Origin of the sequence: Winogradskyella algicola (assembly GCF_005869935.1) — a bacterium.
Taxonomy (GTDB): domain Bacteria; phylum Bacteroidota; class Bacteroidia; order Flavobacteriales; family Flavobacteriaceae; genus Winogradskyella; species Winogradskyella algicola.
The window spans coordinates 749730-980415 of the sequence record NZ_SZQF01000001.1; the positions used below are offsets into that span (position 1 = coordinate 749730).

The 230686-nt window shown below is 34.2% G+C and carries 203 protein-coding genes, 2 tRNA genes, 1 pseudogene and 1 riboswitch (2 of these 207 only partly in view); of the genes and pseudogenes, 141 read left to right on the forward strand and 65 right to left on the reverse strand.

What is annotated here, in order from left to right; genetic code table 11:
* The 4 genes from FC091_RS03255 to FC091_RS03270 form a co-directional block, all read left to right on the forward strand.
* Nucleotides 1–423: the final stretch of a leucine--tRNA ligase gene (locus tag FC091_RS03255; protein ID WP_138432840.1), read on the forward strand. 2703 nt of this gene lie to the left of the window's left edge; 423 of the gene's 3126 nt are visible here — the last part of the coding sequence; its start codon lies off the left edge, out of view; it ends in the stop codon at nt 421–423.
* 135 nt (nt 424–558) lie between these two features.
* The gene (locus FC091_RS03260) at nt 559–912 is read left to right on the forward strand and encodes a hypothetical protein (RefSeq protein ID WP_138432841.1); all 354 of its coding nucleotides are present in this window, start codon (nt 559–561) and stop codon (nt 910–912) included.
* 532 nt (nt 913–1444) lie between these two features.
* The gene (gene ald / locus FC091_RS03265) at nt 1445–2545 is read left to right on the forward strand and encodes an alanine dehydrogenase (protein WP_138432842.1); all 1101 of its coding nucleotides are present in this window, start codon (nt 1445–1447) and stop codon (nt 2543–2545) included.
* Nucleotides 2546–2637: 92 nt separating this feature from the next.
* The gene (locus FC091_RS03270; protein WP_138432843.1) at nt 2638–3333 is read left to right on the forward strand and encodes a zinc metallopeptidase; all 696 of its coding nucleotides are present in this window, start codon (nt 2638–2640) and stop codon (nt 3331–3333) included.
* A gap of 61 nt (nt 3334–3394) precedes the next feature.
* Here the strand turns inward: FC091_RS03270 and FC091_RS03275 are convergent, their stop codons facing one another.
* From FC091_RS03275 to FC091_RS03285, 3 genes are all read right to left on the reverse strand, one after another.
* Nucleotides 3395–3994: an MCP four helix bundle domain-containing protein gene (locus tag FC091_RS03275; protein WP_138432844.1), complete on the reverse strand. Its 600-nt coding sequence runs from the start codon at nt 3992–3994 to the stop codon at nt 3395–3397.
* A 101-nt stretch (nt 3995–4095) separates the two neighbouring features.
* Nucleotides 4096–4566 (reverse strand): Lrp/AsnC ligand binding domain-containing protein, encoded by a 471-nt coding sequence (locus FC091_RS03280; protein WP_138432845.1) that lies wholly within the window; start codon nt 4564–4566, stop codon nt 4096–4098.
* 50 nt (nt 4567–4616) lie between these two features.
* On the reverse strand, nt 4617–5981 hold the full coding sequence (locus FC091_RS03285) for a saccharopine dehydrogenase family protein (protein ID WP_138432846.1): 1365 nt from the start codon (nt 5979–5981) through the stop codon (nt 4617–4619).
* Nucleotides 5982–6062: 81 nt separating this feature from the next.
* Here FC091_RS03285 and FC091_RS03290 point away from each other — a divergent pair, with 81 nt between their 5' ends.
* Nucleotides 6063–6452, forward strand: a complete 390-nt coding sequence (locus tag FC091_RS03290; RefSeq protein WP_171032443.1) for a DUF423 domain-containing protein — start codon at nt 6063–6065, stop codon at nt 6450–6452.
* A 64-nt stretch (nt 6453–6516) separates the two neighbouring features.
* Nucleotides 6517–8121, forward strand: coding sequence for a phosphoenolpyruvate carboxykinase (ATP) (gene pckA / locus FC091_RS03295; protein ID WP_138432848.1), 1605 nt, complete (start codon nt 6517–6519; stop codon nt 8119–8121).
* 75 nt (nt 8122–8196) lie between these two features.
* Here the strand turns inward: pckA and FC091_RS03300 are convergent, their stop codons facing one another.
* On the reverse strand, nt 8197–8946 hold the full coding sequence (locus tag FC091_RS03300) for a uroporphyrinogen-III synthase (protein ID WP_138432849.1): 750 nt from the start codon (nt 8944–8946) through the stop codon (nt 8197–8199).
* Between the two features lie 16 nt (nt 8947–8962).
* Nucleotides 8963–9613, reverse strand: coding sequence for a DUF4271 domain-containing protein (locus FC091_RS03305; protein ID WP_138432850.1), 651 nt, complete (start codon nt 9611–9613; stop codon nt 8963–8965).
* A gap of 137 nt (nt 9614–9750) precedes the next feature.
* Between FC091_RS03305 and FC091_RS03310 the strand changes: the two genes are divergently transcribed.
* The 3 genes from FC091_RS03310 (at nt 9751) to FC091_RS03320 (ending at nt 12365) form a co-directional block, all read left to right on the forward strand.
* Nucleotides 9751–10476 carry a polyprenol monophosphomannose synthase gene (locus tag FC091_RS03310; protein WP_138432851.1) on the forward strand — a complete coding sequence of 242 codons (726 nt, stop codon included), beginning with the start codon at nt 9751–9753 and terminating at the stop codon, nt 10474–10476.
* 5 nt (nt 10477–10481) lie between these two features.
* Complete coding sequence (locus tag FC091_RS03315) at nt 10482–11825, forward strand: dihydroorotase (protein WP_138432852.1); 1344 nt, start codon at nt 10482–10484, stop codon at nt 11823–11825.
* Between the two features lie 90 nt (nt 11826–11915).
* The gene (locus tag FC091_RS03320) at nt 11916–12365 is read left to right on the forward strand and encodes a DUF4296 domain-containing protein (RefSeq protein ID WP_138432853.1); all 450 of its coding nucleotides are present in this window, start codon (nt 11916–11918) and stop codon (nt 12363–12365) included.
* Here FC091_RS03320 and FC091_RS03325 read toward each other — a convergent pair.
* Nucleotides 12362–13384, reverse strand: coding sequence for an NAD-dependent epimerase/dehydratase family protein (locus tag FC091_RS03325; protein WP_138432854.1), 1023 nt, complete (start codon nt 13382–13384; stop codon nt 12362–12364). The genes FC091_RS03320 and FC091_RS03325 overlap by 4 nt on opposite strands.
* Before the next feature lie 83 nt (nt 13385–13467).
* On the opposite strand from FC091_RS03325, the gene tyrS reads away from it, so the two are divergent.
* Nucleotides 13468–14763: a tyrosine--tRNA ligase gene (tyrS, locus tag FC091_RS03330; RefSeq protein ID WP_138432855.1), complete on the forward strand. Its 1296-nt coding sequence runs from the start codon at nt 13468–13470 to the stop codon at nt 14761–14763.
* Nucleotides 14764–14868: 105 nt separating this feature from the next.
* Here tyrS and FC091_RS03335 read toward each other — a convergent pair whose 3' ends face one another.
* On the reverse strand, nt 14869–15849 hold the full coding sequence (locus FC091_RS03335; protein WP_138432856.1) for a LuxE/PaaK family acyltransferase: 981 nt from the start codon (nt 15847–15849) through the stop codon (nt 14869–14871).
* A gap of 72 nt (nt 15850–15921) precedes the next feature.
* Nucleotides 15922–17961: a T9SS type A sorting domain-containing protein gene (locus FC091_RS03340; RefSeq protein ID WP_138432857.1), complete on the reverse strand. Its 2040-nt coding sequence runs from the start codon at nt 17959–17961 to the stop codon at nt 15922–15924.
* A gap of 229 nt (nt 17962–18190) precedes the next feature.
* On the opposite strand from FC091_RS03340, the gene FC091_RS03345 reads away from it, so the two are divergent.
* Both FC091_RS03345 and FC091_RS03350 read left to right on the forward strand, forming a co-directional pair.
* Complete coding sequence (locus FC091_RS03345) at nt 18191–18874, forward strand: response regulator transcription factor (protein ID WP_138432858.1); 684 nt, start codon at nt 18191–18193, stop codon at nt 18872–18874.
* Complete coding sequence (locus tag FC091_RS03350; protein ID WP_138432859.1) at nt 18874–19917, forward strand: sensor histidine kinase; 1044 nt, start codon at nt 18874–18876, stop codon at nt 19915–19917. Before FC091_RS03345 ends, FC091_RS03350 begins: the two co-directional genes overlap by 1 nt.
* Here the strand turns inward: FC091_RS03350 and FC091_RS03355 are convergent.
* Nucleotides 19900–20943 (reverse strand): glycosyltransferase, encoded by a 1044-nt coding sequence (locus tag FC091_RS03355; RefSeq protein WP_171032444.1) that lies wholly within the window; start codon nt 20941–20943, stop codon nt 19900–19902. The two genes, FC091_RS03350 and FC091_RS03355, sit on opposite strands and share 18 nt — an antisense overlap.
* Before the next feature lie 65 nt (nt 20944–21008).
* Here FC091_RS03355 and trmB point away from each other — a divergent pair, with 65 nt between their 5' ends.
* The 3 genes from trmB to FC091_RS03370 are packed head-to-tail and all read left to right on the forward strand — an operon-like array spanning nt 21009 to nt 22645.
* A complete protein-coding gene (gene trmB / locus FC091_RS03360) occupies nt 21009–21683 on the forward strand; it encodes a tRNA (guanosine(46)-N7)-methyltransferase TrmB (protein ID WP_138432861.1) in 675 nt (224 codons plus the stop codon).
* Between the two features lie 3 nt (nt 21684–21686).
* Nucleotides 21687–22316, forward strand: a complete 630-nt coding sequence (locus FC091_RS03365; RefSeq protein ID WP_138432862.1) for a LysE family transporter — start codon at nt 21687–21689, stop codon at nt 22314–22316.
* Nucleotides 22316–22645, forward strand: coding sequence for an MGMT family protein (locus tag FC091_RS03370; RefSeq protein ID WP_138432863.1), 330 nt, complete (start codon nt 22316–22318; stop codon nt 22643–22645). The genes FC091_RS03365 and FC091_RS03370 overlap by 1 nt, the downstream gene beginning before the upstream one ends.
* 35 nt (nt 22646–22680) lie before the next feature.
* Here the strand turns inward: FC091_RS03370 and FC091_RS03375 are convergent, their stop codons facing one another.
* The gene (locus FC091_RS03375; RefSeq protein ID WP_138432864.1) at nt 22681–23994 is read right to left on the reverse strand and encodes a Fic family protein; all 1314 of its coding nucleotides are present in this window, start codon (nt 23992–23994) and stop codon (nt 22681–22683) included.
* Nucleotides 23995–24199: 205 nt separating this feature from the next.
* Between FC091_RS03375 and FC091_RS03380 the strand changes: the two genes are divergently transcribed.
* The 5 genes from FC091_RS03380 (at nt 24200) to FC091_RS03400 (ending at nt 27440) form a co-directional block, all read left to right on the forward strand.
* Nucleotides 24200–25336: an Mrp/NBP35 family ATP-binding protein gene (locus FC091_RS03380; protein ID WP_138432865.1), complete on the forward strand. Its 1137-nt coding sequence runs from the start codon at nt 24200–24202 to the stop codon at nt 25334–25336.
* Nucleotides 25337–25339: 3 nt separating this feature from the next.
* The gene (locus FC091_RS03385) at nt 25340–25579 is read left to right on the forward strand and encodes a NifU family protein (protein WP_138432866.1); all 240 of its coding nucleotides are present in this window, start codon (nt 25340–25342) and stop codon (nt 25577–25579) included.
* Between the two features lie 67 nt (nt 25580–25646).
* Complete coding sequence (locus tag FC091_RS03390; RefSeq protein ID WP_138432867.1) at nt 25647–26708, forward strand: NAD(P)/FAD-dependent oxidoreductase; 1062 nt, start codon at nt 25647–25649, stop codon at nt 26706–26708.
* 28 nt (nt 26709–26736) lie between these two features.
* Nucleotides 26737–27087 carry a four helix bundle protein gene (locus FC091_RS03395; RefSeq protein WP_138432868.1) on the forward strand — a complete coding sequence of 117 codons (351 nt, stop codon included), beginning with the start codon at nt 26737–26739 and terminating at the stop codon, nt 27085–27087.
* A 26-nt stretch (nt 27088–27113) separates the two neighbouring features.
* Nucleotides 27114–27440, forward strand: a complete 327-nt coding sequence (locus FC091_RS03400; protein ID WP_076618318.1) for a 2Fe-2S iron-sulfur cluster-binding protein — start codon at nt 27114–27116, stop codon at nt 27438–27440.
* Between the two features lie 52 nt (nt 27441–27492).
* Here FC091_RS03400 and FC091_RS03405 read toward each other — a convergent pair whose 3' ends face one another.
* From FC091_RS03405 to FC091_RS03430, 6 genes are all read right to left on the reverse strand, one after another.
* Entirely contained in the window at nt 27493–28389 is an 897-nt protein-coding gene (locus FC091_RS03405; protein WP_138432869.1) for a metallophosphoesterase family protein, read from the reverse strand.
* A gap of 33 nt (nt 28390–28422) precedes the next feature.
* Nucleotides 28423–29118, reverse strand: coding sequence for an SGNH/GDSL hydrolase family protein (locus FC091_RS03410; protein ID WP_138432870.1), 696 nt, complete (start codon nt 29116–29118; stop codon nt 28423–28425).
* Between the two features lie 180 nt (nt 29119–29298).
* Nucleotides 29299–30477 (reverse strand): acyl-CoA dehydrogenase family protein, encoded by a 1179-nt coding sequence (locus FC091_RS03415; protein WP_076618310.1) that lies wholly within the window; start codon nt 30475–30477, stop codon nt 29299–29301.
* Between the two features lie 111 nt (nt 30478–30588).
* A complete protein-coding gene (locus FC091_RS03420; protein WP_138432871.1) occupies nt 30589–31302 on the reverse strand; it encodes a tRNA1(Val) (adenine(37)-N6)-methyltransferase in 714 nt (237 codons plus the stop codon).
* A gap of 31 nt (nt 31303–31333) precedes the next feature.
* Entirely contained in the window at nt 31334–31867 is a 534-nt protein-coding gene (rimM, locus tag FC091_RS03425; RefSeq protein ID WP_138432872.1) for a ribosome maturation factor RimM, read from the reverse strand.
* Between the two features lie 156 nt (nt 31868–32023).
* On the reverse strand, nt 32024–32524 hold the full coding sequence (locus FC091_RS03430; protein WP_076618300.1) for a 30S ribosomal protein S16: 501 nt from the start codon (nt 32522–32524) through the stop codon (nt 32024–32026).
* Nucleotides 32525–32738: 214 nt separating this feature from the next.
* Between FC091_RS03430 and FC091_RS03435 the strand changes: the two genes are divergently transcribed.
* The 10 genes from FC091_RS03435 to FC091_RS03475 all read left to right on the forward strand — a co-directional run bounded on the left by FC091_RS03435 (nt 32739) and on the right by FC091_RS03475 (nt 45055).
* Nucleotides 32739–34001: a DUF6252 family protein gene (locus FC091_RS03435; protein WP_138432873.1), complete on the forward strand. Its 1263-nt coding sequence runs from the start codon at nt 32739–32741 to the stop codon at nt 33999–34001.
* A 180-nt stretch (nt 34002–34181) separates the two neighbouring features.
* Nucleotides 34182–34646, forward strand: coding sequence for a ferritin-like domain-containing protein (locus FC091_RS03440; protein ID WP_232217152.1), 465 nt, complete (start codon nt 34182–34184; stop codon nt 34644–34646).
* 137 nt (nt 34647–34783) lie between these two features.
* Nucleotides 34784–35233: a ferritin-like domain-containing protein gene (locus FC091_RS03445; RefSeq protein ID WP_138432874.1), complete on the forward strand. Its 450-nt coding sequence runs from the start codon at nt 34784–34786 to the stop codon at nt 35231–35233.
* A 162-nt stretch (nt 35234–35395) separates the two neighbouring features.
* Nucleotides 35396–39781 carry a DNA polymerase III subunit alpha gene (gene dnaE / locus FC091_RS03450; protein ID WP_138432875.1) on the forward strand — a complete coding sequence of 1462 codons (4386 nt, stop codon included), beginning with the start codon at nt 35396–35398 and terminating at the stop codon, nt 39779–39781.
* Between the two features lie 114 nt (nt 39782–39895).
* Nucleotides 39896–40213, forward strand: coding sequence for a thioredoxin (gene trxA, locus FC091_RS03455; RefSeq protein WP_076618289.1), 318 nt, complete (start codon nt 39896–39898; stop codon nt 40211–40213).
* 176 nt (nt 40214–40389) lie between these two features.
* Nucleotides 40390–41319 carry a DUF58 domain-containing protein gene (locus FC091_RS03460; protein WP_138432876.1) on the forward strand — a complete coding sequence of 310 codons (930 nt, stop codon included), beginning with the start codon at nt 40390–40392 and terminating at the stop codon, nt 41317–41319.
* Nucleotides 41320–41394: 75 nt separating this feature from the next.
* Nucleotides 41395–41468, forward strand: a tRNA-Asp gene (locus FC091_RS03465).
* Nucleotides 41469–41954: 486 nt separating this feature from the next.
* Entirely contained in the window at nt 41955–42128 is a 174-nt protein-coding gene (locus FC091_RS15165; protein WP_171032445.1) for a hypothetical protein, read from the forward strand.
* Between the two features lie 126 nt (nt 42129–42254).
* On the forward strand, nt 42255–44294 hold the full coding sequence (locus tag FC091_RS03470) for a tetratricopeptide repeat-containing sensor histidine kinase (protein ID WP_138432877.1): 2040 nt from the start codon (nt 42255–42257) through the stop codon (nt 44292–44294).
* Between the two features lie 92 nt (nt 44295–44386).
* A complete protein-coding gene (locus tag FC091_RS03475; protein ID WP_138432878.1) occupies nt 44387–45055 on the forward strand; it encodes a helix-turn-helix domain-containing protein in 669 nt (222 codons plus the stop codon).
* 251 nt (nt 45056–45306) lie between these two features.
* Here FC091_RS03475 and FC091_RS03480 read toward each other — a convergent pair whose 3' ends face one another.
* Nucleotides 45307–45804, reverse strand: a complete 498-nt coding sequence (locus FC091_RS03480; protein ID WP_138432879.1) for a DUF456 domain-containing protein — start codon at nt 45802–45804, stop codon at nt 45307–45309.
* Between the two features lie 214 nt (nt 45805–46018).
* Here FC091_RS03480 and FC091_RS03485 point away from each other — a divergent pair, with 214 nt between their 5' ends.
* From FC091_RS03485 to FC091_RS03495, 3 genes are all read left to right on the forward strand, one after another.
* Entirely contained in the window at nt 46019–46378 is a 360-nt protein-coding gene (locus tag FC091_RS03485) for a BlaI/MecI/CopY family transcriptional regulator (protein WP_138432880.1), read from the forward strand.
* A 2-nt stretch (nt 46379–46380) separates the two neighbouring features.
* On the forward strand, nt 46381–48180 hold the full coding sequence (locus FC091_RS03490; RefSeq protein ID WP_138432881.1) for a M56 family metallopeptidase: 1800 nt from the start codon (nt 46381–46383) through the stop codon (nt 48178–48180).
* Between the two features lie 93 nt (nt 48181–48273).
* Nucleotides 48274–48750 carry a hypothetical protein gene (locus tag FC091_RS03495; RefSeq protein WP_138432882.1) on the forward strand — a complete coding sequence of 159 codons (477 nt, stop codon included), beginning with the start codon at nt 48274–48276 and terminating at the stop codon, nt 48748–48750.
* Nucleotides 48751–48829: 79 nt separating this feature from the next.
* Here the strand turns inward: FC091_RS03495 and FC091_RS03500 are convergent, their stop codons facing one another.
* From FC091_RS03500 to FC091_RS03515, 4 genes are all read right to left on the reverse strand, one after another.
* Nucleotides 48830–49567, reverse strand: coding sequence for a Bax inhibitor-1/YccA family protein (locus FC091_RS03500; RefSeq protein WP_138432883.1), 738 nt, complete (start codon nt 49565–49567; stop codon nt 48830–48832).
* Nucleotide 49568: 1 nt separating this feature from the next.
* The gene (locus tag FC091_RS03505; RefSeq protein WP_138432884.1) at nt 49569–50432 is read right to left on the reverse strand and encodes a hypothetical protein; all 864 of its coding nucleotides are present in this window, start codon (nt 50430–50432) and stop codon (nt 49569–49571) included.
* An 89-nt stretch (nt 50433–50521) separates the two neighbouring features.
* Nucleotides 50522–51670 (reverse strand): glycosyltransferase, encoded by a 1149-nt coding sequence (locus tag FC091_RS03510; protein ID WP_138432885.1) that lies wholly within the window; start codon nt 51668–51670, stop codon nt 50522–50524.
* Entirely contained in the window at nt 51667–52635 is a 969-nt protein-coding gene (locus FC091_RS03515; protein ID WP_138432886.1) for a lysylphosphatidylglycerol synthase domain-containing protein, read from the reverse strand. Before FC091_RS03515 ends, FC091_RS03510 begins: the two co-directional genes overlap by 4 nt.
* Before the next feature lie 27 nt (nt 52636–52662).
* Between FC091_RS03515 and FC091_RS03520 the strand changes: the two genes are divergently transcribed.
* From FC091_RS03520 to FC091_RS03605, 18 genes are all read left to right on the forward strand, one after another.
* Nucleotides 52663–53301 carry a cell envelope biogenesis protein OmpA gene (locus tag FC091_RS03520; protein WP_138432887.1) on the forward strand — a complete coding sequence of 213 codons (639 nt, stop codon included), beginning with the start codon at nt 52663–52665 and terminating at the stop codon, nt 53299–53301.
* A 162-nt stretch (nt 53302–53463) separates the two neighbouring features.
* The gene (locus FC091_RS03525; RefSeq protein WP_138432888.1) at nt 53464–53979 is read left to right on the forward strand and encodes an energy transducer TonB; all 516 of its coding nucleotides are present in this window, start codon (nt 53464–53466) and stop codon (nt 53977–53979) included.
* 17 nt (nt 53980–53996) lie between these two features.
* A complete protein-coding gene (ruvC, locus tag FC091_RS03530) occupies nt 53997–54575 on the forward strand; it encodes a crossover junction endodeoxyribonuclease RuvC (protein WP_138432889.1) in 579 nt (192 codons plus the stop codon).
* Nucleotides 54576–54577: 2 nt separating this feature from the next.
* Nucleotides 54578–55807: a radical SAM family heme chaperone HemW gene (gene hemW, locus FC091_RS03535; RefSeq protein WP_394344061.1), complete on the forward strand. Its 1230-nt coding sequence runs from the start codon at nt 54578–54580 to the stop codon at nt 55805–55807.
* Entirely contained in the window at nt 55804–56553 is a 750-nt protein-coding gene (locus tag FC091_RS03540; RefSeq protein WP_138432891.1) for a cyclase family protein, read from the forward strand. The genes hemW and FC091_RS03540 overlap by 4 nt, the downstream gene beginning before the upstream one ends.
* A 102-nt stretch (nt 56554–56655) precedes the next feature.
* Nucleotides 56656–57264 carry a DUF4230 domain-containing protein gene (locus FC091_RS03545; protein ID WP_138432892.1) on the forward strand — a complete coding sequence of 203 codons (609 nt, stop codon included), beginning with the start codon at nt 56656–56658 and terminating at the stop codon, nt 57262–57264.
* Nucleotides 57265–57352: 88 nt separating this feature from the next.
* Nucleotides 57353–57712 carry an MmcQ/YjbR family DNA-binding protein gene (locus FC091_RS03550; RefSeq protein WP_138432893.1) on the forward strand — a complete coding sequence of 120 codons (360 nt, stop codon included), beginning with the start codon at nt 57353–57355 and terminating at the stop codon, nt 57710–57712.
* A gap of 139 nt (nt 57713–57851) precedes the next feature.
* The gene (locus FC091_RS03555) at nt 57852–58250 is read left to right on the forward strand and encodes a hypothetical protein (RefSeq protein WP_138432894.1); all 399 of its coding nucleotides are present in this window, start codon (nt 57852–57854) and stop codon (nt 58248–58250) included.
* 119 nt (nt 58251–58369) lie between these two features.
* Nucleotides 58370–58780: a response regulator gene (locus tag FC091_RS03560; RefSeq protein WP_138432895.1), complete on the forward strand. Its 411-nt coding sequence runs from the start codon at nt 58370–58372 to the stop codon at nt 58778–58780.
* A gap of 97 nt (nt 58781–58877) precedes the next feature.
* On the forward strand, nt 58878–59417 hold the full coding sequence (locus FC091_RS03565) for a heme NO-binding domain-containing protein (protein WP_138432896.1): 540 nt from the start codon (nt 58878–58880) through the stop codon (nt 59415–59417).
* Between the two features lie 2 nt (nt 59418–59419).
* Nucleotides 59420–61009 (forward strand): sensor histidine kinase, encoded by a 1590-nt coding sequence (locus FC091_RS03570; RefSeq protein WP_138432897.1) that lies wholly within the window; start codon nt 59420–59422, stop codon nt 61007–61009.
* Between the two features lies 1 nt (nt 61010).
* Nucleotides 61011–62108 (forward strand): FIST signal transduction protein, encoded by a 1098-nt coding sequence (locus FC091_RS03575; RefSeq protein WP_138432898.1) that lies wholly within the window; start codon nt 61011–61013, stop codon nt 62106–62108.
* Nucleotides 62108–63274 (forward strand): sensor histidine kinase, encoded by a 1167-nt coding sequence (locus FC091_RS03580; RefSeq protein ID WP_246035788.1) that lies wholly within the window; start codon nt 62108–62110, stop codon nt 63272–63274. The genes FC091_RS03575 and FC091_RS03580 overlap by 1 nt, the downstream gene beginning before the upstream one ends.
* Entirely contained in the window at nt 63261–63578 is a 318-nt protein-coding gene (locus FC091_RS03585; protein ID WP_171032446.1) for an Hpt domain-containing protein, read from the forward strand. The genes FC091_RS03580 and FC091_RS03585 overlap by 14 nt, the downstream gene beginning before the upstream one ends.
* Nucleotides 63579–63587: 9 nt before the next feature.
* A complete protein-coding gene (locus tag FC091_RS03590; RefSeq protein WP_138432899.1) occupies nt 63588–64301 on the forward strand; it encodes a LytR/AlgR family response regulator transcription factor in 714 nt (237 codons plus the stop codon).
* Between the two features lie 643 nt (nt 64302–64944).
* Nucleotides 64945–67548: a DUF6923 family protein gene (locus FC091_RS03595; RefSeq protein WP_138432900.1), complete on the forward strand. Its 2604-nt coding sequence runs from the start codon at nt 64945–64947 to the stop codon at nt 67546–67548.
* A gap of 118 nt (nt 67549–67666) precedes the next feature.
* Complete coding sequence (locus FC091_RS03600) at nt 67667–68656, forward strand: energy transducer TonB (protein WP_138432901.1); 990 nt, start codon at nt 67667–67669, stop codon at nt 68654–68656.
* Nucleotides 68653–69084, forward strand: coding sequence for a hypothetical protein (locus FC091_RS03605; RefSeq protein ID WP_138432902.1), 432 nt, complete (start codon nt 68653–68655; stop codon nt 69082–69084). The genes FC091_RS03600 and FC091_RS03605 overlap by 4 nt, the downstream gene beginning before the upstream one ends.
* A gap of 44 nt (nt 69085–69128) precedes the next feature.
* Here FC091_RS03605 and FC091_RS03610 read toward each other — a convergent pair whose 3' ends face one another.
* On the reverse strand, nt 69129–71177 hold the full coding sequence (locus FC091_RS03610) for a tetratricopeptide repeat protein (RefSeq protein ID WP_138432903.1): 2049 nt from the start codon (nt 71175–71177) through the stop codon (nt 69129–69131).
* A gap of 93 nt (nt 71178–71270) precedes the next feature.
* Between FC091_RS03610 and FC091_RS03615 the strand changes: the two genes are divergently transcribed.
* The 3 genes from FC091_RS03615 (at nt 71271) to FC091_RS03625 (ending at nt 74222) form a co-directional block, all read left to right on the forward strand.
* The gene (locus tag FC091_RS03615) at nt 71271–71615 is read left to right on the forward strand and encodes an STAS domain-containing protein (RefSeq protein WP_138432904.1); all 345 of its coding nucleotides are present in this window, start codon (nt 71271–71273) and stop codon (nt 71613–71615) included.
* A 22-nt stretch (nt 71616–71637) separates the two neighbouring features.
* Nucleotides 71638–72897, forward strand: a complete 1260-nt coding sequence (locus FC091_RS03620; protein ID WP_138432905.1) for an oligosaccharide flippase family protein — start codon at nt 71638–71640, stop codon at nt 72895–72897.
* A 101-nt stretch (nt 72898–72998) separates the two neighbouring features.
* Nucleotides 72999–74222 (forward strand): glycosyltransferase, encoded by a 1224-nt coding sequence (locus FC091_RS03625; RefSeq protein ID WP_138432906.1) that lies wholly within the window; start codon nt 72999–73001, stop codon nt 74220–74222.
* Here the strand turns inward: FC091_RS03625 and FC091_RS03630 are convergent.
* Genes FC091_RS03630 through FC091_RS03640 form a run of 3 tightly spaced genes read right to left on the reverse strand, consistent with a single transcriptional unit; the run spans nt 74212 to nt 80025 of the window.
* Nucleotides 74212–75729, reverse strand: a complete 1518-nt coding sequence (locus FC091_RS03630) for a cellulase family glycosylhydrolase (protein WP_138432907.1) — start codon at nt 75727–75729, stop codon at nt 74212–74214. The two genes, FC091_RS03625 and FC091_RS03630, sit on opposite strands and share 11 nt — an antisense overlap.
* On the reverse strand, nt 75722–76936 hold the full coding sequence (locus FC091_RS03635; RefSeq protein ID WP_138432908.1) for a hypothetical protein: 1215 nt from the start codon (nt 76934–76936) through the stop codon (nt 75722–75724). The genes FC091_RS03630 and FC091_RS03635 overlap by 8 nt, the downstream gene beginning before the upstream one ends.
* Nucleotides 76936–80025, reverse strand: coding sequence for a hypothetical protein (locus FC091_RS03640; protein ID WP_138432909.1), 3090 nt, complete (start codon nt 80023–80025; stop codon nt 76936–76938). The genes FC091_RS03635 and FC091_RS03640 overlap by 1 nt, the downstream gene beginning before the upstream one ends.
* Before the next feature lie 183 nt (nt 80026–80208).
* Here FC091_RS03640 and FC091_RS03645 point away from each other — a divergent pair, with 183 nt between their 5' ends.
* The 4 genes from FC091_RS03645 to FC091_RS03660 are packed head-to-tail and all read left to right on the forward strand — an operon-like array spanning nt 80209 to nt 83498.
* Nucleotides 80209–81393 carry a response regulator gene (locus FC091_RS03645; protein WP_138432910.1) on the forward strand — a complete coding sequence of 395 codons (1185 nt, stop codon included), beginning with the start codon at nt 80209–80211 and terminating at the stop codon, nt 81391–81393.
* A gap of 10 nt (nt 81394–81403) precedes the next feature.
* On the forward strand, nt 81404–81886 hold the full coding sequence (locus tag FC091_RS03650; RefSeq protein WP_138432911.1) for a glycosyltransferase family A protein: 483 nt from the start codon (nt 81404–81406) through the stop codon (nt 81884–81886).
* 1 nt (nt 81887) lies between these two features.
* A complete protein-coding gene (locus FC091_RS03655; RefSeq protein ID WP_138432912.1) occupies nt 81888–82889 on the forward strand; it encodes a type I phosphomannose isomerase catalytic subunit in 1002 nt (333 codons plus the stop codon).
* A gap of 45 nt (nt 82890–82934) precedes the next feature.
* Entirely contained in the window at nt 82935–83498 is a 564-nt protein-coding gene (locus FC091_RS03660) for a PhnA domain-containing protein (protein WP_138432913.1), read from the forward strand.
* Here the strand turns inward: FC091_RS03660 and FC091_RS15170 are convergent.
* The gene (locus tag FC091_RS15170; RefSeq protein WP_171032447.1) at nt 83495–83635 is read right to left on the reverse strand and encodes a hypothetical protein; all 141 of its coding nucleotides are present in this window, start codon (nt 83633–83635) and stop codon (nt 83495–83497) included. The genes FC091_RS03660 and FC091_RS15170 overlap by 4 nt on opposite strands.
* 48 nt (nt 83636–83683) lie before the next feature.
* On the opposite strand from FC091_RS15170, the gene FC091_RS03665 reads away from it, so the two are divergent.
* The gene (locus tag FC091_RS03665) at nt 83684–83947 is read left to right on the forward strand and encodes a DUF1272 domain-containing protein (protein ID WP_138432914.1); all 264 of its coding nucleotides are present in this window, start codon (nt 83684–83686) and stop codon (nt 83945–83947) included.
* A gap of 215 nt (nt 83948–84162) precedes the next feature.
* Nucleotides 84163–84477 carry a hypothetical protein gene (locus FC091_RS03670; protein WP_138432915.1) on the forward strand — a complete coding sequence of 105 codons (315 nt, stop codon included), beginning with the start codon at nt 84163–84165 and terminating at the stop codon, nt 84475–84477.
* Nucleotides 84478–84558: 81 nt separating this feature from the next.
* On the opposite strand, the gene FC091_RS03675 is transcribed toward FC091_RS03670, so the two are convergent.
* The 4 genes from FC091_RS03675 to FC091_RS03690 all read right to left on the reverse strand — a co-directional run bounded on the left by FC091_RS03675 (nt 84559) and on the right by FC091_RS03690 (nt 89221).
* Entirely contained in the window at nt 84559–85002 is a 444-nt protein-coding gene (locus FC091_RS03675) for a YybH family protein (protein ID WP_138432916.1), read from the reverse strand.
* Nucleotides 85003–85068: 66 nt separating this feature from the next.
* On the reverse strand, nt 85069–86169 hold the full coding sequence (locus tag FC091_RS03680; protein WP_138432917.1) for a DUF4407 domain-containing protein: 1101 nt from the start codon (nt 86167–86169) through the stop codon (nt 85069–85071).
* 128 nt (nt 86170–86297) lie between these two features.
* The gene (locus FC091_RS03685) at nt 86298–88853 is read right to left on the reverse strand and encodes a M56 family metallopeptidase (protein WP_138432918.1); all 2556 of its coding nucleotides are present in this window, start codon (nt 88851–88853) and stop codon (nt 86298–86300) included.
* Nucleotides 88854–88855: 2 nt separating this feature from the next.
* A complete protein-coding gene (locus tag FC091_RS03690; protein ID WP_138432919.1) occupies nt 88856–89221 on the reverse strand; it encodes a BlaI/MecI/CopY family transcriptional regulator in 366 nt (121 codons plus the stop codon).
* A gap of 122 nt (nt 89222–89343) precedes the next feature.
* Between FC091_RS03690 and FC091_RS03695 the strand changes: the two genes are divergently transcribed.
* Nucleotides 89344–90732 carry a M28 family peptidase gene (locus FC091_RS03695; protein WP_138432920.1) on the forward strand — a complete coding sequence of 463 codons (1389 nt, stop codon included), beginning with the start codon at nt 89344–89346 and terminating at the stop codon, nt 90730–90732.
* Between the two features lie 2 nt (nt 90733–90734).
* Here FC091_RS03695 and FC091_RS03700 read toward each other — a convergent pair whose 3' ends face one another.
* On the reverse strand, nt 90735–92129 hold the full coding sequence (locus tag FC091_RS03700; RefSeq protein WP_138432921.1) for a dipeptidase: 1395 nt from the start codon (nt 92127–92129) through the stop codon (nt 90735–90737).
* A gap of 105 nt (nt 92130–92234) precedes the next feature.
* Here FC091_RS03700 and FC091_RS03705 point away from each other — a divergent pair.
* From FC091_RS03705 to FC091_RS03780, 16 genes are all read left to right on the forward strand, one after another.
* Nucleotides 92235–92316, forward strand: a tRNA-Leu gene (locus FC091_RS03705).
* A gap of 356 nt (nt 92317–92672) precedes the next feature.
* Nucleotides 92673–94925: a T9SS type A sorting domain-containing protein gene (locus FC091_RS03710; protein ID WP_138432922.1), complete on the forward strand. Its 2253-nt coding sequence runs from the start codon at nt 92673–92675 to the stop codon at nt 94923–94925.
* A gap of 155 nt (nt 94926–95080) precedes the next feature.
* A complete protein-coding gene (locus FC091_RS03715; protein ID WP_138432923.1) occupies nt 95081–97879 on the forward strand; it encodes a triple tyrosine motif-containing protein in 2799 nt (932 codons plus the stop codon).
* 236 nt (nt 97880–98115) lie between these two features.
* Entirely contained in the window at nt 98116–101238 is a 3123-nt protein-coding gene (locus tag FC091_RS03720) for a SusC/RagA family TonB-linked outer membrane protein (protein WP_138432924.1), read from the forward strand.
* A gap of 5 nt (nt 101239–101243) precedes the next feature.
* Nucleotides 101244–102755 carry a RagB/SusD family nutrient uptake outer membrane protein gene (locus FC091_RS03725; RefSeq protein WP_138432925.1) on the forward strand — a complete coding sequence of 504 codons (1512 nt, stop codon included), beginning with the start codon at nt 101244–101246 and terminating at the stop codon, nt 102753–102755.
* Nucleotides 102756–102783: 28 nt separating this feature from the next.
* The gene (locus FC091_RS03730) at nt 102784–104637 is read left to right on the forward strand and encodes a hypothetical protein (RefSeq protein ID WP_138432926.1); all 1854 of its coding nucleotides are present in this window, start codon (nt 102784–102786) and stop codon (nt 104635–104637) included.
* Between the two features lie 132 nt (nt 104638–104769).
* A complete protein-coding gene (locus FC091_RS03735; RefSeq protein WP_138432927.1) occupies nt 104770–107958 on the forward strand; it encodes a glycoside hydrolase family 2 protein in 3189 nt (1062 codons plus the stop codon).
* Between the two features lie 12 nt (nt 107959–107970).
* Nucleotides 107971–109386: a carbohydrate-binding protein gene (locus FC091_RS03740; protein WP_138432928.1), complete on the forward strand. Its 1416-nt coding sequence runs from the start codon at nt 107971–107973 to the stop codon at nt 109384–109386.
* Between the two features lie 12 nt (nt 109387–109398).
* Nucleotides 109399–110241: a glycoside hydrolase family 16 protein gene (locus FC091_RS03745; protein ID WP_138432929.1), complete on the forward strand. Its 843-nt coding sequence runs from the start codon at nt 109399–109401 to the stop codon at nt 110239–110241.
* Nucleotides 110242–110327: 86 nt separating this feature from the next.
* Nucleotides 110328–113774, forward strand: a complete 3447-nt coding sequence (locus FC091_RS03750) for a hypothetical protein (protein WP_138432930.1) — start codon at nt 110328–110330, stop codon at nt 113772–113774.
* A gap of 12 nt (nt 113775–113786) precedes the next feature.
* Nucleotides 113787–115076 carry a glycosyl hydrolase family 17 protein gene (locus FC091_RS03755; protein WP_138432931.1) on the forward strand — a complete coding sequence of 430 codons (1290 nt, stop codon included), beginning with the start codon at nt 113787–113789 and terminating at the stop codon, nt 115074–115076.
* A gap of 47 nt (nt 115077–115123) precedes the next feature.
* Entirely contained in the window at nt 115124–116566 is a 1443-nt protein-coding gene (locus tag FC091_RS03760; RefSeq protein ID WP_246035789.1) for a glycoside hydrolase family 30 protein, read from the forward strand.
* Nucleotides 116567–116590: 24 nt separating this feature from the next.
* On the forward strand, nt 116591–118156 hold the full coding sequence (locus FC091_RS03765; protein WP_138432933.1) for an MFS transporter: 1566 nt from the start codon (nt 116591–116593) through the stop codon (nt 118154–118156).
* A gap of 20 nt (nt 118157–118176) precedes the next feature.
* Complete coding sequence (locus FC091_RS03770; RefSeq protein ID WP_138432934.1) at nt 118177–119067, forward strand: glycoside hydrolase family 17 protein; 891 nt, start codon at nt 118177–118179, stop codon at nt 119065–119067.
* 284 nt (nt 119068–119351) lie between these two features.
* Complete coding sequence (locus FC091_RS15175; protein WP_171032448.1) at nt 119352–120869, forward strand: T9SS type A sorting domain-containing protein; 1518 nt, start codon at nt 119352–119354, stop codon at nt 120867–120869.
* A 78-nt stretch (nt 120870–120947) separates the two neighbouring features.
* Complete coding sequence (locus FC091_RS03780) at nt 120948–121946, forward strand: LacI family DNA-binding transcriptional regulator (protein WP_138432935.1); 999 nt, start codon at nt 120948–120950, stop codon at nt 121944–121946.
* Nucleotides 121947–122008: 62 nt separating this feature from the next.
* On the opposite strand, the gene FC091_RS03785 is transcribed toward FC091_RS03780, so the two are convergent.
* The gene (locus FC091_RS03785; RefSeq protein WP_138432936.1) at nt 122009–122377 is read right to left on the reverse strand and encodes a hypothetical protein; all 369 of its coding nucleotides are present in this window, start codon (nt 122375–122377) and stop codon (nt 122009–122011) included.
* 94 nt (nt 122378–122471) lie between these two features.
* The gene (locus FC091_RS03790) at nt 122472–123713 is read right to left on the reverse strand and encodes a 3-deoxy-D-manno-octulosonic acid transferase (protein ID WP_138432937.1); all 1242 of its coding nucleotides are present in this window, start codon (nt 123711–123713) and stop codon (nt 122472–122474) included.
* A 127-nt stretch (nt 123714–123840) separates the two neighbouring features.
* Between FC091_RS03790 and FC091_RS03795 the strand changes: the two genes are divergently transcribed.
* The 8 genes from FC091_RS03795 (at nt 123841) to FC091_RS03830 (ending at nt 135251) form a co-directional block, all read left to right on the forward strand.
* Nucleotides 123841–124998, forward strand: a complete 1158-nt coding sequence (locus FC091_RS03795) for a DegT/DnrJ/EryC1/StrS family aminotransferase (protein WP_138432938.1) — start codon at nt 123841–123843, stop codon at nt 124996–124998.
* Nucleotides 124999–125001: 3 nt separating this feature from the next.
* The gene (galE, locus tag FC091_RS03800; RefSeq protein ID WP_138432939.1) at nt 125002–126021 is read left to right on the forward strand and encodes a UDP-glucose 4-epimerase GalE; all 1020 of its coding nucleotides are present in this window, start codon (nt 125002–125004) and stop codon (nt 126019–126021) included.
* Between the two features lie 11 nt (nt 126022–126032).
* Nucleotides 126033–127310: a metal-dependent hydrolase family protein gene (locus FC091_RS03805; protein WP_138432940.1), complete on the forward strand. Its 1278-nt coding sequence runs from the start codon at nt 126033–126035 to the stop codon at nt 127308–127310.
* A gap of 190 nt (nt 127311–127500) precedes the next feature.
* Nucleotides 127501–127692 (forward strand): hypothetical protein, encoded by a 192-nt coding sequence (locus tag FC091_RS03810; protein WP_076620009.1) that lies wholly within the window; start codon nt 127501–127503, stop codon nt 127690–127692.
* 167 nt (nt 127693–127859) lie between these two features.
* A complete protein-coding gene (locus FC091_RS03815) occupies nt 127860–129380 on the forward strand; it encodes a helix-turn-helix domain-containing protein (RefSeq protein WP_138432941.1) in 1521 nt (506 codons plus the stop codon).
* 456 nt (nt 129381–129836) lie between these two features.
* Nucleotides 129837–133004 (forward strand): SusC/RagA family TonB-linked outer membrane protein, encoded by a 3168-nt coding sequence (locus FC091_RS03820; protein ID WP_138432942.1) that lies wholly within the window; start codon nt 129837–129839, stop codon nt 133002–133004.
* Nucleotides 133005–133014: 10 nt separating this feature from the next.
* Entirely contained in the window at nt 133015–134469 is a 1455-nt protein-coding gene (locus FC091_RS03825; RefSeq protein ID WP_171032449.1) for a RagB/SusD family nutrient uptake outer membrane protein, read from the forward strand.
* A 17-nt stretch (nt 134470–134486) separates the two neighbouring features.
* Nucleotides 134487–135251, forward strand: coding sequence for a hypothetical protein (locus tag FC091_RS03830; protein ID WP_138432944.1), 765 nt, complete (start codon nt 134487–134489; stop codon nt 135249–135251).
* Between the two features lie 81 nt (nt 135252–135332).
* Here FC091_RS03830 and lspA read toward each other — a convergent pair whose 3' ends face one another.
* Genes lspA through FC091_RS03845 form a run of 3 tightly spaced genes read right to left on the reverse strand, consistent with a single transcriptional unit; the run spans nt 135333 to nt 137706 of the window.
* Nucleotides 135333–135833, reverse strand: a complete 501-nt coding sequence (gene lspA, locus FC091_RS03835) for a signal peptidase II (protein ID WP_138432945.1) — start codon at nt 135831–135833, stop codon at nt 135333–135335.
* 11 nt (nt 135834–135844) lie between these two features.
* On the reverse strand, nt 135845–136738 hold the full coding sequence (fabD, locus tag FC091_RS03840) for an ACP S-malonyltransferase (RefSeq protein ID WP_138432946.1): 894 nt from the start codon (nt 136736–136738) through the stop codon (nt 135845–135847).
* Nucleotides 136739–136773: 35 nt separating this feature from the next.
* On the reverse strand, nt 136774–137706 hold the full coding sequence (locus FC091_RS03845; RefSeq protein WP_138432947.1) for a dihydrofolate reductase: 933 nt from the start codon (nt 137704–137706) through the stop codon (nt 136774–136776).
* Between the two features lie 286 nt (nt 137707–137992).
* Between FC091_RS03845 and FC091_RS03850 the strand changes: the two genes are divergently transcribed.
* The gene (locus FC091_RS03850; protein ID WP_138432948.1) at nt 137993–138289 is read left to right on the forward strand and encodes an isoamylase early set domain-containing protein; all 297 of its coding nucleotides are present in this window, start codon (nt 137993–137995) and stop codon (nt 138287–138289) included.
* Between the two features lie 65 nt (nt 138290–138354).
* On the opposite strand, the gene FC091_RS03855 is transcribed toward FC091_RS03850, so the two are convergent.
* The 6 genes from FC091_RS03855 to FC091_RS03880 form a co-directional block, all read right to left on the reverse strand.
* The gene (locus FC091_RS03855; RefSeq protein ID WP_138432949.1) at nt 138355–139194 is read right to left on the reverse strand and encodes an energy transducer TonB; all 840 of its coding nucleotides are present in this window, start codon (nt 139192–139194) and stop codon (nt 138355–138357) included.
* Between the two features lie 8 nt (nt 139195–139202).
* A complete protein-coding gene (locus tag FC091_RS03860) occupies nt 139203–140027 on the reverse strand; it encodes a thymidylate synthase (RefSeq protein WP_138432950.1) in 825 nt (274 codons plus the stop codon).
* A gap of 176 nt (nt 140028–140203) precedes the next feature.
* The gene (locus FC091_RS03865; RefSeq protein WP_138432951.1) at nt 140204–141922 is read right to left on the reverse strand and encodes a nucleoside transporter C-terminal domain-containing protein; all 1719 of its coding nucleotides are present in this window, start codon (nt 141920–141922) and stop codon (nt 140204–140206) included.
* A 14-nt stretch (nt 141923–141936) separates the two neighbouring features.
* Nucleotides 141937–142551 (reverse strand): bifunctional nuclease family protein, encoded by a 615-nt coding sequence (locus tag FC091_RS03870; RefSeq protein ID WP_076620023.1) that lies wholly within the window; start codon nt 142549–142551, stop codon nt 141937–141939.
* A gap of 150 nt (nt 142552–142701) precedes the next feature.
* Nucleotides 142702–143664 carry an electron transfer flavoprotein subunit alpha/FixB family protein gene (locus tag FC091_RS03875; RefSeq protein ID WP_138432952.1) on the reverse strand — a complete coding sequence of 321 codons (963 nt, stop codon included), beginning with the start codon at nt 143662–143664 and terminating at the stop codon, nt 142702–142704.
* 84 nt (nt 143665–143748) lie between these two features.
* A complete protein-coding gene (locus FC091_RS03880; RefSeq protein WP_138432953.1) occupies nt 143749–144495 on the reverse strand; it encodes an electron transfer flavoprotein subunit beta/FixA family protein in 747 nt (248 codons plus the stop codon).
* 211 nt (nt 144496–144706) lie between these two features.
* Here FC091_RS03880 and FC091_RS03885 point away from each other — a divergent pair, with 211 nt between their 5' ends.
* The 7 genes from FC091_RS03885 to FC091_RS03915 all read left to right on the forward strand — a co-directional run bounded on the left by FC091_RS03885 (nt 144707) and on the right by FC091_RS03915 (nt 158839).
* Complete coding sequence (locus FC091_RS03885; RefSeq protein ID WP_138432954.1) at nt 144707–145684, forward strand: pyruvate dehydrogenase complex E1 component subunit beta; 978 nt, start codon at nt 144707–144709, stop codon at nt 145682–145684.
* An 89-nt stretch (nt 145685–145773) separates the two neighbouring features.
* Nucleotides 145774–148284: a DUF5686 and carboxypeptidase-like regulatory domain-containing protein gene (locus FC091_RS03890; protein ID WP_138432955.1), complete on the forward strand. Its 2511-nt coding sequence runs from the start codon at nt 145774–145776 to the stop codon at nt 148282–148284.
* A 114-nt stretch (nt 148285–148398) separates the two neighbouring features.
* Nucleotides 148399–149262 (forward strand): hypothetical protein, encoded by an 864-nt coding sequence (locus FC091_RS03895; protein ID WP_138432956.1) that lies wholly within the window; start codon nt 148399–148401, stop codon nt 149260–149262.
* Nucleotides 149263–149392: 130 nt separating this feature from the next.
* The gene (locus FC091_RS03900; RefSeq protein ID WP_138432957.1) at nt 149393–149920 is read left to right on the forward strand and encodes an inorganic diphosphatase; all 528 of its coding nucleotides are present in this window, start codon (nt 149393–149395) and stop codon (nt 149918–149920) included.
* 120 nt (nt 149921–150040) lie between these two features.
* On the forward strand, nt 150041–152440 hold the full coding sequence (locus FC091_RS03905; RefSeq protein WP_138432958.1) for a sodium-translocating pyrophosphatase: 2400 nt from the start codon (nt 150041–150043) through the stop codon (nt 152438–152440).
* 129 nt (nt 152441–152569) lie between these two features.
* The gene (locus FC091_RS03910) at nt 152570–157768 is read left to right on the forward strand and encodes a choice-of-anchor I family protein (RefSeq protein WP_138432959.1); all 5199 of its coding nucleotides are present in this window, start codon (nt 152570–152572) and stop codon (nt 157766–157768) included.
* 72 nt (nt 157769–157840) lie between these two features.
* The gene (locus FC091_RS03915; RefSeq protein WP_138432960.1) at nt 157841–158839 is read left to right on the forward strand and encodes an App1 family protein; all 999 of its coding nucleotides are present in this window, start codon (nt 157841–157843) and stop codon (nt 158837–158839) included.
* On the opposite strand, the gene FC091_RS03920 is transcribed toward FC091_RS03915, so the two are convergent.
* The 4 genes from FC091_RS03920 to FC091_RS03935 form a co-directional block, all read right to left on the reverse strand.
* Nucleotides 158836–159450, reverse strand: a complete 615-nt coding sequence (locus tag FC091_RS03920; RefSeq protein WP_138432961.1) for a deoxynucleoside kinase — start codon at nt 159448–159450, stop codon at nt 158836–158838. The two genes, FC091_RS03915 and FC091_RS03920, sit on opposite strands and share 4 nt — an antisense overlap.
* A 3-nt stretch (nt 159451–159453) precedes the next feature.
* On the reverse strand, nt 159454–160170 hold the full coding sequence (locus tag FC091_RS03925; RefSeq protein WP_246035790.1) for a hypothetical protein: 717 nt from the start codon (nt 160168–160170) through the stop codon (nt 159454–159456).
* A 202-nt stretch (nt 160171–160372) separates the two neighbouring features.
* Complete coding sequence (locus FC091_RS03930; protein ID WP_138432963.1) at nt 160373–161056, reverse strand: response regulator transcription factor; 684 nt, start codon at nt 161054–161056, stop codon at nt 160373–160375.
* Complete coding sequence (locus tag FC091_RS03935) at nt 161049–162548, reverse strand: sensor histidine kinase (protein ID WP_138432964.1); 1500 nt, start codon at nt 162546–162548, stop codon at nt 161049–161051. Before FC091_RS03935 ends, FC091_RS03930 begins: the two co-directional genes overlap by 8 nt.
* Nucleotides 162549–162674: 126 nt before the next feature.
* On the opposite strand from FC091_RS03935, the gene FC091_RS03940 reads away from it, so the two are divergent.
* The 5 genes from FC091_RS03940 (at nt 162675) to FC091_RS03960 (ending at nt 168686) form a co-directional block, all read left to right on the forward strand.
* Nucleotides 162675–163043 (forward strand): hypothetical protein, encoded by a 369-nt coding sequence (locus tag FC091_RS03940; RefSeq protein WP_138432965.1) that lies wholly within the window; start codon nt 162675–162677, stop codon nt 163041–163043.
* An 11-nt stretch (nt 163044–163054) separates the two neighbouring features.
* Nucleotides 163055–163897, forward strand: coding sequence for a GLPGLI family protein (locus tag FC091_RS03945; RefSeq protein WP_138432966.1), 843 nt, complete (start codon nt 163055–163057; stop codon nt 163895–163897).
* An 88-nt stretch (nt 163898–163985) separates the two neighbouring features.
* Nucleotides 163986–164879, forward strand: a complete 894-nt coding sequence (locus tag FC091_RS03950; RefSeq protein WP_138432967.1) for a GLPGLI family protein — start codon at nt 163986–163988, stop codon at nt 164877–164879.
* A 112-nt stretch (nt 164880–164991) separates the two neighbouring features.
* Nucleotides 164992–165885: a GLPGLI family protein gene (locus FC091_RS03955; protein WP_138432968.1), complete on the forward strand. Its 894-nt coding sequence runs from the start codon at nt 164992–164994 to the stop codon at nt 165883–165885.
* A 20-nt stretch (nt 165886–165905) separates the two neighbouring features.
* Complete coding sequence (locus tag FC091_RS03960; protein WP_138432969.1) at nt 165906–168686, forward strand: TonB-dependent receptor; 2781 nt, start codon at nt 165906–165908, stop codon at nt 168684–168686.
* A gap of 48 nt (nt 168687–168734) precedes the next feature.
* On the opposite strand, the gene FC091_RS03965 is transcribed toward FC091_RS03960, so the two are convergent.
* From FC091_RS03965 to metK, 4 genes are all read right to left on the reverse strand, one after another.
* Entirely contained in the window at nt 168735–169001 is a 267-nt protein-coding gene (locus FC091_RS03965; RefSeq protein WP_138432970.1) for a hypothetical protein, read from the reverse strand.
* Between the two features lie 452 nt (nt 169002–169453).
* Nucleotides 169454–169891: a carboxypeptidase-like regulatory domain-containing protein gene (locus FC091_RS03970; protein WP_138432971.1), complete on the reverse strand. Its 438-nt coding sequence runs from the start codon at nt 169889–169891 to the stop codon at nt 169454–169456.
* A 143-nt stretch (nt 169892–170034) separates the two neighbouring features.
* Nucleotides 170035–171855: a carboxypeptidase-like regulatory domain-containing protein gene (locus tag FC091_RS03975; RefSeq protein WP_138432972.1), complete on the reverse strand. Its 1821-nt coding sequence runs from the start codon at nt 171853–171855 to the stop codon at nt 170035–170037.
* Nucleotides 171856–172005: 150 nt separating this feature from the next.
* Entirely contained in the window at nt 172006–173259 is a 1254-nt protein-coding gene (gene metK, locus FC091_RS03980) for a methionine adenosyltransferase (protein WP_138432973.1), read from the reverse strand.
* A gap of 376 nt (nt 173260–173635) precedes the next feature.
* Nucleotides 173636–173760, forward strand: a riboswitch (SAM riboswitch).
* A gap of 286 nt (nt 173761–174046) precedes the next feature.
* Between metK and FC091_RS03985 the strand changes: the two genes are divergently transcribed.
* The 6 genes from FC091_RS03985 (at nt 174047) to FC091_RS04010 (ending at nt 180055) form a co-directional block, all read left to right on the forward strand.
* A complete protein-coding gene (locus FC091_RS03985; protein ID WP_138432974.1) occupies nt 174047–175339 on the forward strand; it encodes an O-acetylhomoserine aminocarboxypropyltransferase/cysteine synthase family protein in 1293 nt (430 codons plus the stop codon).
* Between the two features lie 95 nt (nt 175340–175434).
* Nucleotides 175435–176451, forward strand: coding sequence for an alpha/beta fold hydrolase (locus FC091_RS03990; protein ID WP_138432975.1), 1017 nt, complete (start codon nt 175435–175437; stop codon nt 176449–176451).
* Nucleotides 176414–177508, forward strand: a complete 1095-nt coding sequence (locus tag FC091_RS03995; protein WP_138432976.1) for a homoserine dehydrogenase family protein — start codon at nt 176414–176416, stop codon at nt 177506–177508. The genes FC091_RS03990 and FC091_RS03995 overlap by 38 nt, the downstream gene beginning before the upstream one ends.
* A gap of 204 nt (nt 177509–177712) precedes the next feature.
* Nucleotides 177713–178807: an acyloxyacyl hydrolase gene (locus FC091_RS04000; RefSeq protein ID WP_138432977.1), complete on the forward strand. Its 1095-nt coding sequence runs from the start codon at nt 177713–177715 to the stop codon at nt 178805–178807.
* 63 nt (nt 178808–178870) lie between these two features.
* On the forward strand, nt 178871–179614 hold the full coding sequence (locus FC091_RS04005) for a head GIN domain-containing protein (protein ID WP_138432978.1): 744 nt from the start codon (nt 178871–178873) through the stop codon (nt 179612–179614).
* A gap of 15 nt (nt 179615–179629) precedes the next feature.
* The gene (locus FC091_RS04010) at nt 179630–180055 is read left to right on the forward strand and encodes a hypothetical protein (RefSeq protein WP_138432979.1); all 426 of its coding nucleotides are present in this window, start codon (nt 179630–179632) and stop codon (nt 180053–180055) included.
* Between the two features lie 50 nt (nt 180056–180105).
* Here FC091_RS04010 and gldA read toward each other — a convergent pair whose 3' ends face one another.
* Nucleotides 180106–180999: a gliding motility-associated ABC transporter ATP-binding subunit GldA gene (gene gldA, locus FC091_RS04015; protein ID WP_138432980.1), complete on the reverse strand. Its 894-nt coding sequence runs from the start codon at nt 180997–180999 to the stop codon at nt 180106–180108.
* 222 nt (nt 181000–181221) lie between these two features.
* Entirely contained in the window at nt 181222–181953 is a 732-nt protein-coding gene (locus tag FC091_RS04020) for a T9SS type A sorting domain-containing protein (protein WP_138432981.1), read from the reverse strand.
* Nucleotides 181954–182391: 438 nt separating this feature from the next.
* Between FC091_RS04020 and FC091_RS04025 the strand changes: the two genes are divergently transcribed.
* From FC091_RS04025 to FC091_RS04040, 4 genes are read left to right on the forward strand one after another with little or no spacing between them, the layout of a single operon-like run.
* Nucleotides 182392–183219, forward strand: a complete 828-nt coding sequence (locus FC091_RS04025) for a prephenate dehydratase (protein WP_138432982.1) — start codon at nt 182392–182394, stop codon at nt 183217–183219.
* Nucleotides 183216–184358, forward strand: a complete 1143-nt coding sequence (locus FC091_RS04030; protein ID WP_138432983.1) for a pyridoxal phosphate-dependent aminotransferase — start codon at nt 183216–183218, stop codon at nt 184356–184358. The genes FC091_RS04025 and FC091_RS04030 overlap by 4 nt, the downstream gene beginning before the upstream one ends.
* A gap of 4 nt (nt 184359–184362) precedes the next feature.
* Nucleotides 184363–185214, forward strand: coding sequence for a prephenate dehydrogenase (locus tag FC091_RS04035; protein ID WP_138432984.1), 852 nt, complete (start codon nt 184363–184365; stop codon nt 185212–185214).
* 29 nt (nt 185215–185243) lie between these two features.
* Nucleotides 185244–186326 (forward strand): bifunctional 3-deoxy-7-phosphoheptulonate synthase/chorismate mutase type II, encoded by a 1083-nt coding sequence (locus FC091_RS04040; RefSeq protein ID WP_138432985.1) that lies wholly within the window; start codon nt 185244–185246, stop codon nt 186324–186326.
* A 40-nt stretch (nt 186327–186366) separates the two neighbouring features.
* Here the strand turns inward: FC091_RS04040 and FC091_RS04045 are convergent, their stop codons facing one another.
* Complete coding sequence (locus tag FC091_RS04045) at nt 186367–186861, reverse strand: hypothetical protein (protein ID WP_138432986.1); 495 nt, start codon at nt 186859–186861, stop codon at nt 186367–186369.
* An 80-nt stretch (nt 186862–186941) separates the two neighbouring features.
* On the opposite strand from FC091_RS04045, the gene rsgA reads away from it, so the two are divergent.
* The 6 genes from rsgA to rlmN all read left to right on the forward strand — a co-directional run bounded on the left by rsgA (nt 186942) and on the right by rlmN (nt 192296).
* Complete coding sequence (rsgA, locus tag FC091_RS04050) at nt 186942–187892, forward strand: ribosome small subunit-dependent GTPase A (RefSeq protein WP_138432987.1); 951 nt, start codon at nt 186942–186944, stop codon at nt 187890–187892.
* On the forward strand, nt 187889–188341 hold the full coding sequence (dtd, locus tag FC091_RS04055; protein ID WP_138432988.1) for a D-aminoacyl-tRNA deacylase: 453 nt from the start codon (nt 187889–187891) through the stop codon (nt 188339–188341). The genes rsgA and dtd overlap by 4 nt, the downstream gene beginning before the upstream one ends.
* Nucleotides 188342–188344: 3 nt before the next feature.
* Nucleotides 188345–188671: a nucleotide pyrophosphohydrolase gene (locus FC091_RS04060; RefSeq protein ID WP_138432989.1), complete on the forward strand. Its 327-nt coding sequence runs from the start codon at nt 188345–188347 to the stop codon at nt 188669–188671.
* 30 nt (nt 188672–188701) lie between these two features.
* Nucleotides 188702–189955, forward strand: coding sequence for a 3-phosphoshikimate 1-carboxyvinyltransferase (gene aroA, locus FC091_RS04065; RefSeq protein WP_138432990.1), 1254 nt, complete (start codon nt 188702–188704; stop codon nt 189953–189955).
* Between the two features lie 136 nt (nt 189956–190091).
* Nucleotides 190092–191141, forward strand: coding sequence for a tRNA preQ1(34) S-adenosylmethionine ribosyltransferase-isomerase QueA (gene queA / locus FC091_RS04070; RefSeq protein WP_138432991.1), 1050 nt, complete (start codon nt 190092–190094; stop codon nt 191139–191141).
* Between the two features lie 108 nt (nt 191142–191249).
* Nucleotides 191250–192296 carry a 23S rRNA (adenine(2503)-C(2))-methyltransferase RlmN gene (rlmN, locus tag FC091_RS04075; RefSeq protein WP_138432992.1) on the forward strand — a complete coding sequence of 349 codons (1047 nt, stop codon included), beginning with the start codon at nt 191250–191252 and terminating at the stop codon, nt 192294–192296.
* A gap of 42 nt (nt 192297–192338) precedes the next feature.
* Here rlmN and FC091_RS04080 read toward each other — a convergent pair whose 3' ends face one another.
* Nucleotides 192339–193799, reverse strand: coding sequence for a T9SS type A sorting domain-containing protein (locus FC091_RS04080; RefSeq protein ID WP_138432993.1), 1461 nt, complete (start codon nt 193797–193799; stop codon nt 192339–192341).
* Between the two features lie 131 nt (nt 193800–193930).
* Here FC091_RS04080 and FC091_RS04085 point away from each other — a divergent pair, with 131 nt between their 5' ends.
* From FC091_RS04085 to FC091_RS04100, 4 genes are all read left to right on the forward strand, one after another.
* Nucleotides 193931–194908 carry a polyprenyl synthetase family protein gene (locus FC091_RS04085; protein WP_138432994.1) on the forward strand — a complete coding sequence of 326 codons (978 nt, stop codon included), beginning with the start codon at nt 193931–193933 and terminating at the stop codon, nt 194906–194908.
* 119 nt (nt 194909–195027) lie between these two features.
* Nucleotides 195028–195591, forward strand: a complete 564-nt coding sequence (locus tag FC091_RS04090) for an RNA polymerase sigma factor (RefSeq protein WP_138432995.1) — start codon at nt 195028–195030, stop codon at nt 195589–195591.
* Entirely contained in the window at nt 195578–196354 is a 777-nt protein-coding gene (locus FC091_RS04095; RefSeq protein ID WP_138432996.1) for a hypothetical protein, read from the forward strand. The genes FC091_RS04090 and FC091_RS04095 overlap by 14 nt, the downstream gene beginning before the upstream one ends.
* A gap of 95 nt (nt 196355–196449) precedes the next feature.
* Nucleotides 196450–197541, forward strand: a complete 1092-nt coding sequence (locus FC091_RS04100) for a hypothetical protein (RefSeq protein WP_138432997.1) — start codon at nt 196450–196452, stop codon at nt 197539–197541.
* 116 nt (nt 197542–197657) lie between these two features.
* Here FC091_RS04100 and FC091_RS04105 read toward each other — a convergent pair whose 3' ends face one another.
* Nucleotides 197658–197969, reverse strand: a complete 312-nt coding sequence (locus FC091_RS04105) for a hypothetical protein (protein WP_138432998.1) — start codon at nt 197967–197969, stop codon at nt 197658–197660.
* On the reverse strand, nt 197966–198343 hold the full coding sequence (locus FC091_RS04110; RefSeq protein WP_138432999.1) for a hypothetical protein: 378 nt from the start codon (nt 198341–198343) through the stop codon (nt 197966–197968). Before FC091_RS04110 ends, FC091_RS04105 begins: the two co-directional genes overlap by 4 nt.
* A 276-nt stretch (nt 198344–198619) precedes the next feature.
* On the opposite strand from FC091_RS04110, the gene dnaG reads away from it, so the two are divergent.
* A complete protein-coding gene (gene dnaG / locus FC091_RS04115; protein WP_138433077.1) occupies nt 198620–200587 on the forward strand; it encodes a DNA primase in 1968 nt (655 codons plus the stop codon).
* A 3-nt stretch (nt 200588–200590) separates the two neighbouring features.
* Here the strand turns inward: dnaG and FC091_RS04120 are convergent, their stop codons facing one another.
* Together FC091_RS04120 and nadE are read right to left on the reverse strand one after the other, a co-directional pair.
* A complete protein-coding gene (locus tag FC091_RS04120; RefSeq protein ID WP_138433000.1) occupies nt 200591–201220 on the reverse strand; it encodes a response regulator in 630 nt (209 codons plus the stop codon).
* Nucleotides 201221–201359: 139 nt separating this feature from the next.
* Complete coding sequence (nadE, locus tag FC091_RS04125) at nt 201360–202148, reverse strand: NAD(+) synthase (protein WP_138433001.1); 789 nt, start codon at nt 202146–202148, stop codon at nt 201360–201362.
* An 84-nt stretch (nt 202149–202232) separates the two neighbouring features.
* On the opposite strand from nadE, the gene gldB reads away from it, so the two are divergent.
* Both gldB and gldC read left to right on the forward strand, forming a co-directional pair.
* Nucleotides 202233–203195 (forward strand): gliding motility lipoprotein GldB, encoded by a 963-nt coding sequence (gene gldB / locus FC091_RS04130; RefSeq protein ID WP_138433002.1) that lies wholly within the window; start codon nt 202233–202235, stop codon nt 203193–203195.
* Nucleotides 203195–203530, forward strand: a complete 336-nt coding sequence (gene gldC / locus FC091_RS04135; protein WP_138433003.1) for a gliding motility protein GldC — start codon at nt 203195–203197, stop codon at nt 203528–203530. The genes gldB and gldC overlap by 1 nt, the downstream gene beginning before the upstream one ends.
* 12 nt (nt 203531–203542) lie before the next feature.
* Here the strand turns inward: gldC and FC091_RS04140 are convergent, their stop codons facing one another.
* The 4 genes from FC091_RS04140 to FC091_RS04155 all read right to left on the reverse strand — a co-directional run bounded on the left by FC091_RS04140 (nt 203543) and on the right by FC091_RS04155 (nt 207714).
* On the reverse strand, nt 203543–204280 hold the full coding sequence (locus FC091_RS04140; RefSeq protein ID WP_138433004.1) for a hypothetical protein: 738 nt from the start codon (nt 204278–204280) through the stop codon (nt 203543–203545).
* 178 nt (nt 204281–204458) lie between these two features.
* Entirely contained in the window at nt 204459–204920 is a 462-nt protein-coding gene (locus FC091_RS04145; RefSeq protein ID WP_138433005.1) for a hypothetical protein, read from the reverse strand.
* A gap of 150 nt (nt 204921–205070) precedes the next feature.
* Nucleotides 205071–206798 (reverse strand): amidohydrolase, encoded by a 1728-nt coding sequence (locus FC091_RS04150; protein WP_171032450.1) that lies wholly within the window; start codon nt 206796–206798, stop codon nt 205071–205073.
* A gap of 52 nt (nt 206799–206850) precedes the next feature.
* Nucleotides 206851–207714 (reverse strand): hypothetical protein, encoded by an 864-nt coding sequence (locus tag FC091_RS04155; RefSeq protein ID WP_138433006.1) that lies wholly within the window; start codon nt 207712–207714, stop codon nt 206851–206853.
* Nucleotides 207715–207956: 242 nt separating this feature from the next.
* On the opposite strand from FC091_RS04155, the gene FC091_RS04160 reads away from it, so the two are divergent.
* Entirely contained in the window at nt 207957–208571 is a 615-nt protein-coding gene (locus FC091_RS04160) for a DUF4230 domain-containing protein (RefSeq protein ID WP_138433007.1), read from the forward strand.
* Here the strand turns inward: FC091_RS04160 and FC091_RS04165 are convergent.
* Nucleotides 208566–208871, reverse strand: a complete 306-nt coding sequence (locus FC091_RS04165) for a rhodanese-like domain-containing protein (protein WP_138433008.1) — start codon at nt 208869–208871, stop codon at nt 208566–208568. The two genes, FC091_RS04160 and FC091_RS04165, sit on opposite strands and share 6 nt — an antisense overlap.
* Before the next feature lie 47 nt (nt 208872–208918).
* On the opposite strand from FC091_RS04165, the gene FC091_RS04170 reads away from it, so the two are divergent.
* The 19 genes and pseudogenes from FC091_RS04170 to FC091_RS04255 all read left to right on the forward strand — a co-directional run bounded on the left by FC091_RS04170 (nt 208919) and on the right by FC091_RS04255 (nt 229315).
* Entirely contained in the window at nt 208919–209497 is a 579-nt protein-coding gene (locus tag FC091_RS04170) for a TetR/AcrR family transcriptional regulator (protein WP_138433009.1), read from the forward strand.
* Nucleotides 209498–209608: 111 nt separating this feature from the next.
* Entirely contained in the window at nt 209609–210682 is a 1074-nt protein-coding gene (locus FC091_RS04175) for a 2Fe-2S iron-sulfur cluster-binding protein (protein ID WP_138433010.1), read from the forward strand.
* Between the two features lie 109 nt (nt 210683–210791).
* The gene (gene paaA / locus FC091_RS04180) at nt 210792–211748 is read left to right on the forward strand and encodes a 1,2-phenylacetyl-CoA epoxidase subunit PaaA (protein ID WP_138433011.1); all 957 of its coding nucleotides are present in this window, start codon (nt 210792–210794) and stop codon (nt 211746–211748) included.
* 69 nt (nt 211749–211817) lie between these two features.
* Nucleotides 211818–212108, forward strand: coding sequence for a 1,2-phenylacetyl-CoA epoxidase subunit PaaB (gene paaB / locus FC091_RS04185; RefSeq protein WP_076620128.1), 291 nt, complete (start codon nt 211818–211820; stop codon nt 212106–212108).
* 123 nt (nt 212109–212231) lie between these two features.
* Entirely contained in the window at nt 212232–212987 is a 756-nt protein-coding gene (paaC, locus tag FC091_RS04190) for a 1,2-phenylacetyl-CoA epoxidase subunit PaaC (protein WP_138433012.1), read from the forward strand.
* 150 nt (nt 212988–213137) lie between these two features.
* A complete protein-coding gene (gene paaD / locus FC091_RS04195) occupies nt 213138–213638 on the forward strand; it encodes a 1,2-phenylacetyl-CoA epoxidase subunit PaaD (RefSeq protein WP_138433013.1) in 501 nt (166 codons plus the stop codon).
* 184 nt (nt 213639–213822) lie between these two features.
* Entirely contained in the window at nt 213823–214602 is a 780-nt protein-coding gene (locus FC091_RS04200) for an enoyl-CoA hydratase-related protein (RefSeq protein WP_171032451.1), read from the forward strand.
* A 52-nt stretch (nt 214603–214654) separates the two neighbouring features.
* Nucleotides 214655–214972 (forward strand): annotated as a pseudogene (locus FC091_RS15325) (endonuclease domain-containing protein); the annotation flags it as partial.
* Between the two features lie 141 nt (nt 214973–215113).
* Entirely contained in the window at nt 215114–216049 is a 936-nt protein-coding gene (locus tag FC091_RS04205; protein WP_394344062.1) for a pyridoxal-phosphate dependent enzyme, read from the forward strand.
* Between the two features lie 69 nt (nt 216050–216118).
* Nucleotides 216119–217297, forward strand: a complete 1179-nt coding sequence (locus tag FC091_RS04210; protein ID WP_138433015.1) for a 3-hydroxyacyl-CoA dehydrogenase NAD-binding domain-containing protein — start codon at nt 216119–216121, stop codon at nt 217295–217297.
* 90 nt (nt 217298–217387) lie between these two features.
* Nucleotides 217388–217792, forward strand: coding sequence for a hotdog fold thioesterase (locus FC091_RS04215; protein WP_138433016.1), 405 nt, complete (start codon nt 217388–217390; stop codon nt 217790–217792).
* Nucleotides 217793–217899: 107 nt separating this feature from the next.
* Nucleotides 217900–219108: a 3-oxoadipyl-CoA thiolase gene (gene pcaF, locus FC091_RS04220; RefSeq protein ID WP_138433017.1), complete on the forward strand. Its 1209-nt coding sequence runs from the start codon at nt 217900–217902 to the stop codon at nt 219106–219108.
* 18 nt (nt 219109–219126) lie between these two features.
* On the forward strand, nt 219127–220293 hold the full coding sequence (locus FC091_RS04225) for a S41 family peptidase (protein WP_138433018.1): 1167 nt from the start codon (nt 219127–219129) through the stop codon (nt 220291–220293).
* A 73-nt stretch (nt 220294–220366) separates the two neighbouring features.
* Entirely contained in the window at nt 220367–222907 is a 2541-nt protein-coding gene (gene paaZ / locus FC091_RS04230; RefSeq protein WP_138433019.1) for a phenylacetic acid degradation bifunctional protein PaaZ, read from the forward strand.
* A gap of 61 nt (nt 222908–222968) precedes the next feature.
* On the forward strand, nt 222969–223721 hold the full coding sequence (locus FC091_RS04235) for an enoyl-CoA hydratase/isomerase family protein (RefSeq protein WP_138433020.1): 753 nt from the start codon (nt 222969–222971) through the stop codon (nt 223719–223721).
* Nucleotides 223722–223844: 123 nt separating this feature from the next.
* Entirely contained in the window at nt 223845–224441 is a 597-nt protein-coding gene (locus FC091_RS04240) for an acyltransferase (protein ID WP_138433021.1), read from the forward strand.
* 213 nt (nt 224442–224654) lie between these two features.
* Complete coding sequence (locus tag FC091_RS04245; RefSeq protein WP_246035791.1) at nt 224655–225935, forward strand: dihydrolipoamide acetyltransferase family protein; 1281 nt, start codon at nt 224655–224657, stop codon at nt 225933–225935.
* A gap of 115 nt (nt 225936–226050) precedes the next feature.
* A complete protein-coding gene (locus tag FC091_RS04250) occupies nt 226051–227118 on the forward strand; it encodes a branched-chain amino acid aminotransferase (protein WP_171032460.1) in 1068 nt (355 codons plus the stop codon).
* 121 nt (nt 227119–227239) lie between these two features.
* Nucleotides 227240–229315 carry an alpha-ketoacid dehydrogenase subunit alpha/beta gene (locus tag FC091_RS04255; protein ID WP_171032452.1) on the forward strand — a complete coding sequence of 692 codons (2076 nt, stop codon included), beginning with the start codon at nt 227240–227242 and terminating at the stop codon, nt 229313–229315.
* A gap of 57 nt (nt 229316–229372) precedes the next feature.
* On the opposite strand, the gene FC091_RS04260 is transcribed toward FC091_RS04255, so the two are convergent.
* On the reverse strand, nt 229373–229564 hold the full coding sequence (locus tag FC091_RS04260; RefSeq protein ID WP_076620155.1) for a cold-shock protein: 192 nt from the start codon (nt 229562–229564) through the stop codon (nt 229373–229375).
* A gap of 121 nt (nt 229565–229685) precedes the next feature.
* Nucleotides 229686–230686 carry the 3' portion of a SulP family inorganic anion transporter gene (locus tag FC091_RS04265; RefSeq protein ID WP_138433025.1) on the reverse strand. It continues 676 nt past the right edge of the window, so 1001 of the gene's 1677 nt are visible here — the last part of the coding sequence; the start codon falls outside the window, past its right edge; the stop codon is at nt 229686–229688.

Consider the following 230686-nt stretch of genomic DNA (forward strand, 5'->3'; position numbering starts at 1 on the left):
GTAGAGGAAGACATCGAGAATTTCTCGTTCAATACGTCGGTTTCTACGTTTATGATTGCGGTAAATGAGTTAACAGCGCAAAAGTGTACAAGTAAAGAAATCTTAGAGCCATTATTAGTGTTAGTGTCGCCTTATGCACCACACATTGCTGAAGAGTTATGGGAACAATTAGGGCATACAGAATCTATTTCAACAGCACCTTTCCCAAAATTTGAGGAAAAACATTTGGTAGAGCGTTCTAAAAATTATCCGATTTCGTTTAATGGCAAAATGCGTTTCACGCTAGAATTACCATTAGATATGAGCAAGGATGAGATTGAAAAAACAGTCTTAGCACACGAAAAAACACAAGAACAATTACAAGGCCGCATACCTAAAAAGGTGATTGTAGTGCCAGGTAAGATTGTGAATATTGTAGGGTAACTAATTCCTGCGTGTCACACTGAGCTTGTCGAAGTGAAAGCAGGAATCTCAATATTAATTGTCAGTTCAAGTGTTCCAACCGGTAGTGTCGGAATGTATCGAGAACGCAATAGCTAATAATTAAAATAAAAGATTATGCAACTAAAAAGAATTGGTAAAATTAGTGTATTCTTTTTGGTTGCTGTAGTCTTAGCACTTATTCTTATAAGAATTCTGGAGGAGCCTTTTGATACGCAAAAGTGGCAATCAGAACCATTAAAACGCTACGAAATGGTAGATGATATCATAGAATCTCAAATTTTATCAGGCAAACCAAAGTCTGAAATTATTGAAATTTTAGGTCAACCAGATTCAAAACTAAATACATCAAAAGACGCTTTTATTTATAACATCGGAAATCCGCCAAGTTTTTTTTCATCTCAAAAAGAGTATTTACTTATTGTTTTTAAAAATGAACGTGTTGAAGATGTTTCTTTAGCTGTTGATTAAGTTTCGTCATCTAGCATCTCGATACTTTTCTTCGTGCCTCAGAAACACTCGATGTGACGCTATGTTGTTTTTAGTTCACGTCAGTTCGAGTGAAATCGCCATAAGCGATTTTATATCGAGAACTATTTTTTGGCATATTTTTAAAAGCATCTCGATACAATTTTTCGTGCCTCAAAATCACTCGATGTGACGTTCTGTTGTTTTTCACTTTGTCAGTTAGAGTGAAATCACCAAAAAGCGATTTTGCACTTCGACAAGCTCTGCAGAACTATCGGGAACTATCAGAGGATATACTTTTTCTTTGTGCTTCGAAAATGCTCTATGTGACATTGTAGTTTCCTCTTCATCGAAAAAATAATAATTTCGTCTATTGAGTTATTGTTCTGAAAAACAGCGTTTTATTTCAAATAATTTAAAATTCATTCTTCAAAATAATAATTCCGTAAAAATGACGCTCAAACCATCCTATTATTTGGATAGCTAGATTTTTTGAGTGTATTTCATAGTGCTATTAACCACAATACAACAGCAAATGAAAATCGGAGTCCCAAGAGAAATCAAGAACAACGAAAACCGTGTTGGTATGACACCAGCAGGAGTTTATGAACTTATTAAGAATGACCACACTGTTTATGTCCAAAAAAATGCTGGATTAGGCAGTGGTTTTTTTGATGAAGATTACAAAGAAGTTGGCGCTACCATTCTGGATACGATAGATGAAGTTTACGCTTCTGGCGAAATGATTGTAAAAGTAAAAGAGCCTATTACCGTTGAATATGATTTAATTAAACCACATCATGTGGTATTTACCTATTTCCATTTTGCGTCTAGCGAACCCTTAACTAAAGCGATGTTAAAAAGCAAAGCAGTTTGTATTGCCTATGAAACTGTTGAAGACGAAGATGGGTCATTGCCATTATTAACACCAATGTCTGAGGTGGCAGGTCGTATGGCGATTCAACAAGGAGCAAAATATCTTGAAAAACCAATTAAAGGACGAGGTGTCTTACTAGGCGGAGTGCCTGGAGTACCACCTGGAAAAGTATTAGTTTTAGGTGCTGGTACTGTTGGTATACAAGCCGCTAAAATGGCGGCTGGTTTGGGTGCTCATGTTACGATTATGGATATTAACATGAAGCAATTACGTTATGTTAATGATGTAATGCCAAACCATGTAGTTACGGAATTTTCTAGCGAATTCAATATTAGAAAACGTATTAAAGATCACGATTTAATAGTTGGTGGTGTATTATTAAAAGGGGCAAAGGCGCCAAACTTAATCACCAGAGATATGCTTAAAAACATGCGACCAGGAACTGTTATAGTAGATGTTGCAGTAGATCAAGGAGGTTGTGTGGAGACCTCAAAACCAACTACTCACGAAGACCCAACTTACATTGTAGATGATGTGGTACACTATTGTGTGGCAAATATGCCGGGAGCTGTGCCATATACATCGACATTAGCGTTAACAAATGTCACTTTACCTTATGTGATTAGATTGGCCAATCAAGGTTGGGAAGTAGCTTGTGCTAAAGACCAATCGCTGAAAAAAGGAATAAATATAGCTAACGGTAAAATTATTTATGAAGAGATTGCAGAAGCTTTCAATTGGTCGGTAGATGCTATGTGAAATTTCAATAACTGACATTTTTTCTTAACGTTAATTTGGCGCATTTTTTGCTATTCATTTAGTACATTTACATTAATTAAAAAAAGAAAATTATGTTAGGATATTATATATTAATAGGTGCAATTGCTCTTGTTAGTTGGGCTGTTAGCAGTCAGTTAAAGCGTAAATTTGCTAAATACTCTAAAATTCAATTACGTAACGGAATGAGTGGTAGAGAAATTGCTGAAAAGATGTTAGCAGATAACGGCATTTATGATGTTGAAGTTATTTCTACACCAGGACAATTAACAGATCACTATAATCCAAAAAACAAGACCGTAAATTTAAGTGAAGCGGTTTATAACCAGCGTAATGCTGCTGCTGCTGCTGTTGCCGCTCATGAGGTTGGTCATGCAGTACAACATGCACAAGCGTATAGTTATTTGCAAATGCGTTCTCAATTAGTGCCAATTGTTAGTGTAACCTCTGGTATGTCGCAATGGGTTGTCTTGGGCGGATTAGTTCTCGGTGCTGCAGCAGGTGTTGGTCTTGGGTATTACATTGCTATAGCAGGTTTGGCCATGATGGGTTTTGCAACGTTGTTTAGCTTTATAACATTACCTGTAGAATACGATGCGAGTAATAGAGCATTAGCTTGGTTAAAAGCAAAAAACATGGTGACTCCAGAAGAATATAAAGGTTCTGAAGATGCTCTTAAATGGGCTGCTAGAACATATTTAGTAGCTGCTATAGGTGCTTTAGCTTCGTTGTTATATTGGGCATTGCAAGTTTTTGGCGGAAGAGATTAAAAAAATCATAATAAAAAAAGCCCTTAGAAATCAGGGCTTTTTTGTTTTTATATAGTGTATATTATTCTTTTACTTTAGGATTATAAATAACAATGATTTGTATAACAATAGCAAGAAACACCAAAAAATAAATTTCTATCTGTGTAAAGAGTTCAACTGTATCTATGGCTTTTTTACTTATTGACATTTGTCTACCACCTTCTCTAATCTGAATTTTTGACAACTCATCTAGATTATCTTTTATACTTGAAATTAGTATCAGCGATGCTGATGTTTTTTCTGGATCAAAGCTTAATTTTTTAGTTTCAAGCTTAGATAATGACTTAAAATTCAATTTTAAATCTTCAAATATTACACTTTCTTCTTTTGTGAGTTTGGTTTGTTCAAAGCGTGATATTAAATTATTTAATTGTGTATTGACCTTAGAATTTTTTTCAATAAAAAAAAGAGAGTCTCTGGATATTAGAGCAATTTCCTTTTTGTTAACCGATTTAGACATTTCAAAAATTAATTCCTTAGCAATTAATCGATCTTCATAAATAGTTACCACAGAATCTCTTACTCTTACAAAGTTATTTCTATCTATTAGATTAGTTGAGGCAATTAAAACAAAGACTAAAAGAATACCCAGAATCCATTTTATCTTATTGAAGAATGACATAAATACAGTAATTTAATATTGATATTATTTTAAAAATAAAAAATAGAACGGCATCGTTTAAAACAATTAGCGTCTATTTAACAGTTTGTATAAAAAAAGCCTCAAATTTTGATTTGTCTACTGATTTGCTGTTGTAGTGAAATAAAAGTTTCGGTTCTAGAGACTCCTTTAATTCCTTGTATTTGAGTGTTAAGTAAATGCATTAAATGCTCATTATCTTTGGATAGAATTTTAATGAAAATACTCCAATCTCCTGTTGTGTAATGACACTCTATAACTTCTGGTACGCGCTGGAGTTGTTTTACGGCCTCTGGATTACTTACAGCTTTATCTAAGTACACACCAACAAAAGCCATAGTTGTATAACCCAAAACTTTTGGATTGATAATAAATTTAGAACCAGCCAAAAGTCCAGATTTTTCAAGTTTTTTGAGTCGTTGATGTATGGCAGCTCCAGAGATACCAACATTTCTGGCAATTTCTAAGATCGGAGTTCTGGCATCTTCCATTAAAGCTCTTAGAATCTTCTTGTCAATACCGTCTATGTATATGCCTTTGTCATTAACTTTCATGATCTCTACTTTTAAATCGAAAGTTAAAAATAAGAAAAGGATTATAAATTTTAAAGATTAAGAGGATTATAGCCTAAATATGGCACCTTTTTCTCTTTAAATTGAACACCATAGGTTTTCAACTCTTCTAAAATAGGTGTGTACACTTCTTTTGAGATAGGGATTTGTACACCTGGGGTTTTTATTTTCCCATTTAAAATATCTAACGTCGCCATAGCTACTGGTAAACCCACAGTTTTAGACATTGCAGTATATGTTTGATCTTCACCAACCACAACCATAGTAGAATCTATTTGGCGCTTCTCACCATTAAGCTCATAGCCAAACTTGTGGTACATTACTATCATGTCCTTATCCTCAGGATCTAGCGTCCAGCTATCCATTAAAATTTTTTGTAGAATTTGAGCTGGAGTAGCTTTATCTAATTCTACCATTTTATCAGCACTAAAAAGATCGAGCTCTAAAAACTTATCCCAAACAATATCGTCTTGGTCAATTTTAAGCGCATGTCTAAATTTAAGTTCAACAGAATCTGTTGGACTGTATGGTAAGAAGGCATTTACAAAGTCGCGATAGCTCATGTTAATGCTATCGTCTATAGTGTAGCTATCGTCAGTCATACCAAGCTGTACAAAAACATTCCAAGCTCTACTAAAACCAACACGTCTCATTGTACCACGATATAGGGTACGAGCATGATCTAACCCATAAACATGTTGATATTTTAAAGAATCTCTATTAGCATAGGCTTCAAAACGACCATAACCATCAATATCTAAAAATTCAGTTCTCCTAAATAATCTACCGTACGGAATGTATTTAAATTGGTTTTCCTGTAAAAATTTGGCAGCACCACCTTGTCCTGCAACTACGACATTTCTTGGATTCCATGTAAATTTATAGTTCCATAGGTTGTCATCACTTTCTGGAGCAACTAAACCTCCAGTAAACGACTCAAATAAAAGTACCTTACCTCCATTGTCTCTAATGCGGTCTATAACTTGTATGGCACTCATATGGTCTATGCCAGGGTCAACACCTATTTCATTCATAAAAATAAGGTTGTTTGCCTTTGCATCTTCATCTAGATCCTGCATTTCTTTACTAACATAAGATGCAGTTACCATGTGTTTTTTGTAGGTGACACAATCTTTAGCTACCTCAACATGAAAACGAGCAGGCAACATAGAAATTACGATATCTGAATTTTTAACAGCCTCACTTCTTGAGTCTGACTTAAAAACATCTAAATGAATGATGTTTACTTTTGAGTTTTCTCCTACTAGTTTTTTCGCATTTTCTGTGTTTAAATCTCCTATAGTTATCTGAAGATTTTCAGATTCGGACTTGTCTAGTAAGTATTTTATAAGGTATGATGAAGATTTCCCTGCACCAATGATTAAAATCTTTCGCATAGTAGCTTTATATGACTAATTTTGTAATGCACGAATGTAATAAATACCCTAAGTAAAAGAAACCAAAATCACACTATACTTATGAACAAAAAAATATTAATAGTTGGAAGTATTCTAGGATTGTTAGGAATAATTCTAGGAGCCTATGCAGCTCATGGCTTAGAAAAAATAGTTGATGCAGATGCTGTAAATACATTTGAAACAGGTGTTCGCTATCAGATATACCATGCCTTTTTTCTTCTCATACTTGGTGGCACTTCTTTTGTTAATTCAAAGATAAAAAAAATAGTTTTTTACCTAGTACTCGTTGGTCTATTGTTCTTTTCGGGTTCTATATATGGTTTGGCAACGAACGACCTTTCAAGTTTTAATTTTAAGACAATTGCTGTAATTACACCTGTAGGAGGATTGCTGTTAATATTGGCATGGGCAACGATGTTAATCGGTATTATAAGAAATAAGGTCGATTAATAGCTTTTAACAACGACTTTTTAAAATAAAGTTATAATTTTGCGTCCTAAACAACACAAAAATTATGGTAAACCATACATCTTCAACGAAAACGATTTCGTTAGAAAAATATGGCATTAAAGATGCCACAACTCACTATCAATTAGAGCCAAAAAAATTACAAGCCATTACTGTAGAAAAAGGAATGGGTAAAGAAACACCTAATGGTACTTTGGCCGTAAATACTGGAAAGTTTACTGGTCGTTCTCCTGAAGATCGCTTTTTAGTGAAAGACGATTACACAAAAGACAGAATTTGGTGGGGAAAATCTAATAAGGCCATCACGCCAGAGCATTTCGATTACTTACAAGGTGAAATTGAAAATTACCTAAGTGGTAAAGAGATTTTTGTTAGGGATGGTTACGTTTGTGCAGATCCTCAATACAAAATGAATGTAAGAACTGTAACAGAATATCCATGGTCTAATATGTTTATTTACAACATGTTTTTAAGACCTACAGCAGAAGAATTAGAGAATTTTGAAGAAGAGTGGTTGGTGCTTTGCGCACCAGGATATGTGTGTTCAGATCCTGAAAATCATGGATTACGACAAGGTAATTTTTCAATATTAAATTTTACAAAAAAGATTGCCTTAGTGGGAGGTTCTGCTTACACAGGTGAAATGAAAAAAGGTATTTTTACTGCCTTAAACTTTATACTGCCAGTAGAAAAAAATGTTTTACCAATGCACTGTTCAGCAAACGTAGGTGATAATGGTGAAACTGCTATATTCTTCGGACTCTCTGGTACTGGTAAAACTACCTTATCTACAGATCCAAATAGAAAATTAATTGGTGATGATGAGCATGGCTGGACAGCAGAAAATACAATTTTTAATTTTGAAGGTGGTTGCTATGCAAAAGTTATTGATTTATCTGAAGAAAAAGAGCCAGACATTTATAGAGCAATTAAACCAGGTGCAATCCTCGAAAATGTGATTTTTAAAGAAAATGGGGAGGTTGATTATTTTGATAGCTCAATCACACAAAATACAAGGGTAAGCTACCCTATTTACCACATAGATAATATTAAGACTCCTTCTTATGCATCTAACCCAAAGAATATCTTCTTTTTAACAGCAGATGCTTTTGGTGTGTTACCTCCGATCTCTAAATTAACACCTGGACAAGCTGCATATCATTTTATTTCAGGATATACTGCTAAAGTCGCGGGAACAGAAGCTGGTGTTGTAGAGCCACAGCCATCATTTTCGGCTTGTTTTGGTGCACCTTTTATGCCATTGCATCCTACTAAATATGCTGAAATGTTGAGTAAAAAGATGCAAGAAGCTGGTGTAAACGTTTGGTTGGTTAATACTGGTTGGACAGGCGGACCTTATGGAGTTGGTCGCCGTATGAAATTAAAATATACAAGAGCAATGATTACTGCCGCTATGAATGGTGATTTAGATAATGTAGAGTTTAGAAATCATTCTGTATTTAAAGTTGCAATTCCTAACACGTGTCCTAATGTGCCTACAGATGTTTTAAGTCCTAGGGAGACTTGGGGTAACGACGAAGGCTATTACAAGACTGCAGACAAACTAGCAAGATTTTTTAATGAAAACTTTAAGAAGTTTGAAGAGTATGCAAACGATGAAATTATGGCAGCTCAACCTGTCGTAAAGTAATTGAAGCAATTTCAATCAAATAAAAAAAGCGATTCTAAATGAGAATCGCTTTTTTATATCAATATTTTAAAATACTTATTTCCCTTTATTAACGCTGTCAATATACTTCTGCAGAGCCATTGTCATAGACGGAGTCTCAGGAGTTGGTGCAGCAATGTCTACACGTAATCCTTTTTCTTTAACAGCTTTTATTGTTGTATTTCCGAAAACAGCAATACGCGTATCGTTTTGTTTAAAGTCAGGGAAATTATGAAATAAAGATTCAATACCAGATGGGCTAAAGAATACCAAGATATCATAGTAAACGTTAGCTAAATCAGACAAATCACTTATTACAGTTTTGTAAAATGTAGCTTGTTTCCAGTTAACACCTAAGCTGTCTAAGTTTTCAGGTATTATAGGTTTTACCTTATCTGTTGTAGGTAATAAAAACGATTCATCTTTATATTTTTTAATTAAAGGAGTTAAATCCTCAAAAGTACGTTTACCAACATAAATTTTACGTTTTCTGTAAACTACATATTTTTGCAAGTAGTAGGCAACAGCTTCAGATTGGCAGAAGTATTTCATAGTGTCAGGTACTTTAAAGCGCATTTCATCAGCTACTCTAAAGAAGTGATCTACAGAATTTCTACTAGTAAGTATAATAGCAGTAAACTTACTAAGATCTATTTTTTGTTGTCTGATATCTTTTGCTGAAACACCTTCTACATGTATAAAAGGTCTAAAGTCAACCTTAACTTTTTGCTTTTCTTGCAAATCAAAGTATGGTGAGTTCTCTATTTTAGGCTCTGGTTGCGATACTAAAATCGTCTTCACTTTCATATGTAAACCCCTTTATTTAAAAGTTATACTCGCTAATTACCTTGTATAAAAGCACATAAGGCGCAATTTCGAGAGCGCAAAGATACAATAAAAAATAGAAAAAGTTGGGATTTATTAATTTTTGATAGTTTTTAAATGAAGTTATAAAACCAATAAGATTTATTAATAAAATCAGAATAAAAGATACAGTTATTATAATCCTAGGATTTGTAAGCGTGTAGAGTAACAGTGAGTTAGTGACAATTAAAACTAAACCAGAATAATTAAGAAAAGTGATTTTTTGAAATAAGTAGGCATCAATAATGCTGTCAATTTCAAAAAGACTAGCAATAAGTCGCTCTAATAATGTCTTAATTATCACAACGGTCGCAACGGCCAACAGTAGTTTTAAAAAAGAAATTAACTCAAATGTTAATGGTGAAACAAAAGTAGAATAGCTAAAAAATAAAAATATACTTCCTGAAAAAACCAGATTGACAAACAGTAATCCATCAAAAGGGTCTATAAACTTCTGATCTTTACTGTAGATTTTAAGGTATTTTGAATTTCCTATAATAGCTATAAAATCACTAAACCGTAGTGCGTTTAGAAATTTGGCAATAGCAAGTGCAAAAATTCCAAAAACTGTAAAAACTGTAAACCATTCGTGAGTTATAAAGTTCCTCATGGTGCTAAGTTATAAAGAAATTAAAGGTAACCATAATTAAAATCTTAATAAACTTATAACAGTTTTTAATCCACTAAAAACTTTACATTTGTCAAAATTCTATCGGTAAAACCAAAACGTGTTTTAAAAGTATATAAATGTCTGACGCACTTGTCATAATCCCAACTTATAATGAGATTGAAAATATTGAAGCTATTTTAAAAGCTGTATTTTCGCAAGACAAGTCATTTCACGTTTTAGTGGTAGATGACAACTCTCCAGATGGCACAGCAGACAAGGTTAAGTCTATTCAGCAAGATTATATAACTCAGCTACACTTGTTACAACGTGAAAGAAAAAGTGGTCTAGGAGCTGCTTACATTTCGGGTTTTAAATGGGCTTTACAAAGTAATTATAAGTTTATTTTTGAAATGGATGCTGATTTTTCCCATAATCCGGATGATTTAATAAAACTGTATGATGCTTGTGCCGTTAACGGTGCGGATATTGCTGTTGGATCGAGATATGTTAAAGGAATTACAGTTGTTAATTGGCCTTTGTCCAGAATATTGTTGTCTTATGGCGCCTCACGTTATGTAAGGCTAATAACCGGAATGAAAGTAAAGGACTCTACTGCAGGTTTTATATGTTACAAGAGAAAGGTCTTGGAATCCATTAACTTAAACAAAGTAAAATTTGTTGGTTATGCTTTTCAAATAGAAATGAAATTCAAAGCTTATAAAAAAGGCTTTAAAATTGTAGAAATACCTGTTATTTTTAAAGATAGAATTAAAGGGAAATCAAAAATGAGTGGAAGTATTATTTCTGAAGCAATTTTTGGAGTTATTAATTTAAAATTGAAAAGTTTATTCACTAAGTCATAGTAAACATGAAAAAACAAACCCTCATAAAAAATGCTAAAATCGTCAACGAAGGTAAAATAGTTGAAGGCGACATACTTATTGAAGACGAAATTATAAAAGAAATAGACAGTTCTATTAGTGTTAAATCCGCAGACATAACTGTTATTGATGCCGAAGGTAACTACGTTTTGCCTGGTATGATAGATGACCAAGTGCATTTTAGAGAGCCTGGCTTAACCCATAAAGCTAATATAGAGTCAGAATCTAAGGCTGCATTAGCTGGTGGTATTACATCTTTTATAGAAATGCCTAATACTAATCCACAAACGACAACTGTGGAAAAATTAGAAGAAAAATTTACCATTGCTGCAGAGACGTCTTACGCCAACTATTCCTTTATGTTTGGTGGTACAAACGATAATTTAGATGAGATATTAAAAGTAGATCCTAAAACAGTTGCAGGATTAAAATTATTTCTCGGATCTTCTACAGGAAACATGTTAGTTGATGATCCAGAAGTATTAGAGAAAATATTCTCGAGTACAGATATGGTTATTTCAGTGCACTGCGAGGATGAAGCTACTATTAGAGAAAACCTAGAGCAATATAAAGCGGAGTATGGCGATGATATTCCAATGGAAATGCATCCAATTATAAGAAGTGAGGAGGCTTGTTATTTGTCATCTTCTAAGGCAATAGAATTGGCAAAAAAGACAGGAGCTAGATTACATGTGTTTCATTTGTCTACAGGGAAAGAAACCAATTTGTTTACAAATAAAATTCCGCTAAAAGAAAAAAAGATAACCGCAGAGGTTTGCATCCATCATCTATGGTTTTCTGATGAAGATTATGCAAAAAAAGGTAGCCATATAAAGTGGAATCCAGCTGTAAAGACAGCTAAGGACAGAGAACAGTTGCTTAAGGCGCTGTTAGACGGTAGAATAGATGTTATAGCCACAGACCATGCACCTCACACCTTGGAAGAAAAAAGCAATCCCTACACGAGCGCTCCTTCTGGTGGGCCATTAGTTCAGCATGCATTAGTAGCCCTATTAGAAATGCATCATCAAGGAAAAATTTCAATAGAAAAAATTGTAGAAAAAGCATGTCATAACCCAGCAATTCTTTTTGATGTTGAGAAGCGAGGCTATATTAGAGAAGGCTATTATGCAGATTTGGTCATAGTGGATGCCAATAGCCCATGGACGGTAAATAAAGGAAATATTTTGTACAAATGTGGTTGGTCTCCTTTTGAAGGTAATACCTTTAAAAGCAGAATAACGCATACTATTTTAAATGGTAACTTGGTTTACAACAATTTTAAAGTATTAAACGTTAAAGCTGCGAAGCGATTAACTTTCAATAGATAAAAGCCCATAATGGGCATTAGGCAAGTAGAAGCATTACACACCATGATAATCAAATAGCTGAATCATATGTTTTTGCAAATTTTTTAATAGATGAAACAATTCTTTTACATATTAGTTTTAATTGTCTTTGTGTTTTCTTGTGATAATAAAAGCAAGCCACCAAAGCCAAATAATCTCATTTCTACAGATAAGATGGAAAATATTCTTTATGACCTATATGTAATTAATGCGGCTAAAGGAGTTAATAGAAAGCTATTAGAAGATAAAGGTATTGTGCCAGAGTCATATGTTTTAAATAAACACAAAATTGATAGTGCTCAGTTTGCTGAGAGTAATGCTTACTATGCTTTTGATACGGATTTATATAAATCCATGGTATTGAAGGTAAAAAGCAGATTGCAGAAGGATAAAGAAAGGTTTGAAGATTTAGAGAAAAAGGAAAGTAAAATAGCTAAGCGTAGAAGAGATTCTATGAGTAAGATTAATAACAAACGAAAAGATTCTATCAAAAAAGCATTAAAACAAAAAGCTAGTAATTAATTTACTTTTAAATCTTTTAGATACAACACACAAACTTCTTTAATTGATTGGTCAATAGACTTAAACTCAATACCTATTGCAGTTTTGATTTTAGAGTTATCGTATTTGGTAATGCTTATCGCAGATTTGGCAGTTTGCTTTGTAAGATTTCTTCTAGAGCCTGTTAATTTGTGTTTTAACCAATCTAAACGCCAAGCAATATTTAAAAGCCAAGGCTTAGCTTCTTTCTTAGGAGGGCTCACATCTAGATTTTGTGCTACTTTGTGTTGAAAATCTTTAAAACTCAGGTTTTCAGCGATTAAAATATAATTTTCATTTTTAATATTACTCTCCATTAAGGAAATCATAGTATTTACCACATCAAATACATCAACATACCCAACAACTCCATTTACGTAATATGTCATACCTTCATGTATTTTTCTGAACAAATTACCACTGCTTCCACCTTTCCAATAGCCAGCACCTAGTATAATTCCAGGATTTACAATCACAGCATCAATCCCTTCTTGTGTGCCTCGCCAAACCTCGAGTTCTGCACCATATTTTGTAATGGCATAAACGCTGTTGTCCTCTTCGGGATTCCAAGCCGTTTGTTCAGTAATAAGCTTTGAAGAATCTTCATGATGTCCAATTGCAGCTATTGAACTTACATAGCATAGTTTTTTAATAGAATAACTAATACAAAGATTAACAATGTTTGCGGTACCTTCTATATTAATTTTTCGCAATTGATGGTATTTGTCAGGTTCAAAAGAAACAAAAGCTGCACAATGATAAACATGTGTAATGCCTTCAAAAGCCTTCTGAAGTTTTGGGATGTCATTAAGATCAGCTTCTACCCATTCAATTTTATTAAATAGGTTTTCAGACTCATTAGAAAAATAACCAAAAACATGGGCAACCCGTTTTAAGGTTTTCTCTCGTCTGTAGATTGCACGAACACTTTGTCCATTTGAGACTAACGTATGGAGCAAATGTGAACCTACTAATCCTGTTCCTCCTGTGACTAAAATCATAAGGCTAAATTACGTTAAAATTGTCTTTTGTCTTTTAAAGTGGAAACATATCTTTGCCTACATCATATTACACGAGTTTAAGAATGAAAAATTTTGTCGAAGAATTAAAATGGAGAGGCATGTTACACCAAAGTATGCCTGGAGTAGAAGAACATTTGTTAGAGACTATGCGAAGTGCATATGTTGGTTTTGATCCAACGGCAGATTCTTTACACATCGGTAATTTAGTGCCAATTATGTTGTTGGCGCATTACCAGCGTTGCGGACATAAACCAGTGGCTTTGGTTGGTGGTGCAACAGGTATGATTGGTGACCCTTCAGGTAAATCTAGCGAACGTAATTTGTTAGACGAAAAAACGCTACGTCACAATCAAGAATCCATAAAAAAGCAATTATCTCACTTCTTAGATTTTGAAAGTGATGCTACTAATGCGGCAGTTTTGGTAAACAATTATGATTGGATGAAAGAATTTTCATTTTTAGAATTTATCAGAGATGTCGGTAAGCATATTACTGTAAACTATATGATGGCTAAAGACTCTGTGAAAAGTAGAATTTCTGGGGAGTCTTCTAATGATGGTATGAGTTTTACGGAATTTACGTACCAACTAGTACAAGGTTATGACTTTTTGCATTTGTATAGAGAGAATGACTGTACAATACAAATGGGAGGAAGTGACCAATGGGGAAATATAACCACAGGTACAGAGCTAATACGTCGTATAGGTAATGGTAAAGGTTTTGCAATTACTTGTCCGTTAATTACAAAGAGCGATGGCTCTAAATTTGGTAAGTCTGAAGGGGGAAATGTTTGGTTAGATGCTAAAAGAACGTCGCCTTATAAATTCTACCAATATTGGTTAAACTCAAGTGATGAGGATGCTGAAAAATATATTAAGATTTTCACTTTCTTAACAGAAGAAGACATTAAAGCGGTTATAGAAACTCATAGTGAAGCTCCACATTTAAGAACATTACAAAAGAAATTAGCTGAAGAAATAACCACTATGGTGCATTCTAAAGAAGATTATGAAAATGCAGCTAAGGCTTCAAACATTTTGTTTAGTAAGACGTTTAAGGAAGATATTAAGACTTTAGATGAAGCTACCTTTTTAGATGTTTTTGAAGGAGTACCTCAAGCATATATTTCTAAAGCAGAATTTGATGAAGGTTTAGATATGATTGGCGCATTGGCTGTAAAAACCAATTTTTTAAACTCTAATGGTGAAGCAAGACGTGCTTTAAAAGAAAATTCTATCTCAGTTAACAAAGAAAAAGTAAAAGAAGATTATCAGTTAACATCAGAAGACTTGGTTAACAATACTTATATCATACTTAATAAGGGGAAGAAAAACACTTACATAATAAAGGTTGAATAATAAAAGTGCCCAAAATCTCTTTTGGGCACCATCTAACCAATCAATCAACTATTGAAAATCTTTCTTTTCGATAGCACTTATTTGGTCGTAATAGATTAGAAAACCTTACAAGGCCATTAAATTACAGCCTCTAATGTCAGAGTTGTCGAACCTGCCTATGATTTCAAACTGTCCATTTTCAGAAGTTTTGCCTAAATCATGAGAGGCAATAAATGAACAAGAATTAATATTTGCCAAGTCAATAATATTGATACCACCTGTTTTATTTGAAGGTAATATAGTTAAAGCGTCCTCAGTATCTCTGGTTAAAATTTTCATCCAACGCGGACACTCAAAAATCCCGTTACCTTTAGAATATGCCTGACTCAAAAGTTCCGTCATACCATACTCACTATGAATTTGGTTAACGCAAAAGCCTTTTTTAAGCTGGTCATGGAGTTCTTGTCTTATGATCTCTTTTCGTCTGCCTTTCATACCGCCAGTTTCCATTACAATGGTATGTTGTAAGTTAAATTGAAACTGTTCAATCAAATCTAATAATGCAAAAGAAACACCAATTAAAAGTGTTTTTTGGCCACTTGCTTCAAGCTTATTAAGTGTCTTTGATAAGTCTTCAAGATTGTTAAGGTAAAAGCCACTGACCGGATGTTTAGATTTCTGTATTAAATCATCAACCATGTAAATAAGCGATGAGCCTTCTCGCTCTAAGTAAGAAGGCAACAAAGCCAATACAACATAATCTTCAACACTACCATAAAAATGTTGAAAGCCTTTTAGATAGCTTTCTTCATAAATATTTAGATTAGTTATTAAGTGTTTGCTTGTTGTAGTTCCTGTAGTGCCAGAACTTGTAAAGGTTTTTTCAATGCTATTTTGAGAGCTTAAAACCTCATGTGTTTTAAAGAATTGAATGGGTAAAAAAGGAATCTCTGTAAGACTATTTACATCGGATGGATGTTTGTATAATAAATCACAGAAAGAGCGATAAACAGCATTGTTTTCAAACTGAAATCTAAAGATATCAAGTGCTAATGCCTCAAATTCGGCATTGGTCTTAATATTAAAAATAGCATCTTCAGAAATCATTTTACAAAAGTATTGAAAATAAAAAAGCGCAGCTAAGTATCAGCTGCGCTTTCTTTATGATTAAAACAATGATTATTTAATAACTAACTTTTTAGTCGTAGTAGCATTGTTTTGAGTAATCTTTAAAATGTATACACCAGTATTTAAATTTGAAACATTTAACGTATTGTGAATTAAAGTTTCATTCTTAACCTGCTTACCAAGAATATCAAATACTTGTACGTTCATAACATCACTATTAGATGATGTAATTGTTACTATACCAGTATTTGTTGGGTTAGGGTAAATGGAGAAAGTAGTATTCTCAAAACTATTAGTTGATAAACTATAATCGTTTACAGCACCTGGAGTTCCTAAATCTCCGTTACCGATATCAGAAGTAGCAACACCCCAATTAGCACCATCATCATTATCAGTAGCATTAAGGGCTGTTACAGAAAGTTCCATACTAGCGCCTGATGGGTCAGGGAAGGTAGCTCCGTTATCCCAAATAACTTGATCAATAGTACCTCCACCACATTCTATAATAATACCATCTGTACTATTTCCTAACGAAATGTCATTACCATAGTTGTAGTCTAACGTTGGTACAGTTGTAGATACGTTGCCAATAACAATGTAACCATTAGCAGGAATTACTAAAGAAGAAATAATTGTGTGTGTCTCGCCTGTTGAAACATCGTCTTTAATTACCCATCCTTGAAGATCTATACTAGAACCAGTTGTGTTATACAGCTCAAAATATTCACCAGCAGGATCAGTATCTGCACTAGGATTTTGCATAACTTCTGTAATGATTACATCACCTACATTTGAACAAGCAGCAGCAGGGTTCACGTTACCTACTACAGATTCTGTTCTGTCAGTAGCACCAGTAGAAGTAACAGTTACATCACCAGTGTAATTACCAACAGCAAGCCCAGCGTTTAACCTAACAAAAATATCAGTGGAAGTTACCTCGCCAGACATATCTGGTGTAATAGTTATGGAATTAGCAAAACCACTACCTGAAGTTAAAGAAACTTGGAAGTTTGTTGGAGCTGTAATTACTAGGTCATCTGTTAAAAACAATGCAGATACACCAAAGCTGTCATCAGTTGAAGGGCCGTTTCCAACAGTATATTCTAAATCAGAAATACTCCCTGAAGTGTTTATCAAAGGATCTGCAGGAGCAACAGTACCTGTTAATGCTAATGTAGCATCAGTAGCTCCCATAGAAGAAGCCGTTGCATCACCTGTGTAAGTGTTAACAGTTAAGCCAGAAACTAAGCGAATATAAACATCTGTTGGCATGACAGTACCACCTGTTTGTGTTATAACTACAGAACTAGCATAAGGGCCACCAGAAGTTAAAGATACTTCAAAATCAGAAGGAACACTTAAAGTTATATCGTTAGTTAAGTTAATACCTGAAATTGAAAGTGTTTCTTCTCCTGAAGGACCATTGCCTTCATAATAAAATAAACTAACAGAACCATTAAGGTTTATAGTAGGTGTAGTCGATGCTGTTGTTGAATAAGAACCTATAGGAAAAGGTACAGTACATTCAGCATTTGTTGCACCACCTTCTAATTGATTGGTTCCACTGTAAGTCCAATTTAAAGTGGTGAAAGTGGAGCCTTCTGGTCCTGTTCCATCAATTCTATATGCCCATCCATCAGTATGTTCCCATTCAGGACATGTTGTTCCGCCAGCGTTTGGATCACAATCAATTGTTCCGAAAACATCTATCACAACAGGTGTTGTGTCAACATTAGAAAATAATTCAACGGCGTCATCACCATTAATACCCATAGATCCAGTTGTATAATTTGGTGCAAAACCAAAAAAGTTTGTAAATTGAGTAGATTCCGTAGCAACGTATAAGAAAGTACCTGCTGTAACTGCATCTGCAGGAAACGTAAATTCAACACCATCAGAACCACCACCATTATTTGCACTCCCGATACCGTAAGTGCTTAAATCAGCGATATCGTTAACAACATATATTTCAACACCCTTTGGTGTACCACCAGAAAGTGGGCCATCATAAGCTCCCGTTATAATAAGGTCTTGCCCAAAAGACAATGAAGTAACTAAGACTGTTACTAACAAAAAGTAAAGTTTTTTCATAATTGATTTTTAAAAAATTAGTTCGTAAATATACTAACAAATACTGAGCTTTAAGAGAAGTTTTTGTCAACAACGTGCTTTTTTACAATAAGTTAACATCCGATTTTTTTTAATTGTTTTAAAATCATAGCCTTGAAATTCAATGTTAGAGAATTGTTATCAATTTGGATAAACGGATTACTTAATGAGATATATTTTATATTTACGCTAGCTTAAAATTATCTTAACAGTGAAAAAAAAGGATATTAAGATACTATTGGTAGATGATGAGCCAGATATCTTAGAAATAGTAGGTTATAACTTATCTTCAGAAGGTTATCAGGTTATAACGGGAGAAAACGGTGTAGAAGCTATTGAAAAAGCTAAAAAGCACAAACCACATTTAATTATATTAGATGTCATGATGCCTGAGATGGATGGTATTGAAGCTTGTGAGCGTATTCGACAAGACTCTAAACTCAACAATACTATTATTACATTTTTAACAGCAAGAGGTGAAGATTATTCTCAAGTTGCTGGTTTCGATGCAGGTGCGGACGACTATATTACAAAGCCTATAAAACCAAAAGTTCTTGTTAGTAAGGTAAAAGCGTTGTTAAGAAGACTAAAAGACACTGATAATCCAAACGATTCTATTAAAATAGGGGATTTGGTAATTAATAGAGAAGAATACAAAATCACAAAAAAAGGTGAAGAAATTATTCTTCCTAGAAAAGAGTTTGAATTATTATCTTTGTTAGCAACAAAGCCTGGTAAAGTTTTTAAGCGCGAAGAAATCTTAGACAAAGTTTGGGGTAACGAAGTGGTTGTTGGTGGAAGAACAATAGATGTGCACATTAGGAAACTTCGCGAAAAGATTGGTGACAAATCTTTTAAAACAGTAAAAGGCGTTGGGTACAAGTTTGTAGACTAATGCAGAAAAAAAATCTAAAAAAAACATACAAGTTCGCCATTAGAACATCATTGTATGTTACTTTTTTCGCAACACTCCTAGTGAGTGTTTTTTTATATTACTACCATACATTTAATTGGCAGGTTATATTCTTTCCCATAATATGTTTTCCATTATGTTTTGCTATTGTACAGTATAGAGTAGAGCACTTTATATACAGAAGAGTAAAAAAAATATATGACGACTTAACGCTTTTGGAATCAACAAGTCTGAGGCAACAACCTATAACGACAGACATGGGGACGTTAACCAAAGAGATTGATAAATATGCTAGAGGCAAAAAAATTGAAATAGAAACCTTAAAAGTAAGAGAAGAATATAGAAAAGAGTTCATAGGTAATGTATCGCACGAACTTAAAACCCCTTTATTTACAGTTCAAGGTTATATAGATACACTATTAGATGGTGGTATTGAGGATGAAAAAATAAGAAAAAAGTACTTACAAAGAGCAAGCAAAGGTGTTGAGCGTTTAACTTATATCATAAAAGATTTAGATATGATTACAAAGCTCGAAGTAGGTGATCTAAGTCTTAATAAAGAGAAATTTGATATTGTTAAACTCGTTCAGAATGTATTTGAGTTGTTTGAAATGAAAGCAGCAAAAAAAGAGATTACCCTCACTTTTGATATGGATTATCCCAATCCAATTTATGTTTATGCAGATGTAGAGCGCATACAGCAAGTGCTTACTAACTTAATAGTAAACTCTATAAAATACGGACGAAAAAAGGGAACTACTGAGGTAAGTATAGAAAACCTTATAAAAAATAAAGCGATCATCCGAGTAACAGATAATGGTGAAGGTATAAAAAAAGAAAATGTACCTCGTTTATTTGAGCGTTTCTATAGAGTTGATAAAAGTGGATCGAGAAAAGAAGGTGGCTCAGGTTTAGGCTTGTCCATTGTAAAGCATATTATCGAGGCTCATGAGGAAAAGATGTATGTGGAGAGTGAGTTAGGAGTAGGTAGTGAATTTTCGTTTACTTTAGAAAAGGCCGAATAATTTTTTATAGTTAAGGTCGTACTGCAAATATTTAAATCCTGAATAATTTTCAATCTCATTTAGCATTTCAATTTTAAATGCGTTCTGTTTACAAGTAGGAGCTACTTGTTCTTCTGCAAATTTCTTTGCTAAATATTCTTGTTCAAACTGCCCTGGAGTAGGTATTAAAAACGCTTTCTTTTCAAGTTTTGCATAATCCATAATGGATGTATAGCCAGATCTACTTAAGACGAGTTCACTCTCATTCAAAGCTTTTGCAAGCTCAGTGCTTGTCATAAAATTGTATGTTGTAATATGGTTGATTTGTGTTTTACGCTGTTCGTTTTCAATAAGGCCTTTTACAAAACAAATTTTACCATTATAGGACTGTAATTCATCAAGAAGCTTTATTTCTAAAAATGAGCGTTGAGGTTCTGGTCCTGATAAAACTACTAGAAGATCATACTTTTTCTCTAAATCTTTTTTTTCAAATCTACTCAAAGGGCCTAAGTATTTTATGGTAGAATTAAATCCTTCAATATGTCCCAAGTCTCCACTCAAGTTTTTTGTACCTGTATGATCTGGCACCCAGCATTCGTCAAATTTTGAAATGATTTTTTGATGAAGTTTAGAGCTTAGCCATGTTGTACTTCCACTTAACACACGTAATTGATGTGTGATAAATACCGAAGGAATACTTTTATCTCTAACACCAAATCTGTTGTCAGAAATAATACCTGAAATATTTTCAGATTTTATAAGACTTTCGGTAACTTTTTTTTCCCTTTTTATTGTTTTTAATAGACTTGGGGAATCTTTAATGAGCTTTAGCCTAAAACTATTAGCTTTTTTAGAATAAGTAATATTGTATGAAGGAAGTTCTAGCGCCTGAAGTTTGGGAAACTCTTTTTGCAATAATCTCAGAGCTTCACCATCACTGGCAATAACAGGTTCAAAATTATTTGCTATTAAAGCATTTATAATAGGAATGCTTCTGGTTGCATGTCCTAAGCCCCAATTTAATGGGGCAACTAAAATCCTTTTCATCAAAAGCAAAGATAAAGCTTAAAATGTTTCCTTAATTTTACCAAATTATTAATAAGCAGTAAAACGTGGGAAGTAAAAATAAGCTCAAAAGATTTAAAGAAAATGAAACCTTTGATAATGTGTTTCAACCAACCAGAGACGAACTTACAGGTGGCAATTTTGTTTTAAAAGGTAAATGGAGAGAAAAGGTGTTTAAAAACGAAAATCCATTAGTATTAGAATTGGGCTGTGGCAAAGGGGAATATACTGTTGGTTTGGCACAACGTTATCCGAACAAAAATTTTATTGGTATAGATATAAAAGGTGCTAGATTTTGGAGAGGCGCAAAAACAGCCATTGAAGAAGATATCAATAACGCAGCTTTTATAAGAACTCAAATAGAACTCATAGAGTATGTGTTTGAAGCCAATGAAGTTGATGAAATATGGATTACATTTCCAGATCCGCAGATCAAGTATAAAAGAACAAAGCACAGATTAACTAATATTCAGTTTTTAGAGCGCTACAAGAAAATTCTAAAACCAAATGGATTAATGCATCTTAAAACTGATAGTGAATTTATGCATGGGTACACTCTAGGATTGTTACATGGTCTAGGTTATGAAGTACTGTATGCCAATCATAATGTTTATAAATTAGAAGGTAGTCCAGAAGAAGTTACCCAAATACAGACCTTTTACGAAAATCAGTATTTAGAAAAAGACAAAGCAATTACGTATATTAGATTTAAAATCAACTAAAATTTGAGTATTACAGTTGTTTTCTTCCTTGGTCTTTTTGTGGCACTAATTGGTGTTATTCCGCCAGGTTTGCTAAATATGACAGCCGCTAAGATAAGTCTTAAGGAGGGGCCAGGTCGTGGAATTACTTTTTCTTCAGGTGTTTGTTTAGTTGTTTTTATTCAAACGTATGTTGCGGCTATTTTTGCACGCTATTTATCTAATAGACCAGATATTGTAGAGATACTGCAACGAGTTGCTTTTGTAATTTTTGTGCTTATTACGATTTACTTTTTGGTTATTGCAAGAAATCAAAAAGAAACAAAAGTTGAAGCAGATACTCGAAGCAAAAGAAGTCGTTTTTTTCATGGTATGCTTCTATCTGCCCTGAATGTTTTCCCAATTCCGTATCAAGCTTACATGACAATCACTCTGGCGTCTTTTGGCTGGATGAATTTTGAAAAAACAAGCATTGTAACTTACGTTACCGGAGCTGCAATGGGTACGTTTGTAATGCTTTACTTCTATATTTTCTTTTTCGACAAGATAAAAGATAAAAAATTCACGTCTCAAAAAAGTATGAACTACAGCATTGGAATCATAACAGGAATCGTAGCTTTAGTCACCTTTATAAATATTCTTAAAGAGTTGTAATGAAACCCGAAACGCTTGGTTTTTTTGAAAAAGTGTATGATGTAGCAAGGCTTATTCCTTTTGGAAGAGTTACTAGCTATGGTGCAATTGCAAAATATTTAGGGGCTAAAAGAAGTGCTCGTATCGTTGGTTATGCTATGAATAATTCTGGCGGAAAAGATGTGCCAGCGCACCGAGTAGTTAACAGAAAAGGATTGCTAACAGGTAAGCACCATTTTGAAGGAACAAACCTTATGCAACAACTTTTAGAGAATGAAGGGGTTGAAGTTGTAGAAAATCAAATACAAAATTTTGATGCATTATTTTGGGATCCTTCAAAAGAACTATAAACTGTCTTTAAGAACTCATTTTAGAGTCCTAAAGACTAATTGAATGTCGAATCAAAAGTATCACCTTTCCAATAATTGTATGTTTTTTTATTGACTGCAATTTTCTTTAAAAAATTTAATTTTACTAACTCTTCAATATCTGTCCTAGCAGTTTGGTTTGTAATGCCAAAAGTGTTTTCAATTTCTTTAACAGTAAAGAAGCGGTTACTGTCTTCTTCAACTTTTTGAAGTATAATGGCCTGTCTTTCGTTAATACCTTCAAATCTCAAATATTTAGACAACTTAGGTTGTTCTTTTTTCTTTTTGGCAACATAGGTCTTTAACTCTTCAAAAGCTCTTAAAAGAACTTTTACTTGGTAGTGAATGAAATAGGTAACATCCATATCGTCAATCTCAGTGTAGATATATGCTTTTTCATATTGCACTTTGGTTTTCATTATTACACGAGAAATAGACATATACTCTGTTAACCAATATCCGTTTTTTAATAGATACCAATAAAAAATTGCTCTAGCGGTTCTTCCATTGCCATCTACAAATGGATGAATATAACCTATTAAAAAGTGAAGAATACTACCTTTAACTATTGGATGTATAAAATCTTCAGTAGGGTTGTTATTGAAAAATTCGCAAAACGAATTCATTAATCCAAACAATTCCTCAAAATTTGGTGGTGTATGAACAATCTCTCCTGTTAGCTCATTAACTACGTTTATTTCATTATTGTTTCTAAACACACCAACGTTCTCGCTCTCAAGTGTGTTTTCGGTTACAAGTCTATGGATTTCAAATAACTTCTCAATGGATATATCTTCGCTTTGGTGCTCGCTTATGTACTGAATGGTCTTATAATTATTTAAAATCATTTGCTCAGATTTGTTCTTTGGTTTTTTCCTTTTTCTGAGCATATCTTTTGCCTTTACCCTTGTTGTTGTGGCACCCTCAATCATAGAAGAAAAGATTGATTCTTCCATTAAGGCATTGTTGAGGTAGTCTTGTCGGTCTAAATCTGTAAGCAATTGTTCCTTTTGAAGACCTGCACCGAAATTGAAGTCTAGATAATGGAGTTTTTGTTCTAGAAATGTATTTATATTGTAGTAAAGGTTGTTAAGAGACTGGTTTCTTAGTTTAATTAAATTCTCTCTCAGCGCTCTTCTAGTTTTAGTAACGGACCATAATAGTTCAGAATCTATATTTTTGTAATTCAAATATTTAATTTTATCCCAATAGAGATAATTCTCGTCTATTTTATTATAGATTTCACCAGCTTTAGATAATCTATTTAAAATAACGGCATACCAAATATCTGATTCAGGTTCTATATTAAATTTAGGCGCTTTCTCAATCATAATTCATTAATATTTCCTAATTATTTAAAAATTTACAAATACTATCAAATATACAAAATATCTAAATATCTCCTAATTTTTAAATTATTTACAAATAATCACATATTTATTTCCTCAATCGAGCTATAAATAACTTCTAGATTACCACTTCTTACTTCTACCTTTATTAACTATCTTTGCATTTAGATTAAATCTAGATAAAAACGTGAAACTTAATAAGAAAGATATATTAGAAGCCCTAAAAACCATCACTGCTCCTGGCGAAGGGGAAAATATGGTAGATAGTGGCGCGGTAACAAACGTTGTAACATTTGCAGATGAGGTTATCGTAGATGTAACTATTAAAAATCCGAGCCTTCAGGCGAAGAAAAAAACTGAGGTTGAAATTTTGCAAACCATTCATAAAGAGGTTTATGAAAAGGCAAAAATAAAAGTAAATATTAAGGTAGATGCACCTGCTAAACCAACAAAAAACGAAATCAAAGGAAAACCAATTCCTGGAATTCAAAATATTGTAGCTGTAGCCTCTGGTAAAGGTGGTGTTGGTAAATCTACGGTAACAGCTAACTTGGCAGTAACATTAGCAAAAATGGGCTTTAAAGTAGGTGTGTTAGATGCAGATATCTATGGACCTTCAATCCCAATAATGTTTGATGTGGCAAACGAAAGGCCACTGTCTGTAAACGTAGAAGGTAAATCTAAAATGAAACCTATAGAAAATTATGGAGTTAAAGTATTGTCTATAGGGTTTTTTACAAAACCAGATCAGGCAGTAATATGGAGAGGTCCAATGGCTTCAAAAGCACTAAACCAAATGATATTTGATGCCGCTTGGGGAGAATTAGATTTTCTTTTGCTTGATTTACCTCCAGGTACTGGAGATATTCATCTTAGTATCATGCAGGCATTACCTATAACAGGTACTGTAGTAGTAAGTACACCTCAAAATGTAGCTTTGGCAGATGCTAAAAAAGGTGTGGCAATGTTTCAGCAAGATAGCATCAATGTACCTGTGTTAGGGATCATTGAAAACATGGCGTATTTTACTCCTGCCGAATTACCAGAAAATAAATATTATATTTTCGGACAAGAAGGGGCTAAGAATTTAGCCGAAGATTTAGACGTTCCGTTTTTAGGTGAAGTGCCAATAGTACAGAGTATTAGAGAAGCGGGCGATTTAGGTAGGCCTGCAGCTTTACAGACTGCAACTCCAGTAGAAAAAGCGTTTGAAGACATTACAAGAGAGGTGGTGCAAGAAGTTGTGAATAGAAATGAAAACCTACCTGCAACCGAAGCAATAAAAATAACAACAATGGCAGGATGTTCTGCAGTAAAGAAATAATAGATGAGCTCAGAAGAACTTAAAATAAACGTAGAAAAGGCGCTAGACGAAATTCGTCCGTTTCTCCAAAGTGATGGTGGTGACATCAATTTATTATCTATTGATGATGGTAAGCTGGTAAAAGTACAATTAACAGGTGCGTGTACATCTTGCAGTGTTAACCAGATGACCTTAAAGTCTGGTGTTGAGATGACTATAAAGAAATATGCTCCGCAGATAGAACGTGTAATCAATGTAGAATAAATAGTGTGACAATTGTCACATTATATCTTATATCGCATTATTACATTTGTTCCCAATTCGCAACAACATGATTACTACAGATATTCTTATTATTGGTGCTGGTCCAACAGGCCTTTTTACAGTTTTTGAAGCAGGTTTATTAAAGTTAAAGTGTCACCTTATAGATGCGCTTCCACAACCAGGAGGGCAATGCTCGGAAATTTATCCTAAAAAGCCCATTTATGATATTCCTGCGTATCCTGAGATTTTAGCTGGTGATTTAACAGACAAGTTGATGGAACAATGCAAGCAGTTTGAACCTGGTTTTACTCTAGGAGAACGTGCTGATACCATTGAGAAGCAAGAAGATGGGTCGTTTATTGTAACTACAAACAAAGGAACTAAGCATAAAGCACCAGTTGTAGCCATTGCAAGTGGTTTAGGTAGCTTTGAGCCTAGGAAACCGTTAATTCATAATATTGCAGATTTTGAAGATAAAGGAGTAGAGTATATGATTAAAGAACCAGAACTCTACAGAAATAAAAAGGTTGTTATTGCTGGCGGTGGAGATTCTGCATTAGATTGGAGTATATTTTTAAGCGATGTCGCTTCAGAGGTCACCTTAATTCACCGTAGAAACGAGTTTAGAGGGCACTTAGATTCTGTTGAGAAAGTTCAGGAGTTAAAAAATAAAGGAAAGATTAACTTAATTACACCAGCAGAAGTTATCGGTATCGTTGGTGATAAAAAAGTAAATGCTGTTGTTGTAAAACAAGCGCAACATATCGAAAAGGAGTTTGAGATAGAATGTGATCATTTTGTGCCACTTTTTGGGCTTTCTCCTAAGTTAGGGCCAATCGCAAATTGGGGATTAGAAATTGAGAAGAATGCTATTAAAGTCAATAACGCATTAGATTACCAAACTAATATTCCAGGTATTTTTGCCATTGGTGACGGTAATACCTATCCTGGAAAATTAAAGTTAATACTTTGCGGTTTTCATGAAGCCACTTTGATGTGTCAAGCTGCCTATCAAATCATAAATCCTGGAAAACGCTATGTGTTAAAATACACTACCGTGAGTGGTGTTGATGGTTTTGATGGTACACGTAAAGAAGCACCAAAAGCCGTTGTAAAGGCTATTGAGTAGTTAGTAAATAGTAGAAAGTAATTAGTAAATGGCCGTTCAAAAATTTGAAGATTTATTAGTTTGGCAAAAGTCTCAGGCTTTAGCTGTTGCTATTTATAATGTCTTCAAAGATAATAATGACTTTTCTTTTAGAGATCAAATAAAAAGAGCGTCAGTTTCAATTTCTAATAACATTGCAGAAGGTTTTGATAGAAATTCGAATGCAGATTTCACAAGATTTTTGTATATAGCTTTATCATCGAATAGTGAAGTAAGGTCAATGTTATATTTATCTATTAGTTTAAATTTCTTAAGTCAAGATGAATCAAGAGAATTAATAGAAATGACTAACGAGATTTCTAAAATGTTACATGGTTTAATCAAATCTATCAAAAACTAACTACTATTTCCTAACAACTAATTACTATGGACATAAATATAACTATCATTGATCGCGACGGTGTAACACATCAAATTGAAGCGCCAACAGATATGGCAATGAATCTTATGGAAGTAGTACGTTCTTACGAACTCGCTCCAGAAGGTACTATTGGTGTTTGTGGTGGTATGGCCATGTGCGCATCGTGCCAATGTTATGTCCTAAGTGATACCGAATTACCAGAAATGCAGGATGACGAAGAAGCTATGCTTTCTGAAGCTTTTTATGTAAAAGATAATTCTCGTTTAGGTTGCCAGATACCAATTACGCCAGAATTAGAAGGTTTGGAGGTGGAGCTGGCACCAGAGAGCTGACCATAAAACTTGTAATTGTGAGGACACAGGATGTGGCAATCTTTTCTTTATATCAAGATGTCTTATATTCAATTAAAGGAGTAGGTCCTTCTAACAAAAAACGATCAATTTTTAATGTACCATCTTCAGTAGTGACGATTTGCCATTTAATGAGAGAAATTTTTCCATTTTCAATTTCAAGACCAGTAATACTTCTTGGATGTACACAGCTACCATCGTTAAAAAAAGCAATATCACCTGGCTCAGGGAAACGTGGTCTGTGTGTATGACCAGCAATGGTTACTAAATTGTTATTTTCTACAATCCATTTTTTAGTTCTGCGTTCTACTTTTATGAGCTCTTTGTAGTTTTTAGCAGGACTTGTAGGATCTGCTATTCCCATAACATTTAAGGGCTTCCAAAGAATACGAACCATAAACCGGCTCCATTTCCAGAATAAGTAATTCCACCAATCGGCTTGGTGACCATGACAGAGAAACAATTCCTGTTCTGTTTCAGAATGCTTTAAAACAATACCTTCATGATATTTTATATTACAAAACAACTCAACATCTTCGCCTACTTTAGGATCAAAATAAGTCGATAATGTCTTCTCTACATATTTAGGGTCGCGATAAACCATATCATGATTTCCCCAAATCATATGCAGTCTATCTTCTTCATGAAATTGCTTCATGAGCAAATAGACATTCTTGTGTGCGTTGAGTATAGATTCAAAAGACAAGTTTTCCCATAATTCGTCACCATCACCTAGTTCACAATAACTAAAACCTTCGGTATAATAATGTTTTAGTGCATGAAAATATATGTTCCTGTTATTAGCGAAATCGTCTGCAAAGCTATTATCACCACGATGGCAATCACTAAATAAAATGAATTTTGAAGCGTCATCAAAACTAATGCGATGCGCATTTTTGTAAGCACGATCTAATCTAGATTTTGAAGACATATAATTGAAATTGTTTGTCTAAAGTAGTAAAACTTATTGAAGTTTTTCTGTGGCAATAGGTAACAATCGTTGTACAAACAAAGAATATGCAAGTTCAGAAGGATGAAGCTGGTCTTGTGCTACCAAATCTGGGTTATTTAACCCTTCTCTTGTAATATCTGTAATGTTTACAAAGCTAATATCGTTAGCCAAACAATAGTTTTCTGCAAAGCTATTATACTGGTCAATCTCTTCTGATGTTGTTGCCGAAAACCCAAAACCTTGCCCAAATGGAGTAAACGCATAATCTGGTATAGAAACTACAATAACTTTACTTGCATCTCCTTGCGCTAATGCTATTGCTCTATTCGCTAAAATTGGAAATTCTTCCTCGTACAGTGAGAATGGCCTATTTTGATATTGGTTATTCACACCAATGAGCAAGGTCACTAAATTAAAGGTGTTTGGTGGATTTTCATTTTCAATTGCATTTATTAGGCTTGTAGTTGTCCATCCAGTCTGCGCTATAACTTGCAGATTGAACGTGTCCTCTACCGGAAAATTAGAGATTAAACTATCTTTCAATTGTTCAGGAAAACGACAGGTTTCGCATACGCTTTGCCCAATAGTATAACTGTCACCTAGCGATAAAATAGAATAGGCTTGAGGTAATCTTGGTAAAACATCATCATTAGAGTTGCAGCCAAGTACACTAAGAATTAAACATATGTAAATTATCAACTTCTTCATATAAATCAATGACCTTGAAGCAAGCCTGCGAATTATTAATAAGAAACAAATTCAGATTTTGTAGCGCAAGAATTGAATCATTCAAATCTCGATTATCGAGTAAAGATACGGCATTCTTAAAAATTAAAAATGCTTCCCCAAAAAAGAGAAGCATTTTAATATTTAGAATATAGTATTCTTTTATTTAAAAGCGTTTAAGCCAGTAATATCTAAACCTGTAATTAGTAAATGGATATCGTGTGTGCCTTCGTAAGTAATTACACTTTCTAAGTTCATAGAATGACGCATTATACTATATTCACCAGTAATTCCCATACCACCAAGCATTTGTCTGGCTTCGCGAGCAATGTTTATAGCCATTTCTACATTGTTACGTTTTGCCATAGAGATTTGAGCTGATGTAGCTTTATCTTCATTACGCAACACACCTAATCTCCAAGTTAATAATTGTGCTTTTGTAATTTCGGTAATCATTTCGGCTAACTTCTTTTGTTGTAACTGAAACTGACCAATTGGCTTACCGAATTGAATACGCTCTTTACTATATCTCAAAGCCGTATCATAACAGTCCATAGCTGCTCCAATCGCTCCCCAAGCAATACCATAACGTGCAGAATCTAAGCAACCAAGTGGAGCGCCTAAACCAGATTTGTTTGGCAGTAAATTTTCTTTAGGAACTTTAACGTTATCAAAGATAAGCTCACCTGTAGCAGAAGCTCTAAGCGACCATTTGTTATGTGTCTCTGGAGTAGAAAAACCTTCCATACCACGCTCAACAATTAAGCCGTGAATACGTCCTTCTTCATTTTTTGCCCAAACTACAGCTACTTGGCAGAAAGGAGCATTAGAGATCCACATTTTAGCACCATTTAAAAGGTAGTGATCTCCCATATCTTTATAATTGGTCGTCATGCCACCTGGATTACTTCCGTGATCTGGTTCAGTTAAACCGAAAGAACCCATCCACTCACCAGAAGCTAATTTTGGCAAGTATTTTTGACGTTGTTCTTCTGTACCATATTTCCAAATAGGATACATTACTAAAGACGACTGCACGGATGCTGTACTACGTACTCCGGAATCTCCACGTTCTATTTCTTGCATGATTAAACCGTAAGAAATCTGGTCTAATCCTGCTCCACCATATTCTTCAGGAATGTATGGTCCGAAAGCACCAATTTCTGCTAACCCACCAATAATAGATTTTGGAAATTCTGCTTTTTGAGCAGCCTCTTCAATTATTGGAGAAACATCTCGTTTTACCCATTCTCTGGCTGCATCACGAACCAATTTGTGTTCTTCAGTAAGTAATTCGTCTAAGTTATAATAGTCAGGAGCTTCAAATAAATCTGGTTTCATTCTGATTATGATATTTATAACTTCTAATCTTGAAGATTTATCAAAATAGAAGCTGTTATTTTATAAGTTTCACAAAAGTAACGAAATCGATTTCATTGCCCAACAGAAGCGTTACATTTTCAAATAAAAATCTTTTGTTAGATTGATGTAATCTTTAGTGTAGTTATGACGTTCATTTTCAATAATTAATTCTGAAGTTTCAGTTTCTTTTTCAGTATAACTAAATTCAATTAAGCTACGTTTTACATCAGCATCTGGATTCCCTTTAACATGAAGTATACGCACAGGAAAAAGGCCAATAGTATTGGCTAAAGCTATAAAATCCTTTTCCTCTTTTCTGGGAATAACTATTGAAAACAAACCATCTTCAGTAAGTAAATGTGCTACAGCGTAAATAATATGTTTAAAAGGCATGGAATCATTAAAACGAGCTAAATCTCTGGATTTATTTTCGGTTTTATAATCTTCGGAATAAAAAGGAGGGTTGCAAATAATTAAATCGAAAGCATCTTCAACTTCCTCAACAAACTCTAAAAGCGAAGCATGGTAGCAAAACAAGCGGTCGTTCCAAGGCGAATTCTCGAAGTTTTCGGAGCATTGTTCATAAGCATCATCATCAATTTCTATCGCTTCAATTTGCTCGGCATGACTTCTTTGAGCTATCATAAGGCTCAGAATGCCTGTGCCAGAACCAATGTCTAAAACACTAAAGGGATTATGTTTTACAGAAGTCCATGCACCTAATAAAACTCCATCTGTGCCAATTTTCATAGCACAGCGATCTTGTTTTACTGTAAACTGTTTGAATTTAAAAGGCTTTTCCATAAGAGTGAAAGTCCTTCCCTTTGAGAAGGATTTAGGATGGGCTTGTATAAAGTTCTATTAACCCCTCAGGAGTTTCAACTTCTATGGTTTTGTTTGGTTTATCTACTTTAATTATAAACTCATCATTCATAGGTATTAAAATTTCAATACCATTTCTGTCAATTTCAAATAGTGCTTGGGCTGTAGTATCATTAATAGCTTTTATAATTCCAACAGTGCCAAAATTGCTGTCTGTGATAGTAAAACCTATAACTTCGTGGTAATAGAATTTATCTCCTTCTAGTTTTGGTAGTAAGTCTAAGGGTAAGTAGAGCTCAGATTTTATTAAAGCTTCAGCATCAGCTTCGGTATCGATATCTTCAAACTTTAATCTAAGTAAATCAGATTTGTGTAATTGCGAAGATTCGATAAAAAACGGTACAAGATTTCCTCTAAGATCCATAAAAACGGCATCAATATTTTCATAAAGATCGGGTTCATCTGTGTCTAGTTTAGCTAAAAGTTCTCCTTTATAGCTGTACTTTTTTACAATTTTTCCTAAGTAAAAACAATCTTCTTTTTTCATAACAAATTAATGATTTATCAACCTGAATTTATTCTATGGTCTATATCATTTAAGTTTTAGATACTGAAACAAGTTCAGCATTATGCAAAAGAAAGTTTTTTGCATAAAAAACCCTGACGATGAATGTCAGGGTTTAAAAGTATAAAAATAAATTTTTTACTCTTCTTCGTTAGAAGCAGTTGTCTCTTCAGCAACTTCTTCTTCAACTACAGGAGCATTTGCTGCGATACGAGCTTCGTTTACAGCTTTCTCTGCTTCAAGTGCTTTAGCTTTAGCATCGGCATCTGCTTTAGATAAACCATCAGCTTTAGCTTGTACTTTTGCTGCTTTTTCTTCTAACCAAGCGTTGAATTTAGCTTCCGCTTGTTCTTCAGTTAAAGCACCTTTTTTAACACCACCTGCTAAATGCTTTTTTAATAAAGCACCTTTGTAAGATAAAATAGCTTTAGCAGTATCAGTTGGTTGTGCACCATTTTCTAACCACTTTACAGCACCATCTACGTCAAGGTCTATTGTTGCAGGATTTGTGTTTGGATTGTAAGCACCTAATTTTTCTAGGTATTTACCATCTCTTTTAGCGCGAGAATCCGCTGCTACGATCCAGTAATAAGGTTTTCCTTTCTTACCGTGTCTTTGTAATCTAATTTTTACAGGCATAATAATTAATTAGTGAGGTTCTCGACCTCCGTTATTAATGAGGGCGCAAAGATAATACAATTTTTTAATTTTTAAGCTTTTTAGCCATTTTAACTAAAAGATTATCACTTTAAACAAAAGTGCTGTCGGAGAGTAAGTCTAGTATAAAAAAATATTATACTTTTGGAATTCTTGTTTCGTTATATTTGAAACAAAGATTAATTACCGCTCAATAATGAAAAAATTAATTGTCTTATCTCTTATCTTATTATCAGTATTTAGCTGTGGCGATGAAGTTGAATTTAACTCACCAGCATTTCAGGGTTCTTTAGATGGAACATCTTGGAGAGCAAAAGCTTTCTCAGCGAGTATTGATGAAAATGGATTCCTAACACTTTACGGTACAAATAATATTGAAACATTAGAGTTGATAATACCTACAGTTGCAGTTGGTGTTTACGTCTTTGGGGATGTAAATACAATAGAAGCACGTTTTACAGCTGCAGATGGTACTATTTACTCAACAAATAATAATCCTAGACCTAACGATGATCCGCCTTCTTACCCAGAGTATGGAGAAATAAGATTAAATGAAATTGACAATAATACATTTACAGGTACATTTAGGTTTACTGCTTTTAACGAGACAGCGACACAATCAATTAATTTCACAGGATTAACGGGTGAAATAGGTTTGGATCCTGTAACAGGACAAAATGGGCCAATTTATGGAGGTGTATTTTATAGAGTGCCTTTAATTTCTGGAACAATTCCCGCAGATCCTATAACGTGTACAGATACAGAAATGGCAGCAGAAACAGCTCTGAATGCATATGAAATGGCTCAGCAAGTTAATGAAGATGGATTTGTAAGTAGCACCGAATTCGAAACGGCATGTAATGCTTATGAACAAGCCTTAATGACTCAGCGTGACTATTGTGGTGATTTAGATGGTTCTATTCAGCAAATGATTGAGGATTTAGGAAATTGTCAAATAAGCTGTGAAATAGCAACTAATAACCGTAACGAAGCTGAAGTACAGTATAATACTGCAACCATGGGTGAATTTGCTGAGAAATGTGCGCAGTATCAAGTTTACTTACAAGAACAGATTAATTTTTGTGGAGATGAAGATGGTGCAATTCAGGCTGAAATTGATAGTTTGGATTGTGGTGACGATGATGAAGATGGCGTACCTAATGTTTTTGAAGATTTTAATGGCGATGGTGATTTAACCAACGACGACACAGATATGGATGGTATAGCAAATTACTTAGATGACGACGATGATGGTGATAGTGTGCCAACATCTTTAGAGTTGCAATTAGATGGTAATGGTAATCTTACAGATACTGATGGAGATGGTGATGCAGATTATTTAGATACAGACGATGATGGTGATGGTATACTAACCATAAACGAAGACGCCAACATGGATGGAGACCCAACTAATGATGATGCAGATGGAGATGGTGTGCCAGATTATCTACAGTTATAAAAAAGCTAAAAGTAAAATTAAAAGCGCTATTTGAAATTTTCAAATAGCGCTTTTTTGTTAAAGGCTGTTAAAGACTATTAAATGGTGTTAAATAACTTGACTTCATGGTGTATGAATGTTATACTATAAGTGCAGATGTGAAACAATACGCATCTATAAAGAACTTATTGAAATTAAAAAATGATTAAAGATATTATGAAGTACGAAAAAATAGTTTCAGACAAGTTAAATGAATTATTAGTAAAAAATTATGACGCCGAAAAAGGTTACATTAATGCTATGCAAGAAGTAGACAACGTTAGTGTTAAAAACTTCTTTAAAAACAGAGCGGAAGAACGCTCCAAATTTGCACGCCAATTGAGAACAGAAATTTTGACTTATGGTGAAATACCAGAAGATTCGGGAAGCTTAAAAGGAATAATGCATAGAAATTGGATGAGTTTAAAAGCCACCTTCTCTTCCAATAATGAAGAGACCATTTTAAATGAAGCCTTAAGAGGTGAAAAGGCCAGTTTAGAAGAATATAATGAGTTGCTAAGCGACAACAATTTTCCATCAAGGTTAATAGAGCTGTTACGCGAACAAAGAAACGCGATAGAAGCAGCTATCAACTCAGTAAAACTTTATGAAGAAGTCTTATCATAATATCTTAAGTTAGATTAAGACCCTAAAAGCCATGATTTTCATGGCTTTTATTTTAAAAATTACTGGACTAAACAACTCTAGTAGATGCAAAATCAGTAGGCATCAAATTAACTACTGTAAACAAAACACAAAACATAATGAACAATACCAAAGAAAGATCAAATAAATTAAACGAACTTATAGAAAAGAATATGAACGCCAAGGATAGTTACGAAAAGGCTATTGAAAAGGTTGACAGCGCTGACATAAAAAACTTTTTTAAATCTAGAGCAGAAGAACGCGCAAGATTTGTGAAGGAGCTACGAAGCGAAGTTTGGGAAAATAAAGATATACCTGAAAATTCAGGTAATATTAAAGGAGAACTTCATCAAAATTGGATGTCTCTTAAATCGCTTTTTTCATCAAACGATGAAGAAGCTATGCTGCAAGAAACTGTAAGAATAGAAAAAACAAGTTTAAAGGAATATAATGAAGTTATTTCTGGACATGCAATGCCTTCACCTCTAATCAATACTCTTAAAAATCAAAAAAGTGCCATAGAGACAGCCATAAGAAGTGCTGAAAATTTTGAAAACATAGTTTCGTAAATACGATAAATTGTTAAGCAAAAAGCCATGCAAAATGCATGGTTTTTTTATGTTTAAAACTCTTAACAACTTCCGTTAAAGTAAGTCGATATTCTATGTAATTTTAAGGGCTATTTTTACGACAAATTCATACTCTTTTTCAAGGTCTAAAACAGGTAACTTATGTACTTAATCTTCGATACTGAAACCACAGGTTTACCAAAGCGGTGGGATGCACCAATAACAGATACAGATAACTGGCCAAGATGTATTCAGATAGCATGGCAGTTGCATGATGCTATGGGTAATTGCATAGATCATCAAGATTATTTGGTTAAGCCAGATGGTTTTAATATTCCGTATGATGCTGAGAAAATTCATGGTATTTCTACAGAGTTGGCAGAAGAACAAGGTATTTCTCTTGCCGAAGTTTTAGAAAAATTCAATGCTGTTTTAGAGAAAACTAAATTTGTGGTTGGTCAGAATGTTGGGTTTGATCTCAACATTATGGGAGCCGAATTTGTTAGGGAAGGTGTCGCAAACCAACTACAAGAATTACCAGTATTAGATACCTGTACAGAGCATACGGCCGAGTTGTGTAAAATTCCTGGCGGTAGAGGTGGAAAGTTTAAACTGCCAACCTTAACAGAGTTACACGAGTTTTTATTCAACCAACCATTTGCCGAAGCGCATAATGCAACTGCCGATGTTGAAGCTACGACACGTTGTTTTTTAGAATTAGTAAGGCGAAAAGAATACACTAAAGAACAGTTAGACGTTCAACCAGATTATTTTGAGAAATTTTCTGAAGCCAATCCGCAACCAATTCAGCTAATTGGGCTAAAACACCTTAATCTTAAACGCGAAAGCGCTAAGATGAATGCAAGGCTTCAAAAGAAGCAGTCTCAAGATACTCCGACACACACAAACAAAGAAGCTATTGCAAAATTGGCTAATGCAGCGTTTGTGCATTTGCATAACCACTCTCAGTTTTCAATTTTACAATCTACCATCAGTATTGGTGATTTAGTAGCGGCAGCGGCAAAAGAAAATATGCCTGCTGTTGCGCTAACAGATCACGGAAATATGATGGGAGCCTTTCACTTTGTTCAAGCAGTTTCTAATCATAACAAGTCTGTAAAAGCAAAGCATAAAGAGGCTGAAGAAAATGGTGAAGAAAAGAAAGGGAAACTAATAAAACCTATTATCGGTTGTGAGTTTTTTGTTTGCGAAGATCATACCGATAAAACCCGAAAAGATAACGGTTACCAAATTGTTCTTTTAGCAAAGAATAAAAAAGGCTATCACAATTTGGCAAAGCTGTCTTCTGCAGCTTTTACGGACGGATTTTACTATGTGCCAAGAATTGATAAAAAACTAATAGAGCAATATAAAGAAGACCTTATTTGCTTAACAGGAAATCTTTATGGTGAGGTGCCAAGCAAGGTGCTGAATATTGGTGAAAATCAAGCTGAAGAAGCCTTAATCTGGTGGAAGGACACCTTTGGAGATGATTTGTATATCGAGTTGATGCGTCATAATCAGGAAGATGAAAATCGTGTTAATCAAGTACTTATTCAATTTGCTCAAAAGCACGATGTAAAGCTAATTGCTACAAATAATACTTACTACGTAGAACAAGAAAACGCCAATGCACACGATATTTTATTGTGTGTAAAAGATGGTGAAAAACAAGCCACACCAATAGGTCGTGGTCGTGGTTATCGTTACGGATTACCAAATCAAGAATATTACTTTAAGTCAACTGAAGAGATGAAAGCGCTCTTTAGAGACATTCCTGAGGCTATTGTGAACATTCAAGAAGTGGTTGATAAAATTGAACCGTTTGAATTGGCTCGTGATGTATTACTTCCTGCTTTTGATATACCAGATGAATTCAAACATCAAGAGGATGAAGTAGATAATGGTAAGCGCGGAGAAAATGCCTATTTAAGACACTTAACATACGAAGGTGCTAAAAAGCGCTACGGTGAGATTACGCCAGAAATAGCAGAACGCCTCGATTTTGAGTTGAGCGTTATTGAAAATACAGGATATCCTGGTTACTTCCTTATTGTAGAGGATTTTATTCGCGAAGCCCGAAAAATGGATGTATCCGTTGGTCCTGGTCGTGGTTCGGCAGCAGGTTCGGTAGTAGCATACTGTTTGTGGATTACCAACATAGATCCAATAAAGTACGATCTGCTTTTTGAGCGTTTCTTAAATCCAGATCGTGTGAGTATGCCAGATATCGATATCGATTTTGATGATGAAGGTCGTGGTCGCGTTATGCAATACGTTATCGATAAATATGGAGCTAATCAGGTGGCACAGATCATCACTTATGGTACAATGGCTGCTAAATCTTCAATTAGAGATACGGCACGTGTGTTGGATTTGCCATTAAATGAAGCGGATCATATTGCTAAACTAATTCCGAATATGTCCAAACTCGGAAAGATATTTGGTAAGAGCGAAAAAGAATTAGCAAGCAAGTTTAGAGCTGAAGAATTAGAAAAAGTCAATCAACTATTAAATATCTCAGACGGTTCAGATTTACAGGCAGAAACGGTAAACCAGGCAAGAGTTTTAGAAGGCTCTGTAAGAAATACTGGCATTCATGCTTGTGGTGTTATCATTACACCAGATGATATTACCAATTATGTTCCGGTTTCGGTAGCCAAAGACTCAGATTTATACGTTACGCAGTTTGATAACTCTGTTGTAGAAAGTGCTGGATTACTGAAGATGGATTTCTTGGGATTAAAGACCTTAACTTTAATTAAAGATACGGTTAAGATTGTAAAGGCACGACACGGTATTGAACTCGATCCTGAAAACTTTCCGTTAGATGATGAAGAAACCTATGCGTTGTTCCAAAGAGGTGAAACGGTTGGGATTTTTCAGTATGAATCGCCAGGAATGCAAAAGCATATGAAGCATCTTAAGCCAACAGTTTTTGATGACCTCATTGCAATGAACGCCTTGTATCGTCCTGGACCTATGGAATATATTCCAAGTTTTATTAATAGAAAACATGGTAAAGAAGAGATTATCTACGATTTACCTCAAATGGAAGAATACCTCAAGGAAACTTATGGGATTACGGTTTATCAAGAGCAAGTAATGTTATTGTCCCAGAAACTGGCTGATTTTACCAAGGGTGAAGCCGATGTGTTGCGTAAGGCCATGGGTAAAAAGCAAAAGGCAGTACTAGATAAAATGAAACCTAAATTCATTGAACAGGCTGCTGCTAAAGGAATGGACAAGGAAAAGCTAGAGAAAATCTGGAAGGATTGGGAAGCCTTTGCTAGTTATGCATTTAACAAATCGCACTCTACGTGTTATGCTTGGATTGCATACCAAACAGCTTATCTAAAAGCGCATTATCCAGCAGAATATATGGCTGCGGTATTGTCCAACAACATGAATGATATTAAGTCCGTAACCTTCTTTATGGAAGAGTGTAAACGTATGCGTTTGCCAGTACTTGGGCCGAGTGTTAATGAAAGTTACTATAAGTTTTCGGTAAACCAAGATAACGCAGTGCGTTTTGGTATGGGAGCTATAAAGGGTGTTGGTCACGGAGCCGTAAAAACCATTGTAGAGAATAGAAAAGAGGGTGGTAATTACAAATCTATTTTCGATTTAGCCAAACGTGTAGACCTAAGAGCAGCAAATAAAAAGTCATTCGAAGGTTTAGCTTATGCTGGTGGTTTTGACTGTTTTGAAGATACACATCGTGCTCAATATTTTGCCCATGATGGAGATGGTATAACCTTTTTAGAAAAGGCCATGAAATATGGCGCTAAACACCAAGAAAACGAAAATTCTGCACAAGTGAGTTTGTTTGGTGAGGCCAGTGGAGTAGAAATTGCAGAACCACAAGTACCACCATGTGAAGATTGGGGAACGATGGAAAAACTTTCAAGAGAGAAGGAAGTGGTTGGTATTTATATTTCTGGTCATCCGTTGGATGATTTCAAAATTGAAATGAAGAATTTCTGTAATGGTACAATTTCTGTTTTTAATGATTTAGAAGCAATTGTTAACAGAGAAATTACTTTTGGTGGTGTTGTTACAGACGTGCAACATCGTGTAAGTAAGCAAGGCAAAGGCTGGGCATTATTTACCATCGAAGATTATACAGATAGTTATGAATTTAGAATTTTTGGGGAGGATTATCTAAAGTTTAGACATTTCTTTGTGGTAAATTCATTTGTCTATGTGCGAGCTTTTGTGCGCGAAGGTTGGACTAATAGAGAAACAGGTCAAAAAGGAGATCCTAGAATTCAGTTTAATAATTTTCAATTATTGCATGATGTTATGGAAACGTATGCAAGAAAATTATCTATCCAATTAAATATTCATGATTTAGAAGAAGACACGATTTTAAAGCTTCAAGATTTAATAAGAATGCATGAAGGGACTAAGAGTTTGAACTTTTCGGTTTACGATAATTCTGAAAAGTTAAAACTCACTATGCCTAGTAGAATTCAGAAAGTTAATATTTCGCAAGAGTTGTTAAATGAGTTAAAAGGTCTTGATGTAAAGTACAAGCTAAATTAGTATAAGCCTAAACAATAAATGTATAATCAAAACAAATACAAGCATTGTAAGGTTTGGCAGAATTTTTGACTAATTTTGTGTAATTAAAGTAGAATTAAATTAATATTAGATATTATGGCATTAGAAATAACAGATGCAACGTTTGAAGAAACAGTATTAAAAAGTGATAAACCAGTAATGGTAGATTTTTGGGCAGCTTGGTGCGGACCATGTCGTATGGTTGGGCCAATCATCGACGAAATATCTACAGAATACGAAGGTAAAGCTGTTGTAGGTAAGGTAGATGTAGATGCTAACCAAGAGTTTGCAGCTAAGTATGGTGTAAGAAATATCCCTACGGTTTTAGTATTTCAAAATGGAGAAGTTGTAGGTCGCCAAGTAGGTGTAGCACCAAAAAACGCTTACGCTGAAGCAATCGATGCACTTTTGTAAACATACTTTCAAAAAGAAATGATAAAAGGTTTGTCTTTACGACAAACCTTTTTTAGTTTCGGTATTATGTTAATCAAAGTATTCTGTCACATCGAGCGCAGTCGAGATGTCTGCAGTAGAGATTTCTCGACTGCGCTCGAAATGATAGATGAATAAAAGATTTGCAATAAGATATTTTGAATTTACAACAAGAATTAAACAAAGCAGGTGGTTTTAAAAACCTTGAACTTTTAGCAAAACAAGTTGTTGAAGGCTTTATTGCTGGGATGCATAAAAGTCCGTTTCATGGGTTTTCGGCAGAGTTTGCTGAACATAAGATTTACAATCAAGGTGAAAGCACCAAGCATATTGATTGGAAGCTATATGCCAAAACTGATAGATTGTATACTAAGCGCTATGATGAAGAAACCAATTTAAGATGTCATCTCATCTTAGATAATAGTACTTCTATGCACTATCCAGAATCTGCTGGTACAACAATAGATAACCTTAATAAATCTGCTTTTTCTGCTTTAGCTTGCGCATCTTTAATGCATATTTTAAAAAAACAGCGTGATGCCGTTGGCTTAAGTATTTACAGTGATGCTTATGATTTTTATGCACCGGAGAAAGGAAGTGAACGCCATCACCAAATGTTATTAAGTAAACTGAGTGAGGCTGTAGTGTCAAAACCAGAATCAAAGAGTACAGAGACATATATGTATTTGCATCAAATTGCAGAAAAGATTCATAGACGCTCTTTAATTTTTGTGTGTACGGATATGTTTCAAACCTCAGAAGATGATGAAAAATTATTTGAAGCATTAAGGCATTTAAAGTATAATAAACATGAAGTTGTGCTCTTTCATGTATTTGATAGGGACAAGGAGCTGACCTTTGATTTCGACAATCGACCAAAACGATTTATCGATATCGAGACAGGTGAGTTTATTAACTTATACCCAGATAATATTAAGGAGAATTATGAAAAGGCTGTAAGTGAGTACTTCAAAACCTTAAGGTTAAAATGTGGGCAGTATAGAATAAAGTATGTTGAGGCTGATATAAGACAAGGTTTTAATCAAATACTTACTACATATATGATTGAGCGTCAAAAATTTATTTAGAGTGGTAAATATTTTTTTATTTTTTGTTTGCGGAATTAAAAAGACAGTGTATATTTGCCCTCGCAATTATGCAACGGTCTGGTAGTTCAGTTGGTTAGAATATCTGCCTGTCACGCAGGGGGTCGCGGGTTCGAGTCCCGTCCAGACCGCAAAAAGCTTCTGGCAATAGGAAGCTTTTTTAGTATAAAAGACGTTGTGTTGTGCTCAGAGTAATATCTGAGACGTAGTAAAAATCCAATAAAAATTGGATATTTACCAATGAAAGGCTTTCCTTTTTTCTTATAGAAAATCGGGATGCTTTTTTGTTTTTAAGCACTTCTAGCTATAGAGAAATATCTACTTTTCAACAGGATTTCAACACTAGAAATGCATTTAAACGATATTTTATATCGTTTTGTCGGTGATTTATTTGTATGTATGGCAAATACTTATATATTTGTAAACTCTTGAAAGCCCTCAAATTCAACTTCCAAGAATTTTAATTCATTAAACACATAACTAAAACGTCCCTCGTTTTATTTTAGTACAATTTAAGGTGATAACCTTATAATAGTTAATTATCCATTCCCTTCCCTCGTCGTAGCGATTATCGCTGCAAAATATAATGTTAACTATTTAACCCTAAATTGATACTTATGAAAACCCTAAAAATTACTTTAGTTTTAGTAGCTGTTGCTTTGTTAACTGTGTCTGGTGTGCAATCTGATAAGGTTGTTTCTAATGAAGGTGAGCCAACGTATAAAGATTACAGCAATAAAAATCTAGTAGTGTTAGACAAAAAGAAATTAAAGAAAAAGTCAAATATCTAAATCGTTTCTAAGTCCTTAAAGACTTAAGAAGATGTTTACTGCAAAGCTAGTCTTATATTTGATGTAAGTCTAGCTTTGTTATTTAATAATTTAATATAATTTTATATTCATTAAACTAAAGTTATATTGAGTTATAAAAATCATTTTATATTTCCTTTCATTCTCTTCACATGTTTTTGTCTGAATGCACAAGAGCATAAATTCAATCAAGAAATAATTGATTCTCTAACGCAATTATCTCTTGATGATGAGCTACCGAAATTAGAGCGCCTCAAGTATTCTAAAAAGCTTTCTAAAATAGCGAAAGAGACAGAAAATGATTCGTTAATTCTTCGTGCAAATAGAATTCTATCAATGGTTTATTATCAGCTAGATATGGATTCTGACTACATCTCTATTAATAAAAGTAATTTAGAGTTAGCTAAAAAGCTAAATGATTCTTTTGCCGTAGTTGTTGCAACAACAAATTTAGGATCAATATATAGATATCAGCTAAAAAATGACAGTTCATATTTTTACTACAAAAAATCTTTAAAATACTTTTCTCCAACTGAGAATACTTACTTAGAGTCTAATTCTTACTTATATATAGCTGATATTTTTGAAGAAGAAAATGATTTTACAAATTCTGAAGTAAATGCAATAAAGGCAATAAAAATATTAGAAAGCCTAAAGGAAACCGAGATCGTTTTGGACGACTTGTGGATAGCAAATAATCTTTTGGCTATAATTAATAAAGAATTAAAAAATTATGAAAAATCTCTTGAATATTATGATATAGCTATTGAGATTGCTAATAGGAAAGAGAGTGGATACCTGAATGAGGTATACTCACTACATAACAAAGCTATTGTGTACAGGTTGTTAGGTGATTATGATGAAGCTATTATGATTTTTGAAAATCTAATTTCAGATAAAGAAAAATATAATCTAGAAGACCCAAAATTTTATCCTTCTTTATTAGATAATTTGGCTTACACAAAGTTTATATCTGGCGATTATGATTATGCAAAAGTAGAAGGTATTTTTAAAGAAGGCTATACTTTAAGTGAAAGTATTGATGATAGCTATACCAAAATGAGCTTAGCATCAAATATAGCTAAATTCTATTTGGCACAAGGCGATAAGACAGCAGCATTAAATTATGCACAAGAAGCTTATGATTTAGGGAAAGAACTTTCTACTACAGAAATAATATTAGAGTCTTTAGTAACTCTTTCTAAAATTAAAGAGGGTGATGAAGGTATTAAGTACTTAAATGAACATATTAGGCTTTCAGACAGTTTACTTTATCTAGAAAGAGCAAATAAAAATAAATTCGCTAGAATAGAATACGAAACTGACCAATTAGAAGCTGAAAACGAACAAATCTCCAAAGAAAACTTTTATCTTCTCATTCTATCAGCAGGATTATTGCTTACTGCGGTTTTAGTGTATTTAGTTATCTCCCAACGCGCTAAAAATAGAAAACTAAAACTTATACAAGTACAACAAAAAGCCAACGAGGATATTTATAACTTAATGTTAAGCCAACAGGATAAAGTAGATGAAGCCAGAACATTAGAAAAGAAAAGAATTTCTGAAGAATTACACGATGGTGTTTTGGGACGATTGTTTGGCACGCGTCTTAGTTTAGATAGCATAAACTTTAAGGATGGTAAAGAAGCAATGATGACTAGGGCCAATTACATTGGTCAACTAAAAACCATTGAAGAAGACATCCGCAAGATTTCTCATGAGTTAAATACCGATTTTGTTTCAGGTTCTGGTTTTATGGATATTGTTTCAGAACTAATTGAAAACCAGACAAAGGCTTATGGCCTAACCTATGACTTTAACTATACCGACGATATCAGCTGGGATTCTGTGTCAAATAAAACAAAGATTAATATCTACAGAATCATTCAGGAATCTATGCAAAATATTTACAAGCACGCCAATGCTAAAGCTATAAAAATTAGTATTTCTTTAGAAAATGATGTAATTTGCCTAGACATCATTGATGATGGAGAGGGCTTCGATACATCGAAAAGCAAAAAAGGTATTGGTTTAAAGAACATGACATCTCGTGTTGAAGATATTAATGGAAAAATCACCTTCACTTCTCAATCAGGAAATGGTACAACTGTTAATGTTAAGATTCCCTACAATAACCAATCGACATGAACATGAATCAGTATAAGTATAAAAGTTTTAAAATTAAATAAACCTTTTGCTGATGAATTGCCTGTGTCTTATTAAAAACGAGAGACAAGAAGATGAAACATATTAACATCTTAATGGTAGATGATCACCCTATAATTATTGAGGGTTACCAAAACGTGTTAATGGCCACAAAGGACGACGACCAAACCTTACTTATCGATACAGCTAATAATTGCGATACTGCACAATTAATGATTAATAGAGCAGCTAAAGGCACACCTTACGATGTGTTTTTTTTTGATATTAGCCTGCCTCCATCAGAAGATGGAAGATATGCTTCAGGCGAAGATTTGGCACTTCTAGCAAAAAAAGTACTTCCAGAGGCCAAAATTATAATTCTTACAATGTTCAATGAATCCTTTAGAATTCATAACATTATAAAAGAGATAAATCCAGATGGTTTTCTCATAAAGAGCGATTTAACCTCCATGGAATTAGCCGATGCTTTTCAGCAAATTCTCAAATACCCTCCGTATTACAGTAGTACTGTAAGTAACTACGTAAAAAAGACAATTACCAGTGAAATTTATGTCGATGACATTAACAGAAAAATTCTACACCTCCTGTCACAAGGAATAAAAACCAAAAGCTTAAGTGAGTATATTCCTCTGTCAACCAGTGCTATAGAAAAGCGTAAAAAACAGCTGAAATTATTGTTTTCTGTTGCAGATGGAAAGGACGAAACATTGCTTCAAGAAGCAAGAGAAAAAGGGTATTTGTAAAAATATTAAAGAAAATAGGTGTATTCACGAGGTTAAAAAAACGTTTGAATCTATTGGTATAGTTAGAAATTACGGTTTTTCCGCAACAAGTCTATGGTTTTACCACAACAAAAAACTAAAATGATATTATACATTTACCACAGGTCAACAAGAATTAATTAATCCCTCATTTAAGTAATTGTTGAGTTAATAGCAAGAAAAATTAAACCTAGTTGTACTTTTTACGACTAGGTTTTTTTCTTGCTTTTTTGTTAAAACCAACTCGCATTATGCTCCGTTAGTTTGGCTATAAAAAGGCCTAAATAAACTACTGTGACAATAAATTTTAAGAATGTAGAAGCTATAAATCCTAAGAATGAGCCAAAAGCTGCCTTCAACGCCTTGTTAATATCATTTCTGTGAACCATTTCTCCAACTAAGGCACCAATAAAAGGACCTATAATAATTCCAAATGGAATAGGAGTTATAAGTCCAATAACCAAACCTAGTGTAGTGCCAATCATACCTTCTTTGCTACCACCAAAACGTTTTGTTCCAATTGCAGGTATAATATAATCTAACACATAAATAAATATGGCGAATAATAGCGTAACGATTAAAAATGTATTACTGAGTTGTACGCCTTCAGTAAAATGTAAAACTAAGAGTCCAAACCAACTCGTAAGTGGACCAGGTAATACAGGCAAAAAACTTCCTAAAACACCTAAAATCATTAGGATTACTCCAACTGAAACTAAAAAAATTTCCATATAAAATCGTTACGTTCAGTTATATGACGTACAAATTATGCATTAGTTACATTTTTAACTAAAAGATTAGTTTAAACTAAATATTTAGTTATATTTGTTTTGATATTCAAATAAAAACTTAGTTCAATGAAACACCTATTATCAAACTTTAAGCACACAGCAGAATGTTAATTGGGTGTTCCATGTGACCTTTGAAAAAAATAAATATTAACACATGAAACAATTAACCAAAGCAGAAGAAGAAATAATGCAAGCCCTTTGGCAGCTAAAAAAGGCTAATGTAAAATCTATAATTAAGGTTTTGCCAGAGCCAAAACCTGCTTATAATACTGTGTCTACAATTGTTAGGATTTTAGAGTCTAAAGGTTTTGTGGATTATGAAAAGGAGGGTAAAGGTCACACGTATTTCCCGATTGTAGCAAGAGAAGCTTATAGTAACCAGTCTATAAATAAGTTATTAGACAATTATTTTCAAGGCTCTTTTAAGAGTATGGTGTCTTTTTTTGTGAAAAAGAATGATGTAGATATTAATGATATAGAGCGTTTACTGAATGAAATTAATAAAGAGAAGTAATTATGTTGTACTCCATCATTCAAATTGTATTGTTTCAAACACTTTTTCTGCTAGTCTATGACTTGTTTTTAAGACGTGAAACCTTTTTTAATTATAACAGAATCTATCTATTGCTAACATCGGTTTTTTCTATTGTGTTACCATTTGTAAAACTTCCAGAATTAAGAAAAGTTACAACCCAAGAAACCGTAATAAGACTGCCAGAAATCTTTATTGGTGACGGTTCAAGCATCAATGCAAATCCATATTTGGCCGGACAAATAAATGAAGCTGCCATTACAAATTCACAATTACCAATATGGCAAATAGTGTTATACATCGGTATGGTATTAGCAGTACTAATGTTTGTGGTAAAAATTGCAAAACTCTATTTTATAAAAAACAATAATCCTAAGCGCTGGAAGGGAGATGTCCTTGTTGTTAATCTTCTTAAAAGTTCAGCTGCTTTTTCATTTTTTAACACCGTCTTTTTAGGAGATAATATACCAAGTTCCGAGAAGGACACCATATATCAACACGAATTGGTTCATGTTAGAGAAAAACACAGTTTAGATCTGTTATTTTTTGAAGTGCTAAGAATCCTCTTTTGGTTTAGTCCTTTGGTTTATATCTACCAAAATAGAGTTAAAGAATTGCACGAGTTTATTGCAGATGCCAACGCTGTAAAACATCAAGGTAAGTCTAATTATTATCAAAGTTTGTTACATCAAATATTAGACACTAACACGTTGTCTTTTACCAATACATTTTTTAAAAAATCATTAATCAAAAAACGAATTGTTATGTTACAAAAATCAAAATCTAGCCAAAAGAGTTTGCTTAAATATGCACTTATACTTCCTGTGATATTTGCAATGTTGGTTTATACATCAACAGAAGTTAAAGCACAAGAAAAATCTGATATTAAAACAGAAATGGATCAGGAGTTAACAGATGAAGAACTTCTAGAGATTTATTACAATGAGATTGTTAAAATGGAAGAAGAGAAAGTCGATTTTAAAGAAATAGCTAAATATGTTGGTGTAGGTGCAGAAGAATCTCTAGATAAATATATTGAATCTAGAGAAGATTATTTAAAAGCAATTGCTTTTGTGAGGTATATAGCAGATAGTATGCTAAAAAGAAAAAAAGCCGAAGGTACCCTATCAGATGAAGATATTGTTTCTTATGATAAAATGAAAGAGTTACCTCGTAAAAACTATAAGGGTTATTTAGAATGGAAAAAAACAGATGAGGCCAAACGAAAGTGGGAATCTTACACAGAAAATGGATCATTAAAACTATTTGTTGAGAATATGTCAAACAAAACCCAAGAAGAACAAAAACGCTTTGATGATTTAATGAAACAACTAGAAACAGATTCATATTACAAAAAGCTTATTGTTACTGATGGAAAAACTACCTTTGTTATTGATTCACCATTACTTACAGAAGAAGATAAAGTCGAAGTGATAGAAGTTCCATTTAGTGCTGTGGATGAAGTACCATCATATAAAGATTGTGAAAGTTTAATGTCAAAAGAAGAAAAAAAGCAATGCTTCAATGAGTTTATTAATGCTCATGTTAAAAAGCATTTCAATACAAATGTAGAGAAGAACATGGAGCTACAGAAAAAGCGAATTTTTGCACGTTTTTTAATAGATACAGATGGTAATGTAACCAGAATTCAAGCCAGAGCAGCTAGTAAGGTTTTAGAAGAAGAAGCAAAACGAGTTCTAAGCTTATTACCTCAATTTATACCAGGTCGTCAAAAAGGTGAGGTGGTTGCTGTTGCATTTTCTCTGCCAATAACTTTGAATTAAGAAATATAACTTAAGCTATATTTAACCAGGTATTTAGTAGATAGAAGTGTAAATCCTAAAAATATTGTACATTTCGCTATTAGAAATGTGCTAATGAACCGACTAGCTTGTTTTTTGTTAATTTTTCTGCTAACCGCTTGCGACTATTTTGAGAAGCAAAAAGTAAATTCAGAAGATTTACTCGAAGAAGAATTACAAACCTTCAATTGGAACGATGTAGACACGTATCCAACTTTCGATAATTGTGAGGCTATGACAACTAAAGAGGATAGTAGGGTTTGTTTTCAGAATACCTTATTACAGCACGTTAATGAGTATTTAGGAAGTCAGAACATCATAGTTTCAGAAGATGTTTATGATACCATTCGATTAAAATTAATCATTGACAACAAAGGACTTTTACAAATAGAAGATATTACCTTAAAACCAGAAACCGAATATCAAATTCCTCATATAGATAGTTTATTGCGTCAAAGTTTAAAAGGTGTACCAAAAATATTTCCTGCTATAAAAAGAGGACAGCAAGTTACAACAGCTTTTGAGTTGCCTGTTATAGTTAAGATAGATTAGTTTGTTAGTAGTTAGTGGTTGTAAATCAATTAGATGAAAACAGAAAAAACTTCGCGTCTTTGCGCCATAGCGAGAAAAACTAAAACCGTATCGCCAATTTCTGCATCAATCGCAACACTTCTACATACAACCAAATAAGCGTTGCTAAAAGTCCCCAAGTAGCTAACCACTCTTTGTATTTTGGTGCTCTATTTTTGTAACGCTCTATGTAATCAAAATCTAAAAGCAGTGCAAAGGATGCAACAATAGCTGCTAAAATATTAAAGACAATGGCAAACCAAGAGGTGCCTCTGATGTAGGTTTTTATACCAAAAAAGCTCAATATCCAAGAAATAAGATAAGTAACCATTATACTTATTGTGGCAGTAATTATAACACTTCGTAGCTTTTTGGTTACAACAATAACTCTAAATTGATATAGCAAAAGCATTACAAAAAATGTAATGATGGTTACTCCAATAGCTTGGTATGGTAATTCAGGAAAATTTCGGTGTGCATAAGACGAAAAGCCACCTAAAAAAAAGCCTTTGGCAATAACGTAAAGCGGTACTAAAATATGTGCCCAGTTTTGCCTTACAGAAATTAAAACACTCACAACTACTGCGCCTAACATACCACCTAATGTAAACCAGCGCATTGGAGTTCCGGCTTCGTTAAGTTTCCACAAGTATCCTGTAATAGCAGCAATAACTAAAATACCAATCATGGATTTAAAGAAAATACCAGCAACAGACATGGTTTTTGAAGATGATTTGCCATCATCCCAAAAATAACCATTAAAAACAGGGTTAGAGGTTTTAAAATTTCTTAGGCTCATTTTACAAGTTGAATTTATAACCAACCGCAATATCTGTGGAGAAGTTTCCTTGGTTGTCTAAAAGAAGTGCAAATAACTCACCATAAATTATAGTGATATAACTGTTACTTCCTACTTTAATATCAGAGCCAACACCAAAAATAAAAGGAATGTCAAACGAGGTTTCGCTTGATTCAATTTCCATATCGCTTTCGTTTAGGAATGTAACATTAGAAAGGTTGAGTGTTGCTAATTTTACTTGTCCATAAATTGAAAATGTTTCCTTGTTTATAAATCTGTAACGATATCCTAACGAAAATTCTGTAGTACTGTAAGGAAAATCATCACTTTCAAAAGCGTGTCTAGCTTGCAAAAAACCAGAGTGTCTTGGTAAAACATTAGCTTCATAAATTTCTAATTCAGCACCAAGCATTGGTGTTTTAGTGTTATCAGGATTACCAACAAATGGATTATTTGTAATTCCACCAGAAAACCCAAGTCTAAACTGAACACTACTTTCAGTACTCGTAGAAGTGTAGTTAGAATCTACAGAAGCATTATAACTGTCTATATAGTTCCTAAGGCTGTAAAGCGTTAATTTTAGCTTGTCTGTAGGTATGCCATTGGTAAGGCTGCTAAGTGTAGATTTATATTCTTCTTGATAATCATTATTATCGTCTTTGGTATTCTTCAGTTCAGTAATACTGCCATCTTCAGTTTTAACAAAATAACGGTATTTACCATCAATAACATTCCAAAGTAAATCGAGTTTGCCGTTAATTTCGGTTTTAAGTTCTAAGGATTCACCATTAACGGTGTAGGTTTCCTGACTATAATTCAACTGAAAAGCCAGACAGAACAGTATTGCAAAAAGAATTTTTTTCATTTGTTCGTTTTTAAGTGATTTGCGGTATATCAACTACTCATTACAGGTGTTGGTTTCAGTAAAGCTATTAAAAATATCTTAAGAAATGGTTACTTTTTAAAAGTTCTACCTTTCCATTTGTATGGCTTAAAAAGCGATAGTACAACAATGTATACGCTAAAGAAAGGATAAATTAGGCAAGACCAAATGTATGAAAACAAGACGTTTTCTTGTTTAAAAAAACGTGAGGTTTTAAATAATAAGAGAAAATCAATACTGAATTTTATTACCAATAAAGCAATTACAATTCTTGTTGGTATGAATCCAAAAAATAAAAGCGGAAGTACTGTGATACAAGCAAGATTTCCTAAAAAAATAACGAGTCCAACTAACTTTGAAAACCAATTAGGATTATGGCTTGTTTTAGAAGCCCAGCGTAATCGTTGTTGAATTAAAGTGCGGCGGTTTGAAACAGGTTTTGTAGTTACTATGGCTTTATCAGATTTTAAATAAAAGACTTTTTTAGAATTAGCGTTTTTGAATTTCTCAAGTAGAAAAATGTCGTCGCCACTAGCCAAATTGTCGTTGCCACTAAAACCATCTACGGATTGAAATATAGATTTTTTATACCCAAAATTAGCACCATTACATAGAAAAGGAAGTTTAAGACCAAAACCACCAATATTAGCACCTTGTAAACTTAAAACATCAAGTATTTGAAAACGTTTTAAAAAGGAACTGCCATCATTGTAAGTCACTGGAGCAACAATACAATTTGGTTGGTGAGTTTGAATACATTCATCATAAGTGTCTAGCCAATATTTTGGTAAAACGCAATCTGCATCTGTGGTAATAATCCAATCGTGTTTTGCGATTTTGATTGCTGTAGAAATAGCGTCTTTTTTTGGGGAATTAGTAACACTATTGTTCTTTATAACCTTAATGATGTCAGTTCGAGTATCACGCTTTTTTCGTGATGTATCGAGAACGTTTTGGATCAATTCAACTGAATTATCTTTAGAATCATCATCAACCAAAATAATTTCGAACATTGTCTTAGGGTAATTCAACCTATGTATTGAGTTCAATAGTTCACGTAAATTTTCAGCCTCATCTTTAAAAGGAATAACAACAGAAAACTTAGTTTTTGGTTCTAAATCCTGAAGCTCAAAATCTTCAACCTTGTCAAAACCATAGATGAAACCAACTATAAAAATTAAATAGACAATTACAATTGTTATGAGTGTTGTAGAAATCATGCTTTGGTTTTAGGGAGTTTAAAATTTAAAACAAAATAGCTGCCAAGCACGCTAGGGATGGCAAAATTTATTATCCACATAATTAAAACAATGCATAAAATGGTTAGCTCATCTACACCAATATGACTAAATAAAAAAACAGCCACACTTCCTTTTATTACAACATCGAATATAGAAATTGTTGGTATTATAGAAGCTAATAGATACATACTTGTGATAACAACCATATCGTCATAGTAGCTGAGGTTAACTTCAAAAATTGTTAACAGATAATAAAATTGAAATGAAAAAATAAGGTATCGTAATAGTGATAAGATAATATTACTTACTTGCACTTTTAATGGTATATTTTTAATATAATCTATAATTTGATTAACAGAATATCCTCTAATATTAAAGCGTTTATACTTCATTCCGAAAATAGCAAAAACAGATATTAATAAAATTAAAGCACCAAATCTTACGACTTTATAATAATCAACTTCTAGTTGATAGCGATTAATAAAAATTACTAATCCTATAACACCAAAAAGGGTTGTTATGGTCATTTGCCCAATATTACCCAAGAGATTAAGTAGTAAAACACGTTTTCTATAGGTTTTGGTAAAGTAGGCAGCTTTTGCACCATAATCGCCAATTCGGTTTGGTGTAATTAGCGATGCTGTTAGACCACCAAGACTTTGCTCTAAAGCGTCTTTAAAAGAAATTGATTTAATAGTTTTAACTAAAGTTTTCCATTTCAAAATTTCAAAAAACCAATTAAAACCACTTAAAATGACTAAAAAAATGATGTTTATTGTTGAAAAAGTCTTGTTTTCTTTCAAAAAAGCTATAAAATCACTCAGATGAAGTTGCCCATTTTCGGTGAGTTTTGAATAAATAAAATAAAATGCACCAACAACAATGCTTAACTTAATCAGCACAAAGAAGAATTGCTTAGTTTTGTAAGGCACATTGTTGTACATACTGCAAATTAAACCAAAAACTCACACATGAAACTTAATTTAAAACAATACCTTTTTTTAGTTAGTGTCTTATGTATTGCGTTACATAGTAATGCGCAATTCAAAGCTACAAGCAAATGGAAAGCTCTTTTTGCTGTGGGTTTTAATTATCCTACAACAGATGGTTTTGTAGATGGTACATATGCTCAATCCCTAAACTTTCCTACCGTAAATATTGGTGTACAACACATGTTTAAGCGTACATATGGAGTAAAATTAGATTATGGTTTTAATCGTTTTAGCAATGATGATGAATCACCGGAGTTTAAGATAAATTACTCGCGAATAAACGCACAATTTGTATTTGACCCTACAGAATATTTAGGTTTTTTACCACCACGTTTAAGAACCATTTTGCATGCAGGGCCAGGATTTAGTTTCGCAAAACCTTTGGGTGGTTTAGAAGATAACAAGCAGTCTTATTTAAATCTATTAGGTGGTTTAGAATTACACTATGCTATTAACGAAAAAGTATCTGTTTATACAGATCTGGCATATATTTATGGTTTAACATCTTTAGAAGAATATGATCCTGCCATAAGTGGGCTAGGTGCATTCAACGGAAGTGTATTCAATGTTACTTTTGGTATTGCTGTATCGCTAAGTGGTTGTCAGTATTGTGATTAAATAACTCAAAATAAATTATAGACTTGATTTAGATAAAGTTGAAATAATTTTTGAGACTTTTGAAATATTAGTTTTCAGTAAAAAACAATCTTATGTTATTAAAAAACAAAATGAAGTTAATAGTTTGTGTAAGTGTTTTAATGGCTATGACTAGCCTTAGTTATGCACAGGAAAAAAAAATCAGAAAATGAGCCAATAGAAGAAGTAGAAGAAATAGAAGAAGAGGTAGAAGAAGAATTTCAGGAGGTCGAAATTTTAGAAATAACTTCTAATGAAGAATCAGATTTTATTCCTTTTTATGTCGTGGATGAAGTGCCTTATCTATCAGATTGTAAAAGTATTAAAGAAAAAAAGAAAAGAAAGACGTGTGTACAGGAGTATATCCAAATGCATGTAATGCGAAAATTTAACTCGGAAGTAATTGAAGGATTAGGACTTGCAGCAGGTAAAAAACGCATTTTTGCACAATTTAAAATTGATAAACAAGGTAAGGTTATTAATGTATTAGCAAGAGGACCACATCCTGTATTAGAGAGAGAAGTAGAAAGAGTCATTAACCTTTTGCCTGAGTTTACACCAGGAATACATCAAGGTGAGACTGTAATTGTAGCATATTCTTTGCCTATTATTTTTACTGTTGAAGAATATGAGGTGAAGGATGATCAGCAGAAAAACTAATACTTGTTAGACTTTAAATGGGTAAAGAAAAGATAATATTAGGTATAGATCCAGGAACAACTATAATGGGATTTGGACTCATTAAAGTGATTGGTAAGCAGATGCAGTTTATGCAGCTCAACGAATTGCATCTTAAAAAGTACGATGATCATTACCTGAAACTTAAACTCATTTTTGAGCGTACCGTAGAACTCATCGATACCTATCATCCAGATGAAATAGCCATAGAAGCTCCTTTCTTTGGTAAGAATGTACAGAGTATGCTAAAACTTGGTCGCGCTCAAGGTGTTGCCATGGCAGCAGGATTATCTCGCGAAGTGCCTATTACAGAGTATTCGCCCAAGAAAATTAAAATGGCAATTACGGGCAATGGTAATGCCAGTAAAGAACAGGTGGCAAAGATGTTACAAAGCACACTCAATCTAAAAGAGTTGCCAAAAAATCTCGATTCTACAGATGGATTAGCGGCAGCGGTTTGTCATTTTTATAATCAAGGTCGCGTTGAGGTTGGTAAAAGTTATACAGGCTGGGCAGCTTTTGTAAAACAGAATGAAAATCGAATAGAAAAGCCCCTTAATCCCCAAAGGGGAAAATAAATATAATGGATAAACAATCAAAAAAAGGATTGAGTTATCGTTCTTCCCCTTTGGGGAAGTTAGAACGGGCTGGAGGCATCTACATACATATTCCTTTTTGTAAACAAGCTTGTTATTACTGTGATTTTCATTTTTCAACATCAATGAAAAAGAAAGATGAATTGGTAAGCGCTTTAGTAAAAGAGCTACAGTTACGTAAAGATGAATTCAAAAACATTGAAGTACAAACTATCTATTTTGGTGGAGGAACCCCTAGCCTATTGACGAATGACGAATTAAGATTATTGATTGAAGAAGTTTATAAAAATTACAAGGTAATTAATAATCCCGAAATCACGCTCGAAGCCAATCCAGATGATTTGATAGGAACTCAGCTGTCACCTCGAGCGCAGTCGAGAGGTCTTTACGAAAATTATAGAAGTATTGGTATTAACAGACTAAGTATAGGTATTCAATCATTTTTTGAGAGTGATTTAAAATTGATGAATCGTGCGCACAATGCCCAAGAAGCAAAAGAATGTTTGTCTGTAGCAACGCAATACTTCGATAATATTTCAATCGATTTAATTTACGGAATTCAAGGGGCATCACATACACAATGGCTTCAAAATATTGATATAGCATTGAGTTATAATGTTCCTCATATTTCGAGTTATGCATTAACAGTTGAGCCCAAAACAGCTTTGGCGTCATTTATAAAAAAAGGAATAATAGATGATGTAAACGATGAGCAAGCACATGAACAATTTCATTTGCTCAAGGCTAAACTTGAAGATTCAGGCTTTGTACATTATGAGCTTTCTAACTTTGGTAAAGAAGGTTACTTTAGTAAAAATAATTCTGCCTATTGGCAAGGTAAACCTTATATGGGAATTGGGCCATCTGCACACTCTTTTAATGGTAAACAACGTGGTTGGAATGTTAGAAATAATACTAAGTACATCAAAACAATAGAACAAAACGAGCTGCCAATTGAGATTGAAACTTTAACCACAACAGACCGTTACAACGAGTATATAATGACAGGTTTAAGAACCATTTGGGGAGTGTCTTTAGATAAGGTTGAAAAAGATTTTGGAAAAACTTATAAAGAATACCTAAAAGAACAAGCCGAAACTTTTATAAACCAACATTTATTGTATATTGATGATAAGCACATACGCGTCACTAAAAAAGGACAGTTTTTAAGTGACGGTATTGCGAGCCAACTCTTTAAACTTAATTTAGCGTGATTGCACAAATTCAATACAATTCTAGAAAACTAAAAATAGATTTAACCAAACCTTTAGACATATCAATACCAATAACGAATGGTGCTTCAAATGTTAATGCTTGGTATATTGGTCCGCCAAAAATAGAACCTGAGGTTTTTGAGGAGGATGTGATTAGTGTAGAAAATGGTGCGTCGGTTAATTTTAATAGGATTACTTTTAATCCACATTCTCACGGTACACATACAGAAACTGTGGGTCATATAACAAAAGAAAAATACTCTATAAATAAACATTTAAAGCGATTTTTCTTTTTGGCTGAAGTGATTACCGTAGCACCAGAAAAACAAGGTGAAGATTACGTAATTTCTGCAAAACAGCTGCAATTTGCAATAGGAAACAAAAAGCGAGAGGCATTGGTAGTAAGAACAATACCAAATACCAAAGACAAAAAAACAAAACAATACTCTGATACTAATTGGACATACTTTGAAGAAGATGCTATTAAGTTTTTGGTAAAAAAGGGAATTAAACATTTATTAATTGATTTGCCAAGCGTCGATAGAGAGGAAGATGGTGGCGAGCTAAAAGCACACAACGCATTTTGGAACACAAAAGGCGTTATAAGAAAAGATGCAACTATTACAGAGTTTATCTATGTATCCAATAAGATTGAAGATGGAGCTTATATGCTAAATCTTCAGATTGCACCTTTTGAAAATGATGCTACGCCAAGTAAACCTGTGCTGTATAAAATATTAGATTAGATAAGTTACATCTTGTCATGCTGAATTTATTTTAGTATCAGTGACTTGATAGGAAGCATAGCAATGTGACGAGGGCACGATAAAAGTGTCTCAATAATACATATGGAAACATTTTTTATAATAATCATTAGCGTCCTGGTAACACTGGGTTTGGTTACCATTTTTAGACAATGGAAAATTAAAAAGAAAACCAGTGAACAATCTATCGTTTTGTTAGATAAAATAAAACGTGTTTGTAAATTTATTACTGTAGAAGGGGATTTTGCAGAGATTTATCACTATGAAGATGTAAAAGAAAAATTCTTAAAGCTTATATCTAGTAGAAAGAAAGCTTTGGTAGTCATTAATGCTAAGGCACATGTTGGTTTCGATTTAAGTAAAGTGCAGATGCGTTCAGATTTAAAATCCAAAACAGTAGTGCTTTCACATTTTCCACAACCAGAAGTTTTGTCTATAGAAAGTGATATCAACTACTACGATAAGCAAGATGGTATGTTTAATAAATTTGAAGCATCAGATCTTACTGAACTTCATACCAAAGCCAAAGAACATATTATGGATAAAATTCCAGAAAGTGGCTTGTATAATGTTGCGAAATTAGAAGCCTTGGAAGCTATACAGCTCATAGAAAATCTTGTGCAAACCATAGGCTGGACTTTAGATTATTCAGGTTTAAAAGTTGAAGGAGAAGACAAAAAGCTCTTAAAATAGTATTTGTCATTGCCAGGACGATGGGACGTGGCAATCTATAGCTAAAAGGTATTAATTTAATAAGATCCCTGCCATCGCAGGAAGTTGTATGAACATAGAAGACTACAGAAATTACTGCATGCAGAAGAAGGAAGTTACAGAACACTTTCCTTTTGATGATGATGTTTTGGTTTTTAAAGTTTGCCACAAAATGTTTGCGTTAGCGTCTTTATCTAAGTGGGAAAAAGGAGAAGGTTTTATAAACCTTAAGTGCAACCCAGATTATGCCGAAGAACTACGTGCAGAGTATGATAGTGTTACACCTGGTTACCATATGCACAAAAAACTATGGAACAGTATTAAAATTCACGACACAGATCTATCTACACAACTCATTCTACAACTCATAGACCATTCTTATGATGAGGTAGTAAAAGGGCTTCCTAAAAAAGTAAGAGATAGTTTATAGCTGTTACACTGTATGTTAGATTAAAGACAATGATCTTCCACTCGTCGCTTACAAATGTTTACTCGTCTAAAAACAATCTTTTATGAGAAGTTGGGATTTTAAATTTGTCATATCAAACAATCAAAGTCCCTCAAAAGCCATGAGTAATATATTGACATTTTTTTCATTAACACTAACACAAATAGGAGTCTACTTGTATTTAAAGAATAGTTTAAAAGACTTTATAGAAAACTTTATACAAAATTATTCAATAGATAAAAAATCAACTGAAGTTAAGATACAGAAGATAGAAGCTCAAAAGAAGATTAAACCTAAAACGATTACTTATGAAGTTGAAGATAATAATCACGTTATTTTAAATAAAACCTTAAGGCATTTAGAGTTTATATCTCAGTTTGAAATGTATTTAGAAGAAAAGCATTACAAAAACTTCTCAATAGAGTTTCTACAAGAGTTTGAAAAAATAAAGCACGAAGCACAGATAACAACAATAAAAACTACTAATAAGCTTAATTGCCAAGGATCTATAGCTGCTTAGCTAAAAACCATTCGTCGACACTTATCTACCATCCAGCGAAAGTAAACCTCTATCAACCGAATAAAGGTGGTCGTATTCTTCATTTCAATGTAACTTGCGATGTTACAATTTAGCTAAATATGAAAAATCTTAAGGTTTTACTAATAGAAGATGATATGATAGAGGTAATGAAGCTCGGCAGAGCAACTTCATCTTTAAATCTTAATCATAAGATTATAGAAGCTAATAATGGTGAAGAAGCACTTAAACTCTTAGAAGAAAAAGATAAGCTTCCAGATATTATTCTTTTAGATCTAAACATGCCAAAAATCAATGGAATAGAATTTCTTAAGATTCTAAAAGCAGATGATAGATTAAAATATATACCAACTATAATTCTTACAACATCAAATAACCAACGTGATCTTTTAGAATGTTACAAGATAGGAGTGGCAGGTTATGTACTAAAACCTCTAAAATACGAAGATTATGTTTCTAAAATTGAAAAATTATTAGGATATTGGAGTATTAACGAATTAATCACAGTTTAGTTAATATATTTTTCACAATCTTCTTTAAACATTTGTAAAAAGTGATTTGATTTTCTGTGGTTAAAAATGCCCTTTTTTGAACATAAAAAACAAACCTATGAAAGGTATAATCTTTACCGAATTTTTAGAACTAGTTGAGGAAAAATTTGGCCTAGCAATGGTAGATAAAATCATCAATCAGTCTAATTTAGAGTCTGACGGAGTCTATACATCTGTTGGGACTTATGAATTTTCAGAAATGCTACAACTCATTTCACACTTAAGCGAAAATACAGATATAGCAATAGATGATTTGCTAATGGTGTACGCCGAGCATCTCTTTAAGGCGCTAATAAAGTCGCATCCTAACTTAGTATCGCACTATAAAGATCCAATGAGTTTATTAGCTTCAATAGAAAATCATATTCATGTTGAGGTAAAGAAGATATATCCAGATGCTCAATTACCAACTTTTGAGTTAGAAGAGAAAACTGAAGACAAAATGGTAATGGTATATAAGTCTGATAAGGCATTGTATATGTTAGGAAAAGGCTTAATGTTAGAGACATTTAAGCTTTTTAATGTACCAGCAAATATTGACATGGAAAAACTTAATGATCAAGGAACAGAAGTTAGGTTTTTTATCAATAAAGCTTAAATATGAGCCAAGAAGAAGTAGATATTCTCAAAAGAACACTTGCAAGAGAAAGAGCTTCTAGAAAAGCAGCAGAAGAGATTTTGGAAGCAAAATCTGCAGAATTATATGAGCTAAACCAAAAACTAGAAGCCTCTCACAAAGAACTTACCACTTTATATTCTAAAACCAACTCTCAATTACAAGGTGTTTTTGAAAACATAGCAGACGCCTATGTGATTATGGACCTTTGGGGAAATGTTCTAAAAATGAACCAGGCAGCTACAGATTTATTAGGATTCAATGCTAAGAAAGAAGACATTAATTTAATGAATCTTGTGCGTGAAGATGAAGTAAGCCGTGTTGCCCCTTCATTTAAGAGGTTATTGGAAAAAGGATCTATAACAGATTTTAAAGTTAATATCAAAACTAAAAACAGCGAGCAAAAACTAGTTCATATTAATGCAAGTACAATTTACGAAGACGGAAGGGCAGTTGCGGCTCAAGGTATTGTTAGAGACATCACTTTAGAGAATAAATACCAGCAAGCACTTGTTGCAGAGAAGCAAAAATACGGCAACATTATCGCTAACATGAATCTTGGACTCGTTGAGGTAAATAATAATGATGAAATTTTGATGGTTAATCAAAGTTTTGAAGAGATGTCAGGTTACACTGAAGAAGAATTATTAGGTAAAAAAGGCGGAGACGTTTTTCAAGCAGATAAGGATAATGATGTTATAAAAAGAGAAAATGAAAAGCGAATTAAAGGTGAGTCTAATTCCTATGAATTAAAGGTTAAAAATAAATCAGGAGATATTAGATATTGGTTAATCAGTGGTGCACCCAATTATGATTTAAAAGGTAATACAATAGGTTCAATAGGTATACACTTAGATATAACAGAGCTTAAAAATTTAGAATTTCAAAAAGAAAAATTACTTCAAAAACTAGAAAAAAGTAATGAAGAATTACAAGAGTATGCGCATATAGTCTCTCACGATTTAAAATCACCTCTAAGAAGTATAGATGCATTAATAAGCTGGTTAAAAGAAGATAATAAAGATACACTTGATGATGTAAGCCTTCGAAACATTGGCCTTATTGAAACAACGTTAGAAAAAATGGAGCAGTTGATCTCAGACATCTTAAATTATTCTAGTGTTGCCTCAGATAACACCGAGTCTGAACCAGTAAATACACATTTGTTGGTAGAAGACTTGCTCAAAATCTTATACATACCAGAGCAAATTAATATAAAATTGATTAATCCTTTACCTGTTGTAAATGGTGATAAAACTAAACTTCAACAAGTGTTTCAAAATTTAATTAGTAATGCTGTTAAGTTTAATGATAAAGAAAAAGGATATGTAGAAATTGGCGCAAAAGAAGATGGTAAATATTATAGATTTTCTATTAAAGACAACGGTATTGGTATAGAGCCCCAATTTCATGAAAAAGTTTTTAAAATTTTCCATTCACTAAATAAAAGTAAAGATTCAACAGGTATAGGTCTTTCCTTAGTTAAGAAAATTATTAATCTCCATGACGGTAAAATATGGTTAGAGAGTAAGCCAGGTGAGGGCACCACATTTTACTTTACCCTAAAAAAATAATATGTTAATAACTACTAAAAATACAGCAGAAATTGCAGAAGCAATTTCAAATCATGTTGGTAAAAATGCTGCATTGATAACAATCGGTGAGCACACAGAAATAGATATAAATGCACTTATTAGTCAGCTTAATAATTCTGATGTTAAGTTTATGGGTGGGCTTTTCCCAAAAGTCATTCATGGCAACTCTATTTTAGATAAAGGTATCGTTGTTAATACACTCAACAATTTAGATTCTATGTTTTTAGTTAAAAACATAAGTACAAAGGATTATACAATCCCTAATGTTGTTTTTAATAAAAATCAAGATTACAGTCTATTTACTTATGTCGATGGTTTAACGTCCAATATTTCTCATTATTTAAGCGAGCTCTATGAAAACTATGGGATGCAGACTAACTATTTTGGTGGTGGTGCAGGTAGTTTATCATTAGAGCAACAGCCCTGTGTTTTTAATAACGATGGTATTTTTCAGGATGCTGCTGTATTTGCAATTATGAAAATGTCTTCAAGAATTGGTGTGAGACATGGATGGAGTAAAATAGAAGGGCCATTTATTGTTACAAGTGCAGAGGGTAACGTTATAAAAGAAATTAATTGGCAAAACCCTTTTGAAGTCTATAAGGAAGTTGTGGAAGCACATTCTGGCAAAACCTTTACCGATGATAATTTCTTTGATATAGCAAAAGGATATCCTTTTGGTATTTTAAAAGATGATGCAGAATGTATCGTTAGAGATCCACTAATGGTAAACGAAAAAGGCGAATTAATTTGTGTCGGTGAGTTAGAAGATAATGCGGTTGTTGATATCTTAAACGGTGATAAAGATTCCTTGATAGATGCGGCCAAATCAGCAGCTGAGGATAGTGTAAAAAAGGCATCTGTGCCAAGAAAAGCAATTCTAATAGACTGTATATCCAGGATTTTATTCTTAGAAGATAATTTTGATAAAGAACTAAAGGCCATAACAAGTACCTTAGAAAATAGTTTTGATAACATATCAATTGGTGGTGCATTAACCTTAGGCGAAATTTCTTCTTATGGAGAAGGCTTCTTAGAGTTTTATAATAAGACTATAGTTGTGGGCTTGTTTGAATAATGAGAATTGAAAACCACATATTAGATATTCTTCAGCTTTACGAGTATGCTATGGCGATAGGCAAATCGTTAGATTACAAGGAGAGTTGCGATTTGTTTTTAAAGCTTTTACTCAAAAGAAAAAACCTCAATGCTGCATGGATTATAGAGCCCAAAGATAACATGTTGCAATCTACCTATGCCATTCCTTTTGGTGAAGAAATTAATATAAAAAAAGATGATGAAGCCTCTGGGTTTTTAGATACTATTGATTTTGGTAAAATAATAACAGTTAATAAAGCTATTTCCAGAATAGCACCAATACCGATAGAAGAAGGAAAGATGGCAATTTTCAACTTAGATGCACAAGGTTATCTGTTCTTGTATTCTAAAAAAAATAATATTAGTAATAAGGATTTATCGCAGTTAGAACCAGTGATCAAAAAGTTTACTATTAATTTAAAGGCATGTAAGGCTTTTAAAGAACAAGAACAGTTACTTCACAACCTAGAGATGCAAAACCAAGAGCTTAGTGATTATGCACACATGGTGTCTCACGATCTAAAATCACCACTTCGTAGTGTAGATACACTTGCATCTTGGCTAATTGAAGACAATAAAGGTAAGCTAGATGATCATTGTAGTGCACAACTTGGTTTAATTCGTTCTAATGTAGAGAAAATGGACGCCTTAATTAATGGTATCTTAGACTATTCTACTATTGGTAAAAACCAAATAGAAACTTATAAAGTAGATCTTAATGTATTGCTTAAAGACGTACTTAATTTGATGGAGATACCTAGCCATATTTCTATCGACATAGCAGAACTGCCAACTATATTAGGTGATAAGTATAGGTTACAGCAATTGTTTCAGAATTTAATTAGCAACGCTGTAAAATATAACGACAAGCCTAAAGGTTTAATTGAGATTGGTGTAGAAGACAAAAAGCAATTTTGGGAATTCTACATAAAAGACAACGGAAAAGGAATAGACGAAGCTTACTTTAAAAAGATATTTAAGGTCTTTGAGAAGCTAGAAAACACACAAGATTCAACAGGAGTTGGTCTTTCTATAGTAAAGAAAATAGTAGATTTATATGGTGGAAAAATCTGGTTAACATCAGAGCTAGGTGTAGGAACCACATTTTATTTCACTTTAAAAAAACATAATGATGGAACAGCCTAATTTATCCTACATAGAAAGTATGTCTGGAGGAGATAAAGCATTTGAGCAAAAACTTATAGATATAATTCAAAATGAGTTTCCCGGAGAGAAGCAGGTGTACTTCGATAATCTTAGTGCTGGTAATTTTAAAGCTGCCGCAGAAAACGTTCATAAACTTAAGCATAAAATTAGTATTTTAGGCCTCACAAAGAGTTATGAAGTTGCTGTAGACTATGAGCACAATCTCCTAGAAAATAGCGCAGAAGGCAAAATAGAATTTGAAGCTATTTTGCAAAACATGACCATTTTTTTAGAGACCCTTTAATCTTGTTTTATGAATTGTATTATTATTGATGATGAAGCAACTGCAAGAGCTATAATTAATCAATTATGCAGTAATGTAGATGGCTTAAATGTTTTAGAAGAGTTTCCTAATGCAATTCAGGCCATAAAGTATCTAAATCAAAACGATGTAGATCTTATTTTCTTAGATATACACATGCCAGACTTTACGGGTTTTGACTTTATAGAAACTATAAAAAACCCTCCAAAAATTGTATTGACCACCTCAGATTCTAATTTTGCAATACAAGCATTTGAGTACGATTGTATTGTAGATTATTTAGTAAAACCCATCACGCCAGAGCGGTTTAAAAAAGCTATACAAAAGGCAGAAGCAATAGCGAACACTCCTAAAAAGACCAAAAAACCTGCAGATGATGTAGAGACATCATCTGGCAATGATTTGTATGTAAATATTGATAGAAGACTCATAAAAATTGATATTCCGAGTATCTATTTGGTTGAAGCTAAGGGCGATTATATTCAAATTAAAACTGAAACAAAAAACTATACAGTCCATTCAACCTTAAAGAAAATTGAAGAAAAGCTTCCCGATAACTTGTTCTTAAAAATACATCGTTCTTACGTTATCAACGTAGATAAGATCATAGATATAGAAGATAATAGTGTTTTAATTAAAAAAGATGTCATTCCTGTGAGTCGTTCTAATCGGCCAGAATTAATGAAGCGTTTAAATCTACTTTAAACAGTGCGTCGAGCTCAAATTGTCGTTTAACGTTTCACTAGGTATAGTCATCGAATTATAAAATTTGTAAGGTGTTATTTCTTTTATCTTTAACCAAGATTCAAGAAGTAGGTTAAATATTGAATTAATAGCAGTTGAAGACAGAAGTTTTTACTTCTGTCTTTTTTTTAGCTAAAAATTTCCGCTCAGTTACCATTCGTCGACACTTATTTGCATTCTAAAGTTATATTCGTTGCATTCAACAAAAAATAGGTATTTAAAACACGCCTTAGTATTACTTTTGACAAAAGAGTCATTAAGTTTAATGGTTTTTTGGATTGATGGTAAGAATGAGGCAAAGGCGAAAGCCTTTGTCTTTTTCAAGTTTAGAAAATGATTAATAGCAATATAGCATAATAGTTAGTGATATATAACCCCTTAAGAACTGATTATTATTTAACCCTAATTACTAACTAGGTAGAAAGGCAAAAACGAAAGTTTTTTGCCTTTTTTTTTTAGATGGGTTATGCAAAAGAATTAGAAAAACCATTCGTCGAAAGTAAACTGTAAACTAACGCAATAGTTGTAGTAGTAATCGAAAACCATAAAAGTCTGGTGAATAACTGAGGTAAATTTGCTTCAGGAAACAAAAACTTCCAGATTCATGATACAATTTTACACATTTAGAAACCAACTTTTATCTTTTACTTTCTTTGCTCTGAGCTTTAGCAGTTTTGCACAAGAAGACATACCTTTTAATTGCGACTTCAATGCTTACTTATTTCAGTATAATGATGTGTATGCTGTAGATTTGGCCTCTGGTAGTTCTTATCAGGTTGCAACAGATGTTACTCCAGGTAATATAAATGGAGCAGCATACAATCCGGCAGATGGTTTTATTTGGGGCTCATTAGGATCGCCAGCAAAATCAATAGTTAGGATTGGTAAAAATTTTACAACTACAACCTATTACATAGACGAGCTGCCAAATAGCAACCGTTATATTGGTGGTATTAGTGCAGAAGGTATGTATTATCTCAAAGGAGGAGGTACAACATATTATAAAATAGATTTAGATCCTGAATCTCCAAATTACACACAGCATAATGCCACGGAAACACTGTCTCAGAGTATTAATATTCATGATTGGGCCTTTAATGCTGTAGATGGACAACTATATACAGTAGAAAAAGGGTCTAATAAATTATACAGGATTAACCCAGACAATGGTGTAGTAACTTCATTAGGTGTAGTTCCAATTTTAGATGGAAATAACTATACATATGGTGCTGTATATTTTGATGCTGATGGTCGTTTTTATGTGTCAGCAAACCAAACAGGAACCATTTATGTGATTCAAAACGTACAGACTGTCAATGCAGCTGCAGATATGGATTCTAACTTGTTTGCCTTTGGTCCATCGAGTTCTAGTAATGATGGAGCGCGTTGTCCTACAGCACCTGTTTTACAAGAAATTTGTGATAATGGTATAGATGATGATGGTGATGGTCTTATAGATTGCCAAGATCCATCATGTTCAGGATTTGGGATGTGCGATATTATTGAGCCACCAACTTCGGGTGGAAACGAAGGTGGATTAGAAAGTAACAACAGACTTTCTGAGCAAATTAATGCACGTAACTTCAACAGAGCAAAAACAGGTTACACGTTTGATAGAAGCACTGCCCCAAGAGTATCGAGAAGCTTTATGTATGCACAACGTACTTCGGACAATAGCTTCACGTTACAAGATTTTGTGCCTTTAGAAGTTATAGGAGAAACAGAAGCTATAGAATCTACACCTTCTGATCTTGTAAATATTACAAACGCTACAGAAATTTATGCTGTAGATTACATGAATAACGATACACCAATTGCTACAGTTTTAGCTCTAAAAACCGAAAACGGAGTTTACGAACACACAAAATACATTTGTGATCGTCTATTAGGAGCAGAGTTGATTTCTGTAAATACAATAACAATTAATGATCAGCCTTTTATTAAATCTATCATTAAGAATATAGATGGAACGTATGAGTTTGTTTTAAGTCTTTCGGCAAAGGTTGTAAATGAGGATTTAAATTTTGCTGTAGAAAGCCACTGGAATTTAGATCAGTACGAAAGCGATGTTACATTTTATAATTTCCAGATTTGGGCCAATACAGTAGATGATTTATATCTTTTAGGAGAAGAGGTTTTGAACTTATTAAATATTGAAAAGGAAATTTCGGAGTACAACATTTCAACTCCACCAACAGTATTTGTTAGAAAAGGACAGTATAGAAACGGAGCACTAGATCTGCAGATTATTAACACCAACGCTACAGAAACTGTAAACTTAGATGCAGGTTTTAGAACTACAGAAACCAGCGAATTTCAAAATATGAGTAATACCCTAACCTTGGGTGAGCAATACATCACTAATCTAACGGTTGAGACTGGACGTTTGTTTGATATTGGGTTTAGAATTGGTGATGGTATTGCTACGCCAGATGATTTATTTATGTCAGATGGTCCTTGGGGAGTAGACGACTCGCAGAGTGGTACAATCGTAGGGTTATACAACGTTACGGAAAACAATTACAACTTTACAGCAAACGAATTTCCAATAGAACGTAATGTAGCATTAAGAGCAACTACAAACACATATGTAGCAGCCTATAGAGCTTTAACACCGCGTTTTAAAGCAGTGGATTTGTCTGATTACAGCAGCTTAAAACTAAATGCATCTGGTACTGGTAATTTAGAAATAACATTTGTAAAAGAAAGTATTAGCAATTGGGAAGAGCAATATAAAACAACAATAGCCTTAACCAATGACGATCAGGAATTTGTGTTGCCTATATCTGATTTTATGAATAACACCGCAGATGTGCCAGTTTTAGATGATGTTGTAACCATAGTGTTTACAATGGTGTCAGAAGATGGTACAACAAGCTCTAAGATGATGAACTTAAGCAATCTAAGGTTGTCACAAGAGACAAGCTTATCTGTAGAAGAGTTTAATGCAGATGAGAATGTGCTAAGTGCATACCCAAACCCAATGACATCTAAAACCACTATAGCATTTACAATAGCGCAAAACGAAACCGTACAGTTTGTAGTATACGATCAATTAGGTAAGCAAGTTTATAATACAACGTACAATGCAATAGCAGGACACAACAGTATCACCTTTAACAGAAACAATTTAAGCACAGGCTTATACTTCTGTAAAATTATTAGTAATCAGTACAATATTAATCCCTTAAAACTGATTATTAATTAGCCCTTTTTTGATTACATAACTTAACCTACATGGTAAAAGGCAAAAGCGAAAGCTTTTGTCTTTTTGTTTTTAGTTTAATGATTATATTTAATGTGAATTAATTAAGCTATTCAAAAACATGAATAAATATCAATTAAACATTTTAGCATTAATATTTTTAGTTCCGATTTTTGCTTCAGGTCAAATACCCAAAGATCATTTTATAGATGCAGACGATTCTGTAGAACGAGGTTATAAAGTAAAACCGTTTAAGCAAGAAAAGGAAGGAATTTATCACTACGCTGTTTTATCAGAATTACCATTTGAAAATAATTGTGATTCCAACCTTTCAGAAAAAGAGCAAATCGCTTGTTCTGAAGAAACTTTAAGGGACTTTATTTATCCTAAAATCTCTTCGGAAATTAATTTTAAAGGTAATGTGTATGTTTATCTATCTGTTACTGAAACGTCAGAGGTCACAGATGTCACTGTGAGTTCATCACCCAATTCAGAGACTATTAACACACTTGTAAAAGAAGCACTTAATACTATAGACTTTAAACCTGGAAAGTTTGAAGATAATGTTGTCAAATCAAGACTTTGGACATCACTTACATTTCCTTCGTCATCAAATGAAATTTTTTCAGTGTCATTAGAAAAAATGAAAGCAGATAAAAATCCTAAGTACGAAGATTATGAGAACTTGCTTTTTGATGCTACTCAATATATTTTTTCAAATCCAGTATACCCAAAAGGAAAACAGTTTAGTTCGGCTGCACAGATTGTGGCATTTTGGATGAATAAAGATACAGGAATGGGAATCCCAATATTTGGTGAATTTTATGAAGCTTTAACCAATAAGGATAAACAACAGTTTCTTTATGTTGTAGCCATGATAAATTACGGTTTAGATCAAAAGATTAACCACAACCGCATTTTAGAATGTATCCCTCAAAAAGGCGAAAAGTATAATGAAAGAGAAGATGTAAAAGAAGTACAACTAGAAGCTGCAAAAATCTTATTAGAGTTTATTGGTAATGAGAAGAATAATGTACCAATGACTTCAAAAACAAAAAAGTATTATAAAGCTTATAAAAAAGGTAATCTTGAAGAAAAGTTATTTGAATGAATAAAACCGAATTCAAAAAACATATCCAAAAGACACTTTCGGAATTGAAGCTTTATGCTGAATTGCATGCTGGTATAGAGCTACCAGACGATTTTGAATTTGAATGGCAATTTGCTAATAAACCAAAAGCAGTTGGAAAGGAAAATGTAACTGAATTAATTGCAGAAAAAGTTTACTTGAGTGAATCTAAAATTTATCCTTGTGTAGACTTGATTGTAGAAAATATTACTGACGATAATCGGATTTTCATAAGTGGAAGAATTGCAGGCTTTGAACCAAGAGCCTTTGGAAGAGGTTGGAGTAATAGACCTGGACCCTTTATTTATGGTGTTAGCAGTAAAATATTAACTGGAAAAATAAACTGTGATTCAAGAGAATTTAAAGATATGCTTTTCGATAAAGGATTATTACATTATAAAACTGAATAAAAAGTAGTCAATTTTCTATACCTAATACTTTCTCTTCTAAAAGTTTAATTCTTCAAAAACACCCACTTAAAACGCAAGCCAACCTCAGTAAAGGTAAAACCAGCAGCAGTGGCAGAGGCAATATTACTGTGTGTGCCATATACATTAAGTAAGCTACGTTCAGAAAATTTATAACCAAAAGCACCTTGTATTCTGTATGCTGTTTGCTTTGGGTCGTCCTCTATAAACTGGTAACCAAAAGCACCTGTAAGATTGTAAAACCACTCTTTTGGTTTGGCAACAGCCTCATCTTTAATAAGGTTTACAAAAACCTCATAAGCATTAAATTTTTCTGGACTAAAGTATATTGTTGGCACTTGGTCTTTAAAGGTAATGTGTTGGTAATTTACACCAGCTTTTAATCCAGGTTTTGGTAAAATGTTATAGTATAAAGAGGTAAATAATAGATTTCTGGTGTTACTATCATTTTGTGAGGTGTGGATTAACTGCGTGTACCAACCTAAGTTAAAATTTGTACTAAGGTTGTAGTTAGCGTAGTAGTTGTTTTGCACTAGCTCTCGGTCTAAAAGGTCTGCATTAAAACTTTCTACCTGGCGCTTATAACCCAGTTCTAAGGTTTGTAGTTTAAACGTTTTTATGTTTAATGATACGTCTGCTAATAGTTGGTTGTAATCATTGTTTTCGGCTTCGGCAGAATTAAGTCCGGCAATACCTTTCAACGTTAAATTAGGGATTAACTGATATGATAATCCAAAGGACAAGTTATTTGCGCTTGCCGAAACATCAGTAACACTATTGTTGGTCGTTCGGTAGCTGTAATTTCCTAAAAGCTCTAATTTAGTTGATAATGGATATGTAACATTTGCTGAGAAGGTGTAAGCCTCGTTGTCTCCGTTATCAAAGGTGTGCGATGCTTTGGTCTCTACTGTTGGACTAAAACTAAGATCTAATTGATTAATAAAATTAGTGGCATCCTTCTGTTTGTCGTAAAACTTTAAAGTGTTTTCTGCTGAGGTATACGCTTCATCAGTTCTACCTAATGCTTTTAATACATTGGCTTTTCCTAAGTTACCATCAAAAGATGTACTGTCGTTTACAAGGATTTGATTGTAATCTTCAAGACTCTTTTTAAAGTTACTTTTATAAATGTTTAAAGTAGCACGCAAAGCTAAAACCCAATTTTCGTTAGGATATTCACCCATAAGTTGATCTATTAATTCTGAAGCTGCTTTAAATTTTTTATTCCAGATTAAAGCTTGTGCGTAGCGCTCTGTTGTTTGTTGTTTTATTGTCGCATCTGTTGAATCACTAATGCTGTTGTAAGCTTCGATACTTAATGCTAAGGCTTGTTTTTCTTTGCCTTTTAGATGAGAGACTAATGCCAAGCCTTTTAAGGCAATAATCTTTTGTCCTGGTTGTTGAGCTAAACGATTGTATATGTTTTGCGCTTCATCGTACTTTTCCCATATTAAGTATAAATTACCAAGGTTGAGCAAAGTGTCTTTGTCGTCATTAAACAGCTCTAGATTTTTATTTAAGAGTTCTTCAGCTTTTTCATAGTTCTGCCCTTGCTGATTTTGGTAAGCATAACCTAAATAGATATATTTTTTAGAAGTTAGGGCATTTGGGTTTCCTGGAGACACTTCTAAAGCTTTATTGACGTAGGTTAGAGCATCTTCGTATTCTTTTAGGTTAGAAAGCGTATTGGCAAAACCTAATAACGCGGCAAAGCTCTTAGGATCTTCGGTTACTAAACCTTTATAGTAAGACTTGGCATCTGCAAAGTTGCTGTTCCAAAGTAGAGATTCTCCGTAATTCAGTTTTACTTCAAAATCATTTGGGTAATCGTTTAGTAAATCTGAAAACAGAGCATTAGCAGCTTCAGCTTTTCCGTTTAGTCCAATAGCACGACCATAACACAAACGCGCTGTTTTGTTATTTGGGTAATCCTTTAATATGTCATTAAAGAATAGTTCGGCCTTAGCGTATTGCCCAGTTTCTAAATAGGTAAAACCTTCCTGCATATTCTGGGCAGAGAAGCTCAAAGTAAACGCTAAAAAACTAATAGTAAATAATGATTTTAAAGTTTTCATGTCTGTTGCATTTTAACTAATTGCAAGTTACGGTAAGGTAGTGCTTCATTCATCTACAGCAAATTGCCATCCGTCGAAATAGAATGCTCATACATGGAAATACGAAAGATATTTGTGTCAGAATTGAACGAACAACAATTAAAAATTTTAAAGAATATGGCACTTACAATCACAGAAAAAGACGGAGTATTTGTAGTAGAAGGTTCTATTAATGCATCAACAGCAAAACATTTTCAAAACCATTGTGAAGCTATTTTAAATGCTAATGGAGAATTAACTATTCATATAGAGAATGTAATAGAAATTGATGCTAATGGCATTAGAGCGATTGAAACATTGTATAAAGGAGCTTTAAGTCAGAATAGAGGTTTTATGGTTATAGGAAATATCAATAGAGACCTTTTTGAAGAACTGAGAGCAATTAAAACAGCAGCTTAATTTCAACCTAAAAAAACACACTATGCAAGCCTTAGCTATCCTAAAATCTAAAAAAATCACACCCGAACAACTCTTTATGCTAAGTGTTTTGGCGGTTAATGGAGGTAACTATTTGTACAACCTTATTTTGGGTCGTGTATTAGGACCTGCTCAGTTTGCAGATGCTGCCGTACTCATCACATTTTTATTGGTGTTGTCTTTTGTAGCGATGACGTTTCAATTGGTCACAGCAAAATTTTCTGTGTTGTTTGAAGGAGATACGTTTAGGAGTTTTGTTGCTAAAGTCTACAAGCAATCCTTTATTGTAGGTGTAGTTTTTGGTCTTTTAATTGTGGTTTTTGCACCACAACTACAAACGGTTTTTAATACATCATCATCAAATATGTTTGTAATATTTGGATGTGGTGTGCCGCTTTACTTTCTAATGAGTGTTAACAGAGGAACCTACCAAGGTAAAAAAGCGTTTAAAGCTTTATCTATTACTTATCAAGGTGAAATGTTAAGCCGATTGCTCATTACATTAGCTATCATTTTAATCTTCGATATTAAAGCATCTTGGGTAATTGCGTTAGGTATTTTAATATCCTTTGCGTTTGGATTGTTTCCATTTAAAACAAGTCAGATTAGATTTAGTAAGACTTTAAAATTAGAAGCAGAGCATAGCAAGCAAATAAAATGCTTCTTTTTGCTAACAGCGTTTTACGAGTTAACACAAATCATCATTAATAATAGTGACATCCTATTAGTGAAACACTATTTTGAATCTTATGAAGCTGGTTTGTATGCTTCCTTAGCTTTAATTGGTCGCATCGTATATTTTATTGCCTGGATGTTTGTAATGTTGCTATTACCAGCTGTTGTAGAACTAAAAAAGGAAGACAAAGAAACAGCATCAGTATTGTTTAAATATGTAGGCTATATTGCCATTATATCTGCAATTATAGTTATTGGTTGTGTACTTTTTCCTGAGTTAATAATAAATATACTTTTTGGTGAAGCTTACATAGATATGGCACCATTACTGTGGCAATATGCTATAGCCACATCCATGTTTGCCTTATCTAACATCTTTGCTTATTACTACTTGTCTTTAGATAAATATGTGCCTGTTGTTATCTCTGGAGTATTTGGAATGTTACAAGTTGTATTGGTTGTGTTTTACCACGATAGTTTAGATCAAGTTGTGCATATGCAAATTGTTGCAATGGCATTGCTGTTAATCATTCAGTTAGCGTTTTTTAGACTCGAAGTCGTAAGACAAAAAAGGCTTAATCTAAACTAATTTACCATTCGTCTACAGTAAATCGCAAACGGTCTAAAATCAAGCAATTTTATCCTTATAAACCTTCAAATTTGTAGTGTAATAAACAAAAACCTAGTATTATGAAATTAGCAATCGTAACAGCATATCCACCAAGTAAAGTCACTTTAAATGAGTACGCTTATCATTTGGTAAAGCAGTTCAGAAAGCATCAAGATGTTACAGAATTAATCTTGTTAACCGATAAGACAGAAGGTGCTAAAGATTTACAGTTTGAAGAAGATGGATGCAAGATTACGGTAAAAGAATGTTGGTCGTTTAACAGTTATAAAACAATTTTTTCGGTAACAAAAGCAATCAACCAAACAAAGCCAGATTCAGTATTGTTTAATCTTCAATTTATGAAGTTTGGCGATAAAAAAGTAGCAGCTGCACTAGGATTAATGTTACCGTTGGTTTGTCAGCTAAAAGGAATTCCAAATATAGTATTGCTTCATAATATTCTAGAAGAAGTAGATCTTGGAAGTGCTGGTTTTACATCAAACAAAATGATGCAAAAAATATATGGCTTTATAGGTTCTACTTTGACACGATTAATTCTAAAAGCAGATACAGTTGCTGTAACTATGCAGAAGTATGTAGATATTTTAGAAGAGAAGTATAATGCTAAAAACGTAAAATTAATACCTCACGGTACTTTTGAAATACCAGCAGAACCTGATTATTCTTTACCAGAAGGACCATTACAAATAATGACCTTCGGAAAGTTTGGAACTTATAAAAAAGTAGAAGGAATGATTGAAGCTGTAGAGAAAGTAAGACAATCTACAGGCTTAGATATGGAAGTAGTAATTGCCGGAACCGATAATCCAAATGTACCAGGATACTTAGCCAAAGTACAAGACGATTATAAACACGTGCCGCAAATAAGGTTTACAGGATACGTAGAGGAAGAAGATGTACCTGTAATTTTTAACGAAAGTGCTGTAGTTGTATTTCCTTACACATCAACGACAGGAAGTTCTGGTGTGCTGCATCAAGCAGGAAGTTATGGTAAGGCTGTGGTAATGCCAGACTTAGGAGATTTAGCATTATTAGTACAAGATGAAGGCTATGAAGGCGAATTTTTTAACCCAACAAGTGTCGATAGTTTAGCGCAAGCTATTGAGGCTATTGTAACCAATGATGCTTACAGGTTAGAGCTGGCCAAAACAAATTACAAAGCAGCAACTGCGCACCCAATGTCTCAAATTGCAGATATGTATGTGCAAACGTTTCAAACAATTATAGAGGATAAAAACCTAGATAATCCTAAATTAAATAACGCTAACGAAGTTATTCTTTAGAAGAGATATATTTAAAGGATGCTTTTTTTGCCCCATTTTTATCAATAAAACCAAAATGTTTTTGAACATTTTTTCGCCAAGGAAGTCTACCCACGACTTCCTTTGGTATTCTAGAAAAGTCATATAAAGTCCAAGACATAAATGGAATGTCTTTTTCTGCAAAAGTCGTTTGAATTTTTTTGTGGTATTCTGCTTGGTTATCTTCAGATGGTCCAAAAGGTTTCCAAAAGCCACTGTAAGACGACATGCCATACTCAGTAATAACAATAGGCTTATCTTTAATTTTAGATTTTAAACTGGTGTAGGCTTCAGATAAATCCTCAAGATTATTGTAATAGTGAAACGAAATAAAATCGAGTTTGTTTTTAAGAATTTCGCCACTTTCTACATTAGACCAACCTATAGTTACAGGATGATTACCATCTACAGATTTTACCAAATCTATCATTTTGTCAAGCCAGGCTGTAACCAAGGATTCACCTCTGGATTCAAAATCTAAATTAGGTTCGTTTTTAATGTCCCAACCTAATAACGCATCGTGATCTTTTAAGGCAGTAACTACTTTTTTTGCATGCTGCTGGGTTAAGGTCCAGTCTAAAACGGAGTAGTCTCCATAAAAATCAAACAAGGTTATGAGTACTTTAAGATCTTCTGCCTTTGCCAAATCTAAAAGCTGCTTTACTTGGTCTAACTTTGTGATATCTACATTGGCTTTGCCAAAACTTTCATAAGGGATAAAAACGCGTATACTATTGAGGTTGGCATCCTTTATAATTTTAAAATCTTTAGCAACCGTATCCGTATTAAAATTGTCTCCATACATATCCCAAGCGGTTGCTTGTGGATAATAGTTAATACCTTTTATGTCTAGTTTTAAAGTATCTTGAACGGTTTCATTTTCAAAGGGATGACTTTCTAGTTTTATCATATGCCTAATACGCCAAAACCCATCTTCTAGTAAAAAAGTAACACGATAATCAGAGATTTCGGCAACCTCAGAAATAAGATTATTGTCCTTAAAAATGCGTTTGTATTCAACAACATCATAATCTGTTAACACGGCAAGTTGACCATCTTCACTAAAAAAATCGAGCTTAGGATTGTGAGATAAGGTGGTGGCATCTATTATAGTGTTACTTTCAGTATTAAGCTGAATGATGTTATAAAGATTCTCTCTGGAGCTTTCGGTGTAATAATCAGTAATACCTTTAGTAGTGTTAGTTTTATAAGCAACGTGCTTTACATACCAAGCATCTAAATAATCGGTTTCAATCGCCTTTAAGGTTTGCTGATCCATTGGTCTGCCTTCGTTCGTCAATGGTTGCCATTGCAGTTGTGGTAGGTATTGTTCTACTTTTTTAACTTCGGTGTGTAGCATTTTGCTTCGGTCTGCACCAGTGTTGAGGTAACTATAAATGGAAGCAATGCCATAAACCACCAGACCAATGATGATAACATAAGATAGCATTAAAGCTGTACGTAATATACTCTTGTTAATATTACTCATAGGCAATGGCAGTAAAGGATTTTGTTGTTCCAGCAGCATAAAATTCAAAATTATATTGTCCTTTTGGGAAACGGTCTTTGTTTAGTTTAAAGGTTGCAAAACCTTCACGCGTTTCTTTAATTATTTTGTGGTCTAAAACATCATTTTTAAAGATTTTTAAAGTTACGTTGAGACCATCTGGCACACGTTGATTCATAAAACTTTCAATTGGTCCTACAGTTATGGTTCGCTTATCTTCAGAAAAATGAATTTCAAAATCACCAATGGCTTTTTTGTACGAAATAGCAATGATATTACTCTCTGCCATACCTTCAACATAAGCTTTTACTTCGAAATTTTCTTCATGGTCTGGATGCAGAAATTTTGCCTTGGCAATTCCATTAATCGTCAGTCCAGATGTTGATGATTTATACCCTTTAGAGTTGGTTAAATAGAAATTTACAAACGTGCCATCGCTAACTGTATTGCCGTAACGGTCTTTTAATTCTGAAGTGTTAAAAGTTGTAATCTGGTTGCCATCTGCGTATTCGTGAATTCTGCTGTAATCAATTTCAAAATTTGTTGGAATAGCAGGCACTACATTAACATCGTATTCTTTTGAATTAAGATCTAAACATGCTGTACTTATAATGATGCGACCATCTTCTTTTTCGGAATAAATGTTTTTGTAAGCAATACCATTTTTCATGATGATATTGTCTTTAAAATTTCGATCTAAGAACTGATGTTTTACAGTAACCTCAGTGCTGTCTGCCAAAGGATTATCTAGATGGTCTGTTGGTATAGAAACTAACATTGTGTAATCTGTAGCACCAGCTTCAATACTTGGAGGGCCAATATAGGTTTCAATAGCTTTTATTTTAGGTTGTGGATTAATATAAAGTGTACCTGTTTTAAGAACAGAATCATTAATCAGTTGCCAGTTTATAGTACCTGATTTATTGGCGAAATTTTGTGGTAACTGGAAACTAGTTGTTGAATTTTCTATGCTAGGTGAAACTACAATGGTTCCGTAACTATTAGCACATAATAAATAAATTGAAGCATTAGTGTTTCCCTTAAATTGCAATGAAATGTTCTCGCCAGCAACATAAGAAGTTTTTGTTGTGATTAACTCAATGTCATGGTTAGAGTCAGTTGAGTTTTGTTTGTTATTAGTGATAAAAAACAAAAGAAAAAGGACGATATAGAAATACTTAAACTGCATTAATTAGGATTCCCTATATAGGTGTTAACTTCTAGTTTTACAAATTTATAAAGTGGATGGTTTATAGGTTGTAACTCATTATCATTGTGCTTAATAATTCGGTTAGGTACAATCTTATCTGAAATATCTTCGTTTGGTAAACCGTTAACATAACAATTTTTCATATCATCATTAATTAATTTTGACACTTCTTTTTTCAAAAGAGCATATTCAAATGGACGTTGACGTTGCTGTCTTATACCATCCTTTATAAAGATATGATCTACCCAAATCAACTCTTTATTTTCGTTATAATAAGATACCAATAATTGCGGAATGGTAACTTCTTCTGTGCCACCATTAAATAGTATTCCAGATATTTTAAAATCCTCAATATTCTGAATAGAAATAGACGTGCGCTTGTACAAATCTGAACTCGATACATTACCTGCCACCTGAAGATTGAATTTTGTAGGTTGTTCTTCAAATTCTATAGGTGTAAATTCATCAGGATTAAAAGTTTTTGGAATAGAATCTTGTGTTTTAGACCATGCAATGCCTTCAAAATTTATTCTAAACGAACTTACTTCTTTTGGCATCAATTTATGCTTTACGTGGTATTTGGCGTTGTAGGTTGCTAAAAACTTGTTGTCATCGTTATATAGCGTGCCTTTAAGCACTACATCTGCCGGAACGTTATCAATGTTCTGAACTTCACCAATTAAAGCATAATGATTTTCAAACTTTACCAATTTAGCATCTAAGATTTCTAAAACAGGCTGTTTTAAAATGTCTTCGTGATGGGTTTCTTCGGTTGTAATACGTCGTCTACCTTGATTAAAATAATCAGTCGTATTCATAGAATACAATTGGTCTGGTGGTAAATCCAAATCAATATCTTCGGGTTGTAAATACCATTTACCATTAACTTTTTCGAGATATTTAAAATCGGTTTTCTTTATTTTTTCGAGAGGTGTAATCCATTCAGTATTCACTTTTATGCTTGCTAAACTGTCGTTTTCGCTTATAGTTTCGGTGGTAATGGCTTCGAGTTTAGCGTAAGAACTCAATAAACCGTCAGTAACAGAAACCTCTAACATGTATTGGTCTAATGCCATATTGCTCTTTGGGTTTATGAGGCTGTGCGCTTCTTTAAAGCGTTTAAAATCTATAGCATCATAGTATGCGATAACGGCATTCTTTGCAGAATGGTGAGAGTCATTCTTAATGTAGAATAAATAAATGCCATAAAACACAATAATTGCTACAATAACAGACCAAATATGAGTGACTCTTAGTACAAGACGTGAGAATTTATGGTAGTTGTTCTTAAAATTTAAATATACAGGTGGTGGCGAATATTTTGTTTTTAAAGCATGCACCAATAAAAATTGAACGTTGAGCACAAAAGCGACTAAAACAGTAAGAAAAGGCATAGTGCCCCAAAGAATTTTTAACCAAGTAGCTACATCCTCTTTAGGTAGTATAGATGATAATGGAGGTACATTGAGTTTTTCCCAAACCATAATACCGTTTTCTAGTTGTCTAAGACGTTGCCAACCACAGAAATAAAGGATTGGGTCGTAAAATTTATCGTTAGAGAAAATGTATTTTAGATTGTATTTCTCAGGTGTTGTTAAAAATTGTTGCAGTGAACCAATACCTTCTACACCTTTGAATTTTGAATTTTCGAGACGTTCAATAGGTCGTGTTGTAAGTTCAGGCAGTCGTCTTGCTGAATGGTAATTACCATCTACAGATAGCGCATTAGTTTGGGCAGATAACCAAGCCATTTGGTCGCCAAAACCAAGAGTCATATAACGCCATTGGTCGTGGTGATCCTGACTCAAAAAATTTACAATAGGTAGCATTTTAATTTTTTGAGGTTGTGAGGGTTTAAAATAACCAAGACTCATCGTAAAAATGGTCATAAACAAGAATAAACTAGCAAAGAGTCCGCCAGCAACTCTGTGGTACACATCTCCAAGTCGTTCTTGTATGAGTGTTTTTAAATCGCCTTCAACTAATCTGTATGCGAACTCTCCAAAAAGCGGCAAAGACATAATGGAAGCCCATAACGTAAAACGGTCTAGTGTTAAGATATTAAATGCTGTTTCACCAAGTGCAATTCTAGGAATAGGTGTTGTACCACCTGTACCTAAAATCGTTAAAATGGTTATAGACAAACCAAAAAACAAATAGCGCTTACTGTAATAGCGATAGAAAATATATGGTAATAAGATGAGTAAAACTCCCCAAGGAATTAAGAAAAAAACGAGTCCAGAAGATGTTATTTCTAAGAAATTGTCTCGAGAGCCATGCGGAATTGGAACCTGGGTAATAGGGTTGTTTTTAGAGTTTATCCAATAAGGTAAAATACAACCTACAATGATTACTAAGGATAACATTCCAAAGCTAATAATGCGTTTAAAGAGTTTAAAGAAGCTATTAAGAAATAATCTAATGGTAACTTGTTTGTAAGAGGCCACACCCTCTCGCGCATCATCCATTATTACTGTACCTATTAATGGGAAAATAAAAAAGACCATTCCAAAAATAGGTGTAACGTGGTGTGATGTTACCGTAACTGATATTAGGGATAATGAGGTGGCTAAATATCGTAGTTTACCAGTTTTTAACCAAAGATAAATTTCTGGTAGCGCATGCATTAAAACAGAAACACCAACAATACTTGGTAGCTGTCCAAAAATATGAAGCGTTTCTACGAATGATGAGGAAAATACAGCCAATATCGCAGCATAACCAGCTGCTTTTTTACTTGCAGTTATAAGGTAGGCATATCTATAGACACCAGTAATAAAAAGTGTAATAGCTATAAATGCAACGGTAAACATTCCAAACTTTAAGCCACCAATAAAAGACAAAGCTCCAATAGACTGATGTACTAAAGGAGGATAACTCATTACCGTAAAACCAGTGTACCATTTGTAGTTCCATGGTTCAAACCAGCTAGTGGCATAATGGTCTGCAAAAAATAGATGAATAAGAGCATCGTAAGTAGTCTCTAGAGTGAAAAATATAGATGTACCATGAAACACAATACCCATTAATAGGGCCGCGATTAGGTATTTATTAGAGTTTTCTTTCATCTATAATGCTGATGCTTAAATCATTTTGGTAAAGATATATAATTTCAAAGGTGGTTCTAATTTTATTCATCTTAAGTAATCTGCCATTCGTCTACACTAAATGTCTTATTAATCTAAATTAAAATTTTCAGGAGGCTTTATCCAATACTTTTGAACCGAAATTAATACCCAAAATCACAAATTATGAAAATTTTAGCCATCGACGACCAACAGTTAGTATTGCTTCCTTTAGAAAAGAGATTGAAGGAGTTAGGATACGATGTTAAAATAGAAACAGATGCTAATAAAGGATTGGCTATATACGATGATTTTAATCCAGATTTGGTTATCGTAGATTTTAACATGCCAAAAATTTCTGGATTTGATGTGGTAAACCATATTAGAATATCAAAAAATCCTGAAACACCAATTATGATTTTATCTGGTAATACACAAGATACAATTATTACAGAGGCATTTGATTTGGGTGTTACAGATTACATGAAAAAGCCATTAAGTTTAAATGAGATTTGTGCCAGAGTTAAGCGACTAATAGGTGTGCCAGAGGCAACAATAAATAAGCCTTCTGAAAATATAATGATTCAGCAACGTTGTGTTGGTGTTGTAATTCCATGTTACAATGAAGAAGAACGATTGCTAAGTGATGAGTTTTTAAAGTACATAGATCAACATACAGGCTATCATTTATGTTTTGTAAATGATGGTAGCAAAGACAGAACTTTAGAGGTTTTGCATAATCTTCAAAAGGGCAGAGAAGACTTTATTACAGTTTATGATTGTGAAAAAAATGGTGGTAAGGCAGAAGCTGTAAGGTTAGGAATGTTACACATGGCGCAAAAAAAAGATCTTGATTACATAGGGTTTTTAGACGCAGATTTATCTACCGATCTAAGAGATTTTGACGATTTGGTGAAGACAATTGAAAACTCAGATTTTAAAATTGTAAGTGGATCTCGAATTTCTAGAATGGGTGCAGACATCACCAAAGAGTCAGCACGTAAAATCATTAGCTTAACCATAAACTTTATTATAAGAAAGATTTTAAAAATGGATTTTAAAGACACGCAGTGTGGTGCTAAAATCTTTCATAAAGATGTCATTGATATTGCTTTTGGTAAAAAGTTTGTGACTCAGTGGATTTTTGATGTAGAAATCTTTAAAAGAATGTCTATTCATTTTGGTCTTAAGAAAGCAAAGGCAATGCTTTGTGAGCAACCTTTAAAGCGTTGGATCCATGCAGATGGTTCTAAGTTGTCTATGAAAGACTCGGTAAAAATTGTAATGCAATTAGCACAGATTGCATGGATTTATAGAGCTAAAAAATCAACTGGAACAATTAGTGCTTCTAAAGCTTTGGAAGCAGCATAATAATATATAAATGAAGATAGGAATCATAATTATATTCAGAAATAACGAATCTTCAATTAGGGTAGAAAATCTAGCTAAACATATGCGGTCTACAGATATTGTAAAGTTTTGTTTGGTCGATAATTACAGTAGCGACAATACTCTGCAATTACTACATGAGATAAAAGAAGAATGTTTAGATAAGGTAGAAATAGTCGAGATAAAAAAGATAGTTTCAGAATCGATGGCTAAAAGAGCAGGTGCGCGTTATTTGTCAAGCAATTATAATCTAAAATATGTAGGTTTTATAAACTTAGGTTCGGTTCAAAATAAAGGTCACGATCTTGAGCGCATTTTAAAGCAGATTACCCAAAATGATAATTACATAACTGATTTAAAAACGCTAATAGATAAAAACAATACAAAGCAAAACTTTATAAAAGGTGTTTTTTCCATTGTAGATTCAATTAAGGAAATTAATAAAAAATATAAGTCTTTAAAACCAAGTATTTAAAATGAAAGCATATCCTATAAAATTTAAACCAATTTTAAAAGAAAAAATTTGGGGAGGAAATAAACTCTCTAAAATCTTGAATAAGAAAACAGATCTAGAAAATGTAGGTGAGAGTTGGGAGATTTCTGGAGTAAAAGGAAATATTTCAGAAGTAGCTAACGGAGACTATAAAGGGCAAAACCTAAATGATCTTTTAAAAACATATACGTCAGAATTTTTAGGTTTAGCAAATTATGAGCGTTTTGGCGCTGAGTTTCCTCTGTTAATTAAATTTTTAGATGCAAAAACAGATTTGTCTGTACAAGTACATCCAGACGATAAAATGGCCAAGGCACAACACAATTCTTTAGGTAAGACCGAAATGTGGTATATCATGGATAGTGATGACGATGCAGATATTGTTCTTGGATTAAAAGATGAAAGTGTAGATAAAAATATATTAGAACAAATTAACGCAAATAATGTTGAAGATGTCTTTCATAGAGAAAAAGTAAAGCAAGGCGATAGTTACTTTATTCCAGCAGGAAAGATCCATGCCATTGGCGCAGGTGTTTTGGCTGCTGAGATACAGCAAACTAGCGATATTACTTATAGAGTTTACGATTGGGATAGAACAGACGATTCCGGTAATAAACGAGATTTGCATACTAAACAAGCTATAGAAGCAACAAAATCTTTTGAATCTACAGGTAAGTGTAATTATGATTTAAAAGCTAATGAAAACAACAACTTGGTGTCTTGCGATTTCTTTACCACCAATATTTTTGAGGTAAAAGGATTAAGACAAGTAAACTATGAGAATTTGGATTCTTTTGTTATTTACGTGTGTGTAGAGGGCGAAACACAAGTTGCAGTTGATGGTTACACGGAAACTCTAAAAATGGGTGAAACGGTCTTAGTGCCTGCAACAATGAAGTCAGCCTTATTTAATGGTAAAAATGCAAAGTTGTTAGAAGTGTATATAAAACCACAACAATCTCAAAGCAAAAAATTAGCTATTTAGTAGCCTTATAATTCTATATTTGCTCATCTTTAAAATTAAATTTTGATGAGTTTAGAAAGAGAACTTCAAAAGCGAAGCGGAAATCGTTGTGAGCTAAGTGGTGATACAGAAAAATTAGCGGTTTATATTGTTCCTGATGCCAAAGATATGGCTTTGTATGCTTCAGAAACTTGTATAGAACAGATGAACGATGCTGATAAAATTGATGCTAACCACTGGAGATGTCTTAATGATAGTATGTGGAGCGAGCATGATGCTGTTAAAGTCATGGCTTGGAGAATGCTTCATAGAATTGATGCAGATTGGACACAAGACTTACTTAATATGTTTTACATTGAAGATGACTTGTTAGAAGTGGCTAAAGCATCAGGTGATGGAGATGATGATGAAAATAAAATTACGCATCGCGATGTTAATGGTGTGGTTTTAGAGCATGGCGATTCAGTTGTGCTTATCAAAGACCTCAAAGTTAAAGGCTCTAGCATGGTAGCCAAACAAGGAACTGCTGTTAGGAATATTAGACTAGATCACGAAAATGCCGAGTATATAGAAGGCAAAGTAGATGGCCAGCAAATTGTCATTATTACCCAATACGTTAAGAAGATTTAATCTGAGTTCTTTTTGTTGAAGAAGTCAAAACTCAGTGGTATCATAAATACCAAAAACAAGTAACGACCAGTTATTAATCCAAAGAGTGTTATTGCAGCAAGAATAACCATTAAAATTACCTTATATTTATATTTCATGACGTAAAGGTAAATTCCTTATTTATTTTATTCAAAACAAAAACCAAAATGTTGCAAATAAGACCAACATGCGAGCATTGCAATAAAGCGCTTCCCTACGGTTCTGAAGAAGCTATGATTTGCACTTTTGAATGTACCTTTTGCAAAGATTGTGTTGAGCTTTTACATCATATCTGCCCAAACTGTGGTGGTGGTTTTGAAAAACGACCAATTCGTCCTGAAATATTACTCCATAAATATCCTGTTTCTACTAAAGTAATTCTTAAGCCAGTAGACCTTGAGGCACACTATATTAAATTCAAGATTAAGTAGTTATTTTTCTTACAATCTAGATATTTGTAAATGTGTTGTTTATCGAAAAAATAAACCGCCAATTTCAAATTATCTAGACAAAAATACCATTTGTCGAATTTCTGGGAAGTAGAGAATATTTAGTCAGATATTAGAGTCATCCCTCAAGAATTAATAGCACCAGATTTACAGATTAATAGCCCTAAATTATTATTAATGATTTAACATTATTTATTATGGATTTACAAATCACCAACTACAACAATCGTTTTCAGATTAAAGGGACACTGAACAAGCTGAGTCTTAAAGCATTCAATGCTCATTTTGCTAATATTTTTGATAGACTAGATGATATTCTATTAGATATTGAAAGTGTAGAAAGTATTGATAGAGCTGGTGTAATGGCTTTAGCAAGATTACACAATGAATCCATTACAAAATCAAAAAAATTATCTATAGTTGGTTTAGGTTGCAAAGAACTTTATGACCACTTTAAAGCTGAAGAGCCAGAAGTTATTAAAGTACCTACTGGTTCAATTGTAGCTGCATAACAAGTAGATTAAGATACATATACAGAAGTGCTCTCTAGTGCGTTTATGGTGACAGATAAACAACTTGTGAGTACTTTTTATTTAGCAAGACATGTCTACTATAATTTTCCATTCGCCATTTATCTTTTTAAAGATGATAATGAAAATGCCATTTACATTGCCAGCTTCTCGTTTTAGATGATATTCACCCATTACCCAATAATTATCTCCTTCGATTTTTGAAATATCGTTGATAACGAAATTGAGTTTGCCACTTTCAGCCTTTGTAGGATAGCCTTTTTTGTAATTGTTTAATGTGTTTTTCCAACCGTAAGTTAATCCTCTGCTACCATAGAATTTTAAAGAATCACTCTTCCAGTAGCCTTGCATAAACCCTTCTAAATCATGATTATTCCAAGCGATTTCTTGAGTGTTCAGGACTTTTAAGATTTCTGCTTTGTCCGTTTCAAAAGTGTCTTTCTGTTGGTCTTGATTATTATTGCAATTGAAAAGTAAAAGCATTAATACAAAATGGATAGATTTCATTACAAATAGGATTTTTGGTTTATGCTAAAAGTAATCATTTGTAGATAAATCTATACTAGTGCATTTTTAAAGCACTCCCTTTTGCTTCTTTAAAAATGCATCAGCTTGATGTTGCATCAACTCTCTTGCTTTTGTACGTTTGTAGTTCATCACGTCTTCTTTATCTGCAATTTCTGTGTACACTTTGTTATTAATGTCATTATCTGTTTTAACAAGTAGTTGACGTTCTGCAACTTGTTGGCTAACCCAAGATTTAATAACAGTTTCCTGATCTTCTAGTTTATAGTCGTACTCCCCTTTTGGTGATAAAAGTTTTGCGATAATAGGAGAGGTTTCAATAGCCAAAAACAACAAGAAAATAAAGAAAGAAGGTAACCATGGCAATTTACCTAAGGCATTGACCCTAGCCATTAAGCCATCAAAATTATCAATAATTGGTTGTGATGCTGTAACGTTGGCTTTATAATCGCCTTGCAAGGCAATAATTTCATTTTCTAAAGTTGTAATTTTTGCTTTGTTGTCGGTTTTTAGTTGTTGTAATTCGGTTAAAGCTGTGTCGTGTTTCTCACGTTTTTCTTTGTAAACAGGTCCTTTACCGAGTTTCATAGTACCAGATGTGCCTTCTGCCTCTGTGATATAGGTGTCGTAAAGTGCATTGACTTCAGTTTCTTTAGTATCTATTTCATTTTGTAAGCCTAAAATCTGACCTTCTAATTCTGCTATTTTAGGATTGAATTGTTGCGCAATTTGATTTTGATTTGCAAGCGTTAAATCATTTTTTTGTTCTAATAAAACCTGATTGATTTCTTTTTCAAAAATCTTCAGTTCTAAAGGTTTTGAAATCACTACAGCAATAATTACTGCTAGGAAAATCCTTGGAGTTGCCTGAAGGATTTCATCCAAAACATTATTGCGCTTTTTTATGGTAGAAACGATGTAACGGTCCAAATTAAATATAAGTAACCCCCAAATTATTCCGAAAAAAATAGATGTATATAAATTGTCAAAAACGGTGTAGAGTGCATAGCTCGCTGCAATAGTTGCCATTAATGCTGTGAAAAACACAGTAGCACCAATGCCAGCATATTTGTTTTGCTCGCCATTAGAGCAGTTTTCTAGAATATTGGTGTCTGCTCCCGAACATAGGATAAAGAATTGTTTTAACATAACTGCTTGTTTTGATTGATTGATGATTTGTAACACTGAACTACTTTCAGTGTCTATTAGAACGCTAAAACTTTGATTTTGTTACATTTTTGAGATAAAAAAGCCTCGAAGTTCGAGGCTTTTCATATCTAGTTTTTTGATTTTTTCTTTTTATCAATCTCAATTGGTTCTTTTGAAATGTAGACTATTGGTTTGCCTTCTTTTGATTTTGGATAGGCATTAACGTTCAGTTGGTTGTTCTTTTTAAGAAGAGTTATGGCTTCATCTGATGTAATAGCTTTTCCTTCATAGTAGAAACTAGCGTTTGCTTTAGCCATCTTTATTATAAAGTCTAAGGTGGACTCAGGCTTTTTTGGTTCTGGCGGAGGTGGTGGAGTGTCTTCTGTATTCTTTTTTGCTTTTGGTGGCTCAGGTGCTGGAGGCGGAGGTGGAGGCGGTGGAATGTTTGGCCATGGTTCGGCATTTTCGCGTTGCGCTTCAGACATTAGGTTTCTGTAAATCTTATAGTATTTATCGTATTCCTTTTTCTTAATCATTGGATAAGAACGTTTATTTTTAGTGGATTCAGCTTTCTTTATGGCTGAATTCATTTTTTTAGCCCAAGTGTTGTATTCTGCAATTTGCTCTTTTGTGGCTTTTTGTTGGCTAGCTTTTACATCAAGCGCTGGAAAAGGAAATTCAACGGCTTTATTTTTCTGCCGTGATGACATTTTTTTGTAGATGTCTGTTAATTTATTGAGCTCTTTTTCATCAATGGGTGGATACCATGTTGTACCATTTGAGAGCTTTTTACTTTTTGCGTTTATATTTTTAGCCCAAGCATTGTATTCAGATATTTCTGAATCAGTTAGTTTTTTCTGGTCTAAGATATCTTCAACTTGTTGCCAGTCATTTTCTTTTGCCGCTATTGGTGTTGGAGGAATTAATTGATTATGCTTAATAATTTCTGGCGTAAACTTTTTGTAATTGTAGTATAGAAATTCGTAGGTTCTTACTAACTCTTTAGAATTTATTTTTCTTTTGTTTTCAGATAATGTTATTTCATTTTCATAATCTTCTAATGTTTGTTTATAATGACTTATCATTAATCTAACAAATAAATTATAGGCATCTGGTGTTACTAAGTTTAGGACGGATTGCTCTTTCATTTCTGCCAATTCTGAAATTGGGGTGTAAGAAAATGTTATAAAGTCTGATGCTTTGTATTTTTTTAAGTCGTCTTTAGATATATAGTTTCCATCGACTTTTATGATATAGTTTTTCGAATTCTTAGCTTCTTCAAAATGTGCTTCTGTAACATCAATTCTATGATAAGGAATCTCATTGGCATATACCCACTTAATTTTGTTATTATAATCTAATTCAAAAAATCGTTTACTTACTTTACGACCTTGCTTGTCTTTTACTACAAAAAATTGATTTTTATAGTAGTTTTTTTCTGCTCTCTTTTGTAAGTCGTCACTAATTTGTTCTAGATTAGGAACTGTTTCATTGGTCATCCCCAATTGATTAACAGCTTGTTTTTGGTTTTTTGGTAAAGAAAATGCCAAATCAACCCAAGCTGTGCCTTTCAATCCACTTAGGGTTACACCAGATTGATTAGGCTCAATAGAAAATGCAAACTTATCGGTATCTAAAGTGTTGCCTTCAGAGAAGCCAAAGTCATTAATGATGTAAGGTTTTGAGTTAGTCTCTAGTACTAAATGACTCCATCTACAACCGTTTTCGCATCTAAGCTCTAAAGTGTTACCGGTTTTTTCTACAAAAACTAAAAATGAGTTAGTTTCAGATATAGGGTTTTCTGTTTTGTCTTTTTCAACGTATTCGCGTTCAGCAAAGCTGTAAAAAAGAATGGCTAGGATTGGTAATACCAATAAGGTACTTAACCAAATTCGGGTTTTGGAGGTTTGTGTTTTCATAACTGTAAATCGTTTTTTGAATGATGAATAATTGATGGCACTCGCTAATTGATGATTGTGAGTGTTTGATGAAAATTGTAATAATATATTCTGATAGCTTTTAGTAGTAACACCTTGCTGCAATACAGCATCATCTGCTAAAAACTCGTGATTGAGTTTTACATGATGTTTTAAAATGTACACCAACGGATGAAACCAAAAGACAATTTGAAACAGTTCTAGTAACAAAATATCTAAGCTGTGCCATTGCTTGGCGTGCGTCTCTTCGTGTAGTCTGACTTCTTCGGGTATTTGGTTGTTTTCAAATTGTTGCTGGTTAACAAAAATGTATTTAAAGAAGGAATGTGGTATGCGATACGTTTTTAGCAATACGTAGATAAAATTACGGTTACGTTGTTTATCGTTTGTTGCAATTTGTCCGTATAGTCTAAAAAGGTTAACCGCAAAACGAATTACAAATAGCGTTGCTCCAAGTATGTAGATAGACCAAAGAATAGTTTCTAAAGTAAGTACAGGTGTGGTTTCAATGGGTTGAGGTATAACTTCCGCATCTATTGGAATAAATGCAGTTGTGATTTCAAAATTTTGAACAATAGGTTCTATATATTCAATAATTGTAAGCTGTGGAATTATTAAAGCGATGGCAAATGAAACTAATAGATAAAATCTCTTAAAGTGGTGCATTTGTTGCTTTTCTAAGAGTAGTACATAGGTTAGCCAAAACACCAATAGACAAGCCGAAAATTTTAATAAAAATAGTTCCATGATTACTTACTTTTAATTTCCTTGTCTATGATAGCTTTTAACTCTTCTAACTCTGTTTTTGTTAAATCTGTTTTTCGGGTGAAGAATGATGCAAACTGGGACGCACTATCGTTAAAAAAGGTTTTAATCAAACCGTTAACATGTTTAGAGAAGTAGTCTTCTTTTTTAACCAATGGATAATACTCTCGTGACTTACCGTAGGTTTTATAGTCTACAAAACCTTTTCCAATCATGCGCTTTAATAATGTGGCAACGGTCGTTGTTGCAGGTTTTGGCTCAGGATAGACCTCTAAGATATCTTTCATAAAAGCTTTTTCTAGCTTCCATAAGTATTGCATGAGTTGTTCTTCGGTTTTAGAGAGTTCCATTGTTCTACAAGATTAGAATTAACTCTACAAATGTAGAATAAAAATTTTAATTTCAAAATATTTGATTATCAATTTTTTACATTTCACTATCTTTGACTATACTTTTTAATGCAGTTTTATTAATGAAAAAGTCCTTATTACTATTAGGCTTAATAGCTTTAGTAACTTTTAACGCCAAAGCTCAATCTGTGGAAGATTTAATGAATGAAGTAAGTAATTCTAACTTACAAACTACAGTTGCAGAATTATCTGGAGAACAAACAGCGACCATAAACGGAAGTTTACAAACCATAACCACTAGAGTACAAAGTAATAATGATTTGGCAGCCGATTATATAAAAGAACGTTTAGAAGCACTGTCTAATCTTAATGTTGAATTTCAGGATTTTAATACGGTTGGGAAGAATGTTATTGCAACTCAAGTAGGGCAAACAAATCCTGACGATATTTATATTATTTGTGCACATTATGATTCTGTAACCACATACTGTGCGGACGATAACGCAACTGGAGTTGCAGCAGTTTTAGAAATAGCAAGACTACTTTCTGGCCAATGTACAGCTAATACTATTGTCTATGCGCTATGGGATGAGGAAGAAATAGGATTAAGAGGCGCTAACTATTATGCGCAGCAGGCTGCAGATGAAAACAATGGCAATACACGAGATAATATTCTGGGTGTGATAAATATGGATATGATTGGTTATGATGGTGATGCACCAGGAACACCTGGAGATAATGATTTTGATATAGACGTAAGAGACATTGCAAATTCTTTGACCATCAAAGATGATTTATTAAATCTTTTGAGTACTTATACATTCGATTTAAACGAAATAGTTGTAAATCCAGGTACTACAGCTAGTGATCATTCTCGTTTTTGGAATCAAGGTTACTCAGCAGTTTTAGTTGGCGAGTCTTGGGAAACCAATGATCAAACACCAGATTATCATACGTCTAACGATAGGGTTGAGGATATCGATTTTCAGTATATGACAGAGTTAACCAAGTTGGTACTCGCTTACACAGCAACAAAAGCTAGTTTAATTGATATTGATAATACTATTACACAATCAACAACATCATTAATATCTAACCAAACCACAGGAACATACCAATGGTTTAATTGTGATACCAATACACCTATCTCTGGAGAAACCAATCAATCTTTTTCACCTTTAAATGATGGTAATTATGCTGTTGAAGTCACCAACGGAAGTTGTACTGAAATAAGTCTGTGTGTTAATTTTTCTGTTTTATCTACGGAAGAATTTCAGCCTAATGAAATAAAGGTGTACCCAAATCCGGTGGATTCAGTAATTAAGGTTGATAATTTTACGGAATCTAAAATTGATATCACAGTTAATAATATATCAGGGAAAGTGATTAAAAAAACAAACTCCCAAAAAGCACATGTTGAAATTGAATTCGATAGTACTGTTTCAGGAGTTTATTTTGTAAATATTAAGTCTAAAACCAAAGCTTCGACTTTTAAAATTATTAAAGAGTAGATTTATTCGGCCAATTTTAACTCTGTAAAGTACTTGTAAAACCAAGGGATAGTCTCAATACCTTTTAAATAATTCCAAACACCAAAATGCTCGTTTGGTGAATGTATAGCATCACTATCTAAACCAAAGCCCATAAGGATTGTTTTACTTTTTAATTCTTGTTCAAAAAGCGAAACAATAGGAATACTTCCACCACTGCGTTGTGGAATAGGAGTTTTTCCAAAAGTCTCTTCATAGGCTTTTGACGCAGCTTGGTAACCTGTGCTATCTATTGGTGTTACATAGCCTTGGCCGCCATGATGAGGTGTTACCTTCACCTTTACGGCTTCTGGTGCAATGCTTTCAAAGTGGGTTTTAAATAGTTGTGTAATCTCTTCCCATTCTTGGTTAGGCACTAAACGCATCGAGATTTTAGCAAAGGCTTTACTAGCAATAACTGTTTTTGCGCCTTCACCAGTATAACCTCCCCAAATTCCATTAACATCTAATGTTGGTCTTATAGAGTTTCGTTCATTTGTGGTATAGCCTTCTTCACCATAAACCGCATCAATACCTAAGGCTTTTTTGTAGTTGTCTAACGAAAACGGAGCTTTTGCCATTTCTGCACGTTCTTCATCCGAAAGATTTTCAACCTTATCATAAAACCCAGGAATGGTTATGTGGTTGTTTTCATCATGAAGCGATGCAATCATTTTAGTTAAAACATTTATCGGGTTTGCTACAGCGCCTCCATACAGACCAGAGTGTAAATCGCGATTTGGTCCTGTAACTTCAACTTCAACATAACTAAGACCACGAAGTCCAGTTGTAATAGAAGGCACGTCTTTAGCAATCATGCCAGTATCAGAAATTAGAATAACATCGTTTTCTAACTTTTCACGATTTGCAGCGACAAATTTTCCGAGGTTAGCACTACCAACTTCTTCTTCACCTTCAATCATAAATTTTACATTACATGGTAACTCATTATTGGTTGTCATGTATTCTAAAGCCTTTACGTGCATGTACATTTGGCCTTTGTCGTCACAAGCACCTCTGGCAAAAATAGCACCTTCGGGATGTTTTTCTGTTTTTTGTATTACAGGTTCAAAAGGAGGAGAATTCCATAAATCTAAAGGATCTGGTGGTTGTACGTCATAGTGGCCATAAACTAAAACTGTGGGTAAGCTTTTATCAATTATTTTTTCACCGTAAACGATAGGGTAGCCGTCTGTTTCACAAACTTCAACCATATCACAACCAGCTTTTTCTAAGCTTATTTTAATAGCATCTGCTGTGTTGAGTACGTCTTTTTTGTAAGCTGAATCTGCACTTATAGAAGGGATTTTTAGTAAATCAATTAGCTCGTCGATAAAGCGTTGTTTGTGCTCATCGATGTAAGAATTTATGTTTTGCATAATAGTTATTTGATTTCTAACAAAAGTAACAATAATCAAAGGATTATTTTCTTAAATAAAACCTATTTGAATATTGAAACTATTGTTTATATTTGCAGTCCTTTTGCAGGCGTGGTGGAATTGGTAGACACGCTAGACTTAGGATCTAGTGCCGCGAGGTGTGCGAGTTCGAGTCTCGCCGCCTGTACAAAAGAAAAGCCGAAACTTAAGTTTCGGCTTTTTTTATTTCTCCAAATGAAATGATAAATTAAAAGCGAATTTTTAAAATAAATAATGGTCAAATAGTTTGTTTTTTGCAATCTTAATGTCTCAATAATAGTCTTTTATAGTCGATAATGAACTTTTAAACGATAATTGGATAATTGCTTATTTGAAGAAATATTTTTTTACTATTTTCAAAATGTATAATAAGCGTATTGTCCTAAATTTTTCCCCTAAAGAGATTAGGAAGTTTATTTAGTTTTACTCTCCATTTTCTACTTTTTGTTCAAAGCATTAGATAGGTTGTTATGGTTAAAATAATCAACCAAACATTGCTTTATTATGAGGTTAAGTTTCATCTATTCGCATTTAACGATAGTTTTTATAATAATACTTAATAGTGTAGATCATTTTAATATTAAGCCAAAAAGTAAGAATAGTCTAGAATATAAAACAAGTCTCTCGAAGATTAATACAGAGTATATAAGTCAAGGACAATTACGTTTGTCTTTATATGAGGATACAGCATTGGCCAACAATGAGTCACCTGCAGATGGCTTGTTGATTTTCTTTGACACAGAGGGTAATAATGATGTTGATATAAATGATGCACTTGATATTACTAACTTGGATGAAAACTTTTCAACTAATAACGATGGTGTTTTACTAAGTATAGAAACCAGAGCTATTCCGGTTGATAATGAGGAAGTACAATTAGAGGTTAATACTTATAGAAATACCAATTATACTATAGTAGCAGAAGGTAGTTCTATGCAATGCGCAACAGCATTTTTATATGATAATTATACCGAAGTTTTAACCGAAATTCCTCAAGATAGTGTCGTTAATTATAGTTATTCTGTGGCTTCAGGTGTGCCAGCTTCGGTTGCAAATGACCGTTTTAAGATAATATTTGATGCCGAGTATTCTCAGCTTATTTGGAATGGTTCAGTTTCTAATGATTGGAACAACTCAGCTAATTGGACGCCAAATGGAGTGCCAAATTCTTGTTCAAATATAACTATACCCAGTACGGAAATACCTCCACAAATTTCACAAGACTTAACTATTTTTAGTTTGAATATTAATAGCGGAATGAGTTTAACAGTGCCAAATGGAATAACTTTAAATGTAATTGGTGATTTAAACATGTATTCTGAATCTACAACATATTCCGGTTTAGTTGTAAAAGGTGAAATTACAGTATCAGGTACAACTAAATACCATAGATATACTAATTCAGAATTAAATGGTCGGGATCTAATTGCACCGCCATTATCAGGTCAGAGTTGGGAGTCTTTCTTAACTGATGATAACAGTTATAATACAAATATTTTATACAATAATGGTGTAGAATTACCAAACACCACTTATTTATTTGGTCATTTTGAAAAAGGCATCACAGATAATTATCTTGTATATAATCATAATACAATTGAAAATTTATATTCTGGTCGAGGTTATAGAGTGTCAACTAATACACCCATTGGTGAAGGTAATGGAGAAGCCTTAACTTTTACAGGATCTATAGTGGCTAATTCTGTTAGTGTACTTGTTGAAAACGATTTCACAGGTAATTTTCCTGAGTGGAATCTTATAGGAAATCCATATGCTTCATATATAGATGTTAATGCTTTTTTAAATCATGTTGGGTCTGTATCAGGTATGTCTAACCTAAGTTTACTAGAAGATAGTTCTGCAGCTATCTATGGTTACGATGCAAATAACACTGACGGTTCTGGGAGTAATTGGACCATTGCAAATTTACTCGAAGGACCAGAACTCATTGCGCCTGGTCAAGGCTTTTTTGTGTCGTCAAAGTTATCATCTGCAAACTTGGAGTTTACCCCAGAGATGCAAGCAGAAGGAAACTTTGATGATTTTATTATTGGTAGAACATCAAGTGATGTTAACTATATTAAACTCAGACTAAGTTCTTCTTCGGGTAGCTGTATGACATCAATCTATTTTCATGATAATGCAGGTTTGGGTCTAGATGTAGGATATGATGCAGCAGTTTTTGGTGGTAATATATCAGAATTTGCTTTGTATTCTTATTTGGTAGATAATAATGAAGATATACCATTTAGAATACAAGCTGTTAATTCTAGTGATGTTTTAGATGTCACTATACCATTAGGAGTCAATGTTAATGAAGAACAAGAGCTAACATTTAGTATTACTGAGAGTACATTGTCTACATCTACTAATGTATATCTCGAGGACACGTTTGCTGGTACATTGACCTTGCTTACAAATACGCATTATTCTATATTTCCAACAACAGAATTATCTGGAACAGGTCGCTTTTTCTTAAGAATAACTGAAAGTGTGTTGTCAACTTCACTAAATAATTCTGAAACGTTAAATATATTCTTCTTAAACAATTCAAAAGAATTGGTTGTTAAAGGTCATTTATATGAAAACACAGAGATGATGTTATATGACGTACAAGGAAGAGCAGTATCTTCTCATGAACTTAATTCATCTGTTTCAGAAAATCGTATCAATCTTTCTAGATTAAAGGAAGGTGTTTATATTGTATATCTTCAAAACCAAATATGGAAAAAATCAAAAAAAGTTGTTATTAACTGAGGTTTTACATAAAAGCTTAGTTCATTTTTCTTTCTATATCTTACTGTATTACCTCTACATAAGATTAAAAAATCCTTATATTTACTTATCTTAACACCTTAACATCAATGTTGTGTTAAGTTTTAGACTATAATCATGATTATTGATTAGCGATAATGATAAGCAGAAAGGTCCTCTTACTTGTTTTTTTAGTCTCATCCATTATTTATGGCCAAGAGATTCCTCCTATTCAGATTTTTTCGACTCAAGATTATAATGCAGAAGATCAAAATTGGGATATCTCTCAAGATGATGAAGGGGTAATTTACTTTGCCAATAACAAAGGACTGCTTAGATATAATAGTGCCAGATGGGAATTGTTTCCTACACCTAATCAATCTATTTTAAGATCAGTTAATGTAATTGGTGATAGAATTTACACAGGCAGTTACATGGACTTTGGTTTTTGGGAAAAAAACAAAAGAGGTGGTTTGGAATACAAATCATTGATAGGTGATAGGGACTTTGAAATAAAGGAGGATGAGGAGTTTTGGCATATTTTAGAAATTGAGAATTATATCTTATTTCAATCTTTAGACAGAATATATATTTATAACATTGATACCGACAACTTCAGGGTTATAGATTCAAATAATAGAATCAATAAAATTTTCAAGATAGATGAAACGATCTACTTTCAAAAAAACGAGTCGGGTGTTTTTGAGATTTTAAATGGTGAAGAAAATTTAGTCGTTTCTTCAGAAGAATTTGACGATAACGAAATTATAAACATATCTAGAGTTGAAAATGAATTATTGTTTTTTACAAAAGAAAATGGAATTTACAGTTATTCAAATGGGTTAATGTCGAAATGGAATGCTGAGATAGACAATTTCGTTAAAGGCAAGAGTATATATAGTAGTATAAGATTAAAAGATGGCAGTTTTCTTTTAGGAACTATATCAGAGGGTATTTTACAGATATCTTCAAATGGTGAAAAAATCCTTAAAATAAATCAATCAGATGGATTGAGTAATAATACAGTGTTATCTGCCTTAGAGGATAAACAAGGTAACCTGTGGTTGGGTTTAGATAATGGTATTAACTGTATTAATCTGGAGTCTCCTTATAAAGTTTATAAGGACAAACAAGGTGTTTTAGGGACAATATACGCATCTATAAAAGTTGGTAACAAATTATATTTAGGCACCAATCAGGGACTTTTTTACAAGAATATAAATATAGATTCTAAATTTAATTTTATTGAAAAAACCAAAGGACAAGTTTGGAGTTTAAAGTACATAAAAGGTACGTTATTTTGCGGACATGATAAAGGTACTTTCATAATAAATGATGATAAAGCTGAGCTATTAAAAGGCGAGATAGGCTCTTGGATGTTTAGTGAAATTGATGGTAATCCAAATTTGGTTTTGCAAGGAGGATACGAAGGGTTAAGTGTTCTAGAACTACAAAATGGGATTTGGTCTTTTAGAAATAAGATTGATGGTTTTGATATGTCTTCAAGATATTTTGAATTTGTAAATCCCAAAGAGTTGTTGATTAATCATGAATATAAAGGAGTCTATAAAATAAAAGTGAATTCAGATTACAGTAAGGTTGTAGACTTAAAAAAATTAGATGTTGAAGAAGGTCCAAAATCAAGTATCACAAAGTATAAAGAAACCATACTTTACTGTAATAAAGATGGCGTTTATAACTATGAAGATAAAGCATCTAAATTCATAAAGGACAACGAGCTGAGCAAGTTAATCGAAGGTGACAATTATCTTTCAGGTAAACTAGTGTATGAAGAAAACAATGAAAGATTATGGTTGTTTAATAAAAATAATATCCTTTTTGTAGAGCCTGGAACGCTCTCAGAAAAGCTAAAGGTTAATAATATCCCAATATCCTATGAGCTTAGAAATAGTAAGGTAGGTTATGAAAATATTCTCAATATAGACGATGATGAATATTTAATTGGAGCCAACGATGGTTATTTAATTTTAAATTTAAATAAACTCAATCTAGAGCCAAAACAGGTTAAGATTGATAATATCTCTTTTAGTTCTTTGCACAACAAATCTATTCAGTTGGGAGTAAACGAACCTGCAGAACTAGAAAATAAGAATAATAGTATTCACTTTAAGTATAGTGTAACGGATTATAACAAGTATTCAAACACTAAGTATAAATACAGATTGGATGGTATTTATGACAATTGGAGTGACTGGTCGGCTAAGTCAGAAGTTCACTTTGAAAATCTTCCTCATGGTGATTACAAATTTGAGGTTAAGGCGCATTTAGGTGGAATTGAGTCTAGCAATACCGCTTCATATAGCTTTACTATAGAAAAACCTTGGTACTTAAAACCTATGGCTATCGCAACTTATATCGTTTTTGGGTTATTGTTCCTGTTCTTAATACAGTATTTTAATAGTAGGTATTATAGAAAGCAAAAACAGAAATTACTAGAAAAAAAACAACGAGAATTAGAACTAGAACAGTTAGAAAACCAAAGACAACTTATTCAGTTTAAAAATCAAAATCTTCAATTAGATATTGAAAATAAAAATAGAGAGCTTGGTGCAGCAACCATGAATTTGGTAAAACGAAATGAATTACTAAACAATATAAAAGAAGAGTTGTCTAAGAGTAAGTCTTTGGATGATGTAAAGAGTGTTGTAAAACTTATAAACTCTAATTTAAATAACACAAGTGATTGGAAACTTTTTGAAGAAGCATTCAATAATGTAGATAAGGATTTTATGAAAAGAATAAAATCACTTCATCCTTCAATCACACCCAATGATTTAAGATTGTGTGCTTATTTAAGGTTAAATCTGTCTTCAAAAGAAATAGCACCATTATTAAATATTTCGCATAAAAGTGTAGAGGTAAAGCGATATCGTTTGCGAAAAAAAATGGGATTAGACCACGAACAAAGTCTTACAGACTATATTTTAGATTTGTAATCCACCTAAATCAGCAAAAACGGACTATACATTGCCTATACATATAGACTATACACCAGTACAATAGGCTTTTTATAATTAAGGCAAAACTACTCAAAACACTGTATTTAACAGCTTTTTAATATCATATTCGTAAATTTTATGGCGTTTTTTTGAATTGTATATTTTTTGTATAGTCTTTTTTTAAGATTTCCATAATTTTTTGTTTTAAGTTGCTAGAACTAATCTAACTAACTATGAAAATCAAAATTTTTGCATTCTTTGCTTTGTTTCTATGCACGGCAATTCATGGTCAGAATGTAGATGTTTCAGGTACAGTAACCGAAGCATCTTCAGGTCAACCACTTCCAGGTGTCAATGTGTTAGTTAAGGACACAACTAAAGGCGCATCAACTGATTTTGATGGCAATTTTACATTAAATGATGTTCCCTTAAATTCTATCATTGTGGTTTCATACCTTGGTTTTATAACTCAGGAAATCATTATTAAAAATGCTAATCCATTAAGCATTGTTCTTCAAGAAGACGCACAATCCTTAAATGAAGTAGTGGTTATTGGGTATGGTACTCAAACCAAAAAAGAGGTTACAGGTGCCGTAAGTGTTTTAGACTCAAAGTCTATTGAAAAACTTAATCCTGTTAGGGTTGAGCAAGCTATCCAAGGCCAAATAGCAGGTGTAAACATTACGTCTAACTCTGGCTCACCAGGTAGTGGTCTCAACATTAGAATCAGAGGTATTACTACTAATGGTGATAATGCACCGTTAATTTTGGTTGATGGAAATAGGATATCAGATTTATCTGTATTGAATCCTAATGATATTGAGAGTATCAACGTATTAAAGGATGCCACTGCTGGTATTTATGGTGTACAAGCAGCTAATGGTGTAATTTTAATTACGACAAAATCGGGTAGAAAAAATACTGGATTAAAGTTCCAGTTAGACACATACACCGGACAACAATTGACTAGTAAAAAAATTGACTTATTAAATGCTAGGGATTTTGCCATTTACGTAAATGATGCAGCAGATGCAACAGAGTTTTTTGTATATCCAAATTCTGGTACAGATTGGCAAGATGAAGTTTTTGAACGTGCTTGGATATCTAATGTAAATTTTAATGTTACAGGAGGTTTAGAAAAGTCAGCCTATTCTGCCGGGATTTCATACTTAAATCAAGATGGTATCGTTGGTGGAAGCAAAAATAATTTCGAGCGCTTAACTGCGCGCTTAAATTTTCAGCATGATATTTTACCAAACTTAAAGTTAACAGCAAACGGATTACATACCCTGTCAGAAAAGCAAAATCTAGCTGAAGGTGGTATTGGAGCTGTGTTGTATAATGCAGTAAATATTAATCCAACAATGCCTGTTTTTAATCCTAATGATGATCCATCGTTAGATTTCGATAATTATGCCTTAGCAAATGATATTTCACAGATAGAAATTGTAAATCCTGTAGCTCAAATCAATGATACTTATAACACGACAAGAGTAGCGAGGTGGAGTGGTGTATTGGGGCTAGAGTATAAATTCTGGGATCATTTTACGGCAACATCCCGCTTTCAAGGCAATCATGCCAATGTAAGAGATGATATTTTTAGACCAGAAGTATATTATGGTGGAGGTAAATCTTTGAACACAGTAAACTCTTTTGCTGCCTTAAGTGATGACATGATAGTTAATGAAGTTGTTGACTTTGGTGCAGATTACACGGATTTCACTTGGGATAACTTTATCACTTACACAAATACGTTTAATGATGCTCATGATTTAACATTATTGTTAGGCGCATCTTTATATAGAACTAAAGGGCGATTTTATGGTGATGTAGGAAGAACTGACATGGGTACTAATCAACCAAACCAATCTATCTATGATGAAGGTATGATAAGACAACCACGCTTTACAGAAGCTGCATTAGATAATGGAGCTGATTGGTATGACTCAAGACTCTCTTCATTATTTACAAGAGTCCAGTATAACTATAAAGGTAAATACTTGCTGTCAGCTGTGTTAAGAAGAGATGTCTCCTCACAATTTTCTTCAGAAAATAATAACAACGTAGGATACTTCCCATCAGGTTCCATTGGATGGAATGTTTCAGACGAAGATTTTATGCAAGAAGTAAACTGGATTAATAATCTAAAATTAAGAGCAAGTTATGGTATAATAGGAAACGACAGAATACCTGCATTTGCATTTATAACAAGATTAGATGGACAGGCCACTATAGATGTTGGTTCAGATAACTTATTATTTGGGTTAGCACCTGGCAGACCTGGAAATCCAGATTTAAAATGGGAAGAACAAGAAACGGCCAACATAGGTCTAGACCTTCGCTTGTTTGATAATAAAGTAAATATCTCTGCAGATGCTTACAGAAAACAAACTAAAGATTTATTACTTACGCCACAAGCATCAGCTGTTACTGGTGTTGGTGCACCAGCAACAGGTCCTTCTGTGGTTAATGCTGGTACAGTTAGAAATACAGGATTAGAATTTGCAATTGGATATAATGATAATATAGGTGATGATTTTAAATTCAATATCAGTTTTAATGCAACAACAATTGATAATGAAGTAATTTCTTTGAATGGAAGAACCACACCTGTTGGGGGTGAGTATGGTGTTGGACTTGGAATTACAGACATAACACGTATGCAACCTGGTTTACCATTAGGTCATTATTATGGTTATAAAACAGATGGTATTTATCAAACACAAGCAGAAATTGACGCTTTAAACGCTACTGCGCCATCAGGCACATACAGTACTATTGGAGATGTGGCACCAGGAGATTTAATATTTGTTGATACAAATGGAGATGGCGAAATCACAGCAGAAGACCGCACAAATTTAGGCGATCCAATACCAGATGCCACTTTCGGATTTAATATTGGTTTTACGTACAAAAACATAGATTTTAGTGCCAATGCTTTTGCATCTGTTGGTCATGAAATGGTTAGAAATTACGAGCGTAAAGATTTATATGCCAATAGAGGAACTTATATGTTAGATAGATGGCAAGGGACGAGTACCAGTAATTCAGTACCAAGAGCAGTGGCAGGTGCAAACATTAATACCGATCAGTTTTCCGATTTTTATGTAGAAGACGCTTCATTCTTACGTTTACAAAATGTACAGATAGGATATACATTCGGCGAAAAATTCAATTCAACTGTTGGAGTTGATAAATTTAGAATTTATCTTTCTGGTAATAATCTATTTACACTTACAGATTATTTCGGTTTTGACCCTTCTGCCAACTCAGGTGCTCCACTTGGTGGTGGAATTGATAACGGTTTTTATCCGGTTGCAGCGTCTTATTTATTAGGAATTAATTTAAACTTTTAATTGTTATGAAAAGAAAGTTAATAATATTATTGAGCTTCATAGCGCTTTATACAATTGGTTGTACTGATGATTTTGTAGAGGTAGAACCAGATGGATTCAATGACTCAGATTTCTTCAATAATCAAGAAGAATACGAAAGTGCCCTTATAGGTACTTACGATATGCTACAAGCAACATTTTGGAATGTGCTTACTGGTATTGTTGCCTCTCCAGATTATGCAGCTGGCGGTGATGCTTTTAATTACGATCAGCCGACACTTCAAAATATTAATTTGATGATACACACTCCTGCTGATGAAAATCAATTGCGTAGTATTTGGGGATTAATGTATGCAGGTTTAAACAGAGCTAATTTCATTTTAGAATTTAAAAATAAAACCGATTTTGATGGTAAGGATGAAATCATTGCTCAAGCTTATTTTCTTAGAGCTTATTACACATTTGAACTTGCTAAATTCTTTGGTAATGTACCATTAAAAACTGAAGACAGAAACGGAGTTTTAAGAATTACAGACCAACGTATTTTTCCTGAAGATGAATTTTCTATGGAGCGCGTTTCAGATATTGCTATGGTATATGCTTTAATCGAAGAAGACTTAAAGGAGGCTATTCCTAATCTTCCGGTAACACAAGATTTGCCATATGAAGTAACTAAAGGTGCAGCCCAGGCTTTGTTGGGTAAAGTATACTTGTATCATGGAAAATTTGATCAGAGTAAGTATTCAGATGCAGCAACAGCTTTAAATCAAGTAATATCAAGTAATCAATTTGCTTTAACAACAGATAGCTCATACGAAATGCTTTTTGAAGGAGAAGGAGAAAATAGCTCTGAAGCAGTTTTCGAAATTCAATATACTGGCATAGAAGCTGCTGGTTGGGGCTGTATTGAGTGTAGTCAAGGTACTTATTTCCCACAGTTCTGTGGTCCTAGATCACCGTTTAGTGATACAACCTATAATGCTGGCTGGGGCTTTTGTTTACCTTCCGTAGAGTTATATGACTTATTCGAAGATGGTGATATAAGAAGAAATGTTACATTTTTCGATTTAAGGGATGCGCAAGACTCTTACTCTCAAGGAAGGGACGATACAGGTTTGTTCAATAGAAAATATATGCCACGTAAAGCAGATGATGGTGTTGGTTCAGACCCATTAAATTACTCTCAAAATTATCGTGCTATAAGATATGCAGATGTGTTACTAATGGCTGCTGAAGCTGAAGCTCAAAGTGGTGGTGGCAATGCAGAAAACTATCTTAATATGGTAAGAGCCAGAGCATATGGAGATAACAGTCATGACTATACATCTTCTGAAGGAGATTTATTACAAGCTATTTATTTAGAAAGAAGAAAAGAAATGGCTGGTGAAGGTCATGGATTCTTTGATTTGGTAAGAACAAACAGAGCAGCCTCAACGATAGAAGGCTTTACTGCAAATAAAAATGAAGTTTTCCCAATACCGTTAATTGAGTTGCAATTAGCTCAAGCGGAGGATCGTTGGGGAAATCCTGGATATTAAAAAAGTGTTGAACAAAAATTAGATTAAAATGAAAATATTTAAAAAAGGCGTTTATTACATTTTAGCATTATTGATGTTAAGTGTTTCATTTTCTTGTGAAGAAGATGACCAATTAAACATAATTGAAGGTTTGGATTTCAATATTGCTGAATTGAATCCAGAAGGTAACAGAATAGGTGTTATAGCTACTACAATACCACCAGATGGACGTATAGTTTATACTGTAGATTTTGGTAACCCTAATGATGATGCTGATGTTTTTGAAACTAGTGGGCCAATGGTAACTTATGAATATCCTGAGGAAACAGCAACATATACTATTACAGTTACTGCGTCACTTCCTGGAAGAAATGATGTTTCCATATCTGAAGATTATACTGTTATTTTTCAGGAACCAGATCCAGACCCTGTAGACAACCCATTTTTTGGGACTTGGCGTTTAGCTCCAGAAGCAGGTGCGTTAGGCGTTGGTCCAGGACAAGGAGATGTGTCGTGGTGGTCTAATTCAGCTGAAGATGTTGCCACGAGAGATTGTTTGTTCGATGATGAGTATGTATTTAATGCAGATAATTCTTTTCAAAATATATTAGGTGCTGAAACATGGTTAGAGCCATGGCAAGGTACAGACCCAGAGGCCTGTGGTACACCAGTTTTTCCACATGATGGAACTGCGACGGCTTCATATGAGTTCACAGGAAGTGAACTTACAATTACTGGTACAGGTGCTTTTATGGGATTAGCAAAAGTGGTTAACGGTGCTGAGTTAGCTTCTGGAGATACTGTCCCAGAATCAAGAACGTATCAATATATATTGTCAGATGATGGTTTATCATTAACACTGCAAATTCAAGTAGCAGGTGATGGTTGGTGGTCGTTTAGATTTGTAAAAGACGCACCTCCAGCTCCTTCAGCTTTAGAGGGAGCTTGGAGATTAGCTCCAGAGGCTGGTGCGTTTGGTGTAGGTCCTGGACAAGGTAATGTTTCTTGGTTCTCTAGCTCATTAGAAGATGTAACCACAAGAGACTGCTTGTTTGATGATGAATATGTATTTAACGCAGATGGAACGTTTCAAAATGTATTAGGTTCAGAAACATGGTTAGAAGCTTGGCAAGGACAAGATCCAGAAGGCTGTGGAACACCTGTTTTTCCTCACGATGGAACGGCATCAGCAACCTACGATTATGATGCGACAAACAACACATTAACTATAGAAGGTGCAGGTGCGTTTTTAGGTCTAGCTAAAGTATTCAATGGAGGGGAATTGGCTAATCCAGCCGATGCTGTTGATAGTATAGAATACATTATAGATTTAGTTGATGAAAATACAATGATTTTAGATATACCAGTTGCTGGTGATGGCTGGTGGAGATTTAAGTTAGTCAGAGATGCTGCGCCAGCAAATCCATTAGTGGGTTCATGGCGATTAGCTCCCGAAGCAGGTGCTTTCGGTGTTGGTCCGGGGCAAGGTAATGTGTCTTGGTTTTCTAGTTCTGATGACGATGTAACTACGAGAGATTGCTTATTTGATGATGATTATGTTTTTAATGCAGATGGAACATTCGAAAATCTTCTGGGTTCTGAGACTTGGGTAGAAGCTTGGCAAGGTAACGATCCAGAAGGTTGTGCTGCTCCTGTGTTTCCTCATGATGGTTCTGCATCAGCAACCTATGACTATGATGCAGGTCTTGGTACAGTAACTTTAAATGGTGCTGGAGCATTCTTAGGTTTGGCTAAAGCTATTAATGGAGCTGAATTGGCTAACCCTAGTGATGCACCCGATTCTGTAGAATATATTGTTGATTTTGAGGATGATAATACAATAATAGTGGATATCGCAATAGCTGGCGACGGCTGGTGGAGATTTAAACTTGTGAGACAATAATTGTTTAGTCAAATGAACTGAGATTAGGTCAATATTTACCATGTATTGACCTTTTCAACTCAGTTCTTCAGTTTTAAATTCTACTAACGAAAGGCTTATAACCTTAATCAAATAAAACATAAAACTAACTATATGAAAAATAATCTAATAATACTGTTCTTTATGTTTAGTGTATCATTTGCACTGGCACAATCAGACAAAGTATCTGTTGTAAAAAGTACTGACGGTTTCAGACTTGTTGTTAACGGAGAAAATATGATGATTAATGGGATGAACTGGGATTATGTGCCTATTGGTTCTACCATTACCGATACAGGTATTTGGGGAAGATCAGACGATATTATTAAGGCAGCCTTAGATGAAGAGATGTTACTCTTAAAAAATATGGGTGTTAATGTTATAAGAACTTATGGTCTTAAGCCTAAATGGATACAATATATATATGAAAATTATGGTATCTACACAATGCTCAACATTACATTCGGAGCTTACGGTTTAACGATAGATGGGGCTTGGACTCCTCAAACTGATTATGCAGATGAGGCTACCAGAGAAATTCTTATGCAAGAAGCCATCGATATGGCAAATACCTATAAGGACACTCCAGGTTTACTTCTGTATATGATAGGTAACGAAAATAATTACCATTTATCTTGGACTGGCGCTGAAACGGAAGCTATTCCTATAGAAGGTGCTGAAGACACCGGAAAAATAGCTGCAGCAAGAGCACTGTATAAAGCATTTAATGATGCCGCAAAAGAAGTAAAAGCTATAGATCAATCACATCCTGTAGCAATTTGTAATGGCGACTTATTGTATTTAGATATTGTAAAACAAGAATGTAAAGACATAGATATCTACGGAACTAATATGTATAGAGGTGTTTCATTTGGTGATGCTTTTCAACGTGTTAATGATGAATTGGATATGCCAATACTTTTTGCAGAGTTTGGATCAGATGCATTTAATGCTAAAGACAACAAAGAAGATCAATACATGCAAGCTTATTTTGATGTAGAAAATTGGAAAGATATTTATCAAAATGCAGCTGGTTTAGGAAAAGCAGGAAATTCTATTGGTGGATTCACATTTCAATTTAGTGACGGTTGGTGGAAATTTGGGCAGACCAAAAACCTAGATGTTCATGATAACAATGCATCATGGCCAAATGGTGGTTATTACATGGATTTAGAACCTGGTCAAAATAACATGAATGAAGAATGGTTTGGTATCTGTGCAAAGGGACCGACTGATGCAAGAGGTTTATACACACTTTACCCAAGGGCAGCTTACTATGCACTTAAGGAAGTTCATCAATTAGATCCATATGGTGAAGGTGTAAATCAAGATTTTCTTTACAACTATTTCAATAATATAAATGTTATGGATGCGGTTCTTAGAGCTAGAGGTGATAAGGCTGCATTAGGAGGTGGCGACTCAGAAAAATTGAGTATAAGTAGATTGTCAGCTCAATTCACTACGTTCAATACAGGTGGTAGTTTAATTACTACACCAGATACTGAAGATCCAAATGCCAATGTATTTCCTAATCAACTAGGTTTTGACCATATGCAATCGTACTTTGTTGGTATACAGGGAAAACCGGCAGCAAATATGAGAGCTAATGTAGAGTTTAATATTTTAGGGAATGTAGCTCAAAATCCAATAGATGAAATTTTCTATGAAAATGTTGGTAGACCTATTCAATTAAATGCTTCAGTAGAAGGCCAAAATGAAAATATTGTTATTAACGATAATCAAAGGCTTAGAGTTTATCAAGCAGAATTTGAGTGGAAAGCTAAAGAGTTTGACCTAAGAGGATTTTACAGAACAGGTCATTATCATTGGGCTTATGAAGGAGATTTCTTCAACCTTTATCCAGAAGCTAATTATGGTCCAAACCTAGATATCTACAATGGTGAGATTTTAGGTGTTGAAGTTGATGCAAAAGGGGAGTTAGAAGGTTTAAAAGCAGCCTTTGGACCCCAACTTTGGTGGGGCGCTAACCCAACAATGTTGTTAAAATATTCAAGAAATATCCTTAACTGGGACGTAACAGGCATCTATCATAGAGACCTTAATACAGACTTAGAGTTTGATGAAAATGGCAGACGTATATTGAATCCTAATCAGGTACGTTCAGGTATAATTCCACCTTGGCCAACAGAAAGAGCCACTCTAGCTATAGAAAGAGACTTTGGTAGTTTTGGTGTAACGTTAGGTGGTATTTGGGGTGGTAATCCATTAAATGGAAGTTCTTTTCAAATGTATGAGGAAGACAATGATGTAGTTGTTGTAGACAAAATCAATAGTAAGGATAATTGGGGTGCCAAAGCCAAAGTAACGTATCAAAAAGGACGATTTAATTGGTATGCTCAAGGATCTTACATGGGTCTTGTAGCCAATGGTGGTGCAGATCAAACACGAACTTTTACAGGTTGGAGACTTAAGGATTCTGGTAGTGGTAATATGACAAATTTCTTATCAGGTTTCACATATTCTTTTGGAAATGTACAAGTAGCACCTAACTTTATGTGGCAAAAACCATTAGTAGATCCAATGCCAAATGGTGTATTTGCACCTGGTAGATTAAGAAATGTTATTGACGATCCTTTTGCTGTAAGGGGAGGAAACCGAGAAACTACAGCAGGAGAAATCTTATTCACCTTTGATCCTACACCAGGAACATGGATGTATGAGTGGAACAACGATAGAGAAGAAGATGCTAAGTTTGCTGTAAGTGCAGGATTTGTTTATAGACACTTACCAACAACACAAGATGCACACATTGGTTTCTTAGCTAATCGTACATTTTTTGCGTTTTCTGAATCAGCACCAGCTGAAGATTTATGGGAAGCACACACACGTATTGTTTCTAAGTTGAATCCTGACTTAGGGATTATAGGAAATTTCTATTATGGTAATGGACAAGGTAATGGTGATTCTGATAGAACCATTACACGTTTTGGCGGTGATGTGAGAATGCTTTATAAGAACATTAAAGTAATGTCTCATGTAAAGGTTAATGATTGGGGACCGTTTGATTATCACAGAGATTTCAACTTAACATTCCCATTACAATTAATGCTAGATGTTTCAACGACACTTGGAAAGCCAGATTGGTTTATTTTACCTAGTACACAGGTGGGAATTAGAGGAACTTGGAGATCCTTAGACCAAAATTCACCAAGGTATTCACCTCTAGCGACTGATCCAAATTCAACCAATCCAAATTCACCACCAGCTATAAGCCCAGTAGGGTTTCCTGATGGTTCGGAGTGGGAAATAAGAACTTACATCCATATTAATATTGGCAAATAAAATTCTATGATTATGAAAAACATAAATTTAAAATATAACATCATCTTACCTTTAGTTGGGTTGATATCTGTCGTAATGATAAGTTGCGAAAGAGGTTTTTCAGATGATGTGGAATTGGCAACATTTCCTTCCACCGCAGAAGTTTTTACGGACACTCCTGTAGGTTTAACGGACGAATTTTTTATATCATTTGATCCTGCATTTGGTGCAAACACTAATGGATTTGGTACAGATGATAATGAAGCTTATGAAGGGTCAACATCTATTAGAATTGATGTGCCGGCGCCTAATGATCCAGATGGTGGATTTATAGGTGGAATATTTAAAGATAGAGGAGAAGGAAGAGATTTAACAAGATATAATGCTTTAACATTTTGGGCTAAAGGATCGACAACAGCAACAGTAGGTCTATTTGGTTTTGGGACAGATTTTGAAGAAGATAAGTACGCTGTTACACTCGAAAATGTACAACTGTCAACAGATTGGAAAAAGTATATTATACCAATTCCAGACCCTTCAAAACTAGTTCAAGAAAAAGGTATGTTTATTTTCTCAGCAGGTACTCAAAGCACCAATGGATTTGGTTTTACATTTTGGTTAGACGAGATTCGTTTTGAAAGCTTAGGAACTATTGGTCAACCTAGACCAAGGATTTTGGGTGGACAAGATCAGACAGCGCAAACTAACATTGGCACTTCAGTACCACTAATAGGTTTAAGTTATACGGCTAATCTTCCTAATGGACAAAATGTAACTGTTTCTGCAACACCTTCCTATTTTGATTTCGAAACCTCAAATCCATTTGTGGCTTCTGTAGATGAATTGGGCATTGTCACTGTAGATGGCCCAGGTCAAGGAGGAGATAATACAGCAGTTATTACTGCTAGCTTGGGAGGCGTTGAAGCAGAAGGCTCATTAACAGTTGAAGCTGTAGATATAGACGTAATTTCAATTTTTAGTGATGTTTTTGCTAATGTACCGGTTGATAATTACAATGGATTTTACGAGCCATTTCAAACAACTCTAGGTGGTGCTGTGAATGAAAATGGTAATAACATAATAGACTACACCATGCTCAACTTTGTTGCCATTGAATTTTATGGTAGAGACGGTAGTGGTGTAGAGCCAGTTGATGCTACCGATATGACCCACTTACACATAGAATTCAGAGTTAATGAAACCGTAGATGCATCAGACTATATAAATATGGAATTACACAATAATTTCACATTGCCTAACGGTATTTTAGGATCATATCAAATAACAGGGTCTGAGTTGTTAAGTAATGAATGGGTGGAGTTTGATATACCATTATCAAGCTTTGCTGGTCTTACATCTAGAGATGCATTAGGTATGATGTTATTTGTTACAGATAATAATATTGCTAACCTCTCTGTAGATAATATTTATTTCTACGCAGAAAACTAAAAATGCTAAAAAATGAAAAATAGAATATTAAGTAATAAGTTAAAATCAATCTTCATATGTAGCTCGCTTTTTATGGGTACAATGGTTTTAATTACTAATTGCAATCCAGATGAAACACAAGATGTTACCAATTTTACAACCTTGTCCAAGTACGATGAATTTACTGAAGATGGTGCACCAAACCCAGAGCTTTGGACATACGATATAGGTACAGGTCAAAATGGATGGGGAAATAACGAGCTTCAATACTATACGGACAGACCTGAAAATGTCATTGTAGAAGATGGTATGTTAAAAATAACTGCAATTCAAGAAGAGTTTGAAGGTTCTGGATATACGTCTGCAAGACTTTTAACCCAAGGACTTTTTGAACAAAAGTATGGACGCTTTGAGGCTAGGATGAAATTGCCTTACGGTAAAGGGATGTGGCCAGCATTTTGGCTATTAGGTGCCAATATTGATGAAGTTAGCTGGCCATTTTGTGGTGAAATTGATGTTATGGAAAATGGTGGCTCAAAACCAACAATTGTTAGCGGTGCAGTTCACGGGCCAGGATATTCTGGAGGTAATGCTATCGTAAAAGAGTACGAATTTACGGATAGTCGTGTAGATTCCGAATTTCATATTTATGGCATAGAATGGGGACCGAATTATATCAATTACTATGTCGATGATGTTTTATATAACCAAATTACTCCTGAAGATGTAACGGGAGACTGGGTTTTTAATGATGGTCCATTTTTTATCATAATAAATTTAGCCGTTGGTGGTGCTTTTGATGGTAATCCAAATGAAAATACAATATTCCCACAAACAATGTATGTAGACTATGTAAGAGTCTATTCAGCTAATTAATAAAAAAAACTAAAGGTCAGGAGTTTTACAATCTTGACCTTTTTGACCCTTATCTATAAAATTTATAACTACGAATTACTAAGACATTGAAAGATATAGTTACACAAGATAGAGATGTGAGATTAGAGCCTGTTACAATTAATGATAAGGCTTATTTTAAAATATCTAATAGTGATAAGATGCGTCCATTCTTTATGAGTATCGTTAGCGACTCTAACCACTGGATGTTTATATCAAGTAATGGAGGTTTAACTGCCGGAAGAAAGAATTCTGAATACGCATTATTCCCTTATTACTCAGATGATAAAATAACAGAGTCTTCTGAAATTACTGGGCCTAAAATAATTCTTCAAGTCATTAAAAATGATGATAGATTTATATGGGAACCTTTTTCTATCAGATTCCAAGATAAGTACACTATACGAAGAAACTTATACAAAAGTATTTATGGTAATGCCATAATTTTTGAAGAAGAAAATCTTGATTTAAATCTTACTTACAGGTACGAATGGTGTTCTAGTAATATCTATGGTTTTGTAAAAAAATCAACTTTAACAAATAATGCTGAGCAATCTGTTGGTATAGCGTTTGTAGACGGAATTCAAAATGTAATGCCTTATGGTGTTAGTAGTGCTTTACAGAATGCAAGTAGTAACTTGGTAGATGCATATAAGAGAACTGAGTTAGTAGAAGAGTCTGGAGTTGGAATATTTGCATTAAGTGCTATTATAGTTGATAAAGCAGAGCCAAGTGAAGCGCTTAAGGCTAATATTGCTTGGTCTTTAGGTATTGATAACCCTAAGTATTTACTCTCTTCTTTACAGTTAGATGAATTTAGAAAATTCGGGAAGCTTAGACAAGAAACCGATGTTAAGGCTGAAAAAGGTGCTTACTTTGTTAACACAGCAATACAGCTAAACCCGAAAGCATCTAACGATTGGGTTATTGTTGCTAATGTTAATCAAGATGCGTCAGATATTGTTGCAATTTCAAATCAAATAAAAACTGATAGCCAGCTTTTAAATAAGGTTGAAGCGGATATTCAACTAGGTACAAAACAATTAATAGAGCTTAATGCAACATCAGACGGTTTACAATTAACATCAGATAATTTTAGAGATACCAGACATTTTTCTAATACACTTTTCAATATAATGCGTGGTGGTATTTTCGATGATGGTTACACTATCGAAAAATGGGATTTTAAAAACTATTTAAAGAATGCCAACAAAGATGTCTGTCGTAATTGTGAACAATTGCTACAGGATTTGCCTGAAACATTTGCTTTACAAACATTAAGAAAATTTGCAAACTGGAATGACGATAAGGATTTTAAGAGGCTAGCTTTAGAATACTTACCACTAAAATTTAGTAGAAGACATGGTGATCCAAGTAGGCCTTGGAACAAGTTCTCTATAAATACACGAAGCGAAGTAGATGGTTCTAAAATCTTAGACTATGAAGGTAACTGGAGAGATATTTTTCAAAACTGGGAAGCCCTCGCTTTTTCTTATCCAGAGTTTATAGAGAATATGATTTTTAAGTTCTTAAATGCCACCACGTTTGATGGGTATAACCCTTATCGAGTAACCAAGGGTGGCTTTGATTGGGAAACCATTGAGCCAGATGACCCATGGTCTTACATAGGGTATTGGGGAGATCATCAAATCATATATTTATTGAAGTTTCTTGAGTTTATAGAAGACTATAATCCAGGGAAATTAGAGAGTTTCTTCTCTCAAGATATTTTTGTCTATGCTAATGTACCTTACAGGATTAAAGTGCATCAAGATATTTTAAATAATCCAAAGGATACTATAGAGTTTGATGAAGATTCTGATAAAGAAATACGATTAAAAAGAGACAAGATTGGTGCAGATGGAGCTTTGTTACAATACTCTAACGGAAAAGTTGTTAGAGCTAATTTTATAGAAAAGATTTTAGCAACAACTTTAGCTAAACTTTCCAACTTTATACCAGAAGGAGGTATATGGATGAATACACAAAGACCAGAATGGAACGACGCCAATAATGCATTAGTTGGCAATGGTGTTTCTATGGTTACACTTTATTATCTCAGACGATTTTTAAAGTTTTTTGAATGTGTTTTTCAAAATGCTTCTGTAGATGAAATTGAAGTTTCTTCAGAGATTTCTGATTTTTTCAACGCTGTAAAATCTACATTTAAACAAAACGAGTCCATTTTAAATAATGAGATTGACGATGCTACAAGAAAACTATTATTAGACTCATTAGGTATAGCAGGTAGTAATTTCAGGGAACATATCTACAATAACGCTTTCTCTGGTGATAAACTAAAAGTAAGTTTAAGTGATATTTTAGATTTTACTAAGTCTGCGATTAAACACCTTGAACATTCCATAAGAGCTAACAAAAGAGAGGATAACCTATACAATGCATATAACTTAATGACAGTTAAGGATGCTACTTCTGTATCCATATCTTATTTAGATGAAATGTTAGAAGGGCAGGTTGCTGTATTAAGTTCTGGATATTTGAGTTCTCAAGAGAATCTAGCCGTTTTAGATGGTCTTAAGCAGAGTAAGCTGTTTAGAGAAAATCAGTATAGCTATATACTATATCCTTATAAAAACCTCAAGGGTTTCATGGATAGAAATACGATTCCTTCTAATTCAGTGCATAGTTCTAAACTCTTACAAACATTAGTGTCTGAAGGTAATACGCAAATTCTTAAAAAAGATAGTAATGGTGATTACCATTTTAACGGGAATTTCAAAAATGCAAATGATCTAGAACAGGCTTTAGAAAATCTTAGTGAGCCTGCTCATCTAGAATTAGCTAAATCAGAAAAGCATAAGGTCCTTCAAATTTTTGAAGATGTTTTTAATCATAAAGCATTTACAGGTCGTTCAGGTACGTTTTATGGTTATGAAGGGCTAGGTTCTATTTATTGGCATATGGTTTCAAAATTGCAATTAGCAGTAATGGAAGTTTGTCAAAAAGCTATTGCAGAAAATGAATCACCAGAAGTGATAGGTCGACTACTAGAGCATTACTACGAAATTAATGAAGGTATTGGAGTACATAAATCACCAGAATTATATGGTGCTTTCCCAACCGATCCTTATTCGCATACACCAGCAGGTAAAGGTGCCCAACAACCAGGAATGACAGGACAAGTGAAAGAAGATATTCTCAGTCGATTTGGAGAACTAGGTGTTTTTATGAATGACGGATTACTTGTTTTTAATCCTTGTATGCTTAGGAAAGATGAATTTTTAAATGAAGCGCAAGTATTCAATTATATCAATGTAGATGGTGAAGAATCTACATTAAAAGTTGATGCCAACCAGTTGGTATTTACCTATTGCCAAGTGCCAGTGGTTTACAGTATTTCAAAAGAATACAAAACCACTATATCATTTAAGGATGGTTCACAGCAAATCTTCGACCAAATGGAACTGGATAAGGAAACGAGTGAGAAAGTGTTCAACCGTTCAGGTGATATAGTGTCTATAACGGTTCAGATAAAAGAAGATCATCTAAAATAAAAAGGAACAATCATGAAAAAAAGAAAAATAATAGTATGTGTTTTATCTATAATATTCATGATGTCTTGTAAAAATGAAAAGAAAGAAGAGTCTTTAACTCAAATTAAAAAAGAAGTGACAGCAAAAGATATATTAGGAAATCCAGAGTATTTGGCTATTTCTTATGGAGGCTACAGAGAAAAGACCAGAGATAGCCAACCTACAATTGCAGAATTAAAAGAAGATTTAAAAATTCTATCTGCAATGGGTGTTAAGTTGCTCAGAACATATAATGTTCAGCCAAAATTACCTCATGCATCAAATGTTTTAAAGGCTATTTCAGAATTAAAAACTGAAGATGAAAATTTTGAGATGTACGTTATGCTTGGTGCTTGGATCGACTGTTTAAACGCATGGACAGGTAAAGAGCCAAATCATAATATAGAAAGTCCAAATAATGCTGGTGAAATTAAAAGAGCTGTGGCACTGGCAAATCAATATCCAGACATTGTGAAAATAATAGCTGTTGGCAATGAGGCTATGGTAAAATGGGCAACATCTTATTACGTTCAGCCAGAAGTGATCTTAAAATGGGTAAAACATCTTCAGGATCTAAAAAAACAAGAAAAATTACCTAAAGACCTTTGGATAACAAGCTCAGATGATTTTGCATCTTGGGGAGGCGGTGAAGATAAATATCATGTAGAGGATTTAAATGAATTGATAAAGACAGTAGATTTTATCTCTATGCATACCTATCCTTATCACAATACCCACTATAACCCAGAGTTTTGGGGAGTACCAGAAGCACATACTAATATGCCAGATACAACTAAAATAGAAATGGCTATGGAGCGTGCTTTAAAATTTGCTCAAAAGCAATACGACAGTGTTACCAACTACATGAAAAGCTTAGGTGTAAATAAACCAATTCATATAGGTGAGACAGGTTGGGCTACAACATCTACAGGACATTATGGTCCTAATGGTTCAAAAGCAACAGACGAATATAAACAAGGTTTGTATTATAAATTAATGCGAAGATGGACCAAAAGCGCTGGTATATCTTGTTTTTATTTTGAAGCTTTTAATGAGCAATGGAAAGATGCCCACAACCCAAATGGATCAGAAAATCATTTTGGATTATTTACAATAGACGGAAAAGCCAAATATCCAATTTGGGATTTAGTTGACAAGGGAATTTTTGATGGATTAACAAGGAATGGTAATACCATAACTAAGACTTACAATGGCGATAAGAAAGCACTTTTTAAAGATGTTTTAGTGCCGCCATCTGAAGAAGAAATAATGGCAAATAGGTAACAATGAAAGCGTTAAGAATTAGTGTTTATTGTCTTTTAATAGTAGCTATGAGTTGTAATACCCAACCAGAAGAGTTAAAAGTTGAGATTTTCGAAACTTCGGCAAGTGGAAACCAATTAACTAAAGTTGAGCCTTTGGCTGTAGATGAGGAAGTTGATGCCTTACCAGTAATAAGAATTCTGCCAAACCAAAAATTTCAAACTATTACAGGTTTTGGTGGAGCGTTTACAGAATCGTCAGCCTATTTGCTCAATAAATTAAGTAAAAAAAATAGAGATCTTATTTTAAAAGCTTATTTCAGTGAAGAAGGTGCAAACTATTCATTGTGTAGAACACATATGAACTCTTGTGATTTTTCGCTAGATCATTATTCTTACACACCAACAGAAGATAAAGAATTAAAAGACTTCTCTGTAAAAGAAGATATGGCTGACTTAATTCCAATGATTAAAGATGCTCAAGCGATTTCAAAAGATGGGTTTAAATTGTTTGCTTCACCATGGACAGCACCACCATGGATGAAAGACAATAAAGAATGGGTAGGTGGTAAGTTATTGCCAGAGTATTACCCAAGTTGGGCATTGTTCTTTTCAAAATATATAGAAGCCTATAAAGACCAAGGTATAGAGCTTTGGGGTTTTACTGTAGAAAATGAGCCTCACGGCAACGGGAACAATTGGGAAAGTATGCACTTTACACCAGAAGAAATGACTGATTTTGTTCAGCATCATTTGGGACCAAAATTGGAAGCTGATGGCTATGGTGATAAAATCATTTTAGGTTACGATCAGAATAGAGCAGGAATAAAAGAATGGGTAGATGTAATGTATGCAACCGAAGAGTCTTCAAAATATTACGATGGTACAGCAATACATTGGTATGAAAGCACTTATGAGGTATTTCCAGAAGATCTTCAATATGCCCACAATAAAGCACCAGATAAATATCTTATAGAAACCGAAGGTTGTATAGATGATGAAGTGCCTGTTTGGAAAGACGATGCTTGGTATTGGAAAAAAGAAGCGACAGATTGGGGCTGGAAATGGGCACCTGAAAAAGATAAGTATTTACACCCTAAATATGCACCAGCCAATCGCTATGCAAGAGATATTATAGGTTGCCTTAACAATTGGGTAGATGGTTGGGTAGATTGGAATATGGTTCTAAACAAGCAAGGTGGCCCAAATTGGTTTAAAAACTGGTGTATTGCTCCAGTAATTGTAGATGAGGTAAATGATGAGGTATACTTTACGCCATTGTACTACATAATGACTCATTTTAGTAAATACATAAGGCCAGAAGCTAAGGTTTTAGGTATAGATAAAACGGATAATGACATTATGGCCACAGCAGTAGAAAATCCTGATGGCTCTACAGTTCTTGTAGTATTTAATGAAGGGAAGGAAGCTAGGAAATTTCAATTATGGCTCAATGGCAAAAGAACTACCATAAGTATAAACGGACAGGCTATTCAAACTATAGTAATGTAGAATAATTAACAAACGCATAAGATTATGGCAGAAGTTAAAACAGCATCTAGAAATAAAGTACCATTAGGACAAAAAGCAGCTTTTGGTGCTGGTCATTTCATATTAAATATACTGCCAGGAACTTTAGGGGTTTTTATTCAATTCTTCTTACTCACAGCTTGGGGAGTTGACCCGTTATGGGCAGGGCTTTTGGGAGGTTTGCCAAGAATTTTCGATTCCATTACTGATCCAATAATGGGCTTTATATCAGACAATACAAAATCTAGATGGGGAAGACGAAGACCATACATTTTTATTGGAGCTATCATCAGTGGAATTTTATTCTTTTTAATGTGGCAATTAGATGATAATGCATCACAGAGTTATATTATTTGGCATGTTATGGTATTGCAATTGTTATTTCTTATAGGAAATACAATGTTTGCAACGCCACTTGTGGGTTTAGGTTATGAAATGACATCAGACTATAACGAGCGTACAAGGTTAATGGCATTTTCTAATACAATGGGTCAAATTGCATGGATGATTGTTCCTTGGTTATACGTAATAATACCAGATACAGATACTTTTAATACCCAAACAGAAGGGGTCCGAACAATGGCTCTTATTGTAGGTATAATGTGTGCTGTATTTGGAATTTTACCAGCATTATTTTGTAAAGGAATAGATTCTTCTCACATGGAAAACCGAAAAGAAATCAATTTCAAAACTTTAGCAACTAATATGAAAGAGCTCATTGCTGGGATTGTGCAAGTTTCAAAAAACAAGCCATTTATGAAACTATGTGGTGCAACTTTTTTGGTGTTTAATGGGTTTCAATTAGTTGCTGCATTTGGTGTGTTCATTATAGTGTTTTACATATATAATGGAAGTTATGAATTGGCAGGTACTTGGCCAGCTTGGTTCAATACTATAAATGCTATGATAACAGCATTTATAGTTATTCCTATTATTTCAAGAATGGCTAATAAATGGGGAAAGAAAAATGCGTTTATTATTTCTACAGTACTCTCAATCATTGGTTACATCTTAAAATGGTGGGGATTTGACAAGGATTTGAATAGTCAGTTTGGGCAAACAAGTTTGGGTAAAAGTCTAAATTCTGGCATTGGATCAGTATTTGAATCATTAAATCCTGTATTAGAAAATATTGGTATGTCATGGTTTAGTATAGAACCAGGAAGTGAAATTCCTTGGTTAATTTTTGTCCCAATTCCATTATTTGCATTTGGTATGGGAGGTTTATTTACATTAATGATGAGTATGACGGCAGATGTTTGTGATCTCGATGAATTAGAAAACGGAATGCCAAGAAAAGAAGGAACGTTTGGTGCTATATATTGGTTGATGGTTAAGATAGGACAATCCATTGCCCTAGTTTTGGGTGGAGTTATACTGAGCATCGTAGGTTTTGATCCTAATGCTACAGAACAGTCTATTGAGACTATGAATAACCTTAGGATAGCAGATATCATTGTGCCTTCAGTCACAGCTGCACTTGCAATTGTTGTTATGTGGAAGTATAGTTTAACAGAAGAGCGAGCAAGAGAAATTAAAGCTGAGCTTGTTGAGCGTAGAGGCGAATTATAAAACTTATAAGAAAGAAGAACATGTCTTTAAGAAAAGAGAAATTTTTAGCGTTGGCATCTATTGATTATGAAGGAATGTCAATTGAAGACTTAAGAAAATTGTTTCGAAAAACCCTAAAATCTGGTATGCATGGTTTGTGTTCTAGTCCTTATGAAGAAGGTCAGGAGCCTGGAGATCAACTAACGGAAAGCCAAATACGTCGCCGCCTAGAAATAATGAAACCATACACTAAGTGGATACGATCGTTCTCATGTACAGAAGGTAATGAGCTTATCCCTAAAATAGCAAAAGAAATGGGAATGAAGACTCTGGTTGGCGCATGGCTTAGTGATGATGCTGAGATAAACAAAAACGAAATAGAGAGATTAATAAAGTTATGCAGAGAAAGAGTTGTTGATATTGCAGCAGTTGGTAACGAGGTAATGTATAGAGGAGATTTAACAGAAGAAGAATTGTTGAACAAAATTTACCATGTTAAGAATGCTTTAAAGGACACAGAAATTCCTATAGGTTATGTAGATGCCTATTACGAGTTTCAAGAAAGACCAGCTATCACAGATGCATGTGATATTATTCTTGCAAATTGCTATCCGTTTTGGGAAGGGTGTGATTTAGATTACTCTTTACTGTACATGAAAGATATGTACCAAAAAGCGCTGAGAGCAGGAAACGGTAAAAAAGTTATAATAACAGAGACAGGATGGCCTAGTGAAGGTACAAATCTACAAGGTGCATTTCCATCTGAAGAAAATGCAATTAAGTATTTCATCAACACACAAAAATGGTCTAAAGAAGAAGGAATTGAAATATTTTATTTCTCATCCTTTGATGAATCTTGGAAAGTTGGAGGTGAAGGTGATGTTGGTGCTTTTTGGGGTATTTGGGACAAAAATGAAAAACTCAAGTACTAAATTTTGTTTTGTAAACTTTGATTATTGGTAAAAGTATACACAACATTACCACTACAATTAGAAAAATATCATTGAGCAGAAATGGCTTGAGTAATATGTAAGCCCAATAATTACGGTGATTTCAGGCGTGTAAGTATTTGTTTACTAAATCGTTTTCGTTGTATGATTTTTGTAAAGGTAAGATTTACAAATATTCAATTTTAAAACAATAATTTTAAAGAATTGGCAATTTAAATTGTTGAAAATTACTATAAACCAATAAATAATTAAAATAAATAACGATTATGAAAAAAATTACTTTACTAGTATTTCTATTGAGTAGTGCATTGACTTTTGGTCAATCGTTACCTGTAGATTTTGAAGATGGTACAACCGTACCACAATTCCAATTTGGTAATCTAGGATTTGGTAATGTTGTAAATCCCGACCAATCCGGAATAAATACCTCTACACGAGTATTAGAAGTTAACAAACCAGACAGTGCAGATTGGTTTGCTGGTTTTGGTTTTGAGACACCAGGTTTGCCATTAATTAACTTAGCAAATGGTACTGCATTTACAATGAAAGTATGGGCACCAATTGCAGGTCAGAGTATTAGATTTCAAATACAAAACGGGTTAAATTCTGAGCCTACTTACAACAGAGATATCGTAATTAATACTGCTATGACATGGGTTGAAGTGACTTTTGACTTTTCTACACAACCAGGTTTAACAGGTATGGAGCAGTATCCAGTGTTGGTAATCCAGCCAAATTATGATCCTTCATGTGAAGGAGCCGGATGTTCTACAGTTGGTACAGGTAACGGTGGTATATGGTACATTGATGACATTGTCCAGGTTGGAGCACCAGCACCTACATGTACAGACGGTATTCAAAATGGTCAGGAGACTGGTGTTGATTGTGGTGGCCCTGATTGTCCTGCTTGCCCTCCGTCATGTACTGATGGCATCCAAAATGGAATGGAAACAGGTGTAGACTGTGGTGGTCCCGATTGTCCTGCTTGTCCAGCCCCAGATCCAACTGATGGCCCAAACAACAATGGTTCATCTGGAATAGATTTTTATATTTACAGTGAATTAAGCGGAAACCCAAATTCATCTGATTTCACCAATTTTAATTTAGTAGACTTTGCTGGTAGTGTAACAATATCACAACCAGACTTAAATGGCGATACTGTAATTAGAGCTGATAATATTGATTTCTTTGGAAGCGGTTTTGGAGAAGCTTTTAATGCAACCGGAACGTACAGCTTTGTTCATTTAAATTATTATGCAACTTCATCGACGGCTTGGAATTTCTCATTGGTAGATCAGTCTTTAAGTGCTACGATTTGTTGTGGTAACCCAGAAGAACCATTCTACAGATTTGGAGTTGATGAGCCTTTACAAACAGGACAATGGGTAAGCGTATTCATTCCTTTATCACACTACGCCAATTTCCCTGCATTAGTTAGCGGAACTTGGGATGGTACAGACCTTATCCAAACATTGGTAACTGGAAATGGAACAGTATTTATAGATAATATCTTCTTTAGTACTACAAATACTTTAGGAAATGAGGAATTCGCAAATATTGAATTTAAAATATATCCAAACCCTACAAATGATAACTGGACTTTGGTTTCAAATAGTGTTGTTACTGAAGTTCACATACATGATATCTTAGGAAAAGAAGTTTTAACCGTAAATCCAAACGAAGCTGTTAGTTCTATTGATGCAACAAACCTTAATAAAGGGGTTTACTTTGCAACCATTACAACGGATGATGGTTCTAATACAGTCAAGTTGATCAAAAATTAATTACGATTCTAATTAATAGAAAGAAGAAAGAGCGTATTTTTACAATACGCTCTTTTTTATTTAACTAAAAGATAATCTATGACTACACTAAAAGAATTAGCAAAACTCTTAAATATCTCAGTATCCACAGTTTCAAAAGCACTTAATGATAGCCATGAGATTAGTGAGAATACTAAAAGGCGTGTTAATGAGTTGGCCGATAAGCTCAATTATAAACCTAATCGCATAGCTCAACAATTAAAGAGTAATAAAACAAAAACTATAGGCGTAATTTTACCAACGGTTACAAACCCTTTTTTTGCTGAAGTGTTACATGGTATAGAGACAAACGCAACAAAAAACAAGTATGACATTATTGTGTGTTTGTCTGATGAATCATTATCAAAAGAGGAGCGTAGTTTAGAATTATTATCTAATGGCAGTGTGGATGGGTTTATTATTGCAGTTGCTAGAGAAAGTCAAGTTGAAGAGCAAACACAGCATATATCTAGAGCTATTCAGAATAAAATACCAGTTTTGATGTTCGATAGGGTTGTTAATGAAATATCATGTGATAAAGTGGTGGTAGATGATTTTCAGTCTGTATATGAAGCGACTCAGTATTTAATCCATGAAGAAAAAAGAAAACATATTTTATTGGTTAGTAATATTGAAGAACTTAGCGTAGGAAAGTTAAGAATAAAAGGGTATCAGAAAGCAATTGAGGAAGCCAATCTAAAATCTAAAATCTTAAAACTAAGTAAGGTTGATGATGTTGAAGAGTACATACATAAATGTCTTCACGATACTCCTGAGATAGATGCTATCGTGTCGATTGACCATATTACAGGGATTATAGCAATTAATATGGCTAAGAAAACAGGTAAGACAGTTCCTGAAGATTTATCTGTTATTGGTTTTGGTTACGAACATACACAGTTATTGTCTAGTCCAAAGATTTCAATAATACATCAAAAAGCTTATGAGATAGGTGAGATGTCTGTAAAATTACTAATTGATAATTTAAAATCAGACAGTCACAAATTGAAGACTATAGTGGTGCCAAGTGAACTTAAACTCGGTGAGTCAACTAAATAATTACAAAATAAAAAAGGCCTGAAATATGTATCAGACCTTTTTTATTTTTTATAAGGATTTTCCTAGTTTCCTTTCATTTTGTCAGCTGCATCTTTACCAGCTTCCTTCACTTTATCTACTGCGTCATTTGCAGCATCTTCAGCATCTTTAGCCATTTCTTCAGCACCATCTTTAACGCTATCTACAGCATCATTTGCAGCGTCCTTAGCGTCATCCATTGCGTCACTTGCAGCATCAGCAGCATCGTCAGCAGCATCTTTAATGCTATCAACCGCATCATTTGCAGCGTCTTTAGCATCTTCCATAGCTTCATCTGCTTTATCAGCAGCGTTTTCAACCGCATCTTCTGTCTTTTCTTTAGTTTCTCTACAAGAGTTTAATGATAAGCCTAAAAATGCAACCAAGGCTAAACTTAATACAACTTTTTTCATTTTAATAGTTTTAGTGTTAATTGTTGTTAATGCACTAATTTAACAAAATATGCGAAACTTTAACAAAATTTCAACATTTATTAATTGTGCGACCTTATGATATACGTATGTAATCGAGTATTTGGATGACTGCTCCTGTATTTTTTTTAACATACTTTTTATTAACCTGTCCTTGCTTCTCTCTTAGTGATGAATTAGAGATTAAAGCATCTAATGTAGATTTAAATTCAGTTGAGTTTGAGACAGAAGTAACGCCATCAAGTTCAATAAGTGCTATAGCCTCAGGGAATTTATTGTAGTTTTTACCGATTATAATTGGTGAGCCAAATACCGCAGGTTCTAAAATATTGTGTAAGCCAGTTGTGCCGGCTGCACCACCAACATATACAATGTCTGCATAACTATAAACTCTACTTAGATAACCAATGGTGTCTAAAATGAAAACATTATAACTTAATAGTTTTTTTTCGTTAGATAATTCAGAAAAACAAATCGATTTGCTCTTTATTTGAGATTTAAGGGATTCGATATATCCAGATTTTATATTGTGTGGAGCGATTACAACTTTAATGTCGTTAAAATCTAGTTGATTAATATAGTCCATGTAAAGCTTGTCATCTTCAGGCCAAGTGCTACCAAAAACAATACATAAGTTATCTTGCTTAAATTTTTCAATAAAGTCTACGGAGTTGTCAATTTTTAATTGATTACTAACACGATCAAATCTTGTATCTCCAGATACTGAAACGTTTTTGTAGTTAATACGTTCTAGAAGGATTTTTGAATCCTCATTCTGAGTAAAAATATGGTTAAAAGCAAATAGAGCAGAGGTCATAAAATTACCATACCATTTAAAGAAAGCTTGGTTTTTTCTAAAGATTGCCGAAATAAGAATAGCTCTATGATTTCTCTTTTTTAGTTCTAGTAAAAAGTTTGGCCAAATCTCATATTTTACAAAAATTGTATAATTAGGTTTTACAATATCTAAAAAACGTTTGGCATTTTTTTTAGTGTCTAAAGGCAAGTAAACAACAATATCAGCAATTTTTGAGTTCTTTCTTACTTCATAGCCAGAAGGTGAAAAAAATGAAAGCACCACCTTAAAGTCTGGATGTTTTTTTACTAATTGTTCAAAAACAGGCAGACCTTGTTCGTATTCACCAAGAGAAGCACAGTGAAACCAAAATGTTTTATCATTATCGGTTATAGAAGATTTTAAGTTTTTAAAAGTTTCTTTTCTGCCATCTACACCTTGCTTTAGTTTAGAGTTAAATAGGGCAAGAAGTTTTATGACTAAACCTGCAAAATGAATTACTGTTGTATAGAGTAGTCTCAATAATTTAGATTTGTGCTAAAATACATTTCTTTCAATTAATTGCATTGGCTTAGCGGTTACAATTTTGTATTTTCGCCTATAGCATTATTAAAAATGCATTTCAGAATTTATTATAATCCTTCACGGAATGAGAAAAATACAAATGGTTGACCTTCAGAGTCAATATGCAAAAATAAAAAACGTTGTAGACCCTTCAATTCAAGAAATTTTAGAAAGTGCAGCATTCATAAATGGACCAAAGGTTCATCAATTTCAAGAGAACTTAGAAAACTATCTTGGTGTAAAACATGTTATTCCATGTGCCAACGGTACAGATGCATTACAGATTGCCATGATGGGTTTAGGTCTTAAACCAGGTGATGAAGTAATTACAGCAGATTTTACATTTGCAGCAACAGTTGAGGTTATTGCATTGTTGCAGTTAACACCTGTTTTGGTAGATGTAGATCCTGTAACTTTTAATATTGACGTAAATGCAATAGAGAAGGCAATTACACCAAAAACCAAAGCTATTGTGCCTGTACATTTGTTTGGTTTAGCCGCAGATATGGATGCTATTATGGCTTTGGCAGAAAAGCATAATCTGTATGTTATTGAAGATAATGCACAAGGAATTGGTGCCAACTATACACATAAAGATGGTTCAAAAACCAAAACGGGAGCTATTGGTCATGTTGCGTCAACGTCTTTCTTTCCGTCTAAAAATTTAGGTTGCTATGGAGATGGTGGTGCTATTTTTACTAATGATGATGATTTAGCTCACACTATAAGAGGTATTGTAAACCATGGTATGTACAAGCGTTATCATCATGATGTGGTTGGTGTAAATTCTAGATTAGATTCTATACAAGCAGCAGTTTTAGATGCAAAATTACCACACTTAGATAGTTATAACGAAGCAAGACGAAATGCGGCAAGAAAGTACACTGAAGCATTTAAAGATCATCCTAAAATCACAACACCATCAGGTAGAACAACTTGCGATGGTATTTGTGATACTTGCGATTGTCATGTGTTTCATCAATATACATTAAATCTAAAAGATGTAGATAGAGATGCTTTAGTTGCACATTTACAAGAGCATAATATACCTTGTGGAGTGTATTATCCAATTCCGCTTCACCTCCAGAAAGCTTACAAAGATGAACGTTACAAAGAAGACGATTTTGAAGTGACAAATCAGCTTGTTAAATCAGTGATTTCATTACCAATGCATACGGAATTGGATGACGAGCAAATTGAGTTTATCACAGCAACTGTTCTTAATTTTATAAACGAAAACTAAAGGATGAAAGTATTAGTAACAGGTGGCTTAGGTTTTATAGGTTCTCATACAGTTGTTGAACTTCAAAATAAAGGTTTTGAGGTTATAATTATAGATAATTTAAGCAATTCTTCTATAGATGTTTTAGACGGTATTACTGCCATAACAGGTATAAAACCGCATTTTGAGAAAATAGATCTTAAAGAAAAGATTGACGTTGTACAATTTTTTGAAAAACATAAAGATATCGTTGGTGTTATTCATTTCGCGGCTAGCAAAGCAGTTGGTGAGAGTGTAAAAGAGCCCTTAATGTATTACGAAAATAATATTGGGACACTTGTTTATATGTTGCAAGAAGTTTCAAAATTAGATAAGCAAAACTTTATTTTTAGTTCATCATGTACTGTTTACGGTCAGGCGGATGAACTACCTATTACTGAAAATGCGCCAATAAAACCTGCAGAATCTCCTTATGGTAATACAAAACAAATTGGCGAAGAAATCATCAGAGATACGTGTAAAATAAATGATAAACTAAATAGTATAGCTTTAAGATATTTTAATCCCATAGGTGCGCATCCATCTGCAGAGATTGGAGAATTACCAATTGGTGTGCCACAAAATTTAGTGCCATATATAACGCAAACAGGTATTGGTATGCGCGAGCAATTATCAGTTTTTGGTGGCGATTATGAAACACCAGATGGTACGTGTATTAGAGACTATATTCACGTCGTAGATTTAGCAAAAGCCCATGTTGTAGCTTTACAACGTTTGCTGGAAGAAAAAAATCTTTCAAATTACGAAGTCTTTAATCTAGGAACTGGAAAAGGAAGTTCCGTCTTAGAAGCGATTCAGTCTTTTGATAGGGTTTCAGGTAAAAGCTTAAAATATCAAATTGTTGGTAGAAGAGAAGGAGATATTACAGCGGCTTATGCAGACACAACAAAGGCTAATGATGTTTTAGGTTGGAAAACAGAACTCACTTTAGATGATGCTATGGCTTCAGCTTGGAAGTGGGAACAGAAAATAAGAAATACCTAAAACCAACAACTATGAAAACGCTACTCAGTATTTTAACATTTGTATTTGCAACTGTTTTAACAGCGCAAAACACTTATCTGCATTGTGGAAAATTAATAGATACTGAGTCTGGTAAAGTACTTACTGAGCAAACAATTATAGTTTCAGGGAATAAAATTGTTTCGGTTAATAAGGGTTATCTAAATCTAGAAAACACTGAAGATACTGTTGTAGATTTAAAATCTAAAACGGTGATGCCAGGCCTTATAGATATGCATGTACATATTGAAAGTGAAACCAACCCTAAATCATATCTTGAAGGTTACACATTAAATGATGCAGATGTTGCTTTTAATTCTGTACAGTATGCAGAAGTTACTCTAATGAATGGCTTTACAACTGTGAGAGATTTAGGAGGTACAGGTGTTAATGTGTCTTTAAGAAATGCAATAAACACAGGAAAAGTAAAAGGACCGAGAATTTTTACAGCAGAAAAAGCTCTGGCTACCACTGGTGGTCATGCAGATCCAACAAATGGCGCAAGTAGAGATTTAATGGGTAATCCTGGCCCTAAAGAAGGGGTAGTCAATGGTGTTGACGATGCCAAAAAAGCAGTAAGGCAACGTTATAAAAACGGTGCAGACCTTATAAAAATAACAGCAACAGGAGGTGTGCTAAGTGTTGCAAAAAGCGGTCAGAATCCACAATTTACAGTTGAAGAAATAAAAGCCATCTGTGAAACAGCTAAAGATTACGGATTTCATGTGGCAGCCCATGCTCATGGTGATGAAGGTATGCAACGTGCCATTTTGGGTGGTGTAAAAACTATAGAGCACGGTACTCTTATGAGCTCTGAAACCATGGAGCTTATGAAAAAGCATGATGTTTACTTAGTTCCGACCATTACAGCAGGTAAATTTGTATCTGATAAAGCTAAAATATCAGGCTATTATCCAGAAGTTGTTGTACCCAAAGCACTAAATATTGGTCCAAAAATTCAAGATATGTTTGGCCGAGCTTATAAAGCTGGTGTTGGTATTGCTTTTGGAACAGATGCTGCAGTTTTTTACCATGGAGAAAACGGAAAGGAATTTGGTTATATGGTAGAAGCAGGAATGCCACCTATCGAAACCATTCAAAGTGGCACAATTACCAATGCAATGATTCTTAAAATGGAAGAACAGCTTGGTCAAATAAAAGCAGGGTTTTTAGCAGATATTATTGCTGTAAATGATGATCCTACAAAAAATATTTCTACAATGGAAAATGTTGTATTTGTAATGAAAGAAGGGGTTATTTACAAAAACTAGTCAAACGCACTTTATTTTTTAATTATTGATTTTTTAATGTTGTATAATATTAGTTAAGAATGTATTAATGATTTTAATACTTGGTTTTCAATATGATAATCTAAAATAAGCTTAACTAGGATTTAACATTAATTTCTTGGGATTGCCTTTTAGTCTTTGTTGTTTTGTGTCTAATGATAATTGGATTATAATGAAATTGATAAGCATAAAAAGAGAAACAAAACAAGAAGGAAGATTCTCTAAAAAAATGGGTGTACTGTCCACAAAAGTCACTTACATAAAAAAACAATTCTTAAGTATTCCTTACAAAACCCTTCATAAATACCGCGAAACTTACTACGGAGAGGTTAAAGATTGTGAAGACTGTCAATTAGCGCGATAGTTAGTATTTTACATTTTTTTATTAATTTTTCATGTCTTAGGAAAGGTAAACTTTTATCGGATTTTACACTTTTTTTACCTATTTAAGAAATTTTTAAGAACTTATTACGACTGATAACTATAACTTTAAAAGTAACTACGAAGTTATAATCAACTAAATTCTAAAAAATGGTTTTTCTAAGGCATATATTTCTATTGCTTGCCTTGCTCTTGTTTTCTTATAAGAGTTATGCCATCTCGTATGTTAATACAGATTCTAAAATCAATGTAGAATCACTTTCTAATAAAGGTCTCGATAGTATACTTCAAATCCAAAAAGAAAAGGATTCAATAGAGCGTACAGATTTAATCAAAATAAATGAAACGCTTCTGTCGAATAACACTAACGACTCTATCGCAGTTACTAAGACTTTAGCAATATTATATTCTGAAAACAATAATGCAGATAAAGCTTCTAAGCACTTAAAAAAATACATTAAGGATACCCAAGATTTATCTATAATTAACGACCATGTGTTTTCGGATATCAAGGATACAGAATCTTACAGCCAATTAAATAAAGCTTACAAGCCTAATTTTAATTTTTTAGCAGTAATACACGCATTAACTTTTATAGTAATCATACTTTTTGCTAAACGAAATTTAGATAAAACTTCAGTATGGTTAATTGGTTCTTTTATTTTATTTCATTCTTTTTTTATGTTGCACGTTAGTTTGTTTGCATCTAATTACAACCTAATGTTCCCACATTCATTTTACATATCTACACCATTTTCCTTCTTATATGGACCTCTGCTTTATTTTTATTTTAAAAGGGTAGTGGAAAATTATAAAATATCTATAAAAGATTCAGTACACTTAATACCTACAGTATTACTAATATTTTGGTTAATGCCTTACTATAGCTTAAGTGCTACAGAAAAATTCAACTTATTAATGGATAATACTGAATCTGTTAATCTAGGTAGAAAAGCATTAGTTGTAATTAAATCACTCTCATTAAGTCTTTATGCCATTGGAATATATTTTGTTTACAGAAATAAAAAGAAAAATGTTAGAGACCGTAATTCGGAAATAAAAAGCAGGGCCTTATGGGAACGAAGTATTATGATAATCTTTGTTTGTTATGCTTTTGCGTACTTGCTACATGGTGCTGTAGTTGTTAGATTAGTAGATTACATGCCTTTTACGTATTTAAAATCTGTGTTTATGATTGCCATGATTTTTTATATGGCACTAATGTCTGGATTAAGACCAGAAATTATTATGAATGCTAATATTAATGTTGTTGGAATAAATAAACTACCAATTAAATACGAAAAATCTAATCTTACAGAAAGTCTTTCAAATGAATTGAAAGATAAATTGGTTGAGTTATTAACTCATCAAAAAGTATACAAAGACAATAGTATTAGCTTAGAATCACTTTCCGAGATGTTGGAAACTACTCGGCATAATGCATCACAGGTTATTAATGAACACTTTGATATGAGTTTTTACGACCTAATCAACCAATACAGAATACTAGAGGCTGTTGATATTTTCGATGAAGACAAAAAACAAAATCTAAATATTATAGAAGTAGCATATGAAGTGGGTTATAATAATAAAGTAACTTTCAATAAAGCCTTTAAGAAGCATATGAATCAAACACCTTCTACCTATATCAGATCACTAAGCTTAGCTTAAAAATCTTCTTTCTTAACGTATCTAAATGCTTATTTTACTCTATGTTATTTACTTTTCTTTAATTACTTGTCATTCTTAAATCAGCACCCTGAAAAATGACATTTTTTTAAGATTAAGTTCTATTCTGTGACAATACTTTCCTTGTGCCTTACCTTCAACGAATAAAATCTATTCCAAAGCCTAGCAAATTTAGCTTTTTTAAAAGGTAAATGAGAAGTAATTATTTATCGGCATAGGTAAAGTCTTATAATTTTTACCTCAAATTTGATGTCTTGTTGGTTGTTTTACTTACGCAATTGCAAAGGGAGGCAGTTGAAGCCTTACTTTTTATGAAATAACCATGTTAACTTTAATTTCATCAATCAAAGTAATTATTTTGAATTAGTCTTTAAAATTACTTCGCTGCCGACCTTTCTTATTGCAACAAACTGAGTGTATAATCTAAAATGAAATTTTATGAAAGTAAAAAATTATGCTTTGGTTCTGTTGTATTTATTTTTTGGATCTCAAATGGTTTTAGCCCAAGAAAAAACAATCACCGGAACCGTCACAACTGAATCAGATGGAATGCCTTTGCCAGGCGCTAATGTGATTGTAAAAAATACCTCTAGAGGAGTGCAATCAGATTTCGATGGTAAGTTTTCCATTCGTGCAACACAGGGAGATATTTTAGTAGTTTCTTATGTGGGAATGGAAACTGCTGAAGTAATTGTTGGAGATGCCAATGTTTATGATGTTGCCTTAAAAGAAGGAAACGCTTTAGATGAAGTAGTTGTTGTAGCCTATGGTACACAGAAAAGAGAAGCTATTGTTGGTTCTGTAGCTGTTGTTAAATCTGAGGTTATAGAAAATCAACAAGTAACCTCACCATTACGAGCCTTGCAAGGAACAGTAGCTGGTATTAACTTGATTACTCCCGGAGGTCAACCTGGTAATAATCCTAATTTTGTTATTAGAGGTTTTGGTAGTTTTAATGGCGCTAATAGTCCGCTTATTGTTATAGATGGAGCACCTTTTACAGGTAATTTAAACACCATAAGTCAAGATCAGATAGAATCTATTTCCGTGTTAAAAGATGCATCTTCAGCTTCACTTTACGGATCTAGAGCTGCAAATGGGGTAGTTTTAATTACTACTAAAAGAGGTAAGCGAAACACAAAAACAAATGTTAGAGTTAGGACCCAATATGGTATTTCCAATCCTGCGGTTGGTATACATGATGTTGTAGGTTCTGAAGACTATTTAAGATTAATGTGGCAAGCGCTTAGAAACGATAATTTATATAACCAAGGGCAATTGCCTGCTGAAGCAGCAAGTAATGCCTCAAATGCTCTAATACCTACTTTAGGTTATAATCCTTATAGCGTTTCTAACCCAATTGGTACCGATGGAAATTTAGTAAGTGGAGCTAATCTGCTTTGGGAAACTGATTGGCAAGATGCTGTACTAAGAGAAGATGTGCCAAGAGTAAACCATAACATTAATATTTCTGGTGGTACAGAAAACACAAACTACTTTTTCTCAGTAGATTATTTAAGTGAGGATGGACCAGTGATTAAATCAGATTTTGAGAGAATTGCATCAAGAGTAGGGCTAGATACTCAGGTAAATGATTGGTTAAAACTCGGAATTACTAGTGGTTACTCCAGGTCGTATTCTAATAATCCAGATCAAACATCTGGTAGTACTACACAAGCCATATCTTGGATTTATAGTGTTAATGGTATCTATCCACTCTACGTTAGAGATGCAGATGGAAATCTTATTTTAGATGATAGTGGTAATAGAATATACGATCTTGGTAATGGTAATGGAAGACCAGTTGGTCAGCCAGTAAACTTTAATAGACCAACAAATCAAGGTGAGAATATTTTAGCATCCATTCTATTAGGAACTGAGCAACGTATAAGAACTAACTTCTTAGGCTCCGCTTATGCTGAGGTGAATTTTCTTAAAAACTTCACATTTAGATCTACTTTAAACTATGAAAACTTTGTTTTTGATAGTCACAGTTTTGATGACGATGAAATTGGTTCTGCATCAGCAGTAGGCGGTAGAGTAAGTAAGGCCAGAAATGTAACTACAGGTTTAAATGCTATCCAAGCGCTTAACTATAAGACCTCTATAGCTGATGTGCATAATATTTCTGTAGATGCTATTTATGAAGCTAATACTACAACTTCAGATACATTTAGTGCTTCTGCTACAGGCTTTTTACCTGGTCAGGAAGAGTTGGGTAATGGTACTATAGCAGAAACGTTTGGTGGTTTTAGAACTGAAAGACGAATTGTAAGCATGTTAGGACGTTTAGCATACAATTATGATAATAGATATTTTATTGAAGGTTCTATAAGACAAGATAAATCTTCTCAGTTTAATACAGAATATAACACGGGTGAATTTTTCTCTGTAGGTGCCTCTTGGAATGTTACTAATGAAGCTTTTATGGAAAAAGCAGATTGGCTTAACAATCTTAAATTAAGAGCATCTTATGGTGAATTAGGAAATATTAGTATTCCTGGTGGTTTCTTCCCTACAAGCTTTTTGTTTGGTGGTGCTAATTTTGGTGGTGTTGTCATTTCACCAGTAGAAGGTCAACCGTCTAATTTACCAGCAGGTACATTGCCAGATCCAGCATTACAATGGGAAACATCAACAAACCTTAACTTAGGTATGGACTTTACTATTTTTAATGGAGCACTTAGTGGTACTGTAGAGTACTTCAAAAGACGTAGTGAAGATTTAATTCAGGATATTACTGCAACACCTTCGCCGGGAGTTCCTGTGGTTAGAGCTAATGCAGGTATTATAGAAAACTCTGGATGGGAAGTAACTTTAAACAGTGATATCTTTAATAAGAAAGATTTTAGCTGGAGTGTAGGTGGTAATTTTTCAGTATTGAAGAATGAAATTATTCAAATTTCACCATTCACAGATCGTCAAGTTCAAGGTACTAAACTTTGGGCACCAGGAAACTCTTTATTCGAGTTTTATATTAGAGAATGGGCAGGCGTTAATCCTGCAAATGGAGATGCGCTTTGGTACCAAGATATAGTTGATACCGAAGGTAATGTTACTGGTAGAACGGTAACTAATGATTATGACCAAGCAACACGTTACGAAACCGGAAAAGAATCTCTTCCTGATATCCAAGGTGGTTTCAACACAAGTTTAAGATATAAGCAATTTGATCTTAGTGCGTTGTTCAATTTTAGCTTGGGAGCTTATCTGTTAGATACAGATTATTCTGGCTTAGTAAATAATTTTGATGCTATTGGTGCGTCAGCGCATCCAGATAACTTTAATGCATGGTCACAACCAGGAGATATAACGGATTTTCCTAGGCTAACTACATCTAACAACAACTTCAATTCACAATCCACAAGATGGTTGTTCAAGAATGATTATTTACGTCTTAAGAGTATTACCGTTGGTTATAATTTACCACAAGATGCTTTAGAAGATATAGGGTTAACCTCAGTGAGAGTGTATTTTCAGGGAGATAATTTATTAACATGGCAATCGCATGGTGGTATAGATCCAGAACAAGCTTTTAATGGGTTAACAGCAAACCGATCACCATTACAAAGAACATTTACGTTTGGGACATTAATTCAATTTTAAAAATAGTATGATGAAAAATAAAAATAATAAACTTAGAGTGCTATTGCCATTTATTGCTTTGGTCTTAGCTAGTATGATGTTGTCTTGTGAAAAAGATTATGTTGAAGAACCTTCGGACACTACAGGTGTTACAGATGAATTAATTTTCTCGTCTAGAGAGAATGCACAGACTTTTGTTAATGGCATCTTAGCTAATTACAAAGGGCAATATAGAGGAAACCCTGATGAAGGAGGGTTGTACTCTATGTATTTTGCAAGGGCTGTAAAGGGAAATGATATTATTCAAGATTTTAGTTTTTATACATTTGACTATGGTCACGAAAATAGAGAACCTAACTTTAGACGAACTAATTTTACATGGGATTTCAATTACGAGAATATAAACTTTGCAAATACATTAATATTTGGTGTTAATAATAGTGATGGATTAAGTGAAGAGGAGAAGCGAGAATTTGTTGCAAAAGGTAAATTTTTTAGAGGGTTTCACTTATTTGAACTCGCTTTAGAGTTTGCTCCAAACTATAATAATGACAGAAGTTTAGAGAGAATTCCAATCTACACTACACCAACATCCTTAGAAACTGTAGGTGGTAATCCGCCTGCACCAATGAATGAGGTTTATGGTCAAATTATTCAAGATTTAGAAGATGCAGTAGCTGATTTACCGGATAACAGATTAGGTAAAAGCTTTATTAATAAAGCTGTTGCTCAAGCAGTTTTAGCGAGAGTATATGCTGTAACTCAAGATGATTGGCAGAGAGTTTCGGAGTTGGCTAGAAGCGCATATGGTGGTAATGCAAGCCAAGCAGTACAGTCATCAAATTGGGGATCAGGATTTAGTGACATGCAAGACCAAGAGTGGCTTTGGGCTATGTTTCAAAACGGATCTGACGAAACTAACTTTTTTTGGGGACATGCAGCACCTATGATGGATCATTTTACCTTAAGCTACAATGCATCATATATAGATCCTGAATTTGCAGCAGAATTTTCATCAACAGATGTTAGAAATACCTTTGTTGATCTTTATGGAGTATCTGCTACGACACCATGGAGAGAATTTGTGTCTACAAAGTATGCCTTTACTTTTGCATCTGATATACCAATTATAAGAAAGTCTGAAATGGTACTTTTTGATGCTGAAGCCCAGTATCACTTAGGTAATATTCCAGAAGCTAGGAATCTTCTGTTTGCACTGCAGTCTGCAAGAGATCCTAATGCTACAATAACCACCAATTCTGGTCAGGCGCTATTAAATGAGATTTTGTTAGAACGAAAAAAAGAATTTTATGGTGAGTTTGGTCCGCAGTGGTTTGATGCAAAGCGTTACAATCTTCCAATAACTAGAAATGATATTCACAGAATATCTATAGATGTGCCAGCAGATAGTAATTTGTTCTTCTTGAAAATCCCAGAAGATGAGATGGATTTAAACGAGAATTATGCAGGCTTCAATAATATTTAATTTAAAAAAGATATAACATGAAAAAAATTTTATATACAGCTTTGGTTTTGTGTATCTTCATTTTTGTTGCTTGTGATAACGAAATTGATGCTGATGCAACAAGCGCTTCAGATTATGAATTTATAAGTTTTCAAGATGATGTTCTAAGTTTTGAGTTAAACCAAAGCGGAACTTCAGCTAGAACGATAACGGTTTACAATTCAAGAAAATCATCTTCTGATAAGATCTATAATTTAGAGGTTTTACCCATAGAATTTAATGATGGGCAAGGTACAACCATAAGCTCAGATTTTTATTTTGTGCCGAGTTCTGTTACAATTCCTGCTAATGCTTCCTCAGCTCAATTCGATGTTTCCATTACTGATAATGGTTTTGGTAGTGGTGATAGATTGGTGTTGGGATTTGCAGATGATAATACGGCCTTAAATCCACATCCTTTGCGTATGGATATTATTATTGTTTGCCCTGTAAATGAGCTCATTTTAGATATCACTTTTGATAACTATGCCGAAGAAACAAGTTGGGAGTTGTATTCAGATGTAAGTACTAATCCTACACTAATAGCATCGGGTAGTGGTTATGATGACCTAGATGATCAATCTATACAAGAACGTCTTTGTATAGATAATGGTGATTTTGGTTTTGTAATTTACGATGCTTATTCAGACGGTATATGCTGTAGTTTCGGTCAGGGAAGTTATTCATTAACTGTAAATGGTGAGATTATACACCAAGGTGGATCATTTGGTGCTAATGAGGTAACAACGTTTTCATTACCCTAAGTAATTGAGTTTATAATACTAACTAAATCAAAAAAGACCCTTCATAAGAAAGGGTCTTTTTGTTTTAATCTACAATCAAAGTTATGATTTGGTTTTGGGGATATTCTTTTTACTATTAAAAACACCACTGAAAAGTAACATTATCATACCTGTAGTTACAGAAATATCTGCAAAGTTAAAAATACCGGTTTTAAAAACACCACCTAAGTCTATAAAAAAGAAGTCGGTGACTTTGCCAAATACAATTCTATCAAAGACATTGGCAATACCACCACCAATAATGCAACAAAAAGCAATAAGGCTTAAGCGATCTAATTCCTTTGTTTTAATAATGTAGTAAATAACATATCCTAAAACTATAGTTGGTAATATTAATAAAAAGATAGTTCTTAAAGTGGGATTCATATCACTACCCATACCAAGAAAAGCACCCTTGTTATATACATTGGTAAGGATAAATTTATCACCAATTAATTCTATGACTTCTCTAAGTTCAATATTAGCCCTAACATAGACTTTTGAGATTTGGTCTATAGCAATATTAAAAGCTATGAGGAGCACAATAAAAATGTTTCTATTCAAAACAGAAGATGTTAAGCGTTAGTTTCAAAAGTAGCAGAAGATGTCTCGGCTTCTCTGTTAATTTTCTTTACCAATCCTTGTAAAACTTTACCAGGACCAACTTCTGTAAAGTGCGTAGCACCATCTGCTATCATTTGTTGTACAGATTGTGTCCAAAGTACAGGTGCAGTTAATTGAGAGATTAAATTAGCTTTTATTTCATTTTCATCTGTTATGGCAGAAGCAGTTACATTTTGATAAATTGGGCAATTAGGTCTGCTAAAGGTTGTGTTTTCTATAGCTGCAGCTAATTCTTCACGAGCAGGTTCCATCATTGGTGAATGGAATGCACCACCAACAGGCAATACTAATGCACGTCTTGCGCCTTCTTCTTTAAGAGCTTCACAAGCTTTATTTACAGCTTCAACTTCACCAGAAATAACTAATTGACCAGGACAATTATAATTAGCAGCTACAACAACACCTTCTGTCATTGCGCATATTTTCTCAACCACATCATCATCTAGACCTAAAACTGCTGCCATTGTGCTTGGTTGTATTTCACATGCTTTTTGCATCGCTTGAGCACGTTGAGAGACCAGTTTTAAACCATCCTCAAAAGTTAAAGCACCTGCAGCTACTAATGCAGAGAACTCTCCAAGTGAGTGACCTGCGACCATATCTGGTTTAAAGTTATCTCCTAAAGTTTTTGCTAAAATTACAGAGTGTAAAAATATAGCGGGTTGTGTAACCTTGGTTTGTTTTAGATCTTCAGCAGAACCTTCAAACATAATGTCAGTAATAGAGAAACCAAGGATATCATTTGCTTTTTCAAAAAGCTCTTGTGCTAAAGGTGAGTTTTCATAAAGGTCTAATCCCATTCCTGAAAACTGAGCACCTTGACCTGGAAATACGTATGCATTCATGTGACTAATTTTTAGTGCTGCAAAAATAGGAATATTTATTGTCTCTCATAAGTAATAAAAGAAAATGCATAGTTATGGTCCTTATCAGCATCATGAGTTTCTCTGCTAATTTCTTTCCAGATTTTAGAATCTACTTCTGGGAAATAGGTGTCTGCACCATCAAACGTTGCGTGTACACGAGTTAGTTCTAGTTTATCAGCTATGTTTATGGATTGTTTGTAGATTTCACCTCCACCTATAATAAAGGGTTGATTGTCTTTTCTTGCTGCGTCAAGAGCATCTTCAAGATTATTTACAATAATGACTCCTTCAGGTGCTTTGTAGTTGTTTTGTCTTGTGATAACAATGTGTGTACGGTTTGGCAGTGGTTTTGGGAAACTTTCAAAAGTTTTGCGTCCCATAATGATATGGTGACCAGAGGTCAGTTTTTTAAATCGTTTTAAGTCGTTACTAAGATGCCAAATTAGGTCGTTGTTTTTGCCTATTGCATTGTCCTCACCAGCAGCTACAATGATGGTTAACTCATTGGAGTTTTTTTTTTCTTCAGGTTTAGTTTCTGGATGCGTTTCATTATAGGCTTGTGATTGCGCAATTTTACGCTCTTCTTTTAGAAAGCCCTCTTTTAACTTATCAATACGGTTTTGCTGTTGGCTCACAAGCTTGTCTAATTGTTGTTTTTCCCAATCCTTGCCCATAAACTTATTGGTGATAAAAACATTTACAAAGTGATATACAAATAAGAACAACCAAATAAGTATGGCATATACAAACCAATTAATACCAGCTATAGTAAAATCTTTACCAATACCAAGAACTGTATTTGCTAGAATTAAGAAAACGGCACCAATAAGAAATACAACAAAATGGATGTATAAACGCTTTTTTTGTCTTATACGTTTTTGTGCGTATTCAATGAGTTCTAATTGGTCTTTATCTATTGTTGAAACTTGTTTTTTCTTTCCAAACATAAGTCTAAAATTATCCGATAAAGATACTTCTTTTTCACTAAAACGATATCGCAATCACTATGGAATTTATTTATGCCGTGTTCGCAAACGATATCGTTGATTATCAGGTGGTAAGGGGTGTTTTTTTTATTATTGATATTACAGATTTTGCCATAAATAATTATAGAGTTTATCAAAAAGTAAAGGCTATTTTATTAAATTGATAATTCTTTCATTTAAAGTGAGTTAAACCGTTCCCTCTGGTTTTTTCTTTTATATTTTTGAGGCATTATTTAAAACTATAATTATGGCAATTAAAAAGCAGTATTTAAAAAGTAAGCCAGTTTGTAAGGTAACATTTTCTGTTCCTGCAGAGGAGGCAAAAAGTGTAGCAGTTGTTGGAAGCTTTAACGAGTGGAATACTGAAGCTACAGAATTAAAGAAATTAAAGAACGGTACATTTAAGGGTACTGTAGATTTAGAGAGTGATAACTCTTATGAGTTTAGATACGTTGTAGACGGTAATTACGTTAATGATGAGCAAGCAGATGCATATGCTTGGAATGACTATGCAGGTGCTGAGAATGGCGTATTAAATTTATAATATTCCTTTATAAATTAGTGTATTAAAAAGGTGTTTCTTTCTACAAGAAACGCCTTTTTATGTTATTAATCAGGTACTGCAAAAACTATTGGAATTGAAAAGGGAACCACTACAGGCTCACCTCTTTGATAACCCGGTTTTGTTAATTTCGGTATTTTCCTGATAACCCTTATGGCTTCTTTTTCTATACCAGGATGTGGTCCTCTGGCTTGTATATCTTTTACTCGTCCTTTTTTATCTATTTTAAAGAGCACATAGATACGTTGTATACCAGGATCTAACCTATACTTTTTTGCTAGTTTAACTTTAAAGTTTTTTGATATAACGGCTCTCACTTTATCGCTCATACATTTTTTTAAATCCTCATTGCTCAAGCTTTCATCACATCCCTTATAAATTGGAACTTTCTCTATGATATCAAAAGGGACCTCGTCTGGTGTGTAACCTAAAATTGGGACAATAGTGTCTTTAGCTTTGTCTAGATAAAAACCAAATAAATTTCTTGCGCTTTGGGCTACACCATTGTTATATCTGTCTAATACAGGTTTAACAACAGGGATACTGTCTAATAAATACCTTAAACCTTCAACTCTGTTGCTTGCTGGGTTCGAAATCCTAGAATAATGTTTAACAACCTTCCCTTGTTCATCATACAGTATATTAGCGCTAACGGTTACGGTGTCCTTTTTAGCTTCTAGGAAGATGGAATCCTTTAATGATTTTCTGTTAATGTGTTTCGCTAAAAACTCATGAAAAGAAATCTCATAGCAATGCTCTAAATCTTTAGAGTCTTCACAGCCCTCATAAGCAACAAATGATCTTTTAAAAAGATTTGGTTGAGGCTTTTGAGCGCTACAAAAATTTATTGAGATAAACAGAAAAATAAATAGCTTAATATATTTCATGCTAATATTTATACAGCAACAACACCTTTAATATGTGGGTGTGGGTTATAATCAACAAGCGTGAAATCTTCAAATTTAAAATCGAAAATATCATTTACCTCAGGATTAAGAATCATTTTCGGTAAAGGTCTTATGTCTCTAGAGAGCTGTAATTCTAATTGCTCTAAATGGTTGTTATATATGTGTGCATCACCAAAAGTATGAATAAATTCACCTGGTTGGTAACCACAAACTTGTGCCATCATCAGAGTAAATAATGCATAAGAAGCAATGTTGAAAGGAACACCTAAAAAGATATCTGCGCTGCGTTGATAGAGTTGACATGATAATTTACCATCCGCAACATAAAACTGAAAAAATGCATGGCAAGGAGGTAAAGCGGCTTTACCATTAGCTACATTCTCTGAGAAAGACTTAGAAGTGTCTGGTAATACAGAAGGGTTCCAAGCGGAAACCAACATTCTTCTACTGTTAGGATTGTTCTTAAGCGTTTCTATGACTTCCTTAATTTGATCTATTTCTTCACTCGCCCAATTGCGCCATTGGTGACCATAAACAGGACCTAAATCTCCATTTTCGTCCGCCCATTCGTTCCAGATTCTAACACCATTTTCGGTTAGATAGTTAATGTTAGTATCTCCTTTAAGAAACCAAAGTAACTCATAAATGATAGACTTAAGATGTAGCTTTTTTGTTGTTACCATAGGGAAACCTTCACTCAGGTCAAAACGCATTTGGTAGCCAAATACACTTTTGGTACCTGTGCCTGTTCTATCTCCTTTTTCGTTTCCGTTTTCTAATACGTGCTTTACTAAGTCGTGATATTGTTTCATAAGCCCATCTTCCGTCTTCCCAAAGGGAAGAAACTTTCATTTATAGTTAAAATAATTGGAAGCTAATGTAATTAAAATGAAAATTATAGACTTTGAATATCCATAAGCAGATATTAAAAGTTATTAACGAGTTTTAAGTATTTTATGTTTTCCCCTTTTGGTGAATTAAAGGGGCTTTACCCTATAATCATTCCTGCAATAGTCGCAGAAATTAGTGAAGCAATTGTACCACCAATCAATGCTTTCATCCCGAATTTAGATAATTGTTTTCTTTGTCCTGGCGCAAGTGAACCAATACCTCCGATTTGTATGCCTATTGATGCAAAATTGGCAAATCCACAAAGCATATAAGTAGCCATGATAATAGACTTTTCATAATTAAGATGGGTTACGTTTGTAACATCTTTTAAATCGGCTAGTTGTATGTAACCAACAAATTCGCTTGCTGCAAGTTTGATGCCTAAAAGTTGACCCATCATCATCATATCTTCTTTTGCTACACCTATTAACCACATTAAAGGTGCAAATACAGTTCCCAATATAGCTTCGAGAGAAAATGATTGATAAGGTGTATTGGCTGCCATCCATGTGTTGAGATTGGTAACGTCTCCGACCCAGCCTAGAATACCGTTAATCATAGCAATAAAAGCAACAAATACTAATAACATAGCACCAACATTAACAGCTAGTTTTAAACCTTCAGTAGTTCCGTTAGCAATAGCGTCTAGTATGTTAGCACCAATTTTTTCTTGAGATACAGCTACATCTGTATTGATGTCTTCAGTTTGTGGAAACAATATTTTTGAAATAACAATAGCACCAGGAGCAGCCATTACAGAAGCTGCCAATAAATGCTTCGCATATACTAGTCGTAACTCTGGGTCATCACCACCTAAAAATCCGATATAAGCTGCCAACACAGCACCAGCAACCATTGCCATACCACCAATCATAACAAGTAGTATTTCGGACTTATTCATTTTTTCTAAATAAGCCTTAATCAGGAGTGGTGCTTCGGTTTGACCTAAGAAAATATTTCCGGCTACACTAAGGCTTTCTGCTCCCGAAATTCTGAGGAGTTTAGTTAACAACCATCCAAAAGCTTTTACAACTTTTTGAATAATACCCAAGTAAAACAGTACAGATGTTAATGCCGAAAAGAATAATATTGTTGGTAATACCTGAAATGCGAAAATGAAACCAAATGTATCCATATCCACAACTAGTCCATCGAATAAAAACTCGCTTCCTGCTCTTGTAAAGTCTAGTACGCTTACAAATAAACTGCCAACCCATTCAAAAGCAATTTTTACAAAACCAACCTTAAGTACACCAATGGCAATGAGTAATTGAAAAGCTAAACCAATTCCTACGGTTTTCCAGTTTATAGCTTTACGGTTACTGCTAAATAGAAAAGCAATAAATATTAAGGTAAACATACCTAAAATCCCTCTCCATAAACTACCAAAAGAAAAACCTTCACTTAGAATAATTATATCTGTGCTTTCTGCTTGTTCGTTAGAAACTATAGTTTCAATTTTATTAGGTGTTTTGAATTTGTAGGTAACTCCTTTTTCAGTAAAAACTAATGTTGAGTCTGTTAACTCATTGATTTTATAACGTCTTATAGTGTCGTTTGGCTGATTATAATAAAAAACTAAAAGGTTGTTCTGATAAATGTAATCACCTGAAGCTATGAGGTTGTCTTTATCTTCTAAATAATAATGAAACTCACCATTGCTAAATGATATGGAATCCTTTTCAGATATTGAAAATAGTTTAGACCCTGAAACATCTTCAATTATATCAAATTGCCATGTTTTTTCTAGCTCTTGTGCTGTTATTGATGAAATTCCAATAAGTGTAGCAATAAGGGCTCTGAAAAAAAGTTTCATATAAAGGGTATTAGTTAGCGCTTAGAAATTTCGTCTCTTATTTTTGCTGCTTTTTCGTAGTCTTCGTTATTTACAGCTTCCTCTAAAAGGCTATTTAATTCTTCTAAGGATTTATCCTTATAACCTTCTTGTTCGGCAACTGCACTTTCAATTTCTTCAGCAATGAGATCATCTACAAGTATACTATCCTGTTCTTCATCCTCTTTTTTAGGACTAACTTTAAGGTAGATACCTGCTTTGTCTAAGATATTTTTGTATGTGAATATTGGCGCCTGAAAGCGTAATGCCAGAGCAATTGCATCACTGGTTCTGGCGTCTATGATTTCTTCGATTTTGTCACGCTCACAAATTAGACTAGAGTAGAAGACACCGTCAACTAACTTGTGGATAATAACTTGCTTTACAACAATATCAAATCTGTCAGCAAAATTTTTGAATAAATCATGAGTTAAAGGTCTTGGCGGGCGAATCTCTTTTTCTAATGCTATGGCAATAGATTGTGCTTCAAAAGCACCAATTACGATTGGAAGTTTTCTGTCTCCATCAACTTCATTAAGTATTAAGGCATACGCGCCGTTTTGGGTTTGGCTGTAGGAAATACCTTTTATATTTAAACGTACTAAACTCATGAATTATAAAACACAAAGAACTGTTTAAATTTGGACTTTACCAACTGCAAAATGCAGAATTGGATATTTTTCTAAATACTTTCGATAAAACGTAAAGCAATTAAGAAAATCGAAATTTAAACAGTCCTTTAATATTACAAGGTACTAAAATTATGCGTTTTGTGCTTTAAAAGCTTTTAGTTTTTCAATTAAAGCTGGTACAACTTCAAAAGCATCACCAACAACACCATAATCAGCAGCTTTAAAGAATGGAGCTTCAGGATCAGTGTTTACTACAACTTTAACTTTAGAAGCATTAATACCTGCTAAATGCTGAATTGCACCAGAGATGCCAATTGCGATGTATAAATTAGAAGCTACAGGCTTACCTGTTTGTCCTACGTGCTCACCGTGAGGCCTCCAACCAAGGTCAGATACAGGTTTAGAGCACGCTGTAGCAGCACCTAGAACATCCGCTAACTCCTCAATCATTCCCCAATTTTCTGGACCTTTTAATCCTCTACCACCAGACACAACAACTTCGGCATCAGCAATACTTACTTTATCTGTTGCTTTATCAACAGATTCTACATTAACACCAGAGTCTGGTATAGATGGTGAGAAATCCTCAACAGAAGCGCTTCCGCTTGCTTCAACAACTCCAAAAGAATTGTTAGATAAACCAACAATTTTAACGTCTGTGTTTATTTCTGTATTAGCAAAAGCTTTATTAGTAAAAGCTGTGCGTTTCACTGTAAAAGGTGAAGTGCTCGATGGAGCCTCAACCACATTAGAAACATAGCCTGCATCTAATCCAACAGCTAGCAAAGGTGCTAAATATTTACTGTCTGCACTAGAACTTAAAACAACAACTTTTGCACTTTCGTTTTTGGCAGCTTGCTCTATTACAGCAGCATGTTTTTTTGCGTTAAAGTTATTTAAACTATCGTCTTTTACAGATAATACTTTAGAAGCTCCGTAAGCTCCTAAACTCTCGTTATCATCTGCATTAATGGCAACAGCAGTTACTGTTGTGCCCATTTGGTCTGCAACAGCTTTTGCGTATGATACGACTTCTAAAGCTGCTTTTTTAAATTTTCCGTTTTCTGACTCTGTATATACTAAAACTGACATAATGTTTTAAATTTTAAAATTTCAAACAGCAAATTCCAATTTTAAGTTTTTCGGAATTTAGAGTTTGAGATTTGGATTTTGTTGTTAAATGACTTTAGCTTCGTTATGAAGTAAATTAACTAATTCATCAATATTATCTGCATCTACTAATTTAACTGCTCCCTTAGGTGCTGGTTTTTCAAAATTCGCGGTTGAAGTTTCTGAAGTAGCATCTACTGGTTCAACTACATTTAATGGCTTTTTACGAGCCATCATAATACCTCTCATATTAGGTATGCGAAGATCACTTTCTTCTACAATACCTTTCTGTCCTGCAACAACTAGCGGTAATGATGTATTCACAGTTTCTTTACCACCATCAATTTCTCTTACTGCCTTAGCGTTTGTGCCATCAATTTCTAATCCTATACAGTTAGTAACAAAGTTAGCATCTGTCATTGCAGCAAGCATACCAGGAACCATTCCGCCATTGTAATCAATAGATTCTCTTCCAGCTATTACTAAATCATAACCACCATCTTTGACAACTTTTGCTAATTGTTTTGCAACAGCAAATCCGTCTGTAGCTTCGGTGTTAACCCTAATAGCTGTATCTGCACCTATAGCTAAGGCCTTTCTTAATGTAGGTTCTGTTTCTGCACCACCAACATTTACAACATCTACACTGGCACCTTGCTTTTCTTTAAACCACATTGCTCTGGTTAAACCAAACTCGTCATTAGGGTTAATTACAAACTGAACACCATTAGTATCAAACTTTGTATCTCCATCTGTAAAATTAATTTTGGAAGTTGTATCAGGTACATGGCTAATACATACTAAAATCTTCATACTTATATATTATTTAAGTTTACATTAATTTGTGTGAAATTCTACTAAAACGATTTCGTTAACTGTTTGTAAAACTTCAAAAAATTGCGATTACGAAGGTAAAAATTTTATTTCGAATATTTACTATGCGTGCATAATAAATTTTAAAGAAATTTGATTTACTTAGTTTTTCATTTATTGCTATTTTTGCTATTCGTTTAAAAACAGAATAATGAAGACAATTCAATTTAGAGAAGCTATTGCTGAAGCCATGAGCGAAGAAATGCGCAGAGATGAGAGCATTTATCTTATGGGTGAAGAGGTTGCAGAATATAATGGTGCCTACAAAGCATCAAAAGGCATGTTAGATGAGTTTGGACCTAAGCGTGTTATAGATACACCAATTGCAGAGCTTGGTTTTGCAGGTATAGCAATAGGTTCTACAATGACTGGCAATCGTCCAATTGTGGAGTATATGACATTTAACTTCTCTTTAGTTGGTATTGATCAAATTATAAATAACGCAGCAAAAATTAGACAAATGTCTGGCGGACAGTTTAAATGTCCGATTGTGTTTAGAGGACCAACGGCATCTGCAGGCCAGCTAGCAGCAACACACTCACAAGCCTTTGAAAGTTGGTTTGCTAATACACCAGGTCTTAAAGTAGTAGTCCCATCAAATCCTTATGACGCTAAAGGGCTTTTAAAATCAGCAATAAGGGATGACGATCCTGTTATTTTTATGGAAAGTGAACAAATGTATGGCGATAAAGGAGAAGTGCCAGAAGGTGAATACACTATTCCATTAGGTGTAGCAGATATTAAAAGAGAAGGTACGGATGTAACTATAGTATCTTTTGGTAAAATAATAAAAGAAGCCTATAAAGCCGCTGATCAACTTGACAAAGAAGGGATTTCTTGTGAAATTATTGACCTGAGAACAGTACGTCCTATGGATAGAAAAGCTATTGTTGACTCGGTGAAGAAAACGAATCGTCTTGTAGTGTTAGAAGAAGCTTGGCCTTTTGGTAATGTAGCTACAGAAATTACATACTTAGTACAATCTGAAGCATTTGATTATCTAGATGCACCAGTTGTAAAAATTAATACGGCAGATACACCTGCACCATATTCACCAGTACTTTTAGAAGAGTGGTTGCCTAATAGCGACGACGTTGTAAAAGCGGTGAAAAAAGTAATGTATAAGTAAATAAACCGCAGTTTTCTGCGTTAAATAAACTTCATTAATAACCAAAAACTAATTTTAGCATGGTTGTTGATGAAGTTTATTGTTTCAATATGAAGTTAAAACTATTCTTTGCCCTCTTTATTGTTTTCTTAGCCTCTGCTTTTGCCCAAACAAAAGTTAGTGGTTATGTTTTTGATGTAAACGATGAGCCAATTCCTTTTGCAAATGTGGTTTTTAAGGGATCAACAGAGGGTACCATTACCAACGAAGACGGACGGTTTTATCTAGAGTCAGACGAAACATGGGAAGCTTTACTGGTGTCGTTTGTTGGTTATGAGGTTTTAGAATATCCACTCCCAAAAAAAATAAATTACAACCTTAGATTTGTGCTTAAGGAAGAGGCCGAGTCTTTAAAAGAAGTGGTTATAGTTAGTGGCAAACAATCAAAAAAAGCCTCTGAAAATCCTGCAATTCGTATTCTGCAGAAAATTTGGGAACGTAAACGGCAAAATGGTCTTAGCCAGTTTAACCAATATGAGTACGACCAATACGAGAAAGTTGAATTTGATCTTAACACCATAGATAGTGCACTTATTAAAAGTAAACTATTTAAAGGTATGGAATTTGTTTTTGAAGAGGTTGATACATCTTCAGTAACAGGTAAAACCTATCTGCCAATTTTTTTAAATGAATCTGTAAAGAAAGTTTATGGTGATAATTTGCGCAACGAAAAACGTGAAGATTTAGTAGGGAACAAAAACTCTGGCTTTAGTAACAATCAGGTGATTATCGATTTTATTGATGATTTATATTCAGACTATAATATCTACGATAATTATTTAAAGTTTTTCGATAAGAGTTTTGTAAGTCCTTTGAGTCGTACAGGGATTCAAACGTATAACTACGTACTATCAGATAGTGCACTTATAGATAACAAGTGGTGTTATAATATCATTTACTATCCAAGACGGAAAAATGAATTGACTTTTAAAGGAGATTTTTGGGTTAACGATTCTACTTATGCCATAAAGGAAATTAATCTTCAAGCATCTAAAAGCGCAAACATTAACTGGGTAAAGGAAATTTATATAGAACAAGAATTTGAAGTGCTTAATGATTCAGTTTTTCTTATAAAACGTGATTATTTTTTATCGGACTTTGCCTTAAATAAGAAGGAAAAATCCCGTGGAGTTTATGGTAAACGTACTACGTTGTACGACAACTATAAGTTTAACCAACCTAAGGATGAAAAATTCTATGATAAGGTCGTTTATAACTATGACGAAGATGTCTATAACAGAGAAGATGATTTCTGGGAAAAGAATAGACTAGAAGCCTTAAACAAAGACGAAAAAGGTGTTTACAAAATGTTAGACACTTTAAAAACAGTCAAGAAGTTTAAAAGGCTATATAATTTGGGAAGTATACTTGCCTCAGGTTATATAGAATTTCCAAGTATTAATTTCGATTATGGTCCAATTTTTTCAACATTCGGATTTAATGAGGTTGAAGGCTTACGTCTCAGAACTGGTGGACGTACTTATTTTGGTCCAAACGATTTGTGGAGGCTAGAGGGTTTTTTGGCTTATGGCTTTAGAGACGATAAGTTTAAATACGGAATTTCAGGTAAATGGCTTTTAGATAAACGGAGTCGTCTCACTATCTTTGGTGGTAATAGAAGAGATGTTGAACAGATAGGAGCAAGTCTTACGAGTTCTACCGACGTTTTAGGTAGAAGTTTAGCTTCTAGTGCTGTTTTTACGGCTGGAGCTAATGACAAATTAACCAATATTAATTTAACCAATTTAGGATTTTCAATTGAGCCTTCGCGGAATTTTGAAGTTCGTTTAGATGGAAGCTTTAGAACTTTAAGGTCAGCATCGCCAACATTTAGTTTAGATTATAATGATCCTGAATCTTCAACAGGGATTTCATCAGAAATCAAACAATTTGAAAGTAGATTAGCATTATCCTATTTCCCTAAGCGTGAAATGACAGGTTTTGGAGTAGAGCGAAAGGAGAAAAATGATGATTTCGCCAGACTTTTTGCACAAATTACACGTGGAGATCGAGATTGGTTTGACAGTGATTTTGATTATACCAAAGTGCAATTCTCTTACATACAGCCATGGCAAGTTGGCGGATTTGGTCGTTTGGTAACGTCAATTGAAGCTGGTAAAACTTTCGGTGAAGTGCCTTTAGGGTTGCTAAGTGTTGTGCCAGGTAATCAAACATATTTTTCAATTTATAATACATTCTCTCAACTCGACTTTTATGAGTTTGTAACAGATACGTATACTTCTGTTCATTTAGAGCACAATTTTAATGGTCGTTTATTTTCACGTATACCATTCTTAAAAAAGTATAACCTTAGAGCTATTGTTGGGCTTCGAGGTGTTTGGGGAGAGTTATCCGATGAAAACATTGCATTAAGCACAACAGGGAATCCTGTGGAGTTTCCACTTGTGGCACCAAATACGCGTATGTATTATGAATATAGTGTGGGTGTAGCCAACATTTTCAAAATTTTAAGGATAGACTTCAATTTTAGAGGTAATTATTTAGATAATCCAGATGCCAGACGCTTTGGTATAACAGGTAGTTTTGGATTCTATTTTTAAAATACTGACCAAAATCATTTTATAGGAATAATCTGACTGTAATCATTTTCTAATTATGCTTGACCTTATATATTTAGAGTATTAAAATGTTATTAATCTTTAAATATATACGGTATGAAAACACTAGTAAAATTTTTAGCAATGTTGCTATTTGTTACAGCTTTTGTGGCATGTAGTGATGACGATGATAATCCACCAGTTATTATAAATGATATCATGGTGGTTCACAATTCAAACACTGGGATATTCTCAGCAATAAATGTTAATGACGGAAGTTTAACTTCACTTGGCTCTTTTTCGTATAACGGTGAAGTATTAGAAGGTCTGAGAGATATAGTTTATAATCCAGATAATAATACCATTTATGCAAGTTCTCGATCCAATTCAAATAATGGAGCTATTTTTTCTATAGATCCTTCAACACTAGAAGCGACGATGCTTAACGATAATTTAGACGATGATTGGTATGCTATACCAGGTTTAGAACTGTTTAATAATCAATTAATTGGTACCGTGTATTGGGATGATTATGATAATTCGCAAGCAAATGAAGGTTTAATTTGGTTAAATCAAGATGGTTCTTTTAATAATTTTGAACCTCTATTATGGCAAGGAAACGATTTAGATTTATATGAAGGAATGGGAATTGAGTACACCAGCAATGGTACTGAGCTATTGATAACCAGATACGATGAGGTTATAGTTTCTAATTTAAATGGTGAGGTTATGGAAATAATCGAGTTGGATGAAGTAAACTTTCCTAATGATGAATATTTAGATGGAATAAGAACACTAGAAACAAGTGAATATGGTGTAATTTATGGTATTGATAGATACAATCATTTTGGTCGTATAGATTTAACTGTTGGTTCACCAGTAGGGACTTTTACATACATTACTACTTTAACTCCACAAGATGACAAATACGTAGCATTATCTTTAATACCAGAAAATATTTTTGATCAAATACCTCAGTAATTTGGTATTAAAAAAAGGAAGTCAAAAAGTACTTCCTTTTTTTTTATCTCTATTCCATAGGTATTAATAATTTTCTAAGTAGGTCTAGTTAGGACGAAGTTATATATTTGCACCTAATAAGTATATGATAATGACAAAAGAACAACAATTAACCTTTGACGTTTTAATAGAAATTCCAAAAGGAAGCCGTAATAAGTATGAATATGATTTTGAGTTGAAGAAAATCCGTTTCGATAGGATGCTGTTTTCATCAATGATGTATCCTGGTGATTATGGATTTGTTCCAAAGACATTAGCTTTGGATGGTGACCCTTTAGACGTACTGGTCTTAGGTCATGAGCCAACATTTCCAATGTGTGTAATGGAGGTGAAACCTATTGGTGTGTTTCATATGGCTGACGAAAAAGGTCCTGACGAAAAAGTGGTTTGTGTTCCTGTATCAGATCCAATTTGGAGTTTAAAGGAAGATATAAGCGATCTTAACCCTCATCGATTAGATGAGATAACACATTTTTTTCAAGTTTATAAGGACTTAGAAAAGAAAAAAGTTGACGTAGGTGGTTGGGGAGATGCAGAAGAAGCTCGAGATATTGTAAAAAAATGTATTGAGCGTTATAATGACAGCCATCATAAATCTAACGGAGATTTTACGATATAGTTAAATCTTGGCTTTAAATGTATAAACCCTTTTACATTGACAGTAAAAGGGTTTTTCTATTAACATTAATTTACTACTTTTGCCCAGTTTTGAAAGCGAATAACTAATCTCAATAAATATATGGAATCAAATATGATTTTTGTACCAATGGCACTAGCAATCGTAGGATTGCTTTTTATGTTTGTGAAAATGTCATGGGTAAAAAAGCAAAATGCAGGAAATGAAAAAATGCAAAACATATCAAAAGCAATTAAAGAAGGTGCTCTTGCCTTTTTAGGAGCTGAGTATCGTTTATTGCTGGTATTTGTAATTATAGCATCAGCTGCACTATTCGGAATATCCCAGGTTGTAGATACAACAAGCGTAATGATTATTCCTGCTTTTATTATAGGTGCTGTTTTTTCTGCACTGGCAGGTAATGTAGGTATGCGTATTGCTACAGAAGCAAATGCACGTACTGCAGAAGCAGCAAAAACAAGTTTGCCACATGCTTTAAAAGTATCTTTTGGTGGTGGTACAGTAATGGGACTTGGTGTAGCTGGTCTAGCAGTTTTAGGTTTAAGTTTATTATTCTTTATCTTCTTAGGTCAATTCATGACTGAAGGTGGAAATTTCTATAACGAAATGACAGTTGTTTTAGAAACCTTAGCAGGTTTCTCTTTAGGTGCTGAATCAATTGCATTATTTGCTAGAGTTGGTGGAGGTATCTACACCAAAGCAGCAGATGTAGGTGCTGACTTAGTAGGTAAGGTCGAAGCTGGTATCCCAGAAGATGATCCTCGTAACCCAGCGACTATAGCAGATAACGTTGGAGATAATGTTGGTGACGTTGCTGGTATGGGAGCAGATTTATTTGGTTCTTATGTTGCAACAGTATTAGCAGCAATGGTATTAGGAAACTATGTAATTAAAGATATGTCTGCGACAACTCAGTTTACAGATGCATTTAATAACATGGGACCAATCTTACTACCTTTAGTAATAGCTGGTGTTGGTATATTAGCTTCAATCATAGGAACATTCTTAGTGAGAATTTCTTCAAACGATGCTAAAGAAGCTCAGGTTCAAAGAGCCCTAGATATGGGTAATTGGGTATCGATAGGAATTACTGCTGTTGCAAGTTGGTTCTTAATCCGTTGGATGCTTCCAATGACTATGGAAATGAAATTTTTCGGTGAGGGAGTAAAAATGATTCCTTCTCGTCACGTATTCTATGCAGCAATGATTGGATTGGCTGTTGGCGCTTTAATCTCTATGGTTACAGCATATTATACATCTTTAGGTAAAAAACCAGTTTTAGATATTGTTAAAAATAGTTCTACAGGTGCTGCAACGAATATTATCGCAGGTTTAGCTGTAGGTATGAAATCTACATTCTTATCTGTAATCTTATTTGCAGCTGCAATTTATGGGTCTTATGCCTTGGCAGGATTTTATGGTGTAGCTTTAGCTGCTTCTGCTATGATGGCTACAACAGCAATGCAGTTAGCTATTGATGCTTTTGGACCTATTGCAGATAATGCAGGTGGAGTTGCTGAGATGAGCGAGTTAGAACCTCACGTTCGTGAGCGTACAGATATTTTAGATTCTGTTGGTAATACAACAGCTGCTGTAGGTAAAGGTTTTGCTATTGCTTCTGCTGCCTTAACAGCTTTAGCACTGTTTGCTGCTTATGTTACGTTTACAGGTATTGATGGTATTAATATTTTCAAGGCTGATGTGTTAGCAATGTTGTTTGTTGGTGGAATGATTCCGGTAATCTTCTCTGCTTTGGCAATGCAATCTGTAGGTAAAGCTGCAATGGAAATGGTACAAGAGGTACGTCGCCAGTTTAAAGAAATTCCTGGTATTATGGAAGGAACTGGGACACCAGAATATGCGAAGTGTGTAGATATTTCTACAAAAGCAGCATTAAGAGAAATGTTATTGCCAGGTCTTATCACTATAATAACTCCAGTAATCATTGGTTTAGTTTTTGGTGCAGAACCATTAGGTGGTTACATGGCAGGTGTTTGTGTAAGTGGTGTAATGTGGGCAATCTTTCAAAACAACGCAGGAGGAGCTTGGGATAACGCTAAAAAGTCTTTTGAAGCAGGTGTAGAAATTAATGGGGAAATGACTTACAAAGGTTCTGATGCTCATAAGGCTGCTGTAACTGGTGATACTGTTGGTGATCCTTTTAAGGATACTTCTGGACCTTCTATGAACATTTTAATTAAATTAACGTGTTTAGTAGGTTTAGTAATTGCTCCAATTTTAGGAGGACATACTTCTGAAAAAGGTTTGGTTAATAACGAAGATGAAGTTTCTATAGAAATGACAATTGAATCTAAAGACATGGCTAAAGCTACAGTAAACTATTCTACTATTAAAAACGGTGAAAAGGTTTCTGAAGTTATAATTTTTGAAGGCACTGAAGCTGAAGTAAAAAAAGAACTAGATGCTTTTGAAGCAAGTGTAAAAAGTAAAGCTGATAATGTCGAAAAAGTAATAGAAAACATTAACATAACTAAAGAGTAAACTTTAGTTAAAATTCATTTTGAAAAGCACCTCTTGAGGTGCTTTTTGTTTTACGATATAGTAACCTCTATCTAACAAGCTGAGATTAATTGAATAGTAATTTTACTTAAATTAAATTAATCCAGCTTTATGAAAAAAAATACCCTCTCAAAAATCAAGGGTTTTACCCTTATTTTGTTTTTAGTTTCTAGTGCAGTTTCGGTTGCACAGAATTTCGAATTACAGCTATTACATTATTCAGATGTTGACGGTAATGAGGAAAGTGCCCTTGATGCCGTAGATGAGTTCTCGGCACTTATCAACTACTTTCAAAACGATCCTAACTATGGCAGTAATACACTAACTGTTACCTCTGGAGACCTCATTATACCAGGACCGCGTTTTTATGCTGCAGAAAACACAACTGTTCGCTCACTATCTGGTAGCAATGAGCCTGGTCATTTAGACATTGCTTTTGCCAATGCTTTTGGTGTAGATGCATCTGCCTTCGGAAATCACGAATTCGATCAAGGCCCTGGAGAACTTTTTGATGCTGCGTTTAGTAGCGAGTCCTCCAATGGAGTAACCTTTCCAGGATCTACTTTTCCCTGGTTGGCATCCAATATTGATTTTTCTGCAGATGGAGATTTTTCTGGTGTTATAGGTGCCGATGGTGAAAATATTTCCAATCTTAGTAGTCAAGTGGCCAAATATGCCCTAGCAACTGTAAATGGAGAGACTATCGGTATTGTAGGTGCAGTCGTGCCTAGCTTTCCAGATATTACCTCGCTTGGTAGTTTAACTATATCACCCATGCCAGGCTCAAGTGTAGCACAATTAGCTGCGGAGATTCAAATTAGTGTGGATGCACTTGAAGCTCTTGGAGTAAACAAAATTATTCTTTTAGCACATATGCAGTCCATAAGTATTGAAAAGCAATTAGCTACACTTTTAGATGGAGTAGATGTTATTGTGGCTGGTGGCTCTAACACACGTATGGGTGATAGCAACGATACTTTATTTAGTAATACTTTAGTTACGGACAACGCATTTAGCGAGCCTTATCCGTTTCAAACTAGTGATGCATCAGGTAATCCTGTTTTGGTTGTCAATGTTGACGGAGATTATAAATATTTAGGACGACTCGTTGTTGAATTTGATATTAATGGAGTAATAGATATCACCGCACTAGATAATACACTAAATGGTGCTTACCCAGCTAACGAGTCCTTCATAAATGCAATAGGTGCAACCCCAAATTCTACGGTTGTTGCACTAAGAGATGCGGTACAAGGCGTCATCAGTGCGCAGTACAATAATATTGTTGGATATTCTAGCGTATATCTCGATGGCAGACGATCTCAAGTAAGAACGCAAGAAACTAATTTAGGTAATCTTACTGCAGATGCTAATTTGTGGTATGCCAACCTGCTTAATCCCTTAACCGATGCTCCTGTAGATGTTTCACTCAAAAATGGTGGTGGCTTAAGAACCGAAATCGGTTCTGCTCTGCTTCCTGCAGGTTCTAATGATCCTAATGATATTGTTTTTTCACCTCCAGCTAACAATGGCGTTTCCGAAGGCCACCTGAGAGCGACACTTCGTTTTGATAATGGACTTGTAAGATTAACTTTAACAGCAGATGAACTTGTTGATATAATTGAGCATGGTCTAGCTCAAGTGGCTCCAGGTGCTACGCCAGGACGTTTTCCGCAAGTTGGTGGTATGAGCTTTGTTTACAATCCTAACCAGCCCGCTGGTAACAGGCTAGTGAGTTTGGTGGTTGATAGAGGAGATACTAACCCAATGAACGATGTTGTTGTCGTCGAAAACGGAATAAACGTTGCACCAACAGGAACAACTTTTAATATGGTGACCTTAAACTTTTTGGCTAATGGCGGCGACAGCTATCCATTTGCTGCTTTGAGTGCGCCAAACAGAATCAACTACTACAGCGGTACTGGTTTTGGTGAAACTGTAGATTTTCCAGATGCAGACTTAGCCAACGATCCAGGTTTCAACGGTACGTTTAGTTATACGGGTAGCGAGCAAGATGCTGTTGCAGAGTTTATGTCCACCTTTCACCCAGATAATACTTCTGCATACGACCTCGCGGAGACAAGTGCGGATCTCGATACTAGGATTGTCATTGCACAGCCAAATTTAGAGGTTACAGAAATTTTTTCAGGACAATCAGGAACCGATTTAACCGAAGACTGGTTCGAGATTCACAACACAGGCAGTGCGGCTTGGGTATCTGGTACTGATTCTGATTTATTCTATGACGATGAGTCTGCCGATGCCACGACTGCAGATTTAATTCAAGGCATTAGCGATATTCAGCCTGGTGAGCGTGTAATTATATTAATCACAGATAATGCCGCAGGTGAAGTAGCTAATTTTTCGACAGTTTGGTCAGAAGTTGTAGACCTAACAGGTATTGAAATAGGTTTCACTGATGGTTCTGGCCTAGGTGGTGGTGGAGATGCTGTTACACTTTGGCTTGGTGATCCGTTAACAACATCACCTATTACTATCGCGTCTTACCCAGATACTTCTGCAAACGATGGGCAATCATATGACTTAGAGCTGGCAGCTTTTAGTATAGTAGGAAATGCGAGCAACGCAACTGTTACACAGGCTTTAGGCGGAAGCGCTAATGATGTTCCAAATATTGCTTCTCCAGGAAATGTACTACCTACCGATCCTGTCTTTACAATCACTGAAATATTTCCAGGTCAAGAAGGTGATGACCTCACAGCAGACTGGTTCGAAATTAGAAATGATGGTGCAGTAGCATGGACATCAGGCGTTAATGATGATTTATTTTATGATGACGAATCGGCAGATGCTACGACAGCAGACCTTATTCAAGGGATTTCTAGTATTCCTGCTGGTGGCTACGCTATTGTGTTGGTTACAGACAATGCAGGAGGTGAAGTCAGTACGTTTATAAACATTTGGAGTGAAGTCTTGGATTTATTTGGTGTTGCTATTGGTTTTACTGATGGTGCTGGCCTTGGCGGAGGAGGTGATGCTGTAAATATTTGGTCTGGTGATCCCACGCTTTCAGTACCATTGGCTACAGCGTCTTATCCAGATACTTCTGCCAATGACGGACAATCTTATGATGTAGAATTGGCTGCTTTTAGTACCATCGGTAATGCCAATAACGCTGTAGCAACTAATGCGCTTGGCGGTGATTTAATGGATACGCCAAATATTGGCTCTCCAGGTAATGCTTTAGCTACTGGCACACCAGTAGAATTAGAGTTTTCTGAAGTGTTTGCCTCAGTGGCAGAAAATGCTGGTAACATCGTTATTACCGTTTCTATTTCTGAAGCACCTGCAACTGATGTTACTGTTGAAGTAGCTCTTATGGCTGGTGGGACTGCTACAGAAGGTACAGACTTTAATTTATCTGCTCCACAAACCTTAACATTTCCAATGGGAATTACAGACGACCAAACCGTTACCATTCCTATAATAGATAATACAGATGATGGTAGCGATCTTTATTTTGTGCTAGGTCTTCAGAACCCTACAGATGCCTCTTTAGGAAGTGAATCGCTATTTTCGGTCTATATTCTAGACGATGATACTGTAGTACCTGCTGAAGATACCACTGCTTTAGATGCTAATTACCTAGCTAGCTACACCGTTGATCCAACTGGAACAGCCGAAATTACGGCTTATGATCCAGCTTCTCAGCGTTTATTTGTAACCAACGACTCTAGTATAGAGGTCTTGGATTTTTCTGATCCAAGTAATATTACTGCTATAAGTTCAATTAGTCTTCCTCCAAATACAGATGGTGTTCAAAGTGTTGCTGTAAGCAATGGTATTCTGGCCGCTGCTGTGGCTGCTGATCCTGCCACTGATCCAGGATTTGTAATATTTTCAGATATTGATGGGAACAACTCGGTTACTGTGACTGTTGGAAGTTTGCCTGATATGATCACCTTCACACCAGATGGTACTAAATTGTTATCAGCAAACGAAGGTGAACCAAATGATGATTATTCGATAGATCCAGAAGGCAGTATTTCTGTTATAGACGTTACTGGTGGTTTGGCAGGTATTAATCAAAGTGCAGTGACAAATATAAATTTCAATGCTTTCGATTCTCAGTTGGCAAACCTGTTGGCGAATGATGTAAGAATATTTGGGCCTGGCGCAACAGTATCTCAGGATTTAGAGCCAGAATACATCACGGTTTCAGACGATAACATGATGGCGTATGTTGCGCTCCAGGAAAACAATGCAATGGCGACAGTAGATTTGAACACAAACACTGTTGTTAGTGTTACTTCATTCGGATTGAAAGACCACAGCTTGGTAGTAAATTCTTTAGATACTAGCGATGAAACCGATTTTATCTTTAATGCCTCTTGGCCAATTTTCGGTATGTACATGCCAGATGCAATAGATTACTTCAATGTTGGCGGTACAGGTTATATCATTACGGCTAATGAAGGTGATGCTAGGGAGTATGCTACTTATGAAGAGGAGCGTAAACTTGATGATAGCGATTATACTTTAGATGCTGCTGTTTTTAGCAATTCAGCCATTTTAGCTTTAGAAACTAATCTTGGTGATATCAATATTTCCAATGCTTCGGGTAACACAGATGGTGATGCTGAGTTTGAGGAAATTCATGTCTATGGTGGTCGTTCTTTTAGTATATTCAACGCGAGTACTGGAGCTATTGTTTCTGATAGCGGTAATGATTTTGAGGTCATCACTGCAGCGCATCCAACATATGGTGCTATTTTCAACGCGAGTAATAGTAACAACGGTTTCAAAAACCGAAGCGACAATAAAGGCCCTGAGCCAGAAGGCGTCATTGTTGAGGAAATCAACGGTAGTTACTATGCGTTTGTATTGTTGGAGCGAATAGGTGGTGTTATGATATATGATGTCACAATCCCGTCAGCACCCGTTTTTATCCAGTATCTTAATAGCAGAGATGCTATCGCTGGTGGTCAAGAAGGCGGTGACTTAGGCCCAGAAGGTATTGTTTTTGTGAATGAAAATGACAGCCCAACAGGTACGGCTCTTATTGTTGTCTCTAATGAAGTAAGTGCTACACTTTCTATTTATTCTTTGGATAATGTAACTTTAGGTTTGGAAGAATACAACCACAATAACAACTTTAGTATGTTCCCTAATCCTACAAACACAAGAGTTAATTTCAGTAAAGTTGATGATTATAAACTTTATGACTTTTCTGGTCGTTTGGTTAAACAGGTTAAAAACTCTTCATCCGTAACTGTTGAAGATTTAGCATCAGGAATATATATGATTAATAATTCAAAAGGATTATCTAAAAAACTAATAGTGAAATAAAAGATAAATTTATAAACCGAAGCCTCATCAATTGATGAGGCTTTTTTTATTTTTACGTATTAAGATTAATAGATGTTTACAAAAGATCCACTACAGATAATTGCATTTCAAGGCTATGGTACTGATACGCATTTCTATGCACGTGGTAGAGCTTTAGAAGATGAGTCTATTGATCTAGAAAATCAAAATACTTGGCACCTTATCGTTAATACTTGGAAACGTTTTGAAACAGATGAAATTAAAAACGTAGAGGTAAGTATTAAATTATCTAACGGAATAACTCTTAAAGGGGAAACGGATAGAGATGGCTATTATAAGATCGAAGCAAACCTGACTGATCTATCAAAACTAACCAATGATGAGGATTGGCTTTCGTTTGAGCTTTCCTACAGCGATGAAAATATTAAAAGGAAAATACAAAACGATAACAGGTTTCCTGGTGAAATATTAATTCCTTCAATCATAGCGCAGTTTGGTGTTGCTAGCGATATAGATGATACTATTTTACATACTGGTGTAGTTAGTACTTTAAAATGGAAAGTTATTTATAACTCAGTATTTAAACACGCGAAAAATCGAATTCCTCTAGAAGGTGCCGCAGATTTTTATCACAAATTACATAGAGGTGCATCTGGTAAAAATACTAATCCAATATTTTATGTGAGCCATAGTCCATGGAATTTATATCGCTATTTGGAATTGTTTTTGAGACAGCACAACTTTCCAAAAGGGCCAATTCTATTAAGAAATTTTAGTAATCTACTACGAAAACAACCCCAAAATCAAAAACCACAAAAGCAAAGAGAAATCCTAAATTTATTAAATACTTATCCAAGTTTGCCTTTTATTTTAATTGGAGATAGTGGTGAACACGATCCTGATATTTATATGGAAATAGCAGAAGAATTTCCTGAAAGAATTTTAGCTATTTACCTAAGAAGTGTAAAGCATAAAAAGAAAATGCTTAGAGTAAAAGCTCTTTTTGAGAATTATAAAACCACCAAAGTTTTATTGGTAGAAAGTAGTGCTCAAGCCATTGAACATGCCAGAGAAAACGGTTTTATAGCTTAAAATAAACCGTTAATTTCTGCATCAATTTTATTGATGATGCCTCCTAAATCTTCAGGATTGGCAACAAAATCTAGATTGTCTACATCTATAATTAATAAGTTACCCTTATCGTATTTTGAAATCCATGCTTCGTAACGTTCATTTAGTCGGCTTAGGTAGTCTATACTAATAGTGTTTTCATAATCACGACCACGTTTATGGATTTGCGCCACCAAATTAGGAATAGAACTTCTTAAATAGATCAATAAGTCTGGCCCTTTCACAAAAGATTCCATCAATTCAAATAGAGAAGAATAATTCTCAAAATCGCGATTGGTCATTAAACCCATGGCATGTAGGTTAGGAGCAAAAATATGAGCATCTTCATAGATGGTTCTATCTTGAATAATGTCTTTGCCACTATTTTGAATCTGGTTTATTTGACGAAATCTACTATTAAGAAAATACACTTGTAAATTGAAACTCCAACGCTCCATTTGGTTGTAAAAATCGTCTAAGTAAGGGTTGTCAACAACGTCCTCTAATTGAGCTTCCCATTTATAATGTTTTGCTAACATTTTAGTCAACGTCGTCTTTCCGGCTCCTATATTTCCAGCAATGGCAAAATGCATAATTTATTGTAGTTTAAGTTGGTACTGACGTAGAGTTTCGTCGTGGTAAATATACAAGGTTTCATTGGTTACCAAAAACTGACTTATTAACAAATTTGGATGTTCAATCGGTTTTATTTCATCACTGTTTTTTGATAATAAAAAGAGATTATTTTCTTTTCTTAGAACTAAATGTGCTTTACTAAACGCTAAACTTGTGTAGCCATTATTTGGGTGTTTTGCTATTAAACTTCCAAAATAATTATAGATATAAAGATATTTTTCGGTGAGCATGTAACAATTGTTATAGTCACTTTTTAAATCCAAAACTTCAGATTGTACTGGAACCGTTTTTTGTTTGATTTTATTGGTTTTATAATCGTATAATTCTAGTTGTTGTAAATCCTGATTAAAAATCCAAAGCGTATTATCGTAGCCTGTAGAAACAAAGCTGACATTCTTATAATTTTGAAGTGTGTTGAAGTCTACTTTAAAGATTTCAGCTAAACGATTATCTAATATCACAACTGTATTAAAATCCTTGTAAAATAAATTAATCTTTAATGGATTAAAAGTATTAGCTGTTGTGATTTCGCCTAGTTGAAAATTGGCATACGTAATTGTAGTGTCCTTTGTTTTTTTGTTAAAAGTATTGTCGTTAGAAGCGTAATATAAAGTACTGAAAGTGTCTATCCCAAAAACAGATTTGACCTTGATTTTGGTTGAATCTTTAATCTGCATCTGTACTTTATCTTGGGCGCAGAGCGTAAGACTGAATAGAAAAAGAAAATAAATTAAATGCTTCATATAAGATAGAAAAATACAAAAATTGCACCAATGATTGTATTATTCTGAACTACTTTCAGAATCTTTTTAAATTAGATGGTTTAAGAATTAATAGAGATGCTGAAATTTATTCGGTAAGAGAAAAAAGTATAAGGTCTTAATCAGTAAGTTTATAACCAAATCCGCGAACATTTATAATTTGCAAGTTCTCGTCTTTTTTGAGTTTTTTTCGGAGCTTGGTGATAAAAACATCCATACTTCTGGCAGAGAAAAAATCATCTGTTCCCCAAAGCTTATTTAAAATAAGTGAACGGTCTAAAACTTTGTTTTTGTTTTTTATAAGATGAAATAATAAATGCGCTTCTCTATGTGTAAGTTGTATAGCTTCATCGTTTTCAAAGTAAAGTTGTTGTTTCGGGAAATCAAAGGTGTATTTGCCAATGATTAAATTTTCGGAAGTTTTTTGAACTTTAGTGCGATTAAGAAGATTGTGAATTCTTACGATAAGCTCTTCCATGCTAAAAGGTTTCTTTAGATAGTCATTTCCTCCAATAGAAAATCCCTCTACGACATCTGCTGTTTGTGATTTTGCAGTCAGGAAAATAATAGGAATAGCATCGTCAATGGCTCTGATGTCTTTAGCCAAAGTAAAGCCATCCTTTTTTGGCATCATAACATCGAGAACTAAAATTTCTGGATGCTCTGACTGATATTTTTCAAAGGCTTTTTCACCATTATCGCAAAGTAGCACTTCAAAATCTCTGGTTTCTAGACTTTCCTTTATAATTTGCCCTAACGCAGCTTCATCTTCGGCAAGAAGTAGTTTTATTTTTTCAGCCATTTGGTACTGTAATTTTAAAGGTTGTTAGATCTTTACTTAAGTTTATATCAATGCTTCCACCATGTTTTTCAATGATAGATTTGGTGTAGTATAACCCAATGCCAAACCCTTTAACATCGTGCGTATTACCTTTAGGTATACGATAGAATTTTTCAAAAATACGTTCTTTATTAGCTTTAGATAAGGTGTTGCCATTGTCTGAAAATAAAATTTCGAAACTTTTTTCCTTCGGAATTAAATCCACAGAAATAATGTTACCTCCATATTTAACAGCATTATCTAGAATATTATTTAGAGCATTTTCAAAATGAAACACATCAATAGTTGCTTCTAGGTGTTCAACCTTAAGACTTGTGTTAAATTCTTTATCAGGAAACTGAATTTTATAACGTTTGGTTAGGTCGTAGAGAAGTGTTACAATATCTATCGATTCTTTGTTGAGTTCTAATTTGTTACTGTCTAATGTGGCAGTTTCTAATAATTTTTCAACCATAAGATTCAGCTTTTCTAATTGCTGAGAAGACATGTTTACATAGTTTTTGGTTTTTTCTTTGTCTTCAATAGCATTAAAGTTGCTAATACTTTCCAAAGCTACTCCTATAGTAGCAATAGGTGTTTTAAACTCGTGAGTAATATTGCTTATCAGGTCGTTCTTTACTTCAGCTAATTGTTTTTGGTGTTTTATAATTTTTAGAAGATAAAAAAGACTACTTATTACAGCAGCAATTAATAATGCCGAAATAAGAATACCTACCAAACTTCTTTTTAAGACTAGTTTAGTTTCATTAGTAAAACTAATATCTAGTTGACTTCCTTTTGGTAAAAAAGTAGATTTAGATGAGGTGTAAAGCTTGTTTTTAAAATTAGTTATTGAGTCTTTGCTTTTCTCTTTTTTAAAATGTAAATCATAATCTATGTATAGCTTCTTTCTCAGAAATTCTTGTTTAACCAAGCTGTCTAATTCAAGAAGATTCAAGCTATCATTGTTTATAGATATAACGATTTTTTTGGTCAGAATTTCAAATTCTGAAATATCTTTAATGTTTTTATCCTTCTTAATACTGTCTAACTTCTTTTTAAAATCTTCTGCTTTAGATGGTTTTATCTGCTCATCTATAACTTTAGACATAGAGTCTGCCTTAGTGCCTGTTAGTACAGTTACACCTTCAATGTCATTAATATCAATCTGGTCTAGTTGTTTAAATCCAAAAGAGTCTTTATCGATATTTTTTAAAAATGTTTCAATATCTCCTCCCTCTTTTAAAGGGTTTTTTTGTTTTTCGCCCTCTAGGAAAATTCCAACTGTAGAGCGTTCTGCAATAGCTGCATAATAGTCATCCACAGCCTTGTCTAAACTTATCTGAACCTCATTAATAAGCTGTTGCTTATTAGATTGGTAGTTTTTGTAATTCCAAAAAATCTGTATCCCAATTGTAACTGTTATTACTGCTACAATGGTGTACAAAATCCATTTATATCTTTTATCGTTCATACTTCAAAAGTAAATGTAAAAAACTAGTTAGCATTAATCGGTTAACACACGTTAACACTAGTTAACTCAAATAACAAAACTAAGTCTAGATATTTGTGGTGTATTAATCAATTAAAAACAACAGTTATGTTTAAAAATGTATTAACGTGCTTAGCATTAGTATTAGTAACATTAGGATTTAGTCAGAATCCACAAAACGAAAAGATCGGCAATTTATCACAAACAAAAATTACTAATTTAGAAGTAGTCGTTACAGTAGATTCTGCAAAAGACATTGAAAAAACTTTTAAAGTAGAAGACATTAAAGAAATTTTGAACGCGTCTGATCCTAATGAAGAAATTTCATTTAGCCTGGTTTGTAATAGAACTAAAATGTCCAACGGAAAAAAAGCTACAATGACCTATAAAATTGAAGGTAATTCTAACGAACCAGAAGAATTTTTATCTTTAGTTTCAAAACTAAGATCATCAGCAATTAAATATTACAATAATTAAATCAATCAAAAATGACCACAATCATTAGAGTTGTAGTTTTGGCGTTAACGGCTGTTTTTACGGCTGTTAATGCACAAGACTTTCAAGGTGTTGCAACATACAAGACGCAGCGACAAGTAGATATTAAGCTAGACAGTACAAAGATGAATGATGAAATGCATCAGAAAATGATAGCTATGATGAAGAAGCAATTTCAAAAGACATTCACACTTAGTTTCAATAAAGAAGAATCTGTCTACAAGCAAGAAGAAGCGTTAGACAAACCAAATGTTGGTTCTGGGTTTAATATTCAAATTATGGGAACAGGAGGTTCAGATATTTTATATAAGAATACCAAAAATCAGCGTTTTGTTGATCAAAAAGACACTTTTGGAAAAATCTTTTTAGTTAAAGATAGTATAGAGGGTATTGAATGGAAACTAGGTTCTGAAACTAAGTATATTGGAGAATACCAATGTTACAAGGCAACATACACTAAGATGGTAGAAAAACCAAGAGTAGTTTTTAATAGTGAAAATGAAGAAGAGGGAGAGAAAGAACCTGAAATGGAAGAACGAACAGTTACAGCTTGGTATACACCTCAAATACCAGTTAACAACGGTCCAGATAATTACCAGGGGCTTCCTGGTCTAATTTTAGAAGTCCATGACGGTAAATTAACCATAGTGTGCAGTAAAATTGTACTAAATCCAAAAGATAAAATTGATATTAAAGAACCTGAGAAAGGTAAGGTGGTCAATCAAAAGAAGTACGAAGAAATCATGGATAAAAAAGCCAAAGAAATGATGGAGAGGTTTAGGCCAAGAAAGGGAAGAGATAATGGGGAGAGTATCGAAATTAGGATAGGTGGCTAAATACTTGTCAATGTTAATTTTATGGTAAAGCGACATATTTTGTTTGATTAAATAATATATTCGTTAAACAAAATTTAAAATCGATATCATGAAATCACTATTCTTTAAAACAGGTTTTGTTCTTTTGGCACTCATTTTTTTTGGAAAATTAGCAAAAAATGAAAGAGGCATAACTCACAATAATCCCAATGATGATTTTCAAGGACAAGCATTTTACATATCTAAATCTAAGATGGAACTCGGAAGATGGGGAGATAGATTAAGTGAAGCTCAGAAAAAGCAAGTGGCTGCTAGGTTAAAAAACAGATTAGAAAAAGAGTATATTTTAACCTTCAATAAAGAAGAAGCTCTGTTTTACGAAGATGAAAAGCTAGATGCAATGTCCGGAGCAACAGATTCTTGGGGTAAAAACTTTTCACCAGGTAGACAATACAAAAATGTAAAAACCAATACGCAAATTCAAAATCAAGAATTCTATGGCAAGCAATTTTTGGTTAAAGATGAGTTGCTGAGCATTAATTGGATACTAGGTAAGGAAACCAAACAAATCGGAAATTACACTTGTTTTAAGGCCACTGCATCTATTCCAACTAGTGAGTTGACTTGGTACGATTTTTCTTGGAGTAGATTAAGGACTAATAACGTTGAAGCCGAAAAGAAAACCGACTCAATAAGCACTAAAGTATCAGCAGTAGAAGAGGAAGAAGATATTCCAATGACAGAAGTTGAAGCTTGGTATTCACCACAAGTTCCTGTGGGTCACGGACCATTAGAATATTGGGGACTGCCAGGTCTAATTCTCGAGGTTAATGCAGGTAGTACAACATTATTATGCACTAAAATAGTACTAAATCCAAAAGAAAAACTAGAGATTGAAGCACCAGATAAAGGTAAAGAAATCACTAAACAAGACTACCAGAGTACTATTGTAAATAAGATGAAGGAGTTTAGAAATAATCGTATGGGTAGACGAAGAGGATAAATTATTAACACAAGTTTAACGCAATTAAAACAAACAAAAAGCATCTAAAAAGGTCTAAGTGTAAACTTAGTACGATATTTTTATAGTTGTTAACCACGATTAAACTTAGAGAATGAAAAGATTATTTAAAAACTTAGTAGCATTAATTTTATTAAGCTTCTTCACGACAGCCTTTGCTCAGCAAGACTTTCAGGGTAAGGCATATTATATGTCTAAAACCACAATGGATTTAGATCAATGGGGAGGACGAGAAATGACACCAGAACAAAAGAAACGCATAGAAGAGCGAATGAAAAGTTTTCTTGAGAAAGAATACATTTTAACTTTTAATAAACAGGAGTCTATATACAAAGAAGATGAAAAGCTAGAAGCGCCTGGCTCAGGAAGAGGATGGGGAAGTTTTTCAAGTAGTTTTACAGGTGGCCCAAAATATAAAAATGTAAAATCTAAAGAATTACTACAAGATCAAGAATTCTTTGGAAAACAGTTTTTAATCAAAGATGAATTAAAGTCTTTAGAATGGACAATGGGTACAGAGACAAAACAAATAGGTCAGTATACATGTTTTAAAGCTACAGCTGTAAAAACTGTAGATGAATTTGATTGGAGAAGTATGAGACGTAGAAGAGATGGGGATAATGACAAGAAAGAAGGTGAAAAGAAGAATGACTCTATTAAAAAAGACGATGACCCAATGAGTGAAATTGAGGTTCCAAAAACCATTGAAGTGGTAGCATGGTATACACCACAAGTGCCAATTAATCAAGGGCCTGATGATTATTGGGGCTTACCAGGTTTAATCTTAGAAATTAATGCTGATAGAACTACGATACTATGTACCAAGATAGTTATGAATCCTGAAGAAAAAGAGGAAATAGAAAAACCTAATAAAGGAGAAGAAGTAACTAAAGCCGAATATAACGACATCATCACCAAAAAAATGCAAGAAATGCGCGAAATGTATGGTGGAAGAAGAGGTGGTCGTGGTGGTCGCGGTAGAAATTAATAAACACTAACAACCGATTTATGAAACAATTTTTTATGCTACTATTTCTAGTAGCAGCAAGTAGTTCTTTTGCTCAAATTAAAATGCAGGGTATCGTAAAAGATAGTATAGGCGAGCCTTTAGAATTAGCAAATGTAATAGCCATAAACCAAGAAACTAATGGTTTAGAATCTTATGCTGTTACTAATGATAAAGGAAAATATGTATTATCATTAGGTAAAAATGGTAAATATAAACTTCAGGTAAGCTACATTGGCTTAAAATCATACGAAGAAATTGTAACAACAGCAGAAGTTGACATTACAAAAGACTTTACTTTAATGCCAGATAATTCTCTGGATGCAGTAGAGTTAACCTACGAAATGCCTGTAACAGTAAAAGGAGATACAATTGTTTATAATGCAGATTCCTTTAAAAATGGAAGTGAACGCAAGCTCGAAGATGTTTTGGAAAAATTACCAGGAGTAGAGATTAACGACGATGGCCAAATTGAGGTAGAAGGTAAAACCGTAAGTAAGCTTATGGTAAACGGAAAAGATTTCTTTGATGGTGATACCAAATTGGCAACTAAAAATATCCCTTCAAATGCTGTAGATAAAGTTCAGGTACTTCGTAATTATGCCGAAGTAGGTCAGTTAAGAGGTGTGCAAAATAATCAAGATAACGTAGCTATAAATATTAAGCTCAAAGAAGGAAAAGAGAACTTTTGGTTTGGTGATATTACAGCAGGAGCAGGTACAGCACCTTCACCAAATGATGAGTTGTATTTGGTACAGCCAAAGTTATTCTATTACAGTCCTAAATACAGTATCAACCTTATTGGTGATATGAATAACATAGGTGAGGTAGCATTAACCAATAGAGACCTCAGAGGATTTGGTGGTGGATTTAGATTGCCTAGCAGAACAAGTGGTACAAGTATTAATTTGGGAGACAACGGACTTGGTGGATTAACCAGTATAGCCAATGCACAAGAAGTGGTGACAAAATTAGCATCTGCTAACTTTAGTTACTCCCCAAATAAAGCGTTAGACTTAAGCGGATTCTTAATTTATAATAGTAGTCGTTTAAGAACACGCGAAGAAAGCTTCATCGATTATATTGAAGTAGAAGATGATCCATCTACACCAATAGATGAATCTACAAGTATTCCGCCAGATGAAGCAACTGAATCTACAGGTAGAGAAGCAACAAATCAGTTTATTGCTAAATTAAGTGCATCTTACAAACCAAACGTAAATAATCAATTAGACTATGATGTATTAGCGCGCACATCAGATGATGAAGAACGTCAGAACTTATTTTCATCTGTGGTTGGTAATACCAATCAAGTAGATCAAGTGAATCCTTACAGTATTAATCAGAATTTAAATTACTATTACACACTAAACGAAAATAACATCTTTGCATTTGAAGCACAGCACTTAATTAAAGATGAAGACCCATTTTACAATGCTTTATTAGGTAATGATCCAACTAATAATGACAATCCTGATAATGATGCTTTTGATGATACAGCAGATGGTTTAGGTTTAAATTTAGATCAGTTTAATTATAATATAAACCAAGAAAGACGTGTAAAAAGTAACCAGTTAGATGCCAAGTTAGATTACTACAACATTTTGAATTCAAAAAGTAATATCAACCTAACTTTAGGTACCATATTCAGTAATCAAAAATTTAATTCTAATATTTTTCAGTTCTTAGATGATGGTACGCGCCTAGACCCAACACCAACTATAACAAATGAAGGCGAGATGCTTTCTGCAGAAAATAACAATGTAGAATATCGCTTTAGCGATGTGTATTTAGGTGTACATTACAGATTTAAGACAGGGAAATTCACCTTTACACCAGGTGTGTCCTTCCATGCCTATAGCAACCAGAACACTCAAAACGGAGATACATTCAAAGATAATTTCTTTAATGTATTGCCAGATTTTGAAGCGCGTATTCAGTTTAAAAAGAGTGAAGCATTACAGTTTAACTACAACATGACGAATACCTTCACAGACATCACCAACATAGCTGAAGGTTTAGTGCTTAATAACTTCAACAGTATACAATTTGGTAATCCAGAATTACAGAATGCTTTATCTCATAACTTTAGATTGTTTTACAGCAGTTTTAACTTGTTTAATTATACCAACGTATTTGCAGGTGCTAACTATAGTAAAAACGAAGATCAAATTCGTTCTTTAACTAATTTTGAAAGCGTTATTAGAACGAGTACATTTTTTAATTCGCAGTTTGCCGATGAGAGTGCTTCCGTTTTTGGTAGGGTAGAACGTACTTTTGGTAAAATTAGAGCACGTATGGGAGCTAATTTTAATTACAGCAAGCTAAACCAGTTTATTCAAGGAAGACAATCACTTAATGAGAGTTTTACACAATCTTACTCACCAGAATTAAGAACAAACTTTAGGGAAGCTCCAAATGTAAGATTACGTTACAGATATACAGAACGAAATAATGATCAAGGTAATAATACGACCAAGTTCATAACTAGAGCACCATCAATAGAGTTTGATGCGTACATTTGGGATGCACTTACATTTGTAACCGAGTTTACCTACAACGAGCAAGAGAGTGCAGGACAGACAGAAGTATTTAAAACTTGGGATGCATCTTTACGATACAGAAAACATAGAGATGCCAAATGGGAATACTCGCTTAGAGCGTCTAATATTTTGGATATCGATTCAAACATAAATAACAGCGCGTCAAATATATTTGTTGAAAATGAAACAATATTTGTCCAGCCACGTTTTATAACCTTTAGGTTAACTTATACTTTATAATTAAAAAACAGCGATATTATTTTGTATCGCTGTTTTTTTTATATCCTATCATAAGCCATAAAGACATGCTTTAAGATTTGATTTGGCTTCCATGACTTCCAGTGTAAACCATGCTTCTGCTAAAATTCCACCAACGCCACTATCATACATTGAATAATAGACAAATTCTGCAAACATATAGTGATTTGCATAGTCATCATAGCACGGATTAGGTGCTTCCATACTTGTATTCTTTTCAAGATTGATGGTTTTTGATGTTGAAGATAATGTTAAGCTAAAGCATATTAACATTACCATTGATACTAGTTTCTTCATAAGATTTATTTTTATTCTTTAAATCTATGAAACATTTACTATAAATTTTTATTTAACTTTTTTATGTAATATATAAATAATAGTTATAATAGAGGATTTTGACTTAAACGGAATTTCTTACGTGATAAGGAAAAAGTTGTTAATAAAGGTTTTTTTCGAAGATATCTAAACTCATTAATTAAGATTCTAACATTAGCAATGGTGCAGGTACTATTTCAGTCTTTAGTTCTGAAACATTTATACAACCTCGATTTATTACCTTAAGGTTGACGTACACCTTATAACATTAAAAAAAGCCTTCTCTTTGATCACTGAGCTTGTCGAATTGGAGAAGGCTTTTATTTTAATAAGTGCTAATGCATAGTACTCGTTATGTACTGAAGCAGAATTGTTAAAAAAAGACTTCTAATTTAAAATCAATAAAGTGTTGCGTAGAAACTTAGTTTATTTTGCTAATTTGAGGCGGTAGACAGATTGTGGTTGTGCTCGCAAAACCAAAAGAGGCAAGTGGTACCTTCTTTTTTAAGAGTAATATCTATGTTCTTGTCTTTGGTATTTGGATTTAGGTTTAAGATGACATTTTTGTAACCTTTGCGCTGAGCTTCTATTGGCAAAAAATTGTCGTGAGCAGTTGCTTTTTTTATTTCAAAATTACCTTGAGCATCCGTTTGCACGGATTGGTTTCCAATAGTTACGGTAACACTGTCTAGAGGCTCATTATTGTCATTGACGATTGAGCCCTTAAAGTTAACCTCAATAGGTTTTCCCAAGTATTCGGTTAATGTATTTGTGTTATTAATTTGCTCTTTTAATTTATCTTCAGAACTATTAGATGATATAAAAAAGATACAAATAAGAAATACAAATACTTTTAATGCAGTTGATTTCATGTAATGATTGATGATGTTTTATATATCGAAGATACAAGAAGTGTAAAAGGGTTGCGTTAAAATTCTTATAAATAAAAACGCTCAAATCTTAAAATTCTGATTTGAGCGTTTTTTATTGTTATGTAATAATGATAATTAGATAATTAGTTGTCTCTTAAAACATGAACCACTCCGTTTATGGTGTGTGCGTTACCATCCCAATCCTCATATGAGCCGCTGAAGTTGATGTCGATGTACTCTCCAACATTGCCTAAAGCGGTTAAATTATAGGAAATATCATTGTTTTCATCAGCAACACTTAAGCATTCACCAATAAAAAAGCCTGTATCACCTACTGTGCCATTAAAGGAGTAATTATCATAAGTACCTAAATAATCAGGCTCATTAAGCGCACCATACATGTAAAAACAATTTCCTTGATCGTTACTAGATGCAAAAATATCTATTGTAGGTCCAGGATAATTAGGGCTTTCTGCATAGAAATTAGCAGAAATATTTTCAAAAATAATGGTACTCTCTCCATCATCAATCGTATATTCTATAAACTCAGTGACTGCATTACATGCAGATATAGTTCCTATGTCTGTTAAAGGTGTTGTAAATGTATAACTTATACTATCGGTAACTTGTAAGTTAACGTAGTCACTAGCTTCAACAGCAAAAGTGTTATTGTCATCACATCGTAAAAGATTAATTTCAAATTCTCCATTACTCACAGCATCTATAAAGGTTTGGTTTCCGTAACTTAATTGTACATAACCATTCGTTACAGCATTACCATCACAGGTATTAAATGTTCCAACGACCGTTTCTTGAATAACATCTGGATTGTCTGGGACTATAACCACAGTATTAGCGTCTTCCGTAAAAGGTCCAACAGTTTCTGTGTGTAATGCAGTATCACCACAAACATCATAGCTGTAAACGTTTAGTTCTAAGCTTTCATTGCTAGGTACATAACCACAAACCTCACCATTTTCATTAGTATAGCCATAGGTAGTCCCAAATGTTGCACTTGTAATAGATACTTGCATGTTGGCTAAAGGAACATTGTTGTTATCTGTTGTGGTAACACAAAGTGTAATAGCTTCCGCAGGAATATCACAGTTCCAAAAGCTAAAATGCGAAACGGTACCAACATACATATTGCCCTGCAAAGTTGCTTGTCCTTCTTCTTTCCAATAACCATTTGTCTCATCAAAATACCAAAGCGAAATTGTGCTTGGTGCAATGCTCATTAAACTGGCATCTACAGGAACTTTGATTTCAGAGGTTGAACCTTCAGCTAAATTTAAATCTTCTCCACCAGAACCTCTGAGTTCCACAGCTAGCATACCCAAAGTTTGAAGCATACGCTCAGCACCATTTTCATTTTCAGCATACAACATTCCTGGCATTTGTAAAGGCATATCGTCATCGGCAGGATCTAAATGATGTAAAATTACATCCACAGAACCATCATAAGTTGAGCCGTCTTCTTTGATGAAGTTTCCATCAAAACTTACAGAGCTTCCATCGGTTGCTGTAACAGTTCCAGAAGTACCACTTGTTACAGAGCCAGCAACTGTAGCTTCTAGCATCATAATGGTAACTTTATTTGTTCCGTTGGAAGGTACAACGCTACGTGAAGCGTGAATGTATCCAGTTTTTTCGGCTTTTATATAACCAAAACGTTGTTTAACCGTAGCTCCGTTAATCATAAAAACACCATTGCTGTCCGTTGTTGCGGTTTCGCTACCGATAGTAATGGTTGCTCCTTCAATAGGATTATGGTTTTTGTCGATGACTGATCCTATGAAGTCTCGAGAAATGTCATTTCCGAAATATTCAGAAAAGGTATCTGGAATATTTTCTTGTGGATCGTTGTTGTCTATGCCATCATCATCGTTTTGACAGGATGTTATTGCAAGTAATGAGAATAAAAGGATTAAAATAAGATTTGGGAAGTTTTTAATACTTTTCATAATGAATTGATTTAGTTAAAAGTTTACCAATTGAATGGTCTTGTAGTTATAGAACAATCCTAGTTTAAAAATTCCTACCTTATTGTTATAAACAAAAAACTCTGACTAAGTTAATAATCAGAGTTTTTTTAATATTATGAGTGACAATAATTACAAGCCAAAAGCTTCTTTTACTTTGTCTACATAGTCTAATTTTTCCCATGTAAATAGCTCTACTTCCAAAGTTTTTGGTTCTCCATTTGGTTGTTGAAAGGTTTTAGTAACTACTTCGTTATGCCTTCCCATATGTCCATAAGCTGCGGTTTCGCTGTACATAGGTTGACGTAGTTTTAAACGTTCTTCAATAGCTGCTGGTCGCATATCAAAAATTTCTGAAACTTTTTTAGCAATTTCTCCATCTGTAAGATTGAATGGACAAGTGCCGTAAGTGTCAATAAAAATCCCCATTGGTTCTACAACACCAATAGCATAAGACACTTGTACTAATACTTCTTCACAAACACCTGCAGCAACTAAGTTTTTTGCAATATGTCTTGTTGCATAGGCGGCACTGCGGTCTACCTTACTAGGGTCTTTTCCAGAAAATGCTCCACCACCATGTGCACCTTTTCCGCCATAAGTATCAACAATTATTTTTCTACCAGTTAAACCTGTATCTCCATGAGGTCCACCTATTACAAATTTTCCTGTTGGATTGATGTGATATTTAATGTCATTAGTAAATAGTGGTTTAATATGGTCTGGTACTTTTGCAACAACACGTGGCATTAAAATCTCAACAATATCTTTTCTGATTTTTGCCAACATTGCTTCATCGGTATCAAAGTTATCGTGCTGTGTAGAGATAACAATGGCATCGATACGCTGTGGTGTATTATCGTCATTATATTCTATAGTTACCTGACTTTTAGAATCTGGTCTTAAGTAGGTTATGTCTTTATTTTCACGACGAAGTGCAGCTAATTCTTTAAGTATCAGATGAGAAATGTCTAATGCGAGAGGCATATAGTTATTAGTCTCATTGGTGGCATAGCCAAACATCATACCTTGGTCGCCAGCACCTTGTTCTTCTTTACTTGCTCTGTCTACGCCTCTGTTAATGTCTTCAGATTGCTCGTGTATTGCAGAAATTACTCCACAAGAGTTACCGTCAAACATATACTCACCTTTGGTGTATCCGATTTTGTTTATGGTGTCTCTTGCTATTTGTTGTACATCGAGATAGGTGTTAGATTTTACTTCACCAGCAAGAACAACTTGTCCTGTTGTTACTAAAGTTTCACAAGCTACTTTAGACTCTGGGTCAAAAGCTAAAAAATTATCAATCAATGCATCACTAATTTGATCTGCAATTTTATCTGGATGGCCTTCTGAGACACTTTCAGAAGTAAATAAATATGGCATAAATCCTATATTTTTTGGTTTGTTGTTTTAAAATTGTAAGATTGCTTGGTCGCTAGAGAAGTCTAAAACTAACTGCTTTAGCATTTTTTAATGAGGTTGCAATCAGACAAATTTTTCCTCTTTATAAATCTTGGCAAAAATAAAGATTTTAATTAAGATAGAAAGACTCCAAATGATAATGAATTCATAAATTCTTAACGGTTTAATTTTTTATTTACTGATCAATGGTGGGTGTAAGTGTTTGTTTTTAAGATTCTTATGTTTGGTGTTTGTGTTTTGGGTTTTGTTAAATATTTAAAAAATATCAGAAATAATTTTGAATTTAAATTTTTGTATCGCAATATTTGTGCTCACAAAGTTCAAAACACTTACTGAAATGTTATCAAGAAAGGTGGAGGGAATAGACCCTGTGAAGCCTTAGCAACCCTTAGACTTACTAAGAAGGTGCTAAATTCTACTTGAACACGCAAATCATTTCTTGCAGGTTCGGATAGATAACTCAAGACCAATTACTCATCTGTAATCGGCATTTTCTTTATAACATTTTTCTATTAAGTACGCTTCAACAAAATGAAGCTTATTTGGCTTTTGGTTTAATCGTGCTATTTGTAGAATTGGATTGATGATAGGAAACAGATAGATTTTTTGATTAGACGAGAAATAAAAATTTAGCATAGCCTTAGTTATGGTCAATTTTTATTTTGAAGTATTAGTGAAAAAGAAGCTTTTTACTCCATTAATCTCGTTCTGCAAATGGCACTCATTATTAACTCAAAAACTTAGAAAAATGAGTACACAAAAATTTGCAACAAAAGCGTTGCACGCAGGGCATGATGTAACAAACAATGGAGGAACAAGAGCAGTTCCAATTTATCAATCTACAGCTTATGTCTTTAATGACTCTGACCATGCTGCCAATTTATTCGCATTGGCAGAAACAGGCAACATTTATACCCGAATCAACAACCCAACAAACGATGTTTTAGAGCAACGTCTAGCAGCTTTAGAGGGAGGTATTGCAGCAGTAGTTACAGCATCTGGTACTTCTGCTATAGCAACATCATTACTTACACTTTTAAAGGCTGGAGATCACGTTGTAGCATCAAGCAGTTTGTATGGCGGAACCTATAATTTGCTGAGTGTAACATTGCCAAGACATGGTATCACTACGACTTTTGTAGATCCATCAAATCCAGAAAACTTTAAAAATGCTGCTCAAGAAAATACCAGAGCATTCTTTATAGAATCTCTCGGAAATCCGAAGTTAGATGTTTTAGATATCGAAGCAATTTCAAAAAAAGCGAAAGGATTTAAAGTACCATTAATTGTAGATAATACGGTAGCAACACCTTATTTGTTAAATCCAATAAAATATGGAGCTAACATCGTTATTCACTCGTTAACAAAGTACATTAATGGCAATGGTACGGCACTTGGAGGTGTAATTATAGATGCAGGTACTTTTGATTGGACAAATGGAAAATTCCCAGAATTTACAGAGCCTTCACCTGGTTATCATGGTTTGGTGTATAGCGAAGCTTTAGAGGCAGCAGCATTTATTGCAAAAGTGAGAATTGAGGGGTTGAGAGATTATGGTGGAGCATTAAGTCCGTTTAATGCATTTCAAATCATTCAAGGTTTAGAGACCTTAGAATTACGAATAAAAAAACATAGCGAAAACGCACTGGAACTTGCCAAATGGCTAGAAGAGCAACCAGAAGTTTCATGGGTAAATTATCCTGGTTTAGAAACCAGTAAATACAAAGTTTTGGCAAAAAAATACTTGCCAAAAGGACAAAGTGGTATCGTAACTTTTGGAGTTGATGGTGGCTATGACGCTGCAAAAATTATAGCTGATAAAACGAAGTTATTTTCGTTATTAGCCAATATTGGCGATACAAAATCTTTAATCATTCATCCTGCAAGCACAACGCATCAGCAATTAAGCGATGAGGCGCAAGAAAGCACAGGAGTTACAAAAGACCTTATAAGGTTATCTGTTGGTATTGAGAATGTTGAAGATCTAAAAGCCGATTTAAAAGAGGCATTTCAATTAATAACAAAGCCTCAATTGGCTTAATCTCTTTTTGTATTAGTGTTGTTTAATTAAGCTGGGCGACTAGACTATCGTTCAGCTTAATTTGAAAATTTTTAGAGAAGAAAAAAATTACAATTATGAGTGTACTTAAATTTATTGAGATAGATCATTTTGAGTTGTGTAGTGGCAGAAACATTAGCCTTAGATTGTCGTATCAAGTATTCGGAAAACCATTAGGAAACAACCCAATAGTATTAGTAAATCATGCTTTAACAGGGAATTCTCAAGTAACAGGAAAAAATGGCTGGTGGAATGATATTGTTGGTAAAGGTAAGGTTATAGATACGGACGTCTATACGGTTTTAGCGTTTAATGTACCAGGTAATGGGTTTGGCGGATTAGAAGAATCTTTTTTAGAATATTATAAAGAATTTACAGCAAGAGATGTGGCTCGTATTCTTTCTGAAGGACTAAATCGTTTAAAGATTAATGTTTTATACGCTATCGTTGGCGCATCTGTTGGTGGCGGTATTACTTGGGAGTTGGCAGCATTGCGACCAAATTTGGCAGAATATGTAATTCCAATAGCTACAGACTGGAAATCTACCGACTGGGTAATTGGTAATTGTTTTATTCAAGATGAAATATTAAACCACTCGTCTCAACCACTTTTTGATGCCAGATTGCATGCCATGACGTTTTACAGAACGCCAGAATCTTTTGCTTCAAAATTTAAAAGAGAAAAACAACGAAAAGATGCTTTTAAAATTGAAACCTGGTTGGCGCATCATGGAGAAAAACTAGAAGGAAGATTTGAATTGTCAGCTTACAAAATGATGAATCAAATTTTAAAAATTATCGATATTACACAAGGCAGAGCCTCGTTTACCGAAGTAGCAAAAAGCATTGCTTCTCACATTCATATTATAACAATTAATTCAGATTTATTATTTAAATCAGACGAAAACTGGAACACGTTTGTAGAGCTAAAATCAGTAAAAGAAAACGTTAGTATTGGTGAACTAAAATCTAATGATGGTCACGATGCTTTTTTAATAGAGTATCAGCAGCTCATTAAGCTATTGAAACCAGTTTTTAATTTAAAATTACAAGAACATGACAACCATACATCTAGCTATATTCGGAATTGGTAATGTAGGCTCTACGTTAATCAATCAAATTCAACAGCAAAAACGAAAAATCTATAAGCATCAGGATTTAGATATTCAAATACCTGTAATTGCAAATTCAGCCTTGGCATTTTTTGCTAATGATACTTTAGGCGAATGGGAGGTGGATTTTGAAAAAGTTTCAGAGCCTTATAACATTAAAGATATAATCAATCATTTTAAGGCTTTAGGAGTAGAACATGCTATCGCAATTGATGCTACAGCAAGTGCTGGTTTTGTTGAGAATTATACCTCACTCATAGAGAACGGTTTTCATATCATTGCTGCAAACAAGATTGCTAATACTCTAGATTATAATTTTTATAAAGACTTACGAAAAGTATTAAATCAGAACAATAAAAAATTTTTATACGAGACTAATGTTTGCGCTGGATTACCAATTGTAGAGACTGTTAGAAATCTGCATCAATCAGGCGAAGAAATCCGCAAAATAAAAGGTGTGTTTTCAGGATCGTTGAGTTATATTTTTAATACCTTTTCTCAGCAAACAAAACCATTTCATGAGGTTTTAGATAATGCGGTAAAATTAGGGTTAACAGAACCAGATCCACGAGACGATTTATCTGGTAAAGACGTGGCAAGAAAACTCTTGATTTTAGCAAGAGAATTGGACTTAAAAGTAGAACTTAGTAGTATAAGCATAACCTCTTTGGTGCCTAAAAAGCTAAATGGATCTACAACTTTAAGTGAGTTTAAAGAACGTGCTTTTGAGTTAGATGACAGTATAAAAACAAGTACGGTAAAACAAAATAAAGACACTGTTTTACGGTACATTGGCGAACTAGATGTGCTAAAAAACACCTTAGAAGTGAAGCTTGTTTCTGTGCCTAAGGCTTCAACTTTAGGACAGTTAAAAGGTACCGATAACCTTATTGAAATTTATACAGAATCGTATAATGAGCAACCATTAGTAATTCAAGGCGCAGGTGCAGGTAAGGCGGTAACCGCAAGAGGTGTGCTTTCGGATATTCTTAAACTTTGTGCGCATTTACAAAAGGTTAATGTACACAGTTTTAATTAATGTTTTATTAACCATTTATTGCGCTATTGCTAAGATTTAAAATATAGATATTACAGAAATTTGCAGCAAAACCAAATCGCATGAAAAAGTATAAATTAGAATTCGGTTTTGCACTAAAGTTAATGGTAATAACAGTATTATCTTTAGTAGCAACGCTATTTTTAAATTAAATATTCTGTTACTTTTGCCAGTAATCATTGATTTATGAAATACTGGCTAACAGCTATAGTTATAATGTTTAAATTCTTATTGTTTGCTCAAAATAATGAGAATTCAAATTCTTACCTAGATATAAACTATTTTGCTGGGAATATAGCTCTTCACAATAACGATATCCTTCATTTAATTCAAGGGCATCCAGAAGGTGTAATTCTCAGTTGGAATAAGAAAACGTTTGGTGAAGAAGCTTGGCAACAACGGTTTAATTATCCAGACTATGGTGCGTCTTTCATTTATCAAAACTTAAAGAATGATGTGCTTGGTGAAAATTTTGGCCTCTATGCGCACTATAATTTCTACTTTTTTAAGCGTAACCTAATGTTTAGAATTGGGCAGGGTATTGCCTATACCACAAATCCTTACGATAAGGTAGAAAATCATAAAAACATTGCTTTCGGGACGCATTTACTGAGTTCTACTTACGTAATGCTCAATTATAAAAAAGAGCGTTTGTTTAATAGGCTTGGTTTGCAAACAGGTTTGTCTTTAATTCATTATTCTAATGCCAATGTAAAAGCTCCAAACACCAGCGTTAATTCTATGGCTTTTAATTTAGGATTAACCTACAATTTAGATGAAGAAGATTCAGAATACATAGATAATTTACCGGATGAGAAGTTTACCGAACGCATTAAGTATAATATAGCTTTTAGAAGTGGTATTAATCAGAGCGACGTTATAGGAAGTGGGCAATTTCCATTTTATATAGTTTCAGCTTATGCAGACAAACGTTTGAGTCATGTTAGTGCAATTCAGTTTGGTGCAGATGTGTTTTTTTCTAACTTTTTAAAAGAGTTGATTTATTATCAATCCGTTTCTTTTCCTGAGTTAGATGTTACTGGTGATGAAGATTATAAACGTGTTGGCTTATTTGTAGGTCATGAGTTGTTTATCAATAAGATGTCGATAGAGTCGCAGATAGGCTATTATGTATATTATCCGTTTGATTTTGAAGGCAGAACCTATTTAAGAGTTGGGCTAAAACGCTATTTTGGAAATAAATTCTTTGGAGCTATAACCTTAAAATCTCATGGTGCTAAAGCAGAAGCCGTTGAATTTGGAATTGGAGTAAGATTATAAATTTGTCATTCCTGAGTTGATCACTGAGCGAAGTCGAAGTGAGGTAAGGAATCTATTTTAGATATGAAGAAAATAATTTATTTATTGGTTTTTCTTGTTTTTGCTTGCAATAGCGAAGACGCTAATGATTGCTTTCAAACATCAGGTTCAATCATTCAGCAAGAAGTTGATGTTGTAGATTTTGAAAGAATTTTAGTTAATAGAGGTATAGAATTAATCATTACCGAAGCGCCAGAATATAAAGTTACTATTGAAACTGGTGAGAACTTAATCAATGATGTGAAGGTTGAGGTTTTTGGAGATAGATTAGTGCTCACAGATGATAATACTTGTAATTATGTAAGAGACTATGGTATTACAAAAATTTACGTTGAAGCACCAAATCTTACAGAAATAAGAACATCGTCGCAATATGAAATTTCATCCAATGGAGTGTTAACCTATCCAAGTTTAAGGTTATTCTCAGAAGATTTTAATGAAGCAACAGATTTTACAGTTGGTGATTTTAGATTGTCTATAAATTCAGAAAACTTACGTATTACTTCAAATAATATTTCATCATTTTATATTGATGGCGCAGTAGATAACCTGTTCGTTGGTTTTTTCTCAGGTTCTGGACGTTTTGAAGGTGAAAATTTAGTTGCTCAAAATGTAGAAGTAAACCATAGAGGTAGTAATGATATGGTTGTAAATCCACAAGCATCACTCACGGGAATTTTAAGAGGAACAGGCGATCTTATTTCTGTAAATGAACCACCAATTGTAGAGGTAGAGCGTGTTTATACTGGTCAGTTGTTTTTTGATTAGATTTAATTATTGATTATGAGATATAAGTACTTTGGTGGATTAATCCTTATTTTAATAATTTTCAGCTGTGATTCTGATAAGAATATTATTGGAAACTATTACATCTGTGAAGAAGATCAATATTTAGAAGTTTATTTCTATTTCAAGAAGGATTCAATGAGAATTGCAGCAGATAATTCTTGGGTAAGATTATCCGAATGGAGAAAAATTAAAATCCAAAATGACACTCTTCATTTTGAAACATTTGGAGAGTGGAGAGACTCTTCAAAAGCATTAATAATACAAAATGGTATTAATAAAATCCTATTTTATTATTTTGAAAGTAGTAAAGATACTATGAGTTTAGTGCCAGTTTTAGAAAATCTTAACTTTGAAAACTCAGAAGAGTTTTGGGTGGGTTTTCGTAAGAGACAAAAATCATCGAAATGTAAAATGGAATAGTTTAAATATGACGAATTCCTTCCTTCTGGGAAGGTTAGGATGGGCTTTTATCAACTCGTCAATTCCCTAAACAAACTTTCTAGACTTGCGTTTTTTTGATTGAGTTGAAGAATCTTTAATTCGTTATCGTGGGCAAAATCAAAAACATGAGAGCGCATATCTTCTTTGGTTGAAAATGTGATTTCGTAAACAAAACCATAAGTATTCTTAACAGAAGCAACTTTAGGTAAGCGTAACAGAAATGTATCCTCAACACGATAATCAAACTCTACAATAATTACTTGTTCTTGGCCTTCTCTGAGGTCTTTGAGGTATTTGTCTGCAACAACTTCCCCTTTGTTAATAATTATAACACGATCGCACATGGCCTCAACCTCTTGCATGATGTGCGTAGATAAAAACACGGTTTTTTCTTTACCAATATCCTTAATAAGGTTTCTTATGTCTACTAATTGATTTGGGTCTAAGCCTGTAGTTGGTTCATCTAAAATTAAGACATCGGGATTGTGCAGTAGCGCGTTAGCCAGACCAACACGTTGTCTGTAACCTTTGGAGAGTTGGCCTATCTTTTTATGTGCTTCTGGTGTTAATCCAGTAAGTTCAATGACCTCATTAATTCTAGATTTTGGAGCGCCATACACATTGGCATTAAAGTTCAAATATTCTTTTACATAAAGATCTGTGTAAAGCGGATTATGTTCTGGTAAATAGCCTACACTTTTCTGAACGTTCTTCTTGTCCTTAGTAACATCAAATCCGTTGACGCTTGCATCGCCTTCAGAAGCTTCAATATAGGTTGTTAGAATCTTCATCATTGTGGATTTTCCGGCGCCATTTGGTCCTAAAAAACCAACAACTTCTGCATCCTTTACTTTAAAAGAAACGTTATTTAATGCTTTTTGATCTTTATATAGTTTTGAAATATTATGGACTTCAATAGACATAATTCAGAATATTTGAATTTATTTTTTCCTGCTCTCACAAGCGCTGACAGGTACATTTTTTAGTAACAAACTAATCGATCTATCGATGGTGTATAGTCAACTTTTATGGGATTAAAGTTAATGATTTTCGGTTAGTCACAAATAATAAAAATTAAGGCGGATTCGAATACATCCAAACCCACCTTAATTGTAATTGTTTAATGCTAGCAAACGTTAATTTGTTTATGCTTTTATAAATTTTGTTGTTTTACCGTTATCGAACGTTAAAAAGTATATTCCACTCTTTAAATTTTGAATATCTATGCTATGGTCACTAGATATAGTTGCACTCATAATTTTAACACCCAGATTATTGAATATGCTATAACTTTTTATATCTAATGCTTCTTTAATATAAATAAAGTCAGAGGATGGTATAGGATATATGGTTGTATTTTCATCATTGAAATCATTAATACTTAATGTGGATGTTGTAAAGACAATGTCATCTAGACCAAATGAATCGTCACCTATGCTGCTGGTTATTGTAAAAGAAGTTACATTGGTCCAATTTAGAGTTACGGTAGATCCCATGCCATATGTGAGGTCTTGGTTAACACTAGAGTTGCTGCCGCCTGATGGAGTAAAAGTATAGGTGCGAGTTCCAGAAAATGTATATGGAGCCAGTGCGTACACCGAAGTTATATCAACTGGAGAGCTAAAAGAAACTGTGGCTGATTCACCAGAATCGGTTTGGTAGGTATACACCACATTTCCAGATGAGCCTGCAAAGCCATTACCATTAATAAGTTTTGAGTCATCAGAAGAGTAGGATGAGGTAAATGTTGCAGTGATACCTGAGACAGTTTGGCTTATTCCGTTACCAGTATCAGTAGCGCTTTCCCAATCGAAAGTTTGAGAAAAAGATATAATGCTAAATAGTAAAAAATAATAAGTAGGGTAGATTTTTTTCATTTTTTAAATAATTTAATTGATAGTATTTGGGGCTTGCTAACATGCCTTTAAATTTTAAAAGGCAGGCAAAAATAATCAATATCTAATTCCACACATAGATTATTACAAAATCTTTAAAATTTTATTAATGGCTCAAAAAAGAGTTCTCAACAATTTTGATTTGTGAAAATATTATTTACTTTAGCCTTATCGAATTATGACAAATACATCTAGAGCATATTATAACTGGTTTTATTTCTTTTTTAACGAAAGAAACGAGGCTTAGTATATTTTAGTGAATAAAATATAAGTTTAAAAAAGTCTCGAATTATTCGAGACTTTTTCTTTTTCAATCCTTTTGATTGAAAAGTCCTGAACTGTCACACTGAGCGCTGGTCATTGAGCGAAGTCGAAGTGAGTCGAAGTGTGGTTTCAGGATCTCATTAAATAATTGTTAGATTGACAAAACCAATAGCCATACAAGGAATAAGAGGGTCGTTTCATCACGAGGTAGCTCAAAAGTACTTTAGCTCTACAGCAGAAGTCATTGAGTGTATGTCTTTTGATAGTGCAGTAGACAATTTATTACAACATGAGACAGATAGCATGGTTATGGCTTTAGAGAATTCTATAGTAGGTTCAATAATTCCAAATTATGCACTAATAGATAATCATAATCTGAGTATTGTTGGTGAGTATTATTTGGATATTCAGCATAATTTATTAGCCTTGAAAGGTGAAACTTTAGCAGCTATAAAAGAAGTGCACTCGCATCCAATGGCATTGTTACAATGTAAAGTTTTCTTTAAAGATTATCCAAATATTAAGTTGGTAGAGGCAAAGGATACAGCAGAAGTTGCTAAGCAAATTTCAGAAAATAATATTAAAGGAATCGCAGCTATAGCAAGCAAAAATGCAGCAAGTTTATACCATTTAGATATTTTGGCTGAGAGTATCCAAACGATAAAACATAACGAAACACGCTTTGCTATTGTTAGGCGAGAAAATGGCAATCTTGAACGAAAAGGAATTAATAAGGCATCTCTAAAATTTGAATTAGACCATAAACGTGGTAGTTTAGCTACAATACTCAATGTAATGAGTGATTGTAAACTAAACCTAACTAAAATTCAATCTTTACCAAAAATTGAGACACCTTGGAAGTATGCCTTCTTTGTAGATGTTACTTTTGATGCTCATAAAGATTACGAAAAAGCATATGCCATTATGCAGATTATGGCAGAGAATTTTAAAGTGTTAGGTGAATATAAAAATGCAAAAACATGATTGAAGTAGCCAACCGTTTAAAACATGTCGAAGAATATTACTTTTCTAAAAAGTTAAGAGAAGTGGCCTTTTTGCAATCTCAAGGAAAACCTATTATCAACCTTGGTATCGGTAGTCCAGATTTAGAGCCACCCTTTAAAGCCACAATGCTCTTAAAAGATAGTTTGGATGAGGAAGGAGCTAACAAATATCAAAGTTACCAAGGTTTACCAGAGTTGAGAGAAGAGATTGCCAATTTTTACAAAAAACAGTATAAAGTAAATCTAAGTGGGCAAACTGAGGTTTTGCCACTATTGGGAAGTAAAGAAGGTATTATGCATATCTCTATGGCTTTTTTAAATCCAGGTGATGAGGTTTTGATTCCAAATCCAGGATATCCAACATATTCAGCGGTGACTAAATTGTTAGAAGCAAAACCAGTTTTTTACGATTTAAAGGAGGATAATCATTGGTTGCCAGATTTTATTGCTCTAGAACGCTTAGATTTAAGTAAAGTCAAAATCATGTGGATTAGTTATCCGCATATGCCAACAGGAGCTAATGCGCCAAATAAGTTTTATGACGAAGTTATAGCCTTTGGAAGGCGACACAATATTTTAATAGTAAACGATAATCCGTATAGTTTCATTCTAAACAAAAAGCCTATCAGCATCATGCGTTACAACCACGCAAAGGAGGTTTGTTTGGAGTTAAATTCATTAAGTAAAACCTTTAATATGGCAGGTTGGCGAGTTGGTATGTTAGTGGGTAGTTACGAGCATCTCAGTGCAGTACTCAAAGTAAAAAGTAATATGGATTCAGGAATGTTTTATGCCATTCAAAAAGGAGCGATAGAAGCCTTAAAATGTTCAGATATGTGGTTTGTAAGTTTAAATAGTGTTTACGAACAAAGACGAGAACTTATCTGGAAACTTGCAGAGGCTTTAAACTGTACTTATGACGAGTATGCAACGGGTATGTTTGTTTGGGCAAAGTTGCCACCACATTTAAAGTCTGAAGAATTTACCGATTTAGTATTAAAAGAACATTCCATATTTATAACACCAGGAACGGTTTTTGGAAGTAATGGCGAAGGTTATGTGCGTTTTTCATTATGCTCTCCAGAAGAACAAATAAAAGAAGCGATAGCGAGAATTTAGATAGATGAAACATGTATTTATAATAGGAGTGGGATTGATAGGCGGAAGTTTTGCCTTAGATATAAAAAAGCAAAATCCAGAATGTGTTGTGTATGGTGTAGACAAGAACGAAACGCATTTAGATAAAGCAAAAACTCTGGGTATTATTGATAAAAAGGCTACTTACGAAGATTTAAGCATAGCAGATGTTGTTATTGTGGCCATTCCTGTAGATGCCACTTTAGAAGTGTTGCCAAAAGTATTAGATCTAGTTTCGGACGAGGCTGTGGTGTTTGATGCTGGTTCAACAAAAGAAGATATTTGTCTTAGGGTGAAAAATCATCCAAAGCGTAGAAATTTTTTAGCAGCACATCCCATTGCTGGTACAGAATTTTCAGGACCTGATGCAGCAACTCATGGTCTATATAATGACAAGACAAATATTATTTGTGAGGTTGAAGAAACCGCTTTCAAGCTTCAGGAAAAAGCATTGAAATTGTTTTCGGATTTAGGGATGCGTATTCGTTATATGAATCCTAAAGCGCACGACAAACATATAGCCTATGTATCGCATCTATCACATATAAGCTCTTTTATGTTGGGAAAAACAGTGATAGAAAAAGAGAAAAACGAACGCGATATTTTTGATATGGCAGGTAGTGGTTTTGCAAGTACTGTGCGTTTAGCAAAAAGTTCGCCAGCCATGTGGACACCAATTTTTAAACAAAACAAAACCAATGTTATAGAAACGTTGGATGAATACATAAGTAACCTAGAGCATTTCAAAAGAATGATGTTAGAGGACGATTTTGAAGCGGTTTTCAAAGAAATGGAAACTACAAACCATATTAAAGAGATATTAAACGGAATAAAATAAAAACTAAGAAAAAGAAGATTAATAGTAAGATGGAAAACAAGAAAGAATTAAGAAACTGGTTAGATGCTTTTAACTTGGAGCACCCATTAGTAATTGCAGGACCTTGCAGTGCTGAAACAGAAGAGCAGGTTCTAAAAATTGCACATCAACTAAAAGATAGTGATGCTACTGTTCTAAGAGCCGGAATTTGGAAACCCAGAACACGTCCTGGCAATTTTGAAGGCGTAGGAGCCTTAGGTTTAAAATGGCTTCAAAAAGCCAAGCAAGAAACAGGTATGCAAATAACTACTGAGGTTGCAAATGCACATCATGTAGAATTAGCATTAAAACACGATGTGGATATCCTTTGGATTGGAGCACGTACCACAGTGAGTCCATTTATAGTGCAGGATATTGCAGATGCTTTAAAAGGAACGGATAAACCTGTGTTGATCAAAAATCCAGTAAACCCAGATTTATCATTGTGGTTAGGAGCAGTAGAGCGTTTCTACACTGCTGATGTTAAGAATTTAGGTGTCATCCACAGAGGATTTTCGACCTATGAAAAAACGCGCTACAGAAACAATCCAGAGTGGCAAATTGCAGTAGATTTACAAAATCGTTTTCCAGATTTACCTTTAATCTTGGATCCATCTCATATTGCTGGTCGTAGAGATATAATTTTCGATTTAAGTCAAACAGCATTAGATCTCAATTACGATGGTTTAATGATAGAAACACATCACGATCCAGACAATGCTTGGAGCGATGCAGCACAACAAATTACACCAGAAACACTAATTAAGTATACAGAAGATTTACGTATTAGGAAGGAAATCGGTGAAGATGCAGAGTTTAAAAATAAGATTAACACATTAAGAACTAAAATAGATGTTATTGACCATCAGTTAATTGAAATTTTAGGAAAGCGTATGCAAGTAGCTGACGACATTGGTAACTTAAAAAAGAAGCACAACGTTGCTGTTTTACAAAACAAACGTTGGAATGAGATTTTGGGCAAAATGATTTTAGAGGGTGAAGAGAAAAATCTAAGTGAAGAATTTATCCTGCGACTATTTAAGGCCATTCACCAAGAATCTATTAATCATCAGGAAGAGATTATTAATCATTAATAAATATAAAGGCTCGCATTTGCGAGCCTTTATATTGTTGTTATATGCTGCGTTTAAAGGTGTATCGTGTAATAAAAATACCTTGACCATCTCCTTTTCCTCCGGAACTCTCAACTCCAGTATTAATAAAAGCTAATTCCCATCCTTCGGCAATCATTGTATTAACCTTAGACGTCATCACAGCATCATTAGCTGCTATATTTTGAAAACGAATTCCTCCAAGGTTATAGAAATTAAGTAATTTGGTTTCTTCATAGTCTTTTACTCTTATTTCACTTCGTTTAGATTTATTTTTTTCATCTTTATCTTTATCGCCAGATCTTGTTGATGTAAATTCCTTGTAATCTTTAGTCTCATTGGCAGATATCATACGTGAACGACCTAATCCATTAGGTACTATAGATTCTACTACGGTTACAACTTTGTACTCTACTTGCGAAACTGGTTTGTCCTCTTCAGAGGCTTCTTTGTTTATAAAAGAAAATGAAACTAGTCCTACAGCAATTGCTGCGATAAATAAAAAATTTTTTTTCATGATTGTTGATTTTTGTTTAAGCCCTAAAGTAAAGATTATTTTCTTTAAAAGTTGTTACTTTGTTATTATTTAATTATTCAATGACAGGGACAGTTTATAAATCTACCGGAAGTTGGTATACCGTTAAAACAATGAACGGTAAGTTTTATGAGTGTAGAATAAAGGGTAGATTTAGACTTCAGGGTATAAAGAGTACCAATCCTATAGCAGTGGGTGATATCGTAGAGTTTGAGCTAGAAACTAAAAATAATACCGAAACAGGTGTTATACATCGTATAGAAGAGCGTACCAATTATATTGTCCGTAAATCAGTAAATCTATCTAAGCAAACCCATATTATTGCCGCCAATATAGATCAGGTATTTCTTTTGGTTACCTTAGATAATCCACCAACGTTTACCAGTTTTATAGATCGTTTTTTGGTTACTGCTGAAGCCTATTCTGTGAAAACTATTTTATTATTCAATAAAATTGACACCTATGATGAAGAGAAATTACTAGAGGTAAAATATCTTGAAAGTATTTATAAAAAAATAGGTTATGAATGCATTGAGATTTCAGCTACGACAAGGCATAATGTAGAAAAAGTAAAATCTTTAATGATAGGTAAGGTAAGTATGTTTTCTGGTCATTCTGGTGTTGGTAAATCTACTTTGGTTAATGCTATAGAGCCTTCATTAGATCTCAAAACCAAAGCCATATCAGAGCAGCACATGCAAGGACAGCATACAACTACCTTTGCCGAAATGTTCGATTTAAGTTTTGATGCAAAAATTATAGATACACCAGGTATCAAAGGTTTTGGTGTTGTAGATATGGAAAAGGAAGAGGTAGGCGATTATTTTCCTGAGTTTTTTGCTTTAAAACAAGATTGTAAATTCAATAATTGCTTGCACTTAAAAGAACCGAAATGTGCGGTTAAAGAGGCCTTAGAAAACGATGAGGTGTCTTATTCTAGATATCGAAGTTATATTCAGATTTTAGAAGGAGATGAAGAGCACTATAGAACAGATAATTGGGATAACGAATGAAAATAGTAATTCAAAGAGTTTCTGAAGCTTCTGTAGTTATTAATAAAAAGGAAGTAGCATCAATAGAAAAAGGTCTTTTAGTCTTGTTGGGTATTGTAAACGAAGATACTCAAGACGACATTGATTGGTTGTGTAACAAAATTGTAAATCTTCGTGTCTTTCCAGATGAAAATGGCGTTATGAATACTTCGCTACTAGACTCAGATGGTAACATTATTGTGGTTAGTCAATTCACCCTTCATGCAAGTACCAAAAAAGGAAATAGGCCTAGTTATATAAAAGCAGCTAAGCCAGATATAGCAATTCCACTTTATGAAAATTTTATTTCAACCTTGCAAAGCACCTTGGGAAAACCCGTGCAAACAGGTGAGTTTGGTGCAGACATGAAAGTGCACTTGGTAAATGATGGTCCTGTAACTATAATTATAGATTCTAAAAACAGAGAATAAATTATGAACATAAAAAACGCACAAAAAGAAGTAGATAATTGGATTAAAGAACATGGAGTAAGATACTTTAATGAGCTTACCAATATGGCACAGCTTACTGAAGAAGTTGGCGAAGTCGCACGTATTATAGCAAGACGTTATGGTGAGCAAAGTGAAAAAGACAGTGATAAGGACAAGGATTTAGGTGAAGAGTTGGCAGATGTTGTTTTTGTGGTGTTATGTTTAGCTAACCAAACAGGAATAGATTTACAAGCTGCTTTTGATAAGAAAATGGATAAAAAAGCAAAACGCGATCACGATAGACATCATAATAATGAAAAATTGAAGTAGTTTTGTTTCTGTTAAAAGAAGAAAAACTACATGGATATTCAAGTTCTCGATTCGTCTAAGACTAAACAAAAAACTTCAGTCACAATTACGGGTTCTAAAAGTGAATCTAATCGCTTACTTTTATTAAAAGCTTTATATCCTTGTATAGATATTGAAAATAGTTCTAATTCAGACGATTCTGTTTTAATGCAAAAGGCATTGTCTTCCGATGGTGATATGATCGATATCCATCATGCAGGTACAGCTATGCGTTTTTTAACAGCTTATTTTTCAATTCAAGACGGAAGAGAGGTGACATTGACAGGTTCTTCTAGAATGAAAGAGCGTCCCATAGGAATCCTTGTAGATGCATTAAAACTACTAGGTGCAGATATTCAATATTTAGAGAATGAAGGTTTTCCGCCTCTTAAAATCAGAGGAAAAAAACTAACTAATTCTAAAGTTACACTCAAAGCTAATGTCAGTAGTCAGTACATCTCTGCATTATTGCTTATAGCTTCAAAATTAGAAAACGGATTAGAACTCACCTTAGATGGTAAGATAACCTCTGTTCCATATATCAAAATGACCTTAGAGTTGCTTAACGAAATTGGTGTAGAAACAAAATTTGAAGACAATGTTATTTCTGTAAAACCACAGCTAAAACAAACAGCGCCTAGAACTTTGGTGGTAGAGTCAGATTGGTCTTCAGCTTCATATTATTTTAGTATTGCTGCATTAAGTGATATTGGTACAGAAATAAAATTATCGTCTTACAAAAAGAATTCACTGCAAGGAGATTCGATTTTGTCAGAACTGTACAAAGAGTTTGGTGTAGCAACCAGTTTTGAAAATAATTCTGTAACCATAAAAAAAGCTAAGAAAGTTGATAACAACAAAACCATAGAGTTCGATTTGAGAAATGCGCCAGACATAGCTCAGACAATTGCAGTGACTGCATTTGGTTTAGGCTTAGAATGTAGCTTAACAGGTTTACATACCTTAAAAATAAAAGAAACCGACAGATTAGTAGCCCTAAAAACTGAGTTAGAAAAGTTTGGTGCAGAAGTAGAAATTACGGATGAATCTTTGTGTTTAAAACCCTCTAAAAGTATTGTAAGTAATGTGTCTGTAGAGACTTACAATGACCATAGAATGGCAATGGCATTTGCTCCACTAGGATTAAAAGCCACACTACAAGTTAATGATTCTGAAGTGGTGAGTAAATCGTATCCACAATTCTGGGAAGACTTAAAAAGTATTGGTTTTCAATTAGAAGTTACAGAAGCAAAATCTTTGTCCTAATTACAAGTTGTATGACACGTAATTTTTTTGGTTTCTTTGCCCACAGATATTGAATTCTAAAATAAACTGCTAATTACTTGACAAGGCCTATTTTGAGATTGTATATTTGCAACTTCCAAAAAAAAATTACTCATACATGAAATTATCAAACTTTAATTTTGACCTTCCAGAAGAATTATTAGCTGAACATCCTGCAGAACACAGAGATGAGTCTAGATTAATGGTTCTAGACAGAGCTAATCAAACTATCGAGCACAAACTTTTTAAGGATATTATCGATTATTTTGATGAAGGTGATGTAATGATAATGAACAACACCAAAGTTTTTCCTGCCAGATTATACGGTAATAAAGAAAAAACAGGTGCGCGTATCGAAGTGTTTTTGTTAAGAGAATTAAACCAAGATCAACGTCTTTGGGATGTATTGGTAGATCCTGCACGTAAAATTAGAATTGGTAACAAACTATACTTTGGTGATGACGAAACTTTAGTAGCAGAGGTTATTGATAATACGACTTCTAGAGGGCGTACCTTACGTTTCTTATACGATGGTTCTTACAATGATTTTAGAAGAAAATTAACTGAGTTAGGGCAAACACCACTACCAAAGTATATTAAGAGAGACGTAGAGCCAGAAGATGAAGAGCGTTATCAAACCATATATGCAAAAAATGAAGGAGCAGTAGCAGCACCAACAGCTGGTTTACACTTTTCTAAGCACCTATTAAAGCGTTTAGAGATTAAAGGTGTTGAAATGGCAGAAGTTACATTACATGTTGGTTTAGGAACTTTCAATCCTGTAGAGGTAGAAGACCTTTCTAAACACAAAATGGATAGCGAAGAAATTATAATCAGCGAAAAAGCTGCTGATGTAGTAAATAAAGGTATAGAGAATAAAAAACGCGTTTGTGCTGTTGGTACAACATCTATGCGTACTATAGAAAGTTCCGTGTCATCGAGTGGTAGATTAAATCCATATGAAGGGTGGACAAACAAATTTATCTTTCCTCCATATGATTTTAGTATTGCAAACTGTATGATCACTAATTTCCATACACCAAAATCTACACTATTAATGATGATTTCTGCTTTTGCAGGACACGATTTTGTAAAACGTGCTTATGAAGAAGCAGTGAAGGAAAAATATAGATTCTATTCTTACGGTGATGCCATGTTAATCATCTAATTAAGAATTTTAAAATAATACAAAGCCTCTACTCATATAAAACAAAAGAGTAGAGGTTTTTTATTTCATGAAAATAGATGAAGTAACAAATACCTATTTTTGTACAATATGGAAGTTAAGAAGAAAGATATAAGAGCATTAACCAAAGAGCAGCTTCGAGATTTTTTTGTAAAACAAGGAGATAAAGCGTTTAGAGGAAACCAAGTGTACGAGTGGTTATGGCAAAAGTCGGCCCATAGTTTTGAAGATATGACCAATATATCCTTGCAAACGCGTCAAATGCTAAAGGATAACTTTGTAATTAACCATATTAAGGTAGATCAGATGCAACGCAGTTCTGATGGTACTATAAAAAACGCTGTACGGTTGCATGATGATTTAATCGTAGAATCTGTATTAATACCAACATCGACACGTACAACAGCCTGTGTATCTTCGCAGGTTGGTTGTAGTTTAGATTGCAAGTTTTGCGCAACAGCAAGGTTAAAGCGAATGCGTAACCTTAATCCAGATGAAATTTATGACCAAGTTGTAGCTATAGATAATGAAAGCAGATTATACCATGGCAGACCATTAAGTAATATCGTTTTTATGGGAATGGGAGAACCACTGATGAACTACAACAATGTGCTTAAAGCCATTGATAAAATAACATCACCAGAAGGTTTAGGGATGTCACCAAAACGAATTGTAGTATCTACATCAGGCGTGCCGAAAATGATAAAGAAAATGGCTGATGATGAGGTTAAATTTAAACTAGCAGTTTCCTTACATTCAGCTATAGATGAGGTGAGAACATCCATAATGCCTTTCAACGCTACATTTCCTTTAAAAGATTTGAGAAAAGCTTTAGAATACTGGTATGCTAAAACAAAAAACAGAATTACTTACGAATATGTTGTTTGGAAAGGCATAAACGATAAACACAAAGATGTAGATGCACTTGTTGAATTTTGCAAGTTTGCACCAAGTAAAGTCAACCTTATAGAATACAATCCTATTGATTATGGTGAGTTTCAGCAAGCAGATTCTAAAGCATTAGATATGTATGTTTCTGTTTTAGAAGCTAATAATATTACAGTTACAGTAAGACGAAGCAGAGGTAAAGATATTGATGCTGCTTGTGGTCAGCTTGCGAATAAAAATAAAGCATAAAAAAAGCGGCACTAGCCGCTTTTTTTAATAAATATAGTAGAACTAATTTTTATTTATTTTTAATGTTTGAGTCTTATCACCAGCAGAAATTTTCATTAAGTATATGCCTTTTGAAAGGTTTGATAAATCAATTTGTGAGTCTAAAATATCATTGCTACCGTAGTTACTAATCATCTTTCCAGATAAATCAAATATCTGAATATTGTCAATAATAGAATTAGTTGATTTAATATTTACTATATCTATTACAGGATTAGGGTATATACTAAACTTGCTTATTTCGTTTTCAGTTACCGATAGAGCTAAGCCTGTTGTAAAACTCCAGACCGTGCCAGTAGTAGTACCAAAGCAATTAAGAGCATCTACAGACCAAAAATAAGTCGTATTTTCGGCTAGTCCTGTTATTGATTCACCTGGCTCAAAATTATCAAAAGACTGTGTTGGTGGATTTGTCGTGCCAAAGTTTACTGTATAACTCGCGTTAGGATCACCTGTCCAAGAAAAAGCTAGGGCATTTCCATTAGCATCTATTGTTACATCCATTGCACCGTCAGATGGGCTAGGTGCGCTTGTTAATCCCGGAGCAGTTGTATCAGTACAAGCAGATGTTGTAAAACTAAACACAGGGCTAGCTGTTGTGCCCGCGCAATTTACCGCTTCGATAAACCAATAATAAGTAGTGTTCGGTTGCCAGTTAAAGTTTATGGAATTGCCACTAGCAAAACCAGTGATAACTCCAATATCATCACCTGCTAAGTTAGTTCCAAGACTTATATTATAGCTATCTGCTGTAGGAGCTTCAGACCATTCGATTGGTCCTAGGTTGTTTGTAGTTGTTCCGTAGTTTATATCTACATCAGTTGCTCCATTCATAGGATTAATAGCGCTAACAGCTGCAGGTGGAGCTACTGTACATTGAAAAACTGATATGTTATCAACTGACCACGAAATAGACCAATTACCAGTAAACCTAAATCTTACTTGTGCATTGCTTACGCCAGCTAATTCAGGTACATCAAATGTTTGGGTTCCTGTAACGGTAGTGTTGGGTGTGTCAGCTGCAGCCGTTGCATATGTCTGAATTGTAACCCAAGTAGTACCATTAAAAACATCGATAAATCCTTGTCCACCAAAATTCCCGTTATAAACAGTATCAAATGATAGTGTTACAGACGTCAAACTAGAACAATCAAAGGAAGGGCTAGTTAAGGTTGTGTTTTCAATTGTGCCATTATTTCCATAGCCATCGCTGTCCATAGTAGCATAATTACCAAAACCACCGTTATCATATACTAGGGTGTTTCCAGCAGTAAAACCTCCAGCTTCCCCTGTATTATCAATAGTCCAAACTTCTCCGTTTGGAGGAGTAGATAAATCCTGAACAGTCCAGCCACTAGCTGTAGGGAATGTAGAGTCAGCTTCGAAGTCCTCGGTTAGCGCAACTTGTGCAAACATTAGACTAGAGGAAAAGACTAATGCCATCAGTAAAGTAATTTTTTTCATAAAGTTTGTTTTTAGATTAATTGTCTAAAGTTACAAATATTTGTTTACCGAACGTGTTAATTTTGTAATATTCAATTTTTAACGATAAAAAGCGGCTTTATTTGTAATTTTGCAAAGTTTTATATGCATTTATGAAAATAACTGAACAAATTAAGCAGCCAATTGCCTACGAGATGGAGCTTTTTGAGCAAAAGTTTCAGCTTTCTATGGCTAGTAGAGTGGCATTGCTTAATAGAATAACACACTATATTGTTAACAGAAAAGGCAAGCAAATGCGACCAATGTTTGTGTTTTTGGTTGCTAAAATGCTAAATAATGGTGAGGTTAGTGAGCGTACGTACAGAGGTGCTTCGGTTATAGAATTGATACATACAGCAACTTTAGTACATGATGATGTTGTAGATGATAGCAACAGACGTAGAGGTTTCTTCTCTATCAATGCCCTATGGAAAAATAAGATAGCAGTCTTAATTGGTGATTATCTACTTTCTAAAGGACTTTTACTTTCTATTGATAATAATGATTTTGATTTACTGAAAATTATTTCTGTTGCAGTGCGCGAAATGAGCGAAGGCGAATTACTACAGATAGAAAAAGCAAGACAACTCGATATAACAGAGACTGTTTATTACGATATAATTCGTCAGAAAACAGCAACGTTAATCGCAGCTTGTTGTAGTCTAGGAGCAGCATCTGTAAAACCTAATTCTGCCGAAGTTGATATTATGCGAAAGTTTGGGGAGCTCATAGGTATGGCTTTTCAAATAAAAGATGATTTATTTGATTATGGTGAAGAAAAAATAGGCAAACCAACAGGAATAGATATAAAGGAGCAGAAGATGACACTACCTTTAATTTATGTACTTAATAATTGTTCAAAGAAGGAAAAATCTTGGTTAATCAACTCCGTTAAAAATCATAATAAAGATAAAAAGCGCGTCAAGGAAGTTATTGCTTTTGTAAAATCTAATGGTGGTTTAGATTATGCCATTTCAAAAATGAAAGACTTTCAACAAGAGGCTTTAAACTTACTTAGAAAATACCCGCAATCTCCATATAAAGCTTCACTAGAGCTCATGGTTAATTATGTAATTGATAGAAAAAAATAAATTTCAAAACACTGTATTAAAGGTGTTTAAAGATTATTTTTAATTTTTTTTACTTTCCAGACAACCATTAGTAAGATATTTGCGTCTTTATAAATAGAAGAGCAATCGTAACCAACAAGATGAGAGTTATTCAGCTTCATAAAAACGAAACTAAGCTTATACAAAGAGCTGCGAAAAACAATCGCGAAGCACAGCACGTGTTGTATGAGTTGCATGCGCCTAAAATGTTAAGTGTTTGCAGATACTACATTAAAGATGTGCAGAAAGCTGAAGAAGTTATGCTAAATGGATTCTTTAAAGTGTTTAAGTATCTAAAAACATTTAAGAACGAAGGTAGTTTTGAAGGTTGGGTGAGGCGTATTATGGTGCGAGAATCAATATCGTTTTTAAGGCAACAAAAGCATATTGAGTTTGCTTTAGAAGATGATTATTTAGAGCAAGATTATACTAATAATATTAAGACTAATATTGAGGTTGCAGAAATTCAACAGCTAATAGATAGTCTGCCAGAAGGCTATAAAATGGTATTTATAATGTATGCAATAGAAGGCTATAAGCATCACGAAATAGCTGAGTTATTAAACATATCAGAAGGTACTTCTAAGTCGCAATTGTTTAAAGCCAGACAAATGCTTCAAAAAAAGATTAAAGAATTAAACAACAGCAGTTATGGCACCAATTAAATTTGAAGAACAACTAAAAGATAAGCTAGAAGAGCGTAGTTTGCAACCTTCGGCAGAAAGTTGGACAAAACTGTCTGAACGCCTGGATGCAGAAGAGAAGAAATCTAGATTTCCTTGGTTTTGGTGGATGGGAATAGCAGCAGCAGTTATAATTACATTAACGGTTGTGATGCAAACATTAGGGCCTAAAAATACTGAACAAAGCCTACCTAAGGTGGTTGAGCAAGATGTAAAAGATAATTCTAACAACACAGAAAAGTCTAATACAATCGAAATTAAGTCGATAGAATTAGCATCAGATAATAATGAAGTGGAAGTAGGTTCTGAAGGTCAAGACAAAAAGAGTAAAACAGAAATAATTAATTATAAACCAACTACTAAGAGTAAGGTAGATACACAATTAGCAGTTGAGCAAAAAATTGAAGAAAACAGTTCTAAAGATATCGTCAACTTAAAAAACGAACAGAAAACAATAATTGAAGAAGCTAGAATAGATAAAGATGCTGTAGCTAACGCAATAAAAGATATAAATACAAAAAACAGTAATGCTACGGATAGAGAAGTAGATTCACTTCTTAAAGTAGCAAGCAAAGAACTTTTTAAAGATAAGTTGCAGAAGGAAGCTAATAAAACAGTTGATGCAAAAACACTATTAGAAGATGTGGAAGATGAGATGGGACAATCCTTTAGGAGTAAAGTTTACGAGGTGCTAAAAGACGGATACAAAACGGTAAAAACTGCAGTAGCACAGCGTAACGATTAAAAATAAGTATTGGACTTGGGTGCAGTCGAAATCTCTACTTTGCTTTTAGAAATAATCAAATAAAACAATTATAAATCATCAAAAAACGAACAGTTATGAACACAATTACACGATTAGTAGTATACGCCATTATAGCAGTAACTTTTGGCACTGTACAAGCACAAGAAAAGGTAAAAGATAGTTTAGAAAAAACTTCAGTAGATTATAAAATTGAAGCTCTAGAAGAACTAAAAATTGAAATTGAAAAAGAGGAACGCGAATTTTTAAAAAAAGAAATAGAGGCTATAAACGAGCGACTAGATGCTAAACAAATCACCGCAGCAGAAGCTGAAGAATTAAAAAAGGAGGCTGCAAAAAAGAGGGCAGCTAACATAGAAAACAGATTAGCAATTGTAGATAATAAAATAGAGTTATTGAAAAGAAACGACTCTGAGTATACTTTAGATGATGAATCTTTTGTTATAAGAATCGGAGGTGATAAAGATCTTGGAGATGAGTTTATTTACTTTGGTAAAAAAGACCGCGTACAAGAGCCGAGAAAATACGACAGACGGACAACAAGCGATATCGTTTTTGCATTTGGATTAAACAACGCTTTAATAGAAGGACAAGATATTGATGATTCTCCGTATAAAATTGGCGGTTCTGGTTTTATAGAACTTGGTTATGCTTGGAAAACAAGAATTTTTCAGAATACTAACTTTTGGAGATTAAAATACGGTTTCTCATTTCAGTGGAATAAATTAGATATTAAAGACAACCAATATTTTGTAAACACAGATGGAAACGTGTCCCTAGAAGAATTTCCTTTAGACTTAAAGAAAGCAAAATTTAGAACGACCAATTTGGTATTCCCAGTACATTTAGAATTTGGCCCATCTAAAAAGATTGAAAAAGAGGATTACTTCAGATACTCTACACGCAATAAGTTTAAAGTAGGTCTTGGTGGTTATGCAGGTCTTAATATTGGTAGTATGCAAAAGTTAAAATATAAAGAGGATGGTAACCGCATTAAGGACAAACAACGAGGAGGTTTCGAAGTTAGTGAGTTTGTATACGGATTAAGTGGCTATTTGGCTTGGGGAGACACTGCATTATATATAAAGTATGATCTTAATCCATTATTTAAAGATCAGGCTTTTGACCAAAATAATATATCAGTTGGTCTAAGATTTGATATGGACTAAAATAAATTTTTCATCAATCAATTTTGAGTGTTTAAAAGCCTTAATCTATAAATGGATTGGGGCTTTTCTTATTGTTTTTTACAGGATTTACTAAAGGATTTATGCCGTTATTGCACTTACCCGTTGTTGTGGTTAGTGTTTTCCTTAATCCATTCCCAAGCCTCATTAGGTAACCAACCATTGTAATCTTCAAACTTAATTTCGGATGTGAAGTATTTTTTATTTGGCGCTATTTCTTTCATCAATTCAGAAATGTGAGATGTATTTACCGAATAATCAACTCTTATAATGTAAGTGCTTTCTAAATAATGCCACCAAGCTTTTACACCATTTGTATTAGTCAGTCGGTTATGAAACGTTTTTATATTAAACGAACTTGGAATACCATCGTTATCTATAGTTATAATAAAGAATTTATCCCAATTCATTCTGTAAGTGGATTATTGTTGTCATTGTCCAATTTAGGCACGTTTGGATTGGTTATTAAATGAATATTCATTAAGTTTCTGTTGTGAGCACGTTCATTATCACCTAATAATTCTAACGCTTGTTTTTGTGTTTGATATTCCTCACTTCTAAGATAATCAGGTTTTTTTATAGCAAAAAAGCAATAAAAAAATAAACCAATTATAGTGAACAATCCAGAAATAGAAAATACTACGATTACAACCCAATCTTTATCTGAAAAAATGGCTGCAATGACTCCTATAAATAATCCAATCATACCAAATTTGAATAAAGAGTCAGTTACACTTTTTACTTTTATTGATGAAAATTGATTCAGTATTTTAGTCCATTCCATCATTTATGTTTTCGGTTATTGTCATATAGTTGTTTCTACATTGACCACACTTGTTATATGGCAATAAATATAATCATTATCCTATATTATTTTCGTTAAGAGAGAGGTTTTTGCTCTCCTACATCAAAATCAATCAAATAACTTTTCAACACAAATTTCTAAAATAAATAGATTATCTTAATTTTACACACTTGTCATTCCTGCGTAGATAGGAATTCATTGAAGATATAATAATAACAAATTAGATTCCGCATTAGGTGCGGAATGACAGTAGCCTTGATCTCACAAAACACCATATCACAAGTTTTTGAAACTGCTCGCGTAGAAGAGGTCATTGGTGATTTCGTACAGTTAAAAAAAGCTGGGAGCAACTTTAAGGGTTTAAGTCCGTTTAGCGAAGAGCGTACACCAAGTTTTATGGTCTCTCCAGTAAAACAAATCTGGAAAGATTTCTCGACTGGCAAAGGTGGTAATGCCATTACCTTTTTAATGGAACATGAGCATTTTACCTATCCTGAAGCCATACGCTATTTAGCCAAAAAGTATAATATAGAGATTGAAGAAACCGAGCGTACAGACGAGGAAAAGGAACAGGCTAATGCCAAAGAAAGTTTATATTTAGTAAGTGAGTACGCTAATGAGTATTTTCAAAAAGTTTTACAAAAAACAGATCAAGGACAGGCTATTGGTAAAAGCTACTTTAAAGAGCGTGGTTTTACAGAGGAAACGATTAAAAAGTTTCAACTTGGTTATTCCTTAGATGAGTGGCAAGCTTTTACAGATGACGCTTTGGGTAAAGGTTACAAATTAGAATTTTTAGAAAAAACAGGACTTACCATAGTAAAGGAAGAGCGACGTTTCGACAGATTTAAAGGTCGTGTGATGTTTCCTATTCATAGCATGAGCGGCAGAGTACTTGGTTTTGGTGGTCGTATCCTAACCAACGACAAAAAAGCTGCAAAGTACTTAAACTCTCCAGAGAGCGATATATACCATAAAAGCAATGTGCTTTACGGTTTGTTTTTTGCTAAACAGAGCATTGCCAAAGAAGATAATTGCTTTTTGGTAGAAGGTTACACAGATGTGATTCAGTTTTACCAAACCGGAGTAAAAAATGTAGTATCATCTTCTGGTACCGCATTAACCTCTCAGCAAATAAGACTCATTAATAGGCTAACCAATAACATTACAGTGCTTTTTGATGGTGATGCGGCTGGTATAAGAGCCTCTATTCGTGGTATAGATTTAATTTTGGAACAAGGTATGAATGTGAAGGTCTGTACCTTTCCAGATGGTGAAGATCCAGATAGTTTTGCAAAGTCTAATACCTTAGAAGAGCTTACCGAATATCTCAATACCAATGCTAAGGATTTTATTCAGTTTAAAGCATCCCTTTTAGTGAAGGAAGCCAATAACGATCCTATAAAAAAGGCTGAAACAATTAGAGATATTGTAAATAGCATTGCTAAAATTCCTGATGCCATTAAGCGCGAAATCTATATTAGAGAATGTGCTTCTATAATGGATATTAGTGAAAATGTACTCTTTAGCACGTTGGCACAAATCAACAAAAAAGATGTTCAAGACGCTAATAAAAAATACAAACAAGATCAAAAGGCTTTTCAAGTTGTAAAGACTGAACCGCAAAATAAACCAAAGGTTGATGTTCAGTATGAGTTAGAACGAAAGATTATAGAAATCTTGATGTTGTATGGTGACAGAACAGAACAGTTTGAAGACCTAATTTTAAAGGAAGATGAAGTGTCTGGCGATTTAATTTTAGAGCCAGCAGTACATGAAGCACGCGTATTTGAAAAAATTTACTTAGACCTTCAGGAAGATGAAATGATGTTTTCTAATGAAAAGTTTAGAGAGTTATATTATTCAATTATCGATAGGCTAAACCAAGACGAAAATTTTTCTACTAAAGATTTTATCAATCAACTAGACCAAGCGTCTGCAACCGAAGTTACCAGCATTTTAATGGAGGATGAAAAATACAATCTTCACGACTGGCAGCGTAATCAAATTATTCCTAAGGAAAAAGAACATTCTATTTCTCAATTGGTTAGTCAAACCATCTTGAGTTTACGTTGTTATCTTATAGATCAAAAAGTAGCTGAGTACAAAAACGAAACTTTAAGGGAAAACGCAGATACGCGCTCGGTTATGGAAGACGTAAAGGATTATTTAGGTCTTAAAATGCTATTGTCTCGTAAACTTGGTAAAGTTATTGGCGGATAAAAACTAAGTTAGGTTGTGGTGCTTTGCCTGATGAATTAAATCTACGATATTATTAACATTAAGCTTTTTAAAAAGTCTGGCTTTGTAAGTACTTACAGTTTTTTCGTTAATATCAAGTTCTTCTGCAATCTCCTTGTTTTTTCGCCCAATAGATAAAAGTTTTAAAACTTCAACTTCTCTGGTAGATAGCTTTTTAAACATTCGGCTTCTGCTCTTACGTGTATCTTCATAACGTAGATGTTTGTCCATTTTTTCACTAAGAGAGACTTCACCACCATGGATTTTTCTAACAGCTGCTTCAATAGATTCTAAATCAGCAGTTTTGTTTAAATATCCAGAAGCACCTGCTTTTAGTGTGCTAATAGCATAGATTTCCTCTGGTTGATGACTAAAGATAAGTACATTAACCGATTGGTTTTCTTTTTTAATTGCTCTTAGCGCAGTGATACCATTAAGTTCTGGTAAATCAATTTCTGAAATAATGATGTCAACATCGTTACGTCTAACAAATTCAAAAATTTCTATACCACTACTTAGCTTACCTACGACTTTTAGATCGGGTTTACTGTTTAAGAACAGTTCTAAACCCGTTCTTACAATAGGGTGATTGTCAACAATCAAAATACGTATCATGACAATTGATTTTGGTTTGGTTAGGGTTAATTGGCGTAATAATTAGTATTACTGAGTCAAGTGTCTTGTGGGATTTGCTTACGTTAAAGGTAATCAAAAAATAAGCAGATTCAGCAATTTATTCGATAAACTGCTGTATTTATCTTAAATTATTAGGAATTTCGCAAATAGGAATAGGTGTCATTTTATGCTGATTTCTAGTGTAATAGCTCATAAAAATGTTAAAAACTTCTTTTTGTCTTCCTGAGAAATCATTAATGGTTTTTCCTTCGTCTTTCATTTTCATGGCCCATTCCAATTCTGGATAGGTAGCTCCTATTTGGTCTTCATCACTTCTAGCATCTCCAAACAAACCATCACTGGGAGCAGCTTTCATAATTGATTCTGGTACATCTAAATAATCACCGATTTTGTAAACTTCAGATTTTAATAAATCAGCAATAGGACTTAAATCTACTCCACCATCTCCATACTTCGTGTAAAAACCTACTCCAAAATCTTCAACTTTATTTCCAGTTCCGGCAACTAATCTGCCTTGCAGACCTGCATAATAGTAAAGCGTGGTCATTCGTAATCTTGCTCTTGTATTAGCTAAGGCCATATCTACAGTGGCTTGTTTGCCATCAAGACTTACTTCGGTTTTAAATTCTTCAAACACAGGGGTTAAATCAACACGAGCATCACTTACATTAGGGAAACGCTTTTTTAATTGCGCAATGTGTTCTTGAGCTCTTGTAACATGGCTTGCAGCTTGGTGTATTGGCATCTCAATGCATAAAAGGTCTAAACCGGTTTTTGCACAAAGGGTTGAGGTTACTGCAGAGTCTATTCCGCCAGAGATACCTATAACAAAACCGTTAACCTTTGCGTTATTTGCGTAATCTTTTAACCAATTTACAATATGATTTACAACCTTTTCTGTTTGCATAATGTTTACAATTTAAAACAAAGAAATGTACCTTTGCACAACAAAAATAACGGAAACGTGTTAGGATTAAAAATGTTTCGTAAAATGTCATTGAGAATTTTCATTTTATCTATGTTGAGTCTTTTTATGGTGTCTTGTAATGAAGACGCTAAGGTTGAGGAAGAAATTTCAAAAATTGAAGTAGATTTTGTGGTAGAAAGATTTGATAAAGCCTATGCAAAAGCAGAGCCATCAGACCTTCCTAAGCTAAAACAAGCTTATCCATTTTTATTTTCTAAGCATGTGCCAGATTCTGTTTGGATTGATAGAATTGAAGATACATTACAAAATCTGTTATTGGTTGAAGTAGGGAAGGTGTACCCAGACTTTAAAGGCGAAAAAAAAGAGTTTGAAGCTTTGTTTCAGCATCTGAAATATTATGATAAAACTTTTAGTGTGCCAAGATTGGTTACCTTAACAAATGATGTAGATTATAGAAATAAAACTATTGTTACAGATTCGTTATTGTTAGTTGCTCTTGATAATTTTTTAGGTGAAGACCATGAATTTTATCAAAATATACCAAGATATTTAGCAAAGAACATGCAGAGGAATCAAATTGTGCCTGAAGCAGCAGAGGCTTATGCTAAGAAATATACTTTTCAGTCTAACCGTAAGACACTTTTGGATGAAATGATTTACTACGGGAAATTACTTTACTTTAAAGATGTAATGATTCCTTTTAAAACAGATGCGGAAAAGATAGGCTATACAGAACAAGAGCTAAAATGGGCAGAAGCCAACGAGAGTCCAATATGGAGCTATTTTATTGAAAAGGAATTGCTCTTTAGTACAGATAGTAAATTACCAAGTCGTTTTATTGCAGACGCACCTTATTCTAAGTTTTATTTAGAATTAGACAACGAATCACCTGGAAGATTAGGACAATATATAGGTTGGCAAATTGTAAGAGCCTATGCAGAAATAACAGACGAAAATGTGTTGAGCATTTTAGAAAAAGAACCAGAAGAAATTTTTAACAAAGCAAAATTTAAACCAAAGAAATAATGGCTAAAACCATAACATCTAAAATAGAATTAAACGTAGAACTCGATGAAAACAGAGTGCCAGAAAAACTGAACTGGTCTGCTGAAGATGGTGGAGTAAAAAATGAAGAAGCTAAGGCAATTATGCTTTCTGTTTGGGATAGCAACGCTCAGGAAACTTTAAAAATAGATTTATGGACTAAAGATATGCCTGTTGATGAAATGAAACTGTTTTTTCACCAGACTTTAGTAACAATGAGCGATACGTTTCTGCGTGCTACACAAGACGAGAAAATGACTGCTACAATGAAGGATTTTTGTGATTATTTTGCAGAGAAGTTAGAGTTAAAGAAGTAGTTTGATAAACATCTAGCTGCCTTCAGATTTATAGAAAGGTTCAGTATTAAAACAATCTGCTTCTTTTACAGTGGCATAATCTGGATTTTCTCTTTTAAAGCGCATAAATTTTGAAGTATCATATACTTCCCAAATGGTTAATTTGTTACGTTTTCCAGCCTTAGATTTTAAATCTATTTTATGCTGAGTTATCATTTTATCAACAATCGCTTTGTCACCAATGCGCATTTTTTTACTCGAGCTGTGTCCTTTGTTTATATGCTTTACAATCCAATAAAATTTTACTGGTCTGTTGGTGGTTTTGCTTAGTGTTTCTTTTGTTTCAAACTCAGAGAATGCTTTACCTTCAGTTTTATTTTGGTAGTTAGATTCAGCAAAACCATCAGTTTCTTTGTTGGTTTCTGGTTCTGCAGTTTCTATGACATCTTCAAAATTCTCATGCCTTAAAAGTGTTATAATAATGAGTTTATCATTCACTTTTACTTCAGTTACAAATCTGCCCAGCGGAATGTCAGCTAAAGGTATTTTTGTGTCTGAGCTATTAACAATGTAGGCTTTCTGAAAATCATTGTTGAAAATCTCAACTTTATCAATAGTACGTTCACCTTTTAAGATTAGAGTATCTCCAATTTTGTTTAAGCTATGTTGTAGCTCGCTGGCTCTGTAATTAATATTTTTTAAAAGGGTTGATTTTTGGCCATGAATAAAGGGAGCCAAAAGCAATAGGAGTGCGGTTAATAGTCTTGTCATAATAAGTAGGTTTTGTTTTTGGGGAAACAAATAGTATCCATATGAATACTTGGGTAAAGATAATTTAAGGCTTTAAGATGTTAGTATTCTTAGGTTGTAAGGTGTTTTTTTAAGTTGAAAAGCTTTTAGATTCGTTGTAAGGCGAGAAATTATGTTAAATAACATTTACTGAATTTGGCTATAAAGTTTTACTGAATGAACTTTTTAAATACGATTCAAAGTCAGGTTGAGGTGCTTTTTTTAACACATGGTTTGTCCAAGCCAAACGCTCATGATTGATAATCTCAAGTTCCCAAACACAAGGCGCTAGCCCATTACTAGAAATTTTATCAAAAGAAATGGGTTGATTATAGTCTGTTTTAAAAATATGAGTGTTTAGCATATTGTCGCCAACCCACCAATTTATTAAAGAGAATATACCTTCAGTTCCCATATGTAGAATTAAAAATCCAATATTATTATGATTATGGTTAAAACCATTTTTTAATGTAATCCACTTAGGGATTTGAAGTTTTACGTCTTCGTAAAATTTAGCATCGTTAAACGTATCATGTTTAGTAATGGTGTACACCTTTATAAACCAATCATTAACTTTTAAAAGCTCTTTGTATTCAATATTTCTTGCTTTGTAGCTAGTCAATAGTTTTAAGTTTTTAGGCTAATTTCTGATAACGTATTGGTAATATTTTAGTAATGTTCATTCCTACAGAACTATTTATTTTTGCATTGCTATTAACCGCATGCTTAAACATTAGTTAGGCCTTCAGCAGAGAAGGAAACTAATGTTTTTTTATTTTTCAGCATTATATACAACCTTACCATTAAATATAGTCATCACAACTTTAGAGTCTAAAATTTCATTTTCGTAAATAGTCATTATATCCTTGTCAAAAATTGTAAAGTCAGCCAGTTTTCCAACAGAAATAGAGCCTTTTATTTTTTCTTCAAAAGCGCCATAAGCTGCATCTAAAGTATAAGATTTTAAAGCTTGTGTTCTGGTCATTCTCTGATCAGGTTCGTAGCCACCATCAGGTGTTCCTTTTAGTGTTTTTCTGCTTACGCTAGCATAAAAACTTGCAATTGGATTTATAGGCTCTACAGGTACATCGGTTCCATTTACAATAGGTACACCACTTTGAAGAAGGGTTTGCCACATATAAGCACCTTCTTTAATTCGTTTTTCGCCTAAACGATCAATAGCCCAAGGTCTATCAGAAGACATGTGTACGGCTTGCATAGCAGGAATAACCTTTAACTCTGCAAAACGAGGAATATCTTCTGGATGAAGATGTTGCGCATGTTCTATTCTAAATCTAAGGTCTTGTGTTTTCTCAGGGTATTTTTTAAAAGCTATTTCGTAACGATCTAAAATTTCTCTATTGGCTCTGTCTCCTATGGCATGAGAGCATACTTGAAAACCATTTTTAAGTCCACTAATTGCAGTTTCTTTTACAAATTCCATAGGTAAGGTTTCATGACCAAAATGGTCTGGTCTGTCTGTGTAAGGTTCTAAAAGCCATGCGCCACGAGAGCCTAGTGCACCATCGCAATTAAGTTTTACAGATCTAATTGTAAAGAGATGGTCATTATCTATCATTACACCTCTCTTGTACCAATCATTTAATAAATCTTTATCCCAACCAGTTAGCATGGCATAGATTCTTACATTCATTTTTGAGTCAGACTTCATCTGTTCATACAAACCGATTGTTTCTTTTGGAATACCAGCATCATGAAAACTTGTTATGCCATTTTTGTGACAAGCTTTTACAGCAAGTTCAAAGGCTTTTATATCAGATTCAGCTGTTCTTTCAGGTATGTGTTGTGTAATTAAAGTTTGTGCACGCTCATTAAAAACTCCAGTTGGTCTACCTAAAGCATCTACTAAGACTTCACCACCTTCAACTTCGTATTTTTTTAAACCGTCTAAAGCCAGTTCGGTTAATCCTGCTATTTCCATTGCTTTTGCATTTGCAAAGCCAGCGTGGCCACTTGCATGTTTTAGGTAAACAGGGTTGTCTGGTGAGACTTCGCTTAATAAATGATGTGTTTGAAAACCGTTAACTACGTCAGATGGCATACTGTCCCATTTGCTTTGGTGCCAGCCTCTACCTGTTATCCATTCTCCTGGTTTGGCAGTTTTAACACGCTCTGCAACAGCATCAACAATAGCTTGGTAGCTCGTTGTATTCATAAGGTCTAAGTTGAGTTCATTATATCCTAAACCCATAAAATGGCCATGACCTTCTATAAAGCCTGGTGTCATTGTTTTTCCTTTTAAATCTAGAACCTTGGTTTGTTTGTTTTTGTAAGTTTCAGCTTCTTCTAAACTACCTGCAAAAAGGATTTTGTTATCTTTTGTAGCTACAGCTTCAACAGTGACTGACGTGCTGTCTACAGTATATATGGTTCCGCCATGAATAAGCATAGTAGCATACTCTTGCTTAGATTTAGAACAGCCTAGAAAACAAATTATAATTAATGATGTGCAGAAAAATTTTAAATATCTTAACTTCATATCGGTTGGTTTTTTATCCTTAAAAATAGTTAAAAGATAAATAAGGCATCAACTAATTAAGAGCAACAAAGTTTTTGATTGAAGAAAAATAAGGTACTGTATTGAAAAAATCAGAATCTTTAGATTTAATATATTCAGAATTCTGTGTTTGCTTTTTTATAAAATTTGTTGTGTCAAAAACCTCCCAAATAGTTAATTCGTTAAGTTTGCCTTGCTGTGTTTGGTGCTCTGCTTTATACTTTGCGATTAGATGATCAGCTTCGCTATGAGTCACCATTTTCATAATTTTTCTTGAAGAGGTGCCAGTATTTATAGTGTGAGAAATCCAAAAAACTTTATTACTAGTATTTAATTTTTTTGATTTCCAATTAAGCATATTTGAAATACTTCTTGAAGTTTTAGCCCCTGGCTTAGGGTGTGTTGTATTGACAATGAGCTCATCAACCTTTTCTGCAACAGGTTTAGTTGGAATATTGTCAACCGTGTTTCTGTTTTTGCTACTTAGTTTGGCACTTTTAGTGATGATTGCAATATTAATTTTAAATAGAGCTTTCAGCTTTAAAACGGGTTGCTTTTCCTCTTTTTTACTTAATATTTCAATCTTTTTTGTGGGTGTATTTTCTATTTCTTCATGCCTAAGCAACGTCATAATAATTCTTTTGTCTGGCATTTTAGCTTGTACTACTAACCTTCCAAGAGGTGTATCGTGTAATGGTATCTTGGTTTCGTTACTTCTAACATCAACTGTTTTTTCAAAATCTTGATTGAAAATCTCAACATTATAAATGGTTTTTTCGCTGCTTAATATAAGAGTATCTCCTGCTTTGTTTAAGTTGTGTTTTAACTCTTTGGCTCTAAAATTAATATTTTGTAAGAGTGTAGATTTTTGGCCATATAAAGCCAGTGTCAAAAACATAAAAACAAGTATGTAAACGTTTTTAAGCATTAAAATGGATTAACTAATACTGCTCTGGAGACTTGAGGAAAAACAGCGTTGTAACTATCTAAAGTATTTATAAACACTAATTTGATTAAAAATCTAAGTTAGATTACCTTTTTTATGGATGATAGGCTTCGTCATTCGCTGTAATGCAAAAAAACAGGATTTAAAGGGTAAATTAGACAAACATTAAATACTAATTTGATTAAATTAGCCATATGCGAAAAATCTTATTCGGAGTTATAATAACCTTGATTATACTATTCACGTTTAAATATTGTGGTAGTAAAAAAGAAGAACAAATTATATTAAGGGAAAATTCTGCTTTAATTCAAAAGCAGTTAAAAAATGTCAGCAAGCTGGTTGTTACTGAAGGTCATTTTAGTGAGGTTTTTACCTACGAAAATTCTAAACGCATCTTTGCTGATTTGTTAGAGGCAGAAAAGAAGGCGATTGTGGTCGTAAATGCAGATGTAACCGTAGCTTACGACTTGTCTAAAATTGAATACAACATTGATGAAACCACAAAAACACTTCAAATACTAAGTATTCCGAAAGAGGAAATAAAAATTAGCCCAGATTTAGAGTATTATGATATTCAGGCTGATTATCTAAATCCTTTTGAAGCAGATGATTATAACAATATAAAAGAGATTGTAAAAAAGTCTCTAATGAAAAAAATTGAAGCTTCAGATTTAAAATCTAACGCAGAAAATAGATTGTTAAGCGAGCTCTCAAAACTTTACATACTCACCAATTCACTAGGTTGGACGCTTGAGTATAACCAAGCACCAGTTGAAAGTCTAGAAAGCTTAGATAGACTAAAGTTATAATTTTTTATTCAAGGAAACCCAACCACCACCATTAGTAGCTTCAATATTATTCAAATTTAAAAACTTAGCAGCTTTAGCGGAGCGCACACCACTAGCACAGCAAGTCACCACTGGTTTGTTAAATTTTTTTACTTCGTCAATTCGGTTGTTCAATTGGTCTAGTGGAATATGTAGAGCCTTCTCAATATGTCCAGCATCCCATTCACGCTGGCTGCGTACATCAAGAATTACAGCTCCATTTTCTAAAAATTCATCAACTTGACGTTTTTTGGTGCCAAATATAAAATCTAAAAATCCCATAGTTTTTCTTTTTTATAAATTTACGTTGAATAAATCACTTCCTAAAATTGAAAACTGAAACACGTAAAGACGAAATCATAAAAACTGCAGCAAAACTCTTCAAAGAAAAAGGTTACAGCGCAGTAACAATGCGCGATTTGGCTTCTGCTATGGGAATGAAAGCAGCTAGTTTATACAACCATATCAAGTCTAAGCAAGAAATTCTAAAAGAAATAATCATTTCATTGGCAGAAGAGTTTACCGAAGGTTTGGCTCTAATTCAAAAATCAAATATTTCTAGTATTAGAAAAATAGAAGAGGTTGTCAAACTACACGTTAATATTACTTCTCAAAATACTTACGGAATGGCATCCCTAAATAATGACTGGATGCATTTGGAAGAAAAATTGGATTATTATCTTGAGTTACGTGCTAACTACGAACAAAATTTAAGGCAAATAGTGGTAGAAGGAGTTGAACAAGGAGAAATAATAGACGAAAATATTGAGATTATGTTATTTTCAATCTTATCAACCTTAAGATCGTTGTATCTATGGATTCCTAAAAAAGACTATCTCAATCCAGAAAAATTATCACAACAATTAAGTACAGTTCTTGTTAAAGGTATTAACAAAAAAATCGATTAATTTTTTGTAAATTTGTCAAGCAAACTAACAACTGTTAGTTTTTTTAGTAGGTAATTCGAAATCGTTTTCGGGTTAAGCTTAAAAGTTTTAAAGTTTAGATTATAACTGTTAATGGCAGATTTTCATAAATTAAGAATAAAAGATATTTACAAGGAAACAAAAGACACCTCTGTTGTAACTTTTGATGTTCCTGATGCTTTGCAAGACGAATTCAAATTCTCGCAAGGGCAGCATTTAACGCTCAAGACGTTAATTAATGACGAAGATGTACGTCGTTCGTATTCGTTATGTTCTAGTCCTTATGATAACGAATGGAAAGTTGCAGTCAAAGAAATTCCAGGAGGAAAATTCTCAACCTTTGTCAATAGCACATTAAAAGCAGGAGACGAGCTAGATGTTATGGCTCCGAGCGGAACATTTGGAGTAGATTGTAATGTAGATAATGCTAAAAACTACCTGTTCTTTGCAGCAGGAAGTGGTATTACGCCAATTCTTTCAATGATCAAAGCGCATTTGGCAGTAGAGCCAAACTCAACTTGTAAGTTGTTTTATGTCAATAAAACTGCAAAATCTATTATCTTTAAGGAAGTCTTAGAGCAATTAAGAAATACTTATTTTGGTCGTTTGGAAATCTATTATTTCCTAACCAAAGAAAAGCGAGATATAGAGTTGTTCAATGGTCGTTTTGATGATGAAAAAATGAAAGTGCTCACCAAAACATTCATTGATATTCCAGATACAAGCGAAGTGTTTTTGTGCGGACCAGAAGATATGGTCAATTATGTGAGTAATTATTTGGCTGAAGCAGGTTTGCCAAAAGATTTAATTCATTTCGAATTATTTGTAAAAGGCCTAACTGAAGAAGATAAAAAACGTGTTGAGCGTTTATCAGAGCAAAAAGTAGATGGCGTTGAAGTTGTTATTATCGATGGCGGAAAAGAATTCCGCTTCACAATGCAAAAAGACGACGATAATATATTAGATGGTGCGCTCATTGCAGGAGCAGATTTGCCATTTGCGTGCAAAGGCGGTGTTTGCAGTACCTGTAAGTGCCAAGTCATGGAAGGTGAAGTTGAAATGAAAATCAACTATGCGTTAGAGGAAGATGAAGTTGAACAAAACTATGTGCTAAGCTGTCAAGCAGTACCAACTACAAAAAGAGTTGTGGTAGATTTCGACGTTTAAATAAAGATTTGTCATTCCTACCTAGGTTGGAATCTCAAAATATATTGAAAAAGAAAAATTAAGTTTCACCAGCTAAAAGCAATAAGCTAATAGCCTAAAGCTAAAAGAAATGAGTGGAGATCAAATCAAAAATTTAGAAGCAGAATTTGAAGCGCGTATTGCTCGCGACGAAAAAATTGAACCTAAAGACTGGATGCCAGAAAAATATCGACAAACGCATATTAGGCAAATCAGTCAGCACGCACATTCCGAAATTGTAGGAATGTTACCAGAAGGTAACTGGATTACTCGTGCGCCTTCCTTACGTCGTAAAGTAGCCTTATTGGCAAAAGTGCAGGATGAAGCTGGTCACGGATTATACTTATACAGTGCTTGCGAAACATTAGGGATTACTCGAGATGAGTTATATGAGCAATTACATTCTGGTAAGGCAAAATATTCTTCCATTTTTAATTATCCAACAGTAACTTGGGCAGATATGGGAGCCATTGGTTGGTTGGTAGATGGCGCAGCCATTATCAATCAAGTGCCACTTTGTAACACCTCTTTTGGGCCTTATGCAAGAGCCATGGTGCGCGTGTGTAAGGAAGAAAGTTTTCACCAACGCCAAGGCTACGAAATTATGCTAAAGCTTTGCAATGGTACACCAGAACAAAAAGAAATGGCGCAAGATGCACTTAACCGTTGGTGGTGGCCAAGTTTAATGATGTTAGGACCAACTGATGATATGTCAGTGCATACCGAACAATCAATGAAATGGAAATTGAAACGAAAAACCAATGACGAGTTACGTCAACAGTTTATTGACCAAACTGTGCCTCAAGCTGATATTTTAGGATTAACAATTCCAGACCCGGATTTAAAATGGAACGAAGAGCGTCAGAGTTATGATTTCGGAGAAATTAATTGGGACGAATTTTGGCAAGTCGTAAAGGGTCACGGACCAATGAACAAAGAGCGAATGAAAGCCAGAGTTGGAGCTTGGGAACGAGGCGAATGGGTTAGAGACGCAGCTATGGCTCATGCTGAAAAACAGCAAGAAAGAAAAAACAAGCAAGTAGTATAATCAGAAGTTTAGACTCGAGAAATGAGAAAAGTACTCTGATAAAGTCTAACATCTAACATCTAATATCTAATGTCTAATAAAAAGAACTGGCCACTTTGGGAGGTTTTCGTAAGAAGTAAAAACGGATTAGAACACCGTCATTTCGGAAGTCTTCACGCAGCAGATGCAGAAATGGCTTTAGAAAATGCACGAGACGTTTACACAAGACGTAACGAAGGTGTAAGCATTTGGGTTGTGGAAAGTAAGCACATTACAGCATCAAACCCTGAGCATAATGGCGAATTATTTGAACCAGCACAAGACAAAGTGTATCGTCATCCAACATTTTATGATTTACCAGACGACGTAAAACATATGTAATAAAGCGAGGCTTTGTCATCCTGAACTGTCACACTGAGTATAGTCGAAGTGTTGTTTCAGAATTTCTTTATTGGAGTTAAATGTCACCTTGATCACAGTCGAAAGGTCTCAATTTGAGTAAAAATGAAAAACAAAAACCTATACAACTATATCCTAGGCATCGCAGATAATAGCCTAATTCTCGGTCAGAGATTAGGAGAGCTTTGCGGTCACGGACCAAGTTTAGAAACCGATATCGCGTGCACCAATATGTCATTAGATTTATTAGGGCAAGTACGTAGTTATTATCAATATGCAGCGAAGATAGCTGGAGACGGCAGAACTGAAGATGATATCGCAATGCTTCGTAAAGAACGCGAATACTTCAATGTGTTATTGGTAGAGCAACCAAATACTGATTTTGGATACACAATGGCAAGACAATTTTTGTTCGATGTATATCATTTTTTAATGCTAACCGAATTAGAAAAAAGTACCGATTTAAACTTATCAGCTATTGCAAAAAAATCCATCAAAGAAGTGAGTTACCACAAGCGTTTCTCATCCGATTGGATTAAGCGATTAGGCGACGGAACAGAAGAAAGTCATAGTCGTATTCAAACCGCAATAAATGATTTATGGACGTATACTGATGAATTGTTTCATCAAACCGAAGCTGATAAAGCTATTGTTGCAGAAGGCGTTGGAGTAGATGTGACTAAATTAAAAGATGCTTATTACGAAGAAGTAAATGCAGTTTTAGAAGAAGCAACGTTAAGCGTTCCTCAAAGCAAATATTTTCAAAAAGGAGGAAAGCAAGGCATTCATACCGAACATATGGGTTACTTGCTAGCCGATTTACAATATATGCAACGTACTTATCCAAATATGGAATGGTAGCCAACTCTTGATTTGTCATCCTGAACTGTCACACTGAGCGCAGTCGAAGTGTTGTTTCAGGATCTCATTAGTCACTTCGAGTGATTTGTGAAGAATGAACAAATTGTATCGACAAGCATTTTAGTAAAATACCCGTTTTAGTAAAAAATAATGACAACAACAGAGCAACATATAAACCCAAAACTGGTAGAAATTCTAGAGTCCATTTCAGACCCAGAAATCCCAGTATTGTCCATCATGGACATGGGAGTGGTACGCTCTGCCATTATCGAAAATGATGTTGTAAAAATTGAAATCACACCCACTTACAGTGGCTGTCCTGCAATGGATGTTATCGGAGACGATATCAAACTTGCCATGCAAAAAGCCGGTTATGAAGCTGAAGTAGATTTGATTTTACATCCTGCTTGGACAACCGATTGGATTACGCCAAGAGGCAGAAAAGCACTCGAAGATTATGGTATCGCTGCACCATTAGATGCTGAAGCCGATAAGTCGGTGTTGCTTGAAGGAAAACAATTAGTAAAATGTCCGCAATGCGGAAGCACAAATACAAAAATGATAAGTCAATTTGGTTCAACAGCGTGCAAAGCACAATTTCAGTGCAACGATTGTCAAGAACCATTTGATTATTTTAAATGTTTGAAATGATTTGTCATTCAGAGCGAAGCAAAGAATCTAAATGTAAAAAGATTACCGCATCCTACGTCCTCGCAATGACAACTAAAAAAATTTGTCATCCTGAACTGTCACACTGAGCGTGGTTGCTGAGCAGAGTCGAAGTGCAGTCGAAGTGTTGTTTCAGGATCTCATTAAGATTAATAATTATAAAATTATGAGTTCAATAGAACTAAAAATAGAAAATAAAATAGCCTACGTTACATTAAATCGACCAGAAGTTTTTAACAGCTTCAATCGTGAAATGGCATTAAACCTACAGCAAGTTTTTGACGATTGCGAAAGTAATTCAGAAGTAAGAGCAATCGTGCTAACCGGAAACGGAAAAGCATTTTGTGCAGGACAAGACTTAAAAGAAGTGACAAGTCCGGAACTAAATCCAGGATTCAAGAAAATTCTAGAAGAGCATTACAATCCAATCATCACCAGAATTAGAAACATTAAGAAACCAATCATTGGTGCGATAAATGGTGTAGCAGCAGGAGCAGGAGCAAACATTGCATTAGCTTGTGATATCGTTGTGGCTCACGAAAAAGTAAGTTTCATTCAAGCGTTTAGTTTAATAGGTTTGATACCAGACAGCGCAGGAACCTTCTTTTTGCCACGCTTAATAGGTTTTCAAAAAGCGTCAGCATTAGCGATGTTAGGAGATAATGTCTCTGCCGATGAAGCCGAAAAAATGGGAATGATTTACAAAGTGTTGCCCTTAGAAAGCTTTGAAGAGGAAGTAAATAAACTAGCCTTAAAACTAGCTAATATGCCAACATTAGCTTTAGGAAAAATTAAGGAAGCTTTCAATCAATCTTTAACCAATAATTTAGAAAATCAACTAGCATTAGAGTCAAAATTACAAATAGAAGCAGCTCAAACTGAAGATTACGAAGAAGGCGTTTCAGCTTTTGTAGAAAAACGTAAACCAACTTTTAAAGGGAACTAGAATTATTCATCTGAGTATTGTCCCCTTGAGGGGACTTTAGGGGTGTAAAAAAGTGAAAAATAAAATTATTCCATATAATCCAAAACTAAAAGAATACGCAAGAGTACTTCGAAAGAATAGCACGCTAGCTGAAGTATTATTGTGGAAAAATATTAAAAACCGAGCTCTAGGAGTTCAATTTCATAGGCAAGTGCCAATGCTAGAATATATTGTCGATTTTTATTGTCATGAACTAATGTTAGCTATTGAAGTTGATGGAAATTCACACGATTATCGATATTTTGAAGATGTCAATAGGCAGAACAAACTAGAAGAATATGGAGTGAAATTTATTAGGTTCAGTGGCTCAGAAGTTAAAAACAACATGTTCAGTGTGTCTATGTCGCTTGAAGAAAAAGTTAAAGCTTTAAAAACACCCCTAAAGTTCCCTCAAGGGGACAATAGTGCTAGTAATATTGTTGAGGAATGTCCCCTTGAGGGGACTTTAGGGGTGTCTGACAATCAAATAAATATTAAACATCTTTTAAATAAAACCCACCAAAGAATAAAACCATTTATTCACAAAACACCTGTGTTAACATCACAATTGTTAGATGAAATAACAGGTTGTAATGTGTTTTTTAAATGCGAAAACTTTCAGAAAATGGGTGCGTTTAAAATGAGAGGTGCAGCAAACGCAATTTTATCCCTTTCTGATGAAGAAAGACAAAACGGAGTTGTAACACATTCTTCAGGTAATTTTGCTCAAGCTGTGTCACTAGCAGCTAAGAAAATTGGTGTTAAGGCATATATCGTTATGCCAGAAAATGCGCCACAAGCTAAAAAGAATGGTGTTAAAACCTATGGTGGTGAAATTATAGAATGTGAGTCAACAGCCGAAGCCAGAGAATTTACAGCGAATAAAATTCAAAAAGAAACTAAAGCGTCATTTTTACATCCATCTAATCAAGATGAAGTGATTTACGGTAATGCGACAGCAGCAAAGGAGTTGTTAGAGGAGCAGCCTAAACTCGATATAGTTATAGCACCAGTTGGAGGTGGTGGATTATTGGCAGGTACAGCTTTAGCTATTAGTCAGTTTGCACCAAATTGCAAAATAATAGGAGCAGAACCAATGGAAGTCGATGATGCTTATCGTTCTTTAAAATCAGGTAAGATTGAAAAAAACAAAAGCACAAATACCATTGCAGATGGATTGAAAACCTATTTAGGAGACCGTAATTTTCCAATTATAAAAACTTTGGTTAATAAAATTATCAGAGTAGAAGAACAAGAAATTAAAGAAGCTATGCAACTCATTTGGGAACGCATGAAAATAGTTGTAGAGCCATCAAGCGCAGTAGCTTTTGCTGCTGTTTTAAAGAATAAAGAAGAATTTAATAATAAGAACGTCGGAATCATCATTTCTGGCGGAAATGTAGATCTGGCAAATCTTCCCTTTGGATGATTTGTCATCCTGAACTGTCACACTGAGCTTGTCGAAGTGTTGTTTCAGGATCTCAATATAAAAACAAATATGAACGTAGGAATAATAGGTTCAGGAACAATGGGAAGTGGCATCGCCCAAGTAGCGGCAACTGCAGGTTGTTCTGTAAAATTATACGATACCAACCAAGAAGCTTTAGATAAAGCTAAAGCAAGCCTTGAAAAAATATTAAATAGACTCATTGAAAAAGGTCGAATAGATACTGAAGAAAAAAACAGAATTCAGTCAAATATCACGTATGTCGATAGTCTAAAAGCACTAGCAGATTCAAATCTTACGATTGAAGCTATCGTTGAAAATATCGATATCAAGAAGAAAGTCTTTTCAGAATTGGAAAGCTATGTTGCGGATGATTGTATTATAGCATCAAACACGTCGAGTTTATCCATAGCATCCATAGCATCATCATTGCAAAAACCGGAGCGTTGTATCGGAATTCACTTTTTCAATCCAGCACCATTAATGAAGTTGGTTGAGGTCATTCCAGCAGTGCAAACCTCAAAAACGGTTTTAGATAAATCCGTTGAAACCATAAAAAGTTGGAAGAAAACAGTAGCTGTTGCCAAAGATACACCTGGTTTTATCGTAAACCGTGTGGCGCGACCATTTTACGGAGAAGCCTTAAGAATTTACGAAGAAGGCATTGCTGATTTTGAAACCATTGACCATAGCTTGAAAACATTGGGAGGTTTTAGAATGGGACCATTCGAATTAATGGATTTTATTGGTAACGATGTCAATTACACCGTAACAGAAACCGTGTTTACAGCCTTTTATTTCGACCCAAGATACAAACCCAGTTTCACACAAAAGCGTTTAAGTGAAGCAGGCTATTTAGGACGAAAATCAGGAAAGGGCTATTACGATTATGATTCTAGTGGAAAAATCATAAATAGTTGTCATCATGAACTTGATTCAGGATCTCATGAAGAATTAGCACAAACCATTTTCGACCGTGTTTTAGTTATGCTCATTAACGAAGCAGCAGACGCTTTGTTTTTAAACATCGCATCAGTAGAAGATATAGACAACGCAATGACCAAAGGTGTTAATTATCCAAAAGGATTATTAGCATGGGCAGATGAAAAAGGCATTGATTGGTGCGTAACCAAACTAGATGAATTATACAATGAGTATCACGAAGACCGTTACCGATGCAGTCCCTTGTTGCGTAAAATGAATAAAGAAAATAAAACATTCTTTAACTAGCGTCAGTTCGAGTGCGAAGCGTATCGAGAACAAGCCAAACTTCTCGATACAATTTTCTGTCGAAAATCACTCGAAGTGACAAATTGAAGTATGAAAGGAGAACAAATCCCACATAAAATGTTAAGTCAAGATGCATTCAGCACTTGGTTAGGCATTGAAATTTTAGAATGTGAAATTGGTCGTTGTCGCGTGGCAATGACGGTTCGCAAGGAAATGCTTAATAGTATGGGAAAAGCACACGGTGGAATCAGTTATGCATTAGCAGATACCGCTTTTGGTTTCGCAGCAAATACACACGGAAAGTTTGCTGTGTCCATAGAAACCAGCATCAACCATATTGAAGCATTAAATGAAGGAGATTATTTAGTTGCTGAATCTGTGATAGAAAACGTAAAAAACAGACTCGGATTTAATATTGTAGAAGTAAAACGAGGATATGAACTGGTAGCACTTTTTAAAGGTGTTGTCTATCGCACTCAAAAAGATTGGGAATAAAAAGACTTGTCATCCTGAACTTGATTCAGGATCTAAAAAGAATAGAGAAAAATAAATAGTAAGAAGTTCGACTTCAATTTCGATTTCGGCTTCGATTTCAAAATAATATGGAAGCATACATAATAGACGGCATAAGAACACCAATAGGAAATTACAAAGGTACATTATCTGCTGTAAGAACAGACGATTTAGCAGCTTTAGTCATCAAAGAAATAGTAAAACGAAACCCAAACATCCCAAAAGAAGCATACAACGATGTTATTCTTGGTTGCGCCAATCAAGCCGGAGAAGACAACCGAAACGTTGCACGTATGGCATCACTTTTAGCAGGATTACCATTTACAGTTCCAGGAGAAACTGTAAATAGATTGTGTAGTTCAGGTTTGTCAGCAATTATTCACGCAAACAGAGCGATAAAAGCAGGAGATGGAGATGTGTTCATTTCAGGAGGTGTTGAAAATATGACACGCGGACCATACGTTATGGCAAAACCATCAAGCGCTTTTGGAGGCGATTCAAAACTGTACGATTCCACATTCGGATGGCGTTTTGTAAACCCAAAAATGCACGAAATGTATGGCACAGACGGAATGGGAATGACAGCTGAAAATCTTGTCGAAAAATATAATATTTCAAGAGAGGACCAAGATGCATTCGCATACTGGAGTCAGATGAAAGCGTCACAAGCGCAAGAAAACGGACGATTAGAAAAAGAAATTGTACCTGTCGAAATTCCACAACGCAAAAAAGACCCAATCGTTTTTGCAAAAGACGAATTTGTAAAACCAACAACATCAAAAGAGATTTTAGCCAAATTACGACCAGCCTTTAAAAAAGAAGGAGGAAGCGTAACCGCAGGAAACGCATCAGGATTAAACGACGGAGCAGCCGCAACCATTATCGCTAGTGAAGAAGCTGTAAAAAAATATAATCTAAAGCCTTTAGCGCGCATCGTGAGTTCTGCTGTTGTGGGTGTGGAGCCACGAATTATGGGCATCGGTCCAGTCGAGGCGTCCAATAAAGCTTTGGCAAAAGCCGGATTAACAATGGACGATATCGACATCATAGAGCTCAACGAAGCCTTCGCAGCACAAACGTTGGCGTGCACCAGAGCTTGGGGATTGGCAGACAATGACCCAAGAATCAACCCAAATGGGGGTTCTATCGCAATTGGCCATCCGCTTGGCGTTACAGGCACCAGAATCGCCTATTCAGCGGCTTTAGAGCTCAAAGAGCAAAACAAGCGCTACGCATTGGTAACGATGTGTATTGGCGTGGGTCAAGGCTATGCAGCTGTTATTGAAAATATGAGTTAAATTATTGTTTTTCGTTACATGAATAAAATTCTGATTTTATTAATTCTATTAATTACTAATATATCCTCTGGTCAGGATAAAAGCTGTGATTGCCTAAATAGTTTAGAAGAGATTTCCAAAAAGATTAAGTTAGCCAAGAGTTATAAGTCTCAGATTAAAACTAAATCAGATGAATTCAGATTTGAAGAATGGAAAAACCAAATAATAAAGGAAATTAGTGAAGATAGTCTTAAGGATTATTTTTGTTTAGGATATCTTCAAAAATACATCTCTTTTATAAAAGATAATCACAATATGATTTATCAAAAGACGGAAGCCGATTTATTTAAGCCTTTGTTTTATGAAAGAGAAGTTGATGATGTTATTGACTCAGATTCAATTTCTGGAATTTACTATTCGGGTAACGAAACTATAAAACTTATAAAACATTCAAATTCGAGCTGGTTGGGTGTTATGGATACTTCAGATTCTGATATTTGGAAAAATGGTGCCATAAGATTAAAGCTTAACAAAACCTCAAAAGGGAAATTTGAAATATTCGAGCATTATAAAAACGGCTTACTCGTATACAATAACAATATAGAAATAAAGAACAATAGAATAGGAAACACCTTTTGGAATAAAGACAACACGTATCATTTTTATAAACAACACGAAGAAAATTTCGGTTTTAAATCTTTAGACGCTAATCATGACTATATAAATATCAAAACCCTTAAGCGAACATATGAGCTAATGGATGAAGCTGATACGTTTTACAACGATTTAAAGCAAAAATTAGTCAAGCCTTATTTAATTATAGATTTAAGAAACAATGGAGGTGGTTCTTTATTGCAAACAAAATCACTTATTAAATTGTTAAAAAAGACAAAAGAAATCAAAAAAATTTATGTGCTTATCAATTTTTTAACAGCTAGTGCGGCAGAAATAAGTACGCTTCGGCTAAAAGACGATAAGCGCACTGTTATTGTCGGCGAGAATTCAAAAGGGGCAGTGTCATATGGTTATGGAAATGAAGGGATAGCAGGAAGATTAAATTGTGATTCTATTGAATATGCGTTTTCCATAGAAGTGATTAAAAATGATTATTTAAAGTATGAACAAGTTGGTATAACACCAGATGTGCTACTAAATAATGATAAAGATTGGATAAGAAGGATAATTGAGTTAAATCCAAAAGAGTAAAGATGGTAGATTAATGATAGGAGAACTGCTTCAAAAAAAACAAAGTCGATAATACATAATCTTAAACAGTAAGATGAAGAATAAAATTCAACACTACGTCCAAGGACAATGGACTACAGGAAAAGAAGAAGGAGCACCAATTTACGATGCTATAACAGGCGAACATTTTACAAATTGGGCTGTTGAAGGATTAGATATTCCTGAAGTTCTTCACTACGGACGCACAAAAGGAGGCGAAGTACTTCGTAAAATGACCTTTCAAGAGCGCGGTAATATGCTCAAAAAATTGGCACTTTACCTTACAAAGCGCAAAGAACAATTTTACGATTTAAGTTACAGAACTGGCGCAACGCGTGTAGATAGTTGGATAGATATAGAAGGTGGTTTTGGTAATCTGTTTGCCAATGCATCATTACGAAAATTATTTCCAAACAAACCATTCCACGTAGAAGGCGACCCAATCGATTTGTCTCGTGGCGGACGTTTTATGGCACATCATATAATGGTGCCAAAAAAAGGTGTTGCAGTGCACATCAACGCGTTTAATTTCCCGGTTTGGGGAATGTTAGAAAAGTGTGCTGTAAACTGGATGGCAGGTGTGCCAGCAGTAGTTTTGCCTGCGCCATCATCAGCTTATTTAGCAGAGGCAGTAGCGAGAGAAATTATTAATTCGGGTATTTTACCAGAAGGCGCACTTCAAATCATAAACGGGACAGTTAAAACCATTTTAGATACCGTCGAGTCTCAAGATGTCGTCACCTTTACAGGTTCAGCCGCAACTGGTCGCTTATTAAAAGCGCATCCAAGATTAATTGAAGAATCGGTGCCTTTCACTATGGAAGCTGATTCGCTTAACGCCTCTATTTTAGGCGAAGATGCAGTTCCTGGAACACCAGAATTCAAATTGTTCGTTAAGGAAGTTCGAAAGGAAATGACCGTAAAAGCTGGACAAAAATGTACGGCCATCCGACGCATTATTGTTCCTGAAAATTTAGTTGAAGATGTTCAAATCGCATTAGCAAAAGAGCTCGATAAAGTCACCATTGGCGACCCAAGACTTAAGGAAGTGAGAATGGGTTCATTGGTGAGTAAGCAACAAGTTGAAGCAGTGAAAAGTTCTATTGCAGATATCAGTAAAGAAGCTGAAATGGTTTATGGCAATTTGGATAATATTGAGACTATTGGAGCGGATGCCAACAAAGGTGCATTTATAAGTCCAGTGGTGTTTAGAACTGATAATCCTTTCCAGAATAGTGTTGTTCACGAGCGCGAAGCATTCGGACCAGTAAGTACCATTATGCCTTACAAGTCAATGGACGAAGCTGTGCAATTAGCACAAATGGGTAAAGGCTCGTTAGTGTCTTCTATTGCAACTTATGATGATAACATCGCGACGGATTATGTAGTTAATGCAGCGAGTCATCACGGACGTATTTTGGTGATTAATCGCGAAATGGCAAAACAAAGTACAGGTCACGGTTCGCCATTACCTTACTTAGTTCACGGAGGTCCAGGACGTGCTGGTGGAGGCGAAGAAATGGGTGGAATGCGTGGTATTAAACACTATTTGCAACGAACAGCCATTCAAGGAACACCATCAACCATCACTGAAATTACTGGCATTTATCAGCAAAATGCAAAATATAAAGAAGCTGAAGACCATCCGTTTAAGTACCATTGGGAAGACATTCAACCAGGAATGTCTTTAAAAACACACAAGCGTACGCTTACGGATTCCGATATTCAGAATTTTGCCAATTTAACTTGGGACCATTTCTATGCACATACAGATATAACCTCACTAGATGGCAGTATTTTTGAAAAACGAACAGCACACGGTTATTTTATAATTTCGGCTGCAGCTGGATTGTTTGTGTATCCAAATAAAGGTCCTGTAGCGGCAAATTACGGTTTGGATTCTATCCGATTTTTAAGACCGTTATACCACAACGATACCATTTATGTGCGTTTAACTTGTAAGGAAAAAGTAGATAGAGATGTGTCGTCAACAGAGCATCCAAGTGGTATTGTAAAATGGCACGTTGAGGTGTTTGATGCTAATTTTGAAAACCGACCAGAAAGTCAAAAAACAGACAAAGATAGTCCGTTGGTTGCAGTCGCTACCATTTTAACAATGGTCCAGAAAAAGCAAGAAACATTTGTTGAGATGACTGAAGAGAAAATTAACGAGTGCTTATCAAAGTTAAAAGCAGACACCAAACCAAAATGGGGCATTATGACGCCTCAACATATGATTGAGCATTTGGAGTACACTTATAAAATTGCATCTGGCGAAATTCAAGATTTTGAAATTGCCACACCAGAAAAGATTTTAGATAAGGTGCACGCAAGCTTGTATAACTATAGAAAGTTTCCGCAGAACACTCAATTTCCGCAGTTAGAAAAAGACACGTTAGACGATTTAAAACATCAAGATTTAGAAACAGCGATTGAGAAATTTAAGGAACAGCGTAAAAAATACATAGAGTTTTTCAAGGAAAATCCAGATGCTAAATTGAAGAATTTAGTATTTGGCGAGTTGAATCGTTACGAGTCCTATTTGCTTGATCGTAAGCACCTTAATCATCACTTTGAGCAGTTCAATTTGTTATAAAAAAATAATTAATGTCACCTCGAGCGCAGTCGAGAGGTCTCACAAATAAAACAAAATAATAATGAGCCAACCATACGTAAAATTAGAAATAGAAAACCAAATAGGATACATCGAATTTTTTCATCCTGCGCATAACTCATTACCAGGAAATATTCTGGCTGAATTATCACAAACAATAACTGATGCTGGAAATAATGAGAACATTAAAGTCATTGTTCTTAAAAGTGGAGGTGATAGAACATTTTGTGCTGGAGCAAGTTTTAACGAGTTGATAAATATCAATGATGAAGCCACAGGAAAAGTCTTCTTTTCAGGATTTGCCAACGTGATTAATGCAATGCGCAAATGTCCAAAATTTATCATTGGTCGCGTGCAAGGAAAAACCGTTGGTGGTGGAGTAGGTGTTGCTTCGGCAACCGATTATTGTATGGCAACAAAATTTGCAGCCATAAAGTTAAGCGAGCTAAACGTTGGTATCGGTCCGTTTGTTGTTGGTCCGGCTGTAGAGCGCAAGTTAGGATTAAGCGGAATGTCACAAATCGCCATTGATGCCAATACGTTTTATCCTGCAGAATGGGCAAAACAAAAAGGCTTATTTACACAAGTATTTGATACTACAGATGAATTAGATGAAGCCGTAAAAACCTTTGCCGAAAATCTTTGCAATTACAATCCAGAAGCAATGAATGAAATGAAAAAAATCTTCTGGCAAGGTACCGAAGATTGGGACATGCTTTTAGCTGAAAGAGCAGCCGTTAGTGGTCGTCTAGTATTAAGTGATTTTACAAAAGAAACATTAAAACGATTTAAATAAAGGGAAGCCCATCCTAACCTTCCCAAAAGGAAGGAAATAGTAAACATAGAAAATGAAAAAGTACAGAAGAGTAAGAACACAGGAGTGTTTTTCCCCTCTGGGGAAATTAAAAGGGGCTGAATTATGATTTACGCATTCCAAGGATACACACCAGTCGTACACGAAAGCAGTTTCGTGCACCCATTGGCAGCAGTCACAGGCAATGTCATCATTGGTAAAAACTGTTACATTGGTCCAGGTGCTGCCATTCGTGGAGATTGGGGGCAAATCATTTTAGAAGATGGTGTTAACGTGCAAGAAAACTGTACAGTGCATATGTTTCCGGGTAAATCTATTACCCTAAAAGAAAGTGCGCACGTTGGTCATGGAGCCATCATTCACGGAGCCAATTTGGGTCGTAATTGCCTCATTGGTATGAATACCGTAATTATGGATGATGCCGAAATTGGAGATGAAAGTATCGTTGGCGCAATGGCATTTGTTAAGGCCGAAACTAAAATTCCACCACGTAGTTTGGTGGTTGGTAATCCAGCAAAAGTCATCAAGCAGGTAAGCGACGAGATGATTGCTTGGAAAACTAAAGGAACGCAATTGTATCAGCAATTGCCAAAAGATTGTCACGAGACTTTGAGAGAAGTAGAACCATTTCGAGAAGTACCAAAAGATAGAATAGTACAAGAAAACACGTATGCTACATTACGTGATTTTATGAAAAAATAGAAAAGATGAACGTCACTTCGAGTGATTTTTGAGGGACGAGAAAATTGTATCGAGAAGTTTATAAGTAATTACGATCAAAATAAGTTTACTCGATTTAAAAATAAAGGCACAAACTAACAAACGCTAGTTAATGCGTTTAGCCATTCCGCACTTTATGCGGAATCTAAATTGAAGATAAAGACTATGTCTAAATTTGAACTAAAAATGCCCAAAATGGGCGAGAGCATCACAGAAGGAACCATCATTAATTGGTTAATCAATGAAGGCGATTCTTTTGATGAAGGCGATATTATATTAGAAGTTGCTACAGACAAGGTAGATAACGAAGTGCCAGCACCAGCAGCAGGAACGTTACTAGAAACCAAATACCAAGCAAAAGATGTGGTAAAAGTTGGTGAAGTTATCGCCATTTTAGAAGTTGAAGCGACGAATTCGAAGCAAAAACCTAAAGAAGAAGCTGCCACGTCGAGCGCAGTCGAGACGTCTCAAAAGAAAACTAAAAAGAAACGTTCCATCACATCGAGCAAAGTTGAGGCGTCAACTTCAAATTCATTTTCAGTCAATAATACAAATACATTCTTTTCACCACTAATCATTTCCATTGCAAAGGAGCATCACATTAGTTTTGAAGAACTAGCAAGAATTCCAGCAACCGGAAACGAAGGACGATTAAGAAAAAGCGATGTCTTTAATTATATCGAAGACGGCAGACCATACAAGTTTGCACAGCCAGTAGTACAAGATCCAACGGCTTATCGCATTCCGCAATTAACGTTCGATAAAGGCAAAGGAAAGATTATAGAAATGGATCGTATGCGCCAAATGATTGCAGATCATATGGTGTATTCTAAGCATACGTCACCTCACGTAACTGCTTATGTTGAAGCCGACTTAACCAATATGGTAAACTGGCGAAATGACAATAAAGTTGCTTTTCAAGAAAAATATGGCGAAAAACTAACGTTTACACCATTGTTTGTAGAAGCCGTAGCTAAAGCGGTCAAAGATTTTCCAAACATCAATGCGTCGGTAGATGGTAATAATATTATCGTAAAAGAAGACATTAATATTGGTATGGCAACAGCATTGCCAAGTGGGAATTTAATTGTGCCAGTGGTGAAAAATGCTGACACTAAAGACTTAAAAGAGTTAGCCGAAAACGTAAACGAGCTCGCTGGAAAAGCAAGAGAAAATAAATTGAGTGGTGACGATATCAAAGGAAGCACATTCACTATTTCTAACGTTGGGACGTTTGGAAGCGTTATGGGAACACCAATAATCAACCAACCAGAAGTTGCCATTTTAGCATTAGGAATCATTAAAAAACGTGCCGAAGTCATCGAAACAGAAGAAGGCGACGAAATCGCTATTAGAAGTATGATGTACTTATCACTGTCTTTCGACCATCGTGTTGTTGATGGGTATTTAGGCGGAAGCTTTGTGCGAAGAGTTGCTGATTATTTAGAACAATTTGATACGAATAGAAAAATATAAAAACGACGTCACTTCGAGTGATTTGTGAGTAATGAGCAAATTGTATCGAGAAGTAGTTAAATAGTTCTCGATACAAAATTGCTAAAGACAATTTCACTCGAACTGACGAAAAAATATAAATATGAATATTTCAATCAAAAAAACAGAAACATCAAAAGTTGATACTATCGACTTCAACAACATACCATTAGGAACCTCTTTCACAGATCATATGTTTATCTGTGATTATAAAGATGGAGAATGGCAAAACCCAAGAATAGAACCGTTAGCCTTAATTCCAACGCATCCAGCAGCAATGGCATTGCATTACGGACAAGCCATTTTCGAAGGCATGAAAGCGACGGTAAATGCCGACGGAACACCAATGCTATTCCGTGCCGATAAAAATGCAGCGCGTTTAAACTTTAGTGCAGATCGAATGGGAATGCCAAATGTTCCAGAAGAGTTGTTTGTAGAAGGCTTAAAACAGCTAGTGGCTATGGATAAAGCGTGGATTCCACCACTAGATGGTAGTGCCTTGTACTTACGTCCGTTTATGTATGCCGATGAAGCCTTTATCGGTATGCGTGCAGCCACAAGTTACAAGTTTATCATTATGGCATCACCAGCAGGACCGTTTTTTAGCAAGCGCATAAAATTATGGGCAGAAAAGAAATTCGTTCGTGCGGTAGATGGTGGTACAGGCGAAGCAAAAGCGGCTGGAAATTACGCGGCAGCAATTCGTCCTACAGAATTAGCAAAAGCAAAAGGTTACGACCAAGTATTATGGTTAGATGCTGTTGAGCACGAGTACATCCAAGAGGTGGGAACAATGAATATTTTCTTCAAAATTGATGGGAAATTCATCACGCCACGTCGCGATGGCGCCATTCTCGATGGCATTACCAGAATGAGCGTTATCGATATTTTAAAAGATAAAGGTTTTGAAGTTATTGAGCGTCCAATCACGCTTACCGAAATCCGAGAAGCATCAGAAAAAGGCCTTTTAGAGGAAGCTTTCGGGACAGGAACAGCCGTTGGTATTGCTTACATTCAGAGCATTGGTACAGATAATGGCGACATTCACGTCTCTGACGAAAGTCCGGTAGGATTAGATGTTAACAACACGCTAAATGCCATAAAAACCGGAAAAATTGAAGATAAATTCAACTGGATGATAAAGGTTGAAAAGGAATTAGTGTAAAGATAACGTCACTTTGAGTGATTTGTGAGGAACGAGCAAATTGTATCGAGAAGTAATTATTAAGTTCTCGATACAAAATTGCTTAAGACAATTTCACTCGAACTGACGAATAGATATAATGATGAATAAAGACATATTAAAAAAAGGATTTACCAACTTAGTAACCGCCAAAACAATGGCAGAATTGTATGAGGCCAACTTCAAAGTAGTTTCAAAATACGTGCACGCCACATCACGCGGTCACGAAGCCATTCAGACCGCTTTAGGAATGCAATTGTTACCTCAAGATTATGCGTTTCCGTATTATAGAGACGATGCAATGTTGTTAGCTTTTGGTATGACACCTTATGATTTAATGCTTCAGGTATTGGCTAAAAAAGACGATCCATTTTCTGGTGGAAGAACCTATTATTCGCATCCAAGTTTAAAAGATGCTGATAAGCCTAAAATTCCACATCAATCATCAGCAACAGGTATGCAAGCCATTCCTGCAACAGGTGTCGCGATGGGAATGCAATATTTGGAAAAGCAAAATTTAAGGAATCCTAATGTCATTCAGAGCGATAGTGAAGAATCTAAATTAAAACCAATCACGGTTTGCAGTTTAGGGGACGCATCAGTTACCGAAGGCGAAATTGCAGAAGCCTTTCAAATGGCGGCGTTAAAGCAAATGCCAATTCTATATTTGGTGCAAGACAATGGTTGGGATATTTCAGCCAATGAAGCAGAAACCAGAGCTCAAAATGCTGCAGAATATGCAAAAGGTTTTCACGGATTAGAAGCCATTTCTATCGATGGTGCTAACTTTATTGAAAGCTATGAAGCTCTAGAAAAAGTTATAAAAACCATAAGAGAAGAGCGTCGACCATTTTTGGTGCATGCTAAAGTGCCGTTATTGAATCATCATACATCTGGTGTGCGTATGGAATGGTATCGTGATGACTTGGAAGAAGCAAAATCTCGTGATCCATATCCTGTTTTAAAACAGCAAATGTTAGATAGTGGTTTCACTCAAAAGGATATAGATGCTATTGAAGCGGAAATAAAAACGTTGGTTGAAAATGATTTTCAAAAAGCTTTAAAAGCTGAAGATCCAACACCAGAAGATTTATTTACCCACGATTTTGCGCCAACGCCAATTACCGAAGAAAAAGGTGAGCGTTCGCCAGAAGGTGCAGAAAAAGTGGTGATGGTAGATTGTGCTTTATTCGCTGTAGAAGAATTAATGCGCAAGCATCCAGAATGTCTGCTTTACGGACAAGATGTTGGTGGACGACTTGGTGGTGTATTTAGAGAAGCAGCGACGTTGGCGCAAAAATTTGGTGACGACAGAGTTTTTAATACACCAATTCAGGAAGCATTTATCGTAGGTTCTACGGTTGGTATGAGTGCAGTAGGCTTAAAACCTATTGTTGAGGTTCAGTTTGCTGATTATATTTGGCCAGGACTCAATCAGTTGTTTACAGAAGTGAGTCGAAGTTGTTATTTGAGTAACGGTAAATGGCCTGTGAGTATGATTTTGCGTGTGCCAATTGGTGCTTATGGTAGTGGTGGACCCTACCATTCGTCTTCTGTGGAAAGCATCGTAACTAACATAAGAGGTATTAAAATTGCTTACCCAAGTAATGGTGCCGATTTAAAAGGTTTGATGAAGTCTGCTTATTACGATCCGAACCCAGTGGTAATTTTAGAGCATAAGGGCTTGTATTGGTCCAAAGTTCCTGGAACAAAAACAGCAACTTCTGTAGAGCCTGCTGAGGATTATATTTTACCTTTTGGAAAAGCATGGTTGCCACAGGAAATCTGGAAGCAAGACGATGTAGAAACGTGTACCATTGTAACTTATGGAATGGGTGTGCACTGGGCATACAATGCTTCCGGCGAATTAGATATGCGTGATCAAATTGAAATTGTAGATCTTAGAACGCTTTACCCTTTGGATAAAGATACTGTAATGAAGTCGGTTAAGAAAACAGGCAAATGTTTGGTGGTAACAGAAGAGCCGAGTGATAATAGTTTTGCGAGAGCATTAGCTGGAAAAATTCAGGAAGAATGTTTTAAGTATTTAGATGCGCCAGTGATGACGATTGGTAGCGAGAATATGCCTGCCATTCCACTGAATTCAACATTAGAACAAGCAATGATTCCTTCAACTGAAAAGGTGAAGACTAAGGTTAAAATATTATTAGATTATTAAAATAAAAAAAGCCTATCATTTTTGATAGGCTTTTTCATAAAAAGATTTTAAGTATAATTATATAACTTTTACATTAATTGCATTTAATCCCTTTTTTCCTTCTGTTAAATCGAATTCTACATTGTCACCTTCTCTAACCTCATCAACTAAACCAGAAATGTGTACAAAATGCTCTTTGCTGTTTCCTTCTTCTGTTATGAATCCAAAACCTTTAGAGTCATTAAAAAATTTTACTGTACCAGTATTCATATTAAAATATATTAAATTAAGTGACGAAGGTAGTCTAAATAATTGATAATCAATTATTTTTATTAATTTAATTTTGTTTTTAATTTTAATGGTCTAAGGCTTAGGTCTTAGCGCTTATCTTTTATAAATCGTATTCCGAAAGTGGTTTTGTAAATTCTTCAGGATTAGCTGCTAAATAATAGCGAGGATCATTGATGTCTTCTACAATAACCTCTTTAAACTTAGGGCTTGCTTTATACATTAAAGCTTTACAGTCTTCGCTAAGGTGTTTTAGTTTTAAACTCTTACCTGCAGCTTCATATTTGTTTACCAAATTAAAAATAGCTTCCATGGCAGAATGATCACTAACACGCGACTCTACAAAATCGATTTCAACATTTTCAGGATCATTTTTTACGTCGAACTTCGAATTAAAACTTTGAATAGATCCAAAGAATAATGGTCCCCAAATTTCGTAAGTTTTAGTCCCATCTGGTTGAAGACGTTTTCGTGCTCTAATCATTGTGGCGTTTTTCCAAGCAAATACCAATGCCGAAATGATAACACCAGCAATTACGGCAACGGCCAAATCTTTCCAAACTGTAATAGCAGAAACAGCAATAAGTACAATAGCATCAGAAATAGGAATCTTACGAATGATTCTAAAGCTAGACCAGGCGAATGTTCCGATAACTACCATAAACATTACACCGACTAATGCAGCAATAGGAATTTGCTCAATTAATGGTGCGGCAAATAGAATAAATCCTAACAAAGCGACAGCCGCAAAAGCGCCAGATAATCGACCACGACCGCCAGAATCTACGTTGATGATCGATTGACCAATCATAGCACAGCCACCCATTCCACCAAATAAACCATTTAGCATATTGGCACTTCCCTGAGCAATACATTCGCGATTACCATTTCCTCTGGTTTCTGTGATTTCATCTACAAGGTTTAAGGTCATTAATGATTCAATTAAACCTACTGCAGCTAGAATGAATGCTGTCGAAATAATGATATCCCAATGTCCTGCAAGTGTTCCGAATAATCCAAAAATCTGTTCTTGAAATGTTGGTAACCCACCTTTTAAACCTTTACCACCACCTTCTGCAATAAAAGAACCAACGGTACTCATTT

Excerpts from the sequence above, each read along its gene's own strand:
- FC091_RS03260 (WP_138432841.1), top strand. The coding sequence starts at position 559 with ATGCAACTAAAAAGAATTGGTAAAATTAGTGTATTCTTTTTGGTTGCT.
- ald (WP_138432842.1), top strand. The coding sequence starts at position 1,445 with ATGAAAATCGGAGTCCCAAGAGAAATCAAGAACAACGAAAACCGTGTT.
- FC091_RS03270 (WP_138432843.1), top strand. The coding sequence starts at position 2,638 with ATGTTAGGATATTATATATTAATAGGTGCAATTGCTCTTGTTAGTTGG.
- FC091_RS03275 (WP_138432844.1), bottom strand. The coding sequence starts at position 3,994 with ATGTCATTCTTCAATAAGATAAAATGGATTCTGGGTATTCTTTTAGTC.
- FC091_RS03280 (WP_138432845.1), bottom strand. The coding sequence starts at position 4,566 with ATGAAAGTTAATGACAAAGGCATATACATAGACGGTATTGACAAGAAG.
- FC091_RS03285 (WP_138432846.1), bottom strand. The coding sequence starts at position 5,981 with ATGCGAAAGATTTTAATCATTGGTGCAGGGAAATCTTCATCATACCTT.
- FC091_RS03290 (WP_171032443.1), top strand. The coding sequence starts at position 6,063 with ATGAACAAAAAAATATTAATAGTTGGAAGTATTCTAGGATTGTTAGGA.
- pckA (WP_138432848.1), top strand. The coding sequence starts at position 6,517 with ATGGTAAACCATACATCTTCAACGAAAACGATTTCGTTAGAAAAATAT.
- FC091_RS03300 (WP_138432849.1), bottom strand. The coding sequence starts at position 8,946 with ATGAAAGTGAAGACGATTTTAGTATCGCAACCAGAGCCTAAAATAGAG.
- FC091_RS03305 (WP_138432850.1), bottom strand. The coding sequence starts at position 9,613 with ATGAGGAACTTTATAACTCACGAATGGTTTACAGTTTTTACAGTTTTT.
- FC091_RS03310 (WP_138432851.1), top strand. The coding sequence starts at position 9,751 with ATGTCTGACGCACTTGTCATAATCCCAACTTATAATGAGATTGAAAAT.
- FC091_RS03315 (WP_138432852.1), top strand. The coding sequence starts at position 10,482 with ATGAAAAAACAAACCCTCATAAAAAATGCTAAAATCGTCAACGAAGGT.
- FC091_RS03320 (WP_138432853.1), top strand. The coding sequence starts at position 11,916 with ATGAAACAATTCTTTTACATATTAGTTTTAATTGTCTTTGTGTTTTCT.
- FC091_RS03325 (WP_138432854.1), bottom strand. The coding sequence starts at position 13,384 with ATGATTTTAGTCACAGGAGGAACAGGATTAGTAGGTTCACATTTGCTC.
- tyrS (WP_138432855.1), top strand. The coding sequence starts at position 13,468 with ATGAAAAATTTTGTCGAAGAATTAAAATGGAGAGGCATGTTACACCAA.
- FC091_RS03335 (WP_138432856.1), bottom strand. The coding sequence starts at position 15,849 with ATGATTTCTGAAGATGCTATTTTTAATATTAAGACCAATGCCGAATTT.
- FC091_RS03340 (WP_138432857.1), bottom strand. The coding sequence starts at position 17,961 with ATGAAAAAACTTTACTTTTTGTTAGTAACAGTCTTAGTTACTTCATTG.
- FC091_RS03350 (WP_138432859.1), top strand. The coding sequence starts at position 18,874 with ATGCAGAAAAAAAATCTAAAAAAAACATACAAGTTCGCCATTAGAACA.
- FC091_RS03355 (WP_171032444.1), bottom strand. The coding sequence starts at position 20,943 with ATGAAAAGGATTTTAGTTGCCCCATTAAATTGGGGCTTAGGACATGCA.
- FC091_RS03370 (WP_138432863.1), top strand. The coding sequence starts at position 22,316 with ATGAAACCCGAAACGCTTGGTTTTTTTGAAAAAGTGTATGATGTAGCA.
- FC091_RS03375 (WP_138432864.1), bottom strand. The coding sequence starts at position 23,994 with ATGATTGAGAAAGCGCCTAAATTTAATATAGAACCTGAATCAGATATT.
- FC091_RS03385 (WP_138432866.1), top strand. The coding sequence starts at position 25,340 with ATGAGCTCAGAAGAACTTAAAATAAACGTAGAAAAGGCGCTAGACGAA.
- FC091_RS03390 (WP_138432867.1), top strand. The coding sequence starts at position 25,647 with ATGATTACTACAGATATTCTTATTATTGGTGCTGGTCCAACAGGCCTT.
- FC091_RS03395 (WP_138432868.1), top strand. The coding sequence starts at position 26,737 with ATGGCCGTTCAAAAATTTGAAGATTTATTAGTTTGGCAAAAGTCTCAG.
- FC091_RS03400 (WP_076618318.1), top strand. The coding sequence starts at position 27,114 with ATGGACATAAATATAACTATCATTGATCGCGACGGTGTAACACATCAA.
- FC091_RS03405 (WP_138432869.1), bottom strand. The coding sequence starts at position 28,389 with ATGTCTTCAAAATCTAGATTAGATCGTGCTTACAAAAATGCGCATCGC.
- FC091_RS03410 (WP_138432870.1), bottom strand. The coding sequence starts at position 29,118 with ATGAAGAAGTTGATAATTTACATATGTTTAATTCTTAGTGTACTTGGC.
- FC091_RS03415 (WP_076618310.1), bottom strand. The coding sequence starts at position 30,477 with ATGAAACCAGATTTATTTGAAGCTCCTGACTATTATAACTTAGACGAA.
- FC091_RS03420 (WP_138432871.1), bottom strand. The coding sequence starts at position 31,302 with ATGGAAAAGCCTTTTAAATTCAAACAGTTTACAGTAAAACAAGATCGC.
- rimM (WP_138432872.1), bottom strand. The coding sequence starts at position 31,867 with ATGAAAAAAGAAGATTGTTTTTACTTAGGAAAAATTGTAAAAAAGTAC.
- FC091_RS03430 (WP_076618300.1), bottom strand. The coding sequence starts at position 32,524 with ATGCCTGTAAAAATTAGATTACAAAGACACGGTAAGAAAGGAAAACCT.
- FC091_RS03435 (WP_138432873.1), top strand. The coding sequence starts at position 32,739 with ATGAAAAAATTAATTGTCTTATCTCTTATCTTATTATCAGTATTTAGC.
- FC091_RS03440 (WP_232217152.1), top strand. The coding sequence starts at position 34,182 with ATGATTAAAGATATTATGAAGTACGAAAAAATAGTTTCAGACAAGTTA.
- FC091_RS03445 (WP_138432874.1), top strand. The coding sequence starts at position 34,784 with ATGAACAATACCAAAGAAAGATCAAATAAATTAAACGAACTTATAGAA.
- dnaE (WP_138432875.1), top strand. The coding sequence starts at position 35,396 with ATGTACTTAATCTTCGATACTGAAACCACAGGTTTACCAAAGCGGTGG.
- trxA (WP_076618289.1), top strand. The coding sequence starts at position 39,896 with ATGGCATTAGAAATAACAGATGCAACGTTTGAAGAAACAGTATTAAAA.
- FC091_RS15165 (WP_171032445.1), top strand. The coding sequence starts at position 41,955 with ATGAAAACCCTAAAAATTACTTTAGTTTTAGTAGCTGTTGCTTTGTTA.
- FC091_RS03475 (WP_138432878.1), top strand. The coding sequence starts at position 44,387 with ATGAAACATATTAACATCTTAATGGTAGATGATCACCCTATAATTATT.
- FC091_RS03480 (WP_138432879.1), bottom strand. The coding sequence starts at position 45,804 with ATGGAAATTTTTTTAGTTTCAGTTGGAGTAATCCTAATGATTTTAGGT.
- FC091_RS03485 (WP_138432880.1), top strand. The coding sequence starts at position 46,019 with ATGAAACAATTAACCAAAGCAGAAGAAGAAATAATGCAAGCCCTTTGG.
- FC091_RS03490 (WP_138432881.1), top strand. The coding sequence starts at position 46,381 with ATGTTGTACTCCATCATTCAAATTGTATTGTTTCAAACACTTTTTCTG.
- FC091_RS03495 (WP_138432882.1), top strand. The coding sequence starts at position 48,274 with ATGAACCGACTAGCTTGTTTTTTGTTAATTTTTCTGCTAACCGCTTGC.
- FC091_RS03500 (WP_138432883.1), bottom strand. The coding sequence starts at position 49,567 with ATGAGCCTAAGAAATTTTAAAACCTCTAACCCTGTTTTTAATGGTTAT.
- FC091_RS03505 (WP_138432884.1), bottom strand. The coding sequence starts at position 50,432 with ATGAAAAAAATTCTTTTTGCAATACTGTTCTGTCTGGCTTTTCAGTTG.
- FC091_RS03510 (WP_138432885.1), bottom strand. The coding sequence starts at position 51,670 with ATGATTTCTACAACACTCATAACAATTGTAATTGTCTATTTAATTTTT.
- FC091_RS03515 (WP_138432886.1), bottom strand. The coding sequence starts at position 52,635 with ATGTACAACAATGTGCCTTACAAAACTAAGCAATTCTTCTTTGTGCTG.
- FC091_RS03520 (WP_138432887.1), top strand. The coding sequence starts at position 52,663 with ATGAAACTTAATTTAAAACAATACCTTTTTTTAGTTAGTGTCTTATGT.
- FC091_RS03525 (WP_138432888.1), top strand. The coding sequence starts at position 53,464 with ATGCACAGGAAAAAAAAATCAGAAAATGAGCCAATAGAAGAAGTAGAA.
- ruvC (WP_138432889.1), top strand. The coding sequence starts at position 53,997 with ATGGGTAAAGAAAAGATAATATTAGGTATAGATCCAGGAACAACTATA.
- FC091_RS03545 (WP_138432892.1), top strand. The coding sequence starts at position 56,656 with ATGGAAACATTTTTTATAATAATCATTAGCGTCCTGGTAACACTGGGT.
- FC091_RS03550 (WP_138432893.1), top strand. The coding sequence starts at position 57,353 with ATGAACATAGAAGACTACAGAAATTACTGCATGCAGAAGAAGGAAGTT.
- FC091_RS03555 (WP_138432894.1), top strand. The coding sequence starts at position 57,852 with ATGAGTAATATATTGACATTTTTTTCATTAACACTAACACAAATAGGA.
- FC091_RS03560 (WP_138432895.1), top strand. The coding sequence starts at position 58,370 with ATGAAAAATCTTAAGGTTTTACTAATAGAAGATGATATGATAGAGGTA.
- FC091_RS03565 (WP_138432896.1), top strand. The coding sequence starts at position 58,878 with ATGAAAGGTATAATCTTTACCGAATTTTTAGAACTAGTTGAGGAAAAA.
- FC091_RS03570 (WP_138432897.1), top strand. The coding sequence starts at position 59,420 with ATGAGCCAAGAAGAAGTAGATATTCTCAAAAGAACACTTGCAAGAGAA.
- FC091_RS03575 (WP_138432898.1), top strand. The coding sequence starts at position 61,011 with ATGTTAATAACTACTAAAAATACAGCAGAAATTGCAGAAGCAATTTCA.
- FC091_RS03580 (WP_246035788.1), top strand. The coding sequence starts at position 62,108 with ATGAGAATTGAAAACCACATATTAGATATTCTTCAGCTTTACGAGTAT.
- FC091_RS03585 (WP_171032446.1), top strand. The coding sequence starts at position 63,261 with ATGGAACAGCCTAATTTATCCTACATAGAAAGTATGTCTGGAGGAGAT.
- FC091_RS03590 (WP_138432899.1), top strand. The coding sequence starts at position 63,588 with ATGAATTGTATTATTATTGATGATGAAGCAACTGCAAGAGCTATAATT.
- FC091_RS03595 (WP_138432900.1), top strand. The coding sequence starts at position 64,945 with ATGATACAATTTTACACATTTAGAAACCAACTTTTATCTTTTACTTTC.
- FC091_RS03600 (WP_138432901.1), top strand. The coding sequence starts at position 67,667 with ATGAATAAATATCAATTAAACATTTTAGCATTAATATTTTTAGTTCCG.
- FC091_RS03605 (WP_138432902.1), top strand. The coding sequence starts at position 68,653 with ATGAATAAAACCGAATTCAAAAAACATATCCAAAAGACACTTTCGGAA.
- FC091_RS03610 (WP_138432903.1), bottom strand. The coding sequence starts at position 71,177 with ATGAAAACTTTAAAATCATTATTTACTATTAGTTTTTTAGCGTTTACT.
- FC091_RS03615 (WP_138432904.1), top strand. The coding sequence starts at position 71,271 with ATGGAAATACGAAAGATATTTGTGTCAGAATTGAACGAACAACAATTA.
- FC091_RS03620 (WP_138432905.1), top strand. The coding sequence starts at position 71,638 with ATGCAAGCCTTAGCTATCCTAAAATCTAAAAAAATCACACCCGAACAA.
- FC091_RS03625 (WP_138432906.1), top strand. The coding sequence starts at position 72,999 with ATGAAATTAGCAATCGTAACAGCATATCCACCAAGTAAAGTCACTTTA.
- FC091_RS03630 (WP_138432907.1), bottom strand. The coding sequence starts at position 75,729 with ATGAGTAATATTAACAAGAGTATATTACGTACAGCTTTAATGCTATCT.
- FC091_RS03635 (WP_138432908.1), bottom strand. The coding sequence starts at position 76,936 with ATGCAGTTTAAGTATTTCTATATCGTCCTTTTTCTTTTGTTTTTTATC.
- FC091_RS03640 (WP_138432909.1), bottom strand. The coding sequence starts at position 80,025 with ATGAAAGAAAACTCTAATAAATACCTAATCGCGGCCCTATTAATGGGT.
- FC091_RS03645 (WP_138432910.1), top strand. The coding sequence starts at position 80,209 with ATGAAAATTTTAGCCATCGACGACCAACAGTTAGTATTGCTTCCTTTA.
- FC091_RS03650 (WP_138432911.1), top strand. The coding sequence starts at position 81,404 with ATGAAGATAGGAATCATAATTATATTCAGAAATAACGAATCTTCAATT.
- FC091_RS03655 (WP_138432912.1), top strand. The coding sequence starts at position 81,888 with ATGAAAGCATATCCTATAAAATTTAAACCAATTTTAAAAGAAAAAATT.
- FC091_RS03660 (WP_138432913.1), top strand. The coding sequence starts at position 82,935 with ATGAGTTTAGAAAGAGAACTTCAAAAGCGAAGCGGAAATCGTTGTGAG.
- FC091_RS15170 (WP_171032447.1), bottom strand. The coding sequence starts at position 83,635 with ATGAAATATAAATATAAGGTAATTTTAATGGTTATTCTTGCTGCAATA.
- FC091_RS03665 (WP_138432914.1), top strand. The coding sequence starts at position 83,684 with ATGTTGCAAATAAGACCAACATGCGAGCATTGCAATAAAGCGCTTCCC.
- FC091_RS03670 (WP_138432915.1), top strand. The coding sequence starts at position 84,163 with ATGGATTTACAAATCACCAACTACAACAATCGTTTTCAGATTAAAGGG.
- FC091_RS03675 (WP_138432916.1), bottom strand. The coding sequence starts at position 85,002 with ATGAAATCTATCCATTTTGTATTAATGCTTTTACTTTTCAATTGCAAT.
- FC091_RS03680 (WP_138432917.1), bottom strand. The coding sequence starts at position 86,169 with ATGTTAAAACAATTCTTTATCCTATGTTCGGGAGCAGACACCAATATT.
- FC091_RS03685 (WP_138432918.1), bottom strand. The coding sequence starts at position 88,853 with ATGGAACTATTTTTATTAAAATTTTCGGCTTGTCTATTGGTGTTTTGG.
- FC091_RS03690 (WP_138432919.1), bottom strand. The coding sequence starts at position 89,221 with ATGGAACTCTCTAAAACCGAAGAACAACTCATGCAATACTTATGGAAG.
- FC091_RS03695 (WP_138432920.1), top strand. The coding sequence starts at position 89,344 with ATGAAAAAGTCCTTATTACTATTAGGCTTAATAGCTTTAGTAACTTTT.
- FC091_RS03700 (WP_138432921.1), bottom strand. The coding sequence starts at position 92,129 with ATGCAAAACATAAATTCTTACATCGATGAGCACAAACAACGCTTTATC.
- FC091_RS03710 (WP_138432922.1), top strand. The coding sequence starts at position 92,673 with ATGAGGTTAAGTTTCATCTATTCGCATTTAACGATAGTTTTTATAATA.
- FC091_RS03715 (WP_138432923.1), top strand. The coding sequence starts at position 95,081 with ATGATAAGCAGAAAGGTCCTCTTACTTGTTTTTTTAGTCTCATCCATT.
- FC091_RS03720 (WP_138432924.1), top strand. The coding sequence starts at position 98,116 with ATGAAAATCAAAATTTTTGCATTCTTTGCTTTGTTTCTATGCACGGCA.
- FC091_RS03725 (WP_138432925.1), top strand. The coding sequence starts at position 101,244 with ATGAAAAGAAAGTTAATAATATTATTGAGCTTCATAGCGCTTTATACA.
- FC091_RS03730 (WP_138432926.1), top strand. The coding sequence starts at position 102,784 with ATGAAAATATTTAAAAAAGGCGTTTATTACATTTTAGCATTATTGATG.
- FC091_RS03735 (WP_138432927.1), top strand. The coding sequence starts at position 104,770 with ATGAAAAATAATCTAATAATACTGTTCTTTATGTTTAGTGTATCATTT.
- FC091_RS03740 (WP_138432928.1), top strand. The coding sequence starts at position 107,971 with ATGAAAAACATAAATTTAAAATATAACATCATCTTACCTTTAGTTGGG.
- FC091_RS03745 (WP_138432929.1), top strand. The coding sequence starts at position 109,399 with ATGAAAAATAGAATATTAAGTAATAAGTTAAAATCAATCTTCATATGT.
- FC091_RS03755 (WP_138432931.1), top strand. The coding sequence starts at position 113,787 with ATGAAAAAAAGAAAAATAATAGTATGTGTTTTATCTATAATATTCATG.
- FC091_RS03760 (WP_246035789.1), top strand. The coding sequence starts at position 115,124 with ATGAGTTGTAATACCCAACCAGAAGAGTTAAAAGTTGAGATTTTCGAA.
- FC091_RS03765 (WP_138432933.1), top strand. The coding sequence starts at position 116,591 with ATGGCAGAAGTTAAAACAGCATCTAGAAATAAAGTACCATTAGGACAA.
- FC091_RS03770 (WP_138432934.1), top strand. The coding sequence starts at position 118,177 with ATGTCTTTAAGAAAAGAGAAATTTTTAGCGTTGGCATCTATTGATTAT.
- FC091_RS15175 (WP_171032448.1), top strand. The coding sequence starts at position 119,352 with ATGAAAAAAATTACTTTACTAGTATTTCTATTGAGTAGTGCATTGACT.
- FC091_RS03780 (WP_138432935.1), top strand. The coding sequence starts at position 120,948 with ATGACTACACTAAAAGAATTAGCAAAACTCTTAAATATCTCAGTATCC.
- FC091_RS03785 (WP_138432936.1), bottom strand. The coding sequence starts at position 122,377 with ATGAAAAAAGTTGTATTAAGTTTAGCCTTGGTTGCATTTTTAGGCTTA.
- FC091_RS03795 (WP_138432938.1), top strand. The coding sequence starts at position 123,841 with ATGAGAAAAATACAAATGGTTGACCTTCAGAGTCAATATGCAAAAATA.
- galE (WP_138432939.1), top strand. The coding sequence starts at position 125,002 with ATGAAAGTATTAGTAACAGGTGGCTTAGGTTTTATAGGTTCTCATACA.
- FC091_RS03805 (WP_138432940.1), top strand. The coding sequence starts at position 126,033 with ATGAAAACGCTACTCAGTATTTTAACATTTGTATTTGCAACTGTTTTA.
- FC091_RS03810 (WP_076620009.1), top strand. The coding sequence starts at position 127,501 with ATGAAATTGATAAGCATAAAAAGAGAAACAAAACAAGAAGGAAGATTC.
- FC091_RS03815 (WP_138432941.1), top strand. The coding sequence starts at position 127,860 with ATGGTTTTTCTAAGGCATATATTTCTATTGCTTGCCTTGCTCTTGTTT.
- FC091_RS03820 (WP_138432942.1), top strand. The coding sequence starts at position 129,837 with ATGAAAGTAAAAAATTATGCTTTGGTTCTGTTGTATTTATTTTTTGGA.
- FC091_RS03825 (WP_171032449.1), top strand. The coding sequence starts at position 133,015 with ATGAAAAATAAAAATAATAAACTTAGAGTGCTATTGCCATTTATTGCT.
- FC091_RS03830 (WP_138432944.1), top strand. The coding sequence starts at position 134,487 with ATGAAAAAAATTTTATATACAGCTTTGGTTTTGTGTATCTTCATTTTT.
- fabD (WP_138432946.1), bottom strand. The coding sequence starts at position 136,738 with ATGAATGCATACGTATTTCCAGGTCAAGGTGCTCAGTTTTCAGGAATG.
- FC091_RS03845 (WP_138432947.1), bottom strand. The coding sequence starts at position 137,706 with ATGTTTGGAAAGAAAAAACAAGTTTCAACAATAGATAAAGACCAATTA.
- FC091_RS03850 (WP_138432948.1), top strand. The coding sequence starts at position 137,993 with ATGGCAATTAAAAAGCAGTATTTAAAAAGTAAGCCAGTTTGTAAGGTA.
- FC091_RS03855 (WP_138432949.1), bottom strand. The coding sequence starts at position 139,194 with ATGAAATATATTAAGCTATTTATTTTTCTGTTTATCTCAATAAATTTT.
- FC091_RS03860 (WP_138432950.1), bottom strand. The coding sequence starts at position 140,027 with ATGAAACAATATCACGACTTAGTAAAGCACGTATTAGAAAACGGAAAC.
- FC091_RS03865 (WP_138432951.1), bottom strand. The coding sequence starts at position 141,922 with ATGAAACTTTTTTTCAGAGCCCTTATTGCTACACTTATTGGAATTTCA.
- FC091_RS03870 (WP_076620023.1), bottom strand. The coding sequence starts at position 142,551 with ATGAGTTTAGTACGTTTAAATATAAAAGGTATTTCCTACAGCCAAACC.
- FC091_RS03875 (WP_138432952.1), bottom strand. The coding sequence starts at position 143,664 with ATGTCAGTTTTAGTATATACAGAGTCAGAAAACGGAAAATTTAAAAAA.
- FC091_RS03880 (WP_138432953.1), bottom strand. The coding sequence starts at position 144,495 with ATGAAGATTTTAGTATGTATTAGCCATGTACCTGATACAACTTCCAAA.
- FC091_RS03885 (WP_138432954.1), top strand. The coding sequence starts at position 144,707 with ATGAAGACAATTCAATTTAGAGAAGCTATTGCTGAAGCCATGAGCGAA.
- FC091_RS03890 (WP_138432955.1), top strand. The coding sequence starts at position 145,774 with ATGAAGTTAAAACTATTCTTTGCCCTCTTTATTGTTTTCTTAGCCTCT.
- FC091_RS03895 (WP_138432956.1), top strand. The coding sequence starts at position 148,399 with ATGAAAACACTAGTAAAATTTTTAGCAATGTTGCTATTTGTTACAGCT.
- FC091_RS03900 (WP_138432957.1), top strand. The coding sequence starts at position 149,393 with ATGACAAAAGAACAACAATTAACCTTTGACGTTTTAATAGAAATTCCA.
- FC091_RS03905 (WP_138432958.1), top strand. The coding sequence starts at position 150,041 with ATGGAATCAAATATGATTTTTGTACCAATGGCACTAGCAATCGTAGGA.
- FC091_RS03910 (WP_138432959.1), top strand. The coding sequence starts at position 152,570 with ATGAAAAAAAATACCCTCTCAAAAATCAAGGGTTTTACCCTTATTTTG.
- FC091_RS03915 (WP_138432960.1), top strand. The coding sequence starts at position 157,841 with ATGTTTACAAAAGATCCACTACAGATAATTGCATTTCAAGGCTATGGT.
- FC091_RS03920 (WP_138432961.1), bottom strand. The coding sequence starts at position 159,450 with ATGCATTTTGCCATTGCTGGAAATATAGGAGCCGGAAAGACGACGTTG.
- FC091_RS03925 (WP_246035790.1), bottom strand. The coding sequence starts at position 160,170 with ATGCAGATTAAAGATTCAACCAAAATCAAGGTCAAATCTGTTTTTGGG.
- FC091_RS03930 (WP_138432963.1), bottom strand. The coding sequence starts at position 161,056 with ATGGCTGAAAAAATAAAACTACTTCTTGCCGAAGATGAAGCTGCGTTA.
- FC091_RS03935 (WP_138432964.1), bottom strand. The coding sequence starts at position 162,548 with ATGAACGATAAAAGATATAAATGGATTTTGTACACCATTGTAGCAGTA.
- FC091_RS03940 (WP_138432965.1), top strand. The coding sequence starts at position 162,675 with ATGTTTAAAAATGTATTAACGTGCTTAGCATTAGTATTAGTAACATTA.
- FC091_RS03945 (WP_138432966.1), top strand. The coding sequence starts at position 163,055 with ATGACCACAATCATTAGAGTTGTAGTTTTGGCGTTAACGGCTGTTTTT.
- FC091_RS03950 (WP_138432967.1), top strand. The coding sequence starts at position 163,986 with ATGAAATCACTATTCTTTAAAACAGGTTTTGTTCTTTTGGCACTCATT.
- FC091_RS03955 (WP_138432968.1), top strand. The coding sequence starts at position 164,992 with ATGAAAAGATTATTTAAAAACTTAGTAGCATTAATTTTATTAAGCTTC.
- FC091_RS03960 (WP_138432969.1), top strand. The coding sequence starts at position 165,906 with ATGAAACAATTTTTTATGCTACTATTTCTAGTAGCAGCAAGTAGTTCT.
- FC091_RS03965 (WP_138432970.1), bottom strand. The coding sequence starts at position 169,001 with ATGAAGAAACTAGTATCAATGGTAATGTTAATATGCTTTAGCTTAACA.
- FC091_RS03970 (WP_138432971.1), bottom strand. The coding sequence starts at position 169,891 with ATGAAATCAACTGCATTAAAAGTATTTGTATTTCTTATTTGTATCTTT.
- FC091_RS03975 (WP_138432972.1), bottom strand. The coding sequence starts at position 171,855 with ATGAAAAGTATTAAAAACTTCCCAAATCTTATTTTAATCCTTTTATTC.
- metK (WP_138432973.1), bottom strand. The coding sequence starts at position 173,259 with ATGCCATATTTATTTACTTCTGAAAGTGTCTCAGAAGGCCATCCAGAT.
- FC091_RS03985 (WP_138432974.1), top strand. The coding sequence starts at position 174,047 with ATGAGTACACAAAAATTTGCAACAAAAGCGTTGCACGCAGGGCATGAT.
- FC091_RS03990 (WP_138432975.1), top strand. The coding sequence starts at position 175,435 with ATGAGTGTACTTAAATTTATTGAGATAGATCATTTTGAGTTGTGTAGT.
- FC091_RS03995 (WP_138432976.1), top strand. The coding sequence starts at position 176,414 with ATGACAACCATACATCTAGCTATATTCGGAATTGGTAATGTAGGCTCT.
- FC091_RS04000 (WP_138432977.1), top strand. The coding sequence starts at position 177,713 with ATGAAATACTGGCTAACAGCTATAGTTATAATGTTTAAATTCTTATTG.
- FC091_RS04005 (WP_138432978.1), top strand. The coding sequence starts at position 178,871 with ATGAAGAAAATAATTTATTTATTGGTTTTTCTTGTTTTTGCTTGCAAT.
- FC091_RS04010 (WP_138432979.1), top strand. The coding sequence starts at position 179,630 with ATGAGATATAAGTACTTTGGTGGATTAATCCTTATTTTAATAATTTTC.
- gldA (WP_138432980.1), bottom strand. The coding sequence starts at position 180,999 with ATGTCTATTGAAGTCCATAATATTTCAAAACTATATAAAGATCAAAAA.
- FC091_RS04020 (WP_138432981.1), bottom strand. The coding sequence starts at position 181,953 with ATGAAAAAAATCTACCCTACTTATTATTTTTTACTATTTAGCATTATA.
- FC091_RS04030 (WP_138432983.1), top strand. The coding sequence starts at position 183,216 with ATGATTGAAGTAGCCAACCGTTTAAAACATGTCGAAGAATATTACTTT.
- FC091_RS04035 (WP_138432984.1), top strand. The coding sequence starts at position 184,363 with ATGAAACATGTATTTATAATAGGAGTGGGATTGATAGGCGGAAGTTTT.
- FC091_RS04040 (WP_138432985.1), top strand. The coding sequence starts at position 185,244 with ATGGAAAACAAGAAAGAATTAAGAAACTGGTTAGATGCTTTTAACTTG.
- FC091_RS04045 (WP_138432986.1), bottom strand. The coding sequence starts at position 186,861 with ATGAAAAAAAATTTTTTATTTATCGCAGCAATTGCTGTAGGACTAGTT.
- rsgA (WP_138432987.1), top strand. The coding sequence starts at position 186,942 with ATGACAGGGACAGTTTATAAATCTACCGGAAGTTGGTATACCGTTAAA.
- dtd (WP_138432988.1), top strand. The coding sequence starts at position 187,889 with ATGAAAATAGTAATTCAAAGAGTTTCTGAAGCTTCTGTAGTTATTAAT.
- FC091_RS04060 (WP_138432989.1), top strand. The coding sequence starts at position 188,345 with ATGAACATAAAAAACGCACAAAAAGAAGTAGATAATTGGATTAAAGAA.
- aroA (WP_138432990.1), top strand. The coding sequence starts at position 188,702 with ATGGATATTCAAGTTCTCGATTCGTCTAAGACTAAACAAAAAACTTCA.
- queA (WP_138432991.1), top strand. The coding sequence starts at position 190,092 with ATGAAATTATCAAACTTTAATTTTGACCTTCCAGAAGAATTATTAGCT.
- rlmN (WP_138432992.1), top strand. The coding sequence starts at position 191,250 with ATGGAAGTTAAGAAGAAAGATATAAGAGCATTAACCAAAGAGCAGCTT.
- FC091_RS04080 (WP_138432993.1), bottom strand. The coding sequence starts at position 193,799 with ATGAAAAAAATTACTTTACTGATGGCATTAGTCTTTTCCTCTAGTCTA.
- FC091_RS04085 (WP_138432994.1), top strand. The coding sequence starts at position 193,931 with ATGAAAATAACTGAACAAATTAAGCAGCCAATTGCCTACGAGATGGAG.
- FC091_RS04090 (WP_138432995.1), top strand. The coding sequence starts at position 195,028 with ATGAGAGTTATTCAGCTTCATAAAAACGAAACTAAGCTTATACAAAGA.
- FC091_RS04095 (WP_138432996.1), top strand. The coding sequence starts at position 195,578 with ATGGCACCAATTAAATTTGAAGAACAACTAAAAGATAAGCTAGAAGAG.
- FC091_RS04100 (WP_138432997.1), top strand. The coding sequence starts at position 196,450 with ATGAACACAATTACACGATTAGTAGTATACGCCATTATAGCAGTAACT.
- FC091_RS04105 (WP_138432998.1), bottom strand. The coding sequence starts at position 197,969 with ATGAATTGGGATAAATTCTTTATTATAACTATAGATAACGATGGTATT.
- FC091_RS04110 (WP_138432999.1), bottom strand. The coding sequence starts at position 198,343 with ATGGAATGGACTAAAATACTGAATCAATTTTCATCAATAAAAGTAAAA.
- FC091_RS04120 (WP_138433000.1), bottom strand. The coding sequence starts at position 201,220 with ATGATACGTATTTTGATTGTTGACAATCACCCTATTGTAAGAACGGGT.
- nadE (WP_138433001.1), bottom strand. The coding sequence starts at position 202,148 with ATGCAAACAGAAAAGGTTGTAAATCATATTGTAAATTGGTTAAAAGAT.
- gldB (WP_138433002.1), top strand. The coding sequence starts at position 202,233 with ATGTCATTGAGAATTTTCATTTTATCTATGTTGAGTCTTTTTATGGTG.
- gldC (WP_138433003.1), top strand. The coding sequence starts at position 203,195 with ATGGCTAAAACCATAACATCTAAAATAGAATTAAACGTAGAACTCGAT.
- FC091_RS04140 (WP_138433004.1), bottom strand. The coding sequence starts at position 204,280 with ATGACAAGACTATTAACCGCACTCCTATTGCTTTTGGCTCCCTTTATT.
- FC091_RS04150 (WP_171032450.1), bottom strand. The coding sequence starts at position 206,798 with ATGAAGTTAAGATATTTAAAATTTTTCTGCACATCATTAATTATAATT.
- FC091_RS04155 (WP_138433006.1), bottom strand. The coding sequence starts at position 207,714 with ATGTTTTTGACACTGGCTTTATATGGCCAAAAATCTACACTCTTACAA.
- FC091_RS04160 (WP_138433007.1), top strand. The coding sequence starts at position 207,957 with ATGCGAAAAATCTTATTCGGAGTTATAATAACCTTGATTATACTATTC.
- FC091_RS04165 (WP_138433008.1), bottom strand. The coding sequence starts at position 208,871 with ATGGGATTTTTAGATTTTATATTTGGCACCAAAAAACGTCAAGTTGAT.
- FC091_RS04175 (WP_138433010.1), top strand. The coding sequence starts at position 209,609 with ATGGCAGATTTTCATAAATTAAGAATAAAAGATATTTACAAGGAAACA.
- paaA (WP_138433011.1), top strand. The coding sequence starts at position 210,792 with ATGAGTGGAGATCAAATCAAAAATTTAGAAGCAGAATTTGAAGCGCGT.
- paaB (WP_076620128.1), top strand. The coding sequence starts at position 211,818 with ATGTCTAATAAAAAGAACTGGCCACTTTGGGAGGTTTTCGTAAGAAGT.
- paaC (WP_138433012.1), top strand. The coding sequence starts at position 212,232 with ATGAAAAACAAAAACCTATACAACTATATCCTAGGCATCGCAGATAAT.
- paaD (WP_138433013.1), top strand. The coding sequence starts at position 213,138 with ATGACAACAACAGAGCAACATATAAACCCAAAACTGGTAGAAATTCTA.
- FC091_RS04200 (WP_171032451.1), top strand. The coding sequence starts at position 213,823 with ATGAGTTCAATAGAACTAAAAATAGAAAATAAAATAGCCTACGTTACA.
- FC091_RS04210 (WP_138433015.1), top strand. The coding sequence starts at position 216,119 with ATGAACGTAGGAATAATAGGTTCAGGAACAATGGGAAGTGGCATCGCC.
- FC091_RS04215 (WP_138433016.1), top strand. The coding sequence starts at position 217,388 with ATGAAAGGAGAACAAATCCCACATAAAATGTTAAGTCAAGATGCATTC.
- pcaF (WP_138433017.1), top strand. The coding sequence starts at position 217,900 with ATGGAAGCATACATAATAGACGGCATAAGAACACCAATAGGAAATTAC.
- FC091_RS04225 (WP_138433018.1), top strand. The coding sequence starts at position 219,127 with ATGAATAAAATTCTGATTTTATTAATTCTATTAATTACTAATATATCC.
- paaZ (WP_138433019.1), top strand. The coding sequence starts at position 220,367 with ATGAAGAATAAAATTCAACACTACGTCCAAGGACAATGGACTACAGGA.
- FC091_RS04235 (WP_138433020.1), top strand. The coding sequence starts at position 222,969 with ATGAGCCAACCATACGTAAAATTAGAAATAGAAAACCAAATAGGATAC.
- FC091_RS04240 (WP_138433021.1), top strand. The coding sequence starts at position 223,845 with ATGATTTACGCATTCCAAGGATACACACCAGTCGTACACGAAAGCAGT.
- FC091_RS04245 (WP_246035791.1), top strand. The coding sequence starts at position 224,655 with ATGGGCGAGAGCATCACAGAAGGAACCATCATTAATTGGTTAATCAAT.
- FC091_RS04255 (WP_171032452.1), top strand. The coding sequence starts at position 227,240 with ATGAATAAAGACATATTAAAAAAAGGATTTACCAACTTAGTAACCGCC.
- FC091_RS04260 (WP_076620155.1), bottom strand. The coding sequence starts at position 229,564 with ATGAATACTGGTACAGTAAAATTTTTTAATGACTCTAAAGGTTTTGGA.